This is a genomic window from Bradyrhizobium sp. 149 (assembly GCF_023073915.1).
In the GTDB taxonomy this organism is placed as follows: domain Bacteria; phylum Pseudomonadota; class Alphaproteobacteria; order Rhizobiales; family Xanthobacteraceae; genus Bradyrhizobium.
Genome location: NZ_JADPKK010000013.1, coordinates 517,538 through 742,769, shown reverse-complemented (window position 1 = coordinate 742,769; position 225,232 = coordinate 517,538). Strand labels below are relative to the sequence as shown.

Genomic DNA, 225,232 nt, shown 5'->3' with positions numbered 1-225,232 from the left:
GCCGAGCGCCGAGTTGACGCCGGTCTTCTCACCGAGCGACTGGGCAAGCGCGGGGCCTGCGAGAAGTACGCAAGCGACGGCGATGATGGTACGTTTCATGGTCCGGTCCCTCCGGTTGGGCGCGCAGCCTCTCGCTGCGCGACGTTGCGCCGACTAACACGCCGCCCCGGCTGAGGTTCCTAACGGCTAATCCGTGGGATGCCGCCCGCTGCGCGGATTGATGGGATCGGTCGGCTTGCGCCGAAGCCGTTCGGGCAGAAACGGCTCGGTCGGCGTGGCGGTGGCTTCGGCACGTACGTCTGCATGGCGTTGTGCCCGTTCATGCGGCGTCCGGTTGTCGTTGATCTGCCGCTTCACGTCGAGGCCGTCCACGGGATCGTTGACGCCGTGCTGGATATCGCGGAAATCGCTCATGCTTCACCTCATTCCTTTCCAGGCAGGATCTTTTCCAACACCTGCCGCGCCGCTCCCTTGATCACTGCGCTCTGGTTGGGATCGCCCTTCATCAGCGCAAGAGAGAAGTTCTTGGCCTGCTGCAAGGTGATATGCGGCGGCAGCGGCGGCACTTCGGGGTCGGTCTTCACCTCCAGCACCACCGGCATCTCGCTCGCCAACGCCCGCTCCCAGGCCGAGCCCAGCAGCTGCGGGCTGTCGACGTAGATTCCGGAGAGGCCGATCAACTCGGCAAAGCGCGAATAGGACACGTTTGGGATGCGCTGCGATGCCTCGAATTTTGGATCGCCGTTGATGATGCGCTGTTCCCAGGTCACCTGGTTGAGGTCTTCGTTGTTGAAGACGCAGACGATAAAGCGCGGATCCTTCCAGTCGCGCCAATACTTCGCGGCGGTGATCAGCTCTGCCATGTTGTTCATCTGCATCGCGCCGTCCCCGACGAGTGCAATCACGGGGCGGTCGGGATGAGCGTATTTCGCGGCGAGCGCATAGGGCACCGCGGCACCCATCGAGGCGAGACCGCCGGAGAGCGAGGCCGTCATGCCACGGCGCATCTTCAGGTCACGCGCGAACCAGTTGGCGCAGGAGCCGGAATCGCTGGTGATGATAGTGCGGTCGGGCAGGCGCGGAGACAGCTCCCAGGCGACGAGTTGCGGATTGACCGGTGCTGCGGCTTGATGCGCGCGGTCATCCAGCGTCTTCCACCATTGCGCGACGTCGTCTTCGATGCCCTGGCGCCAGGTGCCGTCGCTCTTGGGTTTCAGTCGCGGTAGCAGGGCGCGCAGCGTCTCGGCGGCATCGCCGACGAGGCCGACCTCCATGGGGAAACGGATCGACATCATGCTGGCGTCGATGTCGATCTGGACGCCGCGCGCCGCGCCTTCCTGCGGCAGGAATTCGGCATAGGGAAATCCCGAGCCGACCATCAGCAGCGTGTCACATTCCATCATCATGTTGTAGCTGGGTTCGGTGCCGAGCAGGCCGATCGGGCCGGTGACCCAGGGCAGGTCGTCAGGGAGCGCCGCCTTGCCGAGCAGCGCCTTGGCGCAGCCGGCGGACAAGCGGTCGGCGACCGCGATCACCTCCTCGGTAGCGTGGAGCGCGCCGGCGCCGACGAGCATCGCGACCTTCTTGCCGGCGTTGAGCACCTCGGCGGCACGGTCGAGGTCGGCGTCACGAGGCTTGATGCTTGGAGAGCTATAGCCGATGCCAGAGTGCAGGGTGCCGTGAGCGCGCGGCGGATCCTCGTATGGCTCCTCTTGGATATCGTTGGGCAGGATGATCACCGTTGGTGTCCGCCTGGCCAGCGCGATCCGGATCGATCGATCAATCAGATGCCGGATCTGCGCCGGCGAGGATGCCTGCATGACGTAGGCGCCAGCCACATCCTTGAACATCGAGACGAGATCGAGTTCCTGCTGATAATGTCCGCCCAGTGCATTGCGTGCCTGCTGACCGACGATCGCGAGCACGGGCTGGTGATCCAGCAGGGCATCGTAGAGCCCGGTGGTCAGATGCGAGGCGCCAGGGCCCGACGTTGCGATGCAGACGCCGAGCTGGCCCGAGAATTTCGCGTAAGCGGTCGCCATGAAGGCGGCCATCTCCTCATGCCGCGCCTGGACAAAGCCGATCTTACCCTCAGCACGCTGAAGGGCGCCGAATACGCCATTGATGCCGTCGCCGGGATAGCCAAAGAGGTGGCGCACTCCCCATTGATGCAGACGTTGAACGATGAAGTCGGAGACGGTTTGGGACATCGAGGACGGCTCTTCGTTTCCAGGACTTGAAGTCGAGAGGCTTGAAATCGAGAGAACCGCCCGTTTCCGACGATGTTCCTCAAGTCTCGCGGAACACGCCGGAACGATCGCTCACGTTTGCGAGTTTTATCCCCACTGGCTGAGTGGAGAATTGAGATGTTGAATCAGGGCGAACTGGACCAAAACGAGCTGGGTCGGCTGATCGGCAGCGACAAGGTCGAGGGAACATCGGTCTATGGCGCCGATCGCAACAAGATCGGTTCGATCGAACGCGTGATGATCGACAAGATCAGCGGCAAGGTGTCCTACGCCGTGCTTGGCTTCGGCGGATTTCTGGGCCTTGGCAACGACCACTATCCGCTGCCGTGGCAATCGCTGAAATATGACACTGAGCTCGGCGGCTATGTCACCGGCATCACCACCAAGGAGCTGGAAGGCGCGCCGAAATACGGCGAACGGAGTGATTGGAACTGGGGTGATGATGCCGCAGTTCGTGGCATCAACTCCTACTACGGCGTCCCCTTCGCTTAGGGATTTCACGGAAAGGGAGCTCGATGAGCAAGGAACGGCCCAACGACGATCCCCGGCAGCAGAACGACTGGGGTTCGCACAAACAGACGGACACGCCCTGGAAGGGCACCCCGGAAAAGGAACAGGGATCGGACGAGGTGAAGCCCGATCTCGAGAAATGGCACGCCACGAAGACACACTGACATAACCTGCCCATGGGATATCGAGGCGAGCGCGGCATGCACTGTGCCGCGCTCGCTTTTTGAGCAGTGCATTCACGAATGGCGATGGTGCTCGCACGAAGCGGAACCATGATCTGGGGCTGTCGTTGGGCTCGCGGCGCGTGAGCCGCTTTGGCGGCTCTGCCGCCAGTCTAATCCCCGAGAAAGGTGTTCACCGTGGATGCTCAAACCCGGGAGCGTGATCCGTCCGCGGAGCAACCGCAGAGGGCGAAGGAAGCTCCAAAGACCTCTCCCGATCACGCCCGTGACACCAAGGAGCAGAACCCGGCGAAGGCGCCGTCGCTGCGAGACCGGATTCGCGAGCATTGGCTGGTGGCAACCATTGGCGCCATCGTCCTGCTCGCGGCCCTGATCGGCGGACTGCTCTACTGGCTCCAGGTGCGCCACTATGAATCCACCGACGATGCCTTCGTCGCCGCGCGCAGCTTTTCCGTGGCCTCGAAGGTCGGCGGCTACGTGACCGACATCCCGGTCACGGACAACCAGCATGTCAACGCCGGGGATCTTCTCGCCAGGATCGACGAGCGCGACTATCGCATCGCCATCGATCAGGCCAATGCGCAGGTCGCGGTGGCCAGGGCGAACATCGGCAATGTCGAGGCGCAGATCGTTTCGCAGCAGGAGCAGATCAAGCAGGCGGAGGCTCAGCTCGAACAGGCCCAGGCCCAGCTCCAGTTCTCACAGGAAGAATTCGCGCGCGCCCAGGATCTCGTCGAGAAGGGCGCCGGCACCGTGCAGCGCCAGCAGCAGACCCGCTCCGATCTTCAGGCGCAGCAGGCCAACACTGAACGCGCGAAGACCGCGGTGACGGCCGCGCAAGTCGGCATCAAGACGCTGCAAGCGCAGCTCGAGGGCACCCGGGCGCAACTCGCGCAGTCGCTGGCGCAGCTCGATCAGGCCAAGCTGAACCTGCAATATACCAGCGTCGTTGCGGCGCAGTCCGGCCGCGTCGTCAAGCTCAGCGGCGCCAAGGGCACTTTTGTCACGGCGGGACAGAGCCTGATGATGTTCGTGCCTGACGAGATCTGGATCGTCGCAAACTACAAGGAGACCCAGCTCAACGACATGCGGCCGGGCCAGCCGGTCGAGATCCGCATCGACGCCTATCCCGGGCGCAAGCTGACCGGCCATGTGGAGTCCGTGCAGCCGGGCTCCGGCACCGCATTCAGCCTGCTGCCGGCGGAGAACGCCACCGGAAATTACGTCAAGGTCGTGCAGCGCGTGCCGGTGAAGATCGTGGTCGACAGCTGGCCGGCGGATTTGCCCGTTGGTCCGGGCATGTCGGTCGTGCCCTGGACCAGGGTGCGATGACCGACACGACGCAAGGCGACGCGTCCGCGGGCGGCTGGTCGCCGGAGCGCTCGGCGGCGGGCGGTCATAATCCTTATCTCATCGCGTTCGTCGTCTCGATCGCGACCTTCATGGAGGTGCTCGACACCACCATCGCCAACGTCGCCTTGCGCCACATCGCCGGTGGGCTTGCCGTCGGCATCGACGAGAGCACCTACGTCATCACCAGCTATCTGGTCGCCAACGCCATCGTGCTGTCGATCTCGGGCTGGCTGTCGACCGTGATCGGCCGCAAGCGCTTCTACATGATCTGCGTTGCGATCTTCACGGTCTCCTCGCTTTTGTGTGGCTTCGCCTGGAATTTGCAAGCGCTGGTGCTGTTCCGCATTCTTCAGGGCCTCGGCGGCGGCGGCATGGCGACGAGCGAGCAGGCGATCCTCGCCGACTCCTTTCCGCCGCACAAGCGCGGTCAGGCCTTTGCGATCTATGGCGTCGCCGTCGTGGTGGCACCCGTGATCGGACCGACGCTCGGCGGCTGGATTACCGACACCTATACCTGGCACTGGGTGTTCCTGATCAACGTCCCCATGGGATTGCTGTCGCTGTTCCTGGTCGGCACGCTGGTCAGGGAGCCGTCGGGTGCGGAGGAGGAGAGGGAGAAGCTGCTGAGCAAGGGTCTGCGGGTCGACTATGTCGGCTTCCTGCTGGTCGCGATTGGGCTCGGCTCGCTCGAATACGTGCTCGACGAAGGCCAGCGCAACGACTGGTTCGGGTCGAATATGATCGTGTTCTTCGCGGTGCTCGCAGCCGTCTCGCTGCTCGCGCTGATCCCGTGGGAACTGACGCGCGAGGATCCCATCGTCGATCTCCGCCTGCTCGGCCGGCGCCAGTTCGCCGCCTGCTTTCTCGTCATGCTCGCCACGGGCGCGGTGCTGATTTCGACGACCCAAATCCTGCCGCAACTCCTCCAGAGCGATTTGAACTACACCGCCATGCTGGCCGGTCTCGCTTTGTCCCCTGGAGGAATCGCGACTTTGGTGCTGATGCCGGTGGTGGGCCGTCTCGTCAGCAGCGTGCAGCCGAAGTATCTCATCATGTTTGGTGCCGCCATCGTCGCCTTCTCGATGTGGCATCTCACCGGCCTGACCGGCGACATCACCTACGGCTATGCCGCGATGTCGCGCATCTTCCTCGCCCTCGGTCTGCCTTTCCTGTTCCTGCCGGTGACGACCGCGTCCTATGACGGCGTGCCGCCTGACAAGACCAACCAGGCTTCAGCGCTGATCAACGTCGCCCGCAACATCGGCGGCTCCATGGGGGTCGCACTGGCGCAGACAATTCTGGCGCAGCGCCAGCAATTCCATCAGAGCCGCCTGATTGAGCACGCCGCGCCGTCAGACCTCGGCTATCAGCAGACCATCGAGACGATGACCCGCTTCTTCCAGGCCCAGGGCTCGAACGCGAGCGATGCGGCCTCGCAGGCGGTCGCCTGGGTCGGTCGCACCTTGCAGCAGCAGGTCGATTTGCTCGCCTATATCGACGTGTTCTGGACGCTCGCGGTCATCGCGGTGCTGATGATCCCGACCGCCGCAGTGCTGCGCCCGATCAAGCTGGGCGCCCCTGCGCGGGGACATTGAGCCAACGACCGTTCGGAGAGAAATGGTGACCGTGGCGCAAAACTCCGGCTAGACTGGTCCGAACATCAAGCAGAAGTCCGGGAGGTAATTTAAGTGAAGACCGCGATCACCGAACTGTTCGGCATCGAGCACCCCATCATCCAGGGCGGCATGCATTTCGTCGGCTTTGCCGAGCTGGCTGCCGCCGTCTCCAATGCCGGCGGGCTCGGCATCATCACCGGTCTCACGCAGAAGACGCCGGAGTTGCTGGCAAAGGAGATCGCACGCTGCCGCGATATGACGACAAGCCGTTCGGCGTGAATCTCACCTTCCTGCCGACCTTCGCCGCGCCGCCTTATCCGGAATACATCGCGGCCATCGTCGAAGGCGGTGTCAAGTCCGTGGAGACTGCGGGCCGCAGCCCGGAAGCCTACATGCCCGCACTGAAGGCCGCCGGCATCAAGGTCATCCACAAATGCACCTCGGTGCGCCACTCCTTGAAAGCCGAGCGCATCGGCTGCGACGCCGTCAGCATCGACGGTTGAGTGCGGCGGCCATCCCGGCGAGGACGACATTCCCAACATGATTCTGCTGCCGCGCGCGGCGGAGGAATTGAAGATTCCGTTCGTCGCTTCCGGCGGCATGGCGGACGGGCGCAGCCTTGTCGCGGCGCTGTCGCTGGGGGCGGCCGGCATGAACATGGGCACGCGCTTCATCGCCACCAAGGAAGCGCCGGTGCATCAGAACGTCAAGAACGCGCTGGTCGCGGCGACCGAGCTCGACACCCGCCTGATCATGCGGGGCTTGCGCAACACCGAGCGCGTGCTGAAGAACGCCAATGTCGACCGCCTGCTCGAGATCGAACGCGAGAAGGGCGACAAGCTGAAGATCGGCGACATCCACGAGCAGGTCGCGGGCGTCTATCCCAGGATCATGCTGGACGGGCAGATGGACGCGGGTGCCTGGAGCTGCGGGATGGTCGCAGGCCTCATCCACGACATCCCCACCTGCAGAGAACTCGTCGACAGAATCATGGCTGAGGCAGAAGCCATTATCCGTAACCGCCTGATGGGGTTCCTTGAGGGGAAGGAAACGGCGAAAAAGGTCGCCTGACACCGCCAAACTTCTTAACCACGGTGGCAGCTGACCGCTGGAATTGCGCGCGACGCCTCCTAAATAGGGGTAAATTACCTCTCAACAATCAATTTCAGGAGGCGTCCGTGGTCCTGAAGAGCGTTTCTTTTTCAGTTGCCGTCGCCCTCGTGCTTGCATGGGGCGGCATCGCGCGCGCTGACGACTACAAGCCAGACGAATATCTAGGCCTCGATCTTTCGAAGGCCGTGTTGTCGCCGAAGCGGCTCGGGCCCGAGACCCAATTCGCGCCGGTCGCGCTGGAGGCGCGCGGCGCCAACGAGGCGCAGGCGCGCGCCGAACCGGTCGACGTGCCGAAGAAGGTCGCCGCCGAACGCGTGCGCGTGTCGGAGCCGAAGGTTGCGCATGCCAGGCCCGCGCAGCCACGCGGCGCGGCCCGCACCAAGCTCGCGCATCGCCACGGCAATCCGCTCGACGCGCAGGCGATGGACACCCGCATCCAGACCTGGCCTTGCCGCAGCGGCGGCATCTGCAACTGGAAGCATTAGGTCAGCTCCGAGCCGTCATCCGCACGTCGTAAGACCGTAGGCCCGGGTCAAGAAACCGTAAGCCGGGAAGTCAAACGACGCAGGCACCTACCGTCGCGATTGGACGAAGGTTTCCTGAATGGTATCGCTCGAAAACACCTTTGGTCCGGTCGCGATGTACCAGAACGGGTGCAGCGAGGCGCAGGGCGAAAACCTCGGGCCCTGTTTCGGACTGCAGTTCTTCGGCAAGGTCGACATCGGAGGCCGAACCGGCGTCATGACCGTGACGCTGAAAGACGTCGACAACCGTCGGTCGACATCGTGCCGCAGGCGCCTCCAGCCGTGGTGGCGCAGCATTCCTGAGGGATGCGCGACCCTCTCCGTCGTCACGGCCGGGCTTGTCCCGGCCATCCACGCCTCGCGGCGCGATACGAAGAACGTGGATGGCCGGGACAAGCCCGGGCATGACGGTGAGGAAGCACCTACCCCGATCTTGATTGGCCACCTTGCACCTCCCGCACTATGCTGTCCGTTCCCGCCACCTCTTTTCCATCACCCCAGAGTCTGCTCAAGCAGCATCGCTGCTGGCCTCCGGCGGGCTGAACGATGTCAGGAGCCTTTTCATGGATGATCTCAAGACACAGGGCATCAGCATGCCCAAGCTCGGCCTCGGGACCTTCCGCATGCAGGGCGATGCTTGCCGCGCGGCGGTCGAGAGCGCGCTGTCCATCGGCTATCGCCATGTCGATACGGCAGAGATGTACGACAACGAAGAACCGATCGGCGCGGCGCTCGCAGCGGCCGGCGTTCCGCGTGGCGAGCTGCATATCACGACCAAGGTCTGGCACGAGAACCTCGCACCCGAAGCGATCCGCCGCGCCTTCGATGCCAGCCTGAAAAAACTCCGACTCGACCATGTCGACCTCTATCTCGTGCACTGGCCGTCCAAGGCCGCGAACTGGGGTGCTGTGTTCGAGATCTTGACGAAGCTGAAGGAGGAGGGGCGCACGCGGGCAATTGGCGTCGCCAACTTCACCACGGCGCTGCTCAAGACCGTGGTCGAGGACATCAAGGCGCCGATCGCCTGCAATCAGATCGAATATCACGCCATGCTCGATCAATCGAAGGTGCTGGCCTATCTCAATGCCAAGTCGATCCCGCTGGTCGCTTATTGCCCGCTGGCGCAGGGGCGCATTGCGTCAGAACCGGTACTGGCCGAGATCGGCGCCAAGCACGATGCGACTGCTGCGCAGGTCGCGCTGAAATGGCTGCTCGACCAGGATGGCGTCGCCGCGATTCCGAAGGCCTCACGCCTCGAGAGCCAACAGGCCAATCTCGACGCGCTGAAGATCACGCTCGACAATGCCGACCGTAACAAGATCGCCGCGCTGCCGAAGGACAGGCGCTGCGTCAATCCCGGCTTCGCGCCGGCGTGGGACTAACCTCGCCGAACGCTTCGGACACGCAAAGAAATGGCCCCGTGAGGGGCCATTTCGATGTTGCGTTGCGCATTAGTCCCAGTGATGACGGTGACCGCGCTTGACCACCACGACCCTGTCGTGATGGCGCCAGCCGCGATGCCAGCCATGGTCGCGATGCATGCCGTATTCGGCGCGGGCGCCGTAATGGCCGTGATGATGACCGCGCTTGATCACCACCGTCTCCGCGCTGGCGAGCGTCGGCAACGCAACCGCGAGCGCGCCGATAGCGGCAACCACATAACCAAGCTTCTTCATGATGTCCTCCTCCAATCCAATGCAATTGAGAACGGCGCATCCGTAGGAACGTTCCGGACAAATCGAGAGAGAATTCTGAACGGATGTTCAGACGAGGGAAGATCATGCTCGAAAGCAGCGCTCAATCGCAGCGCTGCTGCGCAAGCGTGGACGCGCCGGTCGCAACGTATTTGCCGTCCTTGATGGTGTACACGCCGCGTTCGCTGCGATTGTAGATCGCGCGCAAGCTGCCCTGCTTGGAGAGGAGCAGACCGAACTCGCGCGTCTGCTGGAGCAAGGGGAAGTACACCATCACATTGAGGAGGCCCTCAGCGTTGACCGTCGCCGATACCACTTCGTTTTCGTCCTTGGCCTCGCCGAAATTGCGCCGGTACATCACCCTTCCGTCCTTCCGGATCTCGTAAGTCAGCGCCGCGCCCTTGTCGCGGTCAGGCCGGACCGCGCAATCGACCGCCCATGAGCCGAGCAGGCCCCATTGCTCGACCGTCGCCGCAAGCGTCTCGGCGCCGGCCACTGGCGTGAATGCAAGCCACAGCAGCGCCGCCGTGATCCAGCGGCTCAAACGACGCGTCATGTTCTGAAAAACCCCGCCTCAGATAATTCCAAAGTGTAGCATCTCGCGCGCGATCGTCCACGCTAACCGCCATTCGCTCGCGAATTTGACCCGCGTCAATGAGGCCGGCCATATCTGGGGTAGGATGGCGCTCCCGAAGGCGAAATTGGATAGACCGATGCTGGATCAAGTCAGGGATTTCGCGGGCGAGGTGCTGCCGGGGAGCTGTGCCGTGCGCCTTATTCCGAGACCGCGTTGTTGGCCGAGCTGGGCGACCGCTTGAGGTCCTCGCGCATGCGATGCGACCTGTCGCGGCGGGAGCTTGCCCGCCGCTCCGGGATTTCCGAGCGCTACATCGCCCAGATCGAGGCCGGCAAGGGCAACGTCTCGATCGTGCTGCTGCTGCTGCTGGCGTCCGCGATCCACGGCAGCCAGCCCTAGATCGCCCTTAGGCCCGCTTCTCCACATTGGCGCTGCGGGCCGGCACACCGAACTCCTTGCGGCAGATATCGGCCAGCACGGCGACGCCCTCCCGGATCTGCTGATGCGAGGGGCTGGCAAAGCACAGCCGCAGTCGCGATCTCGAATGGTTTTTGTCGGTCGACCATTCCGGCCCCGGATTGATCGAGACGCCGGCGGCGAGCGCAGCCTGATACAGCTTTAGCGTATCGACCTGATCGGGCAACTTCACCCACAGGAAGATGCCGCCCTTCGGCTCCTCGAACTCGGCGGCTGTCCCGAACTGCTCGTTCAGGACCTCCATCAGCGTGTCGAGCTTGGTGCGCAGCGTCTTCGTCAGCGCCGGCACGTGGGTGGCAAAATGCGGCTTGCAGTAGGCGGCGAGCACCATCTGCTCCAGTGCGCCGGAGCCGGCGTCGGTCTTCAGTGCGAGCATCCGCGACATCACATCCCAGGGCGCGACCACGAAGCCGACGCGCAGCGCCGGCGCGATCGATTTCGAGAACGAGCCGATGTGGATCACGCCGCCGTTCGGGCTCATCGCATGGATCGCCGGCGGCCGCTGTCCCGACCAGACCAGATCAGCATAGCAATCATCCTCGAAGATTGGCACGCCGTATTCTGCCGACAGTCGCAACAGCTCCGTGCGGCGGCCCTCCGGCATGATGCTGCCGGTCGGGTTCTGTACCGTCGGAATGGTGTAGATGTATTTCGGCCGGATGCCGCGGCTCTTGAGGTCGGCCAGCGTCGAGGCCAGCACGTCCATGCGCATGCCGTCCTCGTCGAGGGGAATGCCGATCACATTGACTCCGAGCCGTGCCAGGCGGGTCAACGAGCCCTGATAGCTGTCCTGCTCGAAAATCACGGTATCGCCGCGCGTCAGCAGCGTGGCGTTGACGAGGTCGAGCGCCTGCAGCGAGCCGGAGACGATCAGGAGGTCGTCGACCGTGCAGTTGATGCCGGCATCGCGCTTCAGTTTTGCGACGAGAAATTCGCGCAGGGGCAAATAACCCTGCGGGCCGTGCGCAAGCCCGTAAGTGGCAAGCGATCGGCCCTCGCTGCGCAGTACAGTGTTAGCGGCCTCGACCAGGTCGTCGAGCGGCACCTGCTCGGAGTCGTTGTTGCCGCCAACAAAACTGTACTTGGCGAGACCCGTCCAGCGCGCAGAGGGGGCCGGCAGCCCTGCGGGAAACAGGGGCGCAAAATCGAAGCTGGACGTCATGGGAGCGTTCCTCGTTCTATTCTTGTCAGGCTGCCGGCTTTGCGCCGGTCAGTCGTGCTTCTTGCTTACTTCTTGCCGACGGTCCGGGTCGGACGGCCCTGGCTAATGAAAGCGTAATGCGCATTGGCGACGCCGCCAACCATCAAGGCCTCGACAGCAGGTTCGGCGATCTCGCCGGTTGCAGCCCAGTCGACTAGGAAATTGGCTCCGGTCCCGCCGCGCACATCGTCGGTCGGAATGAAGATCGAGACGGTGGCGAGCGGCTTCAATGCGACCGGCGCCTTCAGATAGCTTTCGACCTGCTTGCCTGCGGTGTCGAAATAGGCGATGCGTTTGACCACCAACGGCTGGGTCTCGGAAGCGTTGTGCACGCTCAAGGTCACCGAGAAGTCGACGCGCAACTTGCCCTGGCTCATCGCAACGCTGGAATAGGCGGGCACGTAGAACCCGCCGGAGACGACGAGATCTTCTTTCGGCGGTGCGGTGAGGGATTCGGCAAAGTTTTGTTCGATATTGACCTTGGATTGAGCGGCTGCGGGCACGGCGCAGGCGAGGGGGCATAGCAGCATTACGATGGCGAGCCCCATCCGCATGTGACGAATTGCTCGCTTGCCGCGCCGCACTCGATCACTAGGGTGCGGCAAAACGGACCAATCTGGCATGCACGAGCTCATTCGCGACATCACTCTCTGTATCCTGTTTGCCTGGATGCTGGGCCTGCTTGCCCACTTCTCCAGGCAACCGCTGATCCTGGCCTATCTTATCGCCGGCTTCTGCATAGGTCCATTCGGCGCCGGCTGGGTCAAGTCGCAGGAATCGATCAGCGTCATCTCCGAGCTCGGCCTGATCTTCATGCTGTTCATGATCGGCCTGGAGATCGACCTGAAGAAGATCGTGCGGGCGGGAAAGGTCATCCTGTTCGCGGCGGGCGGGCAGCTCATCGGCGGCTGCCTGCTCGGGGTGCTGTTCTTCGTCGGCATCGGCCTGTCGCTCGACGGCGGACAGTTCGATGCAGTTTATCTCTGCGTCGCCTGCGCGCTGTCGAGCACCGTCATCATCGTCAAGGTGCTCTACGAGAAGCGCGAGCTCGATACGCTGCCCGGCCGCATCACCCTCGGCGTGCTGGTGCTCCAGGACATCTTCGCGATCCTGTTCCTGGCGGTGCAGCCGAGCCTTGCCAATCTGGAAGTCAGCGTCATCCTGCTCTCGATCGGCCGCGTCGCGGTGCTGGTCGCCGCCGCGCTGCTGGTCAGCCGCTACGTGCTGCCGCGCCTGTTTCACCAGATCGCCCGCCGCCCCGAGCTGATCCTGCTCGGCGCGCTCGCCTGGTGCTTCCTTGTCGCCGAGACCGCCGAGCGGCTGTCGCTGTCGCGCGAGATGGGCGCCCTGATCGCCGGTGTCTCGCTCTCGACCTTTCCTTACGCGCTCGACGTCACCGCCAAGGTCACCACGCTTCGCGATTTCTTCATCACGCTGTTCTTCGTCGCGCTCGGCATGACCATCCCAGTGCCCGGCTTCTCCGTGATCGGCCTTGCCTTGCTGATCGCGGCGTTCACGGTGGTGAGCCGCCTCGTCACCACCTTTACGCCGCTTTATTTGATGAAGCAGGGGCTGCGGGCCAGCCTGTTGCCGGCGCTGAATCTCGCGCAGATCTCCGAGTTCTCACTGGTGGTGATCCAGACCGGCGTTGCTGACCACCACATCGCAGCCGAGACGGCGAACGCGGCCTCCTTCGCCTTCGTGGTGCTGGCGGTGGTCTCGACGTTCGTGATGACCCGCAGCGACGAGATCACCCGCTGGGCGATCGGCCCCCTGAAGCGGATCGGCCTGCGCGATCTCGATCACGGCAATGGCCGAGGCGAGGAGGGCCACGAGGGCGGCCATGGCGAGGCCCGCCGCATCGTCATCCTCGGCTTTTTCCGTGCGGCGAGCGCGCTGCTGGCCGAGATCGAACAGCAGGCACCGGTGTTGCTCGAGCAGATCACTGTGGTCGACTTCAACCCCAATGTGTACCAGACGCTGGTCTCGCGCGGCCTGCACGTGATCTATGGCGATATCAGCAGCGCCGACACGCTGCTCCACGCCGGCGTCGGCAAGTCCGAGATGATCATCCTCAGCGTACCGGATGCCCTTCTGAAGGGTGCCAGCAACGAGAAGCTGGTCCGCCACGTTCGCACCCTCAACCCGACCGCCATGATCATTGCCACGGCCGATCTGTTGTCGGATGTCGGCGAACTTTACGCGGCCGGCGCCAGCTATGTCACCGTGACCCGGCTCAGCGACGCCCATGAGTTGTTCACGGTGATCGAGGCGGCCCAGGCCGGCTTGTTGGCCGACAAGCGTGCCGAGCTCGATCAGCGCCTCGGCGAGCGGCGCGAAGTGCTGCCCTGAGCGGGCGAGCCCGTTTCTTCCCGAGCTCGCCCGCGCCTGGATCTCTGGTATCTTCGGTTCAAGCCTGAAACCCTGTGACGGGTCCGCCACCCGGAATATGAGGTTGCGTCCAGGACACTAGCGCCCCGGCCCAAGTCCGGCTAAGCCTCCGGGCTATAACGGATAGAGATTGGGAAATGCCGGATAACGTCCAGGAAGTCTTGCAGGCCTTTGCCCGGGGTGAGCTCGTGGTCGTCACCGACGACGAGGACCGCGAGGGCGAGGGCGATCTGATCGTCGCCGCCTCGTTCTGCACCGCCGAGAAGATGGCGTTCATCATCCGCCACACCTCCGGCATCGTCTGCGCGCCGATCACCACCGAAGATGCGCGCCGCCTGCGGCTCGATCCGATGGTCGCCCACAACGATTCCGCGCACACCACCGCATTCACAGTCTCGATCGACTACAAGCCCGACGGCGGCACCGGCATCTCGGCCGAGGAGCGCGCCTCGTGCTGCCGCGCACTGTCCAATCCCAATGCCGGCGCCAACGACTTCGCCCGTCCCGGCCATATCTTCCCGCTGATCGCCAAGGACGGTGGCGTGCTCCTGCGCTCCGGCCATACCGAGGCCGCGGTCGATCTGTGCAAGCTCTCCGGCCTGCCGCCGGTCGGCGTCATCAGCGAGTTAATGAACGACGACGGCAGCGTGATGAAGGGCGAGCAGGTCGCCCGCTTCGCCGCCCAGCACAAGCTCAAGCACGTCACCATCGCCGACATGATCGCCTACCGCCAGGTGCGCGAGAAGCTGATCGAGCGGGTCTCGACCTTCGTCACCGAGAGCCCGATCGGGCCGCTTCAGGGCTATGCCTACCGCTCGCCGTTCGATTCCATCGCCCACGTCGCCTTCGTCTACAACGGCGTCGGCGACGGCAAGAACGTCCTGACGCGCTTCCACAAGCCGAACATCGTCAAGGACATCTTCACCGGCCACAAGCGCATGGCGGCGGTGCTCGAGCACTTCAAGAAATCCGGCCGTGGCGTGCTGGTCTATCTGCGCGACGGCGCGGCCGGCGTCCCCGTGGCGCCGCTGCCCGACGAGAGCGCGACCGAGGCTGACCGCAACCGCCAGTGGCGCGAAGTCGGCGTCGGCGCGCAGATCCTGCGCGATCTCGGCGTCACCTCGATCCGGCATCTCACCTCCTCGGTGCACGATTACAAGGGCCTTTCGGGCTTCGGCATCGAGATCGTCGCCAACGAGCAGCTCGAAAGCTAGCGCTGTCATCCTCCGGGTGACCCGCGTCCCGGATTCACGCAGACCCATACATCTGCAACGCAATTGCACTTGTTGCCGCGGCGCTTTACTTTGTCGGGCAAATTTTGACGGAACCAGACGAAAGGACGTTTCATGACCGCGCGCCCTCAGGCCAAGGACAAGCCGACTTCGGCTTCTTTCCAGTGGGACGATCCGTTCCTGCTCGACGAGCAGCTCACCGAAGACGAGCGCATGGTGCGCGACACCGCGCGCGCCTACGCCCAGGACAAGCTGCTGCCGCGCGTCGCCAAGGCCTATCTCGAAGAGACGACCGACCGCGAGATCTTCAACGAGATGGGCGAACTCGGCCTGATCGGCATCACGCTGCCGGAGGAATATGGCTGTGCCAATGCAGGTTATGTCGCCTACGGCCTCGTCGCCCGCGAGATCGAGCGGGTCGATTCCGGTTACCGCTCGATGAACTCCGTGCAGTCCTCGCTGGTGATGTATCCGATCTACGCCTATGGCGACGAGAACCAGCGCAAGAAGTACCTGCCGAAGCTCGCCAGCGGCGAATGGGTCGGCTGCTTCGGGCTGACCGAGCCTGACGCCGGCTCCGATCCGGCAGGCATGAAAACCCGCGCCGAGAAGGTTTCGGACGGCTATCGCCTCACCGGCAGCAAGATGTGGATCTCGAACGCGCCGATCGCCGACGTGTTCGTGGTCTGGGCCAAGTCGGCCGCGCACGACAACCAGATCCGCGGCTTTGTGCTGGAGAAGGGCATGAAGGGCCTGTCCGCACCGAAGATCGGCGGCAAGCTCTCGCTTCGCGCCTCCATCACCGGCGAGATCGTGATGGACGGCGTCGTGGTCCCGGAAGACGCGCTGCTGCCCAACGTGTCCGGCCTGAAGGGCCCGTTCGGCTGTCTCAACCGCGCCCGCTACGGAATTTCCTGGGGCGCGCTCGGCGCGGCCGAGGACTGCATGCACCGCGCCCGCCAGTACACGCTCGACCGCAAGCAGTTCGGCAAGCCGCTCGCCGCAACCCAGCTCGTGCAGAAGAAGCTCGCCGACATGGAGACCGAGATCGCGCTGGGCCTTCAGGGCTCGCTTCGCGTCGGCCGCCTGATGGACGAGGGCAAGTTCGCGCCCGAGATGATCTCGATCATGAAGCGCAACAATTGCGGCAAGGCGCTCGACATCGCCCGCGTCGCGCGCGACATGCACGGCGGCAACGGCATCTCGATCGAGTATCACGTGATGCGCCACGTCCATAACCTCGAGACCGTCAACACCTACGAGGGCACTCACGACGTCCACGCCCTGATCCTGGGCCGTGCGATCACGGGCATTCAGGCGTTCTTCTGAGCAAAACCGCCCGAGCGTGGGATGCGACTGAACTCTCCAATTGCGTCATGGCCGGGCTTGTCCCGGCCATCCACGTCTTAGACCACGCGAAGAACGTGGATGCCCGGCACAAGGCCGGGCATGACGAAGTCAGGAAGGTATGAGCAAGCCATGTCCGACAATGACGACGTCCCGTTCAACCGCAACTTTCCGCTCGAAGCCGGCATCGTCGAGGAAGTCCGCCCCGGTGTGCGGCGTGTGCTCTGTAACAACCCGAGCCCGTTCACGTTCACCGGCACGGTCAGCTACATCGTGGGCCGAGGCAACGTCGCGATCATCGATCCCGGTCCGGACGACGAGGCGCATGCGGCTGCATTGCTCGATGCTGTCAGCGGCGAGACGGTGAGCCACATCTTCGTCACCCACACCCACCGCGACCATTCGCCGAATACCGCGCGGATCAAGCGGGCGACCGGCGCGCCTGTTTACGCCGAAGGTCCGCACCGCGCCTCGCGCCCGCGTTTCGAGAGCGAGAAGCACAACCCTGAATCCGGCGTCGATCGCGACTTTGCGCCCGATATCAGGATCGCCCATGGCGACGTCGTCGAAGGCGATGGCTGGCGGCTCGAGGCCGTTGCGACACCCGGCCATACCGCCAATCACCTCGCATTCGCCTGGCCCGAGCGAAAATTCAACTTCGTCGGCGATCACGTGATGGGATGGTCGACCTCGATCGTGGCGCCGCCCGACGGCTCGATGATTGACTACATGGAATCGCTCGATCGTCTCGCCGCGCGCGAGGAGGATCTGTATTTCTCCGGCCACGGCCCCGAAATTCCCGACGGTCCGCGCTTCGTGCGCTTCCTGATCCGCCACCGCAAGGCCCGCGAGGCCTCCATCCTGCACCGCCTCGCCAAGGGCGAGACCGACATCCCGACCATGGTCCGGGCGATCTATATCGGTATCGATCCTAGGCTCACCACCGCGGCGGGTTATTCCGTGCTGGCGCACCTGGAAGACCTGGTCGCCCGCGGCGTTGTGGCGACGGACGGCGATCCCGTGATTGGCGGGACGTATCGAATGGCGAACGCCTAGCGCTCCGTCATTTCTTCACTGTCTTCGCCGGTGCCTTCGGCGGGATCACCGGCGTTTTCTTCACCGGCTTGAGTGCGTCGGCATCGGCAGCGGCATTGAGATCGTCGATGAACTTCTTCACGCGCGCGGCGTTGCTGCCGAGATCGCTCTCGAAATAGCGTGAGGCGGAGCGGATATCGACGCGGGAATCCTCGCCGTCGGGCACGACCCGGATCGCGATGTCCTCCCGGAATCCCATGATGGGCGAGCGCGCTACCGCCTCGATGCGGCCGATGCGGCGCGGCAGCTGCGGCGCGCGCTCATCGATGACCAGCCATTTGCGTTTGTTGACGAGCTGAAGCGCGATCGCATAGGCGCGGTCGACCGAAATCTCCAGCTCGATCGGCTCGATATCGGGATAGAAGTGACGCTGCTGCTCGGCCGAATAGAGGCCGGCATACACAGCGGTATTTGCGCCATCGCCGGTGCGCAGACGGGCCAGCGCGTCGAAGCGCGGCGGATCGATCGGGTCGGTGGTGATGTCGTGGATTGCCGGCAGCTTGCGGTATTGCAGGCCGAGATAGGCGGGATAGGCGAGGATCGCGCCGTCGATCAGGAAGGCCAGCAGGATGCGCGCCATGCCGCGCGAACCGTTCTGCCAGATCGCGGCAAAGCCGGCGAGCCCGAACAGGATCGAGAGCGCGGCAATCCCGAGCCCGCCGAAGAAGGTCGCGAGTGCCGGCTTCATCTCCAGAAAGCCGAACCGGAGGATGATGATCGAGACCACCACCGCCACCACTGCGAACACGGCCAGATTGCGCGCCCAGCTCGCGAGACTGGACACGGGCTCCGACTGATAGGGAGCGGAAAACCTGCGGGCCATCGGGTGAGCTCTGCCGGGGTCTTGGGGGCGGTGCCGGCCGATTTGGCACGACGATGAGGCGTTGAGACCACGGCCCGGGGGCAATTTCAAGGGTTCCCGGGATGTTACGGCCATTCCGGTTTGATGCCGTTGGCATCGCCCCGGAATGACGGTGTTTGGTTCGGCCTCCTACGCCGCCGCGTTCGGGAAGCGGTATTCCCTAAACTGGTCCCGCAATGCGGTCTTCAGGATCTTGCCCGTCGCCGTATGCGGGATGCCATCAACGAAGGCGACGTCGTCGGGCATCCACCATTTGGCGATCTTGCCGTCCATGAACTTCAGGATGTCCTCGCGGCTGGCCTGTTGGCCCTGCTTCAGCTGCACGATCAGCAGCGGACGCTCGTCCCATTTGGGATGGAATACGCCGATCACGGCGGCTTCCGCCACGGCGGGATGGCCGACTGCCAGGTTTTCCAGCTCGATCGAGGAGATCCACTCCCCGCCGGACTTGATCACGTCCTTGGAGCGGTCGGTGATCCGCATGTAGCCGGCCTCGTCGATAGTCGCGACGTCGCCGGTGTCGAAGAAGCCGTCCTCGTCGAGGATGTTGGCGTCGACCCGGTAATAGGCCTTGGCGACGGCCGGGCCGGCGACCTTGAGACGGCCGAAGGTCGTGCCGTCCCACGGCAGTTCCTTGCCGGCATCGTCGGTGATCTTCATCTCGACGGCGAACGGCGCGTAGCCCTGCATCTGGAGCACGTCGAGCCGCGCCTCGCCGGTCGCATTCTGGAACGGCGGCTTCAGCGCCGCGACGCTGCCGATCGGGCTCATCTCGGTCATGCCCCAGGCGTGACGGACGTTGGAGCCCATGTCGAGGAAGGCCTTGATCATCGAACGCGGCATCGCCGAACCGCCGCAGATCACCATCTTCAGGTTCGGCAACTTGAGATTGTTGGCAGCCATGTGCTGGAGCAGCATCAGCCACACCGTAGGCACGCCGGCGGTATGCGTTACCCTCTCGGTCGAGAGCAGCTCATAGACCGAGGCGCCGTCGAGCTTGGCGCCGGGCATGACGAGCTTGGTGCCCTGCGAGGGCGCGGAGAAGGCGATGCCCCAGCTGTTGGCGTGGAAGAGCGGCACCACGGGCAGCATGGTCTCGGAGGCACTGGTGCCGAGCGCGTCGACATTGTTCGCCATCAGCGCATGCAGCACGTTGGAGCGATGCGAATACAGCACGCCCTTGGGATCGCCGGTGGTGCCCGACGTGTAGCACATCGCGGCCGCCGTGTTCTCGTCAAAGTCCTTCCATTTAAATTTGCCGTCGGCCTCCGCAATCCAGTCCTCGTAGGCGACCACGTTCTTCAGCGTCGTCTGCGGCATGTGCGCCTTGTCGGTGAGCACGACGTAGCGTTCCACGCTTGTCAGCTTGTCGGCGATCTTCTCCAGGACCGGAATGAAAGTGATGTCGGTCATCACGATGCGGTCCTGCGCATGGTTGATGATCCAGGCGATCTGCTCGGGGAAAAGGCGGGGATTGACGGTATGGCAGATGGCGCCGATCCCCATGATGCCGTACCAGACCTCAAGATGGCGCCAGGTGTTCCAGGCGATCGTTGCGACGCGGTCGCCGAGCTCGATGCCGTCGCGCTCCAGCATCTGCGAGACCTTGAGCGCGCGCTTGTGGATCTCGGCATAATTGGTGCGGTGGATCGGTCCCTCGACCGAGCGCGTGACGACCTCCTGCTTGCCATGAATCTTGGCGGCGTGTTCGATGATCCGGTGGCAGAGCAGGGGCCAGTCTTGCATCAAACCAAGCATTCCGACGTTCCTCCGAGAAGCCGCTGGGCGGATTGTCGCTCTCAGCGTTGGGCCAAAGAATTGTCATGAGTTTTAGCCTGCCGGCCTTTCGCCGCAAATGGTCTTGTCGCGGCTATATGTCCGTCGGCGCGGCAATGGTCACCGTCGCGCTTGGGCTGTCGCTCGTGCTCGCGGATCGGGCAGAGGCGCGCAAATACGGGTCCCCGCTGAATATCTTCGGTATTGCTGCACCACGGCCGCGCGCGACGGTTCATTCTGTGAAGTTCTCTGGCAAGATCCCGCTCCCGAGGCCTCGCCCCGAGGAGGCCCCCAAAGCATCGGACGAGGCCGCTCCGGAGACCGCCGGCAAGCCTTCCGAGGAAAGGCCCTCTCCCGACAAGCCTTCTGCGGACAAGCCTTCCGCGGACAAACCTGACGCCAACAAGCCCGCCGAGGCCGCGCCGCCGGCCGAGAAGCAGGCCTCGGCATGCCGCCTCGCGCTCACCGAGGAGATCGCTATCGCGCCCTCCATCCCGGATATCCGCGGCCCCGGCGCCTGCGGCGGTGAGGATCTGGTGCGGCTCGAAGCCATCGTGCTGCCGGACAAGCGCAAGGTGGCGGTCAAGCCGGCGGCGATCCTCCGCTGCACCATGGCGTCCGCAATCGCCGATTGGGTGCGCAAGGACGTGATGCCGCTGGCCGCGAGCCTGGGTTCGGCCATCAGCGATCTCGACAATTTCGACAGCTTCGAGTGCCGCGGCCGCAATCGCGTTGTCGGCGCCATGCTGTCCGAGCACGGCAAGGCCAACGCGCTCGATGTTCGCGCCATCAAGCTGGTCAACGGGCAGTCGATCGGCCTGACCGACCGCACCATGTCGCGCGAGGTGCGCGAGCGCGTGCTGCATTCGGTCTGCTCGCGCTTTTCGACCGTGCTCGGCCCCGGCTCGGATTGGTACCACGAGGACCATATCCATCTCGATCTGGCGCAGCGGCGCAACGACTACCGGATCTGCCAGTGGAACGTCTGGGATCCCCTGCCGCAGGTTGCCCCGCTGCTGCCGGCGGAGCGGCCCGAGGAGGCGCCGCCGCGCGAGGTCGCGGCCAAACCCGAAGAAAAGCCCGACGCCAAGCAAGGAACTGATGAAGAGGCGGCGGAGAAGTCTCCTGCGTCTGCGGACAAGTCGGCGGCGGACGGCAACCAAGCCCAGCCGCACAAGCCGGCAACAAAAAAGCGCCGGTGAAACCGGCGCTTTTGGATCTCAGAGACTTTGGAGGCGATCAGTAGCTGCCAGCCTGGCCGGTTTGGCTGCCGCCAAGCGCAAGCCGCGAATTGTAGGGCGAGTCGCCATGCTTCGGCTCCAGCACCACGACCAGGGTGCCGACCTTGACGCGATCATAGAGATCGATCGCGTCCTCGTTGGTCAGGCGGATGCAGCCTGACGAGATCGAGGCGCCGATATATTCCGGCTGGTTGGTGCCGTGGATGCGGAACAAAGTGTCTTTCCCGCCGGAATAGAGGTAAATCGCGCGAGAGCCCATCGGATTGTCCGGGCCGGGAGCGACATAGGTCGGCACGCCCAGACGCGAAATTTCGCCGGGGGTGGGGTGCCAGGCCGGCCACTCGGTCTTGCTGCCGACCTTGGCAATGCCGGACCAGGCCATGGCCTCTTCTCCGACCGTGATGCCGTAACGGATCGCCTTGCCGCCATCCAACACATAATAAAGATAGTGATTGTCGGAATCGACCACGATCGAGCCCGGCGATTCCTTGCGATGGTAATCGACGATGGCGCGGCGGAACGGCTCTGCGACCGGGGTGTTCTCGTACCGAACCTTGGCAAGGAGTTCCTTGTCCTTCGGCTTGAAGGCCTTGGTGTCGGTCGCTTCAAAATGCGTGGCCTGCATGCAGCCCGACAGCATCAGGCCAGCGGCCAAAATACCCAGCGTAACTTTCAGCGACGACATGATTTGGTTCCAATCGACAACAACAAGCTTTCGTGGGGCTTGAGCAAGCCGAAATTCCACGATTCCGTTGGCCCCATTATCGTTGAAATCTGCCACAATTCCAGCATTTCGAAGCTTTTCCCGCGCTGCAAGACCTTACCTGTGGCTTTTCTGCCGCAAGTTTTGCGGCCGAAAGTCTGTTTCTGGGCAAAACGCGCGGATGTGTCGATTCCATGCCACAGTTGGGACACGGCGCCGCCACAAATGCAAGCGCTCCGTTAATGTGCTTGTCATCATCAACTTGTCAGAATCGCGCTAAGGGCTGTCAGTCTGTCGCAGGCCCCTGCTGGAGTTGTGCATGTTTTCTGTGTTCGTTCCCTCCGAGTCCTCCCTCAAGAAGGCCGTCATCGACGATCTCGCGGCGGTGCCGGAGCATGCGGTGTGGATCGACCTGGTCAATCCGACCGCGGCCGAGGACAAGGCGGTGGAGCGGCTCTCGGGCATCGCAATCCCGACCCGGGAGGACATGCAGGAGATCGAGATCTCCAGCCGCCTTTATATCGAGAATGGCGCGCGCTACATGACTGCGACGCTGATGTGCCACTCCGATACCGATATGCCCCGGACCACGGCGGTAACCTTCATTCTCGGCGACCACCGCCTGGTGACGGTGCGCTATGATCAGCCAAAGCCTTTTGCGCTGGTTGAGGCCAAGCTGGCCCGTTCCTGCACGCCGGCGGTCACCGGCGAGATGGTGCTGATGGAACTGCTGGATGCCGTGATCGACCGCTGCGCCGACATTCTGGAGCGCTGCGGCGCCGAGATCGACCAGGTCTCGCATGACATCTTCGAGCCGGAGAGCGAGCGTCACGGTCACGCCAAGCAATATTCGCAGATCCTGATCTCGATCGGCCGCAAGGGCGACCTGACCTCCAAGGTTCGCGAGAGCCTGGTCTCGATCGGCCGCGTCGTCGCCTTCCTTTCGGCGGTGGTGGAGGGCGTGAAATGGTCGAAGGACATGCGCGAGCAGCTCAAGACCATGCAGCGCGACGTCGTCTCGCTGACCGACCACGCCTCCTACCTCTCCAGCAAGATCACCTTCGTGCTCGACGCCATGCTCGGCGTCGTCAATCTCGAGCAGAACAACATCATCAAGCTGTTCTCGGTCATGGCTGTTGTCCTGATGCCGCCAACGCTGATCGCCTCGATCTACGGCATGAACTTCAAGTCGATGCCGGAACTCGATTGGGCGCACGGCTATCCGTACGCGCTGGTGTTGATGCTGATCGCGGCGATCGTTCCTTACTGGATCTTCAAGTGGAAGAAGTGGCTGTAATAGCTACCGAGACCTTACGCCGGAGGCAGAGAGACGGCGTCTGGTGTCGCAGAATAGAGCGGGATTGCGGCCGCAAGGCGATGTGTGCGCGCCGCCCCAATTCCTCCGGTAAAATTTGAGCGGTGGGCTGAACGTTTGCGCGAAACTTGTCTGCGATAAGCAGCATGTTAGCCGCGAGGAACAGCCATGGTTGAAAAACACATAACGTCGCCCCGCAACGTCATCGATCTGGCGAACTACCGTCAGGTCCTGGCGAGCGGCAAGGCGTCGTCGATGTCGGCACGCATGTGCCGGCACTGTGGTGCTCCGCTGCTCGACGGCGAGAACGACGACGACTGCTCGACTGCGATCGGCACGGCCGCTCCGCAGCCACGCGAGAGGTCACGTCGGATTCGACTCGATTGAGCAACGGAAGCTAAGGGCGATCCAGGTCTTGCGGCGGCGTTGTCTGGATCGCCTTGCTTCCCCCGGCGCGGTTTCCAACATCGTCATTGCGAGGAGCTCTTGCGACGAAGCAATCCAGACCGTCTCCACCGAGGCGGTCTGGATTGCTTCGATTGCGCTCGCAATGACGAGGTAGACTACACGTGCTGGCCGCCGTTGATGTGGATCTCGGCGCCGTTGACGTAGGACGAAGTGTCCGTGCACAGCACGTAGATGATCTTGGCGACCTCGTCGGGCGTGCCGAGCCGGTGCATCGGAATCTGCTGGTCGACGATCTTCTCGGTGCCCGGCGACAGGATCGAGGTGTCGATCTCGCCCGGCGCGATCGCGTTGACGCGCACGCCGACGCGGCCGAAGTCGGAGGCCATCTCGCGCGTCAGGGATGCGAGCGCGGCCTTCGAGGTGGCATAGGCCGCGCCTGCGAAGGGATGTACGCGCGAGCCCGCGATCGAGGTGACGTTGACCACCGATCCCCTGGCCGCCTTCAATTCCTCGATCAGCCCCCGCGCCATCATGATCGGGGCGAAGAAGTTGACGTTGAACACATGCGTCCAGGTCGCGAGGTCGGTATCGATCGAGCCCAGCCTGGAGCCGCCGGCGCCCTTCGGCGATATCGCGGCGTTGTTGACGAGCGCATGCAGCATGCCGCCCTCGAGGCGGTCGCGGATGTCGGAGATCGCGCGCGTGGTATCGGCGGGGGTGGCGAGGTCGACCTGGATATGGTCCTCAGGGCCCGCATCCCAGGGACAATCCTCCGGGAACGGATGCCGCGAGCAGGTGATGACGCGCCAGCCTGCCGAGGAAAATCGGATGACGGTCGCGTGGCCGATGCCACGGCTAGCTCCGGTCAGGAGCAGCGTGCGGCGTGGCGCATTGGAAGGCTGCGGCATGAAGCTCTTTCAGGTTGGAGCGTGATCCGGAAAAGAGTGCAGCGGTTTTCCGAAAAAATCATGCTCAAACAAAATACTAGGGATACATCCGCGTCTTGGACCACTTCTGGCCGGCCGCGTCACGGCGAAATTCGATGCGGTCGTGCAGGCGGAATGGACGGTCGTGCCAGAACTCCATGCGCGACGGCGTGATGCGCCAGCCGCTCCAGCCCGGCGGGCGCGGCACCTCGCCGATGACGTACCTGGCGGCGACCTTGGCGATCGCCTGCTCGAATGCGAAGCGGCTCTCGAGCTCTTGCGACTGCTTGCTCGCCCAGGCGCCGATTTGCGCCTGCTTCGGACGGGTGGCGAAATAGGCGTCGGCCTCGGCCTCGGTCACCGGCGTCACGTTGCCGCGGATGCGGACCTGACGGCGCAGCGACTTCCAGTGAAAAAGTAACGCCGCCTTAGGATTTGCGGCGAGTTCGCGGCCCTTCTGGCTGGCGATGTGGCTGTAGAAGACGAAACCCTCGGTATCGAAGCCCTTCATCAGCACCATGCGCACGTCCGGCAGGCCGTCGGGATCGACGGTTGCGAGCGCCATGGCGTTCGGATCGTTCGGCTCGCTCTTGATGGCTTCGTTCAGCCAAGCCTCGAACAGCGCAAAAGGCTCGTCGGCGGCGGTGAAATCACCGGATGTTAAGGGTGTCTGGTGTTTCATCGAGGTCGTGTCGGTCATGTCTGGAGTCCGAGTTGCGTCCTGCGGTCCAAAACGCGTTGTTGTCCGCTACCGCCCTATATAGGGCATGGGGACGCGTTGGCCTATCCGCGATCCGGCCGTCCGGCTTCGTCATGACGATCATCCTGATCGGGCTCGGCACCGGCGGTTGCAGCTTTTCCCGCAACGACAAGAGTGCCTACGCCAAGGCCGACGACAGCGACCTCACCGGCTCGATCGCAATGCTCGCCAAGGAGGCGGCCCCTACCGAGACCGATCTCGCCTTCGCCCGCAACGCCGCCTCCGACGTCCTCAGCAAGGGCGACAAGGATTCCAGCCAGCATTGGGAAAATCCGGAAACCGGGGCGCGCGGTTCGGTGACGCCGATCGCGCAATCCTATGCCGCCGAGGACGGCCGCAGGTGCCGCGACTTCCTGGCGAGCTACGTCAACGGCAGCACCGAAAGCTGGCTCCAGGGCGCCGGCTGCCAAAGCAGCCGTGGCCGTTGGGAGATTCATACGCTAAAGCCGTGGCGGAGCTAGGAATCGCTACACCGAACTAGTTGCAAAAATACCACTCGCCCCCCACATCAGGGTCAGGTGGGGCGGGGAGCCCTTTGAACAATACAATTTCTTGAAGGAGACGTGACGGATGCGCGACCCCTATGAGGTCTTGGGGGTGCCGCGGAGCGCCAGCGCTGCCGCGATCAAGAGCGCCTATCGCAAGCTTGCCAAGAAGCACCATCCTGACAACAACAAGGACGACCCGAGGGCGGCCGAGCGCTTCGCTGAGCTGAACACGGCCAACGAGATCCTCGGCGACGAGGACAAGCGCAAGCAATTCGACCGCGGCGAGATCGACGCCGACGGCAAGCCGCGCTTCCAGGGTTTTCCGGGCGGCGGCGGGCCGCGCGGGCGTGCGGGTCCCGGCGGATTCGAGAGCTATACGTTCCGCGGCGGCGGCGCAGGCCCCGGTCAGGGCGCCGGCGCATTCGAGGACATCCTCAACAGCATGTTCGGCGGCGGGGTGCGCGGGGCGCGGCCCGGCGCCGGCGGTGCCGGGCAGTTCGAGTTCGACACCGGTGGGATCGGGATTGATCTCGACCTGAACGTCGCCATGACCGTCTCACTGGAAGAATCGGTGCAGGGCGGGGAGAAGCGCGTCCGGCTGCCGACAGGCAAGGAGCTCAACGTCAGGATTCCGGTCGGCGTCGTCAGCGGCCAGCAGATCCGGCTGAAGGGGCAGGGCGAGACCGCTCAGGGCCACCCGCCGGGCGATCTCCTGATCACGATTACGGTTGCACCGCATTCGTTTTTCAAGATCGAGGGCGCCGACCTCAGGATCGACCTGCCAATCACGCTCTATGAGGCAGTGCTCGGCGGCAAGGTTCGCGTGCCCACCCTCGGCAATGCGGTGGAACTGTCGATCCCGAAAAACACCTCCAGCGGCCGGACCTTCCGCCTCAAGGGCAAGGGATTGCCAAAAGCAGGCGGAACCGGGGACCTCTTCGTCACCATCAGGATTATGCTACCGGACGGGAACGACGCCGAGCTTGAAGCATTGATGGAGAAGTGGCGGGACCAACACCCCTACAATCCACGTAGCGGGCTCGGTTAGGGCGAGATCGGCAGCTGAAGGGGTTCTCCTAAAGACTGAGAGCATCGTCCGTGGAGATGATGCTCATCATATGCCCGAGGCGTGATAGCCCTTCTTGGCTCACGTGCTCGACGTGTCGGCTGTCCGGCGGGGCAGCTGATAAAAAGGTGCGGCCTCGAGAGGGGGACCAGCGCGGTACCAAAAACCCCAATCGAGGCCGCCCGCGTCGATCGGCGGATCGAACGCTGCTCATTTTCGCGTGATCATCCGGTGCGATAATGAGACGCGCCGATGTCTTCATTCCAAATTTTCAATGTCGGAATCGAGGCACCGCGCTTGCGTGGTTGTCTAGGTGCCGTTTTTCTCTGCCTGGTCGTAAACCGCCTGCGCCACCTTGGTCAGCCGGTCGCGGTCGCCGCCACCGCTGACGACGTAGCCGACGCCGCGCTCGGCCCAGAACAGCGCCCCGTCCTTGTCCGTTCTGGCGTAGCGCATCTGCGTCGCGCCGTTCTCGGTCTTGGCGGTGTAGATCGTGTAGCGCTCGCCCGAGGCGCCCTCATACATCAGGAAGGATGCGGGTCCACTCGGTCCCGGCAGCAGCCGGCCGCCGACGAGCTTCAGCCCGCTCGCCTCCAGGTTCGGCGCGAACACGGTCCAGCCGCAGCGCCGGGTCAGCCAGGCCTGGAGGTGGTCGCGCTCGTTGCCGCCGACCTCGACGGGGTGGCGAACCTCGACGACATAGAGGCGGTGGGCGTCGAGCGCGTCGGTCGTAAAACTCTGGAAGGTCGAGGGTGCGTTGGCAGCGCCATGCGCCAGCCAGCCGGCGGTGCCGCCGGCGACGAAGGCAACCAGCACGGCCGCGGCGGCGCCATAGAGCCAGCGCCGCGGGCGGCGTTCCAGCCGCTCGAGCTCCAGCCGCGCCGGCACCGGCTCCTGGGCAACGGAATCGTAGCGGGCGTGCAGCATCTCGGCCATGGCGCGCCAGGATTGCACGCGCTCGGCATCCTCGGGCTGCGCGGCGAGCCAGGCCTCGACGTCGGCGCGGCGCTCGGCCGGCAGCTCGCCGTCGACATAGGCGTGCAGTTCGTCCTCGGTCACTGGAATCTTGCGGTCGTTCATATCGGTCGTCTCTGGCTCTGCGGCCCAAAATGTTCTGCGTGGTTCAACTGCGCCGCTTCCCACGCCGTGCAGGGGAAACGACAGGCGCGATGCATCAATCCTGCCATCATTTCACCCGCCTGAGCGCCGGCCGCTCGCCCTCCAGCGAGGCTTTAACGTGGGCGCGGGCGCGTGCCAGGCGCGACATCACGGTGCCGATCGGCACACCCTGGATGTCGGCGACCTCGCGGTAGCTCATGCCCTCCAGCATCACCAGCAGCAGCACAGAGCGTTGCTCCTCGACGAGCGTCGCCAGTGCCCTCTCGATATCGCGCCCTTCGGCTTCGGTCCCGCTGGCATCCGGGTTGTTCTCCGTCAGCTGCATGAATTGCGGGCGCCGTGCCAGCGAGCGCCGCCGGTTCTTGTTGAGGTTGGTCAGGATCGTATAGAGCCAGCTTCTGACGTCGCCGCCGAGGAACAGGCGCTCCGACCGCAGCGCCCGCACCAACGTATCCTGCACCAGATCGTCGGCCGCATCCGCTTCGCGCGTGAGCGCGCGGGCGTAGCGGCGCAACGCCGGGATCATGGCTTCCACACTCTGGCGAAACGCACTCATTGCGGTCTTGACGTCCTGATGTTCGGCGAGCGCCACAACGATCATAACACCCGACCGGAACAGCTATTCCGGCGCTTGAAACAGCGTTAACGCCGCGGATTAGGACTGTACCGCAACGGAGGGCTGGTGTACCTCCAAACCTTACCGAGAGCTCGACGGGACGTTAGCAAAATGGCGCAGAATTCAGGTCTGATGCAGGGCAAACGGGGCGTGGTTCTCGGCGTTGCCAACAACCGCTCGATCGCCTGGGGCATTGCCAAGGCATGCCACGCGGCCGGCGCCGAGCTCGCCTTCACCTATCAGGGCGATGCGCTGAAGAAGCGCGTCGAGCCGCTCGCCGCCGAGATCGGCGGGCTCGTGCTCGGCCATTGCGACGTCACCGATGCTGCGAGCATCGACGCGGCCTTCGCGGTGCTGAAGGAAAAGTGGGGCAAGATCGACTTCCTGGTGCATGCGATTGCCTATGGCGAGCAGCTCGATGGCCGCTACGTCGACACGACGCAGGAGAATTTTTCGAAGTCCATGTTGATCTCCTGCTACTCGTTCACGGCCGTGGCGCAACGCGCCGAGAAGCTGATGACCGACGGTGGCTCGCTCATCACGCTCAGCTATTACGGCGCCGAGAAGTGGATGCCGCATTACAACGTCATGGGCGTTGCGAAAGCGGCACTCGAAGCCAGCGTGCGTTATCTCGCCGCCGATCTCGGCGAGAAGAACATCCGCGTCAATGCGATCTCGGCGGGGCCGATCAAGACGCTCGCGGCGTCCGGCATCGGCGATTTCAGATATATCCTGAAGTGGAACGAGGCCAACGCACCGCTGCGGCGCAACGTGTCGACCGAAGACGTCGGCGGCAGCGCGCTGTATTTCCTGTCCGACCTCTCGCGCGGCGTCACCGGCGAGGTGCACCACGTCGATTCCGGCTATCACGTGCTCGGCATGAAGCGCCCGGACGCGCCGGACATTTCGTTCGGTGGGAAGGACTAACCTTTCACCAGCAATGCCCGTGCCCACGATCTATTATCTTCGCCACGGCGAGACCGAGTGGAATGCCCTCGGGAGGCTTCAGGGCACCAGGGACATTCCGCTGAACGCGCGCGGCCGCGGTCAGGCGGTGCAGGCCGGCGGCATTCTCGCCGATCTGTTCAAGCGCGACGGCCGCAACAAGGCTGCGTTTCCCTACGTGTCGAGCCCGCTTGTCCGCGCGCGAGAGACCATGGAACTGGCGCGCGGCAGGCTCGAACTGCCGCCTGCCGACTACGCGCTCGACGACCGCCTGCGCGAGATCGGTTACGGCGTCTGGGAGGGGCTGACGCTGGCCGAGAGCGAGGCCTCCGATCCCGAAATCTATGCCCGGCGCCTCGCCGACAAATGGACGGTGGGCCCCGCGGGCGGGGAGACGTACGCCGACGTACAGGTCCGCGTGCGCGCCTGGTACGACCAGCTGCGGGCCGACACCGTCGCGGTCGCCCATGGCGGGACCTGCCGGGCCCTGATGGTTTCACTCGGCCTGGAGACGCCGGCGAGCGCCGCCGAACTCTACATCGAGCAGGGCGCCGTCTACGTATTCCGCGACGGCCGGCTGGAGAAGTTTAGCTAAGCAGGCCCGGCGTGCTCCGCCGTCGTGCCCGGGCTTGTCCCGGGCATCCGCGTCCTTTGCGCTCGCGGGCCAAGAACGTGGATGGCCGGGACAAGCCCGGCCATGACGACTGTGTACGCATTTGACCCCAATTTCAGGGCGAGTTAAGTCAGCACTGACTTACGAGCTAGAGACGGATGTCCTTCAACACCTTCGGCCACATGTTCCGCGTCACAACCTTCGGCGAGAGCCATGGGGTGGCGATCGGCTGCGTGGTCGACGGCTGCCCGCCCATGATCCCGCTCGTCGAGGCCGACATCCAGGGCGATCTCGACCGCCGCCGACCCGGCCAGTCGCGCTTCACGACCCAGCGCCAGGAGCCGGACCAGGTCAAGATCCTGTCCGGCGTGATGGCGCATCCAGAGACCGGTGCACAGGTGACGACGGGCACGCCGATCGGGCTGCTGATCGAGAACACTGACCAGCGCTCGAAGGACTATTCCGAGATCAAGGACAAGTTTCGTCCGGGTCACGCCGACTTCACCTATGAGGCGAAGTACGGCCTGCGCGACTATCGCGGCGGCGGCCGCTCCTCCGCGCGCGAGACGGCGACGCGGGTTGCCGCCGGCGCGATCGCGCGAAAGGTGCTGCCCGATGTCAAAGTGCGCGGCGCGCTGGTGCAGATGGGCCCGCACAAGATCGACCGCGCGAATTGGGACTGGGACGAGATTGCGAAAAACCCGTTCTTCTGTCCCGACAAGGACAAGGCCGCGTTCTTCGAGACCTATCTCGACGGCATCCGCAAGAGCGGCTCGTCGATCGGCGCTGTGATCGAGGTCATCGCCGAAGGTGTGCCGGCAGGCCTTGGCGCGCCGATCTACGCCAAGCTCGACGCCGAGCTCGCCTCTGCAATGATGAGCATCAATGCGGTGAAGGGCGTCGAGATCGGCGCCGGCTTTGGCGCGGCCGAACTCACGGGCGAAGAGAACGCCGACGAGATGCGTACCGGCAATGACGGCACGCGTTTTCTGTCCAACCACGCCGGCGGCGTGCTGGGCGGCATCTCGACCGGACAGCCGGTGGTGGTGCGCTTCGCGGTCAAGCCGACCTCGTCGATCCTGCAGCCGCGTCTCACCGTCGATCGCAACGGCACCGACACCGAGATCATGACCAAGGGCCGCCACGACCCCTGCGTCGGCATTCGCGCCGTCCCGGTCGGCGAAGCCATGATGGCGTGCGTGTTGGCCGATCATTTCCTGCGCGACCGCGGGCAGGTGGGGCGCTGATGTCGCGGTACTAGCCCGCCGCGCAGCTTGACGATCTCACAACTTCGCCCGCAAATGCGGCCATGAACAGCTTCGAGCTTCAGCGCGTCTCCAACTGGCTGATCGACGGCGCCTGGTCGTCGGTAGAGCCGGTCGTGATGATCGAGGATTTCTGCGAGCGTCTGGTCGCGGCGGGCCTGCCGGTCTGGCGGTTCGGCATCTTCATCCGCACGCTCCACCCCGAAATATTCGGCCGCAACTTCATCTGGCGGCAAGGCGAACAGGTCGAAATCGGCGCGGTCGAATTCGATGTCCTGGACTCGCCGGAGTTCGCCCAGAGCCCGCTTCGGATCGTGTTCGAGCAGGGGCTGGAGGTCAGAGGGCGCGTCGACGATCCCGGCAGCAAGCGGTTTCCCATCATCAACGACATGCGGGCCGAAGGCGTGACCGACTATGTCGCGGTGCCGCTGCGGTTCCTCGACGGCTCGGTCAACGCGACGAGCTGGATGACCCGGCAGCCCGGTGGCTTCAGCGACGACGAGATCGCGGCGATCCGCTCCATCGTGACGCCGCTCGCGCGTATTGCCGAGATCATCAGCCTGCGCCGCACCGCCGAGATGCTGCTCGACACCTATGTCGGCAATCGTGCCGGCGCGCGCATCCTTGGCGGCCAGATCCGGCGCGGCCACAACGACACCATGCAAGCTGCGATCTGGCTCTCCGACCTGCGCGGCTTCACCGCGCTGTCGGACCGGCTGCCGGCCGAGACCGTCGTCGAAATCCTCAATCATTATTTCGACTGCCAGGTCACCGCGATCCGTGGCCATGGCGGCGAGGTGCTGAAATTCATGGGCGACGGCCTGCTCGCGGTGTTCCCGATCGACGAATATGTCGGCGATGCCGCGCATGTCTGCACGCGCGTGCTGGAGGCAGCGCGCGAATCGCGGGCCAGCGTCGAGGCGCTCGCCTTTCCGGTCGGCGAAATCATCGAGCGCTTCCGCTTCGGCGTCGCGCTCCACGTCGGTCACATCCTCTACGGCAATATCGGCGGCGGCAACCGCCTCGACTTCACCTGCATCGGCCCCGCCGTCAATCTTGCCGCCAGGCTCGAGAAGATCACGGGTCGCCTGGGGCGGACCGTGGTGGCCTCGGAAGGCTTTGCCAAGGTCTGCCACCACGATTGGCACGAGCTCGGCGAATTCCCGATCGCGGGGGTCTCCAAGGCGCAGCGCGTCTACGGGCTGGCGGAGGAGACGCCGGCGGTGATGGCCTGAGGTCGTCCGCCGCCGCCAAGCCGGTAAGCAGAATTCAGGCGTTCGACGCCATCACCGACCTCAGCGGTACATCCAGCTGATAGACAAATCCGGACGGTTCATAGGCCAGCCGCACCTGCCCGTTCAGTTGCTGGCCGAGCGACTCGATCATCCGGGTGCCGTAGCTTCGTCGCGCCGGCGGCGCCACCACGGGGCCGCCGCTTTCGCTCCACTTCAGGTGCAGCCTTTGCTCGATCTCGTCTACCGTCCATGCGATCTCGACATGGCCGGAGGAACTGGACAGCGCGCCGAACTTCGTCGTGTTGGTGCAGAGCTCGTTGAACGTCATGGCGAGCGCTATCACGGCACCGGATGTGATCCTGAGGTCCGGGCCATTGAAATGGAATCGTCGGCCCCCCTGACTGTCAAAAGGATCGGTGGCGCCGCTCAGGGTATGAGTGAGGCTCGCATTTGACCAGCTGACCTGTATCAACAGGTCGTGGGCCCGCCCCAGCGCCAGCAACCGGCCATCCATGGCTTTTTGGCCTTGCTCGAGATTGACTGCGGCCCGGAAGCTCTGGGCTGCGATTGCGCTCACCGTCGCAAGCGTATTCTTGATGCGATGATGCAGCTCTCCGAGGATGAGCTTTTGCAACTTGTCGGCAGCCTCGCGTTCGTGGGCTTCGATGCCGGCTTGAGCGAGCAGGACCTTGGCGTCGGTGTCGGCCTGTTCCAGCAACAGCCGCAGATTGTCGTTCTCCGCTACCAGAACCGATTCCTGTGGCGATCGAGCAACCTCAAGGTTGTCCCCGGGATCCGTCGTTGTGGTCGGAAGGATTTTTAGCGCGCCCGCTCCGATCATCGTCTGCAACTGCGAGATCATTTCGTCGACGGCGAGCGGCTTGCGAAAGAAGCGGCTGTCCGCTGGCGTTTCGTTTTCAGCCGGCTTTACCTGACCGGAAACCAGCACGATCTTGATGGCAGGCCAGCGATCGTGCACCGCATGGGCCAGCTTCAAGCCGTCCATGGTCCCGGGCATCTGGATGTCGCTGAACAGAAGCGAGATGTCCGACCGCGACTCGAGGATCGCGATGGCTTCGTCGGCGTTGACGGCCTGCACAGGGCAGAAGCCTGCATCCTCCACGATATCGACCGCGCGCATGCGCAGGATCATCTCGTCTTCGACGACGAGAACATTCGGCAAGGAGGTTGGAGTTGTTGACATCTGTGCACGACACTTTCCTGGATCGTCCGACAAGCTCGGCCGGCGCTTTGCGATTGTTGTCTAGCGGCGCGCCGTAACCAAACGAGCTTCATGAACCCTGACATCGGATTCAGCTCTGCGCAGGCACGATGCTTCGAAGTCCGGCCAGACTTGGCCCAGGCAATTCCTGACCACCGTATGGCTCGCCAGCCGGTCCGCCTTCGCCAAAGCAACGGGTTCGCGCGCTTTCACTTGCGGAGCGAAGCCGGGCAACACCATTACGGACACTCCGAGGAGCGCGAACATCGCGAACGCGATAAGAGATTTCATCATTTGGGGCTGCTTTGGCTGTTGACCGCCCCGCTTCATTTGGGGGACGCTGTTACAACAACCAAAATGAAATATAGTTCATTTTCTGCAACTTATATTTGAAGTGCGATTTGCAGGCGAATGCCGCCTCGGCCCGGATCGTCGCTCGATGAGAAGAGGCCGCGACCAGGTTGGCTTGCCACTACCTCGGTGTTTTGGGGCCAGGCAGGCTTATCCAATCATGAATGTGCGACGCGGTTTCGCTCAATCGCGCCGCTTTGAGCAGCGATTCTCGCTGAACCCCGGGCGGGGCTATCTCTGCGCGCCGGCGGGCCTCGGCTGCCAATTGGGCAAGGCGATTGCTTAGCGGGATGGTCTTCTTGGTGGTGTTTTGCATGGGACGCTCCGCATTGGGCGGGAGCGCAAAGAACTCTCAGTCACCGATGGATGCCGTGGCGAGCCGGTGATGGCTCAGCATGCGCCTGTTGACGGCCGATAGATACATTATTCGGCAGAGCGGATTTGAAGTCGAAAGAGTTGCCAAAACACCAATCCGGCCGAGGCTTGGGCGTTGCGCGCGATCGAGCCCGATCGGCACCACTACTCCTCCGGCTCCGTCGTGAACAGCAGCGGATAGCCCTTGGTGCGGCCGGCGTCGGTGGCGCGGGTGGCCTTGGTCTCTGCGACGTCCTTGGTGAACACGGCGACCACGCAGGCGCCGAGCTTGTGGGCGGTGATCATCACCTTGTAGGCCTGATCCTCGGTCATGCGGAATTCGGCCTTGAGGATCATCGTGACGAATTCGCGCGGCGTGAAGTCGTCGTTGATCAGGATGACCTTGTGCAGCTTCGGGCGCTCGACCTTGGACTTGGTCCTGGTTTTCGGCTTGATGACGGTGTCGTTCATTCCGCCTCCCGGAAACGGCGGGCTCGGGTTCCTGCCGGAGCGTTCAGCGCGCGGCCTTCTCACCATATTGCAGGACCTGCACCTTCTCCAAGGTGATCAGGCCGCTCGACATCATGCCGTCCAGGATGGGCAGGAATGCATTGATGTTGGCCTCGCTGTCGACGACCTCGATCAGCAGCGGCAGGTCTTCCGAGAGCCGCAGAATTTTCGAAGTGTGCAGCCGGCTCGACTTGCCGAAGCCCATCGGGCCGCGCAGCACGGTGGCGCCGGCCAGATGCCGCTCGCGCGCCGTCATCACGATCGCTTCATAGAGTGGCTTGCCGTCGAAATGGTCGCTCTCGCCGATGAAGATCCGGAGCGAAACTGCCTGATTGGGGATTTGCATGGTCAGCTCCTTGTCAAGCGGTTGATGCGGCTGGCCATCATATGGCCTGCCCACACCGACACCAGCCAGCAAATAACGGATGCCGCGATATAGGCGAGCGCCGTATATCTCATGCCACCGTGCAACAGGCGGAAGATCTCCAGGCTGAAGGCCGAGAACGTGGTGTAGCCGCCGCAGAACCCGGTCATGACGAACTGCCGGTGCTCGGGCCGCGCCAGGACGCGGCCGTCGGGGCCCGTCAGCGTCGCGTAGAAGCCGATGATCAGCGAGCCCGTGGCGTTGATGAACAGCGTCGCGACGGGAAAGCCGGGCCCGGTGTCGAGCGCAAGCCCGACAAGGTAGCGCGTCAGCCCGCCGACGGTGCTGCCGGCCGCAACCCAGGCATAGAGCGTCGCGGTGCGCCAGCGATCGGCGGAGGAGGGGGACTTCATCTGCCTCTAGCCTCCCAGAGTGTCGGCGAGGAGGAAGCCGCAACTTACGGCCGCGAGGCACAGCCCGACCGAGAACACGACGTTGCCGAGCGCGTGCATCGGCTCGCCGCTACGTGCCAGCGTCAGCGTTTGCAGGCTGAACGAGGACACGGTGGTGTAGCAGCCGAGAAAGCCGGTCACCGCGAACAGCCACGGATTGGGCGCTGCGAAGGCCGAGCCGGGGTGGGTCGCCAGTGCGCCAAAAATGCCGATCAGGAAGGCGCCGGTGACGTTGATGGTCATGGTGCCCCACGGAAACGTCTCGCCCAGCCGACGCGCGATCGCGCCGGAGATGAAATAGCGCGCACAGCCGCCCAGCACGCTGCCGATCATGATCGCAAGCACCCCGCTCAGCACGACGAATAGCCCCCCGTCATCGTTTCTCCTCCGTTGCCAGCCCGTTGCCGACGGCGAACAGCCCCACGAGCGCGACCAGCGCGAAGCCCAGTCCGGCCAGGAACGTGCCGGCTGGACCATAGGTATCCCACAGCGCGCCCGCGATCACGCTCGCGGCCAGCAAGGCAAGGCCGGTGAACAGGTTGAAATAGCCGAACGCGGTGCCGCGCAAGCTCGGTGGCGCGGCGTCGGCGACGAGGGCCGAGAGCAGGCCCTGCGTCAATCCCATATGCAGTCCCCACAGCACGACGCCCAGGGCGAGGCCGCCAAGGCTTGGCAGCAGCGCCAGCGCGAGATCGGCGCCGGCGAGGAAGACGAGCCCGAGCGCGAGCAGGCCGGTGCGGTTGATCCGGTCCGAGAGCACGCCGGCGGGATAAGCCGACAACGCATAGGCGATGTTCATCAGCACCAGCACGGCCGGCACCCACATCGCATTGAGCCCGATGTTCTGCGCGCGCAGGATCAGGAAGGCCTCGCTGAAGCGCGCCAGCGTAAAGACGACGCCGACTGCGACGACGCGCCAGTATAAGGATCCAAGCTGCCGCATCGCGGCGGTGTTCAGCGGATTCCTTGGCGGCTCCCGGCCTGGATCCGGCTCCGGCTCGCTCACAGCAAATGCAATCAGTGCGAACGACAGGAACCCCGGCAGCACGGCCACCCAGAACACCGCCGTAAAATTGTCCGCGGTCCACCACATCAGGCCGATCGCCAGGAGCGGCCCGAGGAACGCACCGATGGTGTCGAGCGACTGACGCAAGCCGAAGCTCGCGCCGCGCAGGCCGATGGGTGCGATATCGGCGATCAGCGCATCGCGCGGCGCGCCGCGAATGCCCTTGCCGACGCGGTCGATGAAGCGCGCGGCAACCAGCCATCCGACGCTGGGAGCAAGCGGGAACAGCGGTTTTGTCAGCGCGGCCAGCCCGTAGCCGAGCGCGGCGAGCAATTTGCGCCGGCCGAGCCAGTCGGACAACGCGCCGGAGAAGATTTTCGTGATCGAGGCGGTCGCCTCCGCAATGCCCTCGATGAAGCCGACGGTGAGCGTGGAGGCGCCGAGCACGGTGACGAGATAGACCGGCAGCAGCGCGTGGATCATTTCGGAGGAGACGTCCATCAGCATCGAGACAAAACCGAGCACCCAGATTCCCCTGGGCAGCCCCGCACGCGCAGCGTTAGGTGTGGTCGTCGTCACGTCCAGGACTTCTCCTTGGCCTCTCCTTGGCCCCGCTCCTTGGCCTTCGCATCCAGGCAACAAAAAACCCGCCAGCGGCGGGTTTGTCCATGCTCCCGCCGAAGGCAGAGGCTCAAAGATTGCCCCACCTCAAGCAGGAGTCATCAGCCCACTACGGTCACAGGCCGCCGGGCGGTTGTCGGGGGACTCCATCCCCATCTGTGCGGCCAGCCTAGCATGGAAATCACGCCGGACAAGTGGGCGGGGCGCTCTGTCCAGTGGCCCGTCATTCCGGGAGCGCACCGCGCGCGACGGCATGGCGGCGCCAGTCGCGCCGTTCCAGCGGCGCGAGCACGGCAACATGGCGGCAGCTTTGTGTAAAGCGCGCAAATTGCAAACTCGCGATTCCTGACTCGCAAATCCCTAACTGGAATGTGAAGCGCAAGCGATCTTCTCCCTTTGCGGCAAGGGGATTGCATGTCACCATCGCGTCATACGACGGGAGGCTGCTTATGCGCTTGCTGTTCTCGATCGGGGCTGTGCTGGTGACCGGTATGTTTGCCGGAGGGGACGTCGCGGGCATCGCGGCACCAGGACCCAAATTTGAGTCGCCTAAAATTCAACCGCAGCGGCAAGCAGCCGACAGGGACGCGCAGACGGTCGATGTCGAGCTGATCCTCGCGGTCGACGTGTCCTACTCCATGGACATGGACGAACTCGCGATTCAGCGCGAAGGCTATGCGCAGGCGATCCAGTCGAAGGAATTCCTGCAGGCGCTGAAGCTGGGTCCGAACGGCCGCATTGCCGTGACCTATTTCGAGTGGGCCGCCTCGACCGACCAGAAGATCATCATCCCCTGGCGCCTGATCGACGGACCGGAGACCGCCGATGCCGTCGCCGCCGAAATCTTGAAGACGCCGATCCGGCGCGCCTCGCGCACCTCGATCTCCGGCGCGATCACTTTCGCGATGCCGCTGTTTGATGAGGATCCCTATCGAGGCTTGCGCCGCGTGATCGACATTTCCGGCGACGGTCCCAACAACAATGGCACTCCGGTCACGATTGCGCGCGACGCAGCGATCGAGAAGGGCATCGTCATCAACGGCCTGCCGATCATGGTCAAGGAGCCGTCCTATTCGACCATGGATATCGACAATCTCGACTTCTACTATGAGGATTGCGTCATCGGCGGTCCCGGTTCCTTCGTCATCACGATCAAGGATCGCGACAAGTTCAAGGAAGCCATCCGCACCAAGCTCCTGATGGAGGTTGCGGGCCGTATGCCGGAGCGCCCCGTGATGCGCGTTGCGGAGAAGGACAAGGAGCCGCGCGTGAGCTGCATGATCGGCGAGAAGATCTGGTCGGACCGCTGGGGTCGCTGAACGCTGCCACCGCACGAGACCTTTTGCCCTATTTGCCTCCGATGGAATTTTAACCACGCGTTAACTGTTGCGGGGCCCTAATCGGCTGTTCCAATTGTTTCCGGATAATGTTCTGACGCTCCTGTCGGGGCGCGAACGAAGCGGGCCCGCCAGACTGATCCGCCGAGCAATCCAATGGCCATCGTCACATCGAGCACCAGCCAGATTTCGCCCGCTCTCGAGCGGGTGTATCACCAGAGCTCCCTGCTCGGTGAGTGGAAAGGCAATTGGGCGGGCAACAACCAGCCCGTCAGCTTCAAGGTCGTGAACATCCGCGGTGCGCGGGCGCAGGTCGAGTACACCCATAACGGGCGCACGGAGCGCGGTTTTGGCGAGGTCGCCGGTTCGCTTCTCACCTTCGGCACGGTCACGGTCGGCACCAAGGACGGCAAGAGTCTGGTGCTGTTGTCATCCGCAGGCGCGGGCAAGCAGACCGCGACTCTCGAGAAGCAGGCACCGCCGGCCTCCGACAGCCGCCTGATGGGAAGCTGGGGCGGCTATTCCAGTGACAATGGCAAGAGCGCGAGCTTCAGGGTGCTCGCTGTCAACGGCAACGAAGCGCAGGTCAGCGTCACCACCGACGGCGTCACCCGTCAGGGCACCGGCACCGTCTACAAGAACGTCATCATGTTCGGGCAGGCGCAGATCGCGACTGACGACGGGCAGAACGGCAAGATCATCTACCAGGTCGGCAGCAAGTCGTTCATGGTGCCCGTGACGAAATATCCGCCGGCGGATACGTCCTCTTCGGTGGACAAGACGGCGTAACCGTCACGGCTGCTAGCTGCGGGATTGCATCAGCGCCTTCAATTGCCAGTCGATCTCACGCAAGATATCGCAAGCGGGCGTGAGGGCGCCATTGCCGATCAGCCGCCAGATCTCCTCCGCCTGCTCGTGCAGATGCGGAATTGTCAGCGGCAACCGCGCTGCTTCCAATAGCGCGCCCTTTTCGTTGATGAGATAGCGCTCGTTCAGCGCGAACACGATCTGCGCAACGCAGGCCAGCGACCGGTAGACGCATCCGGCGATATGGGTCTGCTCGTTCCGTGCGACCGCAAGCTCCGCATTCTCGATGCCGAAGAGGATTTCCCACTGGAAGCTCCGGATCAGGGCATCCCGCAGCGGTTGCGGGTAGGGCAGCGCGATCGATTTCAACCGGTGGATCAGGTCTTGCGGATCGTGCAGTGGTTGGCAATAGGCGATTTCGCCCATCCAGATCGCCGAGCAGAAGCCGTGTGGATGGCCGGGCTGGTAGTCCATGGTGATGATGCCGGCCCGGCAGGATTCCATTACGGCTTCGACGGCGTCGGCGTTCCGATAGAGCAGGTCGACCTTTTGTCCGCCAACCGACAGCCAGGCACCTCCGATGATCCACGGCCCCCATTCCCCGATCTTCGTCACCGCCGTGACGGCAGGATCGTCGGCGATTTCCTTTGCGGCGGCCAGCAAGCGTTCGGTATCCAGCGGAAGCGCTGCTTTGAAATACAGCCCGATGTCATAATCGGACGCGGCGTGCCCGCTGCCGCGCGCACGCGAGCCGCCGAGTGCGACGGCCGCGACGCCCCGCACCTCGGCGAAAGCGGATGTCAGACGTGTGAGCAGCGGATCGTGCGACATGGACGGTGGTTGCGGAGTTGCTATTTGGCGGCGAGCGGTGGCAGCGGCGGCACGCTGTCGTTCGGTGCGTCCGCCTGCATGGTGATCAGCGTCATCGAGACCAGGTCGTAATAGCCGATCGGGCCGATGATATCCATGATGCCACGCTCGCCGAATTTCTGCTGCGCCATGCGGTAGACTTCGTCGGAGACCTTCTTGTCGCGGTACAGCGCCATCGCGAGATCGTAGAGTGCGGCCTCGTCGTCCTTCATCGCTTTCGTTCGCACGCGCCCGGATATCGCATCGTCGTTCTCTCATTCCGGCGGACTCGCGCCGCCTTGTTTCGGACGACAGCTTACGGTGCGGTGGGAACCGTGCAAGACCTCGGGAACGCAAGACCTCGGGAACGCATGCGGGAGTTGATCGAAACGACGCCCGTGGGTCAGCTCCACTGGCATTAGCGACATCCCTCGCGTATAATTTCCGCACTTCCTTGACGGTCACCTGATGTCCAGCTTCGCAGATTCACGCACCCTCGCAACTCTCTTCGCCGTGCTTTGCCTTGGCGGAGCAACGGCTCATGCGCAAGTGGCGCCCCTGAGGTATTGGATACCGGGCGGTCCTTTCGGTTGGGGTGGCAGTGCCGGCCAGAGCGCCGATGCCTACGGCAATTTTCCAAGCTTCAAGGCCGGCGATGCGGACGGAAGCTACAGTTTTCGTCCCGGCTTCTTTGTCGGAAGCGAACGCGGCAGTCTCGGTTTGAACGGTTTCAGCCAAAGCGCGTCAGTCGGCAACTTCAGCGCGCTCTCTTATGATGCCACGCAGTTCGGCTACAACACCAAGACCGCGGGCGGCATGCCCGTCACGTTCTTTGCCGGTTTCGATACACTGAAATACGGCGGCGGCATTGGCAGCTCGCTTGCGCCGCTCACCTCCAGCGCCTCGCCCGGCTACGGCGCTTTTGCGGGTGTCGAGTTCAAGCCGACCTCCAACCTGAGCCTGTCGTTCGGCGCCGGTTTCATCCAGCAGCAATCGGGGCGCATGGACAGCGACATCAACTCGTCGATACTGCCCGGCGAGTCACCGGCGTTGGGCGGTCTCAGGCGGTAGAGCATGACCCGGGAAAGTGTGCGGCGGCTTCCCGAAAAGGTCATGCTCAAAAAAAACTAGCGCGTGAACTTCGCCACCAGCTCCACATGCGGCGTGTGCCGGAACTGATCGACCGGCACCACGGCATCCATCCTGTAGCCGCCGTCGATCAGCAGCCGCGCGTCGCGGGCAAAGGTCGCGACGTTGCAGGAGACCGCGACCACTACGGGCACCTTGCTCGCGGCGAGCTTCAAGGCCTGCGCCTGCGCGCCCTGGCGCGGCGGATCGAACACGACAGCATCGAAATCGCGCAGCTCCGGCGGCACCAGGGGGCGGCGGAATAGATCGCGCGGCTCCGCTTTGACCGGCTTGAGCCCCGGCGTGCGCGCGGCCTGTGCGAGCGCTGCAATGGCGCCGGCGTCATTGTCATGGGCGGTGACGCGGGCCTTCTCGGCAAGCCTCAACGCAAACGGCCCGACGCCGCAGAAGAGATCGAGAACGTTCTTGGCCTTGCCGATGCGCTCCGCGACGAGCGAGGCAAGCGTCTCTTCGCCCGCGACGGTTGCCTGCAGGAACGAGCCCGGCGGCAGCGTCACCTCGGCGCGGCCCATCTGCAGGGTCGGTGGCAGACGTTGCAGCACCAGTTCGCCGTGCCGTGTCAGCCGGGCGAGGCGGTGCTGCTCGGCGACGCGCGAGAGCGCGGTCACGAGCGGCGTTGGCAGCGGGCCGGAGCCGCGCACGTCGATGTCGAGACCGTTGGCGGTCGCGGTGACCTGGACGTCCAGCGGCTTCGTCACCGACATTTTGGACGTCAGCAGCTCGGCGAGCGCCCAACCGGCATCGAGCGCGCCCTCAAGCCCGGGATCGAGGATCGGGCAGCGATGGATCGGAATGACGTCGTGCGAGCTGGCAGCCGAGAAGCCGACCTTGAGGATGTCATGGGTGCCGAACCGGCCGTGCAGCGTGATGCGCCTGCGCCCCGCACCGTGGGCGTCAACCAGCGACGCCACCTCGCAGTCGATCCCGGCCTGGGCCAGGGTGTCGACCACGATGCCGCGCTTCCAGGCGTGATACGGTTCAGCCGCCCAGTGCTGGATCGCGCAGCCGCCACAGACGCCGAAATGCGGACAGAACGGTGTGATGCGCTCCGGGCTGGCGACATCCACCGCCAGCAGCTTGCGGCGGTCAGGATGGTTGCCGACGACATGATCGACCTCGACGGTCTCGCCGCCGAGCGTGTAGGGCACATAGATGGCATTCCCGGCGTCGAGCGAGACGCCGTCGCCGCGATGGCCGACGTGATCGATCTTCACGCGCTCAACCACGGCGCGCGCCGAGGAAGAATTCGATATTGCCGTCGCCGCCGGTGATCGCCGACGGGAACACCTCGATATCGGTGCAGCCGAGCGAGGCCGCAAAGGCGGCGATGTCGTCGCAGATCTCGCGGTGCACGGCGGCGTCGCGGATGATGCCCTTCTTGTTGTGCTTCCGGTCCGCCTCGAATTGCGGCTTGATCAGCGCCAGCAGGCTCATCGGCGCGGCCGCCAGCGACAGCGCCACGGGCAGCACCGTCTTGAGCGAGATGAAGCTGACGTCGATCACGACGACATCAGGCCGCGCCGGCAGGCGCTTGCCGTCATAGGCGCGGATGTCGGTCTCTTCCATCGACACGATCTTGGAGTGACCGCGCAGCGAGGGATGCAACTGGTTGGTGCCGACATCGACCGCAAAGACGAGGCTCGCGCCGTTCGCCAGCAGCACCTCGGTGAACCCGCCGGTGGAAGCGCCGACGTCGAGGCAGACATGGTCCTCGATCTCGATTGGGTACCGCTCCAGCGCGCCGGCGAGCTTGACGCCGCCGCGGGAGACGTAGGGGTGCGCGGCCTCGGCCTGGATCACGGCGTCCTCGGCGATGGTCTCCGACGGCTTTGCGACCTGCTTGTCGTCGGCGGTGACGAGCCCGGCCTCGATCGCCGCGCGCGCCCGCGCCCGGCTCTCGAACAGCCCGCGCTCGACCAGCAAAACATCCGCGCGCTTGCGGGCAGGGGACATAATCTCTCCGAAGACGCCTGAGGCGCTTATGTAGCGATCAATCGCGCGGCCGCCATCCGGACGCAAGCCTCGAACGCGGCCAGATCGTGCCAGACGTCGACCGGCATCTGCGCCGGCGTCACCAGCGGGCAGCCATGCAGCTCCAGCGCGTGGATCATCATGAGATTGTCGACGAGGCCAAAATCCTCGACCGTCAGCCCCTGCGCGTCGACCAGCCGCCCGTCCTCGGACGTCACGTCCATGAGGCGGCCGACACGGTCGGCATAGGCGGCGCCGTCGTTGGAATAGGCGAGGCAGAATTTGCGGCGGCCGGCCATGTAGCCGAGCTCGTAGACGGTGCCGGGATCGGCGCCGGCGCCGCGGAACGGCGTGAGATTGGCGATGATGGCGTCGGCCGCGTCCATCATCGCCTCGTTGCCGCAAAAGGTCTGCCGCGACGCATCAGGCGCGGCGAGGTCGATTTCGTTGTCGAGGGGATAGAGGCCGGTGAGGCCGTTCGCGGCACAGATCGCGACCTTCTGCCGGCCGATCTCGTCCGCATCCGGCAGGAACACGTCGGGGCCTGCCAGATAGATTTTCATGAGAGCTGCTTCGCAGAAGGTCGAAGCTCGCTGTCAGGCGAGCTTGACCGTCTCGGCCTTGACGTCCTTGCCCAGCGCCTCGAACACCTTGGCGACGATGCCCTTGGCATCGAGACCGGCACGGCCGTACATCGCCGCCGGCGTGTCGTGATCCTGGAACACGTCGGGCAGTACCATGGTGCGGAACCGCACCAGGCCGCTGTCCAGCGCGCCCTGGTCGGTCAGGTACTGCGCGACATGCGAGCCGAAACCGCCGACCGAGCCTTCCTCGATCGTGATCAGGATCTCGTGGTCGCGCGCGAGCTTGAGCACCAGTTCGGTGTCCAGCGGCTTCATGAAGCGCGCATCCGCGATGGTGGTGGAAAGGCCATGGGCTGCGAGCTCGTCGGCGGCCTTCTCGCATTCGGCGAGGCGCGTGCCGAAGGAGAGCAGGGCGATCTTGCTGCCCTGGCGGATCACGCGGCCCTTGCCGATCTCGAGCGGAACGCCGACCTCGGGCATCTCGATGCCGCGGCCCTCGCCGCGCGGATAGCGCAGCGAGCTCGGCCGATCGTTGATCGAAACCTGGGTTGCAACCATGTGCACCAGCTCGGCTTCGTCGGCCGCGGCCATGATCACCATGTTCGGCAGACAGCCGAGATAGGCGTTGTCGAACGAGCCGGCATGGGTGGCGCCGTCGGCGCCGACGAGGCCGGCGCGGTCGATGGCGAAGCGGACCGGCAGGCTCTGGATCGCGACGTCATGCACGATCTGGTCGTAGCCGCGCTGCAGGAAGGTCGAGTAGATCGCACAGAACGGCTTGTAGCCTTCGGTGGCGAGACCGGCGGCGAACGTCACCGCGTGCTGCTCGGCAATGCCGACGTCGAAGGTGCGGTCCGGGAAGGCCTTGTTGAAGATGTCGACGCCGGTGCCGGACGGCATCGCCGCGGTGATGGCAACGATCTTGTCGTCCTTCTCCGCTTCCTTGACGAGGCTCTGGCCGAACACGTTCTGATAGGCCGGCGCGTTCGGCTTGGACTTTGCCTGGGTGCCGGTCGCGACGTCGAACTTGACGACGGCGTGGTACTTGTCGGCGGAGGCTTCCGCCGGGCCGTAGCCCTTGCCCTTCTGCGTCACGACGTGAACCAGGATCGGGCCGGTCTCCATGTCGCGCACGTTCTTCAGCACGGGCAGGAGATGGTCGAGGTTATGGCCGTCGATCGGGCCGACGTAATAGAAGCCGAGCTCCTCGAACAGCGTGCCGCCGTCCATCATGAAGCCGCGGGAATATTCCTCGACGCGGTTGGCGCGGCTGGCGATGATCTTGGGCAGGCGCTTGTTGATCTGCTTGGCGGCATCGCGCAGCGTGCGATAGGTCTTGCCCGAGTAGAGCCGCGACAGATAGGCGCTCATCGCGCCGACCGGCGGTGCGATCGACATGTCGTTGTCGTTGAGGATGACGATCAGGCGCGAGTTCATTGCACCCGCATTGTTCATGGCCTCATAGGCCATGCCCGCCGACATCGCGCCGTCACCGATCACGGCGATAACGTTGTTCTTGCCGCCGGAGAGGTCGCGCGCGACCGCCATGCCGAGGCCGGCGGAGATCGAGGTCGAGGAATGCGCGGCGCCGAACGGATCGTAATCGCTCTCGCTGCGCTTGGTGAAGCCGGACAGGCCGCCGCCGGTGCGCAGCGTACGGATGCGATCGCGCCGGCCGGTGAGGATCTTGTGCGGATAGGCCTGGTGTCCGACGTCCCAGATCAGCCGGTCACGCGGGGTGTCGAAGACGTAATGGATCGCAGTGGTGAGCTCGACCACGCCGAGGCCTGCGCCGAAGTGACCGCCGGTCACCGAGACGGCGTCGATGGTCTCTTGACGCAGCTCGTCGGCAACCTGGCGAACCTGCTCGATCTTGAGCTTGCGCAAATCGTCCGGCGTCCGGATGGTGTCGAGAAGCGGCGTTTTACTGTATGCGTTCACGGCGATTTCCAATTTGTCAGCGCCGGAAGATCGTTCCGGCGCGCGATGGGTTTGCACAATATCGGCGCAGCGCGAGTCCTTAAACCGTCGGAGCCACCTGCATGGGGCAAAGCCCCGTCTTCAAGCTTAGGTGAGCTTAAATGCTCTCCGGTTCAGTCTCTGTGATCCCTGTCACTTAGATCGGCTTCGTCCATCCCAGCCAATTCATCAGCAGTTTGAAGCGCTTGTCGCCGGCAATCGGTGCCCACGCAAGGCTTACAAAAAGCCACACTCCACGCAGCTTTACACCAAAGCTTGGGCCAAAGCCAACCCGCAGGGCCGATTACGGGCATGCATGTGCAACCCCCGGGCCAGAGTGGTTAATCCTCGCGCCAGCGGAAGGGTTCCAAGCTGGCCCGGTTCCTCGGCACGTTTTGGCGAGAGGGAAGCTGTTTTAGACGCGATTGGGGAGGGCGAACGGCCTTGTGAGGGAGTTCCGCGAGCTTTGGACCGCCCGTTAGCTGGCCCAACAGCAGCAGTGGCTCCGACGACGGCGTGCGATCATGAAAAATTGCCGGCGGCCAATGCTTGGGACGGGCGGCCTCGAAGGCGGCCCTTACTGGACGTCGAGCGGCGCGGTGCCGGTGGCCTGCCCGCTGGCATCGGTGGTGATCTTGTCGACGCGCGCCTCGGCCTGGCGCAGCAACTCCTCGCAGCGGCGCTTCAGGGCCTCGCCGCGCTCATAGATCGTCACGGATTCCTCGAGCGGCACCTTGCCGTCCTCGAGCCGCTTCACGATCGTTTCGAGCTCCTCGATGGCGCGTTCGAAGGTCAGCCTGGAGACGTCGATTTGGGTATTTTCGGCCATATAAGTTTCCGATTGCCCGATTCGCTTCACATCAGAGAAAGCAAGGTTTTGCGGGCGTAATGTGGCGGGTGCGTCAGGCGCCCATCAGGGCGCCGACATGCGCCGTAACAGATTCTTTCAGTCCTTGCAGGTCGTAGCCGCCTTCGAGCACAGAAACAACGCGCCCCCCCGCGGTCTTGTCGGCGAGGTCCATCAGCTTGCGCGTCACCCAGGCATAATCCTCCGCGCGCAAATTCAGCGACGCCAGCGGATCGCGATAATGCGCGTCGAAGCCGGCAGAGATGACGAGCAGCTCCGGGCTGAATTTTTCGAGCTGCGGCAGGATCAAATTCTCGAACGCGATGCGGAATTCCGGCCCGCCGTCCTCGGAGGCGAGCGGCGCGTTGACGATGGTGTCGTGGTCGCCGCGCTCGCTCTTGGCACCGGTGCCCGGAAACAGCGGCATCTGGTGCGTCGAGCAGTACATCACGCTCGGGTCCGACCAGAAGATGTCCTGCGTGCCGTTGCCGTGATGCACGTCGAAATCGACGATGGCCGCGCGCTTGATGCCGTATTTGCGCTGCGCGTGGCGTGCGGCGATTGCGACGTTGTCGAAGAAGCAGAAGCCCATCGGCTTGCCGATCTCGGCGTGGTGGCCGGGCGGGCGCACCGCGACGAAGGCGTTGCGATGCTCGCCCGCCATTACCGCTTCGGTCGCCGCGACCGCGCCGCCGACGCCGCGCATCACCGCTTCCCACGTGCCCGGCGACATCGAGGTGTCGCCATCGAGATAGACCTGTCCGCTGGTCGGCGCGATGTGGCGCAGCTCGGTGACGTAGTGCTCGTTGTGGCAGAGCGTGACGAGGTCGAGATCGCCCTCCGGCGCCTCGTCGCGCACCAGGAACTGGAAGCGCTCATGCGACAGCGCTTCCTCCACCGCGCGCAGGCGGTCCGGCCTTTCAGGGTGTCCCGGCGGCGTGACGTGGTCGAGGCAGGCCTTGTGGGAGAGGAGAAGCGTACTCATCAGGTCGGCCTCATGGGGATGCGGGCTCTCGGCGTCGCTTGGCGCATCCGGCGCCAAAACGCAAATGCAAAACCCAATCTATGCGTTCCCCCCGGAATGGCAAAGGGTGGTCCCGGACCGGTCCGTTTGATCCGGATCAGTTCACGCGCTGGATGCGGTTCAGCGGCAGCGGCCCGATTGGTCCGTGCGTCCTGAAGAACGCGAACAGCGCGTCAGCGTCGTAGCCGCCATATTGCGGCGCCGTGCCCTGTTTGGCGACCGTGAAGCCGTCACCGCCGACTGCGAGATAATCGTTGAGGGTGACGCGATAGCCGCTTCCAGCTTCGATCGGCCTGCCGTTGAGCGTCATCTTCTCGGTGATGACGCGCTCGCCGAATGGCTTCGCCGCATCCCAGGCATAACTGAACCCGTTCGAGACCTGGAGAATCCGCGGCCGCTTCGGATCGAGCCATTGCTGCTCCAGCATGTCCTTGAGCTGGCGGCCCGTGAGCGTCATGGTGACGAGCCGGTTGCGGAACGGCTGGCTGGCGAAAACGTCGCCGAAGGTAATCGCGCCGTTCTCCTTTGGAACGATGTCGGTGCGGATGCCGCCGGGGTTGGTGAGTGCGATGACGGCGCTGCCGTCCTTGGCGTCCCTGGTCGCGGCGAACTGCGCGTCCGCGATGATGTCGCCGAGCGCGCTTTCGCCGGCCTCGTTCGGCACGCGCGACAGCGTCTGCGTCACCGATCCAGCCGGGCGATTGGCGATCGGCGCTGAGAGCTTGTCGTAGGCATCGATCAGCGCGGTCTGCTCGGGATCCTTTGGCAGCGAGGCAGTTGCGACGATGACGTTCTCGGCCCTGGCGCTGACGACGTCGCGCGTTGCCGGATCGAGCTTGAGGTCGATCGCGGTGACCAGCGTGCCGTATTTGTCGCCGCTGGTGACGAGCCGCCCATCGACTTGGCAAACATAAGCACGATGAGTATGGCCGCTGACGACGACATCGACGGCACGATCGAATTTTTTCACGATGTCCACGATCGGCCCCGTAATGGCAGGGCATTCATTGTAGTCGCCGGCCGGCTCGCCGCCCTGGTGGATCAGCACCACGATGGCCTCGACCCCACGCGCCTTCAGCTGCGGCACCAGCGCGTTCACCGTCTCGGCTTCGTCGCGGAATTCGAGCCCGGCGATGCCCGCGGGCGAGACGATGCCCGCGGTCTCCTTCAAGGTCAGCCCGATGAAGGCGATGGGGATGCCCTCGAACTCCCTGATCTCGTAAGGCGGCAGCACGCTCTTGCCGGTCGCGGTCTCGATGGTGGACGCCGCGAGATAGTGGAATTTGGCGCCCAGGAACGGATGCGGGCCCTGACAGCCGTCGACGGGATGACAACCCCCGTTCTGCATCCGCAACAGCTCGGTCTTGCCCTCGTCGAATTCGTGATTGCCGACCGAGGTGATCGCGAGCCCCATCATCGAGAGCGACTCGATCGACGGCTCGTCGTGGAACATCGCCGACAGGAACGGGCTCGCGCCGATCAGGTCGCCGGCGGCGACGAAGATCGTGTTCTTGTGTCCCTCGCGCAGCTGCTTCACCAGCGTCGCCATGTATTCGGCACCGCCGGCCGCCACCATCACCTTTCTGGATTTATCCTCGGGATCGCTGATCCGGATGCCGCCCGGCGGCGGGCGCAGATTGCCGTGGAAATCGTTGACCGCGAGAATGCGCAGCTCGACGGGTGCGGCGGTTTGGGCGGACGCGGGCAGGGTGGCGAGCGCGAGCGCGAAGACGGTCAGGCGGAGAACATGTCGCATGGAACCAGACTAGTCGTTCCGCACGAAGATTTCACGAAAGTTCTCGGTGCCCTATTTTTTCTTCCTGTCAGCAAACGCGTTGAACGCGGCAGTGGCTTCTTCGGACTTCAGCCGCTCGCCGAACAGATGGGCTTCCTGGTCGATGCGGCGGGTGAGCTCTTCCGGCGCGGCGCGCAGCAATTTGCGCGAGATCGCGACGGCCTCGGCCGGAAGCTTGCAAATCTCGCGCGCCACTTTGCGGGCCTCGACCTCGGTGTGCCCCGATGACACCACCGCGTTGACAAAGCCCGCGGTATGGGCCTCCGCGGCGGTGAAAGTCCGCCCCATCACCAGCATCGCAAAAGCGCGCTGGTGACCCATCGTGTTCGGCATCAGCAGGCTGGAAGCCCCGACCGGAACCAGCCCGAGACGGATGTAAGGCGCGGAGAAAGTAGCTGCCGTGGATGCGAGCACGTAGTCGCAGTGAAACAACATGACCGTGCCAATCCCGATCGACGCTCCATCCACGGCGGCGATGATCGGCTTGGCGTTCAGGGCGAGTGAATAGAGGAATCTCGCGCCGTCCGTCAGCGTCTGGGGGCGCGACGTGTCGGCGTGCATGAAATCGTCGATGTCGTCGCCGGCGGTGAACACGCCGGAGCCGCCGGTGATGATGATGCAGCGGATGTCGGGATTGTTCTGCGCGGTGTCGATCGCGCGGCTCATCTCCCGGTACATGTCCTGCGTAATGGCGTTCTTCTTGCCCGGGCGGCGCAGGGTGATTACGCGTGTTGCGTGCTCTTCGCTGACGAGGATATTGCCATTCGACATGAGGAGCCCCTGCGGTCGCCGCGACGCCGACGTTGGCGAGTCTTGCCCTCAGCCTACATCATCTCACGGAGGTGCCAATGCCGGGGTCGAAGTTTTTGGCGGGAGCGCCCCAAGCTCGGGGCGATCCGGGTATCCAGAGACGGCCCCTCCTGACAAAGCGGCCCGGGCAATGCGCCGTGTTCCCGAGGCTGGTGTCGGGATCGCCGGGGCGGTGCCATTCACATCCGCCTACGCGGCGCGCACCGTGTTCAAGAAATTCCCGACCTCGAGCTTCAGCCTGTTGCCTTCGAGGGCCAGGGATTGCGCGGCCGCCAGTACCTGCGAGGATGCCGAGCCGGTTTCCGCGGCGCCGCGCTGTACGGCCGTCACATTGGACGAAACCTGATGCGTGCCTTGTGCCGCCTGCTGGACGTTGCGGGAGATCTCCTGGGTCGCCGCACCTTGCTCTTCGACGGCGGCGGCAATCGCCGAGGCGATCTCCGACAGCCGCTCGATCGTCCCGCTGATCTCCTTGATCGCACCGACCGAGGCCTGCGTCGCCGATTGAATACCCGAGATCTGCTGCCCGATCTCGCCCGTCGCCTTCGCGGTCTGTTCGGCGAGCGCCTTTACCTCGGAGGCGACCACGGCGAAACCACGGCCCGCTTCACCGGCGCGTGCCGCCTCGATGGTCGCGTTCAGCGCCAGCAAGTTGGTCTGCCCAGCGATGGTATTGATCAGCTCGACGACGTCGCCGATCCGGCTTGCCGCCTTCGAAAGCTCGCCGACCTCCACGGTGGTCGCACGCGCCTGGCCGACGGCTTCGCTCGCCATGCGCGCGGAATCCTGCACCTGACGGCTGATCTCGTTGATGGACGACGACAGCTCCTCGGTGGCTGACGCGACCGATTGCACGTTGGTGGAGGCTTCCTCGGATGCTGCCGCCACGACGGTCGACAATTGCTGGGAGCGTTCGGCGGTCGCGGTCAGCGTGCTGGCGGAGGCCTCGAGCTCGGTCGACGCCGAGGACACCGTCTCGATGATCTCTCCGACTGCCCCTTCGAACTGGTTGGCGAGCTTGTACATCTCCTGCTTGCGTTGTTCGCCGGCAAGGCGATCCTGCTCGGACTTGGCGAGTGCCTCCTGGCGGGCCTTCTCGGCGAGCATCGTCTTTACGCTCTCCACTGCGCGCGCCGTGTCGCCAATCTCATCGCGGCGGCCCAGCGCCGTCATTTCGACGTCCTCGCCCTTGGCCATGCGATTGAGCAGACCGACCAGGCTCGTCAGCGGCCGCGCGATACCGAAGATACCAAGCAGCAGCGCGCCGGCGATGGCTGAAATGCCGGAGACCGCGGCGAGGATGTACGAACTCCTGATCTCGGCGGCGGCGTCCGCGTGTTGTTCGTCGGCCCTGCTCTTGGCAAACGCCACCATCGTTTCGGCGAGATGGATCTGGGAGGCGACCGCCTCCTGGAGAACGCCATTGCATTCGACGCGCATCCGTTCGGCGGCCTTTACGTTCTCCTCCGCATTGGTGGTGGTGGAGGCGTACGCGATCGCCGGGGTGCAGGCAGCAAATGCTTTTTTGAGGCTCTCGATCTGCGCGCCAACCTCCCCCGCCTTTTCAGGCACGTTCTGCCGGACCTTGTTGAGATTCTCGATCGCCCATTCCGAATTCTCTTTCGTGGCCTTCAACAGCCTGGCGTTGCCGGCGTCAGTGGTTTCGACGAGGAGTTCGAATGCTGCAGCGCGGTAGGTCTCGACCCGGCGCGCGATACGCGCCACCAGAGTGGTGGATGTGTCGACCCTGACGACGATATCCGAATAGGCCGCATCGAGAGCCGCCATTCGGGTCGCGGTGTAGCCGACCAGGGCGATCATGACAGCGCCGAGCACGCCGGTGATCAAGCCGATCTTGGTGGGCATCCGTAGATTATTGAACAATGACATCATTGGCGTTGTCCTGCGGGAAAGGGAAGGTCTTGCAGACGAGCAGGCGGAGCGCAACACGCCGCAAAGCGGCGCTCGTCCAAGCCTGTAGGGCATTTCCAATCACTGCAAAGTACGCGAAGCGGCTCTACACGCGGCTCGCTTCGGCCGAACTAAGGCTAACGCTGGACAGTTAAGAAACCTCAACCATACCCGGCCGTAATGGTACGGGGCCTCCCGCCGCCGCGGAGACGTGCGCAGCGCGAGATGCATCGAGATCAGCGCGCGCAACAAAAGGCTACAATGTTTTTGTTGAATAACCAGGAGTTGTGCGGCACGATCGGCCCTGCTTGGTTTCCATTTGGCCGATTGCTTGATTGATGATTGTCGCAACGGGCACCGACGAATCCTCGCCGCACTATCGCGGCTGGCGGGTCGTGCTGGCCTGTTTCCTGATGGCCTTCTTCATGTTCGGCTTCGGCCTGTACGGCCAGGGCGTCTATCTCGCCGAGCTCCAGCGGGCCCATGGCTGGCCGGGCACGCTGGTCTCGGCGGCCAGCACCTTCTCCTTTCTCCTGACCTCCGTCCTCGTCATCTTCACCGACGATCTCCTCGTCCGTATCGGGCTGCGGTCGTTGATCCTGTGTGGGCTGTCGGCGCTCGGGGCATCGACGGTGCTGCTGGCGGTCATGCAGACGCCCTGGCAGCTTTATCTCGCCTATGCGCTGATGTCGGTCGGCTGGACCGGCATGGGCACGGTGGTGATCGCGACCGTGCTGAACTCGTGGTTCGAACGGCGTCGCGGGCTCGCCCTCAGCCTCGCTTTCAACGGCGCGACCTGCGGCGGCATCGTCCTCGTTCCGCTGCTGCTGACGCTAAGCGGCAGTATCGGCTTCCGTTCCGCGATGCTGGTGGCCACGGTCGCGATGGTGGTGCTGGTGTTGCCGGTGGTGGTCATCTTCACGGGCTGGCGGGCCGAAATGTCGCCGAATTCGGGCGGAGACTTGTCCGCTGGCGGCACCGCCTTGCCTGCGGTTCACTCGCGCAAGACGCTGCTCGCCAGCGCGGCGTTCTGGACCATGGTGCTGCCGATCGCGATCGCGCTGCTGGCGCAGATGGGATTCATCATTCACCAGGTGACGTTTCTCGAACCGCTGATCGGCCGCGCCAGTGCGGGCCTTGCCGTCACCATCATGGCGGCGATGGCGGTGGTCGGACGCCTGTCGCTCGGCCTGTTCGTGGACCGGCTCGACCCGCGGCTCGCCTGCGCGGCTTCGATGACCAGCCAGGCGGCGGCGCTGTTCGTCCTCGTGCAGAGCACAAGCCCGACGGTGCTGCTCGCCTGCTGCGCCGTCTACGGTTTCTCGATCGGCAACATGATCACGTTCCCGCCTTTGATCATCCAGCGCGAGATCGGCGCGAACGCCTTCGCCGCCGCGATGGGACTGGGCACGTCGATCAGCGGCATTGTCAGCGCCTTCGGCCCCGGCATCGTCGGTCTGGTGCGCAGCGTAACCGGCGATTACACGGCGGCGTTTGCGATGTGCGTGGTGCTCGATCTGGTGGCGGCGGGGATCGTGCTGTGGCGGCCGGGAAGACGCGCAAAGCTCGCGGCGTCGTAGCGAGCGCGCTCACCCCAACAGCACCGCGTCCGCCGCCGCGACCGACTCCGCGCTCTCCGTCACGGTGCGCTCGAGCGCGCCGGCCTGCACGGCGATGTTCTCGGCGAAGAAGCGCGCCAGCGAGACGTAGCGCGCCGCGTCCGTGACGCCGTGGGATTTCGCGGCGAGCGCTTCGGATGCCAGCATGCAGCCGCCAAGCGTCGAGCCGAACTGCTGCAGATACGGCGTCGCGCCGGCGAGCGCCTCGTTCGGCGCGGACCCGACGCGCTCCAGCAGCCATTTGCTGGTGCGCGTCAGCGCCTCCAGCGCCTCGCGCAATTTCACGCCCGTGGTGCCGAAGGCGGGATCGTTGGAGGCTTCGACCTGCTTCACAATGGCCGAGAGCTCATCGAGCAGCGGCCACACCGACGCGCCGCCGTTGGCCGCGAGTTTTCGCGTGACGAGGTCGATGGCCTGGATGCCATTGGTGCCCTCGTAGATCGCGGTGATGCGCGCATCGCGATAGTGTTGAGCAGCGCCGGTCTCCTCGATGAAGCCCATTCCGCCATGCACCTGCACGCCGAGATAGGCGACCTCGTTGCCGACATCGGTGGAATAGCCCTTGGCCATCGGCGTCAGCAGCGCCGCGCGCGCGGCAGCATCCGCGCGGACCTTCGGGTCGCTGGCGCGCGTCGAGACGTCGATCGCGACGGCGGTAGCATAGCAGATGGTGCGCGCCGCCGCGGTCTGCGCCCGCATCCGCATCAGCATGCGCTTGACGTCGGGATGCACGAAGATCGCATCTGAGCCGTCACCCTTTTTACCGAGGGCGCGGCCCTGCTTGCGCTCTTGTGCGTACGACAAGGCCTGCTGATAGGCGCGGTCGGCAACACCGACGCCTTCGAGGCCGACGCCCAGGCGGGCCTGGTTCATCATCGTGAACATGCAGCGCATGCCCTGGTTCTCTTCGCCGACCAGGAAGCCGATCGCGCCGCCATGATCGCCCATCGTCATGGTGCAGGTCGGGGAGGCATGCATGCCGAGCTTGTGCTCGACGCCAGAGGCAAAAATGTCGTTGCGTGCGCCGAGCGAGCCGTCTTCGTTGACCATGAATTTCGGCACGAGGAACAGCGAGATCCCCTTGGTGCCGGCGGGCGCGTCGGGAAGGCGCGCCAGCACGAAATGCACGATGTTGTCGGTCATGTCGTGCTCGCCATAGGTGATGAAGATCTTCGTCCCCTTGATGCGATAGGTGCCGTCGGCCATCTTCTCGGCGCGGGTGCGCAGCGCGCCGACGTCGGAGCCGGCCTGCGGTTCGGTCAGCTGCATCGTACCGGTCCATTCGCCGGAGACGAGCTTCTCGAGGTAGATTTTCTTCAGCTCGTCGCTGCCATGCGCGTCCAGCGCCTCCATTGCGGAGGCCGTCAGCAGCGGGCAGAGGCCGAAGGCGACGTTCGAGGCGCTCCAGATCTCGGTGCAGGCCGCGTTGATCGCGAGCGGCAGGCCCTGGCCGCCAAAATCCTCGGGGCCGGAGACTGCGTTCCAGCCGCCCTCGGTCCAGCGCTTGTAGGCATCCGGCCAGCCCGGCGCGGTCGTGACCTTGCCGTCGCTGAGCTTGATGCCGTGCTCGTCGCCGACCTTGTTGAGCGGCGCCAGCACGTCGCTTGCGAACTTGCCGGCTTCCTCCAGCACCGCCGCGACAATGTCGCCGTCGAAATCGCCGTAATGGCCGGCCTCCATGGCAGCCTTCAGGCCGGCGCCGTGGTTGAGGGACAGCAGCATGTCAGAGATCGGCGCGCGGTAGGTCATGGCTCACTCCCATGGACGGGTCTTGGGACAGGTCTTGCCGCCGTATTCCCATGAAACGGGGGAGGTCTCAACTGTCGGGATACCCAGACCGCGCTGGGTCGGAACGGCTGTCGCCAAGCCTGATAATGAAGGCCTATAACTAGGTGTGGCACTCCCAAGCCGGCGGCAGCGGTATTTTGCCCCTCCAGGCGGTTGAAATGCCGCTTCGCTCCCTATAGACCGGCTGCGACCGACGGAATCTGCGGTAGCCAGTTCTTCCGCCCCGCTCCGTTGGTCGCCTGTTGGGGCGTAGCCAAGTGGTAAGGCAGCGGATTTTGATTCCGCCATTCGGAGGTTCGATCCCTCCCGCCCCAGCCAGAGCTTACGCTGATGAGTTCGGCAGGCAGGCAATCCGGCTGCCGCCACTTTTTTGCGCCCATTTGAAATGGGGCTTCGCAAGTTCGCTCAAGCATACCTCGGTCGTAGAATAAGGTGTCGTAGCGAGCAATGCGGACTGGTTTCTGATGTCCAGCCTTGGGCGGCGAAGTCGACCAACGTGGCTCACAAAAAAATTTACCCGGCCCCCTTGAACAAGAAGAGGCTGGGCTCTAGGTCGTTTTCCGCCCGGGGGCCGGTTCCGGACCCGGATTTTGGACATCGCTGAACCTATCAAGGAGGATGTGCATGCATTTCCGCCCGTTGCACGACCGTGTTCTCGTGCGCCGCATCGATGCCGAGACGAAGACCGCCGGCGGCATCATCATTCCCGACACTGCCAAGGAGAAGCCGCAGCAAGGCGAGATCATCGCCGTGGGCCCCGGCGCGAGAAACGAGCAGGGACAGCTCGTGCCGCTCGACGTCAAGGCCGGCGACCGCGTGCTGTTCGGCAAATGGTCGGGCACCGAGGTCAAGATCGACGGCGAGGAGCTCTTGATCATGAAGGAGAGCGATCTTCTGGGCGTGGTCGAACAAGCCGACACGCTCAAGAAGGCCGCATGACGCTGACAGTCATCGAACAGAAAGGAGTTTTGCAACATGGCTGCCAAGGACGTGAAATTTTCGACCGAGGCCCGCGAGCGCATGCTGCGGGGCGTCGACACACTGGCAAACGCGGTGAAGGTCACGCTCGGTCCGAAGGGGCGTAACGTCGTCATCGAAAAATCGTTCGGTGCGCCGCGCATTACCAAGGATGGCGTCACCGTCGCCAAGGAGATCGAACTGGAGGACAAGTTCGAGAACATGGGCGCACAGATGGTGCGCGAAGTCGCTTCCAAGACCAACGACCTCGCCGGCGACGGCACCACGACGGCGACCGTGCTGGCGCAAGCCGTCGTCAAGGAAGGGGCAAAGGCGGTTGCGGCCGGCATGAACCCGATGGACCTGAAGCGCGGCATCGACCTTGCAGTGGAGGCGATCGTGGCCGACCTCAAATCCCACGCCAAGAAGGTCACCTCGAACGACGAGATCGCCCAGGTCGGCACCATCTCGGCCAACGGCGACACCGAGATCGGCCGCTTCCTGGCGGAAGCCATGCAGAAGGTCGGCAACGAAGGCGTGATCACGGTCGAGGAGGCCAAGAGCCTGCACACCGAGCTCGAGGTGGTCGAAGGCATGCAGTTCGACCGCGGCTACGTCTCGCCATACTTCGTGACGAATTCCGAGAAGATGCGGGTCGAACTCGAGGATCCCTACCTCCTGATCCACGAGAAGAAGCTTTCCGGTCTGCAAACCATGCTGCCGCTGCTCGAACAGGTCGTGCAATCCGGCAAGCCGCTGCTGATCATCGCCGAGGATGTCGAAGGCGAAGCGCTCGCGACGCTGGTGGTCAACCGCCTGCGCGGCGGCCTGAAGGTTGCGGCTGTCAAGGCGCCGGGCTTCGGTGACCGCCGCAAGGCGATGCTGGAGGACATTGCGATCCTCACCGGTGGCACGGTGATCTCCGAAGATCTCGGCATCAAGCTGGAGAACGTCACCGTGAACATGCTTGGCCGCGCCAAGAAGGTGGTAATCGACAAGGAGAACACCACGATCGTGGACGGCGCCGGAGCCAAGAAGGACATCGAGGCGCGGAGCCAGCAAATCAGGGCCCAGATCGAGGAAACCAGCTCGGACTACGATCGCGAAAAGCTGCAGGAGCGGCTGGCCAAGCTCGCCGGTGGCGTCGCCGTGATCCGCGTCGGGGGTGCAACCGAAGTCGAGGTCAAGGAGCGCAAGGACCGCGTCGATGACGCGCTGCATGCCACCCGTGCCGCGGTCGAGGAGGGTATCCTGCCGGGCGGCGGAGTGGCATTGCTGCGCTCGGTCAAGGCGCTCGACGGCATCAAGACCGCCAACGCCGACCAGAAGGCCGGCATCGACATCGTGCGCCGTGCGATCCAGGTGCCGGCCCGGCAGATCGTGGAGAATGCCGGCGAAGACGGCTCCGTGGTCGTCGGCAAGCTGCTCGAAGGCCAGAGCTACACCTGGGGCTTCAATGCCGCGACGGGCGAGTACCAGGACATGGTGACGGCCGGCGTGATCGACCCTGCCAAGGTCGTTCGAACGGCCTTGCAGGACGCCGCCTCCGTGTCTTCGCTGCTCATCACGACGGAAGCGCTGGTGGCCGACAAACCGAAGAAGGCGGAAGCAGCAAGCGCTCCCGCGATGGACTTCTGACGCGACCGCGAGCCCGGCCGCGAGCGGCCGGGCTCGTTCTCAAAGAGAGAGGATGTTTGCAAGCCGTTCGAATGACAGGAGGATGAGATGATCAAGGATCAGGTCTTCTCCGCTCGCGCGGAGACCAGAAAGATGTGGCGGCGGCTCGCCGCCTTTGCACTCGGGAGCAGTTTCGCGCTGTTGCCCTTTGCAGCCTATGGCAACGAGGGGGCCCGCCCAGCTCCGAGCGCCGCGAGCACTTTCGAGCACATGCCGCTGCCGCCAGTTCCCGATCACCAGTCGATGCCTTGGCTGGACTGGGAGCCGGCATCCCCGACCATGAAGGTGGATACCCTGCTTTCGCCCGTGCTGGGACCGTCTGGAATCCGGATCGATGCCACGCAACCGGATCGCGACCGGCAACAGCCCGCGATGAGCTGAGCCGGGATCATCCGCTCCGGTCTGCCGCGCCGAGGACTGGGTCATGTGGCCTGGAAACGACAATGTACCCGATGCTCGTCAAAACGAGACGCTGACCTTCCTGATCAAGAGCCAGCGGCGGGTCATTGCGCATTGCGAAAAATTGCTGGCCGCCGACGGCCTCCCGGCCGACGATCGGAAGCGTCTTCTGCGCCTGCGCAATGCCGCCGAAGCCGCGCTCGCAGGCCTGACATTGACTGAGGCCGCTTGACCGCGGCCTCAGTCGACACCTCATCCATGAGCGGCCGATCGGGCCGCCATCGACGCATTTCCAATCTCCCCCCAGGCGAAGCCGCACGTGATAAAGATGCACCCTCTGCGTTTGCTCTCACTGACGTCTTTAATGCTGATGCTCCTCGCATTGCATCCTGCTGGCGCGCAAATTCCCGATCCGAAGATCGGCGGTTCGATCCCGACACTGGCGCCTCTGGTTCGCCAGGTCACGCCGGCAGTCGTCAACATCTCCGTCCACGGCCGCGTCCGCGAGGACAACCCATTGTACAGAGATCCCGTGTTTCGCGAGTTTTTTGAGGTCCCCCGGCAGATCGAGAAGGAGGTCAACGCGACCGGCTCGGGCGTTATTGTCGATGCCCGGAGGGGCTATGTCCTGACCAACAACCATGTTGTGGAGGGCACGTCCTCGGTGCAGGTCACCACAAAGGATGGCCGGCAGCTGTCCGCGAAGGTGATCGGCCGCGATCCGCCAACAGACGTTGCCGTGCTCCAAATTCAGAACCCGGCCGGCCTCACGGCTCTTTCGCTGGGCGACAGCGACGCCCTCGAGGTAGGCGATTTCGTGCTGGCGATTGGCAACCCGTTCGGACTCGGCCAGACGGTCACCTCGGGGCTGGTCAGTGCCCTCGGCCGCACCGGACTCGGCAAACAGGGCTATGAGGACTTCATCCAGACCGACGCCGCAATCAATCCCGGCAATTCCGGCGGCGCGCTGGTCAGCCTGCGCGGCGAACTGATCGGCATCAACTCCGCGATTATCTCTCCTGCGGGTGGCAACGTCGGCATCGGCTTTGCGATTCCGGTCAACATGGCGCGGCGCGTGATGGAACAGATCGTTGCGACCGGACGTGTCGAGCGGGGCCGCATCGGCGTTTCGCTGGGCGATCTGCACCCTTCCGCGGGCAAAGCGCGGACTGAAGGCGCGATGATTGCCGACGTTGCCGCGGATTCGCCGGCGGACCGTGCTGGCTTGCGCAAGGGCGACGTCGTTCTCATGGCCGACGACCGGCCGATCCGCACCGCCGCGCAACTCCGCAACAAGGTCGGCCTCACGCCCGTCGGTCAGGCGGTGAAGCTCGGCGTGCAGCGCAACGGCGTCCCGCTCACAATCTCCGTCCAGGTCGCCTCACCCCAGGAGCAAAGCGATGCCTCCGCCGGCAAGGCCCGCGCTATTCGCTAGTCTCGCGGCATTCCCTATCCCTCATACTGATCCGGCTCCATCGCCCACGCCGCCTGATCGTGGCCAGTCGCATAATTCCTGTTGTTGATCGCCGGATTGCGATTCACCATCGGTCGCATGAACATCGGGTGAGTGGCGCTGCGCACCTCGTGCTCGACCGTGAACAGCGGCTTGCCGCTGTCGAGATCGACGATGTCGCAAAACCGGTACTGGTATCGATTGTCCTCGCGCGAGATCAGATTGCGCGCCGACAGCCTGCGGTAAGGGCCGGAGAAGTCGGTGATGTACATCTGCACATGGTGGCCGTCATAGTCGCCTTGCGGCCGGTCGGTCTCGCGGAACAACAGATGCTGGTCGCGGCCGGTCTTCACGGCGGCGACGGTGCCGTCGCCGTTCCACAAGGCGGATGGCATGCCCATGATCTCGGGATAGAAGGCGCAGATGCGCGCTGCGGATCCCACCGGCACGTCGAATTCGACATAGGGAATGCCGAGCGCGACGCGGCCGAAGCGCGCGGCGTCGGGCTCGTAACAGCGCAGGCGGTTGCCCCACGGACAAACCGCTTCGACATGGTCGTTGTGCTCGGCGAAGGCGAACGCGGTGCCCTCGAGTTTTTTGGCGACCGACGCCAGCCGGGCGAGCAGCGCCTCGCGGCCCGCGATCACCAGCCCGACATGACCGCGCAGCACCTGCGGCCGGCCGCTCGGCAAGTGAAACTGGCTGCGTCCGGCGTTGATCCACATGTTGGTGTCGGACACCATGAGGTAGGGATCGCGCGTGAGCCCGAGGCCGGTGACGTAGAACAACGTGGCGAGGCGCTGGTCCGGGACCTGGATGTTGACGTGCTCGAAATGGATCGCGTTGCCGAGATCTTCTGCGGATCGATCGAATTGTTGCGGCATGGATGGGGCTCTGGCTGGGGGACAGACGGATCATACTAGAGCACAATTTCCGCCGGCCGAAACGGCTAACCCATCACATCTTCTAACCCATGACATCTTGAAGGCAGCGCATGGTGTCCGCCGCGACCTTGCCGTGGCAGGCAGTCCCTGTAATCTGGCAAAAACCTGGGGGACGGAACCGATGCGGGGAGTTTTGGCGGGCGTACGCATTCTCGATTTCGGGCGCTATATCGCGGGGCCCTATTGCGCGACCTTGCTGGCCGAATTCGGCGCCGAGGTCATTCGCGTGGAGAAGCGCGACGGCAGCGAGGATCGCTTCGTGGCGCCGGTGGGCGAAAACGGCGAAGGCGCGCTGTTCCTTCAGGTCAATCGCAACAAGAAGTGCCTCACGCTCGATCCGATGAAGCCGGAGGGGCAGGAGGTGATGCGCCGCCTGGTTGCGACCGCCGACGTCGTCGTTGCCAATTTGCCGCCGCAGACCTTGCTCGCGATGAAGCTCGACTACGACTCGCTCAAGGCGATCAAGCCCGACATCATCCTGACGACCGCGACCGCGTTCGGCGGACCGGGGCCATGGTCGGACCGCGTCGGCTTCGACGGCGTCGGGCAGGTCATGTCGGGATCGGTGTACATGACGGGCGCCGGCGATCCGCCGTATCGGGCGGCGGTCAACTGGGTCGATTTCGGCACCGCGCTGCATTGCGCGTTCGGGACGCTCGCCGCGCTGATCGAGCGCGGCAAATCCGGACGTGGGCAGATCGTCGAGGGCGCATTGCTCGCAACCGCCTTGTCCTTCACCAATGCCACGCTGATCGAGCAGGCCGTGATCAACGTCAATCGCGTGCCATCGGGCAATCTCGGCCAGACCGCGGCGCCCGCCGACATCTACCGCACCAGGGACGGCTGGGTGCTGTGCCAGGTCACGGGGCATCCGCTGTTCAAGCGCTGGGCGAAGCTGATGGGCGAGGAGGAGGTCTGGCTGAACGACCCGCGCTTTGCCGACGACATCAGCCGCGGCAACAACGGCGCCATCGTCAGCGAGCGGATGGCGCGCTGGTGCGCCGAGCGCAGCACGCAGGAGGCCGTCGACACCCTGGGCAAGGCCATGATTCCGACCGGCCCCGTGCTGAGCCCGCAACAGGCGCTGGATCATCCGCACATCCGCGCCGCCAGCTTCATGCAGGACGTCGACTATCCCGGTCTGCCGAAGCCCGCACCGGTGGCGCGCGCCGCCGTCCGCCTGTCGGAAACGCCCGGCGAAATCGCGACGCGTCCACCCACGCTCGGCGAGCATACCGATCTGATTCTGACCGAGCTCGGCTACGACAACGCCGCCATCGCGGCGTTACGACAGGGCGGCATCGTCTAGCGAGACGAGGGCAGGGCGAGCATGTCGCCAACTTGCCCATGCTATTGCCGGGAGCTTGGCCGCGGTGGCCAACGGGTTTTTCTGGAGGAAGGGAAAGCGCCGGCGGATGCCCGGGACGTTACGCACAGAGATCGATGGCAGCGCGACCATCAGGCGGTCGGCCGTCATCGTCGGCGCCCGCATCGAATGCGGGACGCCGCAGCCGCATCGAGGCGCCGCCGCGGGGCGGCGGGTCGTCGTCGTCATCCAGCCTGCGCAGCGCGGCGAGGATGTCCGCGAGCCGGATGGTGTGGTCCATGCCGGGAATCTCGCGCAACGCGGGATGAGATTCGACCGCGTACATGTCGGACGCCCACGACGACAGGATGATCCGCTTCTCCGGTGTCGAGAGGCCGCGGTCGTCGAGGACGGCGCTCGGAGATGCATAATGTGCGGCGGGATGAAACAGCGGGTTGAGGCCGCCGGTGGACGCATTGGCGTTGGTCATGGTCGTCTCCCTCTACACTCCTTCCGAAGGGATGCTTCTTGATGGGCGGACGGCGACCCGGTCGCCATCCGCCCAGCTGATTGCGGCAGTGCCGAACGCGTGCGAGGAGGCTAAGCCGCCTTCTTCTGCTCGATCTGCGGCGACGAAGCGCCCGAGATCTGGATCCGGCGCGGCTTCATCGCGTCCGGAATCTCGCGCACGAGATCGATGATCAACAGGCCGTCCTCAAAGGCAGCCTGCTTGACCTGGACGTAGTCGGCGAGATTGAACACGCGGCGGAACGGGCGTGCCGCGATACCCTGGTAGAGGTACTCGCGCGCGGCGCCGTCGGGCTTCCTGCCCTCGATGGTGAGGGCGCTCTGTTCGGCGGTCACCGTGATGTCGTTGACGCCGAAGCCCGCCACCGCCAGCGTGATGCGGTAGTGGTCTTCGCCGGAGCGCTCGATGTTGTAGGGGGGATAATTGTCCTCGCTCGCCTGGCGCAGCGTGCTGTCGACGAGGTCGGCCAGGTGGTCGAAGCCGATGGTGGAGCGCCACAGGGGCGCGAAGTCAAAAGTGGTCCTCATACCAAGTCCTCCAAAGAGCAAGATGGATACGAAGGAGCGCAGGACAGGGAATCGGAAGGTCCGAAGACCCGGCCGGCGCCCGCGCCGGACCCGACGGGCATCCGGCACGCCGCTCTCGCGGCGAAAAACGAATTAGAACCGCGCAAGGGAGTTGCAAGAGGGGCCTCGAAAATTTTTTTGGCTGATCCGCCGGCGGCCGGGCTGGTCCTTCCAAAGCGCCGGCAAGCCGCGAGGAAGCGCCTTGACAGCGAAAGCAGCCTGATTATTTTTTGGGCCGGAAGATTCCGCTTCCCATACCGCCAAATCGATAAAGGACCGTGGAAGACCGTCAGGGGTGACGACGATGCTCAATCAGGATCTGGCCCGCCTCCGTGTGCACCGAAACAATGTCTCCCGCTACCGGCGCTTGCTGAAGACCAAGCTGTCGGACATCGAACGCCAGTTTGTCGAACGACGCCTCGCCGAGGAGCAGACCGCGCTCGAGGCTCTCGCCGCCGATGTCTTCCCCGTTGCATTCACCCTTCCGAACCAGCCATCGGCCTCCACCGCGAGGGGAGCGGAACGATGAGGGAGGTCCGCGACCTCCTCATTCGCGGCAGCGAGAAGGTGATCGGGCACTATCGGCTGCTGCTGGCCGGCGCCAGAACCGAGAGCGAACGCGAGCTCTACCGCAGCAGAATCCAGCGGGAGCAGCGCCTGCTCGACGAGCTGCAAGGCGGCCAGCCGGACCGATCGGCGGCATGACGGCGCTTCGCCCGGCCTTATCCGTGCGTTACAGCAATTGCTTCAACGCCTGTGCATCGGCCGGCGCCGCGCTCTTCTGGTCGTTGTCGAAATAGACAAAGACGTCGCAGCCCTGCCGCTTCCAGGACTTGATGCGCCGCGCCCATTGCGCCAGCGTGGCTTTGGTATAGTGGCCGTGATAGCGCCCGCTTGGCCCGTGTCCGCGCACATAGACGAAATCCGCCGTGCGCTTCCATGGCGCCGGCGCGTCGTGGTGGTCGGACAAACACAGCGAGATGTTCTCGTCGGCCAGCATCCGCAGGATGCGCGGCTGATACCAGCTCGGATGGCGGAATTCGAAACTGTAACGCCGCTTTCGCGACAACAGCTTGAAGAAGGCGGCGAGCCGGTCCGCGTCGACTTCGAATTGCGGCGGGAGCTGGAACAGGATCGGGCCGGCCTTGCCACGGAGCCGCGAGATGCGATCTTCCAGCAGTTCGAGGCTGTTGACGGAGCGCTCGGACAGCCGCTTCCAGTGCGTGATGAATTTCGATGCCTTCCAGGCGAAGACGAAATCGCGCCCGGTCTGCTCGCGCCAGGCCTCGACGGCCTCCGGAGTCGGGGTACGGTAAAACACCCCGTTCAGCTCGGTGGTGTCGAATTGTCCGGCATAATAGCGAAGCTGCTCCTTCAGCGTCACGCCCTCCGGAAAGAACGGGCCTCGCCAGGAGGCGTAATGCCAGCCGGAAGTTCCGATCAGAAGGCGCGCCATGTCCGTGTCATCGTTCCCCGCCTCCGTTTGCAATCGTCGGACGCGGCCCGCTGGATGCGGGGAGCCGCGTTAGCCAAAAGGGAACGCCCGTGCGGCCGATACGTTGCTCGTGAGCTTGATCAACGCAGGACCGGAACCGATGTACGCGCTGTTCGAAGGCAACAAGCAGATCGGCGACCCATTTCCCTCCGAGAAGGAGGTGTGGGAAGCCGCATTGATCGAGGGGCTGGTGACCGACGTTCCCGTCGCGGACGAGGAGGGCGGCAGGCTCCTGCCTGCCGGCTATCACGTCGCGCAGGTCGAGGAGACGTTCGAGCCGAAGCCGGGCTGGAAGCTGCCGCGCGAGATCTCTTGAGCGTGCCTAGTTCGACGCCAATGCCGTCTTGGCGACTTCGGCCATCCAGCTCGATGCCACCGGCAGGATCGCGTCGTTGAAATCATAGCGCGGGCCGTGCAACTCGGCCCCGTCGCGTAAAGTCCCGTTGCCGATCCAGACGAAGGCGCCGGGGCCCCGCGAGAGAAAGTGGGCAAAATCCTCGCCGGCCATGCTGGGCGCGAGGTCGCGCCGCACCTCGGCGCGCACCTTTTCCGCGGCGAGGCGGGCAAGGGCGGCTTCGACCGGCGTGTTAATGACGACGCCAACGCCAATAACGATCTCGGGCGTCACCTTGACGCCAAAGCTCGTCGCGATCCCGGCGCAGATCGCTTCGATGCGCGCTATGACGATGTCCTTCACCGCGTCGCGATGATACCGCAGTGTGCCGCCAATCACGACGCGCCCGGCGACCTGGTTGCGCGCCGTGCCGCCCTCGATCGTGCAGAGCGAGAGCACGGCGGTGTCGAGCGGATCGACGCTGCGCGACAGGATCGATTGCATCGCCACGATCAGATGGCCGGCCGCCATCACCGGATCGCGCGTCAGATGCGGCATGCCGGCGTGCCCGGCATGGCCATCGATGGTGATGATGACGCGCCCGCCGGAGGCCATCACGACGCCGTCATGGACTGCGATGGTGCCGGCAGCGAGTCCCGGCCAGTTGTGAAAGCCGAACACCCGCTCCATCGGAAAGCGCTCGAACAGCCCGGCCGCGACCATCGCGCGCGAGCCGCCAAAACCTTCCTCCGCCGGCTGGAAGATGAAATCGACGGTGCCGCTCCAGCTGGTGTCGGCGGCGAGCAGCGCGGCGGCGCCGAGCAGCGAAGCGGTATGCCCGTCATGGCCGCAGGCATGCATCACGCCGGGATTTTTCGAGGCGTAGGGCAGACCGGTGTCCTCGGTGATCGGCAGCGCATCCATGTCGGCGCGCAGGCCGACGCGGCCTTGTGCGTGTCCGCGGGTCAAGGTCGCGACGATGCCGTGGCCGCCGATACCTGACTCGAAGGGAATGCCGAGTTCGGTGAGCTTGTCCTGCACGAAGGCGGCGGTGGCTTTCTCCTGGAGAGATAGTTCGGGATGCGCATGCAAATGCTGGCGCCACGCGGTCAGTTTCTGGTGCAACTCGGGGAGCAAGGCGGGAATCTCTTGGATTGTGTGTCGGCGTCGGCACCATAGCCGAATAACCGCAGCTTGCATCAAGCGTCAGCGAATGCCTCGCGTGCAGCAACGCGTTCGGTCCCATCGTCATGGCCGGGCTTGTCCCGGCCATCCACGTCTTGCTTGTTGCACAGAGAACGTGGAAGCCCGGGACAAGCCCGGGCATGACGACCAATTTTCTATGGCGAAAGCTTTGCCAGTCCGTCCCAGTCGAAGCTGATGCCGTGGCCCAGACGGTCCGGCGCGAGCGCAAGCCCGTCCTCCAGCACCAGCGGATGCTCGATGTATTTGTCGAGCCCAAAACCGTGCGCCTCGAGATAAGAGCGGTTCGGGCAAGCCGCGAGCAGGTGCACGGTGATGTCGTGCGCGCCGTGGCTGGTGACGGGCAGGTTGAACGCCTCCGCCAGCCGCGCGATCTTCATGAAGGCGGAGACGCCGCCGCAATTGGTGACGTCGGGTTCGGGATAGGACACCGCGCCCGCGACGATGTAGTTTTTGAACTCCCACAGCGAGCGCAAATTTTCGCCCGCCGCGATCGGCACCCCGCCGGCCTGCATGATGCGAGTGTGGCCCGCGACATCGTCGGGAATGATCGGCTCCTCGAGCCAGGTGAGGTCATAGGGTCGGAAGGCGCGGGCGGCGCGGATCGCTTCCTCGACGGTCCATTTCATGTTTGCATCCGCCATCAGCGGAAAGCCGTCGCCGAGATGCTGTCGCATCGCCGCGACCCGCGCGACATCCGATTTGAGATCAGGCCGGCCCGCCTTCATCTTGATGGCGCGAAAACCCTTGGCGAGATTGCCGTCGGTTTGCTTCAGCAGCGCCTCGACGGAGAGATCAAGGTCGATGCCGCCGGCATAGCAGGGTACCCGCGCGTCGAAGCCGCCGAGCAACTGGTACAGCGGCAGTTTCGCGCGCCGCGCCTTCAAATCCCACAGCGCGATGTCGAGCGCCGAGAGCGCCAGCACTGCCGGTCCGCCGCGCCCGCCATAATGCAGGCCCCACCAGACCTGATGCCAGATCGCCTCGGTATCGTCGGCCTCGCGTCCCTCGACGAGCGGCGGGATCTCGCGCTTGAGGATGTCGGCGACGGCGCCGCCATTGCGCCCGACCGTGTAGGTGTAGCCGACGCCCTCGGCGCCATCGGCATCGCGCACCCGGCAGGTGATCAGCTCGAACGCCGCCATGTCGCCATGCATCGAGTCCGACAGCGTGACAGGAAGGGGGATCCGGTAGAATCCGGTCTCGACGGTCGAAATGCGCGGCATGCGGCCTCCCTGCGTTTTCTTTGCAGGCTAGGCCGACGCGCGCCGCCCGGCAAGCGCGCGCCGTGCAAGGCAGCTCACCGCATCGTCGCAAGCTGCACGGCCAGCGCACAGGCGCGGTCGTATTCGTCGAGATTGATCCATTCGTCGATCGTGTGCGCCTCGTTTTGGCCGGCGCCGAAGGTGACGGTCGGAATGCCGTGGCGGACCATCCAGTTCGCATCCAGGCCGCCATTGGCGGCGCGCACGTTCGGGGTTCCGCCCACGGCAGACACCGCCTCGATCGCGCGTTTCACGACCGGCAAATTCTCCTTCATGCGGAACGGATAATAGTCGGTCTTGGCCTTGAATTTGACCCTGCCGGATTTTCCTTGTGCATTGTTGACCTTCTTGGCCGCCTTCTCGAACGCCGCCTTGTAGGCCTTGGTGATCTCCTTGAAGAATTTTCCGTCGTGGCTGCGGCTTTCGCCGCGCACATGCACGTAGTCGGTGACGACGTTGGTGGCGTCGCCCGCAGGCCGCCCTTCGCCGCCGGTGACGGGGCCGACATTGCTGGTGCCTTGCTGCTTGCGCTTGACCACCTTGCCGAACCAGCCGCCGGCCTTCACATCGGCCAGCGCAAGCGCCATGATCATGGTCGAGGAGATGCCCCGCTCGGGCGCGACGCCGGCATGCGAGGCGCGGCCGAAGATCTCGACAGTCCAGCGATCGGCGCCGACGGCGCCGATGACGACGTTGGAGGCCGAGCCGCCGTCATAGTTGAAGGCCATCAGCGGCGAGCCGAGCTCGTCGAGCTTGACGTGGCGCGCGCCGTAGAGCCCGCTCTCCTCGCGCACGCAGAACAGCAGCGTGATCGGCGGATGATCGAGATTCTGCTTTTCGAGTTCGGCCGCCAGCGTCACCAGCACGCCGCAGCCGCAGCGGTTGTCGCCGCCGAGCGCGGTCTTGGCCCCGTTGACGATCTTGCGACCGGATTTCTTCGGCTTGGCGCCGGCGCACAGCGGCACGGTGTCCATATGGGTCATGAACATGATGCGCGGCTGGTTGTGCAGCGCGCCGCGGCCGGGCAGGTCGACGATGAGGTTGCCGGTCTCGGTCGGCACGGGAATGCGCGTATTGGCGTCGTCGAGCCGGATCGCCTTCGCCGGCACGCCGCTTTCCTTCAGCGCGGCCGTGAGCTCACGCCCGATCGCCGCCTCCTGTCCGGTGACGCCCTCGACGGCGAGAAAGCGCATGAGGCGGTCGGTGGCGGCTTTGGTGTCGACAGGCATGAGTTATTCCTTTGGCGCGCATTCGATGGGGAGAACTCTTTGCGCAGCCCATCCTACGAACGCGGCGAGGTGTAAGTCAAAAAGATCAGCGCGCCGATGCCAAGCATGGCAGCCATGAACAGCAGCACCGCCGGCAGCCCTGCAAAAGCCGCCACTGCGCCGGTCATCGACTGCATCAGGGCCGCGCCGAGGAAGAAGGCGAGGTTGATCGCCGCGAGCGCCTTGCCTGCTACTTGCGCGTCGACCAGCTGACGCGACATGCCGAACAGCAGCGGCTGGGCCGAGGTCGCCAAGCCAATGAGCACGAACAGCACCAGGTCGTATTGCGGCGGCATTACGGGCACACCACACAACATGGAGATGGCATAGTTCGGCGCCCCTAACGCCATCAGCGCCAGCAGCAATGCGCCCGCCAAGTGCGTTCCGGCCACCAACTCGCGGCGGCGGCCGAGCCTGCGGTCGATCATGCCGATGACAAGCGGACCTGCGATCATCGCCAGCGTGAACGCGCCGAGCTGGTTGCCGGCCTCGACCCGGGACAATCCCTTGACCTGCATCAGCCACGGCCCGCCCCACAGGCCGCGCAGCACCAGCGAGGTCGCAAGCGATACCAGCGCCAGCGCGATCAGGCCGCGCAAGGGCCGCGACAATCCGAGCCTGAGCACCTCGACCATCTGCGACAGCGGCGAGGACTCGTCCTTGTGCTCGGCCGGCTGGCTCGGCACCAGCATGAACACGGCAAACGCGACCACGACGCCGCCGAGTGCGGAGATCCAGAACCCGGCGCGCCAGCCATAAGTGTCGACCACGAAGGCGAGCGGGCTCGACGACAACAGCATGCCGATATTGCCGATCGAGAGGATCGTGCCCGACCACAGCCCGAACCGCGCGGCCGACAATTGCTTGGCGGCCAGCGTCATCGGGCACATCAGCATGCCGGAGGTGGCAAGCCCAGCAGCACCTGTCCGACCGCGAAGCTTTCGGGTCCTGTCGCGAACGCCGACGCGATGGCACCGACCACGGTTCCCGCGAGCAGGCTCAGCGACACCGGCCGCACGCCGAACCGGTCCATCGCCGCGCCGACCGGGATCTGCGCGGCTGCAAACGCGAACGGATAGACCGAGGTGAGGCTGGCCAGCGCCTGTGGTTCGATGCCGAAATCCGCCGCCATCAGGTCGAGGCTGACCGCCGGAATGGTGCGCAGCAAGGTCGAGAGCATGTGCCCGCAGGCGAGCGCGAGCAACGCAAGGATCAGCGCGCGGGTGGCTCCCGCGTCGTTGGTGGCGGTCGTCGTCATGGGCGTTGCGTCCCGAGAAGCTTTCGGGTGGGGTTACATGATTGGCGAGTGCATGCCAACATCGGGAACGCCATGGCCGCAATGTCATGGAAGCGTAAGATCCTGGACGCGCAAGCAAGTGGTCTCATGTATCTCGGCATCGATCTCGGTACCTCTGCCATCAAAATCGTTCTGGTCGACGACGCGCAGCGCGTGGTGGCGAGCCGCAGCCGGTCGCTGACGGTCTCTTCGCCGCGTCCCGGCCATTGCGAGCAGGACCCGGCGCAGTGGATCGAGGCGACGTTCGCGACGCTGGACGGGCTGAAGGCAGATCACGCGCGCGAATTGGCCGAGGTCGAAGGCATCGGCCTGTCCGGCCAGATGCACGGAGCAACGCTGCTCGATTCCAATCTCGTGCCATTGCGGCCCTGCATTCTCTGGAATGACGGACGGTCCTTCGCGGAATGCGCCGAGCTGGAGCAGCGCTGGCCCACCTTGCGGACGACGACGGGCAACAAGGCGATGCCGGGATTCACGGCGCCAAAGCTGCTGTGGGTCGCCAGGCACGAACCGGAGATCTTCGCTGCGACAAAACTGGTGCTGCAACCCAAGGCCTATCTGCGCCTGGTGCTGACGGGTGAGGCGATCGAGGATGTCTCGGACGCCTCGGGTTCGCTGTGGCTCGATGTTGTCAGCCGCGATTGGTCGGATGAGGGGTTAGCGGCGACGTTTCTGTCGCGCCGGCAGATGCCGCGTCTGGTCGAGGGCTGCGCGCCTTCGGCACGGCTGCGCAGCGAAATGGCGCAGCGCTGGGGCATGACCCGGCGGCCGATGATCGCCGGCGGGGCCGGCGACAATCCGGCGGGAGCCGTCGGCATCGGCGCCGTCAACCGCGGCGCGGCCTTCATCTCGCTCGGAACCTCCGGCGCATTGCTGGTGCCGACCGAGACGATCGCGGCCAATCCGGAGCGGGTCGTGCACATTTTCTGTCACGCCGTCCCAGATCGATGGATTCAAGCCGGCGCGATCCTCTCGGCGGCCTCGTGCCTGGCGTGGATCGGGCGGCTGTTGGGGACCTCCGAGGCCGAGCTGCTGGCGCCGCTCGGGTTGCGCCCGAAGGCGCCGTCGCCGGTCAGCTTCCTGCCGTATTTGTCCGGCGAACGCACCCCGCACGATGACCCGGAGGTGCGCGGCATGCTCGACGGGCTCAGTCACGCCACGGATCGTGACGCCATCGTGCAAAGCGTGCTGGAAGGCGTCGCCTTCGCGCTTGCGGATTGCCGGGACGCGCTTGCCGACACGGGACTTGTGATCGCAGAGGCGGATGTCATTGGCGGCGGCTCGCGGTCGCGGTTCTGGCTTTCCGTGCTGGCCAATGTCCTCAACATTCCCGTGCATCGCTTTGCCGATGGCGAAACCGGCGCTGCGTTTGGCGCCGCGCGGCTCGGCCGCCTCGCCGTCACCGGGGAGGCGATCGACGCCGTCTGCACCGCGCCGCAGCGGGTCGAGACGTTCGAGCCGGAGCCCGCGCTCGCACAGGCCTATGCCGAGCGGCTTCCGGAATGGCGCCGCCTGTACCGGCCGCGGCGCTGATGGCGATACGCGATGATGTGGCGAAGAAAAGGCATCGCGTCCGAGATCGGTTCGGTCTGAAAAAGAAAAATCTGCGTTCGACCGACTGGTCAGCACGCCGGAGCTATTGCCCTGCGCCGCGGCCTTTTGTTTAATGCGCCACCCGCGCCAGGGACCAACGAGACGCGGGTGAGGTTGCGATGCCGCCGTCGGCGCGTCGGGGAGGTGTGATGAGCGAGCCCATCCTCGAGATGCGCCGGGTCTCCAAATCGTTCTTCAGCATCAAGGCGCTGCGCGACGTCGACCTCACCGTCTACGCGGGCGAAATCCACGCCTTGATGGGCGAGAACGGCGCCGGCAAATCCACCCTGATGAAGATCTTGTCGGGCGCCTACCGGCCGGACCCGGGCAGCGAAATCCGCATCGACGGCCAGCCTGTGCAGATCAGCGGCCCGCTCGGCGGCCGCGCGGCCGGCATCGCGATCATCTATCAGGAACTCTCGCTCGCCCCCAATTTGAGCGTCGCGGAGAATATCTATCTCGGCCGCGAAGTCTCCCGCGGCGGCTTGCTGGCGCGGGAGACGATGCAGGCCGGCGTCGGTCCGATCCTGGCGCGGCTCGGTGCGGATTTCACGCCGCAGACCCTGGTGGCCAATCTCTCGATGGGCCAGCGCCAGCTGGTCGAGATCGCGCGCGCGCTGCACGCCCGCTCCAGGATCCTGATCATGGACGAACCGACCACCGCGCTGTCGGCCGGCGAGAGCGAAAGGCTGTTCGCCCTGATTCGCCAGCTGCGCGCCGAAGGTCTCGCCATCATCTATATCTCGCATCGCATGGACGAGGTCTATGCGCTCGGCGACCGCGTCACGGTGCTGCGCGACGGCACGCTGGTCGGTTCGCTCGACAAGGGCGACATCCGCGCCGACACCATCGTCCGGATGATGGTGGGACGCGACGTCTCGTCCTTCTACAAGAAGGAGCATGATCCCAGAAATGATCTTAAGGCGCCGGCAGCGCCCGTGCTCGCGGCCGTCGACATCGCCGACAACAGGCGCGTCAAGGGATGTTCGCTGACGGTGCATGCGGGCGAGGTCGTCGGCCTCGCCGGCCTCGTCGGCGCCGGCCGTACCGAGCTTGCGCATCTCATCATCGGCGCCGCTCCGATGGTCTCCGGCCATGTCGAGATCGAGGGCCGCGCGGTCTCCATCCGCACGCCCGGCGAGGCGCTGGACGCCGGCATTGCCTACCTCACCGAGGACAGGAAGGCGCTCGGCCTGTTTCTCGACATGTCCTGCCTCGACAACATCAATCTCGCGGTGCTGGGCCGGGATGCGAAATTCGGCGGCATCCTCGACCGCGACAAGGCCCGCGACCGCGCCAGGCGCGCGTTCACCGCGCTCGGAATCCGCGCCGCGAATGTCGGTGTTCCCGCCGGCGGGCTCTCCGGCGGCAACCAGCAGAAGGTGCTGCTGTCGCGGCTGCTGGCGATCGGCCCGAAAATCCTGATCCTCGACGAGCCGACGCGCGGCGTCGACGTCGGCGCCAAGTCCGAGATCTATTCGATCATCGACAATCTCGCGAAGTCGGGCACCGCGGTTCTCGTCATCTCGTCCGACCTGCCCGAGATCATCGGCATCTGCGACCGCGTCGTCGTGATGCGCGCTGGGCGGATTGCCGGGCAGATCCGGCGCGATGCGACAACGCAGCTCAGTCAGGAGGAGATCATGGCACTCGCCACCGGAACGGAGCAGCTCGATGCCTGAGAACGGCGCTTCCGCCAACGCCGCCCCTGTCAAGGCCGCGCCCGCCGCGCCCGGCCTTTCCGCCGCGCAGGAGACGAAGCGGCAGCGTACGCGGATGATCATCCGCGCCGTCGGCATGCTGCCGGTGCTGCTGTTGCTGTGCATCGGCTTTCACGTCCTGTCGGACGGCCGCTTCTTCACCGGCCAGAACATCGGCATCGTGGTGCAGCAGTCCGCGGTCAATACCGTGCTGGCCGCGGGCATGACCTTCGTCATCCTTACCGGCGGCATCGACCTTTCGGTCGGCTCGATTTTGGCGGCGTCGGCGATGGCCGGGCTGATCATCTCCAAATTTCCCGATCTCGGGGTGCTGTGGTTGCCGGCCGCGGTGCTCACCGGCGCCGTCTTCGGCATTCTCAATGGCGGCTTGATCGCGCTGTTGCGCCTGCCGCCCTTCATCGTCACGCTGGGATCGTTGACCGCCGTGCGCGGCGCGGCGCGCCTGCTCGGCGCCGACACCACGGTGTTCAATCCGTCGATACCCTATGCCTTCATCGGCAACGGCGCTTTGACCTTCATTCCCGGCGTACTGTCGATTCCCTGGCTCTGGGTGATCGCATTGCTGGTCATCCTGGTGTCGTGGCTGCTGCTCAAGCGCACCGTGCTCGGGGTCCACATCTACGCGGTCGGCGGCAACGAGAGCGCGGCGCGGCTCGCCGGCATCAAGGTCTGGGCCGTGCTGATCTTCGTCTATGGCGTGTCCGGCCTGCTCGCGGGCCTCGGCGGCGCGATGCAGGCGGCGCGCCTCTACGCCGCCAACGGCCTGCAGCTCGGCCAGTCCTACGAGCTCGACGCCATCACCGCCGTGATCCTGGGCGGCACCTCCTTTGTCGGCGGCATCGGCTCGATCTGGGGAACGCTGGTCGGCGCGCTGATCATTGCCGTGTTGTCGAACGGCCTGATCCTGATCGGCGTCTCCGACGTCTGGCAATACGTGATCAAGGGCCTGGTGATCATCGGCGCGGTCGCGCTGGACCGCTATCGGCTGCAGGGCTCGGCGCGGACCTGAGAGCAAGAAAATGCAGCCGGCACTGCGCCGCGCATGTCCATTCCGTCACGGCAACTGGTCGCCGTGCCGGAGCTTCAAACAGACCAGGGAGGAAACCAATGTTGAAGACGATCTCGTTTGCCGGCGCCGCGATGGCGCTCGTCCTGAGCTCCGCGCCGTCCTTCGCCAAGGAGCTCAAGTCGATCGGCATTTCGCTGGGCTCGCTCGGCAATCCGTTCTTCGTCGCGTTGTCGAAGGGCGCCGAGTTCGAGGCCAAAAAGACCAACCCAAACGTCAAGATCACCACCGTCGGCTTCGAATATGATCTCGGCAAGCAGGTCACCCAGATCGACAATTTCATCGCCGCCGGCGTCGACCTGATCCTGCTCAATCCCGGCGATCCCAAGGCGGTTGGCCCTGCGATCAAGAAGGCGCAGGCCGCCGGCATCGTCGTCGTTGCCGTCGACACCGCGGCCGAAGGCGCCGACGCCACGGTGACCACCAACAACGTCCAGGCCGGTGAGATTTCCTGCCAGTACATCGTCGACAAGCTGGGCGGTAAAGGCGACGTGATCATCGAGAACGGCCCGCAGGTCTCCGCGGTGATCGATCGTGTCGTCGGCTGCAAGAACGTGCTCGGCAAGAACCCCGGCATCAAGGTTTTGTCCAACGACCAGGACGGCAAGGGCTCGCGCGAAGGCGGCCTCACGGTGGCGCAGGGCTATCTGACGCGCTTTGCCAAGATCGACGCCATCTTCGCCATCAACGATCCGCAGGCGATCGGCACCGACCTTGCGGCGCGCCAGCAGCAGCGCACCGGCATCGTCATCACCGCGGTCGACGGCGCGCCCGACATCGAAGCAGCGCTTAAGGACCCGCAGGCGACGCAGATCCAGGCCTCCGCCTCGCAGGACCCGTTCTTCATGGCCCGCCGCGCTGTGCAGGTCGGCGTCAACATCCTCAACGGCCAGAAGCCAACGTCCACGGTCGAGCTGCTGCCGTCGAAACTCGTCACGCGCGACAATGTCGGCGAGTACAAGGGCTGGACGTCGGACCGGTCGCAGTAGCGGGCAGAAAGGCGGCCGGTGCCGTACAAGGCGCCGGCCGTCTTGTGTCGCGCCAAGGGCGACCGAGGTCGCGAGCACCTGCGGCTCGACGTGAAAATCCGCGCCCATCAGACCGAGGCTGACTGCGGAATGGTGCGCATCAGGTAGCGGTGTTCGCAATCCGGTCGTGCAGTATCGCATCGAGTTCAACCGCCGCCGGCACCCTGATCTGGAACAAATCCACAAGCACATCGCGTATCTCGGCAGGCGTCGTCAACGTACGACGTTCCGTGCTCCCGCCGCGGTGGTGAATGGCGAGCTTGTTGTTAAGCAGCGCATAACGTCCGTGGTCGCCGGGGCGAGCTGCCACAAGCGACCTGACGAACGGGGATGCAGGATTTGTGGAGAGGAAGTAGTTGTAGACTTCATAGTCGGCGAGATGTCGCTCGCGCGTGTCAAAGCGATAGATCGGACTCCAGCCGTCGCGCAGCTTCACCTCCAACCTGAAATCCTCGCCGTCCCGCATGAGCCGGAAAGACTCGTGCGGCGTCTCCTGTTCGACCCCAACCATCAGCTGAAGCACGCCGGTCAACGTCATTCCGCCAAAGCCGACGTCAACGAGCAGGTCGGGGCCTTGGCCTTCAACCAGCAGCAACATATGGGTCCGCGCGAGGAACCTGGACTGTTGCCACAGAACCTGCGCAGCCAGCCGCCGTGTCCTGAAGCCGATACTCTGGAGCGCAGCTTCGAGTAGCCGATTTTGCTCGAAGCAATAGCCGCCGCGGCGGCCGAGGACCAGCTTGGCCTGCAGCGAAGCCAGATCGAGCCGTACCTCGCGACCGAGAAGGGGATCGAGATTTTCGAACGGGATCGACTGCGCGTGGCGAAGAACGATCGCGTTCAGAGTCTCACGGCCAGCGTTCAGCGGTTCGCGGTGGCCGATACGAGCGAGATATGCGTCGAGGTCGAAGTGATCAGTCATCTATTTTCTTCCGTGGATTTAATGCGCTTGGCCGTATCTGCGGTTAAACGCGGATATGGCGTGGGCAAGGTGCACCCGGAAGACCCGGCATCCTCAACGGCCAGAAGCCGGCGTCCACAGTCGAGCTGCTGCCGTCGAAACCCATGACGCTGGACCTCGGACCGGTTGCAGTAGCGGGCGGGAGGCGGCCGGCGCCGCAGAAGGCGCCGGCCGTCTCACACGGGGCGAACCTGCCTCCCGTGCGAACCTCGACAGCAGCGACCTAGCTGGAAGGCCGGCCAGCAAAGTTGGCAGATGTCATCGGCTGTCGCGCTACGGCAAGAGATACAACGGGGACTTGCGCACCTCTTCAATGGTGGTCCTCGAGAGGCCCATGTCGGCGAGCAGCCGATCATCAAGTGCGAGAAGTTCCTGGTACTGGCGTCGTCGTTCCAAGGCGCACACAATTCCAGCCAGCCACGCAAACGGAATCTTCCACCGTATAACGTCCGGAAGAGACAGCGAAGGGGGCTGATGGTGCAAGTCGAGTTGGAAGTCGTGCTGCCGCAAGACATGTTTCACCTCCGTATGGAGCGAAACAACACTTGGCTGCGGGAGCTCATCGGGCGGTTGTCAATGTCCCGAGCAATTTATGTAGCATGCCGGGCTGTAGGGCTCAAGGGATACCGCGCCGGGCGTTCCTCATGGCCCGCTGCGCCCTGGCCGGGCTAACCCGCGAGCTCGTCGCGATCATGAGGTCCTAAACTCTGTTCCAAACAAATCCGCAGGTTCTTGTTGAGCGAAGTCTGCTTTTTGACGTGAACCAGGCCATGCACCGCACTAGGTATCATCTGCCTTTGACCCAGAACGGAAGTCCTAGCGGTCGTCGCTAGGAACCCGCAGCGGCCACGCGCGTACACGTAGCCGACGAATACTTCAGTGAACGGGTACGCGGACTCATCGTTCGCGCGCTGGCTGGCTTGATTTCGGTGGCATGACGATGGTGCCACCGTTGGAGTGATGATCGTCGGTGATCGCGCCCCGCCGGACGCCGTCACCTCGCATTCGTCCATCAAATAGAAACGGCCGTGTTCCATTCGTGCTGGTAAGGGCCGGCGCGTCCGATTGTCCAGACGTAGTATCTTGCGCGTTGGCCCCCGTCGCGACCAGTGCCACCACAAGCGCGATTGCTGGTTTCGACATGACGGGATTCTCCTCTTGCGGGCGGGACCACGTGAGAACTCAATCAAGCGCAGGCAGTTTGTCGGAATTGCGGACGAGCCGTACCCAGTGACCCGGAATGTCGCATGTTGGCCCGTTGCCGACCTCCGCTTACACAGCCGCTATGTCTGCCTTCAGGAGATAAGCCGACGTCAGGCCAAGTCGGCGCGGAAGTCTGCCTGTGACCCAAAGCTGACCTGCGCCGATCAGTCAGACGTTCGCTCTTGCCTTCATCAAGACAAATAGGTGAGAGCCAGCGGCGACCATCGAGAAAATAACTATTCCCAATTCAGCGCCGTGCACATGCTGCGGCGCGTATGTCGAAGCCAACAAAATAAGGAGCCGCACGGCCGCCATGAAGATAATCATTCCCCATACGGCTAACCATTTTGGAGCGTACCATGTTGGCTCGCCATTTGGTCCCCACTGCATTGCAACGCGGTCGCGTTCGATCCGAGGACCAAGATAAAGGTTGAATGCGACGATTAACGCAACAGCGAAGCCAAAGACGTAATCTGCGGGTAGCATGCTTTGCGCCTTCCAAGAGCCGGCCAAGCATATCGCGAGGCGAAGAGGCAATCTATGCTTGTCTAACCGGAACCGCTCGCGCAGTTTGTTATGGTTGCTGTCAGCTTGATGCGGTCACACGACGACTGCTTGTGGCCCATCAGCGAAGTAACGCGGCGCCTCCTTGAGGTCTGCTTAGGGGTATCACCACAGACCCGATCTTCACCTGATTGACGGCATCCTTCACCACCTCTCAAAGGACATGTTGGCTCGTTCAATTGCCGCACGTATGGGGCTGACTTACCGCCCGATCTTCTTGATGCAAGTGGGCTCGCCGCTGGGGTGAGGTGTGCAATCCCAGTCCGGTCCAAAGCCCGCATTGGAGTTCCGCTGTGGCAGAAATGGGTAATAAATGACAACCGCCGCAAAGGTGGCGACTGCAATAAATGCTGACAGCAACATCCATACAATGCCTGCACGATCCGGGCTCCAGTGGAGTCGCCGAATGGATCGATGTTTCCTTGGATTGGGATGCTTCACAGCCGGAACATCGATTGCATGCGATCCTGCACTAACGCTTTCGATTATGTCGATCACAACTTAAGCGGTAATCTTTCAAGTCGCACGCCAAGCCCTCGCTCACGATTAACAGATCGTCGCCCGAGACTTACAGGCAGCGCTGATGTCCGGAATTGGCCCTTAGCCGACCTCTAGCCTGGCGCCGGGCATGTCCGCTCTTGACGGCGTAGCCGACCAAATCCATCGCAGACTTAAGGAAATGATCAAGGTGCAAGTCTGTGGGGGCGCCTGCCGCGTGTCCCCGCCACCGTGTTCGGCAACAACAATTGCGATCTTCGCTGGCTGGCCTTCAAGATCTATCCGGCAACTCACGACAGCTCCCTAAGCAGCTTCCGCGCGTCTTCCAGCACGTCCCGGACCTGTCTTCGTTCCGCGGCCGCATCACGCGTGAATTCCCCGTGGGTCCGCGCATTCTGATTCCCCCTTGGCGCGCCTGACCTCCGTGCGCCGCCGTGCATGCGGCAGCGGGTCTTGCCTTGCACCGCAGGTGCGCGACAGGCGGTGCCGCTGCGCGTCGCGGCGCCGCAACGCGGGCTCGTCATCATCGCGCCCGTGTTGCGGATGTGATCGCGGGTCATGCGCCGGCGCCTTGGCTAAATTCGGCCCGTTCGCATTCGCAGGCCTCGCGCGGCGGGACCATTCCTGCAGCTGTCGCGGCGTTCGGCTCGGCGACGATCATGCTCGCGTGCTGGGTCACGTTGCCCACGATCGCCCTGCCGCCGTCTTGCACCGACAGATTCCGGACCGTGATGGCGCGCTCGCCGTTGCTGCGGTGGCGGCTGAGTGCCTCGACCTGGCTTGCGAAGGTGCGGGTCAGCCGGGTCAATGCGCGTGTGATGCTCTCCTGCTGCGGAATGTCGTCGGTGAGGATGAGGCGGCAGGCCGCGCGCATCGCCGCCGCGTGAACCGACACCATCTGCGCCGCCAGCATGGCCTCGATTGAATCCTTCGGCGCGATGCTCTTCATCATCGAGATCATGAAGGCGAGATTGGCTTCATCGGGCTTCCGTCCGGCCAGGCTGGCCTTCACCAGCTGCCTGAGCAGCCCATGCAGCGCGTCGCGGTCGGCGACGCCGAGCGCCTCGGCGAGCAGCCGTTCGCCGGCCTGCGGATCGGTATGCTGGATCACGATCCGCCGCTTGTAGAGTTTGATCCGCGGGCTTGCGGCGGGGCCGCTGCGATCGTTTGCCGCAACCGGCGGCGTGCCGTGGCGTTTGGCAGGTGTCGTCATGTGCTGGGTCCTTTGCTGGCACGGGCTCATCGCGCGCGAAATCGATCGCTTGGCTTGCGCGCCTGTGCGATTTTCGAGATGTCGATGAAGGGCTTACGCGCAATCGCCGCGCGGCGCCCAATGGTCGGGCGGCGTCGAGGCTGGCGATTGTTGCGATGATGGCATTCTGCCGGTGTTTTGCCCGACGAGTCAAACGACATTGCGAAGCGCGCGATTCCCGGTCGTGCAAGTCCTTGTCCGTGTAAGCCCTTGTTCTGACAGAGACCGGCTACTGTGCATGGGGTTGTTTTCGCGCGTTTTGTTTCGAACTTGCTCTGACCTGCCGCGTGACGGAATGCCGGCCTGCAAACGCGATTGCGAAATCCGGCGCGCCCGCTCATCATGATCGGCGAATGCGCCGCGTCATGCCAAAGCGGCCGCGAGCGTCCGGGGAGAGAACGAATGCAACGAACGCTTCGCCTGCTGGCGATCGTCGCCGGATTGTGCGTGACGACCGAGGCCCTCGCACAAAAATATCCGGTGCGGCCGGTCAAGATCATGGTCGGCTTCAGCGCGGGCGGTCCGGTCGATGTCGTCGCGCGGATCATCGCCGATCGGCTGGGCAACAAGCTCGGCCAAGCCTTCGTGGTCGAGAACCGCGCCGGCGCCAACGGCATGATCGCCGCCGAAGGCGTGGCGCATGCGGAAGCCGACGGCTACACGATGCTGGCCTGCAACTCGTCCACCATCACGCTCAACAAGACGCTCTTCAAGGACATCCGCTACGATCCGGAAAAGGACCTCGCACCGCTCACCACCATCGTGTCGGCGCCGCTCGTGCTCGTGGTCAATCCGGAGAATCCCAAGACGGCCGACATCAAGACCGTGGCCGATCTCGTAGCCGCCGCCAAGGCCAAGCCGGGCGAGCTAGCCTACGGCTCCGGCGGCAACGGCAACCTCGCTCATCTCGCCATGGAGCTGCTCAGCCAGAAGGCCGGCGTCAAGATGATCCACGTGCCCTATCGCGGTGGTGCTGCGTCCGAGGTCGGCATCCTCGCGCAGGAGGTCCTGGCGGTGTTCGATCCCTTATCCGCGGTGCCGCTGGTGAAGGCCGGCAAGCTGCGCGCGCTCGCGGTGTCCTCTGCCGAGCGGCTGCCGTCGCTGCCTGACGTGCCGACCGTCGCGGAGGCCGGCTATCCCGGCTTCGACCTCTCGTTCTGGGTCGGATTCTTCATGCCGAAGGCAACGCCAGCGCCGATCCTCGAGGCGCTGCATCGCGAGATCATCGCGGCGGCGACGGATCCGATGTTGAAAGAGCGGCTGGAGACGCAGGGCGTCGTGAGCGTGCTCAGCCCGGTTGAGTATGCCGCCAAGATCGCGAAGGAGACCACGGAGCTCGCCGAAGTGGTGGCGGCGGCGAACATCAAGGCGGAGTAGGGAGCGCTAGAGCCACAGGATCTGCTTGCGATAGCCGAGATCGTTCAGCAGTGGCGCCGCCGGTCCCTGGTGGAACACGGCGCCACGCTCCAGCGCGAAGACGCGGTCGGCGAGCGCGAGCACGAGGTCGAGATTGTGCTCGACGATCACGATCGATACGTGGCGGCGGAGTGCATCGAACACCTTGAACAGCTCGAGCGTCACCGCCGGCGCGAGGCCCTCGAACGGCTCGTCGAGCAGCAACAGGCGCACATTGCCGGACATCGCGCGGGCGACCGCCACCATCTGCTGCTCACCACCGGAGAGATAGTCGGCCGCGATGTTCATGCGCTCCTTCAGGCGCGGGAAAGTGTGGAGGATCTGCTCCTCGTCCCAGACCACGCCGTCGCTGCCGTCGGTCTTGCGCGCCAGACGTCCGAGCGCGAGATTTTCGCGCACTGTCATGCCGGCGAACAGCCCGCGGCCCTGCGGTACGTAGCCGAGGCCGCGGCGCGCGATCTCGGGTGCAGGAAGGCGCGCGATGTCGGCGCCGCCATAGCTGATCGTGCCGGAGGCCGCCGGCACGAGCCCCGCGATGGTTTTCAGCAGCGTCGACTTGCCCGCGCCGTTGCGCCCGAGCAGCGCGACGATCTCGCCCTCGCGCACCTCGAGCGCGGCGTCGTTGAGGATGTGGCTCTTGCCGTAGAACGTGTTGACGCCATCGAGGCGCAGCACGATCTCGCGCTCTCCAGCCGTCTCCTCGGTGCGCCGGTGCTCGACGGCGGGAATGCCCTTGCCGGTATAGATCTCCTGCACTCGCAGATCGGCCCGCACCGCTTGCGGGCGGTCGGACATCAACACCTCGCCCTGGTTCATCACGGTGACCACTTGCGAGAAGCCGAGCACGCGGTCGATGTCGTGCTCGACGATCAGCACGGGAATGTTGGTCGCGATGTTCTTGACCAGGTTGGAGACCCGTTCGCGCTCGGCGGCGGCCAGTCCCGCGAGCGGCTCGTCGAGCAGCAGCACCTGCGGCTTGGAGCCGAGCGCGATGCCGAGATCGACCAGCCGCTGCCCGCCATAGGAGAGCTCGCCGCCCGCGATCGCCTCGATGCCCTCGAGGCCGAGGAATTTTGTCAATGCGGCCGCCTCGGTGTGAATGTCCTGGTAGGCGTCGATGTCGTTCCAGATGTTGAAGCGCATGGCGCGCCGCGCCTGCAGCGACAGCCGCAAATTCTCGTAGATCGTCAGCCCGCGAAACAGATTGGTGATCTGGAACGAGCGCGCCAGCCCCTGATGGCAGATCTGATCGGCCGGCACGCCGGCAATGTCGCGCCCGTTCAGGCGGATCGTGCCGCGGTCCGGCGCGTAGAGGCCGGAGACCAAATTGAACAGCGTCGTCTTGCCGGCGCCGTTCGGGCCGATCAGCGCGTGGATCTCGCCGGCGGCGACTTTGATGCTGGCATTCTCGACCGCGCGGATGCCGCCGAATTTTCGGGAGACGCTGCTGACCTCGAGCACGGTACCTTCTAACGCGTCCGGCCGCAGGACGTCGGGCAGTGGCAGGCCGTCATAGATCTTGCGCCGGCTCATCGCGGCCGTCTCTTCCACGGCGGGGCGGAAGCGCCGCATGATCAGCGCGCCGATGCCGACGAGGCCGCCGGGCGAATACATCACGAAGGCTACGAAGGTGAGACCGAACCAGAACAGCCAGTCCGAGGTCCAGATCGAGAAGAGCTCGCGAAACAAGATGAAGAACAGCGCTCCGAGCGCGGGGCCGAGCAGGCTGCGCATGCCGCCGATGACGACCATCGCCAGCAGCTCGCCGGCGAACGGCACCGAGACGGCCTCGGCCGAGACGAGATAGTTCAGGAACGCGATGAGCGCGCCGGCGAGGCCCGTCACCACGGCCGAGATCACGAACACTGCGAGCTTGTAGCGCTCGACCGGATAACCCTGAAAGCTCGCGCGCAACTGGTTCTCGCGGATCGCGACCAGCACGTGGCCGAATGGCGAGCGTACCAGGCGCATCAGCACGTAGAGCACGACGAGCCCGATCGCCGCGACCACCATGTAGTAGTTGAGCGCGTGGTCGAGGCTGATCGCGCCGATGTCGCCGCGCTTCAAGCCGCCGAGCCCGTCCTCGCCGCCGGTGAGGCTCGTCCAGCGGAAGGCGGTGGTATAGACCAGGGCAGCCAGCGCCAGTGTCAGTAGCGAAAAGTAGACGCCGTGCCGGCGCAGGATCAGCATGCCGACCACGCTCGAGACGATCGCGACGACGATCATCGATCCGATCAACGGCAGCCAGATCTCGCCGGGGAAGAAGCGCAGCTGGATCAGTCCGGCAGCGTAGGCGCCGATGCCGAACCAGGCGCTGTGGCCGAACGAGACGAGGCCGGTATAGCCGATGCAGAGGTTCAGCCCCATCGTCGCGATCGCAAGCCCGACGATCCAGGTGCCGGTGTTCAAGGACAGGCCGAACGCCTTCAGCACGAAGGGCAGCGCGACGACTGCCGCAGCCGCGATCAGCAGCGGTTTCAGCCTGCCGATGGGCGAGGCGCTTCTCATTCGAACTTCTCGATGCGTTCGCCGAGCAGGCCGCGCGGGCGCACCAGCAGCACCAGGAACATCAGGATGTAGATCGAGGCTTCACCGGCCGCAGGTTCGAAGTGGATGGCGATGCCGCGCACCACGCCGACGAGCAGCGCTGCGATGACGACGCCCCAGAAGCTGCCGAGCCCGCCGATCACGACCACGACGAAGGCGATGGTCATGATCTCCGCGCCCATCGCCGGATGTACGGTCGTGATCGGCGCGAAGAAGGCGCCGCCGAGCGCGGCCATGCCGACGCCGAGCATCACGATCGCGGTCATGTAGGGCTGCAGCCGGATGCCGAGGGCCGCGACCATGTCCGGCCGCTGGATGCCGGCCCGCACGACGCGGCCGAACGAGGTCTTGTGCAGCAGAAGCCAGATGCCGAGCAGTATCGCCGCAACGACTGCAAGGATGAGCAGGCGATAGCGCGAGAACAGGAAGTCGCCGACGATGACCGAGCCTCGAAAGCCTTGCGGAATCTCGGTCGAGACGGGTGCGGCGCCCCAGATCATGCGGATCGCCTGCTCGGCGACCATTGCCAGGCCGAAGGTCACGAGCAGGCTCAGGATCGGATCGGCCGTGTAGAAGCGCCGCAGGATGAAGCGCTCGAACAGGATGCCGAGCAGGGCGACCGCGAAAGGCGCGATCACAACGGCGGCGCCGAAGCCGAGGCGTTTCGTCAGCTCGACGCAGACATAGGCGCCGAGCGCATAGAAGGCGCCATGCGCGAGATTGACGATGCCGCCGACCGAGAAGATCAGCGACAGCCCGAGCGCGATCAGCAGGTAATAGCCTCCGAGCACGAGGCCATTCACCACCTGTTCCAGCAAGAACTCGAACTGCATGTTGCGTCCAGGCCGCGCGTCAGGCCTTCATCTCGCAGGGGTTCTGTTCCCTGGTCGGATAGATCGTCTCCAGCGGATCGCCTGCCGCCGGCACGGCCTCGCCCAGCACCAGCATGTCCCACTGATCCTTCATCTGGTCCTTCGGCTTGACTGTGAACGGATAGGCCTCCTGCACGAGCTGATGGTCCCAGGAGCGGAAATAGGCCTTACGTGCCTTGCCGATGTCGAACTGGGCCTGCTTCTCGAAATACGCGATCAGCTCATTACTGTCGGTCGACTTGGCTGTGTTGATCGCCTCCGCCAGCAGCTTCAGCGTGATGTAGTCGATCCAGGCGTGGTTCTCCGGCGTCTTGCCGTACTTCTTGCTGAACGCCGCGACGAAGGCGTGCGACGTCGGATTGTTCAGCGTATGATACCAGACCGTCGGCCATGTGCCGGTGAGATTGCCGGCGCCCGCGGCCCAGGCATCGCCGGTGTTGAGATTGAAGCCGACCAGCGGGTAGGGCAGGCCGAACTCGGCATATTGCTTGACGAGGTTCGTCACCTGGTTGCCGGCAAGGTTGCAGCAGACCACGTCGGGTTTCGCTTGCCGCACCTTGAGCAGATACGGGCTGAAGTCGGTGGCGTCGGTCGGGATCAGCTCGTCGCCGATCAGGTTTGCTTCGTGCGCGCCGAAGAAGGTCTTTGCCGCCTTCAGCAGATCGTGACCAAAGATGTAGTCGGCGGTGAGTGTGAAGAACTTCTTGCCCTTCACCATGCCCTTCTGCGACAGCGCGGTGCCGACCGCGTTGACCATCACGGTGTTCGGGATGTCGCAATGGAAGGAATATTTGTTGCAGTTCTTGCCGCGCAGCGCGTCCGAGCGCGCGCCGGTCGAGAAGAACACCTTCTTGTTGCGCTCGGCGACCTGCATGATGGTGAGCGAGGAGGCCGACGAGATCTCGCCGAGCAGCACCATCGCGCCGTCCTGCTCCAGCATGCGCTGCGCCTTGGTCGACGCGGTGGCGGGGTTGATCGAGTCTTCCGAGAGCAGGTCGATCTGCTTGCCCAGAATGCCGCCGGACTGGTTGATCTCCTCGGCAGCGAGCTTCACGCCGAGCTGCGCGTAGCTGCCGATTACGCCGAGAAAGCCCGTGAGCGGCGTCAGATGCCCGATCCGGATCTTCTCGGCCTGGCCCTTCACGATCGCCGGAAACCCAAGCGCCGACGCGCCAACGAAGGCTGCGCCCGCCCGTAACAACGTCCGTCGCGGGTAGCGGATCATGTCGGTCTCCTCCCGGGTGCATCGCCTGCCTCCCTTCAAAACTGGATATCCGATAATGTGAGAGACCTTGTTCTAATGCTGGAGGATAATCCCGAACGCCATCGCCGGTGTCAACCGGCAAAATCGCCGTCCTGCGTGCAGCTCAGGCTTTTTGCGTGAGCGCCTTGTGCGCCCGGTGTTTGGCGCCGAACTCGGCCGACAAGCGGTCCGCGGCCGCCTGCACGATCTGTGCGCCGGCGTGCAGCGCCTGGTTCGAGAGCCGCCAGATCGGCCCGGAAATGCCGAGCGCACCGACCACTTGCCCGGTGAAATCGGTCACGGGCACGGCGACGCAGCGCACTTCCGGATTGAACTCGCCGTCGTCGAAGGCAACGCCGGTGCGCTGCACCTCGGCAATCTCGCGCATCAGCGCGCCGGCGTTGCTGATGGATTTTGGCGTCGAGGGTTTCAGCTCCACGCGATCGATGAACCGCTTCAGCTGCTCGGGGCGGAGTGACGCCAGGATGATCTTGCCGAGCGCGGTGCAATGGGCGGGCCGCACCACACCGACACGGTCGGTCAGCTGGAACGCACCGGTGCCACTGGTGCGGGCGATGACGATCACCGCATCGCCCATGCGCACGGCAAAATGGCCGCTTTCGCCGGTCTGGCGCGACAGCTCCTCCAGCACCGGCGTCGCGACATTGACCATCTCGATCTCGTCCAGCGCGCTTGCTGCGAGCGCAAACAAAGGGCGGCCGATGCGGTAGCGCTTGCTGTCTTTCTCCTGGCGGAGGTAGCCGAGCGAGACCAGCGTCTTGGCGAGATGAAAGGTCGTCGAATTGTGCAGGCCGACCAGCTTGCTCAGCTCCGCAAGTCCGATTCCCTCGCGATGGCGCGCGACCTGTTCGAGGATCGAGAAGGCGCGGCCGAGCGACTGGACGCCGCCGCTCCGCTGCTTGTCGTCGGTGTCGTCGTCGCCATCGGCTTGCGGCACGGGGATCAGTTTGGCGATCGCGGATTTGCGTGCGCTTGCAGGTTTCTCGCCGGTCGTGGGCTTGGTACGCGATCTCAAGGAAGAGGTCCTCTCTGGTGAATCCGTCGTGACTCCGTTGGTGCGACAGTAGCACGCAACCACGCAACCTTGGGGATCGAGCCCGCGATTCCTCAGATTGGCAGCCTATCACAATATAAATTGACGTACAGCATTATGGGAAATAGGCTTGCCGCGGCCCAGCGACGACCGCCATGTTCTCGGCATCGGTCCATAAGAAGTCGTGGGCCGCAGGGAGACGGGTTGATGTCGAAAAACATGCTCAATGGCGCCCAGGTCATTGTCGATTATCTGATCCAGGAGAAGGTGCCGCAGGTGTTCGGGCTGTGCGGCCACGGCAATATCCAGTTCATCGACGCGCTGTACGAGCGGTCCTCCGAGATCAAGACGATCTCCGTGCATCACGAGAGCGTCGCCGGCTTCATGGCCGATGTCTATTACCGCGTCTCGGGCCGACCGACGGCGACCTTCACCTCGTGCGGGCCGGGCTCGGCGAACTTACCGATCTCGCTTGCCAACGCCTTCCTGGACTCGGTGCCGTTCATGGCGATCACCGGCAACGTGCCGACCAGCCAATTCAACCGCGGCGCGTTCCAGGAGATGTACCGGCACTATCAGGCCGACTTCCCGTCCACCGTGCGCACGATGTGCAAGAAGGTGTTTCAGCCGACGCGCGGCGAGATGGTGCCGCTCGCAGTGCGGCAGGCCTGGAAGACGATGATCACGGGACGGCCGGGGCCGGTGGTGATCGACGTCCCTTTCGACGTCTTCATGGAAGCAGCGGCCGAGGAGGCGCCGAAGGCGAGCGAATGGAGTGCCAATATTTCCAGCCGCTGCGGCGCCGACCCTGATGGCGTCGAGAAGGCGGTCGACATGCTGCTCTCGGCCGAGCGGCCAGTGATGCTGGTCGGGCAGGGCGTGCGCTATGGCGGTGCTGCGGACGAATTGCGCAAGCTCGCCGAGCGGCTTCAGATTCCGGTCGCCGCATCCGCGAGCGGGCTCGGCGCGCTCGACGTCAATCATCCGCTCGCGCTCGGACTCGTCGCGCGTGCCGGCCACTATCAAGCCAATCACGCGACGCGCCAGGCCGACGTCCTGCTGGCGCTGGGCGTTCGTTTTGATGACCGCACCTCGAGCTCCTGGATCCCAGGCTATTCCTTCACGATCCCGCCGACAAAACTGATCCATGTCGACATCGATCCCGAAGAGATCGGCCGCAACTATCCTGTCGCACTCGGACTGATGGCCGACGTCCGCACTTTCCTGCGGCAGATTCACGCGGAACTCGATCGCCGCGACAATCTCTTCAAGAAGTCGGATGTCCGCAAAAAATGGCTGGCGCAGATCGATGGCTATCGCAGGGAATGGGACAAGTTCGTTGCGCCCGGCTTCTCCGACGACACCACGCCAATCAACCCACAGCGTGCGGCGGTCGAGATCGACAGGGCGCTGCCTGAGGACGCGATCCTCGTCTCCGACATCGGCGTGCATCACAATTGGCTGCTCGGCTTCTGCAAGCCGAAGCGGCCGGACTCGCTGATCGGCTCGATGGGGTTTGGCCCGATGGGCTTCGGCGTCGCCGGTGTGATGGGCGCGAAATTCGCGGCGCCCGATCGGCCCTGCGTTTCGGTGTGCGGTGACGGCGCGTTCTTCATGCATGCCAACGTGCTGGGCACGGCGGTCGAGTACAATCTGCCCGTGGTCTGGGTAGTCTGGAACAATTACGCCTATGCCTCGATCCGCGGACTTCAGCGCGGCTATCTCGGCGGCCGCGAACTCGCGACCGACTTCAAGAACCCGGAGACCGGCGAACGCTACAATCCCGACTTTGCGGCGATGGCGCGCTCTTGCGGCGTCGAGGGCGTGCGGGTCGATCGTGCGGGAGATCTTGGCGAGGCGATCCGCAAGGGCATCGCCGCGAACAGGCCGTATCTGATCGACGTCGACATCGCTGCTGACGTCAATCCGGTCGGCGCCGGTGTCTGGGAATTGCCGGGCCTCGGACAGAGCAAGGCCGGCATTGGCACACGATTTCAGCCAGGCTGACGCGCAGCGCGCGGACCACCAAACGAATAAAGAAAGCGGGAGATAGGAATGACGCTCGCAGGCAAGAAGGTCGTCGTGGTCGGCGGCTCGTCAGGCATCGGCCTCGCTACGGCGGAACTGGCCAAGATACAAGGCGGCGAGGTCATCATCGCCTCGCGCAGCGCTGCAAAACTCGATTCCGTCGCCGAGCGGCTCAAGGTCGCGGCTATTCCCACGGATGTCACCAGCGACCAGAGTGTCGCCGAACTGTTCCGCCGCACCGGCCCTATCGATCACGTCGTGCTGACCGCCGCGCAGCTTCGCACCGGCCCATTCAAGACGGTGGCGATGGATGACGTCCGCGCCACCATGGAAGGCAAGTTCTGGGGCGCCTGGCGCGTCGCGCGCGAGGCCGAGATCCGGCCCGGCGGCTCGCTGACGCTGGTCACCGGTTTCCTCAGCGTGAGGCCACGGCCGAATTCGGCGATCATCAGTGCGGCCAATGGCGCGCTGGAATCGCTGTCGCGTGCGCTCGCGCTGGAGCTTGCACCGGTGCGCGTGAATGCGGTCTCGCCAGGCGTGATCGACACGCCGATCCGGGCCGCGATGCCGGAGGCGGCGCGCAAGGAGATGCTGGCCAGGACGGCTGCCACGCTCCCGGTCGGTCGTGTCGGCATGGCCGAGGACATTGCCCAGCAGATCCTGAGCTTCATGGCGAATGGGTTCGCCACCGGCTCGATCGTGTATGTCGACGGCGGCGCGCTGGTGAACTAGGGAGCACGATCATGGCCGAGGACCGCAACGGGGCCTTCATTCGCAACATTGCCGAGGTGCCCTGGCGAGAATTCCCCAATCACTTCGGCGGCGCGCTGTCAAAGCCGCTGGTGATGCCGGAAACGGCGGGCTCGCGCCGCATCGACTATCGCATCTCGATGTACCAGCCGATGGCCTATGTCGCGCGACATCATCACAAAGTGCAGGAGCAGGTCTATCACGTGCTCGACGGCGAGGGCTTGATGGAAATCGCCGGCAAGAACCACGTCGTGCGCAAGCACGACGTGATTTTCCTGCCGCCCGGCGTCGAGCACGCGATCTCGAACTCCGGCCTGACCGATCTCGTGTTTCTTGTGGTGACGTCGCCGGTGACCGACGAGCACGAGCCGGTGTGACCGACACCTTGCAACGACGGCGGTAAGGCGCATCGAAGCGGTTATGCGATGCCGGCCACCTGAGCGAGCCGCTCGAGCAGCGGGCGCTGTCCTGCGTTGATCTTGTCGTACGCTGCTTCGAGCGTGAACCATTCGGCACGATCGACCTCCGGAAAGGTCTGCCGTTTGCCGCTGCGTGGCGGCCATTCCATCTCGAAAGTGTTGCTGCGAATGCTCCGCAGGTCGATGTCGAGCTCGGCTGCGAACGCGGTGACGATCTTGCCCCCGCGCTGCTTGACCTGACCGAGCGCCACCAGCGGCATGGCCAGTTCAAGCCCAAGCTCTTCGGCAAACTCTCGTCGCGCGGCGATGTCTGGGTCTTCTCCGTCCGCATACTCGCCCTTCGGGATCGACCATGCACCGAGGTCCTTGTTGCGCCAGAACGGTCCTCCGGGATGAACGAGGAGAACCTCCATTTCCCGTCGCTTTCGGTAGGCGAGGATCCCGGCACTGTTCGATGGCATCGCAGGTTCCGTGCAGGCGCGGCGTCTTTCGCTCGGGAAAAAGTGGAACAGACGGTTTTAGCGCAGGTTAATAACCAACGCTTTGACCGAACAAGGGAGTGAACCATGATCCGCCTGTTGGCAACGACCGCACTAGGGTTAGTGCTGGCGAACGCCGCCTTTGCGCAATCGCCAAGCACGAACAGCAAGTCCGAGCAGACGCCGCAATCCCAATCGAATTCCGCAGCTCCGTCCACTACCTCGCCGTCTGGGGCGGCACAAACGCAGCAGCCCACGTCGCAACCGCAGCAGTCATCGACGCCGGGAGCGTCGACCCAGAATACCCAGGCGACCACTCCGTCGTCCGGGTCGGCCAGTTCCGGCTCGGGGACCAACGCCACCAACAGCGCGGATACCTCCGCCCGGCCGTCGAGCGGTACGGCAAACTCAAACACGGCTGGCGACCAGCCTGCCTCCCAGCAGAGCGCCAATCCACCGGCTGCGAACTCCAACCAGACGCAGGATCGCTCCAACCCTCCGTCGAACAATACCAATCAGGCCCAGCAGGCGCCCGGTGCATCTGGAACCAACCAGGCCCAGCAATCGCCGAACGCGCCGAGCAGCAATCAGGCGCAGGGCGAGCGGACCGGCGCCAATTCACAGACCGCGGCCCGCGCTGACGTCAACCTCAACAAGCAGCAGGAGACCAAGATCAGCGCGTCCATCTCCCACCTCAACGTGCGGCCGCTGACCAACGTCAACTTCTCGCTGAACGTCGGCACAGTGGTGCCGCGCGATGTCCAGCTGTCGACGCTACCGCCCGACGTCGTCGAGATCGTGCCGCAATATCGCGGCTACAGCTTTGCGCTGGTGAAGGATGAAATCGTCGTGGTCGATCCGGCGACTTACAAGATCGTGACCGTGCTGCCGTACTCGGGACAGTCCACCGCGGCAACGACGACCACGCGCGAGCGCAGCGCCAGCAAGTTTTCGGATCGCGATCGCGAAGTGATCCGCAAGCATGCGAAGACCCGCACCGAAGGACGGAGCGAACGCCAGACCACCGGCAGCACCGCGCGGTCCGAAATCCGTGTCGGCGACCGCGTTCCGGAGAGTGTCGAAGTCGAGGAATTCCCGAGCACCGTCTACCGGGACGCCCCCGACCTGCGGGAGTACCGCTATATCCATCGCGATTCGCGGACCTATGTCGTCGAGCCCAGCGAACGCCGCATCATCGAGGAGATCGACTAGCTCGCGGACAACGGAAGCCGCTCCATCGAGCGGCTTTCGGATTTGCGCATCAGCCCGAAGATCGTTCGCGGGCTGCAAACCGGATTGCACGGGCCTTGCCGTTCTTTCCGGCCGCCCGCGCTTCGATCATGCCGCGCGCCTTGCCGTGAGCCGAAGCGGTGTTGCGGAGCAGGATTGCGAACCGCTTGCGTGCACGATTCGTATTCAACCGAGCGGCCAGCTGCTCGGCCTTCCGAATGATGGTGGCGGCCGAGGGCGTCAGGTTCACCGGAACCCAGGTAACGTCCTTCGCCTTGGACAGACTGCCGATGCCTTCGCATGGTGCTTCGCGCGGCAGGTCAATCCGGATCGCCAAGGCTTCCGAGCGCGCGGTCCAGTCCTCGGCCTTGGTGCCGGTGATGATGCGGACATAGTCGCGCGTCTCGCGCGGCAGCTCGCTTTCTTTGGCAAGCCATTTCTGGATCCGGCCGGGACCTGCGTTGTAGGCGGCTGCCGCAAGACCGAGATTGCCGAAATCGTCGCGCAGCTTGCGCAGGAATTTGGCTGATGCCGGCAGCGCCTTCATCGCATCAAACGGATCGTCCAACCCGACCTCTGCTGCCGTTTCCGGCATGAACTGTGCGACGCCTTGTGCGCCGGCCTGGCTGACCTCGTTCGACTTGAAGCGGCTCTCCTGCCAGATCAAACGCGCAAAGAACGGCACCGGAATGCCGCTGGCTTCGGCAGCTTCACGAAGCGCGTGGCAGAATCGTTCCGTCGGCGAAATTGGCGCCTGCGCGACAGGCTCGACCGCATGCGGCGGCTCGGGTGTCTCTTCATAGGCCGCGCGTGCATTGGCGAGCTCAAGCGCCTGCACGCTGGCGAGGAACAGCTCGACCACCGGAATAAGTGGCGAGGCTTGAGTGTTTTGAAGAACGGCGTGGTCGAAAGCCGATGGTTGGCGGGACGCCGACGGATCGAAGTCGCACATCAGAATCATAAACGCGGCGCAAGCCGCGACGACAAATCGCATTGCTGGAGCAACCTCGAACTGTGGGTGAACGGCCAGCGCTGCGCCGGCGATAAGCAGTTCTTAACCGTGCGATTGCGGCAAAGCTGCGGTCCCGCCGGTTCCGCAGGTGTTACTACGGTGTTCCCGCCGCGAAACTCTCGGTGGGCTTGCGGGCCACCGTCCCGCAAAGCAGCTTGCTGCCGATAAGCTCAACGCCGCGATCGTGAAGCTTCGGATTCTGCTCGTGCACGCGCTGGGCGATTACGCCAAAGCGCGGCAGACCGCCTCACTCTTTCGGAAAGTCCTTACGCATTGCGATCTCGGCGGCGTCGCCGGGCGACAGCACCGTCTGGTCGAACGCTGCTTGCGGTCTCGTCATGATGTCGTAGAGCGAGATGCCTTTGATGGGCTTGCCCATGAGCTCGCGGACGCAGTCGGCGAGCGTGCCGTCGTAGACGAGATAGGGCGGACCTCGGTCCTTCTGCCTCTCGCCTTTGAGCGACGGCCACTTCTTCAGTTCGGCCGGCGCATCATAGGCGATCGGCGGTTTCTCTTTGAACATGCGCTTGGCGCCTGAAGGCGCGGGTAGCCCAGAAGCCTAGGGCCGCCCGGTAAACGCTTGTTAAAGAATTAGTTCAAATCAGCCGGCAACAAAGGCGAGCAAAGTACCGTTGGCCTTGGCCGGCGGCACGCAGATCGCAGGCCCGCTGCGCACCGCGGCCGAACCGAGCGCCTTCTCGGTGGCTGCGAGATCGCCGCTCAGGAGCACCAGGGCCGCACCACCACGTTCGGAAAGACCTGCGAGCGGCACGCCGGGATAGCGTTTGCCGAGCTGCTCCAGCGTCAAGTAAACGAAGTCGGCACGATCGCCGCCAGAGCGCACCGTCACCGCGCCGTCGGCCTCAGCCTTCGGCTCGCGGTCGATCAGCCGTCCCAAATGCGCGGCTTCCTTCGCGGGCTCGGGCGTCGCGATCAATGTCTGCTTGATCCGCCTTGCTGCATTGGCGTGCTTCATCAGCTCGGGAATCCACACGGTCTCGCGGGTCTTGTGCTGGCAGGCGAAAATGCGCACGCCGCCGGGCGCTTCAGCTGTCGGCCACATGAAAGTGCGGAATTTCGCCGCCGACACCGTGCCATCAGGGAGCGTGACCGGCCGCTCGAAATCGGTCGGGCCGATCGGCTCCAAGCCTCGTGCGCGGATTTCCTCCGCGCCGGCGGTTGAATCGACCGCGGTGAAGGCGATGCGCTCGATGCCCTCACCGCGCTGATCGAGGAAGGCGCGCGCGGGCGCATTGTGTTCGGTCGCGACGAGCACACCGAGCAGCTCCATATAATCCGGATCGAACATGATGGTGTAGTTGCCGGTGCCCATATGCGCGCTGTGGGTGCCGCGCGGCGAGATGGTGAATCCGAGCTGCCGGTAATTCTGGGCGGCCTTGTCGAGGTCCTGAACCATGACCACGGCGTGGTCGATACCGATGACGTTCTTGAGGGCCACTGTTCTTTCCCCGAATGCAAACTGACTTGAGGCCGGCTGGCGGCCATTGGTCCTGTCTACGCCGGATAGGCGGTCAAGTCATTTTCAAATCAGCGGGAAAGGCGGAATTTCATTCCGCGAAATGCTCTCAACGCGTCACAGTCGATGGCGTCAGCGAGCCTGCTCGATATAGGCAGCGAGGATCGCGCGCTCATCGCTGGTCATTTCTGTGATGTTGCCCGGCGGCATCGCATTGGACCAGGCGGCGACGCGGCCGATCAGGCGGATGTTGCGATGGATGTGCTCGGGTGCGTCAAGCAGGATGCCCTTCGGCGCGGTGACGATGCCGGCCCAGACCGGCTCGGCCGCGTGACACATGCTGCAGCGGGACATCACGATCTCTTCGACATTGGCGAGGGTCGGCTGCGCCGACAGCGCACTTGTCTTGATTTCGCGCGGGCCCGCGGCGGAGAGAAAGAGGATCGCGATCACGCCAGCCGCTGCGATGCCCCATACCCACCACGGCGATTTGCGCCCGGCGTGGCGCTCGTTGAAGAAGTGCCGGATCACGGGGCCGAGCGCCAGGATGATTGCGACGATGATCCAGTTGAAGCGCGTGGCATAGAGCAGGGGATAGTGGTTGCTGATCATCAGCACGACGACCGGCAGGGTCAGATAGTTGTTGTGGACGGAGCGCTCCTTGCTGGTCTTGCCGAGCTTCGGACCGGGCGCCTGTCTCGCGATCAGGCTGGCTACGATCTTCTTCTGGTTCGGGATGATCAGCGTGAAGACGTTGGCGACCATGATGGTGCCGATGATAGCGCCGATCTGGTTGAAGGCGCCGCGCCCGCTCAGAACATGCGTGAAGGCGTAGGTGAGGGCGACCAGGAACAGATAGCCGCCGATGGCGAAGGGGAGCTCGCGCTGTGCGAGCCCGGTGCGGCAGGCGCCTTCATAGAGCAGCCATGCCAGCGCGAGGCTGCAAAGGCTGAACAGGCCAGCCTGGAACGGCGTGAGGTCGAGGATCGATTTGTCCACCAGGAACAGATCGGCCTCGAGATAATACACCACCACCATCAGCGCGAATCCGGACAGCCAGGTGGTGTAGGCCTCCCATTTGAACCAGGTCAGCTCGTCCGGCATCTGGGCGGGCGCGACCAGATATTTCATGATCCGGTAGAAGCCGCCGCCATGGACCTGCCAGGCTTCGCCCTGCACGCCGTCCGGCAGATCGCTCGTTGGATTGCTCTTGGGCTTGAGGCTGAGATCGAGAGCGATGAAATAGAAGGAACTGCCGATCCAGGCGATTGCCGCCACCACGTGGAGCCAGCGGAGCAGCAGGCTCGCCCATTCCGATATGATGGATCCCCACATGATCACCCCAACAGATGCGACATCAATGCCGCAGCCTCGATGACCGCAACCGGCGGCCTCACCCTTACAATGTGTCGCACCGATCAGCCGCATTTTCCAGTAGGATGGGCTGCGGCTGATGCACATCGTGCGGGCATGAGCTGACGTGGGATTCGGCAGGCATTTGACCTGTCGCAGAACGTTGCGCGTCGATCGACGTTAATGCGCGACACGTGAAGGCCGGGAGGAAACGACGTGAACAACAGGATTTCGTTCGTGGCGATGTCCGCGGGGTGGCTGGTCGCGATCGCGACCTGTGCGCAGGCCGAGGCGGTGCTGCAGGGCAAGGAGGCCTATGGCGATTGGCAGGCCGACAAGCCCGGCGCGGTCAGGTTGATCCGGCCGCAGGATCTGGTCAGGCCCGGGGCCACGCGGTCGGTTGCGAGTTCGTCGCGCCTGGTGCCGCGCCCGCCGGAGGCTGCGCTTCAGGTGCCGGCCGGCTTCAAGATCGAGCTGTTCGCCGAGGGTCTGCGCGCCCCGCGCATTGTCCGCGTCGCGCCGAACGGGGATGTCTTCGTCGCGGAGACGCGCGCGGGCAACATCCGCGTGTTGCGCGCCGGCGAAGGCGGCAAGGCCGCGACCAACGAGGTGTTCGCTGCCGGGCTGCGGCAGCCGTTCGGCATCGCCTTCTTCCCGAATGGCGACAATCCGCAATGGGTCTACGTCGCCAACACCGACAGCGTCGTCCGCTTTCCCTATCAGGCCGGCGATCTCAAGGCGCGCGGCAAGGCGGAGACGGTCGTAGCGAACTTGCCGCATGATGGCGGCCATTCCACCCGCGACATCGTCTTCACGCCGGATAACAAGCGCATGCTGGTGTCCGTCGGCTCGCTCAGCAACGTCGCCGAGGGCATGGGCACGCCGCCGGGCGGAATGGAGGCGTGGGCGAAAGCGCAACCCCTTGGCGCAGCCTGGGCCAGCGAGACCGAGCGCGCCACCGTGCTTGCCTTCAACCCCGATGGCAAGGAGCGGAAGATCTACGCCACCGGTATCCGCAACTGCGTCGGCCTCGCCATCCAGCCGCAGACCGGGCTGCCGTGGTGCTCGACCAACGAACGCGACGGGCTCGGCGACGATCTCGTGCCTGACTACGTCACCAGCGTGAAGGAAGGCGCCTTCTACGGCTGGCCGTGGTTCTATATCGGCGGCAACGAAGACCCGCGCCACGCCGGCGCGCGGCCGGACCTCAAGGACAAGGTGACGGTGCCCGATGTCCTGGTGCAGCCGCACTCGGCCTCGCTCGGCATGACCTTCTATCACGGCACGCAGTTTCCGTCTGAGTATCAGGGCGATTCCTTCGCCGCCGAGCACGGCTCCTGGAACCGGTCGAAGCGCACCGGCTACAAGGTGATCCGAATCCGAATGAAAGACGGCAAGCCGACCGGCGAGTACGAGGATTTCGTCACCGGGTTCGTGGTGAGCGATACCGAGGTGTGGGGACGGCCGGTCGGTGTCGCCGTGGCGAAGGATGGATCGCTGCTGGTGTCGGAGGATGGCAACGGCACGATCTGGCGGGTGACAAGCGTGCGCTGAGCGAGCGCTCGTCTCCTCTCCCGCAAGAGCGGGCGAGGGAGAGCACCTAGCCCCGCCTCACGCTCGCTCCGCCATCCACCGGCAGCGTCACGCCCGTGATGAAATTCGCCTCGTCCGAAGCCAAAAAGAGCGCGGCATTGGCGACGTCCCATCCGGTGCCCATCTTCCTGCGCAGCGGCACCTTGCTGTCGCGCTCGGCTTCGACCTCGGCGCGGGTCTTGTGCCATTCGCGGGCGCGGGTGTCGACCGCCATCGGTGTGTTCATCAGGCCCGGCAGGATGACGTTGGCGCGGATGCCGTATTCGGCGTTCTGGTAGGCGAGCTGTTCGGTGAAGGCGATCATCGCCGACTTCGTCGCCTTGTAGGCGACGTACGGATACGTCGTGATCGCCGCCATCGAGGAGATGTTGATGATCACGCCGCTGTTCTGCGCGCGCATGATCGGGACCACTTCCTTTGCCGCCAGAATGCAGCTCTTTAGATTGATGGCAACGACGCGGTCAAATGCCTCCTCGGTGATTTGCAGCAGCTCGGCGTCGCCGCCGGCCAGGCTGACGCCGACATTGTTGTGCAGCACGTCGATCCGACCCCAGCGCGCCTGCGCGTCCGCGACCATCGCCTTGATGTCGGCGGATTTGGTCACGTCGGCCTTAAACGCCGCGGCGGTGCCTTGCTTCGCGGCGATCATGGCGGCAGTTTCCTGCGCCGATTCCAGATGATGATCGACGCACAGCACCTTGGCGCCCTCACGTGCGAAGGTGAGTGCGGTGGCGCGGCCATTGCCCATGCCTTCGCCGGGACTCTGGCCGGCGCCCACGACGATCGCAACCTTGTCCTTCAAACGCATCTCAGTTCACTCCCGGATCGGGTACTGCTGGAGTACCTCTTTGTAATATGGCTCGTTGTCGATCTTCATGGTGGCGAGCACGCGCACCACGCTGCAATAGAACGCGATGGTCAGGACGAGATCGACCATGTGCTCGTCGGAGAGATGCTGCTTGATCTCGGCAAAGCTCGCATCCGACATCGCGAGCTCGCGCACCATCTCGCGGGCACCTTTCAGGATCGCCCTCGCCTGTGGCTCGAGCATCGAGGGCTTGCCGTCGGTCTCCGCCATCAGGCCGGCGATGTCCTCGTCGGTGACGCCGAATTCCTTGCCGATCTTCACATGGTGGGTGAACTCGTATTCTGACTTCTCCATCCAGCCGACCTGGAGGATCGCAAGCTCCCGCAGGCGCGGGTCGAGCTTGCTCCTGAAGCGGATGTAGCCGCCGATGCCGTTGAAGGCGCGCGCCATCTCCGGCGAGTTGACCAGCAGCTTGTGCAAATTGGTGTTGCGCTTGAGCATGTCGCGATATTCGGGCGCGACCTGGTCGGCCTCGAGATAGGGCAGGCGGGCCATCCCTGTGTATCCTCTTCAGTGTTCTTGCGATTCGCGTTCGGGGGCTTGCAACGTCACACCGCCGTCGACCACCAGAACCTGGCCGGTGATGTAGCGGGCGAAATTGCTGAGCAGGAACTTGACGGCATGGCCGACGTCCCAGCCGGTGCCTTCGGTTTTCAGCAGTGAGGCCTTGGCGCGTTGCGCGCGCGCCTGCTCGCTCATGCCGCTGGCATAGACCATCGGCGTGTACATCGGCCCGGGGCAGATGCAGTTGACGCGGATGTTATCACGGCCGTGATCGACCGCCATCGCACGGGTCAGTCCGATGATGGCGGCCTTCGACGTCGTGTAGCTCGTGAGCCCGCGCGGCCGCAGCGCCGAGATCGAGGAGATATTGACGATCGCGCCGCCCTTGGCGGTCGTGATCATGGCGGGAATCGCATGCTTCGAGAGCAGGAACATGCTCTCGACATTGACCTGCATGACGCGGCGATACTGCTCCGGCGTCTCGTCGACCACGCTGCCGCGGCTGCCAATGCCGACGTTGTTGTCGAGGAAATCGAGCCGGCCCCAGCGATCGAGCGCGGCTTCGACCAGTGTCTTGCAATCGCTCTCGCTCGTGGCGTCGCCGCCGTGGGCCGCGGCGGTGCCGCCGTCGGCCCGGATCATCTCGACCGTGCGTTCGGCGAGCTTGAGATCGCGATCGGCCACCAGCACCCTGGCGCCGGCGCGCGCCAGCAAGATCGCGGCAGCACGGCCATTGCCGATACCATCGCCCGCAGCGCCGCCTCCGCTGACCATCGCCACCTTGCCGACGAAACCGGCATCGTCCTCGGGGCCCCGCATGTCGTTCTTTCCAATTATTTTCGTGCAGATTAGCAATCGTCCCCGCCGGAGAGAAGGGCGCTCTTCCTGCATTCATGTCATTGACATCGCATGGAATTGCATGTCGCGGCCGGCGCATTGAGCAGGGCCGGTCCGTGCGGTTCAGGAACCGTTTTCACGCGACTGCGTTTGCTGCCGGAGCCTTTCCCGCGCTAGGCTCTGTCCCGGGGGCTTCCCAACCGCAGTGGCTTGCCGATGAATCTGCTCGATCCACAAGGGCCTGTGGCTGCGGCCAACAGCACCATCCTGGTCGATTCCGTCTTCATCATGCTCGCGATCGTGGTGCCGACCATCATCGCGATCCTCGGCTTTGCGTTCTGGTTTCGCGCCTCCAATCCGAAGGCGCACTTTCAGCCGGACTTCGTCTATTCCGGGCGCGTCGAGATGGTGGTGTGGGCGATCCCCGCGCTCACCGTGATCCTGCTCGGCGGGGTCGCCTGGATCGGCTCGCACCAGCTCGATCCTGCAGCACCGGTACCCGGCACCGGCAGCCCGGTCCGCATCCAGGCCGTCTCACTCGACTGGAAATGGCTCTTCATCTATCCGGATCAACGCATCGCCACCGTCAACACGCTGACAGTGCCGGCAGGCGCCGAGCTGAATTTCCAGCTGACGTCGTCGAGCGTGATGAACACGTTCTTCATCCCGCAGCTCGGCAGCATGATCTACACCATGAACGGCATGGTGACGAAGCTGAACCTGCGCGCCGACAACGAAGGCAAGCTGCAGGGCCTGTCGGCGCATTTCTCCGGCGACGGCTTTCCGGACATGATGTTCGACGTCAACGTGATCTCGCCGCTCGCCTTTCCCGACTGGGTCGCGACCACGGCGAAGAGCAATGCTGTCCTCAATGAAGAAAGCTACAAGAAGCTGATGCAGCAGGGCATCGAAAAGGGCAGGCCGGCCTACAGGCTCGACGATCCCCGGCTGTTCGACCTGATCGCGACCCAGCATATTCCGCCGGGACCGGGGCCGGAGCTGGCATCCGAGGCAGGCCGGTCGCACAGTGGAGGCCATGATGCTCGGTAAGCTCGATTGGTCGGCCATCCCGTTCGATCAGCCCATCCCCCTGATCGCGGGCGCGGTGGTGCTGGTCGGGATTCTCGCGGTGCTGGCTTGGGTCGTGGTGAAGGGGCACCTGCCCTATCTCTGGCACGAATGGATCACCAGCGTCGATCACAAGCGCATCGGTGTCATGTACATCCTGCTGGCTTCGGTGATGCTGCTGCGCGGCGGCAGCGACGCCATCATGATGCGGATCCAGCAGGCGGTCGCCTACCAATCGCAGGGCTATTTGCCGCCGGAGCACTACAACCAGATATTCTCCGCGCACGGCACCATCATGATCTTCTTCGTGGCGATGCCGTTCGTGATCGGGTTGATGAACCTGATCGTGCCGCTTCAGCTTGGCGTGCGCGATGTCGCTTTCCCGACCCTCAATTCGGTCGGCTTCTGGCTGACCGCGACCGGCGCGCTGCTGGTCAATCTCTCGCTCGTGATCGGCGAATTCGCCCGCACCGGCTGGCTCGCGTTTCCACCGTTGTCGGAATTGTCCTATTCGCCGGGCGTCGGTGTCGACTATTATGCGTGGTCGTTGCAGATCTCCGGCGTCGGCACGCTGGTGGCCGGCATCAATCTCGTGACGACCGTGCTGAAGCTGCGCACCAAAGGCATGAACTATCTGCGCATGCCGATGTTCTGCTGGACCACGCTGGCCTCGAACCTCCTGATCGTCGCGGCCTTCCCGATTCTGACGGCCACCCTGGCGATGTTGCTGCTCGACCGCTATCTCGGCTTCCACTTCTTCACCAATGAGGCCGGCGGCAACGTCATGATGTTCATGAACCTGATCTGGGCCTGGGGACATCCCGAGGTCTACATCCTAGTCCTGCCGGCGTTTGGCATCTTCTCCGAGGTGGTCTCGACCTTCTCCGGCAAAGCGCTGTTCGGCTATCGCTCCATGGTGCTGGCGACCATGGCGATCTGCGTCATCTCATTCATGGTCTGGCTGCATCACTTCTTCACGATGGGCGCGGGCCCCGACGTCAACGCCATCTTCGGCATCGCCAGCATGATCATCGCGATACCGACCGGGGTGAAGATCTACAACTGGCTGTTCACGATGTATGGCGGGCGCATCCGCTTCGCCACGCCGATGCTGTGGTCAATCGGCTTCATGGTCACCTTTATCATCGGCGGATTGACCGGCGTGCTGGTCGCGGTGCCCCCGGCCGATTTCATGCTTCACAACAGCATGTTTCTGGTCGCGCACTTCCACAACGTCATCATCGGCGGCGTGCTGTTCGGCGCCTTCGCCGGCTTCGAGTACTGGTTTCCGAAGGCATTCGGCTTTCGCCTCGACGAGCGCTGGGGCAAGCTGGCGTTCTGGTTCACCTTCTTCGGCTTCTACGTCACCTTCATCCCGCTCTACGTCGCCGGCATGCTCGGCATGACGCGCCGCATGCAGCATTACGACGTCGCGGCGTGGCGGCCATGGATGCTGGTTGCAGCCGTCGGCATGGCCGTGCTGACGATTGGCGTGATCTGCCAGATCATGCAGATCGTGGTCAGCATCCGCAACCGCGAGGCCCTGCGCGACCGCACCGGCGATCCCTGGGACGGGCGTTCGCTGGAATGGGCGACCTCGTCGCCGCCGCCGGTGTTCAACTTCGCCTTCAATCCCGATGTGCGTGGCGAAGATGCTTATTGGGATATGAAGGCCCACGCCAAGCAGCAATCGCACGAGCATGACGCGCCCGAGTATCATGACATCGAGATGCCCAGGAATTCGCCGACCGGCTTCGTCTGCGCGTTCTTCGCCACCATCATGGGCTTCGCGCTGATCTGGCACATCTGGTGGATGGTGGTCTTGGGCGGAATCGGAGCGTTCGCGACCTTCGTCGTGTTCGCCTGGCGCGACCACGACGAATACGTCATTCCGGCCGAGGAGGTCGCGGCAATCGACCGCGTCAATCTCGCGGAGCGGCGCGATCTCGTCAGCATGGCGGGGACAGTCTGATGGCGATGACCGCAACCGCGGACCGTGCGCACGCCGATCCCCATCACATCGGCGTCGTCATCGAGCATCCTGGGCCGGCGCCAAAGCGCATCGTGACTGCCTATGGCTTCTGGGTTTTCCTGCTCTCCGACATCGTGATGTTCTCCTGCTTCTTCGCGGCCTATGCGGTGCTGGCCGACCAGACCGCCGGCGGCCCGAAGGGTTCGGAGATATTCGACCAGCGGAATGTCGCGATCGAGACGGTCTGCCTGCTGCTGTCGAGTTTCACTTGCGGCATGGCCAGTATCGCAGCCGATGTTCGCAACCGGTTCTGGTTCTACCTCGGCATGGCCGTGACCTGCGTGCTGGGGCTCATATTCCTGGCAATCGAGTTTCGCGAATTCGCCGACCTCGTCGCCCGCGGTTACGGCCCATCGCGCAGCGCCTTTCTGACGTCGTTCTTCTCGCTGGTCGGCTGCCACGGCCTGCACGTCTCCGCCGGCGTGCTGTGGCTCCTCACCATGATGGCCCAGGTCTTTGCGAAGGGCTTTCGTGCCGACGTCCTGCGCCGGATGATGTGCTTCGCGCTGTTTTGGCATGCGCTCGACATCGTGTGGGTCGGGGTCTTCTCCGTCGTCTACCTGCTTGGGAGTGGCACATGAGCGATCAGACGCATATGCTGGCCGGCCATGACCTTGCGCCGGGCGATGAGGAGCAGCACAGCGTCGGCGCGCGCATCCTCGGCTACGTGGTCGGCCTTGCGCTTGCGCTGCTGCTGACGGCGACCTCGTTCTTCATCGCGGGTACGGATCTGGTCTGGCAGCCTTCCATTCCGGTCGCGCTGATTGTGCTGGCGATCGCGCAGATGGGCGTGCACCTTGTGTTCTTCCTGCACATCACCACGGGCCCCGATAACACCAACAACGTGCTGGCGCTGGCGTTCGGGTTGCTGGTGGTCTTCCTGGTCGTCGGCGGCACCGTCTGGATCATGTCGCATCTGAATGCGAACATGCCGCCCATGGATCAGATCATGCCAATGCGCCGTTAGCGCATTGTGCAAAAAAGAAGAGCCGCTTGTTGTGACAAGCGGCCCAAGTCTAGGGAGGAAACGCCCGAGCAAAGCAATCGGGCCGGAGCCGGATTGCCGCCAAGGAAACGCTCGCGCAAAGCGCTTGCGTACGCTTACAAATGCAGCAACTCACGATAGAGTTCAATTCCGGATGAATACTGTCTCCGGCTACCGCTCACGGGTGCGTGATGAGCTTCGTTATTTCGACCGGCGGCAATTATATGCCTTGCGGAAGCCTGCGGCCTGGGCGTCGTCCTCCGAGCAGAACCAGCGATCCGGCTTGGTGGTTGCGGGGTAGCTCGGGCAGCCCCGTAAATGGTAGATGCCGATATTGCCGGTGACACGCGCGCGCACCGCGAGCTTGCCCTTGATGCTACAGCTCGGCGGCATGTTCAGATCCTCGGGAAACAACACCGTGCGAATCTCCTTGTCGCGGTCGGCGCGGCAGGCGGCGCCCAGCAGCGCGCCGTCCTTCTTGCCGGCGCGGAATTCTTGCGGTGCAACAAAGCAGCCCTTCCAGATTCCGGTCGAGGCCGATTTGGCATCGGCTGCGGCCGACTCGACGTTCGCCTTGACCGGCTCGCGCGCGATGGCATAGCCGAGCTTGACCAGCTGCTCGTTCAAGCTGGTCTTGTCGCCCTCGGCCGTGCAGATCGCGCGGTGCCGCTTGCCAAAGCTCTTTTCGGGGCCGACATCGTCGCAACGCACCGATCGCTTGCCGATCAGCTTGGCGAGCTGGTCGCGGGCCTCGATGCCGCAGGTCCAGGGATCGGCGTGGTCGTCGATGCAGACCTGGTCCAGCTCGGGCGCGTCAACGCCGTCGAGGCGGTAGGTGACATCGCCGAGCTGGATGGCATTGCCGTCGCGAACCGTCGCGGCGGCGGTCAGCGCGGAGGCGGGGCCGGAGGTGCCCAGAATTCCGGACAGAGCGAGAAACAATACGAGCGCGAAAGCGCGGGCGGCGGCAAATGAATTCTCGAAGGACATAAGGTCTCGCTATCGATGGCTCTTTCGCCTTGTTCCTAGCATCCGGATGTGGCGATACCAATGGTCTGCGTCCTGCGACGTGCGACATTCCGGCCTCGCGGCTTTACTCAGCCGTAGCTCTGATCCTATCGTTCGCCGGCCTCGCGGACCGCGGAGGCCGAATCGCCCGGGAAGCGGCGAGGGGGAGGAAAAGGCTGCGATGAAAGACCCCGTGGACGTCCTGATCATCGGCGCCGGCGCTTCAGGCGCGGCGGTGGCGTGGTCGCTGGCCGAAACCAAAATGCACATTCTCTGCCTGGAGCAGGGCGGCTGGATGAACCCGGCGGAATATCCGAGCACGGGCCGGGACTGGGAGGCCAAGTTCTACGGCGAGTGGTCGTCGAGCCCGAACATCCGCGGCCGGCCCGAGGACTATCCGATCAACGACGACAACTCGCCGATCAAGGTCGTCAACTACAATGCGGTCGGTGGCTCGACGGTGATGTACACCGCGCACTGGCCGCGGCTGCATCCCTCCGACTTCAAGGTGAGGACGCTCGACGGCGTCGCCGACGACTGGCCGATCGACTACGACGCGCTGACCCCGTTCTTCGAAGAGAACGACCGGATGATGGGCACCTCCGGCCTGTCCGGCGACCCGCTCTCACCGCTGACGCATCCGCCGATGCCGCAACAGCCGCTCGGATTGTCGGGCGCGATCATCGGCAAGGCCATGAACAAGCTCGGCTGGCACTGGTGGCCGTCGGATACGACGGTCGCGACCATGGACTACGAGGGCCGCGCGCGCTGCATCAATCTCGGCCATTGCACGCCGGCCTGCGCGCAAGGCGCTAAAGCCTCGACCGACATCACCTATTGGCCGCACGCGGTCCGGGCCGGCGTCGAGCTGCGGACTCACTGCCGGGTGCGCGAGATCACCACCGACGAGAACGGCATGGCCACCGGCGTGGTCTACTACGACAAGGACGGCGTCGAGCAGTTCCAGCCGGCGCATGTCGTCATCATCGCCTGCAACGGCGTCGGCACGCCGCGGCTGCTGCTGAACTCGGCATCGAATCGCTTTCCGAACGGGCTTGCCAATTCGTCCGGCCTCGTCGGCAAGAACCTGATGTTCCATCCTTATGCGCAGATCTACGGCTATGTGAAGGAGCCGACCGACAGCAACCGCGCGCCGCCGACCTGCCTGTGGAGCAAGGAGTGGTATGATACGGACCTCTCGCGCGGCTTCGTGCGCGGCTACGGCGTCCAGTTCGTGCGCGGCGCCGGGCCGGTGTTCGAAGCCGTCGTCAGCGAGCAGAAGGGCATTCTGCCGTGGGGCGCCGATCATCATCGCGTCTTCCGCAAGCTCAATGCCCACCGGCTCGGGTTTTCCGCGATCTGCGAGGACCTGCCAGAGGAGCATAATCGGGTCACGCTCGATCCGATCTTGAAGGACAGCCACGGCATTCCTGCGCCGAAGATCGACTACACGATCAGCGAGAACAGCCGGAAGATGATGGAGCATGCGCTGGCGCGCGGCCGGGAGATTCTCGAAACCGCGGGGGCGACCGACATCTGTGTCAACTCGCCGATCCCGTGGGGCGGCTGGCACCTGCTCGGCACGGCACGCATGGGCACCGACCCCGAACGCTCCGTTGTCAACGAATGGGGCCGCTCGCACGACGTGAAGAACCTCTTCATCGTCGACGGCAGCGTCTTCGTCACCTCGGGCGGCGTCAACCCGACTTCGACCATCCAGGCCATCGCGCTCTACGTTGCCGACCAGATGAAGCAGCGTCTCGCCAATCTCTTCGACTGAGGCCATCATGTCCGCAGACAACCAACTGACACGCGCCCAGCGCGAGGACCTCCGCACCGTCGCCGCGATGATCGTTCCCGCGAGCGACGAATACAAGGTGCCCGGCGCCGACGACCCTGCGATCCAGGCCGACATGCTGGCGACGCTGGGGCGTGACACCAAATTGGTGGCGGCGGCGCTCGACCATCTGGCGCGGTTCGCGGGCCAACCATTCGCCGAGCTCGATGCGGCAAAGCGTGATGCGGTGGCGCAGGAGTTTCGCAGTTCCGGCGGCGCGGCCGCCGCGACGCTCGTCCGCGTGGTGCTGCAATGCTACTACCGCGACGACCGTGTGCTGCGCTCGCTCGGGCTCGAGCTGCGCGCACCTTTTCCCAAGGGCCATGTGCTGCCGGATGGCGACTGGTCGCTGCTGGATCCGGTCAAGGCAAGGGCGGGGACGCTGCGAAGGGCGCCCTAAGCGGGCCACTTGCGCTGGAGGGAGCAGGCCACCATCTGTGTGTGCCTCAAGGACTCTTGCCATGCTGGATTTTACTTCAGACATCGTCGATGACGTGCCGTCATCGCGAACGGCAGCATCTGCCCCGGTCGACGACCGGGCCCTGCTGGACGCCTATTCCAATGCGGTGATCGACGTGACCGACCGCGTCGGTCCCGCCGTCGTGCGTGTCGAGACCGGGCCGAAAGTGCCGAACGGCCGCGAGCGCGGCGGGCTCGGCTCCGGCATCGTGATCTCGCCGGATGGTCTCGTCCTCACCAACAGCCATGTGGTCGGCTCGTCCAAGGAGATCCGGCTGCGCGACGTCGACGGCAATGTTGGCGACGCCCGGGTGCTCGGCGTCGATCCCGACACAGACCTGGCGCTGCTGCGCGCCAATGGCGTGAGGGACTTGCCTTATGCTGCGCTCGGCAATTCCAAGAGCCTGCGGCGCGGCCAGCTCGTGATCGCGATCGGCAATCCGCTCGGCTTCGAATCGACCGTCACCGCGGGCGTGGTCTCGGCGCTCGGGCGCTCGATCCGCTCGGTCAGTGGCCGCACCATCGAGGATGTGATCCAGACCGATGCCGCGCTCAATCCCGGCAATTCCGGCGGGCCGCTGGTGTCGTCGAATGCCGAGGTGATCGGTATCAACACCGCGATTATCAATGGTGCGCAAGGCATCTGCTTCGCGGTCGCCAGCAACACCGCGCAATTCGTGCTGTCGGAGATCATCCGCCACGGCTATGTCCGCCGCGCCTATATCGGCGTGGCCGGCCAGACCGCGCCGATCCCGCGGCGGCACGCCGTGCTGGCCGGCGTCGAGAACAAGATGGGCGCGCTGCTTGCGCAGATCGAGCCGGACGGGCCGGCGGCGAAGGCGGGCCTGTTGTCCGGCGACGTCGTGATCAGCCTCGACGGCATCGAGATCAACGGCGTCGACGATCTGATCCGCGTGCTCGACCGCGATCGGATCGGCCGCCGCCTGGCCATGGACGTGCTGCGACTCGGCCGCCTCCGGGCGATCGACATCGACCCGGTCGAGCGCAAGCCGGCCCGCTAGCGTGTAGGCGCCCAGGCGAGGTATGACGGTGTCATGCCTCGCTTCGGGAACCACACCGCATGATGCCGGCGCATGAGACCTACGATGTCATCGTCGCCGGCGCCGGCGCCGGCGGAATGACGGCGGCGGCCGTCGCCGCCGCCGAAGGCCTGCGCGTGCTGGTGATCGAGAAGACCGCCTTCGTGGGCGGCACCACTGCATGGTCCGGCGGCATGGTCTGGATCCCCGCCAATGCCAAGATGAAAGAGGCGGGGCTCTCCGACAGCGTCACGGACGCCGTGCAGTACCTGTCGAATACGGTGCCGGAGCCCGCCAATGCCGGCTTGCGCGCCGCCTTCCTCGCGCGCGGGCCGGAGGCGGTTGCCTATCTCGAAGCCAACACGCAAGTTCGCCTCCAGCCGGTGAAGGCCTATCCGGACTATTATCCGGAGCGATTGGGCGCGACATCAGGCGGACGCGTGCTGGAGCCGGTGGCGTTCGACGGCACGCGGCTCGGCGCGGCTTTTGCGCGATTACGGCCGCCGCTGCCCGAGTTGACGCTGTTCGGCGGGATGATGCTCAACCGCCTCGACATCCCGCATCTGCGCCAGGTCGGGAAATCGCTGCGCTCGACCCTGCGCGCAGCGCGGCTGGTCTCCGAGTACATGTTGCAGCGGCTGCGCAGCCCGCGCGGCACGACGTTGCATCTAGGCAATGCGCTCGCCGCGCGGCTGTATGCCTCGCTGCTGGCGCGGCAGGTTGAGATCCTCTTCAGCGCGGACGTCGAGGATTTGTCGATGCAGGGCGAGCGCGTCGGCGGTGTGGTCATCCGTCATGGCGCTCGCAATCGCCTGATTGCCGCGCGACGCGGCGTGGTGCTCGCGACCGGCGGCTTTTCGCACGACGCGACCTTGCGCAAACGCTTCTTCCCATCCGCGGCCGGACTCGTCTCGGCGACCGCCACGTCCGTTACGGGCGATGGGCTTCGACTTGCGGCAACGACCGGCGCAGCGCTCAATACGGATGCGACGAGCCCGGCGTATTGGGTGCCGGCCTCGCTGTTCCGTCGCGCCGACGGCAGCCGTGGCGTTTTCCCGCACACTGTGACCGACCGCGCCAAGCCCGGCGTGATCGCGGTCAATGCGGCCGGCCGGCGCTTCGTCAACGAGGCGCTGTCCTACCACGAATTCGTGCTCGCGATGCTGCGCGACGGCAATGGCGAGCCTGATCTGCCGTTCTATCTCGTCTGCGACCGCCCGTTCTTGTGGAGCTACGGCCTCGGCCGCATCAAGCCGTTCACGCGCAGTGTCCGGCGCTATGTGGCGAGTGGAGAGTTGATTGAGGCTCCCGACGTCGGGGAGCTCGCGGCGAAGATCGGCATCAAGCCGACCACACTCTCGGCGACGATTGCGGACTACAACGAAGGCGCCAGGGAGGGCCGCGACCCCGAGTTCGGCCGCGGCAGCACCATCTACCAGCGGCATCTTGGGGACCCATCTCGCAAGCCCAACCCCTGCGTCGCTCCGATTCTTCGTGGTCCTTTTTTCGCGATGCGGATCTATCCGGCCGATCTCGGCACCGCGATTGGCATGAAGGTCGATGCCCAGGCGCGCGTGCTGCGCGAGGACGGCACGCCGGTCGCGGGCCTCTACGCCTGCGGCAACGACATGGCCTCGATCATGAACGGCAATTGTCCGGGGCCAGGGATCACGCTGGGACCGGCGCTGACGTTCGGGTACATCGCGGGGCGACATCTGGCCGAGGGGAGTGTGGCGACGACACTCGGCGCCGCGAAGGCATCCGTCTGATCGGGTCCCCGTCATTGCGAGCGCAGCGAAGCAATCCAGACTGTCTCTGCGGAAGGATTTCTGGATTGCTTCGTCGCAAGCGCTCCTGGCAATGACGCGGAGAGAGCTTGCATTCCCACAGCTACTCCGCCGCCGCCGCAAAGCGGCTGTTCTCCAGTTCTACTTCCAGCCGCGCCTTCTCGGCGGCCGCCAGCTTGATATTGGCTTCCTTGACATGCCCGAAGCCGCGGATCGTCTCCGGCAGCCGTGCGAGCCTCGTCAGCAACGGGATCTGCTCCGCCTTCAGCCCGGAGATCCGCTGATCAATCATGCCGAGATAATCCTCGACCAGCTTCCGCTCGGTCCGGCGCTCCTCGGTGCGGCCGAACGGATCAAACGCGCCGCCGCGCAGGAATTTTAGCTTGGCCAGCACGCGGAAGGCGTGGATCATCCAGCTGCCGAATTCCCTCTTCTGGAGATGTCCGGTGGTCTCGTCGCGCTGTGCGAAGATCGGCGGGGCCAGATGGAACTTCAGCTTGAAGTCGCCGTCGAACTTTTCCGAGACCTTCCTGGCAAAACTGCCGTCGGTATAGAGCCGTGCGACCTCGTACTCGTCCTTGTAGGACATCAGCTTGAACAGGTTTTTCGCGACGGCCTCGGTCAGCTCCGTGGACGCGGGCGAGGCAGCCGCTTCCGCCTTGCGCACCTTGGCGACGGCGGCCAGGTAGCGGTCGGAGTAGGCCTTGTCCTGATAGCCTGTCAAAAACTCCGCGCGCGTCGCGATGATGTCGTCGAGCGACTTCGTCGGCGCGGATGCCCGGCTCCTGAACTGCAGCACACTACGTACCCGCGACATGTCGTGGGCGGCGAGGCGCCCCCAGCTGAAGGCGAGCTTGTTCATCTCGACCGCCGCGCCATTGATCTCTATGGCGCGGAGCAGGGCCTCGAGCGACAGCGGGATCGCGCCCTTCTGGAAGGCGAAGCCGAGCATCAAGGGATTTGTCGCGATCGAATCGCCCATCAGCGCTGAGGCAATGCCGGTGGCATCGATGATGTCGAGGTTCTTCTCGCCGACGGCGTCGCGGAGCACCGTCTGCATCGTGCCCATTTCGAAATCGAGATCTGGATTTTGCACGAAGCTGGCGGTGGGCTGCAGGTCGGCGTTGACATAGGCCCTGGTCACGCCGCGTTCGGCGCGGCTGAGCGCGGAGGGACCAGCCGAGACGATCATGTCGCAGCCGAGGATGACGTCGGCGCCGCCCGTGGTGATGCGGACCGCGGAGATGTCTTCCGGCTTCGCGGCGATGCGTACATGGCTCATCACGGCGCCGTTCTTCTGCGACAGGCCGGTGAAGTCGAGGGCCGAGCAGCCGCGGCCATCGACATGGGCGGCCATGCCGAGGAGCGCGCCGATGGTGATGACACCGGTGCCGCCGATGCCAGTAATGAGGATGTTGTAGGGGGCGTCCAGCTCACGCGCGGGTGGCAGCGGCAGGTCGGCAAATAACTGGCCTGAGTCTACCGCCGAGGTCTTGATCCGCTTGAGCGTGCCGCCATGCACGGTGACAAAACTCGGGCAAAAACCCTCGACGCAGGAAAAGTCCTTGTTGCAGTTCGACTGGTCGATCTGGCGCTTGCGGCCGAACTCGGTCTCCAGCGGCTGCACCGAGACGCAGTTGGACGCCTGCGAGCAGTCGCCGCAGCCTTCGCAGACGAGTTCGTTGATGAAAGCGCGCTTGGCGGGATCCGGATACAGCCCGCGCTTGCGGCGGCGGCGCTTTTCCGCCGCACAGGTCTGGTCGTAGATCACGACGGTGAGACCCTTGATGTCACGCAGCTCGCGCTGAACAGCATCGAGCTCGCGGCGATGATGGATGGTCGCGCCCTGCGGGAAGTAGTTGGCCTCAGGGTATTTGGTGGGATCGTCCGACACGATCGCGAGGCGCTTGACGCCCTCGGCCCAGACCTGATGCGCGATCTGCGCGACGTTGAAGCCGCCCTCGGCCGGCTGGCCGCCGGTCATCGCGACGGCGTCGTTGTAGAGGATCTTGTAAGTGATGCTGATGCCGGCGGCCGATGCCGCGCGAAGGGCGAGAAGTCCGGAATGGGTGTAGGTGCCGTCGCCGAGGTTCTGGAAGATGTGCTTCTCGGTGGTGAAGGGCGCTTGTCCGATCCAGTTCACGCCCTCGGCGCCCATATGCGAGATCAGATCGGTGCGACGCGTCGGCATGCTCAAAGCCATGCCGTGACAGCCGATGCCGGCCATGGCGCGGCTTCCCTCTGGCACACGCGTCGAGGTGTTGTGCGGGCAGCCCGAGCAGAAGAACGGCGTGCGCGCGAGCTTGACCGGCGCGCTGGTGGTCACGGGATTGTCGAAGGCTTCGAGCCGCGCGAGCCGCTGCTCCAGCAGCGGGCTGTGATGGCCGAGCTTGCGCAGCCGCGCCACCAGCGCGGCCGCGACCAGGGTCGGCGTCAGCTCGCCCTCGATCGGCAGCAGCGGCGCCCCGCGCTCGTCGCGTTTTCCCGTCACGGTCGGGCGCCTCGACGCATCGATATTGTAGAGGATGCGCATCAGCTGGTCTTCGATGAAGCCGCGCTTCTCCTCGACCACCAGCACGTCCTGAAGTCCCTCGGCGAAACGCTTGGCCCCGCTTTCCTCCAGCGGCCAGGTCATCGCGACCTTATAGATGCGCAAACCCAGATCCTGCGCGTCCTTGTCCGTAATGCCCAAATCCGCGAGCGCCTGACGCAGATCGAGATAGGCCTTGCCCGTCGCGACAATTCCGAGCCGCGCGGGCTTGGAGTCGAGCACGATGCGGTCGAGCTGGTTGGCGCGGGCAAAGGCCTGTACCGCCGCCATCTTGGGGCCGAACAGGCGCCTCTCCGCGTCCAGCGGCGGATCGGGCCAGCGGATGTTGAGGCCACGGGGCGGCATCTCGAAATCGTCGGGGAGCTTGATCTGGATTCGCTCCGGATCGCTGTAGATCGAGGCCGAACTCTCGACCGTCTCGCTGATCGCCTTGAAGCCGACCCAGCAGCCGGAGAAGCGCGATAGCGCAAAACCGTACAGGCCGAGGTCGAGATAATCCTGCAGCGTCGCCGGATTGATGACGGGGATCAGCGCCGCCGCGAACACCTGCTCGCTCTGATGCGCCAGCGTTGAAGACTGGCAGCCATGGTCGTCGCCGGCCAGCGCCAGCACGCCACCATTGACCGAGGTGCCGGCGGCATTCGCATGCTTGAGCGCGTCGACCGAGCGATCGACGCCGGGGCCTTTGCCGTACCAGATGCCGAACACGCCATCGACCTTGGCGCCGGGAAACAGGCCGACCTGCTGGCTGCCCCAGACGGCGGTCGCCGCGAGGTCCTCGTTCAGGCCGGGGACGAAAGCGATGTCGTGCTGCTGGAGGTGTGACTTCGCGCGCCACAGGGCGTGGTCGTACATGCCGAGCGGGGAACCGCGATAGCCCGAGATGAAGCCGCCGGTGTTGAGGCCCTGAAGCCGGTCGCGTTCGCGCTGCAACATGGGCAACCGGACCAGTGCCTGCGTGCCGGACAGGAAGATCCGCTTCGATTCGAGCCGGTATTTGTCGTCCAGCTCGACCTGCATCAGCGTCATCTCGGAAGTCCTCGTCTCTTGTCCGGCATGGGATTGCGCTGCGGGAGGGAGTGGCGGCTGCGCGACGCGAATTGTGACAGTCAAAGGCATGGACCAGCGAAGTCAATATCGCTGGCCGCATCCGTGGCGCTCCTGCTAGTCATGGCTTGCTTGCGGAGGACACCATGACGGCACAAGCGTTCAATACCGAGATCACGGAGACCGACGGCGCCCTGATCGGGCCATGGCGCCGGCCGCGTCAGATGCTGCAAGCGCAAACTTACGACGCGCACGCCTCGATCCACCACGACGCCACCGCGCAGAAGCTCGGCTTCAAGGGCGGCACCATCGAAGGCCCGACGCATTTCAGCCAGTTCGCTCCGCTCGGTGCGCGTTTGTGGGGACAGGCCTGGTTCGCGAGCGGCTGCCTCTCAGCGCACTACCGCAGCGTCTGTTACGAAGGCGAGGAGGTGCAGGCGATCCTGTCGAAGCCATTGCCCGGCACCAGCCAATGCCAGATCCAGATGGTGAAGCGCGATGGCACCGAGGTGCTGCGCGGCACGGCCTCCGTCGGCGAACCGCACGCCGCAACCGCGCTGGAGGCGCGTCTCGGCCAACTCAAGCCGCTGACCGATCCCGTGATCCTGCACGACGTGAAGGTGGCTCAGACGAGCCAGCGGCAGACGGTGCGGATGGCGTTGGACCAGACCATGGGCGAGCTCTATCCGTTTTCGCTGCAGCAAAAGCTCGCGGTCGTCACCGAGACCTCGCCTTACTATTCAAGCGGCGACAATCCGTGGAGCAAGCCCATCATCCCCATGGAGATGCTGAGCGTGCTGCTACAGTACCGCTCCAAGGACGATCCTCTCCCGGCCAAGGGACCGGCCGTCGGCCTGTTCGCCGATCAGGAGATCAGGCTGGTGAAGGGCCCGCTGTTTGTTGACGAGGCGTACGAAGTCGAGCGCGAGGTGGTCGCGCTCTCCGGCAGCCGCCGCACCGAGAGTGCCTGGGTCAAGACGCGCGTGTTCGACAAGGCGAACATTGTGGTCGCGACCATGCTGCTCAACATGGTGACGCTGAAGGATTCCTACGCGCCGTACGAGGAGGAGTATCGACGGCTGTACGGAGATACTGCCCGCTAAAAGCGAGCTTCGTTGTCGCTCATCCTTTGAGCAAATGCACGTCGCAAAGCCGTCGCACAGCGAATAAGCAGACGCGAGCCATCCTGATAACATTCTGACAGTGCAGCAAATTTTGCCGCGCTGTCCGCCCGCTCGTCATTGTACATAATGGCACGGCGCTTGCAGAACTCCTGGCACAGAGAGTTCTCGCGAGGGGCGGGCGTCATGTTGAACTCAAGCAAGCCGACATGGGGCGTCATCAGCGCCGAACCCGGGCCGATCGAGCTCGACTGGTCGGCCACTGCGCTTCTCATCATCGACATGCAGCGCGATTTCATGGAGCCCGGCGGGTTCGGCGAGACGCTGGGCAACGACGTCAGCCAGCTTGCGCGCGCGGTGAAGCCTATCGGTGCGGTGCTGAAGGCCGCGCGCGACACCGGCATGCTGGTGATCCACACGCGCGAAGGCCATCTGCCCGATCTCTCCGACGCGCCGCCGGCGAAGGTCGAGCGCGGCGCGCCATCCTTGCGCATTGGCGACCCCGGTCCGATGGGCCGCATTCTCATTCGCGGCGAGGCGGGCCACGACATCATCCCGGAGCTCTATCCGCTCGACAGCGAGATCGTGATCGACAAGCCCGGCAAGGGCGCGTTCTACGCCACCGAGCTCACCGACGTGCTGGAGAAGTACGGCATCGAGAACCTGCTGGTGTGCGGCGTCACCACGGAAGTGTGCGTCAACACCACCGTGCGCGAGGCCAATGACCGCGGCTATCGCTGCGTCGTCATCTCGGACGGCTGCGCGTCCTACTTTCCCGAGTTTCACGAGATGGGCCTGAAGATGATCAAGGCCCAGGGCGGCATCTTCGGCTGGGTTGCAAGCTCAGCCGCGGTACTGGAGGCGATGAAGATTTCCACATCAGCGTAGGGGCATCACCATGAGCACAAGCACGACGGGGACGGCCGGCACCTCCGAGTTCAAGCCGGCGCTATGGACACCGGGCGACTGGAACGCGTTTTTCGGCTTCGGCACCAATATCCTCGTCAACATGCTGGTGCTCACGGGCCTGTTGCGGTTCGTGTTGAAGATGCCAGACTCGCTCGTGTTCGGCCGCATCCTTCCCGCACTCGGGCTGATGATGTGCCTGTCGACCTTCTACTATGCATACCTCGCCTATCGTCTGGCGCAGAAGACCGGCCGCAACGACGTCTGCGCGCTGCCCTCCGGCGTCAGCGTGCCGCACATGTTCATCGTGACCTTCGTGATCATGCTGCCGATCACGATCAAGACCGGCGATCCGCTCAAGGGCTGGTCGGCCGGTCTCGTCTGGGTGTTTTTCCAGAGCTTCATCCTGATGATCGGCGGCTTCATCGCGCCGTTCATTCGCAAGATCACGCCGCGCGCGGCGCTACTCGGCACGCTCGCCGGCGTTTCCGTCACCTTCATCTCGATGCGGCCGGCGCTCGAAATGTACATGACGCCGCAGATCGGCCTGGTCTGCTTCGCCATCATCCTGGTGAGCTGGTTCGGCGGCGTGAAGTATCCAAAGAGCATTCCGGCGGGCCTGATCGCGATCGCGGTCGGCATGGTCATCGCATGGGGCTCGAACCTGTTCGGGTTCAATCTGGGTGGATTGAGCATCAAGGGCGTCGGTGATGCCTTTGCCAGTTTCGGCTTCTCGGTGCCGATCCCCGCCGTGGGCTACGTCTTCTCCGGCTTCGAATTCCTCGGGGTCATCCTGGTCACCGCCATTCCGTTCGGCATCTACGACCTTGTCGAGGCCATGGACAATGTCGAGAGCGCGGAAGCGGCCGGCGACGAATATCCGACCACACGCGTTCTGACCGCCGACGGCGTCGTCAGTCTGATCGGCTGCCTGATGGGCAACCCCTTCATCAACGCCGTCTATATCGGCCATCCCGGCTGGAAGGCGATGGGCGGCCGTATCGGCTACTCGGCCGCGACCGGCATCATGGTGGTCGTGCTGGCGTGGTTCGGCATCATCCCGGTGCTGCTCGCGCTGGTGCCGGTGGTCGCGATCTCGCCGATCCTGCTCTACATCGGCATGCTCATCGGCGCACAGGCGTTCCAGACCACGCCGATCAAGCATGCGCCTGCGATCGTGCTGGCGCTGACGCCGCATCTGGCAGCCTGGGCCAAGCTCCAGATCGACACCATGCTGGGCTCGACCATGAACGCGGCTGCGACCGTCGGCGGAATGGCTGCCGACAAGGCCGACGCGGTCAAGGCTGCCGCGATCGCCGCGTTGCCTCAGCAGGGCGTATTCTATCACGGGTTAGACGTGATGGGCGGCGGCTCCATTCTCGGCGGCCTCATCCTGGGTGCGATCGGCGTCTTCATCATCGAGCGCGATTTCGAGAAGGCGTCGGCCTTCGCCCTGGTCGGTGCGGTCCTGACCTACTTCGGCTTCATGCACGGCGAATCCGTGGGCATCGGCGGTGGGTTCGGCGTCACGCCATCCGTCGCTTTCGCCTACGCCGTGATGGCAGCCGGACTGTACGTTCTCAGCCGGCGCACCAGCGAGAACTACATGCCGCATGCGGAGATGACGGCCGCGCCGGCGGAATAGTTACCCGCCCTTGACAGCCCCTGCGGTGAGCCCGGCGACGATCTGTCGCTGGGCGAACACCGTCAGCAGCAGCACCGGGAACGTCACGATCAGCGCGGCGGCCGCCAGCGGGCCCCAGCTCAATTGGTCGAACGAGATCATGTTGTAGACGGCGACGGGCAAAGTGCGCGTCTCCCGTCCGGCCAGAACGATGCCGAACACAAAATTGTTCCAGGAGAAGATCACGGCCAGGATGAAGGCGACGGCGATGCCGGGCTTGGCGATCGGCAGCGCGACATGGCGGAAGACCTGCCAGCGTGTGGCGCCGTCGATGAGGGCTGCTTCTTCCAGCTCCAGCGGTGTTGTCTCGAAATAGCCAATCATAATCCAGATCACGATCGGCACCGTCACCACGAGGTGGATGATGATCTGCGGCACCAGCGTGCCGAGCAGTCCCAGCCACTGGAACATGAGAAACAGCGGGATCAGGTAGGACAGGCCGGGGGTGATGCGGGCGATCAGGATCACGATCGCGGATTTGTGCGCGGACATGCGCGCGATGCCATAGCCGGCGGGCACGCCGACGAGCAGCGCAAGCAACGTCGCGCTGCCTGTCACGATCAGGCTGTTGATGAAATAGGTCAGGAAGCGGTTGGAGGCGAGCACGTCGGCATAGTTCTTCCAGGCGATATGCTCGGGAATGAACACCGGCGGATAGGCGGCATTGTCGATCTCGAATTTGAGCGACAGCGACGCCATCCAGAGGAAGAACAGGATTGCCGGCGACACGATGACCAACACCGAGAACCACAGGCCGATCTTGCCGATGATTTGCCTTGGAGTCATGTTCCGCTCGCGATCTCGGTCCACAGCATGCGCTGGCGCGCATAGAGCATCACCGCCGCAAGCAGGACGATCAGCAGGAAGAACACGACCGCGATCGCCGAGCCGTAGCCGAGGTCGTAATAGGAGAAGGCGACGCTGTAGAGATAGATGTTGATCGTCTCCGACGCCGAGCCCGGGCCGCCCTGTGTGATCGCGAAGATGATGTCGAAGCTTTTCACGGCGTCGATCATGCGGATCATGCCGGCGATGAACAGGAACGGCATGATCAGCGGCAGCGTGATGAAGCGGAACACCTGCCAGATGCTGGCGCCATCGATCTGTGCACTTTCATAGGGCTCGCTCGGGATGGCGGCGAGGCCGCCGAGCACGATCAGCATGACCAGCGGAGTCCATTGCCAGGTCTCGACCAGCACCAGCGAAGGAATGACGGTCGCGGGATGGAATACCCAGAGCTGCGCGGGGATCCCGACCAGTGACAGCAAATAGTTCAGCACGCCGAGCTGCGGGTGGAACATCATGGTCCAGACCAGCGCGATCGCCACCGGCGTCGCCATCATCGGCATGATGAAGACGCCGCGCAGGAAGCCGCGGCCGGGGAATTTCTGGTGAAACACCACGGCCGCAAAGGTGCCCAGCACCAGCGGCAGCAGCACGGACAGTGCGGTGTAGATCAGTGTATGTCCGATGGCCTCAATGAAGCGCGGATCGCTCGTCAGCCGCAGATAATTGGAGAATCCCACGAAGGTGGTCGACGAGCCGACCTTCCACTCGTTCAGGCTCATCCAGATCGTGAAGACCCACGGGAAGATGATGATCGCGAGCACGACGACCAGGGCCGGCACCACGAACGGCCAGTAGGACGGCGGCCGTAACTCTTTCTCCGGCGCGGCATCAGACTGTGCCGCGCCCGGAGCCGATTGTGTCAACGCACTCACGCCTTCTCGCTACGCTCCAGGATCGGCCGGTACTGATCGTTGGCCTTCTTCAGCTCGGCGGCAGGATCGGCGCCGGACAAGGTCGCAGTGACCGCGGCGCCGACGATATCGCGGAATTCGGCGACCGGAATCACGACGGGCAGGCCCAGCTTGCTGATCTTGCCGGAATCGATCACCGATTGCAGCCACTCCTTGGTCTTGACGCCCTTCTGGATCTCGGGATCGCCGAGGATCGAGTTGCGGAACGGCACGCCGCCGCCGGCCTGCAGCAGCCGCGCGCCCTGGGTTTTCGAGACCACCCATTGGCAGAGCAGATAGGCGGCTTCCTTGTTCTTGCTCGCGGCAGCAATGCCGATGCCGTCGCCATAGGTCGAGGAATATTGTCCCTTCGGGCCGGCGGGGACGACGGTGTAGCCGACCTTGCCGACGACGCGCGAGGCGGCCGGATCTTCCAGCGGCGGCGCCCAGCCGACGCCGTCGATCCACATCGCGGACCGCCCTTGCGTGAACGAGGCCATCGACTCCATCCAGTTGAAGCCGGCGACGCCTGGAGGTGCCGATTTGGTCAGGAGCGTCTGATACAGCTTGGTCGCGGCGATGGCTTCCGGACCGTCGGTCAGGATATTGCCCTTGGCATCGAGGAATTCGCCGCCATAATTGAGGAAGAAGTTGCTCCACATCGCCATGTTGGCGTTGCGCAAGCCGCGCCCGACAAAGCCGTAGGTCCCTTCCTTGGGATCCGTGAGCTTCTCGGCGGCCGCAGCCATCTCGTCGAGGGTCTTGGGAACGGCGATGCCCTTCTTCTCGAACAGCTCCTTGTTGTAGTAGAGGATGAAATAATCGACTGACCACGGCAGCGACAGCATCTGGCCCTTGTCGTTCCTGGCGTATTGCAGGCCGGCTGCCGAGAAGTCGCTCTCGACGAGATCAGGGGCGGTCAGCGTCGGGTCCTTCATGAAGGGCGTCATGTCGGCGAGCCAGCCGCCCCTCTCGAACTGCCGCTTCTGTACGTGATAGCTGAGATGGACGACGTCGAAGCTCGGCCGTCCCGAGGTCAGCTCGATCACCACCTTCTGACGCTGCTGCTGCTCCGGGATCTGCTCGGATTCGACCTGGATGCCGGTGAGCTCGGTGAACTCCTTGACATATTTTTGCAGGTTGTCGCCGCGGGGCCCCTTGGCGAGGATCACCTCAAGCTTGGTCCCGGCGTATTTCTTCCAGTTCACCTCGGCGCGCGCCGGCAATCCCGTCAGGCTGAGCGCGCCAGCCGCGGCAGTGCCCGTTAAAAGCGTACGACGCGAGATTTTGTGGTTGACCACTTTAGGTCCCTCCCTGTGACTCAATTTGGGCGGATACTAGCGGCCGTTCCGCGTCTGCCTAGTCCTAATCTGTGGATTCAGGGCCGCACGGCCGGCGTCTCCATCGGCAAGCCATGCGCCCTCGACATCAGATAGAGTTCGAGCGCGACCAGCTCGGGCGCGCCGTAATCATAGGCCTGGGCGCGGACGCCCGTCATGCAACTGCGTAGCCGCCGCTCAAGCGAGCCCAGCGTCTGCCATTCCAGGCGATAAAGCGGATATCCGGTCGGCTGTCCCTGCGTGATCGGCGCGCCGGCAAGTCGCTTATCGAAGTTGTCGTCGTGGCAATTGGTGCAGGCAAGGTTGAGCTGGCCCTCGCGCCGCATGAAAAGGTGGCGGCCCTGTTCGACGAATGGCTTCAGTTGCGGATCGTCGCCAGCCGTGATCGCGATGCCGCGCGATTGGTGCGCGACGAAGGCGGACAGAGCCAGCAGGTCGCGGCTCTCATAGGGTAGCGGCGTTGCCTGCTGATGATTGCTGCGGCAGAGATTGATGCGCTGGTCGAGCGTGACGGGGCGCGCCAGTGCCTTGTCGAAGGCGGGATAGCGCGCCGCGACGCCTTTCATGCTGCCGCGTGCATCACCATGGCAATCCGCACAGGCCTTGTCGGCGCTGCCGGTCCTTTTCGTCCACAACGCCTCGCCGTCGAGCACGAACAGCATGCCGGGATTTGAGGTGTCGTCATCCTGCATCGCGCGCGTGTCAGGCCCCATGAACGAATAGCCGGAGCGGCGTGCGTCCGGCGGAATCTCGCCGGCGAGCAGGGCAGGGATGGTGGCGAGGAGCGCCGCCGCCGCTATCGCGCGCCAAAACTTCATTCGACCGTGATCATTGCCGATGCGCTGGACGAATAACCGTTGTCGCCGATCCACTCGAACTCGAACTTGCCGCTTTCCTTCGCGACCGTGAAGAACGAGAGATATGGATTGGCCGCGATCGCCGGGAAGAGATCGGCGCGAAAAATCTCGGTGCCGTTGTAGCGGCACATAAAACTCGTGATGATGTCGCGCGGCACCAGCGCGCCGTCGGCGGTGTGGCGGAAGCCGGTTTCCATGATGTGCGAGGTCAACGTGCGGATCTCGATGACATCGCCGCGCCGGGCTTTCGCCGGAACGTTGATCAGCGCCGCCATCAGTTCATCTCCTCGGTGCAGGCGGCCAACGTCACGACCACATCGGCGGCGACCTGCCAGAACGTGTCGTCGGAAAGGCGCGCGATCGCCACCACCTTCTGGGTGTCGGCGAGCCGGATCCGGGTGGAGACCTGGGCGCGGCCGGAGGAGGGGCTGAGATAGAAGTTGCCGATGTTCGGCTGCGGGTTCTTCTCGTTGAAGACGTGGATGCTCTTGACGTAGTCGTCGGCCGTCATCGGGCTCGCGACGCTCACCGTCATCGGCACCGTGTTGCCGTTCTCGACCAGCGGCGGAATGTCGAGCTTCACCTTGCCGGTGCGCAGAGGTGCTTCGCCGACCACGTTGCGGATCGCGGCGGTGAGCATCGCCGGTGTCGCCTCGAGCGGCCGCAGCGTGACGATCGGGATCGTCCCGGCGACGGTCAGGCTGCCGGCTAGGTTCAGGAATTGTCGTCGCGTGGTTGGCATGAGCAGTTCTAGTCCCGAAGCGTTGCAAGAAAGGCCACGATGTCCTCGATCTCCGCGGCGGACAAGATCGGCTTGCCGGCGAAATTGCGCCCGACCCGCACGAATCCCTCGTTGCGATAATAGGACGGCATGATGGTCTCAGGGTTGAAGCGTGCGGCATCGACCAGTCGAAGCCGCAACTGGCTCGCCGTCCAGCGGTTCCCCGCACCCGTGAGGTCAGGCGCGAGGTCGCCCTGGAATCGGGTTTCCGGGAAGGGGCCGGAATGGCACAGGATGCAAGTCGTCGTGCGCGCGAGCACCAGCGCGCGGCCGCGCGCGGCATCGCCGGGCGATCCGGTGAGCGATTCCGCAATGCCGTCGCCGGAGATGTTGTAGGGCTGGAGTTCCTCGGCTCCTGCATGGCAGGCGAAGGCGAAACCGGCGGCGATCAGCGCTACGATATGGACCAATGCTCTAGCCAAAAGTGTCCGCCGTGATGGTTTGAAACCAGCGCTCGGCTTCAGTTGCCTCGCGGGCGCGCAATTCGCGCGGCGCATCGACCGGGCTGGTCGCGCCGCCCTCGATTTCGGCGAAGATGTCCCCCTTGGGCTGGTAATTCCCGGCGAGTGAAAAGCCGTAGCCGGGTGCGACAATGTTGTAGCAGACGCCTGTCAATCGCGGCGTATCTGGCGCGCGGCCGGCAAGGAGGTTCACGATTGCGGCAGCGCAGGCCTTGCCCTGTGCGCTTGCCGCGGCGGCCGATTTGGGGATGCCGCCACCGAGACAGGCATCGCCGATGACATGGATGTTCTGGACGAGCTTCGACTCGAAGGTCACGGGATCGATCGGGCACCAGCCGGTGGCATCCGCAGCGCTCGCGATTCCCGCGATGCGTCCGGCACGCTGCGGCGGGACGACGTTGGCGACGTCAGGCGTGTAATTGCCGAACTCGGTGACGATGGTCCTGGTCGCAGGATCGACCGAGGTCACACGGCCGCCTTGCGACAGAGCGATGCGTTCGATCATGTCGCCGTAAAGCTCCTTCCACGCCTTCTCGAACAGCCGCTGCTGGGAGAAACTGTCCTTGCCATCGAGGATCAAGACCTTTGAACGCGGCTTCTTCGTTTTCAGGTAATGCGCGATCAGGCTGGCGCGCTCGTAGGGCGCCGGCGGACAACGCGAGGGATTGGCCGGAATCGCAATCGCGACAGTGCCGCCGTCCGGCATTGCCTCCAACTGCCGGCGCAGCAGCAGCGTCTGCGCGCCGGCCTTCCAGGCATGCGGCATCTTTTCTGATGTCGCGTCATCGTAGCCGGGCAGGGCCTCGAAGTGGAAGTCGATGCCGGGAGAGAGTACGAGACGATCATAGGCAAACGCCGCGCCATCGGCTGCGGTCACGCTACGCTTTTGCGCGTCGATGGTCGTCGCGGCCTGGGGGACGACGGTGATGCCATCGGCTTTGAGCTTTTCGTAGCCGAACTGTTGCGCCTCGATATCGCGCAGGCCGGCGATCACCTCGTTGCTGAACGGGCAGGAGGTGAAGGTCTTGTTCGGCTCGATCAACGTGATCTGTAATGTTGCATCGGCGCGCTTGAGCGCGCGCGCACAGGCCGCACCGCCAAAGCCGCCACCGACCACGACGACGCGGCCCGCCGATTGCGCGCGCAGAATCGAAGGGACGGCGAGCAATGTGGCCGCGGCGGCGATACCGAGGACGGCATCCCGCCGTGTCACCGGCACATTCATGAATTTTGTCCGGAAAATGTGCCGCGGCGGCCGTTATGGCCGCCGCGGCGTTTCTCAGGCGAAGGTGATGTTCTGGTCGCGCAGCGGCACCGAGCGGATGCGTTTGCCCGTCGCCGCGAAGTACGCATTGAGCACCGCCGGCGCCGCGACGCCAATGGTCGGCTCGCCGACACCGCCCCAGAACCCGCCGCTCGGCACCATCACCGACTCCACCTTCGGCATCTCGTTGATGCGCATGGAATTGTAGGTGTCGAAGTTGGTTTGCTCGATCTTGCCATCCTTGACCGTGCAGCCGCCGTAGAACAGCGCGGAGAGGCCATAGACGAAGGAGCCCGCGATCTGCCGTTCCACCTGCGCCGGATTGACGATGTAGCCGGGATCGGTGGAGGCGACGATGCGATGCACCTTGATCTTGTTGCCGTCGGTCACCGAGATTTCGGCGGCGCCGGCGACATAGCTGCCATAGCCCATCACCTGCGCGATGCCGCGATAGACGCCCTGCGGCGCCGGGGTGCTCCAGCCGATCTTCTCCGCCACGGCGTTGAGCACCGCCAGATGCTTGGGGTGATTGCCCATCAGCTTGCGGCGGAATTCGAGCGGATCCTGGCCTGCGGCCTGGGCCAGCTCGTCCATGAAGCATTCCATGTAGATCGCGTTGTGATTGACGTTCACGCCGCGCCAGAAGCCCGGCGGAACGTGCGGGTTGCGCATCGCATGCTCGATCAGGAGGTTCGGCACGGAGTAACCGAACGCGGCCTCGCCGGTCTGGGCGACGCCCTGGAACGCGGCCGGATCCATGCCGTTCTGCAGCGCTTCGGGACGCAGCGAGAACAGGATCGATTGTCCGGACAGCCGGTAGTGCAGCGCGACCAGGTTGTTGTTGGCATCGAACGCGCCGGTCATCTTGCACTGGGTGATCGGGTGATACCTGCCGTGCGCCATGTCCTCTTCGCGCGACCACAACAGCTTGATCGGCGTGCCCGGCATCTGCTTGGCGATCATGACGGCCTGGCGGACATAGTCGGTCTGGCCGCGCCGACCGAAGCCGCCGCCGGGCATCACCTTGTGCACGTCGCACTTCTCCGCCGGCAGGCCCGAGGCTTCCAACGTGGCCGCGAAAGCTGCCTCGCCATTCTGCGTTCCGCACCAGACCTCGCATTTGTCCGCCGTGTAGAGCGCCGTGGCGTTCATCGGCTCCATGGTGGCATGGTTTTGGTAGGGATAGCTGTAGACGGCCTCGATCTTCTTGGCGGCAGCGGCAATCGCCGCCTTGGCGTCGCCGTTCTTGTTGCCGACATAGGCGGGCTGCGCATCGTCAAGGCCCTCACTCAGCCATTTCGCGATCGACTCGCTGGAGACCTTGGCGTTGTCGCCCTCATCCCAGACGATCGGCAGCGCCTCCAGTGCGGTCTTGGCCTGCCACCAGGTGTCGGCAACGACCGCGACCGCGGTATCGCCGACCTTGACGACCTTCTTGACGCCCTTCATGCCCGCGATCTTGGCTTCGTCAAAGCTCTTCACCTTGCCGCCGAACACTGGGCAGTCCTTGATCGCGGCGTTCAGCATGCTCGGCAGCTTGACGTCGATGCCGTAGATCATGGCGCCGGTGGTCTTGTCGGCCGTGTCGAGCCGCTTCACGCCCTTGCCGATCAGCTTCCAGTCCTTGGGGTCCTTCAGCTTGACGTCGGCTGGCGGCGTCAGCTTGGCCGCGGCCTCGGCGACCTTGCCGTAGGTCGTGGTCTTGCCGGACGGCGCATGGGTAATGACGCTGTTGGTGGCCGTGCATTCGGACGCCGGCACTTTCCACGCCTCGGCGGCGGCCTGGATCAGCATCACGCGGGCGGTGGCGCCGCCCTTGCGGACATAGTCTTGCGATGAGCGGATGCCGCGGCTACCACCGGTGGAGAAATCGCCCCAGACGCGCTTGCGGGCGACGCTTTGGCCGGGCGTCGGATATTCGGTCGAGACCTTCGACCAGTCGCATTCGAGTTCCTCGGCGACGAGCTGGGCAAGGCCGGTGAGCGAGCCCTGGCCCATCTCGGAGCGGGCGATGCGGATCACGATGGTGTCGTCGGGGCGGACCACGACCCAGGCGCCGATTTCGGGGGAACCGTCGGCTGCGCGGACCACGGCGGGACCGCCGAAGGGGAGATCGAGGCCGATTGCGAGACCTGCGCCGACAGCGGCGGTGCCTATGACGAAGGCGCGGCGGTTGAGCCGCGGCGAAACATGCTTGTTCATGTTGGGGATCCCTTACGCGCTTGCGATCGTGTGGATCGCTTCGCGCACCTGCTGGAAGGTGCCGCAGCGGCAGATATTGGTGATGGCCTCGTCGATATCGGCGTCGGTCGGTTTCGGCTTCTCGGTGAGGAGTGCCGCCACCGCCATGATCATGCCGCTCTGGCAATAGCCGCATTGCGGCACGTCCTGGGCAATCCAGGCTTCCTGCACCTTGTGCAGCGCGTTGCCGGAAGCGAGCCCTTCGATGGTCGTGATCTTCTTGCCCGCGGCCTCGCTGACTGAAACCCCGCAGGAGCGGGTGGCGACGCCGTCGATGTGAATGGTGCAGGCGCCGCATTGTGCAATGCCGCAGCCATATTTCGTGCCGGTCAGGCCGGCATTCTCGCGGATTGCCCAGAGCAGCGGCGTATCCGGCTCGACGTCGAGTGTGAAGGTTTTTCCGTTGATTGTTAGGTTTGCCATCGCAGTCCCCTGATTGGCCCAATCCACCGATTGGACTCAGGGGCGCAATGTGTCCGGCAAATTGGAAACGTTCAAATCAACAGTCTGAGGGTTGGCTGTCAAAGAGACCCTCCCTGGACGCCCGCGGCACGGCTTGGGGCGACGTCTACCGGCTCCGCGCGCAGACACCTTGGAACCGAGAGCGACAGTTTGTCCCTTTTGCCGGGGTGCAAGGCGACAACTCTCTGCTAGAGTAGGATCAAGCCAAAAGGGGTTCCATGAACGCACCACAGCCTTGCAACGTCCTGATGCTCTATCCGCTGTTCTCGGCAGAGTCCTTCTGGAGCTTTGGCGAATCCTGCAAAGTGTTGGGCGTGAAGCGCCCCGCCGCCCCTTTGGGCCTGATCACCGTTGCCGCGATGTTGCCCGAGAGCTGGACGGTCCGGCTGATCGATTGCAACACGGAGGCCTTCGGCGAGGAGGATCTTTCCTGGGCGGACGTCGTCTTCACCGGCGGAATGATGCCGCAGCAGGCCGACACGCTGCGCCTGATCGAAATCTGCCGTGCCGCGGGCAAGCCGGTGGTCGTGGGCGGTCCCGATCCCACCTCGAGCCCCCACATCTACGAGAGGGCCGACTTCCAGGTGCTCGGCGAGGCCGAAAGCGTCCTGCACGAATTCGTCGCGGCCTGGGACAGCGGCGTACGCTCGGGCGTTTTCATCGCGCCGAAATTCCAGGCCGACGTCACCAAGACGCCAGTGCCGCGCTTCGACCTGCTCAAGTTCGAGGACTATCTCTATCTTGGCGTGCAGTACTCGCGCGGCTGCCCGTTCACCTGCGAGTTCTGCGACATCATCGAGCTCTATGGCCGCATTCCGCGAACCAAGACGAATGAGCAGATGCTGGTCGAGCTCGACAGGCTCTACGCCATGGGCTACCGCGGCCATCTCGACTTCGTCGATGACAATTTCATCGGCAACAAGAAGTCGCTGCGGCTGTTCCTGCCCCAGCTTGCCGAATGGCAGCGCGCGCACGGCTATCCGTTCGAATTGTCGACCGAGGCCTCAGTCAATCTGGCCGACGATCCCGAGCTCCTGGAGCTGATGGGCGCCGCTAATTTCTTTGCCATCTTCGTCGGCATCGAAAGTCCGGATCCGGCGACGCTGGTCGCGATGCGGAAGAAGCAGAACACGCGGCGTAACATCGCCGAGAGCATCCACAAGATCTACGCCGCGGGCATGCTCGTCACCGCAGGTTTCATCGTCGGCTTCGACAATGAGAAGGCCTCGATGGCGGATGCCATGATTGACTTCATCGAAGAGGCGGCGATCCCCGTCAGCATGGTCGGCCTGCTCTATGCCTTGCCGAACACGCAGCTCACGCGACGCCTGGAGCGCGAAGGCCGGTTGCATCCGGGCCACGATTTGGCGCCCACCATCGGCGCCGATCAGTGTACCGCTGGAATCAACTTCGATCCGGTGCGCCCGTTGCGCGACATCCTGACGGACTACAAGCGCGTGCTGGAGCACATCTACAGCCCGGCTGCCTATGCAAGACGCGTCGATCGCCTGATGACGCTGCTCGACCGTTCCAGGCAGCGCCAGGAGCTCGCCCAAGGCGACATTCGCGCGGGGCTCGGGGCGATGGAGACCGTGCACAAGGTGGTCACAGCCCTTCCTGAGGCGCGTGGGCCGCTCTGGCAGACCTTCATGAACTGCGCCAAGCGCGACACGTCATCGGCACGCATCGCCGTGCAGATGATCGCGGCCTATGCGCATCTCGGGCCGTTCTCGCGCAAGGTCATCGATGCCATCGATTCACGGCTCGCCGCGCTCGACGAGGAGACGGTCATTCCGGCCGCGACTCTCGACGTGACGGCGGCCCGACATCTGGCTTGACGATCTACTTCACCGCCAGCCGTAAAAAGCTCATCACGCTGCCGAGTGCGGCAAAGCCGGCGCCAAGTGCCAGCGCTACGGTCGCGCCGTCGTGACCGGCGAGCGAGAAGCAGGCTGCGGCGAGCGCCGCCCCCGTCGTTTGTCCAGTCAGGCGCGCGGTCGCGACGATGCCGGAGGCGCTGCCGCTGCGATGTGGCGGCGCGCTCGACATCACGGCCTTCATGTTCGGCGCCTGGAAAAAGCCGAACCCCATGCCGCAGATCACCATCCGCCAGATGATGTCGGGGATAGCGGGATTCGCGGGAAGCATCGCGAGCAGCGCCATGCCGAGGCCGAGAAGCACGAGCCCGATGCCGCCGAGCAATCCAACGGCATGGCGGTCGGAGAGGCGCCCCGCGATCGGCGCCATGATGCCGACCACCAGCGGCCACGGCGTCATGAAGAAGCCGGTCTCGACCTGCGAGCGGCCGAGCACGTCCTCGAAATAGAATGGGAGCGAGACGAAGGCGAGGCCTTGCACCGCGAAGGAGCACACCGCCGTCGCCGCCGACAAGGCGAACATCGGCCGGCTGAACAGGTCGATCGGCAGCATCGGCGCCGGATGGTCGGCATGGCGGCGCGTGAGAATGAAGCCGAGCGCGAGAGCCGTGACCAGCTCGATGCCCACGACCACCGGCGACAGATTATGCGCGGCGCTGCCGATGCCCGTGATGAACAGGCCGAGGCAGGCCGACGCGAGGGCCGCGCCGAGAAAGTCAAAGCCGTGATCGGCGCGCGGCGTCTTCGGCAGCATCGCAAAGCCGATGCCGATCGCGACGAGGCCGAACGGGATGTTGACGGCGAACAGCCATGGCCACGGGCCGATCGCGAGAATGGCGGAGGCGATCGACGGCCCGAAGGTGAAGGCTGTCGCGACCACCAGCGCGTTGTGGCCGAAGCCGCGGCCGAGCATCCGGCCGGGATAGACGAAGCGCACCAGCGCCGTGTTGACGCTCATGATGCCGCTCGCACCTAACCCTTGCAGCGTTCGTGCGACCAGCAGGCTCTCCAGCGACCACGCCACCGCGCAGAACAGCGAGGCGATGGTGAACAGGATCAGGCCGCCGAGATAGATGCGCTGGTGCCCGACGATCTCGCCGAGCGCTCCCAGCGGCAGCAGCGTCGCGACCAGCGCGATCTGGTAGACGTTGACCACCCAGACCGATTGCTCCGGGCTGACATGCAGATCGGCGGCAATGGCCGGCAGCGCGATGTTGGCGATCGCAGTGTCGAGCGAGGCCATCGCCAACGCGGTGAAGATCGCGACGATGGCCCAGCGCCGCTGTGCGGCCGGAAGGCCGTCGGCGATGGGGTGGGCGGGCTCGCGCGCGGCGGCAGGTAACGTGATTGTCATTGCGTTGGCGCGTTGCTCCGGCGGCGTGGCTGAGGAGCTTGGCATGTACTACGGCCGCGACGGCTTCCACAGGCATATGCTTGCATGCGGTGTATGCGCGAAGGCTGGTGGGAGCAGCAGGCGAGCCGCTTCTCGATCATTTTCCACTCGGTAGCGATGACCAAAAAACAAAAAGCCCGGAAACAACCCCATGCACAGTAGAAAGCCTCTTGATCGATAAGGGATTTCCGAACCTCGCCGCGACGACATTCGCTGCTGCCATGACGTTGACCCGTCGGGCAAAACACTGGCAGGATGCTAAGTTGGCACCCGCCGGCAGGAGACCATGTGTGTGCTCCTCGTGAAGGAGTGATGTCGCTCTTTGCGGTGAAGCAGATATGCGCGGGCAGCTCCGGCATTCCACTTTTTGATCCGAAGGATACCTCTGGCCGAGCCTCGCTGGTCGAACGCCTACGAACCTGGCCTATTCTGAGGTTCTGCGGCGCCAAATTCGTGGGGGGCGGAGTTCACCAAGGGGCGCGATCCTCTGCAGTGGCGAAAAATCCACTTTCCAAAGATCAACTTCAAACAATTCTCCGCGCTGATCGACGTTCAGCGCGACCGAGACTAGCACTCCATCTGCGTCATCAAATTCGGCTTCGCCAATGCACTTGCCGAAACGCCGGTCTGCGCTACCGGCAAAGAGAAGGCTACCCATTCCACCATCGTTCATTTCCTCAACGAGCTCCAAATGGCCCGGCAAAGGTGAATACTGACCTAGAATATAGGAAACCAAATCACGCTCTTTGGAGGTAAGGGGGCGTGGCATCTTCTTTCTCGTCGCGGGTAGTTTGCGTTGGCTATATCACGCCTCAGTTCCTATGTCCGCGTCGGCCTAAAAGCCATTCGCGCCTAAAACTGATACCGCCTCAACCCCCCATCCACCGGGATCACCGTCCCCGTGATGTACCTCGCCACCGGCGAGGCCAGAAACACCGCGAGCGCGGCCAGATCTTCCGGCTCGCCCCAATAGCCGACAGGAATCTCTTCCTCCGCGAAGCGCTCGCGATAATCAGGCGCGTAGTTGCGGCGGATCTGTTCGCTCATGATGCGGCCGGGCGGGATGCAGTTGATGGTGATGCCGTGCTCGCCGATCTCGCGCGACAGGCCCTTGGCCCAGGCGTGCACGGCGGCTTTGGCGGCGAAGGCGGCGTTGAGGCCTTCGGGCTCGGACTTGCCGGTGATGTTGACGATGCGGCCCCATTTGCGTTCGATCATCTGCGGCAGCACCGCGTGCGCGATGCGGCGATAGCTGGTGAAGTTCAGCGCGATCGCCTCGTCCCATTGGCTGTCGGGCGCATTGACGGGGAGGGGGCGGCTGCCGCCGGCATTGTTGATGAGGATGTCGACGTGGCCGAATTCGCTCACGGCGAAGGCCGAAATCTTCTCCGCCGCGTCCCTGGCCATCACGTCCTGCTCGAACGGGACAATCAGACCGGAGCCGACTTCCGTCACCAGCTCGGCGAGCAGATCGGTGCGCCGTGCCACGCCGACGACGCGCACGCCTTCGGCAGCCAGGCCCTTGGCGATGGCGCGGCCGATGCCGACGCTCGCTCCAGTGACGACAGCGGTTTTCGATTTGAGCCCGAGGTCCATGGTGACACGCTCTCTTTATGCTTTTTTGCTTGTTGCCGTTCGTTCTGCTGTTCGTTTCCTGCCCGTCCCGCGGGCCTTGCGAATTGCCTGAGCGGGACGAGCAGTGGTAACCAAGAGCAAGGGTGAAGGAAACACGAAAAAGAAAAGGCGTCGGCGATGGTCTGGGACCCGCAGCAATATCTAAAGTTCTCCGGTCACCGGCTTCGGCCCGCCATCGACCTGTTGATGCGGATTCCGGATTTTGGTCCGCGCGCGGTCGCCGATCTCGGCGCCGGCGCCGGTAACGTCACCAAGCTGATCAAGGAGCGTTGGCCGGACGCGACGGTGACGGGAGTCGAGGGCTCGGCCGAGATGGTTGCCGCCGGCCGCAAGGCGGCGCCGGACGTGGAATGGTCGCACGAGGACCTCGGTCAATGGCGGCCGGCGAAGCAATTTGATTTGGTCTATTCCAATGCCGCACTGCACTGGCTGCCCAATCATGCGGCACTGTTTCCGTCGGTGATGGAGAAGGTGAAGCCCGGTGGCATGCTTGCTGTGCAGATGCCGCGCAACTTCCGGGCCCCGTCGCATGTGCTGATCGGCGAGACCGCGCTGAACGGTCCCTGGCGGTCCAAGGTCGAGCGTCTCGTCACGCCGCCGCCGGTCGAAGGGCCGGCTTACTATCACAGTCTTCTTGCTCCGATGTCGGCCAATATCGACATCTGGGAGACCGAATATCTGCAGGTGCTGGAAGGCGAGAACCCCGTGAAGGAGTGGACCAAGGGGACCTGGCTGACGCGCTATCTCGACATCCTGGAGGGCGACGAGAAGGCCGCGTTCGAAGCCGCCTATGGCGAGCGGGTTGCAAAAGCCTATCCGAAGAATGCCGCGGGACAGACGCTGTTTCCGTTCCGGCGTCTGTTCATGGTCGCCCAGCGCGAGGGCTGATCGCATTGCCGCAATGCGACATAAGCGCTCGCTTCCGGGAACGGCAGCGGGTGCCGGGTTGCGCATTCAGCGGCCGCCACGATAGCTTGGATGCAAATTGGGCTTAGGTCTAGTTGTTCGGGTGGCGGATTGCTGCCACTACTGAAATCGGAAAACAAAAAAGACCCGGTTTTAGAGGTTGTTGGGAGGTTACTTCATGCGCAAGCTGCTTCTTGCGGTCGCCGCCGCAGCACTTCTCATGGCTCCTGCCTTATCTCCCGTCTTTTCTCCCGTCTTGGCCCAGGCCCAGAGCCCGATCGTCATCAAATTCAGCCACGTCGTCGCCAACGACACTCCCAAGGGCAAAGGCGCCCTGAAGTTCAGGGAGCTCGCGGAGAAGTACACCGACGGCAAGGTCAAGATCGAGATCTATCCGAACTCCACCCTCTACAAGGACAAGGAGGAGATCGAAGCGCTTCAGCTCGGCTCGGTGCACATGCTCGCGCCCTCGACCGCGAAGTTCGCACCGCTCGGTATCAAGGAGTTCGAGGCGCTCGATCTGCCCTGGCTGTTCAAGGATGACCAGACCTATTCCAACGCGATGAAGGGCACGGTCGGCAAGTGGCTATTCCAGAAGCTCGAGACCAAGGGCATCACCGGGCTCGCTTATTGGGACAACGGCTTCCACATGCTCTCCGCCAATCGTCCCTTGGCGAAGCCGGCCGATTTCCAGGGCCTCAAGTTCCGCATCTCCGGATCGAAGGTTGCCGACCAATATCTTCGTATCATGGGCTCGATCCCTCAGATCATGGCGTTCTCCGAAGTCTACCAGGCTTTGCAGACCGGCGTGGTCGACGGCTGCGAGAACACCGCGTCCAACTACCTGACGCAGAAGTTCTACGAAGTGCAAAAGGACATCACCGTGTCCTATCACGCGCACCTGCAATATGCTGTCATCGTCAATTCGAAGTTCTGGTCGGGCCTGCCGCCTGATGTCCGCACTCAACTCGAAAAGGCGATGAACGAGGCGACCGACTACACCAACTCGATCGCGCGCCAGGAGAACGAAGATGCGCTGGCCGAGATCAAGAAGACGGGCAAGACCACGCTGCATTATCTGACTGACGCCGACCGCAAGGCATGGCAGGAAGCGATGCAGCCGACCTACAAATGGGCGAAGGGGCGGGTCGGGCAGGAGGTGCTCGATCTCCTCGCCAAGGAGCTCGACGTCAAGATGAACTGACGCCGGCACCGCTATAAGAACAACCATGAACGGTCGGGGGTGATCGCACTCCCGGCCGTTGCTCTTGAATGATGAGCCAAGCTGAGGGGACCAAGTTGCTGCGTGCATTGAATCGTGTGCTCAATCATCTCGAGGAATGGCTGATCGCGACGATGATCGCGGCTGCGACATCGCTCATCTTCGTTGCCGTGCTGCACCGCTATGGCGCCGGGCTGTCGATCGACATCGCCAAATGGGCGGAGGCGCGCAACCTGGCCTTCCTGGCCGTCCCCGCGCGAGCAGCGTTTGTCTGGCTTGCCGCTCTCGACCTGTCCTGGGCGCAGGAACTCTGCATCTACATGTTCATCTGGATGGCGAAGTTCGGTGCGGCCTACGGGGTACGCACCGGCATCCATGTCGGCGTCGACGTCCTGGTCAATGTCCTTCCCGGCGGATCGCGCCGCCGCGTCATCACTTTTGGCCTGATGTGCGGCGCCCTTTTCACTGCCATCGTGTGCTATTTCGGGGCCGCCTTTGTCGGCCAGATGTGGCAGACCGGCCAGCAATCCAACGATCTGGAAGCGCCGATGTGGCTGGTGTATCTCACCATTCCGCTCGGCTCCGGGCTGATGTGCTTCCGCTTCCTGCAAGTCGCCTGGTCGTTCTATCGCACCGGCGAGCTGCCGCATCACGACGTGGCCGGCGTCGAGGGCGTCGAGGTAGACCCGGTTCATCCGGCCCCGGTCACACGCAGCCAGGTCGTCCGCGACGAACGCAGCCCGCTCGGCTGGGTCCTGATGTTGTTGCCGGTCCTGATCGTCGCCGTGTGTTTCGCCCATTCGGCGCACGTGATCACGCTGTCGCAAGGCCTGCGTGTCGCCGTGGTTTTCGGCCTTCTGCTGTCGTTGATGCTCACGGGCATGCCGATCTCGATCGCGCTCGGTCTGACCGTGCTCAGCTTCATGTTCACGCTGACCGACGTGCGAACGGAATCGGTGGCGCTGAAGCTGTTTACAGGCATCGAGAGCTTCGAGATCATGGCGATCCCGTTCTTCATCCTTGCCGGCAACTTCCTGACCCATGGCGGCGTGGCGCGCCGGATGATCACGTTCGCCACTTCGCTGGTCGGCCATTGGTACGGCGGCCTTGCGCTCTCGGGCGTGGTCGCCTGCGCGCTGTTCGCCGCGATTTCCGGCTCGTCGCCGGCCACCGTGGTGGCGATCGGGTCGGTGATCCTGCCCGCGATGGTCGCGCAGGGATTTCCAAAGCGGTTCGGGGCGGGCGTCATCACGACCTCCGGCTCGCTCGGGATTCTCATTCCCCCATCGATTCCGATGGTTCTTTTTGCCGTCTCCACCAACACCTCCGTCGGCAAGCTGTTCATCGCCGGCATCGTGCCGGGGCTCGTGCTCGCCATGCTGCTCGGCGCCACGACGTTCTATCGGGCCTGGCGTAACGACTATCCGAGGATGCCGAAAGCAACCCTGTTCGAGCGCTTCGACGCGTTCCGCAAGTCGATCTGGGGTATCCTGCTGATCGTGATCGTGATCGGCGGCATCTACAGCGGCCTGTTCACACCGACCGAAGCTGCCGCCGTGAGCGCGGTGTACGCCTTCATCGTCGCAGTGTTCATCTACAAGGATCTGAAGCTGCGGGACGTGCCGCGCGTGCTGCTGTCATCGGCAAATCTTTCGGCGATGCTGCTCTACATCATCACCAACGCCGTCTTGTTCTCGTTCCTGATGACTTACGAGAACGTGCCGCAAGCGCTCGCGCAATGGATGATCGACCAGGGCCTCGGCTGGATCGGCTTCCTGCTCGTGGTCAATCTCCTGCTGTTGGTGGCGGGCAACGTGATGGAGCCGTCCTCGATCATCCTGATCATGGCGCCGATCCTGTTTCCTGTTGCGATCAAGCTCGGCATCGATCCGATCCATTTCGGGATCCTGATGACGGTCAACATGGAAGTCGGGCTGTGCCATCCGCCGGTCGGCCTCAATCTCTACGTCGCCTCGGGCATCGCCAAGATGGGTATTACTGAGCTCACGGTCGCGGTGTGGCCATGGCTCCTGACCATGTTGGCGTTCCTTGTGGTCGTGACCTATTGGCCGGGCCTGTCGTTGTGGCTGCCCAGGCTGTTGGGCATGTAGCTGCTGCATCTTTCCGCCTGCGGGCGCGGGCGAACGGATAACTCCGTCCGCCCGCATGGCAATCGACCGCGAGATGCGGTTAGATGCCGCGCAACAGGCGGGGAGGAGAACAAGATGACAGACACGTCCAGCAGCGAGCCGAAATGCGCAACGCCGTCCGTTATCGCGCAGCAAACGGCGATGCTGAACGCGCTGCCGTTCTCCGACACGCGGGATTTCGACGACGCCGCGCGCGGCTTCCTCGGCGCGATCGAGAACGCGGAGGTCACTAATCCGCAAGGGCGGACAGTCTGGAGCCTCGAGCCTTACGGCTTTCTGTCGACTGAAGAAGCGCCAGCCACGGTCAATCCAAGTCTGTGGCGGCAGTCGCGGCTCAACATGCAGCATGGCCTGTTCGAGGTCGTGCCCGGCGTTTACCAGGTGCGCGGGCTCGACATCGCCAACATGACGCTGATCGAAAGCGACAGCGGCGTCATCGTCGTCGATACCCTGACCTCGATCGAGGGCGCGTGCGCCGCGCTCGAGCTCTATTACAGGCATCGCGGCCAGCGGCCGGTCGCGGCCGTGATCTTCACCCATACCCACACCGACCATTGGGGCGGCGCGCGCGGCGTGCTGGAGGAGGACGCGCTCGCGACCGGCCGCGTGCCGATCATCGCGCCCAATTTGTTCATGGAGCATGCGGTCTCCGAGAACATCATCGCGGGACCTGCGATGCTGCGCCGCGCGCAGTACCAGTTCGGTCCGCTCCTCGCCAAGGGCGTGCGCGGACAGGTCGATTGCGGCCTCGGCAAGTCGATGGCGGCAGGTTCAGTGGCGCTGCTGCGGCCGACCGATTTGATCATGGCGACCGGCGACAGGCGCGTGATCGACGGCGTCGAATTCGAATTCCAGATGGCGCCGAACAGCGAAGCGCCGGCGGAGATGCATTTCTTCATTCCGCGCTACAAGCTGTTGAACCTCGCCGAGAACTGCACCCACAATTTCCACAATCTGCTGCCGTTCCGCGGCGCCGACGTGCGCGACGCGCTGGCCTGGTCGAAATATCTGGGCGAGGCCCTGCAGCTCTGGGACCGCAAGGCGGAGGCGATGTGCGGCCAGCATCACTGGCCGGTGTGGGGACGCGACCGCATCGGCACCATGATCCGGCAGCAGCGCGACCTCTATAAATTCGCGCATGACCAGACCATCCGCCTGATGAACCACGGCCTCACCGCGGCCGAGATCGCCGAAACGATCCAGCTGCCCAAGAGCCTCGAGGGCGCCTGGCACGGCCGCGGCTATTACGGCCATATCCGGCACAATGTGAAGGCGATCTACCAGAAGTACCTTGGCTGGTACGACGCCAATCCGGTCAATCTCGATCCGCTGCCGCCGGTGGAGTCGGGCAAGAAATATGTCGAGTACATGGGCGGCGCCGACGTCATCCTCGCGCGGGGGCGTGTCGACTTCGACAAGGGCGAATTCCGCTTCGTGGCGCAGGCGCTCGGCCATCTCGTCTTTGCCGAGCCGGACAATCAGGCTGCGCGTGCGTTGCTGGCGGATACGCTGGAGCAGCTCGGCTACGCCGCTGAAAGCGCGACCTGGCGCAATGCCTATCTGTTCGGCGCACAGGAATTGCGCCGGGGCATGCCGAAGGTGCCGGCACGCCCGCCGATGCCGCGCGAGACGCTGGCAGCGCTGCGCACCTCACAGCTTTGGGACGTGCTTGGCATCCGCCTCAACGGACCGAAGGCGGAAGGAAAGCACATCGTGCTCAATTGGAGTTTTTCCGACACCGGCGAGACGTTTGCGCTCAATCTGGAGAACTGCGCGCTCACTTACACAGAGGGCATGCAGGCGGAAGGCGCCGATGCCAGCTTCACGCTGGCGCGGTCGACGCTCGACGAGGTGATTGCAAAACTGACCATCTTCCCGGAGGCAGTGGCCGCCGGCAAGGTCAAATTCACCGGCAACCCGATGCGCCTCGCGGAGCTGATGGGCCTGATGGACGAATTCCCGCGCATGTTCGAGATCGTCGAGCCGAAGCGGGCGGCGGTGAGGTAAGCTCCACTCTCTCGTCATTGCGAGCGCAGCGAAGCGAATCCAGGCTGTATCCGCGGCGGGATTCTGGATTGCTTCCCTGCGCTCGCAATGACGGTTTGATAGAGTTGCGCTGGCCGGGAGACTCCCGGCCAGCCGCTTGGGGGAGTGCTCGCTACTCCGCGCTGCTCACCAGCTTGATCCGCGGCGCCTGTTCCTCGGAGAGGCTGCGATAGGCCGCCAGATAATCCAGCGCCATGCGCCGCGCGGTGAAGCGCGTCTCGAACTGCTTGCGGATGGCGGAGCGGTCGAGTTGCGGTAAGCGGCTGACGACGCCGGCTGCGCTGAGGACGTCCTCGACGACGAAGCCGGTGAGGCCCTCGTCGATGATCTCCGGCACCGAGCCGCGGTTGAAGGCGATGACCGGCGTTCCGCAGGCCATGGCTTCGATCATCACCAGGCCAAACGGCTCCGGCCAGTCGATCGGCAGCAACAGGCCGAGCGCGCCACTCAAAAATTCCGACTTCTCGTGATCGCTGATCTCGCCGATGAATTCCACCAGCGGATTGTTCTCGATCATCGGCCGGATCAGCTCGTCATAATAATCCTGGTCGGCGCGATCGACCTTGGCCGCGATCTTGAGCGGTATGCCGCAATGGGTCGCGATCTTGATGGCGCGGTCGACGCCCTTTTCCGGCGCGATGCGACCGAGCACGGCGAGATATTCCTGTTTCGCCGGTTTCGGCGTCAGCAGATTTTCCGGCAGGCCGTGGTGGATCGTCCTCACCCAGTTCGCCTGCGGCACCGGCCGCCGCTGCGCGTTCGAGATCGAGATGACGGGGACCTTCGAGAAGGTGTTGAAGACGGGTTGATGCTCCGGCAGGTCGAGCCGGCCGTGCAGCGTGGTCAGGAACGGCGTCGGCTGCCGGTAGAACAGCGACCACGGATAATAATCGAGATGGAAATGGAGGAAATCGAACTCCTCGTCGTCACATTTCTGCCGCACCCGCTCCAGCATCACCATGTGCAGCGCATTGGGATCGCGTACGGAACCGTCGAGGCGGAGCGCCCGCGGCCACAGCGCATCCAGCTTTGCCGAGGTCTGCGAATCGCCGCTGGCGAACAGCGTCACGTCGTGCCCAAGGGCCACCAGCTCTTCCGTCAACCAATGCACCACCCGCTCGGTGCCGCCATACAGCTTGGGTGGAACAGCCTCCGTCAACGGAGCAACCTGCGCGATGCGCATCTCACCATCTCCTCTGTGCGATCATGATTGTAAAAGAGCCCCCGCCTGTTCAGCACCGGCATGCCAGACAAGGGAACGTTCCCGCACTTGCGAAGTTCCTTCCTCCAGACGTTACTTATTCGACACGTTGGGTGCTCGTCGCGATGCTGCCATCACATCTTCGCAGAACGTCCGCATCCGCATGTCGTGATGGCATTGCCCGGGAACCGAGGCGAAGTGGTCGATGTTCAGTCGACCAGCAACAAAATTTGGAATTATCACGACGGGGTCGATAGTCACATGGATCATCTTTCTGGATACGCGCGCAGGCCATTCGCCTTTGTCTTGCGCTATCTCCGACGTCGTCTCGCGTCGCACCTTGTGATCCTGAGTGCTGTCGTTGCAGCCGTTGCCTGCTCCGTGGGCACGCAGTACGGTGTCAAATCCCTGGTCGACAGCCTGACGGCTGGAACCTCGCACGGTGGTAGCGTATGGCTGGCATTCATTTTCCTCATGACGCTCATCGCCGCTGACAACTTCCTTTGGCGGATCGCGAGCTGGACGGCGAGCTTCACCTTCGTTCGTGTCACGGGTGATTTACGCCGTGACATATTTCGTCATCTGACCGGTCATGCGCCGAGCTACTTCTCTGACCGTATGCCCGGCATGCTGACCAGCCGCATCACGGCGACGTCAAACGCAGTGTTCACCGTCGAGAACATGTTCGTCTGGAATGTGTTGCCGCCGTGCATCGCCACAGTTGCGGCAATCGCGCTGATTGGAACCGTCAGCCCCTATATGGCACTCGGCCTGATCGTGATCGCCGGCGGCATGGTGCTTGCGATGTTCCGCCTCGCTGCCGCGGGCAAGCCGCTGCATGACGATTTCGCTGACAAGGCCGCCGTGGTCGACGGCGAGATGATCGACGTCATCAGCAACATGCCGCTGGTGCGCGCCTTCTGCGGCATCGGGCACGAGCATGAGCGGTTCGACGCGACTGTGAACCGGGAGCTCACCGCACGCGGCCGCAGCCTGCGCTATCTGGAGAAGCTGCGGCTGATCCATGCCGGCATCACCGTCGTGCTCACGATCGCCCTGATGGCCTGGGCGATCATGCTTTGGCAGGATGGTCGTGCCACCACCGGCGACGTCGTGCTGGTCTGCACCCTCGGTCTCTCCATTTTGAACGCGACGCGCGATCTCGCGGTGGCGTTGGTCGACGTCACCCAGCACGTTGCGCGGCTGACCGAGGCGATTGCTACGCTGCTGGTGCCGCATCAATTGCGCGACCACCCCGAGGCCGAGCCGCTGGTGAAGAGCGGCGCCGCAATCGCGTTCAACAACGTCACCTTCGGCTATCCCGGCGGCGAAAAGATCTTCGAGCGCTTCAGCCTGCGCCTGCAACCCGGTCAGCGCGTGGGCCTGGTCGGCCAGTCCGGCGGCGGCAAGTCGACGCTGTTCACGCTGCTGCAGCGCTTCTACGATACCGACGAGGGCAGCATCACCATCGACGGCCAGGACATTTCCAAGGTGACGCAGCTGAGTCTGCGCGAGGCCATTTCGGTCGTGCCGCAGGACATCTCGCTGTTCCACCGCTCGATTCGCGAAAACATCCGCTATGGTCGCCCGAACGCGACCGACGACGAGGTGCTGCGTGCGGCGATCGCGGCGCGCTGCGACTTCGTCGAAAGCCTGCCGGAAGGGCTCGACACCATGGTCGGCGACCGCGGCGTCAAGATGTCCGGCGGCCAGCGCCAGCGCATCGCGATCGCGCGCGCCTTCCTGAAGGACGCGCCGATCCTGCTGCTCGACGAGCCGACCGCCGCGCTCGACAGCGAATCCGAGGAGGCGATCCGCGAGGCGCTGTCGCGGCTGATGCGCGGCCGCACCGTCATCGCGATCGCGCACCGCCTCGCTACTCTGCGCAATTTCGATCGCGTGGTCGTGTTGAGGGGTGGTAAGATCATCGAGGATGGGTCACCCGAGCGTCTGATGCAAGGCCACGGGCCCTATCGTGAGCTGGTCACGCAGGAAATGAGCCGGCTCGCCCAAGCCGCCGCGTAAACCAACAGTCGCGTTCGAGTCGGTTGCGTGTCGAAACAAGCGCAGGGGAGCTGCTGATGTCGGCTGAAGCCGTTACCCAATTCGTCTCCGTGACGCGGACCTTGGACCAGGTCGCGGAGCAGCCTTTCTATATCCCAATGACGGGACCGTCGGCGCGGCCGCGGCGTTCGCTCAAGCACGACGACACCTTCATCGTGCTCGATAGCCATGGCGACATCGGCGCCTCGGCCGGCGGGCCCGACGGCCTGTTCCATTACGATACGCGCTACCTTGCGAGGCTCGAGCTCGTGCTCGACGATCTCCAGCCGTTGCTGCTCGGCTCGAACCTGCGCGACGACAATTCGGCCCTCACCGTCGATCTCACCAATCCGGACATCTACCGGCAGGGCAGCCTCGTGCTGCAAAAGGACCTGCTGCACATCGTGCGCACGATCTTCCTGTGGCGCGGCACCGCCTACCAGCGCATCGGCGTGCAGAACCACGGCGACCGCCGCGCCGGCTTCGAGCTGACGCTGCTGTTCGACAATGATTTCGCCGATCTGTTCGAGGTCCGCGGCGAGCGGCGCCCGCGCCGCGGCATCGGCTCGAGCCGGCTGTTAGGACCGACCGACGTGCTGTTCGACTACCGCGGACTTGATGACGCCGAGCGCACCACGGGCCTGCATTTCGATCCGCGTCCGACGAAATTGTCGGTGAATGCCGCGAGCTGGCAGATCGAACTCGACCCTCATGAATCGAAATCGCTGTTCGTGGCCGTGTCCTGCAATCGGCCGATCGCGGAGAAGCCGGCGCGCTTTTTCAGGGGGCTGCTCGCCCATCGCCGCGAGATGCGGCAATCGACTATGGGGGCCGCCAGCATCGAGACCTCCAACAACATCTTCAACGAGGTGCTGTGCCAGGCCATGGCCGACCTCAACATGCTGATGACGGAGACGCCGCAGGGCCGCTATCCCTATGCGGGGATTCCCTGGTACTCGACGACGTTCGGCCGCGATGGGCTCATTACCGCGCTGCAGATGCTGTGGGTCGATCCGCGGATCGCCAAGGGCGTGCTGCGGCGGCTCGCCCATTTCCAGGCCAAGGAGGTCGATCCGCTCGCCGATGCTGCGCCGGGCAAGATCCTGCATGAGATGCGCGGCGGCGAGATGGCGGCGCTGCGCGAGGTGCCGTTCGCGCAATATTACGGCAGCGTCGATTCCACGGCCTTGTTCGTCCTGCTCGCAGGAAGCTATTTCGAACGCACCGGCGACGAGAAGACGTTGACTGAGCTGTGGCCGGCCATCGAAGCGGGGCTGGCCTGGATCGACGGCCCCGGCGACCCCGACAGGGACGGCTTCGTCGAATACCAGCGCGCCACGGAAAAGGGCCTCGCCAATCAGGGCTGGAAGGATTCCTACGACGCGATCTTTCATGCCGATGGCCAGCTTGCGGAAGGCAATCTCGCGCTGGCCGAGGTGCAAGGTTACGTCTTTGCCGCCAAGCGGCTCGCCGCGCGCTGCGCGCTCCGCCTGGGCAAGCCTGATCTCGCCAAAAAGCTCGAGGCCGAGGCCAAGGCGCTGGCCGAGCGGTTCGAGGCCGCGTTCTGGTGCGAGGAGCTCCGCACCTATGCGCTTGCGCTCGACGGCAGGAAGCGGCCCTGCAAGGTGCGGACCTCGAACGCCGGTCAGATCCTGTTCAGCGGCATGATCCGCGAGGACCGCGCGCGCCTGGTCGCCGCCGATTTGATGGGACCGCATTTCTTCTCGGGCTGGGGCATCCGCACCGTCGCGCAAGGCGAGGTGCGTTACAATCCGATGTCTTATCATGACGGGTCGATCTGGCCGCACGACAATGCGCTGATCGCGCTCGGGCTCGCGCGCTACGGGCTCAAACATTCGGTCGCGCATGTCTTCAAGGGACTGTTCGACGCGGCGACCTACATGGACCTGCGCCGGTTGCCCGAATTGTTCTGCGGTTTCCGGCGCGAAAAGCGGCGCGGGCCGACGCTCTATCCGGTCGCCTGCGCGCCGCAGGCCTGGGCCAGCGCAACGGCGTTCACGCTGCTGGAGGCGGCGCTCGGCATCGAGTTCGACGTGGCGCGCGGCGAGATCCGGCTGCGCAATCCGCATCTGCCTGCGTTCCTGCACGAGGTGATTTTGCGCGATCTGCGTCTGGGCGAGTCCAGCGTGGACCTGCGCGTCAGCCGCCATGGCGACGACGTGGCGCTGGAGGTGTTGCGCACGCGGGGCCAGATCCAGGTCTCGATCGTGCTGGCGCGCTAGCGACGCGCCGTCAGGAGGGTGCATGCGTACCGCCGGATGGTTCGCCCTGGGCGTCGTGTTCGTCGGGGGAATGACGCTCGCGGTGTCACGCGCCGCGGAAGAGCAACCCCCTGCCGGAACTGAAGCGAATGCGCCGCCGACGGTGCAGCCGCCGGCGTCATCGGTCCCGGTCACGCCAAAGAATGCCGCGCCACCACCGTCGGTTACGATCATTGGTGCGAGCGATGCGCACGGTGTGCTTGGCCGTGACGTACTCAGCGCCGCGAACGAGGACATGGGCCGCATCGTCGACGTCATCGTCGATCGGAGCGGGCACGTGCGCGCTGCCGTGATCGATTTCGGCGGCTTCCTTGGCGTCGGCAGCCGCAAGATCGTGGTGGACTGGAATGCGATGCGGTTCGGCAAGATCGTCAACAAGAAGGACAGCATCACGCTGGAATTGACCAAGGCGCAGGTCGCGGCCGCGCCGGAATACAAGGAGGACACACCGATGGTGGTGCTCGGCGCGTCTGGCAGCCTGCAGCCGCTGCAAGCTGTTCAGTGAGGCGCGGGGAGGGATGGCCGCCGGTGCTGTTGTCGAGGAAGCCGAACCATGCGGATCGCGACGGCCGCGTTGAGCAGGACAACGTTTCGGCGCTATCGCCTGCAGGCATTCCGGCGCCGTCGCGCCAGAGCCTGCGCGGCCTCGACTGGTTCATCTTCTTCCTCGCCGACGTGCAGACCGGATTCGGCCCCTTCATCGCGGTCTATCTGACGACCCAGAAATGGACCCAGGTCGAGATCGGCCTCGTCCTGTCGATCGGCGGCATCGTTGCCCTGATCGGCCAGATGCCGGGCGGCGCCATCATCGATGCGGCGAAATCCGAGCGGCTGGTCGCAGGCCTCGCCATCGCCACCATCGGCTGCTGCGCGCTCGCCTATGCGGCGATGCCGATCTTCCCCGTGGTGATTGCCGCGGCTACGTTGCATGCGGCGGCAAGCTGCGTGCTCGGGCCGGCGATCGCGGCGATCAGCCTTGGCCTTGTCGGTCCATTCGTGATCGGAGAGCGGCTCGGCCGCAACGCACGGTTCGCCTCGCTCGGCAACGGCGTTGCCGCCGCTGTGATGGGCACCGCTGGTTATCTGCTCTCGAGCCGCTCGGTGTTCCTGGTCACCTTCCTGCTCGTCATCCCGACCCTGATCGCGCTGTCGCGCATCCGCGAGCATGAGGTTGACATCGCGCGCTGTCACGGCGAGATGCCGCGCGAGGCGGAGGATCGTGGCGATACTAATATCTGGCACTTGATCCGGCAGAAGCCGCTCATTGTCTTTGCGCTGAGCGTGCTGTTGCTGCAACTCGCCAATGCTGCGATGATGCCGCTGATGGCAAGCGCGGTGACTGCGCGATCGAGCCAGTGGGCGACGGTGCTCGTCGCCTTTTGCATCGTCGTGCCGCAGGCGATCGTGGCGCTGCTGTCGCCGACAGTCGGGCGCAAGGCGCAAGCATGGGGCCGCAGGCCGCTGCTCCTGATTGGATTTGCGGCGCTGACGATTCGCGGCTTGCTGTTCGCAACCGTGCGCGATCCGTATCTGCTGGTGCTCGTGCAGGTGTTCGACGGCCTGACCGCGGCGGTGTTCGCGGTGATGATCCCGCTGATCGTGGCCGACGTCGCCTTCGGCAGCGGCCATTTCAACCTCGCGCAGGGCATCGTCGGGACGGGAATGGGCATCGGTGCATCGCTGAGCACCGTGCTCGGCGGCTATGTCAGCGACAAGTTTGGCAATGCCACCGCCTTCTTCGGGCTGTCTGGCGTCGCCGCGACGGGACTTCTGCTTATCCTGTTCGTGATGCCGGAGACGCGGCACAAGGGCATGATCGCGGCAAAAGAAATGGCCGGCTGAACGAGTTCAGCCGGCCAGGAGTGGGTAGGGAGAGGAAGATCAGGCGTCGAGATTGTGCAGGCGCGCGCGGTTGCGCAGCACGATCTGGCGCATTCATCGAATTGCCACAGGCCTTGCGGATCGTCGATCCTCGTCCGCAGTCGAAAGGCGCTGCAAGTGGTGTCCGGGAACGATCTTGAATCTGCCCTCGATCAGGTCCGCGCCGACGCAGCGGGATCGGTTGCCGGCGTGTTCGGCCCGTCCTCGGTGACATGGCAGATCGACCGGGAGGCCGTCATCTTTCTCGGCGCCGGTCGTGCGCTGCTGCTGCAGCTGGCCCACCCTTGGGTCGCCGCAGCCATCGCCGAGCATTCCAAAACCTTCGCCGATCCGATCGGGCGATTTCACCGCACCTTCGACATCGTCTTTGCCATGGTGTTCGGCTCGCTTGACCGCGCGCTGTTGTCGTCGCGGCAATTGCACCGGCGCCACAGTATGATCGTTGGCGACATGCCCGAGACCGTCGGTCCGTTCGCCGCAGGCTCGCGCTACTGTGCCAACGACGTCCCGTCGCTGCGCTGGGTTCATGCCACGCTGGTTGAGACCGCGCTGATGGCGCATGATCTGGTTTTGCCGCCGCTCTCGGCGGAGGAACGCGAACGCTACTGGACCGAGAGCCGGGCGTTCGGCGCCTTGTTCGGATTGAGGGCGGATGATCTGCCCGCGGACTGGTCGGGCTTTGCGGCCTACATCGCGGCAATGACGCAGTCGGACACGCTGACCGTTAGTCCGGCCGCGCGCGAGATCGCGAGACAGGTATTTGGCGGCGCCCGTCCGTGGTTGCGGCCACCGCGATGGTATCGCGCACTCACGGCCAGCCTGCTGCCGGAGCCTTTGCGCGCGGGCTTTGGTCTCGAGCTCGACGCGCGCAACATCAGGTCGGGCGACAACGCGCTCCGATGGATACGGCGCGTCTACCCGAAATTGCCGGATCGGTTGCGCTATGTTGGTCCCTACCAGGAAGCGCAGGCGCGGCTGCGCGGCGAGCCGCAGCCGGACTGGATGACCCGATGTCTCAATAGGGCCTGGATCGGCCGGCCGCAGATGGATGTGAGGGGCAAGAAGTGAGGAGCGCGGTGGCCGCCACAAACGCCGTCATTGCGAGGAGCTCTTGCGACGAAGCAATCCAGGCTGCTGCTGGGGAGGGATTCTGGATTGCTTCGCTACGCTCGAAATGACGGAATATGTGGGTGCGTCCTGGCCTCACACCAACGCCAGCTTCCGGTACAGCGCGTTGTAGCTGCCGGCCGGGATGCTCCAGGAGAACGACCGTCCCATCGCGCTGCGACGCATGGTGTCGAGCTGGTCCTGCGCCACGAAGGCGGAGAACGCTCGGCGAACGCCGCCGAGGAAGGATTCGTGCGAGGGTTTTGAGAACAGGAAGCCGGTTTCGCCATCGGTAATGGTCTCGGCGAGGCCGCCGGTCTGGTGGCCGATCGGCAGCGAGCCGAAGCGCTGGGCGTACATCTGGCTGAGCCCGCACGGCTCGAAGCGCGACGGCATCAACGTGAAATCGCTGCCGGCGAAGATGCGGCGCGCTTGGGCATCGTTGAAGCCGATCACGACCCCGATCGCGTCAGGCCGCCGGCGATGCGCGTCGATCAGCGCCTGCTCGAGCGCCGGCTCGCCGGAGCCGGTGACCACGATCTGCCCGCCGGCATCGACGATCTCGTCGGCCGCCGCCAGCACGAGGTCGATGCCTTTCTGATGCACGAGCCGTGCGACGATGCCGAACATCGGGCCGCGCGATACCGCAAGCCCGAACTGCTTGCGCACATAATCCGCATTGGCCTTCTTGCCGATCCAGTCGCCGGCGCCGAACTGCTGGGCGAGTTGGGCGCAGGAGCGCGGGTCCCAGCTCTCGTCGATGCCGTTGAGGATGCCGGTGAGTTCGGCGGCGTCGGAGCGGACTCGAAGCAGGCCTTCGAGACCGCAGCCGAATTCGTCCGTGGTGATTTCCCGCGCATAGGTCCCGCTGACGGTGGTGAGATGCGAGGCGTAGACCAGTCCGGCCTTGAGGAAGGAGAGCTGGTCATAGAACTCGACGCCGTCGATGTGGAAGGAGCTCTCGGGTGCGCCGATCCGCCGCAGCGAGTCCTTCGGGAAGAGACCCTGATAGGCGAGGTTGTGAATGGTCAGGATCGACGGCAGCTTGGCGCCGCGCCAGGCGAGGTAGGCCGGCACGAGCGAAGCCTGCCAGTCATTGGCATGGATCAGGTCTGCTGCCCAATCCTTGTCCAGCGTGCCCATGGCGAGTTCAGCGGCGGCCGAGGCAAAGCGCGCGAAACGGATGTCGTTGTCGGGCCAGTCGCGCCCCGACTCGTCGCCATAGGGGTTGCCGGGCCGGTCATAGAGTTGCGAGCACAACAGCACATAGACCGGCAGGCCGTCCTTGGTCGCGGCCCGGCCGAGCGAGCAGGCCGGCATCTCCGCGAACGCCGGACAGCGGCCAACGACCTGAATATGCGTGAGTTGTTCGATGATGTCGCGATAGCCGGGCAACATGACCCGGATATCGGCGAAAGGACGAAGGGCTCGAGGGAGTGCCGCGGAAACGGCTCCGAGTCCGCCAACGCGGACGAAGTCGTCCATCTCTGTTGTAACGAACAAGACCCTCAAGAACAGCTGCCCCTCCGCCCGAGCCCGGTTGCTGCTATGCAAGAACGGGTCCAATTGCCCTGGAATTTCCAAGCCTGCCCGCGAGACGCGTCCGTTCGGTAAAGACTTTCCTACTCAGCCGCCGCCCTTTAGGGTCGGCGCATCAACAACAGAGAACTTCGATAGTTCCTAAGTGACTCGAGGACGCAAGCAGGCATGCAGCTATCAGATAAGCATGAGGGGACGACGACAAAGGCCTTCGCCGGCCTCAGGGTCCTGGACTTTTCGACGACCATCGCCGGTCCCCATTGTGCGCGGATGCTCGCCGACATGGGCGCCGAGGTCATCAAGATCGAGACGGACGGCGGCGAGACGATGCGGACCCGGCCGCCGCTGCGCAAGGGCTGTAGCACCGTATTCGGCCAGCTCAATGTCGGCAAGAAGAGCGTCGTGCTCGACCTCAAATCCGAGGACGGCAAGGAGGCGGTCCGCCGGCTGACCGCGACTGCCGACATCCTGGTCGAGAATTTTCGCCCCGGCGTGATGCACCGGCTGCGGCTCGACTACGACAGAATACGTACCATCAATCCGAAGCTGATCTACTGCTCGATCTCCGGCTACGGCCAGAGCGGCCCGTCGGCCGAGCTGCCGGCCTACGCACCGGTGATCCATGCGGCCTCCGGCTACGACATGGCGCATCTCGCCTACCAGCCCGGCCGCAGCCGCCCGGATTATTGCGGCATCTATCATGCCGACGTCGTCACCGGCACCTACGGTTTTGGCGCGATTGCGTCGGCGCTCTACCAGCGCACGGTGACTGGCCTCGGCCAGCACATCGACGTCTCCATGCTGGAATCGATGCTGACGCTGACATTGATCGAGTTGCAGAACTCGCAGTTCACCGTGAAGCCGCCGCCGCGCCCGATGTTCGGCCCGACCGAGACGGCCAACGGCTACGTCATGATCACGATTGCCAGCGAGAAGACGTTTCAGGGCCTGATGGGGGTGATCGGCCGCTCCGAATGGATCTCCGATCCGCGCTTCGCCACCTACGCCGCGCGTCGCGACCATTGGGCCGACTTGATGGACGGTGTCGAGGCCTGGTCGCGGCAGCTCTCGACGGAGGCATGCCTCCTCGCGCTAGGTGCGGCCGGCGTGCCGGCCTCGGCCTACCGCACCGTGTCCGAAGCACTGGCCGATCCGCAGCTCGCGCACCGGCAGGCGCTCTCGTCCGTGGAGGACGAAGGCGGCTCGTTTAGGGTTCTCAACCTGCCGTTCCGGATGTCGGGCGCCGACACGGCGCCGGCCACGGCGATGGCCGTGCTCGGCGAACACACGGGCGAACTGCGCGCGGAGATCGGGCTCACCGACGGTGCGCCAATTCCGTCAGGCAAAACAGCCGCGCAAGGTTGACAGACAGGCTCGTGCAGCGAGCAACGCGGCTTTGCGCGTGGTCGGCTTGCCATTATCCGCCGGCTTAAACTAGACAGGGCCGAGTTTGTCTCGTCACGCCGCCCATGCCATGGTGGCGGCGACAATAAAAAATATCCGGGAGGACGCCGATGAAAAGTTTCAAGGTCGCGAATTTCAAGGCACCGCTGCAGGAGTTCGACGAGGCGACGCCGCAGCCGTCCGGCACGCAGGTGCTGATCAGGGTGAAGGCTGCCGGCGTCTGCCACAGCGACCTCCACATCTGGGAAGGCGGTTACGATCTCGGCCACGGTCGCAAGCCGCTGTCGCTAAAGGACCGCGGCATCAACCTGCCGCTGACCATGGGGCACGAGACGGTCGGTGAAATCCTGGCGTTCGGTCCGGACGTCAAGCCAACCGACCAGGGCGATCTCAAGCTTGGCGACGTCGGCCTGGTCTATCCCTGGATCGGTTGCGGCAAATGCGCCACGTGCCTCGGCGGTGACGAGAACATGTGCCTGACGCCGCGCTCACTCGGCGTCTATTGCGACGGTGGTTATTCCGACCACATGCTGGTGCCGCATCCGCGCTATCTGCTCAATCTTAGAGGACTCGATCCCGCGTCGGCGGCACCCTACGCCTGCTCGGGCGTCACGACCTACAGCGCACTGAAGAAGATCGAGCAGCATTTCGACACGCCAATCGTGATGTTCGGTGCCGGTGGGCTTGGCCTGATGGCGCTGTCGCTCTTGAAGGCCATGGGCGGCAAGGGCGCGATCATGGTCGACATCGATGCGAAGAAACGCGAAGCCGCGGAGAAGGCCGGTGCACTCGCGACCATCGATCCCAAGGCGCCGGATGCGCTGGAGCAGCTTGCCAAGAAAGCCGGTGGCCCCATCCGCGCCGTGCTTGATCTCGTCGGCAACGCCGCCACCACGCAGCTCGGCTTCGACTGCCTGACCAAGGGCGGCAAGCTCGTCATCGTCGGACTGTTCGGCGGCGGCGCGACCTGGGCGCTGCCGCTGATTCCGATCAAGGCGGTGACGATCCAGGGCAGCTATGTCGGAAACTTGCGCGAGACGCAGGAGCTGCTTGATCTCGTGCGAACGAAGAACGTGGCGCCGATCCCGGTGACGCGGCAGCCGCTCGCCAAGGCCAACGACGCGCTGGTGCAGTTGCAGCAGGGCGCGGTGGTTGGCCGCACGGTGCTGACGCCGTAACCAACGCTCCATCCTCCTCATTGCGAGGAGCGAAGCGACGAAGCAATCGAGAGTGTCTCCGCAGATGCAGTTCTGGATTGCTTCGCTTCGCTCGCAATGACGACTTAGCTTTTTCCTGAGGCTCCCCCATGTCCGCAAACAATGCCTTCCACATTGCCGTGCTCGCCGGTGACGGCATCGGTCCCGAAGTCATGACGCCGGCCATCGAGGTCCTGCGCAAGATCGAGACGAAATCCGGCTTGAGTTTCCGCTTCACCGAGGCGCCGGCGGGCGCCAACAATTATCTCGCCACCGGCAAGTCGATGCCTGACACCACGATCAAGCTGTGCGAGGAGGCGGACGCGATCCTGCTTGGCGCCTGCGGCCTGCCGTCGGTGCGCTACCCCGACAACACCGAGATCGCGCCGCAGATCGAGCTGCGCTTCATCTTCGATCTCTATGCCGGCGTGCGCCCGGCGCGGCTCATTCCGGGCGTGCCGAGCCCGATCGTCGGCGCCGACCAGCGCGGCATCGATCTCGTCGTGATCAGGGAATCCACCGAAGGCCTGTTCGCGTCGATGGGCAAAGGCGTCGTCACCCATGAGGAGGCGCGCGAGACCATGGTGATCACGCGCAGGACGTCCGAGCGCCTGTTCGAGTTCTCGTTTCGCCTCGCCGAGCGACGCAAGGCGCGCGGCAAGCCCGGCGCGTTGACCTGCGTCGACAAGGCGAACGTGTTCAAGGCCTTTGCCTTCTTCCGCGGCATCTTCGACGAGATCGAGAAGCGTCATCCCGAGGTGAAGACCGACCGGCTCTATGTCGATGCCTGCTCGGCGATGCTGGTCAAGCGTCCCTGGGATTTCGACGTGATGGTGATGGAGAACATGTTCGGCGACATCGTCTCCGACATCACCGCCAGCCTGATCGGCGGCCTCGGCATGGCGCCGTCGGCCGACATCGGCGACAAGTACGCCGTGTTCCAGCCTTGCCACGGCACCGCGCCTGACATCATGGGGCAGGGCAAGGCCAATCCCACCGGCATGATCCTGTCGGCCGCGATGATGCTGGACTGGCTCGCTAACAAGCACGGCGTCGAGGGCGCGGCTGAGGCCGGCGAGCAAATTGAGCGCGCCGTGGACCAGGTCTATGCTGGCGGCATCAAGCCGATGGAGTTCGGCGGCAGCAACGGCACCGCCGACATTACGAAGGCGGTGCTCGCGGCGCTCTGAAAGCAACCGGACGGCGGGGTGGCGTCACCTCGCCCCGCTGGCGGGGAGAGGTCGAATTCGGGCGAGGCGGCTCGCCGCAAGTCGGACTCTTACCGCGATCGCGAAAGTGGTTCTGACCCCGACTCTCTTAGCGAGCCTAACTTGCGCACCGCTTTTAAGGCTTCGCTTCGAGTGCCTTGGGTTGCCCTTCTGGTCGATGATCGCCTCAAACCCCGCGGGCCGCCTTTGCGGTCCATATCCGCTCCCGAACGACGCTGCAGATCTGGAACTTGAATTCGCTGAAAAAGGCTTCGACTCCGCGCCGCTTCGCCTTGGCGTGCTCGGGATCGATCCGCCAACGATGAAGTGCTTCCTCGGTCTCGAACTCGACGATCGTCACTCGCTCTCCATCATCCGCAACAAAACCCTTATGCGAGATGTAGCCGGGTATTGTTCGCGCAAGTTCGCTCATGCGTTTTGCCATCGGCCCATATTCACCCTGCACGCCGGGATTCATCCGTGTGCGAAAGACAGTGACGATCATCAGACAAGCTCCTGTGCGGGACGAACCTTGTTCACCGCCTTTGCGGCGGTAGTCGCCTGATCGGCAGTGCTGTCGTCCGTGCACGACCTTTACCTGACGTGTATCATCACATATAATGAATAATTGTGATTTAGTTGATCTCCATGAGAGATATATGGATCTGTCAGATCTGCGGATATTCGTTGCTGTTGTGCGCGAAGGCGGCGTGACCCGCGCGGCCGAGCGGCTGCATCGCGTTCAGTCCAATGTGACGACCCGTATCAGGCAGTTGGAAGAGGATCTCGGCGTAGCCCTCTTCATTCGAGAGGGTAAGCGTCTTCATCTGGCGCCCCAGGGGCAAGTGCTGTTTGGCTACGCCAACCGCTTGCTCGCGCTTGCGGATGAAACACGCGATGCCCTCCAAGACGCGAAACCCCGCGGTACGTTCTGCCTCGGCGCGATGGAAAGCACGGCCGCTGTCAGGTTGCCGGGACTGCTCAGCGAATACCACCGGCGACATCCGGGGGTCGTTCTGGAGCTTCGCACCGGCAATCCGCAGGTTCTCGCGAGCGCCATTCTCGCCGGCGATCTCGACGCGGCGCTTGTTGCCGAACCCATCGCCGATGAGCCCTTTGAAAAGGTGCTCGCCTTCGAGGAGGAGTTGGTGATTATTGCGGCTGTCGATCATCCGCCGATCGTCAAGAAAGGCAGCAACCTACCACGTACCATCATCGTCTTCGAACACGGATGCCCGCATCGCAAGCGACTTGAAGACTGGTATGCAAGGCGAAACGAAATGCCGGAGCGCCTGATCGAGTTGGCGTCGTATCACGCAATGCTGGGCTGCGTCGTTGCGGGCATGGGCGTCGCCCTGATCCCCAAAAGCGTTCTGACCACTTTTCCGGACAGAAAGCTGTTGAGCATCCACCCGTTGGGACGAACGGAGAATCGGGCCTGGACTGTACTCATTTGGCGAAGGGGAGCGGGCTCCGCGAACGTTCAGGCCTTGAAGGAGATCTTGCAGAGGTCCCGGTTGGCGAGTCAGAGGACGGTGACGACAGCCACGACCCTATGAGGCGCTACTAACTGCGGCTTGCGCTTCTCCATGAAAGCCGAGACAAAAGCCCTAGATACAGGCAATCGCCGGCTTGGGATAATCGGCAAGCAGCGCGCGCTGGGCGGCGCTGCATTGCCATATTCCTCGGAAGCGGCCGCGTTATGACGTGTCTTGTCGAACTGGCGAATGTCGGCGCCGACACGAACGCCTGCCACCGGCCCCTCGCAACTCACCAGCGACGCCAGTGGCGGTGGCCGCCCCAGCCCCACGGACGCCCGCCGTAGAAGCGTCGCGGGCCGCCGTAAAAGCCGTAGGCGCCGTAATAGTTCGGACGCCAGAAGCAGCGGCCCCAGGGGTTGCAGACCCAGCGCACCTGATCGACGTCGGCTGCCGGGCCGCTCGCGATACGGTCGGCCTGCGGGATGCCGTTCGGCATCGCTGCGAGCGCCTGTCCTGACGCGAGCGCGGCGCCGCCCAGGGCAGCCAGACCAAGAACAGCAAATTTGAGTTTCATCGCAATCTCCATCGTTTTGATGGCGAGAGAACTTTCGGCAAATCAACTGGTTGCTATGGTGTTGCAGGGGCGCGGGAATTTAATCTTCCTGAATGCATGTTCACGTGCCTCCCGCCATCGCGAGAACGGAATCACCGTCCCTGGAAGCGCGGCTTGCGCTTCTCCATGAAGGCTTGCCGACCCTCGCGAAAATCCGCACTGTCCATGCAGGCATTGCCGATCGCCCTGATCGCCTCCATGTCGCGGCCGCTTTCGTCCTTCAGCACTTGCGCGATGGTGAGCTTGGCGGCCTTGATCGCGAGCGGCGCGTTCTGCGCGATCGTCTCGGCGATTTCCATGGTCTCGCCCCAGAGCTGATCCTCCGGAACCACGCGCTCGACCAGCCCGATGCGTAACGCTTCCGCCGCATCGATGCGCATGCCGGTGTACATCAGGAGCCGCGCCCAGGACGGACCGACCAGCGACACCAGGTGCCGCAAGCCCTCATAGCCATAGGCGATGCCGAGTTTTGCCGCGGGAATGCCGAACTGGCTGCCGTGGGAGGCAATGCGGATGTCGGCGAGCATTGCGACCTGCATGCCGCCGCCGAGGCAAAAGCCCTCGATGCAGGCAATCGTCGGCTTGGGATAGTCGGCGAGAAGCGCGCGCTGGGCGGCGCTACGTTTTCCGTATTCCTCGGAAGCGGCGGCGTTATGCCGCGTCTTCTCGAACTGGCTGATGTCGGCGCCCGACACGAAGGCCTTGCCGCCGGCGCCGCGCAGGATCACGACGCGCACGGCAGCGTCGTCGCGCAGGCTCGCCAGCGCCTCGCCAAATCCCTCCCACATCTCCAGCGACATCGCGTTGCGCTTGTCGGGATTGTTGAAGGTGATCACGCCGACGCCGCTGGCCGTGTGCTTGAGGATCTTGCCGTCGGCGTAGGGTGTTTCGGTCGTGTTGGACATGTCGGGCATCGCGCGCTCGCTGATCATTGGCGAGGCGCAATGTGCGGCCGGGGCAGGGCCGGGGTCAACCGCAGCAAGGCGAGCAGGTTTGCATCAGCTTGTGCCGCGGTTGCATGGCGCGATCTATCTCGTCATGTGCGCGGTCAGCGGATGGCTGCCGGCATTGCTGAAGAACGCGGCCTCCTCCGCGGTCGCCTCCAGGAGCTGCTCGTCCTGATGATAGACGTCGTTGCGAAATTGAACGGTCTGGTCCTTCGTCATCCAAGCCGTGAGATAGATCCAGGCCACCGGCACTTTCTTTGCCATGGCGACTTCGAGATGCTGGCCGGTGGCGATTTCCGCGTCGATCGCGGCGCGGCTCCATTTCGGCTGGTCCTTCAAGAGCCAGGCGGCGAGATCGCGCACATTGTCGACGCGCGAGCAGCCATGGGAATCGAAGCGGTAGTCGTCGCTGAACAGGTTGCGCTGGTTGGTGTCGTGCATGTAGACCGAATAGGAATTCGGCATGTCGATCTTGACCGCGCCGAGTGCGTTATACGTGCCGTTGTGCTGGCGCACGGTGAAATTCGGCGTGTGCGTGCCCGACCAGTCGACCGAATTCGGATCGATCGGATTGTCGTGGGCGTCGAGCACCTCCATGTGCATGCGCGACAGGTAGGTGGGATCCTTGCGCATATGCGCGGAGATCTCGGTCTTGGCGATCGAGGAGGGCACTGTCCAGGTCGGGTTGAGGACGACGCTGCTGATCTGCGTCGTCAGCGTCGGCGAGGGCTTTTCGGTCTTGCCGACGATCACGCGATAGCGCCGCACCACGACGTCGTTCTCGACCGCTTCGGCGAAGGCGGCGGGGATGTTGACCACGACATAGCGCTGGCCGAAGCCGAAATTCATGTTCTCGAGCCGCTGGAGCGAGGCCTCCAGCTGCCGGATGCGCTTCTGCACGGAGACGTTCATGGCCGTGATCGTGCGCGGCGTCACCGTTCCAGTCGGCGCGAGGCCGGGGCGGGCCTGGAAGCGTTTCACAGCATCGGCAAGATCCTGGTCGAAGGCGCCGCTCGCCTTGTCGGCGGAAAGATCGCCGGGGACGATCAGCCGCTTGCGCAGGAGATCGTCATTGGCGCCCTGGGCGCCGGGCACGAATTTGGCGTCTGCCGGGATCGTCGGCCAGCCGCCGCGCACGGCGAGATCGGAATAGCTGAGCGCCGCATCCTTGATGCGCTGGGCGGAGCCCTCGTCATAGGTCGGCTCGTGCGTCAGCGCGAGCGCCGCGGCCGAGCGGCTCTCTGCCGTCGAAGCGGACGCTGGCGCGGCAGTCTTCGGTGCGGCTGCGTGGGCCGGATTGGCGGTGGCCGGCACCGTACCAGCCCCAGCCGCCGGCCTGGGCCCGGCCTGTCCAATGGTCTCGGTCTGTGCAAGCGCGGAGGCGCTCGCGAGTACGCCGACGGCAATGATCATCGCATGGCGTTTCGACATGTGTCCCATTTTCCCCATCAAAACGAGGCCCGGACGGGCGCTCGCATCGGCAATTCCCGGTCGTCGTGCTGATTCGAGAAATGGGCGGGAAGCTAGCGCCTCCCGGTTGCGGTCCCCTTAAGCACGACGTATCGCGAACTTCGCGCGCAAGGCACGCGGTCTCTGGATTAGGTCGCCACAGGGCCGGAATGGGTTCGCGAAATCTGCGGGAGACGACGGGAAAAATGGACAACAAAAAGAGGCGGTCATGCCGCCCGAGAAGTCCGCGCAAGTGCGCAGGCCCGGATATATGCAGTCCGGGTCTCGTCCAATCCGGCCGCGCCCCCGTGACGCGGCGGATTGAACATCGGCCGGAAAGGCGCGAACGCCGATCGGCTCAGGCTTCGTTCGCTGCGATCGATTCCATCAGCGAGACGAGCTGACGCTGCACTGTCTGGTCCTTGATCTTGCTGTAGGCGCGCAGCAGCCGCAGGCTGAAGGCGCTATCGAGGAAGAGCAGGCTCTCGACTTCGCGGGCCTTGTTGTCGCCGTCATAGAAGAAGGTCACGGGCACATCGAGAGCAGTGGCGATCTGCTGAAGCCGAGCCGCGCCGACGCGATTGACGCCCTTCTCGTATTTCTGGACCTGCTGGAAACTGACGCCGAGCTTCTCGCCCAGCTCGGCCTGCGAGACCTTCATCTCGACGCGCCGTAGACGGATTCGCTTGCCCAGCTCAATGTCCGGCTTGCCGGCACTGCGCTGCTTCATTCTCTTCGCCGCTGTTTTCATCTTTTTTCTCATCGGTCTTCGGTTGAAAACCCCCCGAAGAGCTGGGTCAGGGGTTCGCCCATATACTCGTCCTTGAATTCATGCGGGTGCACGAACTCTTCCTTAAACCACGGGAAACGCGCCGGATTGAAGGCTTCGATCAGCCAGTCAATCATGTGCCGCACTCTCGGAATCCGGCCGCTACCAGGATGGTAAGACAACCAGATATCCAGCGGTCTGTTCAGCTCGACTTCCAGTGGAATCAACTTCCCGCCAAGCGCAATGGCGTAGCTCGGGAAGACGCCAATTCCGGCGCCATTCGCGACCGCCCAGTAGTTGGCGCTTGAGACGTTGGTCTTCATGACCAGAAGGTCACGCTCCGGAACGCCGGGGAAGAAGCTCTCGAAAGTTTGCTTGGCGGCGAGCTGGTCGGCGAACTGCAGCACCAGGCGGTGCTTGATCAACTCCATCGCCGAACGCGGCGCGCCATATTTTGAAATGTATTTCTCGGAGGCCCAGAACATCAGATGCATGCGGCCAAGCCGCACCAGCTTGACATCGAGCGTCGAAGGCCGCGACAGGTGAATGGCGACGTCGGCCTCGTGGCGGGAGACGTCGGCCGAGCGCATCGCGCAATGCAGGTCGACCAGGATCTTCGGATAGGCCTGCTGGAATTCGACCAGCCGGGGGGCGAGCCAGAATGTGCCCAATCCCTCGGTCACGGCGACGCGGACCTCGCCGGACAGGGCGTTTGCCGTCGAATCGCTGGTGCGCAGCACGTCGAACGCAGCCGCCTCCATTTGCTCGACGGCGGAGACCACCAAGGCGCCTTCGTCGGTCAGATGGGTGCCGTGGACATCGCGGGTGAACAGAGTGGTGCCGGTCTGGCGTTCGAAATCATCGATCCGGCGGCGGACGGCGTTGATCGACAGCGACAGGCGCTCGGCCGCCGAGCGGAAACTTCCGCATCGGACCACTTCCAGGAAAATGCGCGCCGCATCCCAGTCCGAGAGCCCGCTGATGTTTGTCTTTGGGCGTTCCTCCAGTGGAACGCCCCTTTCCGCCAAGGAGTGCATACAAGTCCCTTCGGGTCGCTAAACTGGCAGAATCTGGCGCAAACCACAACCACGGCGGGTTAGGGAACGACGAGTTTTGAACGTCATCCTTACTATGCTGCGGGTGGTATCGGGGTGCTGCCAAGGTTGAGAACAAGGGTTGAGAATCGGGCAGACCATCGCCCGGCTGAGGGGTGTGGCGTGAGTTCCGTTGCGAGCCATGAGATGGCTGCAGGATCGTCGGCGCGGTCCGCAATGAATGTCGTTGCGCGGGAGCCGGTGCCGCCTCCCGCGACGGATCAAGTGCAGCACGCCAGGCGTTTTACGATCGGGCATTTCGACGATAGCCGGCGGCGCGACGCGATGCTCGCCGGAACCGCGGTTTCAACGCAGAAACAGGCTGAAATCATGTTCGGCCCCGCAACGGCCCCGTGTTATCCTCGAAGCTCCATGGGGGCCAAAGAGGTCGTCACAACCACGTCTCACAGGCCGAATTAACGGAAAGAACGCCGGTGTCGCATTCAGACGAACAGTTGCAGTCGGTGCTGGAAACGCTTGAACAGTGCCGCAGGGTTCTGAACGAGAGCAACAGCCGTGAGTCGGCCGAGCTGCTGTCCATTGTCATCCTGGACGTGCGGATGAAACTCAAAGGAATTGACGGTGCCGATCTCAAGGCGCTGTGCGACGAAATGCTGCGGAGCGCTGCTAGCGAAGAACCGCAGCCCCCTTCCAAGCAGACGCAGGACCAGCCCCGGCGTCCGCTGCTCCGTGTGGTGAAGTAGCCGCGCCGCCGAATTTCGCTTTTTGGCGAGATTTGTGCGTGTCCCGATGCCGCATCTGTGATCACAGACGGCATCGGGGGGAGCCCTGGTTTTGTGCGCCTCTGTTGCGCATTCGCTAGCATCGGCTACACCAGAGCCGGTTCGGCTCCGCGCCGCGCGCATTCCCCGCGCGCCGCGCCGGCGCCTGAGATGGCTCCGACTGCATCATGCAAAATGTCTCGATCCCGGCGGCGCTGATTGCCGGCCTCGTCAGCTTCCTCTCCCCTTGCGTCCTGCCCCTGGTCCCGCCCTACCTGATCTATCTGACGGGCGCCACGATCGAACACGTCAAAAGCGACGAGCCCGCTTCGGCCTCCAAACGCGCGATCATGATGTCGGCGCTCCTGTTCGTGCTCGGCTTCTCCACGGTGTTCGTGGCGCTCGGCGCCAGCGCCTCGCTGATCGGCGGGCTGGTCCGCGCCTGGTCGGCCGAACTCTCGATCGTCGCCGGCATCGTCATCATCGTCATGGGCCTGCACTTCCTGGGCCTGACGCGCATCGGCCTCTTGATGCGCGAGGGACGCTTGACTGCGCCCAAGCCCGTCGGCCTCTGGGGCGCTTATGTGATGGGGCTCGCCTTTGCCTTTGGCTGGACGCCCTGCATCGGGCCGATCCTCGCCGCGATCCTCTCGGTTGCCGCAGCCGAAGCGACGGTGACGAAGGGAGCCGGCCTGCTCGCGGTCTATTCCGCGGGTCTCGGCATCCCCTTCCTGATCGCCGCCCTGATGATCGAGCAGTTCTCAAAGCTGTTCGCGCGCATGAAGGGGCATCTCGTCAATGTCGAGCGCGCCATGGGCGTCTTGATGGTCATCACCGGCATCGGATTCCTCACCGGCGCGGTCTCAAATGTGAGTATCTGGCTGCTGGAGACGTTCCCGGCGTTGCAGACGATCGGTTAGGCGTTCGCCGCGAAACGCGCAAGCGCCTCGCGGTCGATCTCGATGCCGAGGCCTGGGCCGTCGGGCACCTGTACGATGCCCTTCTCGTGCTCGATCGGCTCCTTCAAAATTGCGTGCCGGATCGGATGTTCGGTGCGGTCGAACTCCAGCATCGGCCCGATCGGCGACAGCGAAGTCGGCGTGTGCGACGGCAGCACGGCGAGGAGCTGAAGTGAGGCGGCGATCGCGATGCCGGTGCCCCAGACATGCGGATTGTAGCGGATGCCGAACGCCTCGCTCATGTCGGCGATCTTCTTGCATTCGGTGAGGCCGCCGGCCGCGCAGGTGTCGGGCTGGGCGATGTCAAGCGCATGCGAGACGAACAGCTCGCGGAAGCCGAAGCGCGTGAATTCGCACTCGCCGCCGGCGACCGGAATCGTGAGCGCGGATTTCACCGCGCGATAGCCCGCGACGTCCTCCGGCGGCACCGGCTCCTCGAACCATCCGATGTCATGGCGCTCGATCAGGCGGCCGAGCCGGATCGCCGCCACCGCGTCATAGGCGTGGTTCGCATCGACCATCAGCGCGATATCGGGGCCGATCGCCTCGCGCACCGCGCGGGTGACCGCGGCATCCTCCGCGATGCCGAAGCCGACCTTCAGCTTTACGGCACGGAATCCTTCCGCGACGTAACCGGCCGCTTCTTCCGGTAGATATTTGAGCGGGTCGCCTGATTTGCGCCGATAGAGACCGGTCGCATAGGCTCCCACCTCCTTGCGCGCGGCGCCGCCGAGAAGCTGATGCACGGGCACGCCAAAATTCTTGCCTTTGATGTCCCACAACGCGATGTCGATGCCGCTCAGCCCCTGGATCATCACGCCCTTCTGGCCGTGATCGCGCAAGCGAGCGTAGACCATCTGCCACAGCACGTCGGTGCGCGACGGATCCTCGCCAATCAGCCACGGCGCCACACTCTCCACCACCGCCGCCGTCATCCGTGCCGGGCCGTAGCATTCACCCCAGCCGACAAGGCCGTCATCGGTCTCGATCTCGACCAGCATCGCGGTGCGCGTGTCGTACCAGGCGCGCGAGTAAGCGAAGGGCTGCGAGAGCTTTGCCTCCAGAATGTGCGTGCGCACATTGGTGATCTTCATCGCCGATGTCTCCGTTCACCGCGCCTCGTCCAGCGTGCAAATCACCGTGCAGACCACACCGCGCGGCAGGAAGTCGACGGTCGCCTCGCCGCCGAGCTGGTCGCGCGCGCTGCGCTCGATCAGGCGCGAGCCGAAGCCGCGCTGCACCGGCGCAGTCACCGGCGGCCCGCCGATTTCGGTCCAGATCAGGCGTAGCCGCAGCTTCGGCGCATCAGCGATGACCTTCCATTCCAGCGTCACCCCGCCGGTCTCGTTGGATAGCGCGCCGTACTTTGCGGCGTTGGTGGCGATCTCGTGCACGATCATCGACAGCACCACGGCGAGCCGTGGTGACAGCGGCACCGCGGGTCCGGCCATGTGGATGCGCTCAGGACTGTTCAGCAGGAACGGCTGGAGCGCGCGGGCGATCACGTCCCGCAGCTCGGAGCCCGCCCATTTCTCCTGGCTCAGCAAATTATGCGCTTCGGCCAGCGCGCTAAGCCGGCCCTCGAATTTCGTCCGCTCATCCCGGCTCGAGCTTCGGAATGTCTGCACCGCGATCGCCTGCATCAAGGCCAGCGTGTTCTTGACACGATGGTTGAGCTCCTCGATCAGAAGATCGTGCAGCATCTCGCCGCGTGCGATCGTGGTTGCCATCCTGACCGCGAAGGTCAGGCCGGTCAGCAGCAGGATGCCGCCGATCAAGCTGGTGATCGCGATGTTGCGCCAGAGTGGCGCGATCAGCGAACTCTCGGCGACACCGGCGGCGACTGTCCATCCGGTCAGCTGCGACCGTGTGTAGGCTGCGGCCAAGGCGACGCCATCGAGCGATACCGCCGGAAGCGATGCCTCGCTGTTGCGGAACATCTCGGCATAGAGCGAGGGCGAAGCGCGCTTGCCGAACGTTTCGCTGGGGTTCGGCGCACGCGCGAATACGATCCCCTTGTTGTCGAGCAGCGACACGGTCCAAAGCTTGTCGGGCTGTTGCTTCTCCACCAGATCCTGGAAAATGCTGATCGGCGGGCTGAAGCAGAGGTCGTAGATCGCCTCGCCGTTGCGGAGCACCGGAACCTCGACGGTGAGCACCTGTCGCCCATCGATCGCGCCGGTGAACAGGTCGGAATATTGCGGCAATCTGGTCGCAAACACCTTCTCGATGATTTCGAGATGACCGCGAGGCGGCAGGCTCGCGGTGTCCTCGGTTGCGGAGGAAAACAACAGCCGGCCGCTGCGATCGGAGATCAGCACGAGGCCGCCCTTGCCGTACTGATCGACGAATCCGAGCGCGATGCGGCGGAAGTTCTGGAAGTCGTCATTGCGCAGCGAATTCGTCAGCGCAAGGACCTGCAGACCTCCCGTCATCCGCTGCACCTCGGAATCCAGCACGAGGCGCATGCTGCGCACGTTCTCCAGCACGCGGCGAGTCGCGTCGTTCCGGTCCTGCTTGTAATTGTAGACGGCAATACCGACCGCGAAGACGATCAGCGGCAACATCGTTCCCGTGACCAGAAGAGCGAGCCGGACCGGCAGGGTGAGCTTTGACAAACGCAGGCGTCCCGGTTCCAGCGCAGCGGCGCCGGATTATGATTTTGGGGAGACCATACGGGCGGGACTTACGCTGCGCCATGATTTTCAGATCCGGCGAGCCGTCCAGGAGCAAGATGTTGCAGGGGCAAGATGTTGCAGCGCAGTGCCTGGTTACGCCTCAGCTCATGCTAACGGCGGTCAGTAACAGACACACGGCGTAGACAGCCGCCAGGCTGAGCCCGGCGATCCGGGCCTCTCGATGCGATTTCATGTGCAGAACTCCGGGTAGGGCGGCCGCCTCTCGGCGGTCGCCCTTCAGCCTTGATCAATCGATTTCCTGCACGACGGTGCGCGAACCGGGGTCGACGAGCATCACGCGATCGCCGGAATAGACGTAGCGATATTTCGTCAGCGACGGACCCCAGTCCGCGGGAACGGGTGCGAGTTCGACGTCGCTCGGCACTGCCGCACCGACAACAATCTTCTCCTTCGTCGTGACCGGGCGGACGCGATGCTCGGTGATGTAGGATTTGATCTTGGTTCGGTACTGCGGCTCGATCTGAACAGCAGCCGCGTGGCCGGTCCCGGTCGTGGTCACCACGGTGGACTGCGCGAAGGCGCCGGTCGAAATCAAGACCGCCGCGGCGGAAACCAGCAATAGCTTTTTCATCTTGTTCTCCTCGTTGGAATAAGCGCTCCAACAACATCCCATCCTCGACGACGTTCCCTCCGGAACCGGAACAAATTGCCACTTCTTCCCGTTTAGAATTCGATCGGGCTGGAATGCCCGGCAATTGGAGGAGGATCGTATGAAGCTGAGAATAGCAACCGCAGCACTGATGGTTGCTGCATTGTCCCTGCCGGCGTTCGCGGCCGACGAGTTCTACGTCGTGCAGGACGTCAAGACCAAGAAGTGCAGCATCGTCGACAAGAAGCCGACGGACACGTCCATGACCGTCGTCAGCCCGTCAGGCACGATCTACAAGTCGCGCACCGAGGCTGAAAGCGGCATGAAGACCGTGAAGGTCTGCACGTCCAACTGAGGAGGATGACACAATGCCAGTTCTGATTCTGTGGGCCGTACCGGCCGTTCTGGTGATCGGTGGCGGCATCTATTTGATTGGCCATCTGCACTAGCCTGCAGTGGAAGACGAGCGGGTCTGTGATTGGCCATCTGCACTAGCCTGCAGTGGAAGACGAGCGGGTCTGTGCGTGACGCGCACAGGTCCGCAAGTCTTCGCCGACGAGCAAGTCTTCCGTCTCCGAGACTGGGGGCCGCCCATGTGACCTGCCGCGCGCCAGCAGGAGCGCGAGTTGCAGTGCAGCAGGTCGTGCAGGAGTACCTGCGACGAAGAATACCTCCGGCGCACGCGAAAAGACTTCCGTCCCACCGACGTTTTCCATACGCTTCCCTCTCGCAGCCGCATGCCGGCTGCGCTCACGGCCCGGCTACAGGGCCGGAGCATCAAAGGGAGGGGAGACGATGAAGCGAAGATCATTTCTCGCTGGGCTCGGTGCGACCACGGCGGCGGCTGCGATTGGAATGCCGTCGATCCTCAGGGCGCAGACACCCGTCACGCTGAACGGCGCGGTCCAGTTCAACGACGACCACGCCTTCAACCGGGCACTGCTCCGGTTCGAAGAGCTGGTGAAGAAGTATTACGGCAAGCCCGTCAACTTCACGCTGCACAGGAACTCTTCGCTCGGTCTCGAAAAACAGTATTTCGAGTACATGTCGCAGGGCAAAGCGGTCGATTACGGCATCGTCTCGCCGGCCCACATGTCGACCTTTGCCAAGGCGGCCCCGTTCATCGACGCGCCCTTCGTGTTCAAGGGCATCGATCACATGAACAAGGTCGTTGAAGCCAATATCCTGGCGCCGATCGCCGACGAGGTTGCGGCCAAGGCCGAGGTCGTTCTGATCGGCTATTCCGGCGGCGGCATCCGCAATATTTTCGCCAACAAGCCGCTCAAGAATCTCGCCGACCTCAAGGGCCTCAAGGTGCGCGTGCAAGGCGCGCCGATCTGGTCGAAGACCTTTGCGGCCGTCGGCATGAGCCCGACGGTGATCGCCTATAACGAAATCTACAACGCGATCCAGAACGGCGTGATATCGGCCGGCGAGAACGAGGCGGCCGGCGTCGAGGCGATGAAGTTCTACGAAGTGGCCCCGCATCTCAACCTGACCCAGCACGCCGTGTCGATCCGGCCGATCTGCTTCTCGGTGAAGACGCTGAAGACCTTGCCCAAGGACTTGCAGGACGCGATCATGAAGGCCGGCAAGGAGGCCGGCGACTATGGCCGACAACTGGAGTCGAGCGAGGAGGTCGTCAAGCTCGACACGCTCGAGAAGGCCGGCAAGCTCAAGCGGGTCCCGTTCGAGGAGCGAGATGCCATGAAGAAGCTCGCCGACCCCGTGATGGCCACCTACGCCAAGGAAATCGGCGCGGAAGGCATTTTCGAGAAGATCAACGTCGTCTGAGAACTGTCGCTGCCCACGCGACAGGACGTCGGGGCAAGCCGGACGGCTTGCCCCATTCCGTGATTGTGATCCCCCGGAGCCGTGATGACTGAAATGTCGATGCCGCCGAACCCGTCGCCATGGCACCGAGCAACGGCGGCCTATGCAAAACTGCTGGAGATCCTGCTCGCCGCCTGTGTCGGCATTCTGGTCGTTCCGGTCACGTTGCAGATCATCTCGCGCTACACGCCTTTGATTCCATCCTACATCTGGACCGAGGAGATGGCGCGGTTCATGTTCATCTGGACGATCATGATCGGCGCCATGGTCGGCATCAGAGAGTCGCAGCATTTTGAAGTCGACGTCTGGCCTGAGCTGTCACGCCGAAGCGAAGCCATGGTGCGGATTCTCGCGCGGCTCGGCGTGCTGGCGCTGGCACTGGTGTTCGTATCCGCCGGCATCGAGTTCACCCGCTTTGCCTGGAACAGAACATCGGAGCTGGCCGATTTGCCGCTTTGGCTGATTCACGTCGCCTGGCCGGTCGCCGGCGTGACCTGGATCGTGTTCGCCGGTGAACAGATTGTCGACGAGATGCGGATTCTGGTTGGGGCAAATCGATGAGCGGCAATATTCTTTCTGCCGGACAGGCCGCGATGGTCCTGTTCGGTACTTTCGTTGGCCTGCTCATCATACGCGTGCCGGTTGCCTTCGCGCTTGGCCTTGCCTGCGTGCCGATTCTGCTGATCGAGCCGCATCTGTCGCTGATGACGCTCGCGCAGGAAACCTTCAACGCCTACAATTCATTCATCCTGCTGGCGGTGCCGTTCTTCCTGCTCACCGCGAACTTGATGAGCATCGGCGGCATCACCGACCGCCTGGTCGCGTTGTCGCGCTCGATGGTCGGGCACTGGCCGGGATCGCTGGCGCAGATCAACGTCGTACTCTCGGTGTTCTTTGCCGGCATCTCCGGCTCCTCCACTGCGGACGCGGCGAGCCAGTCCAAGATATTCATCGATGCCCAGACCAAGGAGGGTTACGACCTCTCGTTCTCCATCGCTATCACCGCGGTTTCGGCCGTGCTCGCCGTCATCATCCCGCCCTCGATTCTGATGATCGTGTGGGGCGGGCTGATCTCGACCTCGATCGCCGCGATGTATCTCGCGGGCATCGTGCCGGGATTGCTGATCGCGGGAGCACAGATGGCGACCGTGCATGTCTACGCGACGCGCCGCGGTTATCCGACATATCCGAAGGCAAGCTGGGTGGAGATGCGCTGCGCCATCTGGCGATCGATACCGGCGCTGATGACGCCATTCATCATCGTTGGCGGCATTCTGCTGGGATGGTTCACCGCCACCGAATCCGCCTGCGTCGCAGTGCTTTATTCTGTAGCGCTGTCGACATTCTTTTACCGTGAAACCGGCGCGCGCGAACTCTACAGGGCACTGCTCGACACCGGGCGTCTGGCCGGGGTCGCGCTGTTCTGCGTGGGCACCGCGAGCGCGTTCGGCTGGCTGTTGGCTTATTACAGGATCCCGCAGGAACTGCTGGCCAACGTCTCGACCTGGGGCATGGGCGCGATCGGGGCCGGCTTCTTCATCGCCTTCTGCTTTCTGGTGGTGGGCTGTTTCCTCGACGCCATTCCGGCGATCATCATCGTCGGTACCGTTCTCGAACCGCTGGCGAAATCGGTCGACCTTCATCCGGTGCAGTTTGCGATCATCTCGATCGTCTCGCTGGCCTTCGGGTTGGTGACGCCCCCTTATGGCCTGTGCTTGATGATCGCGTGCTCGATCGCCGGGGTGCGGCTGCGCTATGCGCTGAAGGACACGGTGATCATGCTGATTCCCATGCTGCTCGTGCTGGCGGCACTCATCGTTTGGCCAAGCGTGTCGCTGTTCCTGCCGCGGTTGATCGTGCCGGAGATGTTGAAATGAGCGGGGCTCGATCCCGCGGCTCTGATGCCGCGGGATCAGTGCATTTTGTCTAGAGATTGCTCTCGGTGATCGCCGCGTAGACCATGCTGCGCAGCTCGCGCCGGAGCGGGTAGGCGCTGGACGGCAGCACCTGCGTCATGAAGATGGTGATCAGCTCTTCGGCCGGATCGATCCAGAACGACGTCGTGGCCGCGCCGCCCCAATTATACTCGCCGGGGCTGCCGGCGACCAGTGTCTCGGCCGGGCGCATGGTCACGGCGAAGCCGAGGCCGAAGCCGATGCCGTTGTAGGCGGCTTCCGCAAACAGCGAGCGCGACACCTCCGGCAGCGCGCGTCCACCCGGAATGTGATTGGCCGTCATCAGCGCCAGCGTCTTCGGCCCGATCAGCCTGACACCGCCGAGCTCGCCGCCGTTGAGCAGCGCACGGCAGAAGGTGAGATAGTCGGCCGCCGTCGAGCACAGCCCGCCGCCGCCCGAGATGAAGGAGGGCGGCGACAGGAACGAGCTCTTGGTTGGATCGTCCTGGAGCGTCAGGCCCTCGCGGCGCTGGCCGGCATGGAAGGTCATGCCGCCGCCCGGATCGGCCGAGTAGCAGGCGGCGAACCGGTGCGCCTTGGAAGCCGGCACGTGGAAGTCGGTGTCGGCCATGCCGAGCGGATCGAGGATGCGTGTCTTGAGGAACTGCTCGAACGGCATGCCCGAGATCTTGCCCACGAGATAACCGAGCACGTCGGTCGAGACCGAGTAGTTCCAGGCCTCGCCCGGTGAGAACTCCAGCGGGATCTTTGCCAGGCTCTCGATCATGGTCTGGAGCGTGCCTGCCTTCTCGACCTCGCCGATCTTTTCAGTGCGGTAGGCGGCATCGACATTGGAGCGCTGCTGGAAGCCGTAAGTCAGCCCGGAGGTGTGGCGCAGGAGGTCGACGATCAGCATCGGCCGCGACGGCGGCCGGGTCAGGAAGGAGGGCGCGGTGCCGGCGACGAACACGCCGAGATCCTTCCATTCCGGGATGTACTTGGCGACGGGCTCGTCGATCGCGACGAGGCCCTGCTCGACCAACATCATGAAGGCGACGCTGGTGAGGGGCTTGGTCATGGAATAGATGCGGTAGATAGTGTCGTCCTTGACCGGCAGCTTGCGCTCGACGTCGGCAAAACCCTGCACCGAGCTGTGGGCGATCTTGCCACGGCGATAGACCAGGAGATGCGTGCCCGGGAAGCGGCCGGCATCGATGTACCGGCTCTTCAGATGCGCATCGACGCGCTCGAGCGCGGCCGTGGACATGCCGACTGATTCGGGCGAGGCGGGGGTGGGGGCGAGCATCAGTTCCTCCGGACAGCTTTTCTTGGAAGGTTGATAGCCGAAATGGCGGCCCCATTCCAAGCGTGTCGTGCTTAACGCCGGCCGGCCGACTGGTGTAGACTCCGCCTTGGAACACCTCCAGGAAGGCCCTGGAAGGAGCCCCTTGGGGCAATGAGAAAACGCAGGCAAACGCACCATGACCCAGTTCAACGAGACCGAGCTCACCGAAGCCGTCGTCAAGAGCTTCGACAATACGCCAAACCCGCGCGCAAAATTCCTGCTCCAGGAATTGGTGAAGTCGCTGCACGATTACGTGAGCAAGACCGGTCTCACCTTCGAAGAATGGGAATACGCCATCGATTTCCTGAGCCGCACCGGCCAGAAATGCACTGACACTCGCCAAGAGTTCATCCTCTTGTCCGACGTGCTTGGCGTCTCCATGCTGGTCGACGCGGTCAATCACCGCGAGCGCGAGGGCGCCACCCAGACTACCGTGCTCGGGCCGTTCTATGTCGGCGAGCACAAGGTGACGGCGCACGGCACCGACATCTCTCCGAACAATCAAGCCGGCGAACGGATGTTCGTGCAGAGCCGCGTCACGGATCTCAACGGCAAGCCGCTCGCGAATGTCCCCGTCGATGTCTGGCATGCCGACGATGACGGTTTCTACGATTCACAGAAGCCGAACTATGACGAGGTCGGCGCCTCGGCGCGGGCGCGCTTCATCACGGATAGCGACGGCCGCTTTTTCTTTCGCACCATTTTGCCGTGCAGCTACCCGATCCCGACCGATGGCCCGGTCGGCGAGATGATCATGCAGACCAAGCGTCATCCGATGCGCCCCGCGCACGTGCACTTCCTGGTCAATGCGAAGGGCTACGAGCCGCTGATCACCCATGTCTTCATGGATGGCGACAAATATCTGGATTCCGACGTGGTGTTCGGTGTGAAGGACGACCTCGTCGCCAAGGTCGAGCCGCGCAACGATCCGGCAATGCCCGATGGCACCAAGGCGAACGGGCAGTGGCACCTGATGAGCTACGAATTCCACCTCAAGCCGGGCGGCGGCATGGCGCCGAAGCCGCTGGGGACGAAGGCGGATGAGCCGGCCTGACGGTCAGGCGCGAGCAGCCTTTCATCTCCCGATAAAGGCCGCCAGCTCGTCAGGCGTCCCCATCGGAAAGGCTTCTTTCATAAAGTCGAGGAAGGCGGATACGCGCGCGCTCAGGAGCCGGCGCGATGGATAGAGCGTCCACAACGCGATCTCCGGTCCGTCGATGTCGCCCCAATGCACCAGCGTGCCGGCAGCCAGGTCGTGACTGACCAGTGACACCGGAAGGCGTGCGGCGCCGACGCCCGCCCGGACTGCATCGCGGACCATGACGAGCGATGACAGGCGAAGGACTGGATCAACGGCGATGCGCGATGTTCCGCTTGGCAACGTCACTTCCCAGCTTGTCAGCTGGTCGCCCGCTCCGCGCATGACAGCCGGCACCTTGATACCGTCCCTCGGTCGTTCCAGGTCCGGGCTCGCCACGACCACCAGCCGATCGCGCAGAAAGATTCGTCCGACAAGGCTGTCATCTGGATCGGGATTGACCCGGATCACCAGATCATACCCCTCCTCGACCATGTCGACGGAGCGATCTTCTGTCGTGACCTCAAGACGGACCTCCGGATATCTGAGCGCGAACCCGGCCGCGAGTTTCCCCATCGCAGTCTGAGAGAACAGCAAAGGCGCGCTGATCCGCATTCCGCCGCGCGGGCTGTCCCCACCCGAAGCGATCGCTGCCGCCGTCTCGTCGAGCTCGGTGAGCAATGCCCCCGTCCGCTCGTAAAGGGCACGTCCTTCCTGGGTGAGTTTCAGGGTGCGGGCGCCGCGCTCGAACAAGCGCAGATCGAGCGCGGCTTCCAGCTCCGCGACCCTGCGGGAGAGGGTGGCTTTCGGGCGCCCGGCGGCCCGTGCGGCGCGTCCGAACCCGCCGTGCCGGGCGACGAGATTGAAATCGGCGAGTGCGAGCAGGTCCATCGTTCCACCAGTGAGACGGTCTGTCTAGATATAGCGTCTATCGGTTTAAATGTGGATCACTAATTTCCCTTGTGTCTTCTGACCCCAACCCGGAGTGATCCCCATGACCATCCTCGTTACCGGCGCGACCGGCACCATCGGCCGCAATGTCGTCGAACAGCTCGTCAAGCGCGGCGCCGATGTCCGCGCTCTCGCCCGCGATCCCGCAAAGGCAAACCTCCCGGCGGGCGTCACCGTCGTGCAGGGCGACCTGCTCGACGTCGACTCGCTGCGCGGCGCGTTCAAGGGCGTCTCGACCCTGTTTCTGCTCAACGCAGTGGTGTCCGATGAATTCACGCAGGCCCTGATCGCGCTCAACGTGGCCCGCGAGGCCGGCGTCGAGCGCGTCGTCTACCTCTCGGTCATCCACAGCGATCGTTACGTGAACGTCCCGCATTTCGCCGGCAAGTTCGGCGTCGAGCGGATGATCGAGCAGATGGGCTTCAACGCCACCATCCTGCGCCCCGCCTACTTCATGAACAACGATCTCACAATCAAGGACGTGGTGACCGGATACGGCATTTATCCGATGCCCATCGGGAGCAGAGGGCTCGCCATGATCGATGCGCGCGACATCGGCGAGATCGCGGCCCTCGAGCTCATCCGTCGTGAGCGCGCCGCAGCGCCGCTTGCGCTGGACCGCATCAATCTCGTCGGTCCCGAATTGCTGACCGGCGCGAAAGTCGCCGCCGTCTGGTCAGAGGTGCTGGGTCGCACGATCGCCTATCCCGGTGACGATATCGCGGGCTTCGAGAAGAATCTCCGGCAGTTCATGCCGAGCTGGATGGCCTACGACATGCGGCTGATGAGCGAGCGTTTCCTCACCGAGGGAATGGTCCCCGAGGCCGGCGACGTCGAGCGGCTGACCGCGCTGCTCGGCCGTCCCCTGCGCTCCTATCGCGACTTCGTCTCCGAGATCGCGGCCTCTGCCTGACGGCACGGGCACGTCCATCACGTGGTGACCCTTGCGTGGCTACACCCTTGATCAGCGCGCGTGCAAAATCGCGAGCAGGACCACGACGGCGCAGGCGAGTGCCGCCGTGGTCAATTTCCAGAACATCAGGGGACTGCGCTCCAGCAGGGGCGTGATCCGCGTGTCGAGATAGGCCGGATTGGGCGAGCGAAGTTCGAAGACGAATTCGGAGAGGTCCTCGTGCCGCTTGTAGGGATCCGGATGAAGCGCACGTCTGAGCGCGCCATCGACCCACGCAGGCACGTTGCGGTCGTCGTCGGCCGGGCGATATCTGAGCCTCCGCACGTCCGCCTTGCGCCGGATCCTGGCGATTTGGCTGCCATAGGGAAGCTTTCCCGTCAGCATTTGGTAGCAGATCACGGCGAGCGAAAACATGTCGGAGCGCGGCGAGCCGCCTTGCCCCAGAAAATATTCCGGCGCCGTGTACTGGACCGTTCCCAGAATTTCGTCGGTTTCCTCCTGCGGCGCGGCCTCCGCGACGCCCGCTACCCTGACCGATCCAAAGTCGATGATCTTCGCGGTGCCGGTCTTGTCGATCAGGATGTTGTCGGGCCTGAGGTCCTGATGCAGCATTTCCATGCGGTGGAAGGCGCGCAGGCCCGCCGCGATCTGCTCGATCAGGCCGCGAACGGTTTCGAGATCGGGGCGTGGATTGTCCGTCATCCATTGCCGCAAGGTCTGTCCTTCGACGAATTCGGTCGCGACGTAGAGATAGCTGCGCGGTTTCGACTGTGACAGCGGCTTGAGCACGTGCGGGCTGTCGATCCGGCGCGCGATCCACTCCTCCATCAGGAAGCGCTTGAGATAGGCGGCATTGTCGCGCAGATCGATCGACGGCAGCTTCAGCGCGACCGGCTCGTCGGTCACTGCGTCGACGGCAAGGTAGATGTGACTGCGGCTGCTGCCGTGGATTTCGCGGACGATCCTGTAGCCGTCGAAGATGGCCCGCGGCTCCGGCAGCGGCGGGAGCGGCAGCTGTGACGTTTGATTGAAGATGCCGGCCGGCTCACGCTGCGGCACCGCGTCGATGCGCAAGATCTGGACTGTGATGTTGTCGTCGCTGCCGCGCCGGTAGGCTTCATCGACGATCGCCTTCGCCGCCCCGTCGAGCTCGGTTGCATGCTCGCCGAGCGCGCTCGTGATGAAGCGCGCGTCGACGAATTCATAGGCGCCGTCGGTCGCCAGCAGGAACGTGTCGCCGGCCTCGATCTCGAAACTCTGGTAGTCGATTTCGAGCTGCGGATTGATGCCGAGCGCGCGGCCGAGATAGGTCTGCTCTGAGGACACGATGATGCGGTGATCATCGGTCAGCTGCTCGAGCGCCTTGCCGGCGACACGATAGACGCGACAGTCGCCGACATGGAAGATGTGCGCGGTGGTCGCCTTGATGACTATGGCGGTGAGGGTGCAGACATAGCCCTTGTCGCGGTCATAGGCATATTGGCTCTTGCGCGTTTGTGCGTGCAGCCAGGAATTGGTGGCGTCCAGCACGCGGCGGGCGGAGGTCTTCACCGTCCAGGATTCCGACGTGCAGTAATAATCCATCAGGAAGCTCTTGACCGCCGACTCGCTGGCGATCTGGCTCACCGTGCTGCTCGAGATGCCGTCGGCGAGGACGGCCGCAATGCCCTTCAGGCTGAGCATCGGCTCGTCCGGAACGAGGACGCCGTGAAAGTCCTGGTTGATGGGTTTGCGACCCTTGTCGGAATGCTGGCCGACCGAAATCTGAAGTCCGCGGGTCATCGTCATCACCGGCAAAGGGGAGCCTCACCCTGATCGGGTGAGGCTCCTCTGTCGAGAGGTGCCTGCTCAGGCCGCGACGCGGGGGGGCGTGCTCTTGCCGGCCTGGCGCTTCGGCTGGGTCATGACGTGCGTGGCATAGAGGGTCATGCCGGTGAAGGCGAGGCCGCCGACGAGATTGCCGAGCACGGTCGGGATCTCGTTCCAGATCAGATAATCCATGATCGAGAACTTCGCGTGCAGCATCAGGCCCGACGGGAACAGGAACATGTTCACGACGGAATGCTCGAACACCATGTAGAAGAACACCAGGATCGGCATCCACATCGCGATCACCTTGCCCGGGACCGAGGTCGAGATCATGGCGCCGACGACGCCGGTCGAAACCATCCAGTTGCAGAGCATTCCCCGCAGGAACAGGGTCGCCATGCCGGCGGCGCCATGCGCGGCATAGCCGAGCGTTCGGCCCTCGCCGATGTTTCCGATGGCGGCGCCAACCTTGTCGGGGTCTTGCGTGAAGCCGAAGGTCGTGACGAAGGCCATCATGAAGGCCACGGTGAAGGCGCCGGCGAAATTGCCGACGAAGACGAGACCCCAATTGCGCAGCACGCCGCCAAGCGTGACGCCGGGACGCTTGTCGATCAGGGCCAGCGGCGAGAGCACGAACACGCCGGTCAGGAGGTCGAAGCCCAGGAGATAGAGCATGACGAAGCCGACCGGGAACAGCAGTGCGCCGACCAGGGGCTGGCCCGTGTTCACGTTGATCGTGACGGCGAACCATGCCGCCAGCGCCAGGATGGCGCCGGCCATGTAGGCACGGATGATGGTATCCCGGGTGGACATGAAAACTTTGGACTCGCCCGCATCCACCATTTTGGTGACGAATTCCGAAGGCGCGAGATACGACATCAATGGTTCCTTTTGCTTCGTAAGAGAGATCACGCCCTCCTGTGAGGGCGATTGAACGTCACTGGCCGTGCGGGCTGGCCTGCCGCGCACGAGGCGATGGAGAGTTGGAAGCCTTGGGAATCGCGCCACGACGACGAGCCGAGAATTGCCGCGAAGCAGTTGAGCTTCCGGGATGCAGCCGCCAGCGCCTGCATCAGTGCGGCTAAGCCGCAGTCTTCGTTGACGCCTACGGAAATGCAAGTTACGTGCCGCTCGGGGTGGTTTTAAAAACGTAGCAAGATCAAATAGATGTCGCCTTCGCTGGTCTGAGTTTTGCGAGGTTCGCGGCCGTTCGGTTAGGCGACTGCACAAGCTTTGTGCGTCGCACAAATAATGAGCAATACGCGAATTTGGCGTGCGCAACGCGCCTGCGACAGACTGGCGCGGTAGCTGTAACCGATTGAATGTATGCCATTTTTATCGATGGCTGGCTTGGCATGAAGCTTGAATAGTTCCAGGCTGACGCCATTGAAGCCGTCCCGCGAGACTTCTCATCCGAATTGCCGACGCCGCCAGACGGGGGTCTCCCGTTGCGCGTTCGCATGCGCTGCTTCAGGCATCGCCGGACGGACGGGCTGCTCGTGTGCACTGACGCAATCATTCTGCAACGACGCAAAGGACGATACCGCCTATGACCAAGCGCACCCGCCGGCCGTCGGACACTGGCCTCAGCCGCCGTCAATTATTGAAGGCCGCCGGCTCGACCGCCGCCCTCCTGGCCGCCGCAAAACTGAATTTCCCCGCCGGCGCCTTCGCGCAGGACGCCGGCCCGGAGGTCAAGGGCGCCAAGCTCGGCTTCATCGCGCTGAGCGATGCCGGCCCCTTGTTCGTCGCCAAGGACAAGGGCCTGTTCGCCAAATACGGCATGCCCGACACCGACGTGCAGAAGCAGGCCTCCTGGGGCACCACGCGGGACAATCTCGTGCTCGGCTCCGAAGGCAACGGCATCGACGGTGCGCATATCCTGACCCCGATGCCGTATCTGATCTCGGCCGGCAAGGTGACGCAGAACAACCAGCCGACGCCGATGTACATCCTGGCGCGGCTCAATCTGGACAGCCAGTGTATCTCCGTCGCGAACGAATATGCCGACCTGAAGCTCGGCGTCGACGCCACGCCTTTCAAGGCGGCGCTGGAGAAGAAGAAGGCCTCGGGCAAGGCCGTGAAGGCCGCGATGACCTTCCCCGGCGGCACCCACGACCTCTGGCTCCGTTACTGGCTCGCCGCCGGCGGGATCGATCCCGACAAGGACATCGAGACCATCGTGGTGCCCCCGCCGCAGATGGTGGCCAACATGAAGGTCGGTACCATGGACGCCTTCTGCGTCGGCGAGCCCTGGAACCTGCAACTGATCCATCAGAACATCGGCTATACCGCGATCAATACCGGGGAGCTCTGGAACAAGCATCCGGAGAAGTCGTTCGGCATGCGCGCCGCGTTCGTCGACAAATATCCGAAGGCCGCCAAGGCGCTGCTGATGGCGGTGATGGAAGCCCAGCAATGGGCCGACAAGGCCGAGAACAAGGCCGAGCTCGCCGCCATCATGGGCAAGCGGCAGTGGATGAACTGCCCCGTCGAGGACGTCCTCGACCGCACCGCCGGTAAGTTCGACTACGGCATTGCCGGCAAGGTCGTCGAGAACTCACCGCACATCATGAAGTACTGGCGCGACCAGGCCTCCTATCCGTTCCAGAGCCACGATCTCTGGTTCCTCACCGAGGACATCCGCTGGGGCAAGTACGAGGCGAACTTCGACACCAAGGCGTTGATCGCCAAGGTCAATCGTGAGGACATGTGGCGCGATGCGGCCAAGACGCTCGGTGTTGCCGCCGCCGACATCCCGGCCTCCACCTCGCGCGGCAAGGAGACCTTCTTCGACGGCAAGGTGTTCGATCCCGAAAATCCGGCGGCCTATCTGAAGTCACTCGCGATCAAGCGCGTCGAAGTCTGATGGAGCAGCGGCCGCCCCAGGGCGGCCGCATCGTCTTTTGAAGCCGGAGAGATATTGCGATGAACATGCCTGCCACCAAGATTGAGGTTGAGACCGCGGCGCCTGCTTCTGTCGCCGCGCCTGTTGTCGCGATGACGCCGAAGCGGCCGCCGCGCACCGAGGCCTACGCACGCATGGCGCGGGAGACCGCCGTGCGCGTGATCCCGCCGCTGGTCGTGGTCGCGCTGCTGGCGCTGATCTGGGAGCTGGTCTGCCGCCGCGCCGGCTCGGCCCTGCCGCCGCCGTCAAAGGTCTTCAAGGACACCAAGGAGTTGATCTTCGATCCCTTCTTCGACCATGGCGGCATCGACAAGGGTCTGTTCTGGCATCTCTCCGCCAGCCTCCAGCGCGTCGCCTTCGGCTATTCGCTCTCGGCGATTGCCGGTATCGCGCTCGGCGTGCTGGTCGGCCAGTCGGTCTGGGCCATGCGCGGGCTCGATCCGCTGTTCCAGGTCTTGCGCACGATCCCGCCGCTCGCCTGGTTGCCGCTGTCGCTCGCCGCGTTCCGCGACGGCCAGCCCTCGGCGATCTTCGTTATCTTCATCACTTCGGTCTGGCCGATCATCATCAACACCGCGGTCGGCGTCCGCAACATCCCGCAGGACTACCGCAACGTCGCGGCCGTGGTGCAGCTCAATCCGCTCGAGTTCTTCTCCAAGATCATGATCCCGGCCGCGGCGCCCTACATCTTCACGGGGCTTCGCATCGGCATCGGCCTGTCCTGGCTCGCCATCGTTGCGGCCGAGATGCTGATCGGCGGTGTCGGGATCGGCTTCTTCATCTGGGACGCCTGGAATTCCTCGCACATCAGCGAGATCATCCTGGCGCTGTTCTATGTCGGCATCATCGGTTTCGTGCTCGACCGCCTGATCGCGGGCGCCGGCAAGATCGTCACCCGCGGCACCGCGCCGAACTAGAGGGGAAGCACATGACCGCTTATCTGAAGCTCGACCACATCGACAAGATTTTTACCCGCGGCAATGCCTCCACGGAGGTGCTGAAGGATATCAGTCTCACCATCGAGAAGGGCGAATACGTCTCGATCATCGGCCATTCCGGTTGCGGCAAGTCGACCCTGCTCAACATCATCGCGGGATTGACCGTCGCCACCACCGGCGGCGTGCTCCTGGAGAACCGCGAGGTGAACTCTCCGGGTCCGGATCGCGCGGTGGTGTTCCAGAACCACAGCCTGTTGCCGTGGCTGACCGTGTACGAGAACGTCAGGCTCGGCGTCGACAAGGTCTTCGCCAAAACCAAGAAGCGGGCGGAACGCGACGCCTGGGTGATGCACAATCTCAACCTCGTGCAGATGGCTCATGCCAAGGACAAGCGGCCATCGGAGATCTCCGGCGGCATGAAGCAGCGCGTCGGCATCGCCCGCGCGCTCGCGATGGAGCCGAAAGTGTTGCTGCTCGACGAGCCTTTCGGCGCGCTCGACGCGCTGACCCGCGCGCATTTGCAGGACTCGGTGATGGCGCTGCATCAGAAGCTCGGCAACACCATTTTGATGATCACCCATGATGTCGACGAGGCGGTGCTGCTGTCCGACCGCATCGTCATGATGACGAACGGGCCAAGCGCGCGCATCGGCGAGGTGCTGGAGGTGCCGCTGGCACGCCCGCGCAAGCGGCTCGAACTCGCGACCAACGCCACTTATCTAAAGTGCCGGCAGCGCGTGCTCGAATTTCTCTATGAGCGCCATCGCTTCGTCGAAGCCGCGTGAACGCGTCGTTAACACATGCGCGGCTCGCACAAATAACAGACATCAAGCTCAATCCTTGTGCGGCGCACAAGGATTGAGCGAATCGCAAAATTTGCGTGCGAATGGAGCCCTGCAAGAATTTCGGGCCGTTCGAATAAGTCTCTGAATTCCCTGTATTTCCCGAATGCGCGCGGTTGGCACGGAAATTGAAATACCAACTGCGACGCCAACGACGACGTCCCTCAACATCATCAATCAGCATCGTGAACTCGCCACCGGGGCTTGGCCTCGGCGCGCGCCTCCGTGGCCGGAGGCTGAGCCTGCAACGACGCAGCGGTGAGCCTGGAAGGGATACTCAATGACGAAGAATCCAAACTGGATTTCAGACTGGCGCCCCGAAGATGAGGCGTTCTGGAATGCGACCGGCAAGACTATCGCGCGGCGCAACCTGATCTGGTCGATCGTGGCCGAGCATATCGGCTTCTCGGTCTGGCTGATCTGGAGCATCGTCGCCACCAAGCTGCCGCAGGCGGGCTTCCACTACACCACCGACCAGCTGTTCCAGCTCGTCGCGGTGCCCGGACTGATCGGCGCGTTGATGCGCTTTCCATACACCTTCGCGGTGACGACCTTCGGTGGTCGCAACTGGACCATCTTCAGTGCGGCGATCCTGTTCATTCCGACGCTCTCGCTCGCCTATTTCGTGAGCCAGCCCGACACGCCGTTCTGGCTGATGCTGCTGATTGCCTCGACCGCCGGCCTCGGCGGCGGCAATTTTGCCTCCAGCATGACCAATATCTCCTTCTTCTTTCCTGACCGGATGAAGGGATGGGCGCTGGGCCTGAATGCCGCCGGCGGCAATATCGGTGTCTCCAGCGTGCAGCTGTTGACCCCGATCCTGATGACGCTCGCCGTCATCAACCTGTTCCAGGCAAGCCCCGTCGACGGCGTCTTCCTGCAAAACGCCGGCCTGATGTGGGTGCTGCCGATCGCGATCGCGGTGTTCGGCGCAGTGTTCTTCATGAACAATTTGACCACGGCCAAGTCGTCGATCAAGAACCAGCTCGCCGTGGTCAAGCGCAAGCACACCTGGATCATGGCGTATCTCTATATCGGCACGTTCGGCTCCTTCATCGGCTACTCGGCTGCATTTCCGCTGCTGATCAAGACCCAGTTCCCGCAAGTCACGATTGCGATCGCGTTCCTCGGGCCGCTGGTCGGCTCGCTGTCGCGGCCACTCGGCGGCTTGCTTGCCGACAAGATCGGCGGCTCGGTCATCACGTTCTGGAATTTCATCGTGATGGCGGGTGCCACGGTCGGCGTGCTCTACTTCGTCGGGCAGAAGGATTTCATCGGCTTTCTGTCGATGTTCCTGGTCCTGTTCGTGACGACGGGCATCGGCAACGGTTCGACCTACCGCATGATCCCCTCGATCTTCCGCGAGCAGAATTTGTTCAGGGTGCGCGGCAAGGGCGATGCGGAGCGCGCGGTCGCCTTGAAGACGGCGAGCATCGAGAGCGGTGCTGCGGTCGGCTTCATCGGCGCGGTCGGCGCCGTCGGCGGCTATCTGATCCCGACCGGGTTCGGCAAGTCGATCGCGCTGACCGGAGGGCCGCAGCTCGCGCTCATGATCTATCTCGGCTTCTACGCCTCCTGCCTCGCGCTAACCTGGTGGTTCTATTTGCGTCGCAGCCCGCAGGGTGAAGGCGCGTCAAGCCTCGCCGGCGCGCGCGTGTGACACTTGGCACGAATGTCGCTTCTCCCCGTACGCGGGGAGAAGTCTCGCTGATGACGTTTGACCCATGAACTTTCTCCGCAATGGCGCGGACAAAGGCAAACCGAAACAGGCAGGAGAACATCATGACGCCGGAACAGATCACGCTCGTCCAGCAGAGCTTTGCCAAGGTCGCGCCGATTTCCGCGCAGGCCGCGGTGCTGTTCTACGATCGCCTGTTCGAGGTGGCGCCGTCCGTGCGCGCTATGTTTCCCGAGGACATGACCGAGCAGCGCAAGAAGCTGATGGGCATGCTCGCCGCCGTCGTCGGTGGCCTGTCGAGCCTGGACTCGATTCTTCCCGCGGCCTCGGCACTTGCCAAACGTCACGTCGCCTATGGCGCCAAGGCCGAACACTACCCCGTGGTCGGCGCGACCTTGCTGTGGACCCTGGAGAAGGGGCTCGGCGAAGCCTGGACGCCGGAGCTCGCTACGGCCTGGACCGACGTCTACGGCGTGTTGTCCGGCTACATGATTTCCGAGGCCTACGGCGCACAGTCGCAGGCCGCTGAATAGGAGATGCATCGTGAGTGAACCGCTGGTCATCGTCGGTAACGGTATGGCGGCCGCGCGTCTGGTCGACGAGCTCGCCAAGACCGCGCTCGGCCGCTACGCGGTCGCCGTGATCGGCGAAGAGCCGCGGCTCGCTTATAACCGCGTTTTGCTCTCCTCCGTGCTTGCGGGGGAGACCGGCTCGCACGAGATCGAGCTGCGGCCTGCCGACTGGTGGCGCCATCGCGGCGTCACGGTGCGCTACGGCTATCGCGTTACCGAGATCGACACCGGCCGACGCGAGCTCAAGATCGAAGGCGAAGAGAGCATGGAATATTCCAAGCTCGTGCTCGCCGTCGGCTCGACGCCGCTGCGGCTCAACGTGCCGGGCGCCGATCTCGCTGGCGTGCACACCTTCCGCGACACCCGCGACGTCGATCTGCTGCTGACGCTCGCGGCCGCCAGGAAGCGCGTCGTCGTGGTCGGCGGCGGTCTGCTCGGACTCGAAGCGGCTTACGGCCTCGCCAAGGCCGGAGCGCCCGTGACGCTGCTGCACCTGATGGACCGGCTGATGGAGCGCCAGCTCGATGCGCCCGCCGCCGACCTGCTCAAGACGCTGGTCGAGCGCAAGGGCATTCGCATCCTGCTCAATGCATCCACGGCCCGCATCCATGGCGAGGGCCATGTCGAAGGGGTCGAGCTTGCCGACGGCAGTCGCATCGAGGCCGATGCCGTGATCTTCGCGGCCGGCATCAGGCCCAACGTTGCGCTCGCAAAGGACGCCGGCATCGCAGTCAACCGCGGCATCGTCGTCAACGACGAGATGCAGACGGCGTCACCCGATATCTACGCGCTCGGCGAATGCGCCGAGCATCGCGGCACCTGCTACGGCCTCGTCGAGCCCGCCTACGAGCAGGCGCGCGTGCTGGCGCGGCATCTCGCCGGCCGGTCTGCGGCCTATCATGGCAGCGTGGTCTCGACCAATCTGAAGGTGTCGGGCGTCAGCGTGTTCTCCGCCGGCGACTTCATCGGCGGGGAGGGCAGCGAGAGTCTCGTGCTCAGCGATCGCAGGCGCGGCACCTACAAGAAGCTCGTCATCGCCGAGGGCCGGCTCACCGGCGCCCTGTTGATCGGCGATACCGTCGATGCGCTCTGGTATCTCGAACTGATCCGCAACCGCGACAAGGTGGCGGCGATCCGCGCCGACATGATGTTCGGCCGCGCGCTCGCGCGTCCTTCCAAAGCGGCTTGATAGAGGCGGCTTGATATGACGGCGATCGATCCCACGCTCCGCGCCACCAAGACGACGTGTCCGTATTGCGGCGTCGGCTGCGGCGTGCTGGCGACGCCCGACGGCAAGGGTGGCGCGGCCATCGCGGGCGATCCCGATCATCCCGCCAATTTCGGCCGGCTGTGCTCCAAGGGCTCGGCGCTCGGCGAGACCGTGGGGCTCGAAAGCCGGCTGCTCTATCCGATGATCCGCTGCAAGGGCGTGCTCGAACGCGTCGCCTGGAGCGATGCGCTCGACCACGTCGCCCACCGCATGCAGCACATCGTCGCGCGCGACGGTGCCGACGCGGTCGCGTTCTATCTCTCGGGCCAGCTGCTGACCGAGGACTATTATGTCGCCAACAAGCTGATGAAGGGCTTTGTCGGCACGGCGAACGTCGACACCAATTCGCGGCTCTGCATGTCGTCCTCGGTCGCCGGTCATCGCCGCGCCTTCGGCGCCGACACCGTGCCCGGCTGCTACGAGGATCTCGACCAGGCCGATCTGCTGGTGTTCGTCGGCTCGAATGCCGCCTGGTGCCATCCGGTGCTGTTCCAGCGCATGGTGAAGAACCGGCAGGAGCGCGGCGCCCGCATGATCGTGATCGATCCGCGCCGCACCGATACGGCGACCGACGTCGACCTGTTCCTCGGCCTCAAGCCCGGCACCGACACGGCGCTGTTCTCCGGCCTGTTCGTTCACCTCGCCGACAATGGTGCCCTGGATCAGGACTACATCGCGCAAAACACCTCGGGCTTTGACGACGCACTGGCGCGCGCACGCAGCATCGCCGGCAGCGTCACCGCGACCGCGCTGGCGACGGGCCTCACCGAACAGGACGTTGCGACGTTCTTCAAGATGTTCCGCGACACCGAACGGGTCGTCACGCTGTATTCGCAAGGCGTCAACCAGTCGGCGCAGGGCACCGACAAGGTCAACGCCATCCTGAACTGCCATCTCGCCACGGGGCGCATCGGCAAGCCCGGCGCTTCGCCGTTCTCGCTCACCGGCCAGCCCAACGCGATGGGCGGCCGCGAGGTCGGCGGCCTCGCCAACCAGCTCGCCGCGCATATGAACTTCACGCCGCCGGACATCGACCGTGTCAGGCGGTTCTGGAAGGCGCCGCGCATCGCCACCCACGAAGGGTTGAAGGCGGTACAGTTGTTCGAAGCCATCAGCCGCGGCGAGGTCAAGGCGCTGTGGGTGATGGGTACCAATCCGGCGGTGTCGCTGCCTGACGCGGACTTCGTGCGCGAGGCGCTGAAGAAGCTCGAGCTGTTCGTGGTCTCCGAGAACGTGCTCTCCAACGACACGGTCGATGCCGGACCGCACGTGCTGCTGCCCGCGCTCGCCTGGGGCGAGAAGTCGGGCACCGTGACCAACTCCGAGCGCCGCATCTCGCGCCAGCGCTCGTTCCTGCCGGCGCCCGGCGAGGCGCGGCCGGACTGGTGGATTCTCAGTGAGACCGCAAGGCGCCTCGGCTTCGGCGACAGCTTCAACTACAAATCGGCCGCCGACATCTTTCGCGAGCACGCCGCGCTCTCGGCGTTCGAGAATGATGGCAGCCGCGATTTCGATATCGGAGCGTTGACCTCGCTGTCCGACGAGGCCTTCGATGCCTTGAAGCCCGTGCAGTGGCCCGCGCGCGAAGGCGAGGCGCCCGGCGAACGGTTCTTTGCGCAGGGCGGGTTCTTCACCAATGACGGCAAGGGCCGTTTCGTCGCGCCGGAGGTGCCGGCGTTGCGCGGCGAGACTGGGCCGTCACGGCCCTTACGGCTCAACACGGGACGCATTCGCGACCAGTGGCACACCATGACGCGCACCGGCCTGAGCCAGCGGCTCGGCGCGCATCTGCCCGAGCCGTTCGTCGAGATTCATCCCGATGACGCCGGCAGATACGGCATCGTCCATGACGGCTATGCCCGCATCACCACCGACTACGGTCATTGCATTCTGAAGGTCGTCGTCAGCGAGCGCCAGCAGCGCGGCACGCTGTTCGCGCCGATCCACTGGAGTGCGATGAATGCCTCCCACGGTCGTGTCGGTGCGCTGGTCGCACCGTTCACGGATCCGTTCTCGGGACAGCCGGAGTCCAAGGCAACGCCGGCTGCGATTTCGCCGCATGAATACGTCTTCCGCGGCTTTGCGCTGTCGCGCAAACAGCTCGATCTGCCGTCGAACCTGATGTGGACCCGCGTTACGGTCGCCGGCGGCTTCGGCTATCTCTTCGCCGACAACGCCGATCTGTCGCGTTGGCCGGCCTGGCTGGATGGCGTCGCCGGCGAGGACGTCGCCGACTATCGCGACTTCGGTGGCGGCGTTTATCGCGCGGCGTCGTTTGCGGGTGACCGCATCGAAACCTGCCTGTTCGTCGGCCCAGCGCATGATGCCGGCGACTGGGAGGTGGTGAAGAGCCTGTTCGTGGCCGACCATGTCACGGACGACCAGCGCCGCATGCTGCTGTCCGGCAAGTCCAGCGAGGGCGCGGCTTCGACCGGTCCCGTCGTCTGCGCCTGCTTCGGCGTCGGCCGCGGCACCATCTGCGACACCATCGCGGCAGGCGCGCGCACGGCCGCCGAGATCGGCGCAAAGCTCAAGGCCGGCACCAATTGCGGCTCCTGCATCCCCGAGCTGAAGCGCCTGATTGCGACGACCGAAATGGCGCCGGCGAAGCAGGCCAAGCTCGCGGGCGCGGCGGGGTAGAGACTCTGGGAACGCAGAGGGTTCGTTTCCTTGCTATGCGCCGGCGAGAAACTCACGGATGGCCGTCGCGACGGAGGCCATCACTTGCGTCCTGTTCGCGATGGCGTCGGCGCCCGATATCAGGATCTTGTCCACCTTTGGATTCGATATGAACTCGGCCTCGATATACGCCGAGGCACATCTCGGGTTCGCGGGCGTGTTGCCCAATGCGGCGTCATTGAGGACGCCCAATGACCCAGGACCCGAATCGCTATCAGGCTTCACCCCGCGGTCCTTGGCCGTCGGATTGACGGCCCGCATACCGGCCATAAGGCCGTCATGAACGGCGTTCGCAAACTTAATGTCGGCTTGGAGATTGAGATTGCCGTTGCTAGCCGCGCGAAAGTACGTCTCCGCGCCGCTGATAGTCGTGTCATCGAGGCCATTGAAATGTAGGCACAGAAACGCCCGTGCATGCTCACTCGCCGCAACCTGCGCGCGATCTGTGATGCCGACATTGACATCGGTTGTGCGCGTCAGCACGACCTTGATTGTCTGACTACTGGCTGTGGCCTGTCTAAGGAGTTCGTCGCGCAGGATCAGCGAAAAATCGAGCGCAAGCTTCTTCTCTTTCACCCCACTCGCGCTCGTTGCATTGTTGGGTGAGCTTCCGCCGACCTTGACCGTACCGCCATGGCCGGGATCGATGACGACCGTTCCAAGGTTCACAGCAGCCACCGCCGCGACCAGGTGCGTGCGTGGCGGAGCAGACAGCAGCCTTTGTGCTTCTTTGACCAGCACCAGGACATCGTCCGGATAGCTCGGCTTCGGCGTATAGATCGGGCCAATGAAACGGATGAAATCCTCGCCGCTATCGATGTGCTCTTCCCACCCGGAATAAGGCGCCCTATTCAGGAAAGCCCAATAGCCGTTAATGAAATTCTCGATCGTTGCGAACTTGCAGTAATATTCGTCGCCGTCGTGGGCCTGATACAGGACGCGGGTCGCGTATGCAGCCATTTCCTTGCGCCATTTCAGCCCGCCGAAATTGTAATGCTCAGTCGCAAGCTTCGATGTTGCACGTCCGCTTTCGAGCATCCATTGGGCCAGCGTGACGGCGCGTAGCTGCGGGTGCCGGATGTTTTCGCCGGCATAGATGTCGGCAAGTCGAAGAAGGAGCTCGTTCATTGGCATTGGCGAAGCCTCAAATTATTCGGTTGTTGCAAATAGCGATGAGACAATACGAGCAGGCTAACGGCCTGCAATCGCTAATGCAACCCCTGTTTGTGTTGGATCCAGACGCACCCAGGAGGACTCCGCCCCTCGGTCTTTGGCAAGGCGCGCTGTCAATCGACGGATTCGGGATTATCCGTTATATTGAAGGCATTCCCGCCGCTCGCACACAATAATCATGATGTACCTGGAAACGCCGCCGCGCCTGATCGAGACCAAGCTCTTCTCGACCATGCCCCATAAGTTCCGCCGCAAGGGCGAGCGGACGGATTGGGCCGATGCCAACCGGCCGGGTGTGCCGACGGACTCCTTCATCGAAGGTCCGTCGTTCGACAGGAAGGCAATCTCTACATCGTCGACATTCCCTTCGGCCGCATCTTCCGCATTACGCCCGACGGCGAATGGTCGCTGGCGATTGAATATGAGGGCTGGCCGAACGGGCTGAAGATCGCGGCCGACGGCCGCATCCTGATTGCCGACTACAGGCATGGCATCATGGAGTTCGACGCCAAAGCAGGGCGCATTGCGCCGGTGCTGACCTCGCGCAACTCGGAGTCCTTCCGCGGCTGCAACGACCTGCATCTCGCTTCCAACGGCGACATCTATTTCACCGACCAGGGGCAGACCGGCCTGCACGACGCCAGCGGCCGTGTCTATCGCCTGGCGCAAAGCGGCCGGCTGGATTGCCTGATCGACACCGGCATCAGTCCTAATGGCCTGGTGCTCGATCCAACCGAGACCGTGCTGTTCGTGGCGATGACGCGCGACAACGCGGTGTGGCGGTTGCCGTTCATGCAGGACGGCAGCGTGTCGAAGGTCGGGCGCTTCTGCTCGCTGTTCGGTACCAGCGGCCCTGACGGCATGACAATGGATGCAAAGGGCCGCCTGTTCGTCGGTCACGCTTCGCTCGGCCACGTCTTCGTGTTCGCGCCGAACGGCGAATTGATTGCGCGGATCAAGTCGTGTGCCGGGCCGAATTGCACCAATGTCGCGATCGGTGGCGCGAAGAAAGATCGGCTCTATATCACGGAGTCCGCAACCGGTAGCGTATTGGTCGCTGACATCGGCGTATTGAACTCTTGAGCTTGATGGCGGTTGCCTGAGCGAAAGAGCGGTATCGGAGCAAATATGAACACAAAACCCTTCGGCAAAACGGGCGCCAGCGTCTGCGTCATCGGGCAGGGCACGTGGTATCTCGATCACGGCGACCGTAAGCGCGCAATCGCGGCGCTTCAGCGCGGGCTCGATCTCGGCATGACCCACATCGACACTGCCGAGATGTATGGCGATGCGGAGTTCGTCATTGCCGATGCGATCGCGGGACGACGCGACGAGGTGTTCCTGGTCTCAAAAGTGCTGCCGAGCAACGCCTCGCGCCGCGGAACCGTCACCGCCTGTGAGCGCTCGCTGAAGCGGCTCAAGACAGATCGGCTCGACTGCTATCTGCTGCATTGGCGCGGCTCGTATCCGCTGGAGGACACCGTCGCTGCGTTCGAGGAACTGGTGAAGGCCGGCAAGATCAAGTCCTGGGGCGTTTCCAATTTCGATGCCGATGATCTCGAGGAGATGCTCGAAATTGCCGGCGAAGGCAACATCGCCTGCAATCAGGTGCTCTATCATCTGAAGGAACGCGCGATCGAACACGCAGTGATCCCGTGGTGCGAACAGCATGGCGTCGCTGTGGTCGCCTATTCGCCGTTCGGCCACGACGATTTTCCTGCGAGCAACAGCAAGGGCGGCGCGGTGCTGGCGGGCATCGCGAAGGCGCGTCGCGCAACGCCGCGCCAGATCGCGCTGAGCTTCCTCACCCGTGCAACTACGGTGTTCGCGATCCCGAAGGCGTCGTCCGCGGAACATGCCAGCGAAAATGCAGCGGCCGGCGATCTCGTGCTGACGAAAGAGGAGATTGCGGTGCTCGATGCGGCGTTTCCGCGCGGTCCGAAGCCGCGCGGCCTGCCCATGCTGTAGTGCACAAACGTCTATTGTTAATGGAGTCTTGACGCGCGCGGACGTGAGCGCATATCGGCATCCTGTTTTCGGAAGTTGTGAAAGCGGCGCAATTATCGTTTTTTACGATCATTCCCGATTCGCATTTTCTAGGTTCCAGCCGTGACCCCGCCGCCCGCCGCAGCCGCAAGGCTCGACAGTATTCCCATGCCTATGCCGGAAAAGAAGCCGCAGGCGCGCCGCGCGCCCGCGCGCGTCGATCATCCCTTCAAGGGCATCGCGCTGGTGCTGCTGTCGACGATCTTTCTCGGTTGCTCCGATGTCACTGCGAAATATCTGTCGTCGAGCCTGCCGTCGATCGAGATCACCTGGATCCGCTTCGTGACGTTTGCGCTGATGTTCACGCCGGTGATGCTGCCGGGCTCGCCGCTCCGCGCCATGCGCACCGACCGGCTCGGCCTGCAGCTGATGCGCGGCGCGGCACTGCTCGGCTCTTCGCTGTTCTTCATCACCGGCCTGAGCTTCCTGCCGATCGCGGAAGCGTCCGCGACCGGCTTCGTCTCGCCGCTGTTCGTCACCGCGCTCTCGATCGTCTTCCTGAGCGAGAAGGTCGGCATGCGCCGCTGGATCGCGACCGCGATCGGCCTGACGGGCGTGATGATCATCCTGCGCCCGGGCTCCAGCGCGTTTCACGCCGCCGCGTTCTTTCCGATCGTCTCCGCGTTCTGCTGGGCCGCGGCGCTGATCCTGACGCGCATGATGAGCGGGCGTGAAGCCGTCCTCACCACGATGGCGTATTCGGCGCTGACGGGCGTTGCTATCCTGTCTCTGATCGTACCGTTCGTCTGGGTCACGCCGACCTGGAGCGCGATCGGACTTGGTATCGTGATCGGTGTCGCCTCGACGGTCGGCCAGTGGATCATCGTACTGGCCTATCGCTATGGCGATGCCTCGGTGCTGGCGCCGTTCTCCTACACGCAGTTGCTGTGGGTCAGCATTTTGGGCTTCTTCCTGTTCGGCGAAGTGCCTGATGTCTGGACCGTCACCGGGGCGGCCTTCATCGTTGCCAGCGGCCTCTACATCGCCCATCGCGAGCGCATCCGTCGTGCCCAGTTGCTGGTGCTGGAAGAGCGTTCCCCGAACCCCTGACCCAAGATCGCGCGTCCCGCTTCGTGCTATCAACGGCTCCAACACCACGGGAGGAGCCGGATGCGCGCTGCGATTTTCAGGAACGGTGAGATTGTCGTCGACCGGATGGCCGAGCCGAGGCCGGGCCCCAGCCAGGTGCTGGTCAAGACGCTCGCCTGCGGCATCTGCGGCTCCGACCTGCACGCGCGCCAGCACGCTCATCGCATGGTGGAGATGGCGCAGAAGACCGGCCGCAAGCCGATGGATCTCGCCCGCGACGTCGTGTTCGGCCATGAGTTCTGCTGCGAGATCGTCGACTACGGCCCGGGCACTGTGCGCAAGCTCAAGCCGGGCACGCGCGTCTGCTCGCTGCCGGCCCTCGTGACGCCGCAGGGCATCGAAGGCATCGGCTATTCCAACGACAATGTCGGCGGCTATGCCGAGGCGATGCTGCTGAGCGAAGCGCTGCTGCTCGAAGTGCCCAACGGTCTCGCGCCGGAGCATGCCGCGCTCACCGAACCACTCGCGGTCGGCGTTCATGCCGTCGCCAAGGCCAACATCCGAGGCGGCGAAGTGCCGCTCGTGATCGGCTGCGGGCCGGTCGGGCTCGCGGTGATCGCCGCGCTCAGGATCAGGGGCCTGCATCCGATCGTCGCCGCCGACTATTCGCCGGCACGGCGCGCGCTTGCGGCAAAACTCGGCGCCGATATCGTCGTGGATCCCAGGGCGTCGCAGCCCTATGCGACCTGGGCCGAGCATGCGCAGATGTCGGACGCGGAGAAAGCGGCGCGGCCGCCGTTGCAGGCAATGCTGCCGGCGCTCAAGCCGGCGATCATCTTCGAGTGCGTCGGCGTGCCGGGTCTGTTGCAGCAGGTGTTCGAGGGCGCGCCGCGCGATGCCAGGATCGTCGTGGTCGGTGTCTGCATGGAGACCGACAGAAGCGAGCCCATGCTCGGCATCATGAAGGAGCTCAACGTCCAATATGTGCTCGGCTACACGCCGGACGAATTCGCAGCCTCACTGCGCCTGATCGCGGAGGGGCAGGTGGATGCCGCGGCGATGGTGACGGCCGAGATCGGCATCGACGGCGTCGCAAAGGCCTTCGCCGATCTCGCCAACCCTGAAGCCCATACCAAGATCATTGTGCAGCCGTGGCGGTGATGCCTTACACCGGCAGCGCGATCGAATATTTCACCTGGCTGAGCGCAAAGCTCGATTCGATCGAGGCGATGCCGTCGAGGCGGGTCAGCTTGGTCTTCAGGAAGGTCTCGTAGGAGGCGAGGTCGGCCGCGACGACGCGCAGGAGATAGTCGCGGTTGCCTGTCATCAGGTAGCACTCCAGCACCTCGTCCCATTTCGAGATCGCGCGCGCGAAGCGGTTGAGATCCTCCTCCTTCTGCCGCGCCAGCTTGATCGAGATGAAGACGCTGACATGCAACCCCAGCGCCTTCTGGTCGACGGTTGCGATGTAGCGAGAAATGACGCCACGTTCCTCCAGCAGCTTGACGCGGCGATGGCAGGGCGAGACCGACAGCCCGACCTTGTCGGCGAGTTCCTGCATGGTCAGCCGGCTGTCGGTCTGGAGCAGTGCAAGGATCTTTCGGTCGATGGCATCGAGCGCTGGCATTGGGATGAAACCTATATTTCAGGACGTTTTATTGGTATGATATCCTAATACTGGCGGGTATGACGCGAAAAATTGAGAAATCCGGCGGGGCCGGCAGGGGTATTATCGGCGTTATTTTCCGGAGCATCGCCATGCCCGTCGATTCCGCACGTCTTGAAACCCTGACCGCACTGGCCCGCAAGGCGCTGTGGCTGTCGTCATGGACCATCCATCACGCCAACCACCTTCGCCCCAATTCGGACGGCTTGAAAGTCGGGGGACATCAGGCCTCGTCGGCCTCTCTCGCGACCATCATGTCGGCGCTCTATTTCCATGTGCTGCGGCCCGAAGATCGCGTCGCGGTGAAGCCGCATGCGAGCCCGGTGTTCCACGCCATCCAGTATCTGTTCGGCCGGCAGAGCCGCGAGAAGCTGGAGAATTTTCGTGGCTTCAAGGGCGCGCAGTCCTATCCCTCGCGCACCAAGGACGTCGACGATGTCGATTTCTCCACCGGCTCCGTCGGCCTCGGTGTCGCGCAGACGCTGTTTGCCTCGCTGGTGCAGGACTACGTCAAGGCGCATGGCTGGATGAAGGATCGCCGCGAGGGGCGGATGATTGCGCTGGTCGGCGACGCCGAGATGGACGAGGGCAATATCTTCGAGGCGCTGGCGGAGGGCTGGAAGCACGGCCTGCGCAACACCTGGTGGGTGGTCGACTACAACAGGCAGTCGCTGGACGCCGTCGTCCGCGAAGGCCTCTGGGAAAAGTTCGAGACCATGTTCCGCAACTTCGGCTGGGACGTGGTGATCGTGAAATACGGCCGCCTGATGCGCGAGGCCTTTGCCGAGCCCGGCGGCGAGGCGTTGAAGCGCTGGATCGACAATTGCCCCAACGCACTCTACGCCGCGCTGTGTTTCCAGGGCGGCGCGGCCTTCCGCAAGCATCTGCACGACGAGATCGGCGATCAGGGACCTATTACAAAACTGATCGACCGCCGCAGCGACGACGAATTGCTGGCGCTGATGTCGAACCTCGGCGGCCACGACATGGCGAGCATGCTGGACGCCTTCGAATCCATCGATCACGATCGCCCGGTCTGCTTCATTGCCTACACCATCAAGGGCGTCGGCCTGCCGTTCCAGGGCCACAAGGACAATCACGCCGGCCTGATGACGGTCGCGCAAATGGAGAAATATCGCGAGAGCCAGAACATTCGGCCCGGACACGAATGGGATAGATACGAGGGCCTTTCGCAAGATCCCGCCGAGCTCGACGCCTTCCTTGCGCGCGTGCCGTTCAACCAGGACGGCCGCCGGCTCACCGCGCCTGTTATCGAGGTGCCGTCGCAGCTCGCCTTCAAGCCGTCGCCGCAGATGTCGACCCAGCAGGGTTTTGGGCTGGTGCTGAACGAGATCGCGCGCAGCGACAGCGAGCTGGCCAAGCGCATCGTCACGACATCGCCTGACGTCACCGTCTCGACCAATCTCGGTCCGTGGGTGAACCGGCGCGGCCTGTTTGCGCGCGGCGAGAAGGCGGACTTATTCCGCAGCGAGAAAATCCCATCCACCTTCAACTGGGACTTCTCGCCCAAGGGCCAGCATCTCGAGCTCGGCATCGCCGAGATGAACCTGTTCATCATGCTCTCGGCACTCGGCCTTTCGCATCAGATCAACGGCGAGCGGCTGCTGCCGGTCGGCACGCTCTACGATCCCTTCATCGAGCGCGGTCTCGATGCGCTGAACTATGCCTGCTACCAGGATGCCCGCTTCATGGTGGCTGCGACTCCGTCGGGCGTCACGCTGGCGCCCGAAGGCGGCGCGCACCAGTCGATCGCGACGCCTTTGATCGGCATGGCGCAGGATGGGCTCGCCTCGTTCGAGCCAGCCTTCGTCGACGAACTCGCCGTGATCATGGCTTTCGGCTTCAACCACATGCAGCGCGATCCGGGCGAGGGCGGCTCGGTCTATTTGCGGCTGTCGACGCGCAGCATCGAGCAGGCGCAGCGGATCATGACACCCGAGCTTGCACAGGGCATCACCGACGGCGCCTATTGGCTGCGCAAGCCGGGTCCCAATGCCGAACTCGTAATCGCCTATTCCGGCGCCGTTGCGCCGGAAGCGATCGAGGCGACCGGCTTCATCGGCGAAAGCCGGCGGGACATCGGCCTGCTCGCGATCACGTCCGCAGATCGTCTGCATGCGGGCTGGACCGCCGCACGGAAACTGCGCCGTGATCGGAGAGGCGTGCAGCATCTCAGCCACATCGAAAAACTGCTCGCGCCGTTGCCGCGCGACTGCGGCATCGTGACCGTGATCGACGGCCATCCGGCGGCGCTCGGCTGGCTCGGCAGCGTCCGCGGCCATCGCGTCGAGGCGCTCGGCGTCGAGCAGTTCGGCCAGACCGGCACGATCGCCGACCTCTACCGCCACCACGGCATCGACGCCAACGCCATCATCGACGCGGCCGAAAGCCTCACCACCGGTGCGCCGGTGCTGCATCGGAAGATGGCGGTGTAGTCGAGGCAACCCGCGTCGTCATTCCGGGGCGCGCGTTAGCGCGAACCCGGAATCTCGAGATTCCGGGCTCGGCTCTTCGACCCGCCCCGGAATGACGGAGGGGCCACCTTGCCACCCCTCCGCCATCGGCTCATATAACCTCCATCCGCCGCAACGCTGGCCCTGCATATGGCGGGTTCAATTGCCGGCGCTTTCGTGCAAGGATGGCTGCCGAAACGCCCCCTCCAAGCCCCAAGAAGAGGTTCACAATGGTCAATCGTATGCAATTCTACATCGACGGCGCCTGGGTCGATCCCGCCGTCAAGAAATCCACCGCCGTGGTCAATCCGGCGACGGAAGAGGCGATGTACGAGGTTGCGCTGGGCTCCAAGGCCGACGTCGACAAGGCTGTCGCCGCCGCCAAGCGCGCGTTCGTGACATTCTCCCAGACCAGCCGTGACGAGCGCGTCGCGCTGCTCACGAAAGTCATCGAGATCTACAAGGGCCGTCTCAAGGAAATCGGCGCTGCCGTCTCCGATGAGATGGGTGCGCCGCTGCCCATGGCTGAAAAGCTGCAGGCCGGCGCCGGCCTCGGCCATCTCATGACCACGCTCGACGTGCTCAAGAACTATCATTTCGAGGAACCGGTCGGCACCGCCATGGTGCTGCGCGAGCCGGTCGGCGTGGTCGGCATGATCACGCCCTGGAACTGGCCGCTCAACCAGATCGCCTGCAAGGTCGCGCCCGCGCTCGCCGCCGGCTGCACCATGATCCTGAAGCCGTCGGAGTTCACCCCGACCTCGGCCTTGATCTTTGCGGAAATCCTTCATGAAGCCGGCGTGCCAAAGGGCGTGTTCAACCTCGTCAACGGCCTCGGCCCGGAGGTCGGCGCCGCCATGAGCGAGCATCCCGACATCGACATGATCTCGTTCACCGGCTCGACCCGCGCCGGCATCGACGTTGCCAAGCGCGCGGCCCCGACCGTGAAGCGCGTCAGCCAGGAGCTCGGCGGCAAGTCGCCGAACGTCATCCTCGAAGGCGCCGACCTGCAGAAGGCGGTGACCGGCGGCGTGATGCACATGTTCAACAACTCCGGCCAGTCCTGCAACGCGCCCTCGCGCATGATCGTGCCGGCCTCGAAGATGAAGGAAGTCGCCGCGATCGCGAAGGCTGTCGCCGACAAGACCAAGGCGGGCGATCCGCGCGCCGAAGGCACCACCATCGGTCCCGTGGTCAACCGCGGCCAGTGGGACAAGATCCAGGGGCTGATCAAGAAGGGCGTCGACGAGGGCGCAACGCTCGTCGCCGGCGGCCCGGGCCTGCCCGAGGGCGTCAACAAGGGCTTCTATGTCCGTCCGACCATCTTCGCCGACGTCACCCCCGACATGACGATCGCTCGCGAGGAAATCTTCGGGCCCGTGCTCACCATCATCGGCGCCAAGGACGAAGCCGAGGCCGTGCATATCGCCAACGACACGCCGTATGGCCTCGCGGGCTACGTCACGGGCGCTTCCGTCGAGGACGCCAAGCGCGTCGGCCGTCAGATCCGCGCCGGCAACGTCAATCTGCAGGGCGTGCCCAACGACCGCTCCGCGCCGTTCGGCGGCTACAAGCAGTCCGGCAACGGCCGCGAGTGGGGCAAGTACGGCCTCGAGGACTTCCTCGAAGTGAAGGCCGTCGCCGGCTTCAACGCGGCGTAAGCCTCATCGCCTGAAACGAACATGACGCCGTAGCGGGCAACCGCTCCGGCGTTTTTGTTTTATTCGTCATTGCGAGCGAAGCGAAGCAATCCAGTGCCGTAGGGTGGGCAAAGGAGCGCAGCGACGTGCCCACCATCGCGTAACGAACAAGAAGTGGTGGGCACGCTTTCGCTTTGCCCACCCTACGAGACCGTCGCCGTTGTAAGATTAGCCCCCCACCGCGCCCTGTGTGTTAACATACAACGCGTAGATCGACTGGCTCGCGGCCATGAACAGGCGGTTGCGCTTGACGCCGCCGAAGCAGAGATTGGCGCAGCGTTCGGGCAGTGCGATGCGGCCGATCATGACGCCGTCGGGCGCGAACACCACGACGCCGTCGAGTTCGGGATCGCCCATGCCCCAGCCGCACCAGAGATTGCCGTCGATGTCGCAGCGCATGCCGTCCGGCGTGCCCGGGCCTGCGTCGATGAAGACGCGCTTGTTCGAGATCGTGGCGCCGTCGGGCGAGACGTCATAGGCGAGAATCTTGCGGTTCGGCACGCCGCGTGATTCCACGACATAAAGAATCTTCTCGTCGGGCGAGAAGCACAGGCCGTTGGGGCCGAGCACGCCCTCGGCGACGATAGTCGCCTTGCCCGTCGCTGGATCAAACCTGTAGACGTTCGGCTCGATCTCGGGCTCGGCCTTGTAGCCTTCGTAATTGCCGAGCAGGCCGAAGGTGGGATCGGTGAACCAGACCGCGCCGTCGGACTTCACGACGACGTCGTTCGGCGAGTTGAGCTTCTTGCCGCCAAAAGAATCCATCAGCACGGTGATGCTGCCGTCATATTCGGTGCGGGTGACGCGCCGGCCGCCATGCTCGCAGGTGACGAGCCGGCCCTGGCGATCCCGGGTGTTGCCATTGGCGAAATTGGAGGGCTTGCGGAACACCGAGACCGCACCGGTTTCCTCTTCCCATTTGACGATGCGCTGGTTCGGGATGTCGCTGCACAAAAGATAGCGTCCGTCGCCGAACCACACCGGGCCCTCGGCCCAGCGCAGGCCGGTGGTCAGCCGTTCCACCGCCGACAGCTTCAGCCAGTATTTTTCGAAGCGGGGATCGAGTGCACTGATCGCCGGATCGGGGTAGTAGCTCGCCGGCCGCCAGCCTTGCGGCGATCCTTGGTTATGGGACGATGCATCGTTCATGTGCAATTCTCGTTGTTACGTTCCCTCTGTCCAAGTCTGCTAGCATCAGATATCTACGACCGCAATTCGGTTGCACATACGAGGAAAGACATGTCGCGCATCTTGATGACGGGAGCTTCGGGCGGGATTGGAACGCGCCTGCGAAAACTGTTGCCGCCGATTTATCCGGACCTGCTGCTCAGCGACATCCGCCCGCCGGCCGATCTCGGTCCCAACGAGCGATTCAAGGCGGCGGACCTGTCCGACCTGGCGCAGGTCGAGGCGATCTGCGAGGGCGTGGACGGCATCATTCACTTCGGCGGTTATTCGGTCGAGGGCCCGTGGGACGACATCCTCCAGGCCAACATCATCGGCGGCTACAATCTGTTCGAGGCGGCGTACAGGAAGGGCGTCAAGCGCGTGGTGTTCGCCTCGTCCAATCACGTCGTCGGCTTCTATCCGCGCCACCACAAGATCGGCACTGACGTCACCGTGCGCCCCGATGGTCGCTATGGCGTCAGCAAGGTGTTCGGCGAAGCGGTCGGCGCGCTCTATGCCGACAAGCACGGGCTGAAGGTCACCTGCATCCGCATCGGCAATTGCGACGAGCGGCCGCTCGACCATCGCCGCATCTCGATGTGGCTGAAGCCGGAGGATCTGGTGCAGCTCTGTCAGATCGGGCTCGAGCATCCCGACATCCATTTCGAGGTGTTCTACGGCGTGTCCCTGAACGAGCGCGCCTGGTGGGACAATCACCGCGCCTATGAGTTCGGCTATCGCCCGACCGGCCGCTCCGAGGACCACGTGGCGCATGCGATGGCCGAGCAGGCCAAGCTGAAGCCCGATCCGATCGGCGATCACTATCAGGGCGGCGCGTTCTGCAGCAACGAGTTCGACGGCGACACAAGCCGGATCATCGACTGGAATAAGCGGTAGGAGCGAATTCGCCAATCTAGGGCGTCGGAATCGACGCCCTAGACAACGCGCTTGCCGGCCTGGGCCGCGATGGGCCTCTGCACCAGATACATCAGGATCAGGGAAATCACCGCAGTCGTCACGACGACGTATCCCAGCCGGTCGAAATGCCGGAGCGTCCCGTCGGCATCCTGCGCGATGAGCGCGGCGGCGAGCACGGAGCCGAGTCCGCCGGAGAGTTGTTGCAGGGACGCGCCGACCGCGCTGAAGGAGCCGCGTTGCGACGGCTCGGGAATTGCGGAAATCAGCGCCTGCGACGGAATCATGCGTGAGAAGATGCCGACGAACATCAGGACGTTGACCAGGATCGCGACCGTCAAGCTCACCTGACCGAGATGAGTGTAGATCAGCACCATGACGATCGACATGGCGCTGCCGAAGACAAAAGTGGGGTACTTGCCGAAGGCATCGCTGGCGCGTCCCACCAGCGGCCCGATGACGATGCTGAACAGGCCGGAGACGAGATAGATCGTCGGCAGGTGAACGATGTCGATGCCGAGATTATGCACCGTGTAGGCGCTGCCGAACGGCATCAGCATGTAGCCGCCGGTCGCCAGCAGGGTCGTCACGGCGAAAGCCATCCAGTAGCGTGGTTGCGTGACCGTTGCGATCAGATGGCGGAACGGGCTTCGATCCTGCTTCAGCGCGAGATGGCCGTTCACCGGCTGCATCAGGAACAGGACGGCCGCCATCCCGATCACCGACAGGCCGACCAGAGCGCCGAACGCGACGTGCCAGTTCCAATGGTTGGAGAGAAAAAGACCCGCCGGGATGCCCAGCACCTGGCTCGCGGCGAAGGCCGTTTGCACAAAGCCGATGACGCGGCCGCGTAACTGCAGCGCAAAGAGATCGGTCACGATGGCGAGCACGACGGAGCCGATCACGCCTCCGAACAGGCCGGTCACGATCCGCCCAAGCAGCAGCACATGATAGTTCGGGGCCATCGCGCAAAGCGCCGTTCCAAGGGTAAAGCCGGCATAGAAAAACAACAGCAGCCGCTTGCGATCGAACCGATCGGCGAAGCCGGCCGCCAGGATGCCGGAAATTCCCGCGCTGAATGCGTAGGCCGAGACCGCCACCCCGAACTGTGCGGCCGAAATATCGAGGGCCGGCATCATGATGGCGCCGAGCGGCGACATGATCATGAAATCGATGATGATCGTGAACTGGACCAGCGCCAGCAGCGCAACGAGGATCGCCTGGTAGCGCGAAAAGCTGCGGGATGGCGCTTGCCGCTCGGGGATCGGCTCCGTCAGGGTTTGTTCGGTCATGGCGTTTCGTTCGGGAGCAGATGGACCTATGGAGTGGCGCCGGAGCCCGGCCCCCTTATTTATTTCCGGCTCTGCGAAATTTCGATGGCTTGACAAACAGATTTGAGGGTTGCGTCGACTCGTTGCGTGGGTCGGGCGGCGACGAGTACTATCGCCACATGCCATGCGGAGAAATCGACTGCGGATCAAAAAGCCGACATCTCGCGAACAGACAGGCACGTTCGATATGAGAAAAATCTATACATCGATTGATCTTCCGAACCACGTCGGTCGGTTGGTCCTCTTTGAGGGAGGGAGGATTCTAAGCCCAACGAAAACTTGGTATGCTTTGAACCTGACGGGCGCGTGAGGTGGAAGGCAAAGCTTCCAACGAGCGACGCAGGCGATTTCTTCGTGGCCGTAGTCCTTGAAGGGGATTTAATCCGGGCCAATAGCTGGAGTTGTCACGCGGTTTGGCTCAATCCGGAGACGGGTGAGGTGGTGCGGGCGCATTTTACAAAGTGAGGGGCGCCTTGTCTCTGATCGAATTTCGCTATGGGTGAAAAACGAAACACCAAAGCTGCCGCACAAGTCTGCTTGACTACTGCAAGCGGACTCCTGTTTCATGACTGCGCGCCCTGGCGCTCAATCTCCTCTTCCGCGATCCGCGCCAGATAGTCCTTCTTGCTGAACTGCATGTGATCGACGCAAAGCTGGGCCAGCGCCCAGCTGTCGCGGCCCCTAAGCAGTTCGATCATGAGCTCGTGCTGGCGCCGTGACTGCGCCAGCCCGTCGCTGTCGGCGAGATTCTTCGCACGCATCGGCAGCGTCAGGTTCATGTAATCCTGCAGCGAGCGCACCAGATACGGGTTTCCGCAGGCCGCGAAAAGCGCGACGTGGAAGGCGTCATTGGACTCGTGAATGCCGCGCAGATCCTGCACCTCCGCCTTGGCGCAATACTGCCGTTGCAGCGCGATCAACTCATCGATCAGGCCTTGCGGCGCGGGCAGGGGGATCATCAGCGCCGCCTGCCGCGTCAGCATCTCCCGGACCTCGTAGATCTGCCGGACCTCCTCGGCCGAATAGAACCGCACGGTGGCGCCGACGTTCTTCTCGCGGCGGACGATGCCGCGGCGCTCCGCATCCACCAGCGCTTGGCGCACGAAGTGACGCGAGGTGCCGTAGCGCGACATCAGGGCGTCTTCGGTGAGGCGCGCGCCCGGCGGCAGGCGGCCGAAGATGATGTCCTCCTCGAGCCGCGCGACGATGTCGTCCGGATCGTCGCGCCGGACCGTCATGGCGTCTGCGGTGTGAATGTCGGACATGCTCTCGGCCTCCCGGCGTCTGGCCGGTCCAATCCTGTGGAGCAGGGAAGGCGCGGATTGTCAATAATCTGGTGACCCGCTGGCGTGCAGATGCGGAAATTGGCAGGTTTAGCGTCTGTCTTATTGACAATCAAGGGGCAGGCTGTACGACAATGACCCGGTAATTGGAGTGGCATGATGACGAGTGGGTTGCGCAAAGGGCTGACGAGCTATGGCGATGCCGGCTTCTCGCTGTTCCTGCGCAAGGCGTTCATCAAGGCCATGGGCTATTCCGACGACGCGCTGGAGCGTCCGATTGTCGGCATCACCAACACCTACAGCGACTACAATCCCTGCCACGGCAACGTCCCGCAGATCATCGAGGCCGCGAAGCGCGGCGTGATGCTGTCGGGCGCGATGCCGTTCGTGTTTCCGACCATCTCGATCGCCGAAAGCTTTGCGCATCCGACCTCGATGTATCTGCGCAATCTGATGGCGATGGATACCGAGGAAATGATCCGCGCGCAGCCGATGGATTCGGTGATTGTGATCGGCGGCTGCGACAAGACTCTTCCTGCGCAGGTGATGGCGGCGATCAGCGCCGACCTGCCGACTGTGGTCATTCCGGTAGGGCCGATGGTGGTCGGCCACCACAAGGGCGAGGTGTTGGGGGCCTGCACCGACTGCCGCCGTCTCTGGGGCAAGTATCGCGCCGGCGAGATCGATGATGCCGAAATCGAGGCGGTGAACGGCCGCCTTGCGCCGTCGGTCGGCACCTGCATGGTGATGGGCACGGCCTCCACTATGGCTTGCATGATCGAAGCCATGGGCCTGTCGCTGCCGATGAGCGCGACGATTCCCGCCCCGCATGCGGAGCGGTTTCGGCTCGCCGAGGCGAGCGGCAGGGTGGCCGCCGAGATGGCCAAGACCAAGGGGCCGAAGCCGAGCGAATTGCTGACGCCGGCATCTTTCAAGAACGCGCAGGTCGTGCTCCAGGCCATTGGCGGCTCGACCAACGGTCTGATCCATCTCACCGCGATGGCACATCGCTCGCCGTACCGGCTCGATCTCGGTGTCTTCGACCAACTTGGCCGCGATGTGCCGGTGCTGGTCGATCTGAAACCTTCTGGCGAGCATTACATGGAGCATTTCCATCACGCCGGCGGCGTGCCGAAACTGCTGGCGCAGCTTGGCGACCTCGTCGATCTCGATGCCAAGACCATCACGGGCGAGAGCCTGCGCGACGTCGTCGCCAATGCGGAAGACGTGCCCGGCCAGGACGCGATCCGCCCGCGTGACAATCCGATCAAGAAGGAAGGCGGGCTCGCCGTCCTGCACGGTAATCTCGCGCCGCGCGGCGCCGTCATCAAGCAATCGGCCGCGAGCCCGAAACTGTTGCAGCACACCGGGCGTGCGGTGGTGTTCGAATCCGTCGAGGACATGACGCTTCGCGTGGATGATCCCGATCTCGAGGTCACCGCCGACGACGTGCTGGTGCTGCGCAACGCGGGTCCGAAGGGCGCGCCGGGCATGCCCGAGGCGGGCTATCTGCCGATTCCGAAGAAGCTTGCGCGTGGCGGCACCAAGGACATGGTGCGCATTTCCGATGCGCGCATGAGCGGCACCGCGTTCGGCACCATCGTGCTGCACATCACGCCGGAATCCGCCGTCGGCGGGCCGCTGGCGCTGGTGAAGAACGGCGACATGATCCAGTTGGACGTTGCGAGGCGCAGCATCGAGCTGCTGGTCGATGCGGCGGAGCTGGAACGGCGGCGCGCGGCGTTGAAGCCCGCGGCTGCGCCGGACGAGGCGCGGCGTGGCTACGCCTGGCTGTTCAACGAAACCATCCTGCAGGCCGACGAGGGCTGCGATTTCGACTTCATGCAGAGGACTGGGAAGCAGACTGATAAGGGGTGACCAACCACCCGAACGAACGCTCAGACCGCTAAAGCGGCGAGCGATAAAACAGGGGGAAACGATGATCGCACGATCCATGCCAAGATTCTTACATCGGCTGGCGGCAACGGCGGCTGTTCTCTTCGTCACAGGCGCGTCGGCACAGGAGGTGAAGCATTATCGCTTTGCCTACGACCAGCCGCGCAATACCGGCTATTCGATTGCCGGGGATCTCTTTGCCGAGAAGCTCAAGGAATTGAGCAAAGGCACCATGATCATCGACCAATATCCGGGCGCGCAGCTCGGGCAGGAGTCGCAGGTGCTCCAGCTCGTGAAAGCGGGCGACGTTGAATTTGCGATCATCTCCTCGGCGAACACCGCGACGATCTCGCCGCAGGCGGGCGTGATGTCGTTGCACTTCCTGTTCCGCGACGAGAACCACGTGGTCAAGGGCCTAGCCGATCCAAAAGTGTTCGAAGCCCTCAAGACCATGATCGACGAGACCACGCAGGGCCTGCACGTCATCGCGACCGGCTCGCAGGGCGTGCGCCACATGTACTCCAAGAGGGAGATTCACAATGTCGGCGAAATCAAGGGCCTGAAGATCCGGGTGCAGGCGACTGCGACCGAGGACACCATGTTCCCGGCCTACGGCGCCCAGACCGTGCACATGCCGTTCGGCAGCGTCTACACCAGCCTGCAAACCGGCGTGGTCGACGTCGCCGAGAACAGCATCAATGTCTACCTCGTCAACAAGCACTACGAGGTCGCCCCGGTCCTGAACATTACCGAGCACGAGGCCAACAACGCGCTGGTGTTCATCTCCGACAAGCTCTGGCAGAGCCTTTCGGCGGAGCAGAAGGGCTGGGTGCAGGCGGCGGGGAACGAGGTCAGCTCCAAGGAGCCGCAGAAGGCGTTCGAGCTGGAGCGGACCGCGGCCGAGAAGTTGAAAAAGATGGGCGTGAAGATCGTCGACAACGTCGACAAGAGGAGTTTTACGGCGATCGCCGACCCCTATCTCGACAAGCTCGCCAAGGAGCTCGGCCCGCATGCCGAGAAGATCAAGGATTTGATCCGCTCGATCAATTAGGCCCCAATCGAAGCCGTCATGCCCGGGCTTGTCCCGGGCATCCACGTTCTTCCTTCGACCGCGAAGTGCGTGGATGGCCGGGACAAGCCCGGCCATGACGGAAAGCTGCAGCCGGGAGCAACAATGTCCATCGCCGACAAACTGCTGGTGCAAAGGCAACGCCACCTCAAATGGCGCGGGCTGGACTGGCTCGAGCTGGCGCTGATGATCCTCTGCGGCGTGCTCTGCTTCGGCTTCTCGCTGTCGGTGACCGCCGACATCGTCACCCGCACCATCGGCCATCCCTGGCTGTGGCTTCAGGAAGTGACCTCGACGCTGTTCATCTATGCGATCTTCGTCGGCACTGCGGCCGCGACCCGGCGCAATGACCATCTCTATCTCACCGCGATCTCCGAGGCGTTGCACGGCGCCTCACGGCTGATCGTGGAAGTGATCATTCGCCTCGTGGTGCTCGGCGTCGCCTTCTGTCTGATCTGGTACGGCTATCAGAACTACCTCCGCGGCTTCGGCAGTTTCCGCCTGCCGTCGGGCACCCCGATCGCTTCGCTCTACGCAATCATTCCGCTGTCGGGCGTGCTGATCGGCCTGTTCACCATCGAGCAGCTCGTCAACGGCCTGCGCAATGGCTTTGACCACCCCGAGCCGCCCGAGGAGGACGACGGGGCGCCTGTCATCACCGACGCACAGATGAGGACGCAGCCGTGAGCGCACCCATTGTTCTGGCGTTGATGACGGTCTGCTTCCTGTCGTTCGGCTATCTCGGCGTGCCCGTGCCGTTCTCGCTGATGGCCGGCGTCTTCATCGGCGCGCTCCTGTCGGACGTCTCGCTCGCCGCGATCATCCAGAAGGTTTTCGACGGCGTGGATTCCGAGGCGCTGCTGGCGATCCCGTTCTTCCTGCTGGTCGGCGAGCTCATGAGCTCGGCCAATGTGGTGGTTCGAATAGCCAACCTCTCGGTGTCCCTCGTTGGCCATATCAGGGGCGGCCTGTCGCAGGTCGTGGTGGTCTTCAGCATGTTCTTCTCGGAAATGTCGGGCTCGACCACCGCCGACGTCGCCGTGATGAGCCGCGCGCTGGGCGGCCCGATGAAGCGCGAGGGTTACGAGCCCGCCTTCATCGCCGCGATCATCGCATCCGCATCGACCATCGCGGCGCTGGTGCCGCCGAGCATCACCGCCGTGGTCTATGGCGCCGTGGGCAACGTCTCGATCGCCGGCCTGTTCATGGCAGGCGTCGTGCCCGGCCTGATGATCGGCTTCGGTCTGATGATCTACTGCTATTTCTTCGGCCCCTCCGGCCTGCGCAAGCCGCGTGCCCCGCTGCGGCAGGTGGTGTTCGCGGCGGGCGATGCGGCGCTGCCACTGATGATCCCTGTGATCCTGCTAGGGGGCATTCTGACCGGCTGGTTCACGCCGACGGAAGCCGGCGTCGTTGCCGTGGTCTGGATTGTCGTGGTCGTGATCCCCGCGCTCAACCGTGCGCATATCAGCAAGATTCCGTATGATTTCTGCCTTGCGGGCCTTATCTTCTCGCTGCCGCTGATCACGATCGGTGCCGCCAATGCGTTCGGCTGGATGCTCGCCTATTTGCGCGGTGCAAGCTACATCGCCGAGGTCATCACTTCGCTCGCCGGCAACGATCCGCATCTCATCATGCTGCTGATGGTGCTGCTCTTCACGGTGGTCGGCGATTTCATCGAGCCGGTGCCGACCATCATCATCTTCATGCCGCTGGTCAACACACTGACGGAAGCCGGCGACATCAATGCCGTGCATATGGGCGTGGTGCTGATCGCAACGCTGGCCTTCGGTCTGATCACGCCGCCCTACGGTCTTGTGCTGCTGATGGCGTCGAAATTCGTGGGCGTCAGTTTCGCCAAAGCGCTACGCGCCGCCTTGCCGATCTACCTGGTGTTCCTGGGGACGATTGCGTTCGCGATCTACTTCCCGAGCGTGGTGCTGTGGCTGCCGCAGAAAGTGCTGCCGGAATCGGTCGGATGCTTCAAGTCGCCGGCGGGCACGGGCTATATCTGTCCCAAGTAAGCCTGCTTGCGTGAATGCTACTTGCTCTTGCTGGTGAATTTCTTGACCGCGGCGCGAAACTCCTCCGTGTTCATGGCCATGATGATCTTGTGCTCCTCGGCATCGAGCTGCTGCTTTACCGGTGTCGTGGCGGCCTGGTAGACCAGCGACTTGGTGCCGGCAATCGCCGCCGGCGGATTCTGTGCCAGCCGCTCGGCGAGAGTTCGCGTTGCCGTCTTCAACTCGGCGGCGGGAACGACCTTCGCAACCAGGTCCCATTCATGGGCCTGCTGCGCGGTAAAATTGTCCTCGGACAGGAAAATCTGCAGCGCGCGACGCGGGCCGACCGTGTTGACGATCCCGACCGTAGATCCGCCATCTGGCGAGACGCCGATCTTGGCATAGGCCGGCGTGAATTTGGCATTCTCCGCGGCGATGCAGAGATCGGTGACGAAAGCGAGGCCCATGCCGGCGCCGGCGGCCGAGCCGTGCACGCTGGACAGCGAGATCTTCGGCATGCGCCGGATGATCTCGATGAAGGCGTGATAGTGCTTCAATAGTTCGCCGACGACGGGCGTGACCGTGTTGGCCTCCGCGGCAGCACCGATCGTCTGCAGATCGCCGCCGGCCGAGAAGGCGCGGCCTTCGCCTTCGAGGATCACAACCCTGACGTCGTCGGCGCCTTCGATGTAGGCCGCAAGCTGTTCGAGCTTTTGCGCGATCGCCAGATTGATCGAGTTGAACGCGGCGGGGCGGTTGAGCGTGATGGTCGCGATCGGGCCGTCGATCCGGAGCAGCGCGGGATCGTCGGGTTGGGAGATGGGAGCTGGCATCTTGAAATCCCCGGCATGAGGTCCTTGCTGCAACTAAATCGCAGAAGCCGAGGGGTGACAATCCCCGGCCGCCAGTGCCCGCCCGCTGCTCTTGCGCAAGCCGGAACTATAGGCTCAAATGGGCCGCCTTTGCCAAGGGACGGACACGAGCGCCGGCTCCTCCTGGGCCAGAAAACCAAAACCAGTGAGAGAGGAGACGACATGGGTCACGCTCGTGTCTTGCGGAAACGGGCTGTCCGATGACGGATGGTCCGGTGATCATTGTCGGTGCCGGCCATGGCGGCTACCAGGTCGCGGCATCCCTGCGTCAGGCGGGATTTTCCGCTCCCATCTGCCTGATCAATGACGAGGCGCATCTGCCCTATCAGCGGCCGCCGCTGTCCAAGGCCTATATCAAGGGCGCGGCGGGGCCGGAGAGCCTGATGTTCCGGCCGGCAAAATTCTACCAGGACCAGGCCATCAATCTGCTCGCGGGCCGCGTCGTGTCGATCGACCGCGCGGGGCGCAAGGTGCTGCTCGCTTCGGGCAAGACGCTGCCCTACGGCCACCTCGTGCTGGCGACGGGCGCGCGCAACCGGCTGCTCGATCTGCCCAACGCCAATCTCCCCGATGTAAAGTATCTGCGCACTCTCGACGAGAGCGAGGCGCTGCGAAAGATCATCCCGTCGAAGACGCGGGTGGTGGTGATCGGCGCCGGCTTCATCGGCCTCGAATTCGCGTCCACCGCGCGCATCAAGGGTCTTGAGGTCGACGTGCTCGAGCTCGCCCCGCGCGTGATGGCGCGCGCTGTGACGGCGGAGGTCTCGGAGTATTTTCAGGCGCGGCATCGCGAGGCCGGCATCCGCATCCACCTCGGCGTGCAGGCAACCGCGATCGAGGCGGACGCCGGCAAGGTCGCCGGCGTCTCCTTGAGCGACGGAAGGCATCTGCCGGCGGATCTCGTCGTGGTCGGCGTCGGCGTGCTGCCGAACATCGAGCTGGCGGCGGAGGCGGGGCTGCCGGTCGCCGCCGGCATCATCGTCGACGAATATCTCTCGACGGCTGATCCCGATATCTCGGCGATCGGCGATTGCGCGCTGTTCGCAAGCCCGCGCTTCGGCGGATCGCAGCGGCTGGAATCGGTGCAGAACGCCACCGATCACGCGCGCTGCCTTGCGGCGCGGCTGACCGGCGACCGGAAGGCCTATGACAGCCATCCCTGGTTCTGGAGCGACCAGGGCGACGACAAGCTCCAAATCGCGGGCCTCACCACCGGTTACGACCGTGTCGTGCTGCGCGGCGATCCCGCCAGGAAGGCGTTCTCGGCGTTCTGCTACAAGGGCGACAGTCTGCTCGGCATCGAATCGATCAACCGCGCCGGCGACCACATGTTCGGTCGCCGCCTGTTCGGCCTGGATCGCTCGATCACGCCGGCGCAGGCCGCCGACGAAAGTTTTGACCTGAAGAGCGCGCTGGCGTGATCAGCCGGCGTTGAGGACGGCGGCGACTTCCCCGGCCGTCGGCATCGACGGCCCGGCGCCCATGCGCTGCACGGAGATAGAGGCGGCGGCATTGGCGAACGCGAGTGCCGCGCGCAGCGCTGCGCCGTCGGCAAGTTGCGCCGCGACCGCTCCCACAAAACAATCCCCGGCGCCTGTGGTGTCGATCGCCTTCACCAAGCGGGCGGGCACCGACAATTCCTCGCGTCCGGCGAGCGCGAGGACGCCGCGCTTGCCGAGGGTCACGCAGATGGTCTGGTCCTCGCGCGCCTGAAGTTTTCGCGCGACGTCGATGATCCGCGCGGTCTGGTCACTGTCGGATAACTCGACACCGGCGAGGAAGCCGAGCTCGGTCTCGTTCAGCACGAGGATGTCGACGAGCGCGAGCAATTCGCCCGACATGTTCTGTGCCGGGGCCGGGTTGAGCAGCGTCGTGGCCGAGGCATCCCGCGCGCGGCGAAAGAACGCGGCAATCGTCGGCAGCGGGATCTCGAACTGGCTGACGGCAACGTCGCCTTTCAAGATGGGTACAACGCTGACATCATCAGCGCCGACCAGTGCATTGGCGCCGGGAATGACGATGATGGTGTTGTCGGCGTCCGCAACCGTGATGATCGCGGTGCCGGTGTGGGCCTCACTCGTCTCCTGGAGGTAGCCGAGATCGATGCCTTGATCGCCAAGGAAAGCCTTCAGCTCACCGCCGAACGGATCCTTGCCCAGCCGGCCGATCAGCGTGGTCCTCGCGCCAAGCCGTGACGCCGCGACCGCCTGGTTGGCGCCCTTGCCGCCCGGAAAATACAGCACCTGCCTGCCGGCGACGGTCTCGCCGACCTTCGGATGGCGATCGGCTGTCGCCACCACATCCATGTTGATGCTGCCGGCGACGAAGACGCGTCCCATAACAGACCTCGGCGAACGCTAGACCCTGACCTCGAACTCGCGCCTGACCTTGGCGATGTCGACAAGCGTCGGCAGGCCGGCTTCGTTGCCAAGACGCTGGATCTTGAAGGTCGAGGCGGCGCGGGCAAAATCAAAATGCTCGCGCCAGCTTTTGCCGGGATGGGCGAGATAGGAATAGACATAGGCGCCGTGGAAGACGTCGCCGGCGCCGTTGGTGTCGATCACGCGCTCGCGCGGAATCGGCATCGCCGGCATGATCTCGACCGCGCCTGTTTCATTATACCAGAGCAGGCCCTTCTCGCCCATGGTGATGCCGCCGATCTTGCAGCCGCGGCTCTTGAGATAGTCGAGCATCTTCTCCGGCGTCAGATCCATTTGCTCGCACAGGCGCTCGGCGACGATCGCCACGTCGATGAATTCCAGTAGCTCATGCGTGTTGGTGCGCAGGCCGCCACCGTCGAGCGACGTCAAGATGCCGGCCTCGCGGCAGACTTTTGCGTAGTGGATCGCGGCATCGGGCTGATGGCCGTCGACATGCAGCGCGCGGCAGCCGCCGAGATTGAGCATCGGGAATGGATGGATGTGGTCGTCGTCGCGGCAGCGGACGATGGCGCGCTTGCCGTCCTTGGGCATGATGAAGGACAGCGAAGACTGGTTGACCTTCCGCCCATGCAGCGAGATCCCGTATTTCGCGCACATGTCCATGAACATGCGGCCGAGCCAGTCATTGGCCGCCGTGGCGATCAGATCGGGCACGATGCCGAGCTTGGCGCAACAGAACGCCGCCGTCACCGCGTTGCCGCCGAAGGAAACCGCGTAGTCCGAGGCCACGTGCTTCTCGTCACCGGTCGGCATGTGGTCGGTGATGAAAACGACGTCGATATAGGTCTGTCCGATAAAGAGAGCCTGCATTGCTTGTCCGTGATGCGCTTTGTGGTCCCGGCCGGCAGGGTTACTGTAACACCGGTTCCGCCGGGGGACCGCTGAAATTATCCGCAAAACTGCCGCACGAAGCGCTTGAGGTCGGCATGGGGCCGGAATACGACCATCGCCGGGCAATGCCAAGCCCGGACAATTGCCGTCTCTCGGTTCACGGTTCCGGCCAATCAACAAGGGGGAAACATGATCACCGGCCTCGATCACGTCGTCGCTCTGGTCAGGGATATCGGTGCGGCCAAGGCGGCCTATCAGACGCTGCTCGGGCGCGCGCCGGCCTGGCAGAACTCGGGCGAGGGCGCCGACCGGGTGCTGTTCACTCTTGCGAACATGACGATCGAATTGATGGCGCCGAACGGCTTCAGCATGACCGCCGAGCGCATGCGCGCGCTGCTCGATGGCCAGGAAGGCGTGCTCGCCAGCCTGTGCTTTCGTGTCGCGGACATGGGCAAGATGCACCGGCGGCTGGACCGGGTGGCGCTCAAGCCAGATCCGGTTGCCGAGGTCGAAAGCAGCGATGCGGAGAGCGGCGCGATCCTGCACTGGAAGCGGACGCGCGCTGCCACGGAACTCACGCGCAGTGTGCGCATGTTCTTCCTCGAACTGGCTGACGAGCGTCCGTTGTCGCCGGCGACCGATATTGCGCCGATCGATGCGCTGGACCACGTCGTGATTACCACCGAGGATTCCGATCGCGCCGCCGCGCTCTATGGCGCGCGGCTCGGGCTCGATCTGGCGCTCGACCGTTCGCACCAGGATTGGGGCCAGCTGATGTTCTTCCGCTGCGGCGATCTCATCGTCGAGGTGGTACGCCGCCCAGGCGCGGGCGGCGATCCCCTGCATGACCGCCTCTGGGGCCTGAGCTGGCGGGTGGCCGACATCGACGCCACCCGCGCCCGCCTGATCGCCGCCGGCGTCGATGTCAGCGAGGTGCGCCATGGCCGCAAGCCGGGCACGCGCATCATGACGGTGCGGACCGGCACCTGCGGCATCCAGACGGTCCTGCTGGAGCGCTCGCCGAAGCCGGTGGATTGAGAGGCGTTCTGTCCTCTCGTCATTGCGAGGAGCTCTTGCGACGAAGCAATCCAGACTGTCTCCGTGGTGGCAGTCTGGATTTGCTTCGCTATGCTCGCAATGACGAAACTATGCGGCGGGCCGCCCGCGTGTTACACGGCATCCTGAGACCACTCAGCGAGCAACCGGTTTGGCGAAGGCAAAGCGAACTCTGAAATGGCAGCGCGACCCCGAGGGGATGCGGCTGCGCATTCTCGAAGCCGCCAAGCAGGAATTCTCGGCCCATGGGCTTGCCGGCGCGCGGGTCGATCGCATTGCCGAAAAGGCCGGCGCCAACAAGCGGATGCTCTACTATCACGTCGGCAACAAGGACGAGCTCTATCTCGCGGTGCTCGAAGGCGCCTATGACAAGATCCGCAGCGAGGAGCGCGGGCTCGATCTCGAACATCTCGACCCGCCCGAGGCGATCAGGCGCCTGATCGAGTTCACCTGGAATTATTTCCTGCGCAATCCCGAATTCCTCTCGCTGCTCCAGACCGAGAATCTCGCGCGCGCAAAGCACCTGAAGCGCTCGACCAAGGTCAAGTCGATGCACTCACCCTTCGTCGAGATGATCCGCACCGTGGTGCGGCGCGGCGTCGACGGCGGCGACTTCCAGGTCGAGGTCGATCCGGTGCAGCTCTACATCTCGATCGCGGGACTCTGTTTCTTCTATCTTTCGAATTCGGCGACGCTCAGCGTGATTTTCGGCCGCGATTTGCTGGCCAAGGATGCGAAGGACGAGCGGCTGGACCATATGGTCGGCCTCGTGCTGGCAGCGCTGACGGGACGCTCGGCCGCGCTGTTAGCTACGACGAAGGTGCCGAACTCGCGCGCCGCGGTGGCGCAGACGGTGTAGCGGCGCAGTCCGGGCCACGAGGCGGTCTCGTGCCCCGGACGCAGCGCAGCGCTCTTGCGGTGCGCTGCAGAGCCGGGGCCCACGCAACTGTGGAGCACGTCGCCTCTGGGTCCCGGCTCTGCGCAGCAACGCTATAGGGCGTTGCAGCGCGTCCGGGACACGAGCGCATTCGACTCCGCTACCTGCCAAAGCCCGGAACCCCTGCGCAAAACGTCACAGCAAAACCACTGGACAGTATTTACCCAACGGGTTAATTTCTCCGCCAACGAACAAGACTGCCGGGAGTGAGACGTGGCTGAGCTAAAGCCGCAGAGTGCGGTGTCCAAGATCCTGAACGCGGCCTGGATCCGGCCGTTTTTGTTCCTGGTGTTCATCATCGTCGCCTGGGATCTCGCGATCCGGCTGTTCAAGATTCCCGCCTATCAAATCCCGTCGCCGGGCGATGTCATTGCGGTGCTGCGCACCGATTGGCCGGAATTGCTGCGCCAGTCCTGGCCGACGACTTATGCGACCGTCTGCGGCTTCGCGCTCTCGGCGCTATTTGGTATCCCCATCGCGATGCTGATCGCGGGCTCCAAGACCGTGGAGAGCTACATCTATCCGCTGCTGGTGTTTTCCCAATCCGTGCCGAAGATCGCAATCGCGCCGCTGTTCGTGGTCTGGTTCGGCTTCGGCATCATTCCGAAGGTGATTTCGGCCTTCCTGCTCGGCTTCTTTCCGGTGGTGGTCTCCGCGGTGCAGGGCTTCAAATCGGTCGATCCAGATATGGTCGATCTCGCCCGAGCCATGCAGGGCAGCCGCTTCCAGGTGTTTTGTGCGGTGAACCTGCCGCATGCGCTACCGGCGATCTTCTCCGGCCTCAAAGTGTCGGTGACGCTCGCCGTGGTCGGCGCGGTCGTGGGCGAGTTCGTCGGCTCGAATTCCGGCATCGGCTATGTGATGCAGCGCTCGATCGGAACCTTCGACCTGCCGACGATGTTCGCAGCGCTCGTGATCCTTGCGCTGCTCGGCGTCATCCTGTTCTGGATTGTGGACCGGATCGAGAAGCTGGTCATTCCCTGGCATGTCAGCCAGCGCGAGGACGTGATTTTCGCCTCTTAACAACAACCAAAGCAACGAACGGCTGCCAACGGCCGACGCAAACAACGACAAGGGAGAGTGACGATGAAGCGGTGGATAGGAGCTGTCTCGGCGGCGCTGATGGTGTTTGCGGCCATGCCGGCGCAGGCGGCGGACAAGGTCGTGCTGATGCTCAACTGGTACGTCTATGGTGAGCACGCGCCGTTCTACTACGGCAAGGCCAAGGGCATTTACGCGGCCGAGGGGATCGACCTCGAGATCCAGGAAGGCCGCGGCTCGGCCGCGACCACGCAGGCGGTCGCCGCCAAGACCGCCGATTTCGGCTATGTCGACGTGCCCACCATGATGCGCGCCGCGATCAAGGGCGCGCCGGTGGTTGCGACTGGCGTGCTGCTCCAGACCAGCCCGATGTCCGCCATGGGTTTCGTCGACAAGAACATCAGGAAGCCCGAGGATATCAAGGGCAAGACGGTCGCCATCACGCCGGCCGATTCCATGACCCAGATCTGGCCGTTGTTCCTGAAGAAGACCGGGTTGAAGGAGAGCGACTTCCAGACCGTCGCTGGCGACGGCCAGACCAAGCTCAACGCCGTCATCAACGGCCAGGCCGATCTCTTGCTCGGCTACGTCATGGACCAGTCGATGAAGATCAAGGACGCCACCGGCAAGGACGTCTATCCGATCAAGTTCGCGGACTACGGCATCAACATGGTCTCATCGGGCATCATCGCCAACGCTGATTATGTGAAGGCCAATGCCGACCTCGTCCGCCGCTTCATGTCGGCGACGACGAAAGCGGTCGAGGCCGCCGAGAAGGAGCCGAAGGCCGCGGCGCAGTCGATCCTCGACGCCAATCCGAAGGGCGGCAAGATCGATACGCTGACCCAGGGCTTTGAGTTGACCATTCCGCTCTACCGGACTGCGGAGACCAAGACCAAGCGGCCGTTCCAGGTCACTGACCAGAACATGACCGACTCGGTCAACCTGATGGTCGAATATGGCGGGCTCGACGCCAAGGCCAAGGATAACCCAAAGGCCTTCTACACCAACGACTATCTGCCGAAGAGCGGCTCGTGAAACCAGCGGCAGTTATGAGTGAAATCGCGCAGCCGGCCGCACATCTGAGACTGGTGAGCGACCGTGCTGCCGGCGATGCGTCGGGCATCAAACTGTCCGGCGTGTCCAAAACTTATCGGACGCGCGACGGTGACGTGCCGTCGCTGCGGCCGCTCGATTTCCACATCAACGATGGCGAGTTCTTTGTCGTGGTCGGCCCTTCCGGCTGCGGCAAGTCCACGCTGCTCAAGCTGATCTCTGGATTGCTGCCGCCGACCGGGGGCGAGATCCTGGTCGAGGGCGAGAAGGTGACGGCGCCGCACGGCAATGTCGGCATCGTGTTCCAGAACGCACTGCTGCTGCCCTGGCGCAACATCCTGGCCAACGTGATGCTGCCGATCGACATGAAGCGGCTGCCGCGGCAGACATATCTCGACCGCGCCAAGGCGCTGTTGAAGATGGTGGGGCTCGAAGGCTTCGAGAAAACGCTGCCGTGGCAACTGTCCGGCGGTATGCAGCAGCGCGCCTCGATCTGCCGTGCGCTCGTGCACGATCCCAGGATCATGCTGATGGACGAGCCGTTCGGCGCGCTCGATGCCCTGACGCGCGAGCGCATGAACGTCGAGCTGATGCGGATCCAGCGCGAGACCAGGAAGACGGTGCTGCTGATTACGCATTCGATCCCCGAGGCCGTGTTCCTCGCCGACCGCGTGCTCGTCATGACCGAGCGGCCAGGCGCGATCGCCGCGATCTACGACGTGCCACTGCCGCGCCCCCGTTCGCTCGACGTGATGGCTGATCCTGTTTTCACCGAGCTCGTGCAGCGCATCCGCAAGCATTTCTTCTCGCAGGGTTCACTGGACTGAAGCCATGGCACCGCGCCTGAAGCTGCGAGATATCGCCTTCTTCGAACATCCCGTGCAGTTCGCGCGGCCGTTCCGCTTTGGCGCGATCACGATCAACGCGACACCGCAGCTGTTCGTACGAGTCGAGATCGAGGTCGAGGGCAGGGGAACGGCGGTTGGCGCCAGCGCCGAGCTGCTGGTGCCAAAATGGTTCGACAAGCGGCCGGAGCTGTCGCCGGCACGGACCGTCGATGATCTGCGCCGCTCGCTGGAGATCGCTCGGGGGCTTTATCTTGCGCGAACTGGATTTCTGACTGCATTCGATCTGCATGCCTCGTGCATCGGTGCCCAGGTCGCAACGTGTGCGAAAAAGAACATCCCGGCCCTTGCGGCGGCTTACGGACCCGCGGAAATCGACAAAGCGATCCTCGATGCGCTGCTACGCGCCGCCGAGACCAGTTTTTTCGATGGCATGGCCGGCAACATCGCCGGCATCGACGCGCGGCTCTCGCCCGACCTGAAGGAAACGGATCTCACGACGTTTCTATCCGGCCGGAAGCCGCTCTCGCGTGTTGCCATCAGGCATACCGTCGGCCTCGACGACACCGTTGAAGGCGAGGGCGGAATTGCCGATGCCCGCGAGAACTCCGGTGCAAGCTACTTCAAGCTGAAGCTGTCGGGTGATCCCGTGGCCGACGCAGTGCGGCTGTCGCGCATTGGCAAGGAGCTCGATACGCTGGAGCGTGACTACAAGGTGACGCTCGATGCCAACGAGCAATATGCCGATCTCGTCGCGTTGCGAGCACTCATCGACCGGCTCGACCATGATCCTGCGCTGCGATCGATTTCTTCTAGGCTGCTCTATGTCGAGCAGCCGATGCCGCGCGATGTCACGAGGCAGTCGCCGCTCAGCTCACTCGCGGCGCGCGGCTTCATCATCGACGAAGCCGACGATTCTTACGACGCGTTTCCTGCGGCACGGGCGCTCGGCTATCACGGCATTTCGTCGAAGTCCTGCAAAGGGCTTTACAAGTCCATCGTCAACGCGACGCGCGCTGCAAAATGGAGCGCGGACGGCGAGCAGTTCTTCGTGACCGGTGAGGACCTCACTTGCCAGGCGGGCCTTGCCGTGCAGCAGGATCTCGCGCTCGGTGCATTTATCGGAATCACGCACGCCGAGCGCAACGGCCATCACTATGTCGACGGATTTGGCGAGACGCCCGCCGCGGAAGCCGAGGTCTTCGCGGCAGCGCATCCCGATCTCTACTCCGATGCGGGGCAGGGCATCAGGCTCTCAATTCTGAACGGCGATCTCCTGACGGGATCGCTCAACCGAGTGGGCTTTGCGACGTCGGTCCATCCCGACTGGTCGGCACTGTGCCAGCTTGAACAGCCAAAATCACCTAGGGAGCAATTGGCATGACCACCCAACGCCTCGGCCTCATCATGAACGGCGTCACCGGCCGGATGGGCCTCAACCAGCATCTGATCCGCTCGATCGTTGCGATCCGCGAGCAGGGCGGCGTCCGCTTGAAAAACGGCGACCGCGTGATGCCCGATCCGATCCTGGTCGGCCGCAGCGTCGAGAAGGTCGAGGGGCTCGCCAAGCGCTACAACATCACGCGCTGGACCACCGATCTGGACGCCGCGCTGGCGGACAAGAACGACACCATGTTCTTCGACGCCGCCACCACACAGGCACGCCCCGGGCTGCTGACCCAGGCCATCAATGCCGGCAAGCACGTCTATTGCGAGAAGCCGATCGCGACGAATTTCGAGGAGGCGCTCGAGGTCGTCAAGCTCGCCAACGCCAAGGGCGTCAAGCACGGCACGGTGCAGGACAAGCTGTTCCTGCCCGGCCTGAAGAAGATCGCCTTCCTGCGCGATTCCGGCTTCTTCGGCCGCATCCTCTCGGTGCGCGGCGAGTTCGGCTATTGGGTGTTCGAGGGCGGCTGGCAGGAGGCGCAACGGCCGTCATGGAACTACCGCGACGAGGACGGCGGCGGCATCATCCTCGACATGGTTTGCCATTGGCGCTACGTGCTCGACAACCTCTTCGGCGAGGTCGAGAGCGTGAGCTGCATCGGCAACACCGACATTCCCGAGCGTTTCGACGAGCAGGGCAAGAAGTACAAGGCGACCGCCGACGACTCCGCCTATGCCACGTTCCAGCTCAAGGGCGGCGCCATCGCCCACATCAACATGTCCTGGGTGACGCGCGTCTATCGCGACGATCTCGTCACCTTCCAGGTCGACGGTACGCTCGGCTCGGCCGTCGCCGGCCTGTCCGACTGCATGATCCAGGCGCGGCAGGCGACACCGCGGCCGGTGTGGAATCCCGACGAGAAGCGGCTGCATGACTTTTACGGCGACTGGCAGAAGCTGCCTGACAACGTCACCTACGACAACGGCTTCAAGGAGCAGTGGGAGATGTTCATCCGCCATGTCTACGAGGACGCGCCCTACAAGTTCACGCTGCTCGAAGGCGTCAAGGGCGTGCAGCTCGCCGAATGCGCGCTGAAGAGCTGGAAGGAGCGGCGCTGGATCGACGTCGCCCCGATCAAGGTCTGAGTCTATTGGATAAGTGTCGATGCTGATTGAGCCGTCATTGCGAGCGAAGCGAAGCAATCCAGACTGCCACTGCGGAAAGAATCTGGATTGCTTCGTCGCTTCGCTCCTCGCAATGACGGGGAGAGGTCTGAAATCATGAACAAACCCGTCCTGCCGACGTCGTCCCTGTCGCTCAAGCTGCCGAAAGCCGATCGCTCGATCGAGACCTACCGGCTTGCGGCGTCGCGAACGTTTCCCGTGAAGCTCGAGGGACCGCTGAATCGCATCGCCTTTTCGGCCGTGCATACGGTGGTCGATCCCTTCGCCGACAATGATCCCTGGCTTTCGGTTGCCGTCGACTGGGACAAGACCATCGCCTTCCGCGAGCACGTCTGGGACCTCGGGCTCGGGGTTGCGGAGGCCATGGACACCGCGCAGCGCGGCATGGGGCTGGATTGGCCGACTTCGCTGGAGCTGATCACGCGCTCGGTCGCCGCCGCCAAGCGGCGCAATGGGCTGGTGTTTTCCGGAGCGGGCACCGACCATCTCGCGGTCGAGGATGCCAAGACTCTCGACGACGTGATCCGCGCCTATGAGGAGCAGATATCGGCGGTCGAGAAGGTCGGCGGCCGCATCATCTTGATGGCGTCGCGGGCACTGGCGAAGCTGGGCCGCAACGCCGACGATTACGCAAAGGTCTACGACCGGGTGCTGTCGCAGGTCCGCGAGCCCGTGATCATCCACTGGCTCGGCGACATGTTCGATCCGGCGCTGACGGGATATTGGGGCACCAACGATCTCGACAAGGCGATGGACACGGCGGTGGCCATCATCAACGGCAACGCGGCCAAGATCGACGGCGTCAAGGTTTCGCTGCTCGACAAGCAGCGCGAGATCGACATGCGCAGGCGTCTCGACAAGCGTATCAAGATGTACACCGGCGACGATTTCAACTACGCGGAGCTGATCGCCGGCGACGGCGAAGGCTTTTCGCACGCGCTGCTCGGCATCTTCGATGCGATCGCGCCGGCGGCTTCCTATGCCCTGTCGCGGTTGGCAGCCGGCGACGAGGCCGGCTTCCACGATGTGCTGGGACCGACGGTGCCGCTGTCGCGCCACATCTTCAAGGCGCCGACGCGCTTCTACAAGACCGGCGTCGTCTTCATGGCTTATCTCAATGGCCACCAGGACCATTTCACCATGGTCGGTGGACAAGAAAGCACGCGCTCGACGCTGCATCTGGCCGAGCTGTTCCGCCTGGCCGATCAGGCCGGTCTGCTCGCCAATCCCGAACTTGCGACGCGCCGGATGAAGACCGTGCTGGCCTCGCACGGAATCGAATCCTGATGCGTGATTTCTCGTCCGACCATCGCTGGCTGTCGCTCAATACGGCGACAATCCGCAAGCAGGGTGATCTCGTCGAGATCATCGACGCCTGTGCCAGGCACGGCATCCGTGCCATCGACCCCTGGCGCGACCAGGTCGCCGCCGTCGGCCTCGATCGTGCCGCGCGTGCGGTGCGCGATGCCGGTCTCGATCTATCGGGCTATTGCCGTGGCGGCATGTTCACATCCGACGCTGCGCGCCGAGACGAGGTGCGCGACGACAACCGGCGCTGCGTCGACGAAGCGAAGGCGCTGGGAGCACCCTGCATCGTTCTCGTCGTCGGCGGCCTGCCGCAATATTCGCGGCCGGGCAGCGAGGCGTCGAAGGACATCGCCGGCGCGCGGACGCAGGTCGAGGAAGCGCTCGCCGATATGCTCGACTACGCCAAACAAGCAAAGCTGCCGCTGGCGATCGAGCCGTTGCATCCGGCCTATGCGGCGGATCGCGCCTGCGTCAACACCACGAAGCAGGCGCTCGACATCTGCGACCGGCTTGATCCTGGTCGCAGCGGCATGCTCGGCGTCGCGCTCGACGTCTATCACATCTGGTGGGATCCGGAGCTGATGGCCCAGATCGCGCGCGCCGGCCGCGATCGCCTGCTCGCCTTCCATGTCTGCGACTGGCTGGTGCCGACCACGGACATCCTCAACGACCGCGGCATGATGGGCGACGGCGTCATCGACATCAAGTCGGTACGCGCAGCGGTCGAAGCAGAGGGCTTTGCCGGCTATTCGGAGATCGAAATCTTCTCCAACGACTGGTGGAGCAGACCGATCGACGAGGTGCTGCAGACCTGCGTCGCGCGGCACAAGACGGTGGTTTAGGCCGCCGCGATGATTGCCATTCTCGGCGGACAAGAGGCTACGTTGGATACGGCGCCGAAGCGGCTAACTCGTGCGGGTCAGCGAGCTGGTTGGAGTACTACCAACGAGAGGTGGACAGCCATCAGCTTCAAGCAGAATGTCATCACCCCGGTGCCGCAGCCGCGCCACAGTCAAGCTAACCACCATCCAGAGACGGCCGCTCACAATTAAAATTTCAGTCCTGAAATGGAATGCACCTGCGGCTTCGGAAGCCGTCGTTCGGCCGCTGCGCAATTGCAACGAGAGAATGCCACGCTGCCCTCACGGGCTTGCAATCTGTTGCAGCGTATTGAAGCGCGCCTTCTGCTCGCTGCTCAGCGTGGCATAGAACTCGTCGAGCGCGGGTTCGACCAGCTTGGCGGCCTTCAGCATGGCCTCGAGCCGGTGCTGCATCGCCTCCAGCCGTCCGACCGGCGTCAGCGGTAGGTCGTTCGGACAGGCCGCCTGTAGGCCCTCGACGCCCTTGGCCGTTGCTTCGCTCAGGCGGTCGAGCGCTTCCTTCTGCTTGCCCGCGGGGTGAAGTACAGCCTCGATCCTTTGGATCGGCAACTGGGTCAGGCCGGACTTCGGATCGCCGCAGCCGTCGACACGGGCTTCCTGGCCACTGGCTTGCTGCTGCGTCGGCGAGCGGTCGCCGATATTGGGGCCGAGCGCGTTGAAGCGGGCCTGCTGCTCGTCATTGAGCGAGTTGTAGAGATTCTCCAGTGCCGGTCGCACGATCTTGACCGCTTCCAGCGTCGCCCTGACGCGGTTCATCATCGCCCGCAAGCGGCCGGGCGGCGTCAACGCATAGGTCTCCGCGCAAGAATCCTTGAACACACCGGCAGCGTTGGCCGCCGCGGTCTTCAATTCGTCGAGCAGCGCGCGTTGCTCCGGCGTCGGACGCACCGCCCGCGCGATATCGGCAAGCGGCCAGGCGGTGACGCCCTTGTCCGGTGTACCGCACAATTGCTGTAGCGTTTGCGGGCTCACGCTGGCGCGCTGGCGCGCACGGTAGCCGCCGGCTTGCGGATAGTCATACGGGTTGGTGCTGGCATAGGCGGCATAGGGGCTGTCACCACCCCAGAACACGGTGTCGACGAAGTCGTCATACGCGTACGCCCAATAGCCGGGCTCGTAAGCATAGGACCAGAATGTATAGTCAAAAATGTCGGAGTAGGCGTATGGCCAGAACACCGGCCCAAGCCACGCCACGAACACCGCGGGATGGCGGTGCCGCCAGGCCTGCCGGGGAGCCCAGCCGCTTTGGCGGGCGACGAGGGCCGCTTGGGTTTGCGGAGTGGCCTGCTCGCGGAAGCGCGCGGCAAACCGCCCGCGCTCGGCGGCCTGCACGGCAGCCGCAGTGGCTGGGGCGCGCCCGGCCGGAGCCTGTAGTCCAAGCCGCTGCTGGCGTGCCAGGTCGCTTTGCTGCGCCCGCTGCTCACGATCAAGCAGGCGGTTCTGCGTCTGGAGCATCCGTTGCTGCGCGCGTTGCGCCCGCGCGCCTTCTACTTTTTGCGACTGTAATTGCTGCAAGCGCTGCTGCAGGCGATCGATGCGGGTCTGGCGATCCGCGGTCTGGTGCGACAGCATCTCGCGCTGCCGCTGCTGCACCATCTGCTGGCGCTGCTGGATCTGCTGCTGATGCTGTTGCGCGCGCTGGTCAATCTGCTCCCGTCGCGACAGCCGTTGGTTCATGGCCGGCTGTGCGCTTGGCCGTGACGGGGCGGCGATATGCGGCATCGGCCGCGGTGCCATGGCCGGACGTTGCGGCGCTGCCGGCGCCCGATGGAATTCAGGCCGCGGCGCCGCTACGTGCGGGGCAGCTCGCGGTGACGGCGCAGCGAAATGCGGGGTCGGACGCGGTGGCGGTGAGGCAATATGCGGCGCCGGATGTGGCGCCATGGCCGGTCGCTGCGGCATAGCCGGGGGATGGAATGCCGGCGCGGCGGGACGCGCCATGGCAGGTGGTGCTGCCGGCCGAGCTGCCGGCGCCGCAGCCGGTCCCGGTGGTCCACCCCTTCCATGGCCCTGGCCGGGGCCTTGGGCGGATGCGCCGACGCTCGCCGCCAGCATCGAGACACTAACCAAAAAAGCCGTCAGGCAAACGCCACGCGGAAGCATGATCGTCGCTCCCAACTCGTAACCGCGCACAACCTTCAACGCGCAGGTGGCGGAATCGTTCGTTGTCGGCCGCGGCCGGCCTTGCGATCTTCCGACGCAGGCAGCCTCAAGAGAAGTCCTGCGTCAGGGTCGTGGCGAACCGCTCCAGCGCCCAGTCGACCTGGTCGCTGGTAATCACCAGCGGCGGGGCGATGCGGATCGTGTGCTCATGGGTATCCTTGGCGAGGATGCCCTTGCCCTGGAGCGCCTCGCAGTAGCGGCGTGCGCGTCCGGCCTCAGGATGCAGCTCGACCGCCAGCATCAGGCCGCGCCCGCGTACCTCGCGGATCGTGTTGGCACGGATGTCTTTCAAGCCTTCCAGAAAGCGCGCGCCCTGGCTGGCGGCGTTCTCGATCATGCCTTCCTCGACCAGCACGCGCATCGCCGCCCGCGCCACCGCGCAGGCAAGTGGATTGCCGCCGAAAGTCGAACCGTGCTGCCCGGGTCTCAACGTACCGAGCACTTCGTTGTTCGAGAGCACGGCCGACACCGGATAGAAGCCGCCGGACAGGGCCTTGCCGAGCAGCGTCACGTCCGCCTCGATGCCCTCGTGCTGTTCGGCGAGCAGCTTGCCGGTGCGGCCAAGCCCGGTCTGGATCTCGTCGAGCACCAGCATCACATTGTTGGCGGTGCAGAGCTCCCGCACCTTCGTGAAATAGCCGGCTGGAGGAATGATGACACCGGCTTCGCCCTGGATCGGCTCGACCAGAAAGGCGACGGTGTTCGGCGTGATCGCTTCTTCCAGCGCCGCGGCATCGCCGAACGCGATGATCTTGAAGCCGGGCGCGAACGGTCCAAAGTGTGTGCGTGTCACAGGGTCGGTTGAAAAGCCGACGATGCCAAGCGTGCGTCCGTGGAAATTGTTGGCGCAGACGATGATCTCGGCCTGGCCGTCCGGCACGCCCTTCATCTCATAGCCCCATTTGCGCACCGACTTGATCGCGCTTTCGACCGCCTCGGCGCCGCTGTTCATCGGCAGCACCCTATGGGAGCCGGTCAGCGCCGCGATCTCTTCGTAGAACGGGGCGAGCTGGTCGTTGTGGAAGGCGCGCGAGGTGAGCGTCAGCCTGTGCGCCTGTTCCACCATCGCCGCGAGGATCTTGGGGTGGCAGTGGCCCTGGTTGATCGCCGAATAGGCGGAGAGGCAATCGAGGTAACGGTTGCTGTCGGTATCCCAGACCCAGACACCTTCGCCACGCGACAGGACGACCCCGATCGGCTCGTAATTGTGGGCGCCAAAGCGTGCTTCTGTTGCGAGGAAATCAATGATCGACGAGCTCATCTGTCGTCACTCCATTGCTGCGCGCCCGCGTCAACGACTGCACCTGCCGCGCTCAGATTGATGTGGCTATCAGCCTGCCCGCTCGGAAGTCGTGATGCGCGAATGATGGCGTAGTGCCGCCTGATTAGCCCGAAGTGTCAAATGGTTCTGCGGACCCAGATGGCAATCTTCCGCCGACCGCCGTCTACTGTGCATGGGGTTGTTTTCGACATTTTTGCTGCCGGGCCTCAGCCGACCGCGCAGGGCACGCTCAAAAAGCCGCGGAACCGCACCCGTCCACCCCTGACCGGCTGTCCGCTCACGGCATAGTTCGGGAAGCGCGCCAAGAAGCGTGAGACCGCGATGGCGCCTTCCAGCCGCGCCAGCGCCATGCCCGCGCATTGATGCGCTCCGGTGGCGAAGGCGAGATGCCGGTTCGGCATGCGCGCGATGTCGAAGCTTTCGGGGTCCGGAAACTGCGCCGGATCGCGGTTGGCAGCGCCGATGCACAGCGTGATCGACGTGCCGGCATCGAGCATGACGCCGCCGAGCTCGACCCGCTCCGTGGTCATGCGGTTGCCGAGCTGGTTCGAGCTTTCGTAGCGCAGCATCTCTTCGACCGCAGTCTTGATCAGCTCGGGGTTGTCGCTCAGCCCCCGCTTCTGATCCGGGTTCCGGTCGAGCGCGACCAGCCCGTTGCCGATCAGGTTGGTGGTGGTCTCGTGGCCGGCATTGAGCAGGAAGATGCAGTTGTGCAGCAGCTCCTTCTCGGTCAGCCGCTCGCCGTTCTCCCCGCCGTTACCTTCTCCCTGGATCAGCCGCGTCAACACGTCACGCTCGGGGTTGCCGGGCGTTTGGCGCCGGCGCGCGACCAGTGTCTGGAGATAGGCGAGGAAGTCCGTCACGGCCTTGTTGCCGCGCGCGGCCACTTCAGGTGACACGACCGGTTCGAGGGCGCCCAGGATCGCCAGCGACCAATCGCGCAGCGGCGCGCGTTCGTCATGGGGCACGTCGAGCAAATTGCCGATCACCTCGATGGGGATCGAGGCGGCGAAGTCCTCGATCAGCTCGCAGCTGCCCTTGGCAGCGATGCGATTGAGCAGGCCGTCGACCAGCTTGATAATATCGGGCTCCATCCCCGCGATCGCGCGCGGCGACAGCGCGCCCATGATCAGGCGCCGCACGCGGGTATGCGCCGGCGGATCGTTGAAGACGAGGCTCGTGGTGTGATGCTCATAGAGCGGGGTGTCGCCATATTTCGGCGCGAACTCGCGCTTCTTGTCCGAGCTGAACGATCTGGTGTTCTTGTAAGTCGTGACGAGATCGTCATAGCGGGTCAGGAATACGGTGCCGTTGCGCAGGCGCTTGAGCGGCTCGTTCTCCCGCAGTGCACGATAGGTCGGGTAGGGATCGTCGTAGAATTCCGCCGTCAGCTTCTCCAGATCGAAATTGGCCGCCAGTTCATTCGCACTTGCGTTCATGCCGCCATACTCGCCGGTTGAGACCGATATGCCGTTTTCGCTCTTTTGAGCGGCGCAGTTCACCGTCTACAGTCGAGCCATGATTTGCAAGCCGACCGGACAGGAAAATGCGGGCCCGCGCTGACGCTGCCGACCCGGCCCCGAATTGGCCGGACGATATTTTCGCGACCTTGCAACGCTTCGACGTCCGGCAAGTGCCCTACGTGCCGGACGCCGGCCATTCGAGGCTGATCCAGCGCGTGCTGGCCTCGTCCACGATGCGCGGCATTCCGCTGACGACCGAGGAGGAGGGCGTGGCGCTTCTCGCCGGCGCCTGGACCGGCGGCCAGCGCGGCGTGCTGTTGATGCAGTCGAGCGGAGTCGGCAATTGCATCAACATGCTGTCGCTGATCCCCGATCCTGCGCTTTCCCTTCCTCACGCTGGTGACCATGCGCGGCGAGTGGGGCGAGTTCAATCCGTGGCAGGTGCCGATGGGATCGACCACGCAGAGCGTGTTCGAGCTCACGGGTGTCAAGGTGCTGCGGGCTTCGACCGCAGCCGAGGTGCCGGCCGTGCTCGAGGCGGCGGCCGCGCAGGCCTACAACGCGCTCACGCCACGGCCGTCCTGCTGTCGCAGCGCCTGATCGGCGCCAAGGTTTTCACCAAATGAGCAAGGCCAATCTCCTCGACCGCCGCCATCTGGAGCGGATTTTGCCAAGTCGGGATGGGACTTACATTCTCAACCGGATCCGCGGCGACCTCGGCTTCGAGCCGATTTAGAACCTTGCGATACCTTTAAGAGATATTCTTGTAGGTTGCACCGCACCATTCGGCTTGACTTTTGCGTGGGTGAGTGCTTACTCACTAGCATGAGCTCATTGCGTATGACGAGCGACCTGAGGCGTCAATTGATCCTCGGCGCCGCAAAGCGTTGCTTTGCCCGACACGGCTATACCGGCACCACGACAAAGAGCGTGGCGGCGGCCGCTGCCATTTCCGAAGCGCTGCTGTTCAAGCATTTCCCGTCCAAGGCCGCGCTCTATGCCGAAATTCTCAGCGACGAATGCGAGGCGGACCCGGCGCTCATGGAGCTGCTCGAACGGGAGCCTTCTACTGCCACCCTGGTCGAAGTGATCCGCGGCATGGTCGGGCATTTCCTGCACATCGCCGACGGGCCCGACCGGGAAGAGGCCCAGCGCCTGCGACTGATGGCCACGAGTCATTTGGACGACGGCGAATTCGCTCGTTTGCTATATGCCAAGATCGAGACGCTGATCGGGGCGGCCTTCGTCGCCTCGCTCGAGCGTGCGGTTGCCGCCGGGGACGCGCGGCCATACAACGGCGAACCGCTCAACCTGTTCTGGTTTGCGCATCACACGGTGATGACGGCTGCGCTGACCAGGCTGCCGGCCACGCCGTGTCTCGCTTACGGCAAGGCGAACGACCTCGAGCGGCAGCTCTGTGAATTTCTCCTGAGGGGTATCGGACTTAACGACGCCGCAATTGCTTCGCATTTGGGCCGCGATCAGGCCGCGTGTGCGGGCAAGACGGCGATTGCAGAAAGTGCATGACATGAACATCGTAACCGAACACAAGATTTCGGGCGAACCGATCGACAACAAGGCTCCCAAGCGTCCGGTTCGGCCGGTGCTCTGGTTCATCATCGTCGGCACGCTGCTCGGCGTGCTCGTCGGTGGCCTCGTCTGGTTCAATTCTTTCCGCGGCCAGATGATCAAGCAGTTCTTCGCCAACAACAAGCCGCCGCCGGTCGCAGTCAGCGCAGCCGAGGCGAAGTCCGAGGTGGTGCCGAACCTGCTCACGGCCGTCGGCGGGCTCTCTGCCGTGCATCAGGTCGACGTCAGCGCCGACGTCAACGGCCGTGTCACCGAGATCAAGTTCGAGCCGGGCGCGCATGTCGAAGCCGGCACGCCGCTGGTGCAGCTGTTCGACGCGGCCGAGCAGGGCGATCTCGCGAGCTTCAAGGCGCAGGCGACCGTCGCGCAGTTGTCGCTCGACCGCGCCAAGCAACTGGCCTCGCGCCAGTTCGGTCCGCAGGCGACGGTCGATCAGGCGCAGGCTGCCTACGACCAGGCTATGGCCGGAATCGCCAAGACGGAGGCGCTGATTTCGCAGAAGCTGGTGCGTGCACCGTTCTCCGGCGACCTCGGCGTCCGCAAGGTCGAGGTCGGCCAGTATCTCACCGCAGGCACGGCCATCGTTTCGCTGACGGATCTGTCGGAGCTGTGGGCCAACTTCACGGTGACGGAAAAGGACTCGGGCAACCTCAAGGTCGGTCAGCCGGTTCGGCTGAGGGTTGACGCTTATCCGGGCCGCACCTTCGACGCCAAGATCACCACGATCGAGCCGCAGATCTCGACCGACACTCGCAACATCCGCGTGCAGGCGACCATCTCCAATCCGGAGAAGATCCTGAAGCCCGGCATGTTCGTGACCACCACGGTGGTGCTGCCGGACAAGCCAGCCGTGGTCACCG

204 protein-coding genes, 1 tRNA gene, 8 pseudogenes and 1 riboswitch (2 of these 214 cut by a window edge) are annotated in these 225,232 nt (G+C 64.1%); of the genes and pseudogenes, 113 read left to right on the top strand and 100 right to left on the bottom strand.

Going from position 1 to position 225,232, the window contains the following annotated elements:
* The 3 genes from IVA88_RS08845 to IVA88_RS08835 form a co-directional block, all read right to left on the bottom strand.
* A protein-coding gene (locus IVA88_RS08845) for a DUF4142 domain-containing protein (protein WP_247496885.1) crosses the window boundary here: on the bottom strand, window positions 1–99 show its 5' end (the start). The gene continues 453 nt to the left of window position 1, outside the view; only the first 99 of its 552 coding nucleotides appear in the window; it begins with the start codon at window positions 97–99; the stop codon falls past the left edge of the window.
* 87 nt (window positions 100–186) lie between these two features.
* Window positions 187–414, bottom strand: coding sequence for a hypothetical protein (locus IVA88_RS08840; protein ID WP_247496884.1), 228 nt, complete (start codon window positions 412–414; stop codon window positions 187–189).
* An 8-nt stretch (window positions 415–422) separates the two neighbouring features.
* Window positions 423–2,210, bottom strand: coding sequence for a thiamine pyrophosphate-requiring protein (locus tag IVA88_RS08835; RefSeq protein WP_247496883.1), 1,788 nt, complete (start codon window positions 2,208–2,210; stop codon window positions 423–425).
* Between the two features lie 156 nt (window positions 2,211–2,366).
* Between IVA88_RS08835 and IVA88_RS08830 the strand changes: the two genes are divergently transcribed.
* The 8 genes and pseudogenes from IVA88_RS08830 (at window position 2,367) to IVA88_RS08795 (ending at window position 8,929) form a co-directional block, all read left to right on the top strand.
* Window positions 2,367–2,741, top strand: a complete 375-nt coding sequence (locus IVA88_RS08830) for a PRC-barrel domain-containing protein (protein ID WP_247496882.1) — start codon at window positions 2,367–2,369, stop codon at window positions 2,739–2,741.
* Between the two features lie 23 nt (window positions 2,742–2,764).
* Window positions 2,765–2,923, top strand: coding sequence for a hypothetical protein (locus IVA88_RS08825; protein WP_247496881.1), 159 nt, complete (start codon window positions 2,765–2,767; stop codon window positions 2,921–2,923).
* 195 nt (window positions 2,924–3,118) lie between these two features.
* Entirely contained in the window at window positions 3,119–4,273 is a 1,155-nt protein-coding gene (locus IVA88_RS08820; RefSeq protein ID WP_247496880.1) for an HlyD family secretion protein, read from the top strand.
* On the top strand, window positions 4,270–5,889 hold the full coding sequence (locus tag IVA88_RS08815; RefSeq protein ID WP_247496879.1) for a DHA2 family efflux MFS transporter permease subunit: 1,620 nt from the start codon (window positions 4,270–4,272) through the stop codon (window positions 5,887–5,889). The genes IVA88_RS08820 and IVA88_RS08815 overlap by 4 nt, the downstream gene beginning before the upstream one ends.
* 93 nt (window positions 5,890–5,982) lie before the next feature.
* Window positions 5,983–6,981: pseudogene (locus IVA88_RS08810) on the top strand (nitronate monooxygenase family protein).
* Window positions 6,982–7,088: 107 nt separating this feature from the next.
* Complete coding sequence (locus tag IVA88_RS08805; protein WP_247496878.1) at window positions 7,089–7,508, top strand: hypothetical protein; 420 nt, start codon at window positions 7,089–7,091, stop codon at window positions 7,506–7,508.
* A 127-nt stretch (window positions 7,509–7,635) separates the two neighbouring features.
* Window positions 7,636–7,850 (top strand): annotated as a pseudogene (locus IVA88_RS08800) (alkaline phosphatase); the annotation flags it as partial.
* Between the two features lie 260 nt (window positions 7,851–8,110).
* The gene (locus IVA88_RS08795; protein ID WP_247496877.1) at window positions 8,111–8,929 is read left to right on the top strand and encodes an aldo/keto reductase; all 819 of its coding nucleotides are present in this window, start codon (window positions 8,111–8,113) and stop codon (window positions 8,927–8,929) included.
* A gap of 69 nt (window positions 8,930–8,998) precedes the next feature.
* On the opposite strand, the gene IVA88_RS08790 is transcribed toward IVA88_RS08795, so the two are convergent.
* Window positions 8,999–9,223 carry a hypothetical protein gene (locus tag IVA88_RS08790; protein WP_247496876.1) on the bottom strand — a complete coding sequence of 75 codons (225 nt, stop codon included), beginning with the start codon at window positions 9,221–9,223 and terminating at the stop codon, window positions 8,999–9,001.
* Between the two features lie 121 nt (window positions 9,224–9,344).
* Entirely contained in the window at window positions 9,345–9,797 is a 453-nt protein-coding gene (locus IVA88_RS08785) for a hypothetical protein (RefSeq protein ID WP_247496875.1), read from the bottom strand.
* A 157-nt stretch (window positions 9,798–9,954) separates the two neighbouring features.
* Here IVA88_RS08785 and IVA88_RS08780 point away from each other — a divergent pair.
* Window positions 9,955–10,217 (top strand): annotated as a pseudogene (locus tag IVA88_RS08780) (helix-turn-helix domain-containing protein).
* A gap of 7 nt (window positions 10,218–10,224) precedes the next feature.
* Here IVA88_RS08780 and IVA88_RS08775 read toward each other — a convergent pair.
* The gene (locus IVA88_RS08775; protein WP_247496873.1) at window positions 10,225–11,457 is read right to left on the bottom strand and encodes a PLP-dependent aminotransferase family protein; all 1,233 of its coding nucleotides are present in this window, start codon (window positions 11,455–11,457) and stop codon (window positions 10,225–10,227) included.
* A gap of 65 nt (window positions 11,458–11,522) precedes the next feature.
* Window positions 11,523–12,050: a DUF3124 domain-containing protein gene (locus IVA88_RS08770; RefSeq protein WP_247496872.1), complete on the bottom strand. Its 528-nt coding sequence runs from the start codon at window positions 12,048–12,050 to the stop codon at window positions 11,523–11,525.
* Window positions 12,051–12,117: 67 nt separating this feature from the next.
* Between IVA88_RS08770 and IVA88_RS08765 the strand changes: the two genes are divergently transcribed.
* The 4 genes from IVA88_RS08765 to IVA88_RS08750 all read left to right on the top strand — a co-directional run bounded on the left by IVA88_RS08765 (window position 12,118) and on the right by IVA88_RS08750 (window position 17,522).
* Window positions 12,118–13,848: a cation:proton antiporter gene (locus IVA88_RS08765; RefSeq protein ID WP_247496871.1), complete on the top strand. Its 1,731-nt coding sequence runs from the start codon at window positions 12,118–12,120 to the stop codon at window positions 13,846–13,848.
* A gap of 176 nt (window positions 13,849–14,024) precedes the next feature.
* On the top strand, window positions 14,025–15,101 hold the full coding sequence (gene ribB, locus IVA88_RS08760) for a 3,4-dihydroxy-2-butanone-4-phosphate synthase (RefSeq protein ID WP_211397202.1): 1,077 nt from the start codon (window positions 14,025–14,027) through the stop codon (window positions 15,099–15,101).
* 132 nt (window positions 15,102–15,233) lie between these two features.
* The gene (locus IVA88_RS08755; RefSeq protein WP_247496870.1) at window positions 15,234–16,448 is read left to right on the top strand and encodes an acyl-CoA dehydrogenase; all 1,215 of its coding nucleotides are present in this window, start codon (window positions 15,234–15,236) and stop codon (window positions 16,446–16,448) included.
* A 150-nt stretch (window positions 16,449–16,598) separates the two neighbouring features.
* Window positions 16,599–17,522 carry an MBL fold metallo-hydrolase gene (locus IVA88_RS08750; RefSeq protein ID WP_247496869.1) on the top strand — a complete coding sequence of 308 codons (924 nt, stop codon included), beginning with the start codon at window positions 16,599–16,601 and terminating at the stop codon, window positions 17,520–17,522.
* Between the two features lie 7 nt (window positions 17,523–17,529).
* Here the strand turns inward: IVA88_RS08750 and IVA88_RS08745 are convergent, their stop codons facing one another.
* Complete coding sequence (locus IVA88_RS08745; RefSeq protein ID WP_247496868.1) at window positions 17,530–18,384, bottom strand: DUF1499 domain-containing protein; 855 nt, start codon at window positions 18,382–18,384, stop codon at window positions 17,530–17,532.
* Between the two features lie 168 nt (window positions 18,385–18,552).
* The gene (locus IVA88_RS08740) at window positions 18,553–20,181 is read right to left on the bottom strand and encodes a fatty-acid--CoA ligase (RefSeq protein ID WP_247496867.1); all 1,629 of its coding nucleotides are present in this window, start codon (window positions 20,179–20,181) and stop codon (window positions 18,553–18,555) included.
* A gap of 65 nt (window positions 20,182–20,246) precedes the next feature.
* On the opposite strand from IVA88_RS08740, the gene IVA88_RS08735 reads away from it, so the two are divergent.
* Window positions 20,247–21,401, top strand: coding sequence for an extensin family protein (locus tag IVA88_RS08735; protein ID WP_247496866.1), 1,155 nt, complete (start codon window positions 20,247–20,249; stop codon window positions 21,399–21,401).
* Window positions 21,402–21,438: 37 nt separating this feature from the next.
* Here the strand turns inward: IVA88_RS08735 and IVA88_RS08730 are convergent, their stop codons facing one another.
* Complete coding sequence (locus IVA88_RS08730) at window positions 21,439–22,125, bottom strand: L,D-transpeptidase (RefSeq protein WP_247496865.1); 687 nt, start codon at window positions 22,123–22,125, stop codon at window positions 21,439–21,441.
* Between the two features lie 337 nt (window positions 22,126–22,462).
* On the opposite strand from IVA88_RS08730, the gene IVA88_RS08725 reads away from it, so the two are divergent.
* Together IVA88_RS08725 and IVA88_RS08720 are read left to right on the top strand one after the other, a co-directional pair.
* On the top strand, window positions 22,463–23,440 hold the full coding sequence (locus IVA88_RS08725; protein ID WP_247496864.1) for a magnesium transporter CorA family protein: 978 nt from the start codon (window positions 22,463–22,465) through the stop codon (window positions 23,438–23,440).
* A 186-nt stretch (window positions 23,441–23,626) separates the two neighbouring features.
* Entirely contained in the window at window positions 23,627–23,845 is a 219-nt protein-coding gene (locus IVA88_RS08720) for a hypothetical protein (protein WP_247496863.1), read from the top strand.
* A gap of 176 nt (window positions 23,846–24,021) precedes the next feature.
* Here the strand turns inward: IVA88_RS08720 and IVA88_RS08715 are convergent, their stop codons facing one another.
* Together IVA88_RS08715 and pdxH are read right to left on the bottom strand one after the other, a co-directional pair.
* Window positions 24,022–24,774, bottom strand: a complete 753-nt coding sequence (locus tag IVA88_RS08715) for an SDR family oxidoreductase (RefSeq protein WP_247496862.1) — start codon at window positions 24,772–24,774, stop codon at window positions 24,022–24,024.
* Window positions 24,775–24,850: 76 nt separating this feature from the next.
* Window positions 24,851–25,492, bottom strand: a complete 642-nt coding sequence (gene pdxH / locus IVA88_RS08710) for a pyridoxamine 5'-phosphate oxidase (RefSeq protein WP_247496861.1) — start codon at window positions 25,490–25,492, stop codon at window positions 24,851–24,853.
* Window positions 25,493–25,605: 113 nt separating this feature from the next.
* Here pdxH and IVA88_RS08705 point away from each other — a divergent pair, with 113 nt between their 5' ends.
* On the top strand, window positions 25,606–26,013 hold the full coding sequence (locus IVA88_RS08705) for an RT0821/Lpp0805 family surface protein (protein ID WP_247496860.1): 408 nt from the start codon (window positions 25,606–25,608) through the stop codon (window positions 26,011–26,013).
* A gap of 109 nt (window positions 26,014–26,122) precedes the next feature.
* Window positions 26,123–27,088: a DnaJ C-terminal domain-containing protein gene (locus IVA88_RS08700; RefSeq protein ID WP_247496859.1), complete on the top strand. Its 966-nt coding sequence runs from the start codon at window positions 26,123–26,125 to the stop codon at window positions 27,086–27,088.
* Window positions 27,089–27,415: 327 nt separating this feature from the next.
* On the opposite strand, the gene IVA88_RS08695 is transcribed toward IVA88_RS08700, so the two are convergent.
* Together IVA88_RS08695 and IVA88_RS08690 are read right to left on the bottom strand one after the other, a co-directional pair.
* Window positions 27,416–28,186 carry an anti-sigma factor gene (locus IVA88_RS08695; RefSeq protein ID WP_247496858.1) on the bottom strand — a complete coding sequence of 257 codons (771 nt, stop codon included), beginning with the start codon at window positions 28,184–28,186 and terminating at the stop codon, window positions 27,416–27,418.
* Window positions 28,187–28,292: 106 nt separating this feature from the next.
* A complete protein-coding gene (locus IVA88_RS08690; RefSeq protein WP_007594679.1) occupies window positions 28,293–28,781 on the bottom strand; it encodes a sigma-70 family RNA polymerase sigma factor in 489 nt (162 codons plus the stop codon).
* A gap of 171 nt (window positions 28,782–28,952) precedes the next feature.
* On the opposite strand from IVA88_RS08690, the gene fabI reads away from it, so the two are divergent.
* The 4 genes from fabI to IVA88_RS08670 all read left to right on the top strand — a co-directional run bounded on the left by fabI (window position 28,953) and on the right by IVA88_RS08670 (window position 32,899).
* Window positions 28,953–29,768 carry an enoyl-ACP reductase FabI gene (gene fabI / locus IVA88_RS08685; RefSeq protein WP_247496857.1) on the top strand — a complete coding sequence of 272 codons (816 nt, stop codon included), beginning with the start codon at window positions 28,953–28,955 and terminating at the stop codon, window positions 29,766–29,768.
* Between the two features lie 13 nt (window positions 29,769–29,781).
* Window positions 29,782–30,381, top strand: coding sequence for a histidine phosphatase family protein (locus IVA88_RS08680; RefSeq protein ID WP_247496856.1), 600 nt, complete (start codon window positions 29,782–29,784; stop codon window positions 30,379–30,381).
* Between the two features lie 176 nt (window positions 30,382–30,557).
* Complete coding sequence (aroC, locus tag IVA88_RS08675; RefSeq protein ID WP_247496855.1) at window positions 30,558–31,646, top strand: chorismate synthase; 1,089 nt, start codon at window positions 30,558–30,560, stop codon at window positions 31,644–31,646.
* Between the two features lie 62 nt (window positions 31,647–31,708).
* Window positions 31,709–32,899 carry an adenylate/guanylate cyclase domain-containing protein gene (locus IVA88_RS08670; RefSeq protein ID WP_247496854.1) on the top strand — a complete coding sequence of 397 codons (1,191 nt, stop codon included), beginning with the start codon at window positions 31,709–31,711 and terminating at the stop codon, window positions 32,897–32,899.
* A 34-nt stretch (window positions 32,900–32,933) separates the two neighbouring features.
* On the opposite strand, the gene IVA88_RS08665 is transcribed toward IVA88_RS08670, so the two are convergent.
* From IVA88_RS08665 to IVA88_RS08635, 7 genes are all read right to left on the bottom strand, one after another.
* A complete protein-coding gene (locus tag IVA88_RS08665; RefSeq protein ID WP_256466774.1) occupies window positions 32,934–34,103 on the bottom strand; it encodes an HWE histidine kinase domain-containing protein in 1,170 nt (389 codons plus the stop codon).
* Between the two features lie 60 nt (window positions 34,104–34,163).
* Window positions 34,164–34,415 carry a hypothetical protein gene (locus IVA88_RS08660; RefSeq protein ID WP_247496852.1) on the bottom strand — a complete coding sequence of 84 codons (252 nt, stop codon included), beginning with the start codon at window positions 34,413–34,415 and terminating at the stop codon, window positions 34,164–34,166.
* A gap of 576 nt (window positions 34,416–34,991) precedes the next feature.
* A complete protein-coding gene (gene clpS, locus IVA88_RS08655; RefSeq protein ID WP_247496851.1) occupies window positions 34,992–35,297 on the bottom strand; it encodes an ATP-dependent Clp protease adapter ClpS in 306 nt (101 codons plus the stop codon).
* 43 nt (window positions 35,298–35,340) lie between these two features.
* A complete protein-coding gene (locus IVA88_RS08650) occupies window positions 35,341–35,682 on the bottom strand; it encodes a DUF190 domain-containing protein (RefSeq protein WP_247496850.1) in 342 nt (113 codons plus the stop codon).
* A gap of 2 nt (window positions 35,683–35,684) precedes the next feature.
* Complete coding sequence (crcB, locus tag IVA88_RS08645) at window positions 35,685–36,113, bottom strand: fluoride efflux transporter CrcB (protein WP_247496849.1); 429 nt, start codon at window positions 36,111–36,113, stop codon at window positions 35,685–35,687.
* 6 nt (window positions 36,114–36,119) lie between these two features.
* Entirely contained in the window at window positions 36,120–36,509 is a 390-nt protein-coding gene (gene crcB, locus IVA88_RS08640) for a fluoride efflux transporter CrcB (RefSeq protein WP_247496848.1), read from the bottom strand.
* 16 nt (window positions 36,510–36,525) lie between these two features.
* A complete protein-coding gene (locus IVA88_RS08635) occupies window positions 36,526–37,737 on the bottom strand; it encodes an MFS transporter (RefSeq protein WP_247496847.1) in 1,212 nt (403 codons plus the stop codon).
* Window positions 37,738–37,864: 127 nt separating this feature from the next.
* Window positions 37,865–37,942: riboswitch (Fluoride riboswitch) on the bottom strand.
* A 286-nt stretch (window positions 37,943–38,228) separates the two neighbouring features.
* On the opposite strand from IVA88_RS08635, the gene IVA88_RS08630 reads away from it, so the two are divergent.
* Window positions 38,229–39,098: a DUF1194 domain-containing protein gene (locus tag IVA88_RS08630; protein WP_247496846.1), complete on the top strand. Its 870-nt coding sequence runs from the start codon at window positions 38,229–38,231 to the stop codon at window positions 39,096–39,098.
* A gap of 174 nt (window positions 39,099–39,272) precedes the next feature.
* Window positions 39,273–39,905, top strand: a complete 633-nt coding sequence (locus tag IVA88_RS08625) for a hypothetical protein (RefSeq protein WP_247496845.1) — start codon at window positions 39,273–39,275, stop codon at window positions 39,903–39,905.
* A 12-nt stretch (window positions 39,906–39,917) separates the two neighbouring features.
* Here the strand turns inward: IVA88_RS08625 and IVA88_RS08620 are convergent, their stop codons facing one another.
* The gene (locus IVA88_RS08620; protein ID WP_247496844.1) at window positions 39,918–40,754 is read right to left on the bottom strand and encodes a nucleotidyltransferase domain-containing protein; all 837 of its coding nucleotides are present in this window, start codon (window positions 40,752–40,754) and stop codon (window positions 39,918–39,920) included.
* 20 nt (window positions 40,755–40,774) lie between these two features.
* Window positions 40,775–41,020, bottom strand: coding sequence for a hypothetical protein (locus IVA88_RS08615; RefSeq protein WP_247496843.1), 246 nt, complete (start codon window positions 41,018–41,020; stop codon window positions 40,775–40,777).
* A gap of 220 nt (window positions 41,021–41,240) precedes the next feature.
* Here IVA88_RS08615 and IVA88_RS08610 point away from each other — a divergent pair, with 220 nt between their 5' ends.
* Complete coding sequence (locus tag IVA88_RS08610) at window positions 41,241–41,843, top strand: hypothetical protein (protein ID WP_247496842.1); 603 nt, start codon at window positions 41,241–41,243, stop codon at window positions 41,841–41,843.
* Window positions 41,844–41,899: 56 nt separating this feature from the next.
* Here the strand turns inward: IVA88_RS08610 and IVA88_RS08605 are convergent, their stop codons facing one another.
* The 9 genes from IVA88_RS08605 to IVA88_RS08565 all read right to left on the bottom strand — a co-directional run bounded on the left by IVA88_RS08605 (window position 41,900) and on the right by IVA88_RS08565 (window position 52,804).
* On the bottom strand, window positions 41,900–43,147 hold the full coding sequence (locus IVA88_RS08605) for a methyltransferase (RefSeq protein WP_247496841.1): 1,248 nt from the start codon (window positions 43,145–43,147) through the stop codon (window positions 41,900–41,902).
* Window positions 43,140–43,874 carry a TlyA family RNA methyltransferase gene (locus tag IVA88_RS08600; protein WP_247496840.1) on the bottom strand — a complete coding sequence of 245 codons (735 nt, stop codon included), beginning with the start codon at window positions 43,872–43,874 and terminating at the stop codon, window positions 43,140–43,142. Before IVA88_RS08600 ends, IVA88_RS08605 begins: the two co-directional genes overlap by 8 nt.
* Before the next feature lie 26 nt (window positions 43,875–43,900).
* The gene (locus IVA88_RS08595) at window positions 43,901–44,455 is read right to left on the bottom strand and encodes a nucleoside 2-deoxyribosyltransferase (RefSeq protein ID WP_247496839.1); all 555 of its coding nucleotides are present in this window, start codon (window positions 44,453–44,455) and stop codon (window positions 43,901–43,903) included.
* 33 nt (window positions 44,456–44,488) lie between these two features.
* Window positions 44,489–46,417 (bottom strand): 1-deoxy-D-xylulose-5-phosphate synthase, encoded by a 1,929-nt coding sequence (gene dxs, locus IVA88_RS08590; RefSeq protein WP_247496838.1) that lies wholly within the window; start codon window positions 46,415–46,417, stop codon window positions 44,489–44,491.
* 595 nt (window positions 46,418–47,012) lie between these two features.
* Complete coding sequence (locus IVA88_RS08585) at window positions 47,013–47,264, bottom strand: exodeoxyribonuclease VII small subunit (protein WP_027516568.1); 252 nt, start codon at window positions 47,262–47,264, stop codon at window positions 47,013–47,015.
* Between the two features lie 73 nt (window positions 47,265–47,337).
* Window positions 47,338–48,267: a histone deacetylase family protein gene (locus tag IVA88_RS08580; RefSeq protein WP_247496837.1), complete on the bottom strand. Its 930-nt coding sequence runs from the start codon at window positions 48,265–48,267 to the stop codon at window positions 47,338–47,340.
* Between the two features lie 136 nt (window positions 48,268–48,403).
* Complete coding sequence (locus IVA88_RS08575; RefSeq protein ID WP_247496836.1) at window positions 48,404–50,062, bottom strand: bifunctional metallophosphatase/5'-nucleotidase; 1,659 nt, start codon at window positions 50,060–50,062, stop codon at window positions 48,404–48,406.
* Window positions 50,063–50,113: 51 nt separating this feature from the next.
* Window positions 50,114–50,872, bottom strand: a complete 759-nt coding sequence (locus IVA88_RS08570) for an enoyl-CoA hydratase-related protein (RefSeq protein ID WP_247496835.1) — start codon at window positions 50,870–50,872, stop codon at window positions 50,114–50,116.
* A gap of 228 nt (window positions 50,873–51,100) precedes the next feature.
* Entirely contained in the window at window positions 51,101–52,804 is a 1,704-nt protein-coding gene (locus IVA88_RS08565; RefSeq protein ID WP_346657569.1) for a methyl-accepting chemotaxis protein, read from the bottom strand.
* A 356-nt stretch (window positions 52,805–53,160) separates the two neighbouring features.
* Between IVA88_RS08565 and IVA88_RS08560 the strand changes: the two genes are divergently transcribed.
* Window positions 53,161–54,402 carry an MFS transporter gene (locus IVA88_RS08560; RefSeq protein ID WP_247496834.1) on the top strand — a complete coding sequence of 414 codons (1,242 nt, stop codon included), beginning with the start codon at window positions 53,161–53,163 and terminating at the stop codon, window positions 54,400–54,402.
* Window positions 54,403–54,411: 9 nt separating this feature from the next.
* Here the strand turns inward: IVA88_RS08560 and IVA88_RS08555 are convergent, their stop codons facing one another.
* Complete coding sequence (locus IVA88_RS08555) at window positions 54,412–56,190, bottom strand: acyl-CoA dehydrogenase (protein WP_247496833.1); 1,779 nt, start codon at window positions 56,188–56,190, stop codon at window positions 54,412–54,414.
* 282 nt (window positions 56,191–56,472) lie between these two features.
* Here IVA88_RS08555 and IVA88_RS08550 point away from each other — a divergent pair.
* The 6 genes from IVA88_RS08550 to IVA88_RS08525 all read left to right on the top strand — a co-directional run bounded on the left by IVA88_RS08550 (window position 56,473) and on the right by IVA88_RS08525 (window position 60,697).
* Window positions 56,473–56,547: transfer RNA gene (locus IVA88_RS08550), tRNA-Gln, on the top strand.
* Between the two features lie 306 nt (window positions 56,548–56,853).
* Entirely contained in the window at window positions 56,854–57,168 is a 315-nt protein-coding gene (gene groES / locus IVA88_RS08545; protein ID WP_247496832.1) for a co-chaperone GroES, read from the top strand.
* Window positions 57,169–57,204: 36 nt separating this feature from the next.
* On the top strand, window positions 57,205–58,824 hold the full coding sequence (groL, locus tag IVA88_RS08540; RefSeq protein WP_247496831.1) for a chaperonin GroEL: 1,620 nt from the start codon (window positions 57,205–57,207) through the stop codon (window positions 58,822–58,824).
* A gap of 87 nt (window positions 58,825–58,911) precedes the next feature.
* The gene (locus IVA88_RS08535) at window positions 58,912–59,244 is read left to right on the top strand and encodes a hypothetical protein (RefSeq protein ID WP_247496830.1); all 333 of its coding nucleotides are present in this window, start codon (window positions 58,912–58,914) and stop codon (window positions 59,242–59,244) included.
* Window positions 59,245–59,287: 43 nt separating this feature from the next.
* A complete protein-coding gene (locus tag IVA88_RS08530) occupies window positions 59,288–59,494 on the top strand; it encodes a hypothetical protein (protein ID WP_247496829.1) in 207 nt (68 codons plus the stop codon).
* Window positions 59,495–59,626: 132 nt separating this feature from the next.
* Window positions 59,627–60,697, top strand: coding sequence for a trypsin-like peptidase domain-containing protein (locus tag IVA88_RS08525; RefSeq protein WP_247496828.1), 1,071 nt, complete (start codon window positions 59,627–59,629; stop codon window positions 60,695–60,697).
* A gap of 14 nt (window positions 60,698–60,711) precedes the next feature.
* On the opposite strand, the gene IVA88_RS08520 is transcribed toward IVA88_RS08525, so the two are convergent.
* Window positions 60,712–61,599 (bottom strand): hypothetical protein, encoded by an 888-nt coding sequence (locus IVA88_RS08520; RefSeq protein WP_247496827.1) that lies wholly within the window; start codon window positions 61,597–61,599, stop codon window positions 60,712–60,714.
* Between the two features lie 181 nt (window positions 61,600–61,780).
* Here IVA88_RS08520 and IVA88_RS08515 point away from each other — a divergent pair, with 181 nt between their 5' ends.
* Entirely contained in the window at window positions 61,781–62,968 is a 1,188-nt protein-coding gene (locus IVA88_RS08515) for a CoA transferase (RefSeq protein WP_247496826.1), read from the top strand.
* Window positions 62,969–63,086: 118 nt separating this feature from the next.
* Here IVA88_RS08515 and IVA88_RS08510 read toward each other — a convergent pair whose 3' ends face one another.
* Window positions 63,087–63,455, bottom strand: coding sequence for a hypothetical protein (locus IVA88_RS08510; protein WP_247496825.1), 369 nt, complete (start codon window positions 63,453–63,455; stop codon window positions 63,087–63,089).
* A 110-nt stretch (window positions 63,456–63,565) separates the two neighbouring features.
* Window positions 63,566–64,021 (bottom strand): Hsp20 family protein, encoded by a 456-nt coding sequence (locus IVA88_RS08505; protein WP_247496824.1) that lies wholly within the window; start codon window positions 64,019–64,021, stop codon window positions 63,566–63,568.
* A gap of 343 nt (window positions 64,022–64,364) precedes the next feature.
* On the opposite strand from IVA88_RS08505, the gene IVA88_RS08500 reads away from it, so the two are divergent.
* Together IVA88_RS08500 and IVA88_RS08495 are read left to right on the top strand one after the other, a co-directional pair.
* Complete coding sequence (locus tag IVA88_RS08500) at window positions 64,365–64,589, top strand: hypothetical protein (protein ID WP_247496941.1); 225 nt, start codon at window positions 64,365–64,367, stop codon at window positions 64,587–64,589.
* On the top strand, window positions 64,586–64,765 hold the full coding sequence (locus IVA88_RS08495; protein WP_247496823.1) for a hypothetical protein: 180 nt from the start codon (window positions 64,586–64,588) through the stop codon (window positions 64,763–64,765). Before IVA88_RS08500 ends, IVA88_RS08495 begins: the two co-directional genes overlap by 4 nt.
* Window positions 64,766–64,793: 28 nt before the next feature.
* On the opposite strand, the gene IVA88_RS08490 is transcribed toward IVA88_RS08495, so the two are convergent.
* Entirely contained in the window at window positions 64,794–65,516 is a 723-nt protein-coding gene (locus IVA88_RS08490) for a DUF72 domain-containing protein (protein WP_247496822.1), read from the bottom strand.
* A 109-nt stretch (window positions 65,517–65,625) separates the two neighbouring features.
* Between IVA88_RS08490 and IVA88_RS08485 the strand changes: the two genes are divergently transcribed.
* Entirely contained in the window at window positions 65,626–65,871 is a 246-nt protein-coding gene (locus IVA88_RS08485) for a hypothetical protein (protein ID WP_247496821.1), read from the top strand.
* A gap of 6 nt (window positions 65,872–65,877) precedes the next feature.
* On the opposite strand, the gene IVA88_RS08480 is transcribed toward IVA88_RS08485, so the two are convergent.
* From IVA88_RS08480 to IVA88_RS08465, 4 genes and pseudogenes are all read right to left on the bottom strand, one after another.
* Window positions 65,878–67,026, bottom strand: a complete 1,149-nt coding sequence (locus IVA88_RS08480; RefSeq protein WP_247496820.1) for an amidohydrolase — start codon at window positions 67,024–67,026, stop codon at window positions 65,878–65,880.
* A gap of 203 nt (window positions 67,027–67,229) precedes the next feature.
* On the bottom strand, window positions 67,230–68,318 hold the full coding sequence (locus IVA88_RS08475; RefSeq protein ID WP_247496819.1) for a mandelate racemase/muconate lactonizing enzyme family protein: 1,089 nt from the start codon (window positions 68,316–68,318) through the stop codon (window positions 67,230–67,232).
* A 74-nt stretch (window positions 68,319–68,392) separates the two neighbouring features.
* Window positions 68,393–69,586: a M20/M25/M40 family metallo-hydrolase gene (locus IVA88_RS08470; protein WP_247496818.1), complete on the bottom strand. Its 1,194-nt coding sequence runs from the start codon at window positions 69,584–69,586 to the stop codon at window positions 68,393–68,395.
* A gap of 53 nt (window positions 69,587–69,639) precedes the next feature.
* Window positions 69,640–70,883, bottom strand: a pseudogene (locus tag IVA88_RS08465) (MFS transporter).
* 126 nt (window positions 70,884–71,009) lie between these two features.
* Here IVA88_RS08465 and xylB point away from each other — a divergent pair.
* The 4 genes from xylB to IVA88_RS08445 all read left to right on the top strand — a co-directional run bounded on the left by xylB (window position 71,010) and on the right by IVA88_RS08445 (window position 76,291).
* Window positions 71,010–72,455, top strand: coding sequence for a xylulokinase (gene xylB / locus IVA88_RS08460; RefSeq protein ID WP_247496940.1), 1,446 nt, complete (start codon window positions 71,010–71,012; stop codon window positions 72,453–72,455).
* A 209-nt stretch (window positions 72,456–72,664) separates the two neighbouring features.
* Window positions 72,665–74,197: a sugar ABC transporter ATP-binding protein gene (locus IVA88_RS08455; RefSeq protein ID WP_247496817.1), complete on the top strand. Its 1,533-nt coding sequence runs from the start codon at window positions 72,665–72,667 to the stop codon at window positions 74,195–74,197.
* Window positions 74,190–75,245 carry a ribose ABC transporter permease gene (locus IVA88_RS08450; RefSeq protein WP_247496816.1) on the top strand — a complete coding sequence of 352 codons (1,056 nt, stop codon included), beginning with the start codon at window positions 74,190–74,192 and terminating at the stop codon, window positions 75,243–75,245. Before IVA88_RS08455 ends, IVA88_RS08450 begins: the two co-directional genes overlap by 8 nt.
* Before the next feature lie 98 nt (window positions 75,246–75,343).
* Entirely contained in the window at window positions 75,344–76,291 is a 948-nt protein-coding gene (locus IVA88_RS08445; protein WP_247496815.1) for an ABC transporter substrate-binding protein, read from the top strand.
* A 139-nt stretch (window positions 76,292–76,430) separates the two neighbouring features.
* Here the strand turns inward: IVA88_RS08445 and IVA88_RS08440 are convergent, their stop codons facing one another.
* From IVA88_RS08440 to IVA88_RS08425, 5 genes are all read right to left on the bottom strand, one after another.
* On the bottom strand, window positions 76,431–77,252 hold the full coding sequence (locus tag IVA88_RS08440; RefSeq protein WP_247496814.1) for an arylamine N-acetyltransferase: 822 nt from the start codon (window positions 77,250–77,252) through the stop codon (window positions 76,431–76,433).
* Window positions 77,253–77,564: 312 nt separating this feature from the next.
* Complete coding sequence (locus IVA88_RS08435; protein WP_247496939.1) at window positions 77,565–77,696, bottom strand: DUF1127 domain-containing protein; 132 nt, start codon at window positions 77,694–77,696, stop codon at window positions 77,565–77,567.
* Window positions 77,697–78,662: 966 nt separating this feature from the next.
* Window positions 78,663–78,980, bottom strand: coding sequence for a DUF1648 domain-containing protein (locus IVA88_RS08430; RefSeq protein WP_247496813.1), 318 nt, complete (start codon window positions 78,978–78,980; stop codon window positions 78,663–78,665).
* A gap of 866 nt (window positions 78,981–79,846) precedes the next feature.
* Complete coding sequence (locus tag IVA88_RS32520; RefSeq protein ID WP_276577886.1) at window positions 79,847–80,080, bottom strand: HGGxSTG domain-containing protein; 234 nt, start codon at window positions 80,078–80,080, stop codon at window positions 79,847–79,849.
* Window positions 80,081–80,112: 32 nt separating this feature from the next.
* Complete coding sequence (locus tag IVA88_RS08425; protein WP_247496812.1) at window positions 80,113–80,769, bottom strand: hypothetical protein; 657 nt, start codon at window positions 80,767–80,769, stop codon at window positions 80,113–80,115.
* A gap of 441 nt (window positions 80,770–81,210) precedes the next feature.
* Here IVA88_RS08425 and IVA88_RS08420 point away from each other — a divergent pair, with 441 nt between their 5' ends.
* A complete protein-coding gene (locus IVA88_RS08420; protein ID WP_247496811.1) occupies window positions 81,211–82,185 on the top strand; it encodes a tripartite tricarboxylate transporter substrate binding protein in 975 nt (324 codons plus the stop codon).
* A gap of 6 nt (window positions 82,186–82,191) precedes the next feature.
* On the opposite strand, the gene IVA88_RS08415 is transcribed toward IVA88_RS08420, so the two are convergent.
* The 4 genes from IVA88_RS08415 to IVA88_RS08400 all read right to left on the bottom strand — a co-directional run bounded on the left by IVA88_RS08415 (window position 82,192) and on the right by IVA88_RS08400 (window position 87,922).
* Complete coding sequence (locus IVA88_RS08415; protein WP_247496810.1) at window positions 82,192–84,732, bottom strand: branched-chain amino acid ABC transporter ATP-binding protein/permease; 2,541 nt, start codon at window positions 84,730–84,732, stop codon at window positions 82,192–82,194.
* Window positions 84,729–85,604 carry a branched-chain amino acid ABC transporter permease gene (locus IVA88_RS08410; protein ID WP_247496809.1) on the bottom strand — a complete coding sequence of 292 codons (876 nt, stop codon included), beginning with the start codon at window positions 85,602–85,604 and terminating at the stop codon, window positions 84,729–84,731. Before IVA88_RS08410 ends, IVA88_RS08415 begins: the two co-directional genes overlap by 4 nt.
* Window positions 85,605–85,623: 19 nt before the next feature.
* Window positions 85,624–86,868 (bottom strand): ABC transporter substrate-binding protein, encoded by a 1,245-nt coding sequence (locus IVA88_RS08405; RefSeq protein ID WP_247496808.1) that lies wholly within the window; start codon window positions 86,866–86,868, stop codon window positions 85,624–85,626.
* A gap of 142 nt (window positions 86,869–87,010) precedes the next feature.
* Complete coding sequence (locus IVA88_RS08400; RefSeq protein WP_247496807.1) at window positions 87,011–87,922, bottom strand: IclR family transcriptional regulator; 912 nt, start codon at window positions 87,920–87,922, stop codon at window positions 87,011–87,013.
* A 225-nt stretch (window positions 87,923–88,147) separates the two neighbouring features.
* Between IVA88_RS08400 and IVA88_RS08395 the strand changes: the two genes are divergently transcribed.
* From IVA88_RS08395 to IVA88_RS08385, 3 genes are read left to right on the top strand one after another with little or no spacing between them, the layout of a single operon-like run.
* Entirely contained in the window at window positions 88,148–89,947 is a 1,800-nt protein-coding gene (locus IVA88_RS08395; protein ID WP_247496806.1) for a thiamine pyrophosphate-binding protein, read from the top strand.
* 48 nt (window positions 89,948–89,995) lie between these two features.
* Window positions 89,996–90,700 carry an SDR family oxidoreductase gene (locus tag IVA88_RS08390; protein WP_247496805.1) on the top strand — a complete coding sequence of 235 codons (705 nt, stop codon included), beginning with the start codon at window positions 89,996–89,998 and terminating at the stop codon, window positions 90,698–90,700.
* A gap of 11 nt (window positions 90,701–90,711) precedes the next feature.
* Complete coding sequence (locus tag IVA88_RS08385) at window positions 90,712–91,095, top strand: cupin domain-containing protein (protein ID WP_247496804.1); 384 nt, start codon at window positions 90,712–90,714, stop codon at window positions 91,093–91,095.
* Between the two features lie 41 nt (window positions 91,096–91,136).
* On the opposite strand, the gene IVA88_RS08380 is transcribed toward IVA88_RS08385, so the two are convergent.
* On the bottom strand, window positions 91,137–91,598 hold the full coding sequence (locus IVA88_RS08380; protein WP_247496803.1) for an NUDIX domain-containing protein: 462 nt from the start codon (window positions 91,596–91,598) through the stop codon (window positions 91,137–91,139).
* A gap of 105 nt (window positions 91,599–91,703) precedes the next feature.
* Between IVA88_RS08380 and IVA88_RS08375 the strand changes: the two genes are divergently transcribed.
* A complete protein-coding gene (locus IVA88_RS08375) occupies window positions 91,704–92,828 on the top strand; it encodes a DUF1236 domain-containing protein (protein ID WP_247496802.1) in 1,125 nt (374 codons plus the stop codon).
* Between the two features lie 49 nt (window positions 92,829–92,877).
* Here IVA88_RS08375 and IVA88_RS08370 read toward each other — a convergent pair whose 3' ends face one another.
* From IVA88_RS08370 to IVA88_RS08355, 4 genes are all read right to left on the bottom strand, one after another.
* Window positions 92,878–93,840, bottom strand: coding sequence for a lytic transglycosylase domain-containing protein (locus tag IVA88_RS08370; protein ID WP_247496801.1), 963 nt, complete (start codon window positions 93,838–93,840; stop codon window positions 92,878–92,880).
* 265 nt (window positions 93,841–94,105) lie between these two features.
* A complete protein-coding gene (locus tag IVA88_RS08365) occupies window positions 94,106–94,381 on the bottom strand; it encodes a hypothetical protein (protein WP_247496800.1) in 276 nt (91 codons plus the stop codon).
* Window positions 94,382–94,459: 78 nt separating this feature from the next.
* Window positions 94,460–95,317 carry a VOC family protein gene (locus IVA88_RS08360; RefSeq protein ID WP_247496799.1) on the bottom strand — a complete coding sequence of 286 codons (858 nt, stop codon included), beginning with the start codon at window positions 95,315–95,317 and terminating at the stop codon, window positions 94,460–94,462.
* A gap of 150 nt (window positions 95,318–95,467) precedes the next feature.
* Window positions 95,468–96,670: a urate hydroxylase PuuD gene (locus IVA88_RS08355; protein WP_247496798.1), complete on the bottom strand. Its 1,203-nt coding sequence runs from the start codon at window positions 96,668–96,670 to the stop codon at window positions 95,468–95,470.
* A 234-nt stretch (window positions 96,671–96,904) separates the two neighbouring features.
* On the opposite strand from IVA88_RS08355, the gene IVA88_RS08350 reads away from it, so the two are divergent.
* The gene (locus IVA88_RS08350; protein WP_247496797.1) at window positions 96,905–98,242 is read left to right on the top strand and encodes a sorbosone dehydrogenase family protein; all 1,338 of its coding nucleotides are present in this window, start codon (window positions 96,905–96,907) and stop codon (window positions 98,240–98,242) included.
* Window positions 98,243–98,288: 46 nt separating this feature from the next.
* Here the strand turns inward: IVA88_RS08350 and IVA88_RS08345 are convergent, their stop codons facing one another.
* Genes IVA88_RS08345 through IVA88_RS08335 form a run of 3 tightly spaced genes read right to left on the bottom strand, consistent with a single transcriptional unit; the run spans window position 98,289 to window position 100,472 of the window.
* The gene (locus IVA88_RS08345; protein ID WP_247496796.1) at window positions 98,289–99,089 is read right to left on the bottom strand and encodes an SDR family oxidoreductase; all 801 of its coding nucleotides are present in this window, start codon (window positions 99,087–99,089) and stop codon (window positions 98,289–98,291) included.
* Window positions 99,090–99,095: 6 nt separating this feature from the next.
* Window positions 99,096–99,644, bottom strand: a complete 549-nt coding sequence (locus IVA88_RS08340) for a carboxymuconolactone decarboxylase family protein (RefSeq protein ID WP_247496795.1) — start codon at window positions 99,642–99,644, stop codon at window positions 99,096–99,098.
* A gap of 15 nt (window positions 99,645–99,659) precedes the next feature.
* Window positions 99,660–100,472 (bottom strand): SDR family oxidoreductase, encoded by an 813-nt coding sequence (locus tag IVA88_RS08335; RefSeq protein WP_247496794.1) that lies wholly within the window; start codon window positions 100,470–100,472, stop codon window positions 99,660–99,662.
* Window positions 100,473–100,706: 234 nt separating this feature from the next.
* Between IVA88_RS08335 and IVA88_RS08330 the strand changes: the two genes are divergently transcribed.
* The 4 genes from IVA88_RS08330 to cyoD are packed head-to-tail and all read left to right on the top strand — an operon-like array spanning window position 100,707 to window position 104,557.
* Window positions 100,707–101,540: a cytochrome ubiquinol oxidase subunit II gene (locus IVA88_RS08330; RefSeq protein WP_247496793.1), complete on the top strand. Its 834-nt coding sequence runs from the start codon at window positions 100,707–100,709 to the stop codon at window positions 101,538–101,540.
* Complete coding sequence (gene cyoB, locus IVA88_RS08325; RefSeq protein WP_247496938.1) at window positions 101,530–103,530, top strand: cytochrome o ubiquinol oxidase subunit I; 2,001 nt, start codon at window positions 101,530–101,532, stop codon at window positions 103,528–103,530. The genes IVA88_RS08330 and cyoB overlap by 11 nt, the downstream gene beginning before the upstream one ends.
* Window positions 103,530–104,171 carry a cytochrome (ubi)quinol oxidase subunit III gene (locus tag IVA88_RS08320; RefSeq protein WP_247496792.1) on the top strand — a complete coding sequence of 214 codons (642 nt, stop codon included), beginning with the start codon at window positions 103,530–103,532 and terminating at the stop codon, window positions 104,169–104,171. Before cyoB ends, IVA88_RS08320 begins: the two co-directional genes overlap by 1 nt.
* Window positions 104,168–104,557, top strand: a complete 390-nt coding sequence (gene cyoD, locus IVA88_RS08315) for a cytochrome o ubiquinol oxidase subunit IV (protein WP_247496791.1) — start codon at window positions 104,168–104,170, stop codon at window positions 104,555–104,557. Before IVA88_RS08320 ends, cyoD begins: the two co-directional genes overlap by 4 nt.
* A gap of 219 nt (window positions 104,558–104,776) precedes the next feature.
* Here cyoD and IVA88_RS08310 read toward each other — a convergent pair whose 3' ends face one another.
* The gene (locus IVA88_RS08310) at window positions 104,777–105,565 is read right to left on the bottom strand and encodes a thermonuclease family protein (protein ID WP_247496790.1); all 789 of its coding nucleotides are present in this window, start codon (window positions 105,563–105,565) and stop codon (window positions 104,777–104,779) included.
* A 199-nt stretch (window positions 105,566–105,764) separates the two neighbouring features.
* Here IVA88_RS08310 and IVA88_RS08305 point away from each other — a divergent pair, with 199 nt between their 5' ends.
* The 4 genes from IVA88_RS08305 to IVA88_RS08290 all read left to right on the top strand — a co-directional run bounded on the left by IVA88_RS08305 (window position 105,765) and on the right by IVA88_RS08290 (window position 110,688).
* Window positions 105,765–107,363: a GMC family oxidoreductase gene (locus IVA88_RS08305; RefSeq protein ID WP_247496789.1), complete on the top strand. Its 1,599-nt coding sequence runs from the start codon at window positions 105,765–105,767 to the stop codon at window positions 107,361–107,363.
* A 7-nt stretch (window positions 107,364–107,370) separates the two neighbouring features.
* Window positions 107,371–107,820 carry a gluconate 2-dehydrogenase subunit 3 family protein gene (locus tag IVA88_RS08300; RefSeq protein ID WP_247496788.1) on the top strand — a complete coding sequence of 150 codons (450 nt, stop codon included), beginning with the start codon at window positions 107,371–107,373 and terminating at the stop codon, window positions 107,818–107,820.
* Window positions 107,821–107,881: 61 nt separating this feature from the next.
* Window positions 107,882–108,901: a trypsin-like peptidase domain-containing protein gene (locus tag IVA88_RS08295; RefSeq protein ID WP_247496787.1), complete on the top strand. Its 1,020-nt coding sequence runs from the start codon at window positions 107,882–107,884 to the stop codon at window positions 108,899–108,901.
* A gap of 59 nt (window positions 108,902–108,960) precedes the next feature.
* A complete protein-coding gene (locus IVA88_RS08290) occupies window positions 108,961–110,688 on the top strand; it encodes an FAD-dependent oxidoreductase (protein WP_247496786.1) in 1,728 nt (575 codons plus the stop codon).
* Window positions 110,689–110,809: 121 nt separating this feature from the next.
* Here the strand turns inward: IVA88_RS08290 and IVA88_RS08285 are convergent, their stop codons facing one another.
* Window positions 110,810–114,286, bottom strand: a complete 3,477-nt coding sequence (locus IVA88_RS08285; protein ID WP_247496785.1) for an indolepyruvate ferredoxin oxidoreductase family protein — start codon at window positions 114,284–114,286, stop codon at window positions 110,810–110,812.
* 164 nt (window positions 114,287–114,450) lie between these two features.
* On the opposite strand from IVA88_RS08285, the gene IVA88_RS08280 reads away from it, so the two are divergent.
* From IVA88_RS08280 to IVA88_RS08270, 3 genes are all read left to right on the top strand, one after another.
* Window positions 114,451–115,407 (top strand): hypothetical protein, encoded by a 957-nt coding sequence (locus IVA88_RS08280; protein WP_247496784.1) that lies wholly within the window; start codon window positions 114,451–114,453, stop codon window positions 115,405–115,407.
* A gap of 204 nt (window positions 115,408–115,611) precedes the next feature.
* Entirely contained in the window at window positions 115,612–116,313 is a 702-nt protein-coding gene (locus IVA88_RS08275) for an isochorismatase family cysteine hydrolase (protein ID WP_247496783.1), read from the top strand.
* 10 nt (window positions 116,314–116,323) lie between these two features.
* The gene (locus IVA88_RS08270; protein WP_247496782.1) at window positions 116,324–117,976 is read left to right on the top strand and encodes a regulator; all 1,653 of its coding nucleotides are present in this window, start codon (window positions 116,324–116,326) and stop codon (window positions 117,974–117,976) included.
* Here IVA88_RS08270 and IVA88_RS08265 read toward each other — a convergent pair whose 3' ends face one another.
* The 10 genes from IVA88_RS08265 to IVA88_RS08220 all read right to left on the bottom strand — a co-directional run bounded on the left by IVA88_RS08265 (window position 117,977) and on the right by IVA88_RS08220 (window position 127,121).
* The gene (locus IVA88_RS08265; protein ID WP_247496781.1) at window positions 117,977–118,801 is read right to left on the bottom strand and encodes a carbohydrate ABC transporter permease; all 825 of its coding nucleotides are present in this window, start codon (window positions 118,799–118,801) and stop codon (window positions 117,977–117,979) included.
* Complete coding sequence (locus IVA88_RS08260) at window positions 118,798–119,736, bottom strand: sugar ABC transporter permease (protein WP_247496780.1); 939 nt, start codon at window positions 119,734–119,736, stop codon at window positions 118,798–118,800. The genes IVA88_RS08265 and IVA88_RS08260 overlap by 4 nt, the downstream gene beginning before the upstream one ends.
* Window positions 119,733–121,055 (bottom strand): extracellular solute-binding protein, encoded by a 1,323-nt coding sequence (locus IVA88_RS08255; protein WP_247496779.1) that lies wholly within the window; start codon window positions 121,053–121,055, stop codon window positions 119,733–119,735. The genes IVA88_RS08260 and IVA88_RS08255 overlap by 4 nt, the downstream gene beginning before the upstream one ends.
* A 77-nt stretch (window positions 121,056–121,132) precedes the next feature.
* Entirely contained in the window at window positions 121,133–121,912 is a 780-nt protein-coding gene (soxA, locus tag IVA88_RS08250; protein ID WP_247496778.1) for a sulfur oxidation c-type cytochrome SoxA, read from the bottom strand.
* Window positions 121,909–122,226, bottom strand: a complete 318-nt coding sequence (gene soxZ, locus IVA88_RS08245; protein WP_247496777.1) for a thiosulfate oxidation carrier complex protein SoxZ — start codon at window positions 122,224–122,226, stop codon at window positions 121,909–121,911. The genes soxA and soxZ overlap by 4 nt, the downstream gene beginning before the upstream one ends.
* Window positions 122,226–122,693 (bottom strand): SoxY-related AACIE arm protein, encoded by a 468-nt coding sequence (locus IVA88_RS08240; RefSeq protein ID WP_247496776.1) that lies wholly within the window; start codon window positions 122,691–122,693, stop codon window positions 122,226–122,228. The genes soxZ and IVA88_RS08240 overlap by 1 nt, the downstream gene beginning before the upstream one ends.
* An 8-nt stretch (window positions 122,694–122,701) precedes the next feature.
* Window positions 122,702–123,154, bottom strand: a complete 453-nt coding sequence (gene soxX, locus IVA88_RS08235) for a sulfur oxidation c-type cytochrome SoxX (protein WP_247496775.1) — start codon at window positions 123,152–123,154, stop codon at window positions 122,702–122,704.
* Window positions 123,147–124,418 carry an NAD(P)/FAD-dependent oxidoreductase gene (locus IVA88_RS08230; protein ID WP_247496774.1) on the bottom strand — a complete coding sequence of 424 codons (1,272 nt, stop codon included), beginning with the start codon at window positions 124,416–124,418 and terminating at the stop codon, window positions 123,147–123,149. The genes soxX and IVA88_RS08230 overlap by 8 nt, the downstream gene beginning before the upstream one ends.
* A 54-nt stretch (window positions 124,419–124,472) precedes the next feature.
* Window positions 124,473–126,659, bottom strand: a complete 2,187-nt coding sequence (locus IVA88_RS08225; RefSeq protein ID WP_247496773.1) for a molybdopterin cofactor-binding domain-containing protein — start codon at window positions 126,657–126,659, stop codon at window positions 124,473–124,475.
* A gap of 12 nt (window positions 126,660–126,671) precedes the next feature.
* Window positions 126,672–127,121, bottom strand: coding sequence for a (2Fe-2S)-binding protein (locus IVA88_RS08220; protein WP_247496772.1), 450 nt, complete (start codon window positions 127,119–127,121; stop codon window positions 126,672–126,674).
* A gap of 257 nt (window positions 127,122–127,378) precedes the next feature.
* On the opposite strand from IVA88_RS08220, the gene IVA88_RS08215 reads away from it, so the two are divergent.
* Window positions 127,379–128,998, top strand: a complete 1,620-nt coding sequence (locus IVA88_RS08215) for a B12-binding domain-containing radical SAM protein (protein WP_247496771.1) — start codon at window positions 127,379–127,381, stop codon at window positions 128,996–128,998.
* A gap of 4 nt (window positions 128,999–129,002) precedes the next feature.
* On the opposite strand, the gene IVA88_RS08210 is transcribed toward IVA88_RS08215, so the two are convergent.
* The 3 genes from IVA88_RS08210 to IVA88_RS08200 form a co-directional block, all read right to left on the bottom strand.
* Window positions 129,003–130,391, bottom strand: a complete 1,389-nt coding sequence (locus IVA88_RS08210; protein WP_247496770.1) for an MFS transporter — start codon at window positions 130,389–130,391, stop codon at window positions 129,003–129,005.
* Window positions 130,392–130,854: 463 nt separating this feature from the next.
* Entirely contained in the window at window positions 130,855–131,199 is a 345-nt protein-coding gene (locus IVA88_RS08205; RefSeq protein ID WP_247496769.1) for a hypothetical protein, read from the bottom strand.
* 83 nt (window positions 131,200–131,282) lie between these two features.
* Entirely contained in the window at window positions 131,283–132,026 is a 744-nt protein-coding gene (locus IVA88_RS08200; protein WP_247496768.1) for an SDR family oxidoreductase, read from the bottom strand.
* 156 nt (window positions 132,027–132,182) lie between these two features.
* Between IVA88_RS08200 and IVA88_RS08195 the strand changes: the two genes are divergently transcribed.
* The 5 genes and pseudogenes from IVA88_RS08195 (at window position 132,183) to IVA88_RS08175 (ending at window position 138,350) form a co-directional block, all read left to right on the top strand.
* On the top strand, window positions 132,183–132,953 hold the full coding sequence (locus IVA88_RS08195; RefSeq protein WP_247496767.1) for a methyltransferase domain-containing protein: 771 nt from the start codon (window positions 132,183–132,185) through the stop codon (window positions 132,951–132,953).
* 196 nt (window positions 132,954–133,149) lie between these two features.
* On the top strand, window positions 133,150–134,175 hold the full coding sequence (locus IVA88_RS08190) for a DctP family TRAP transporter solute-binding subunit (protein WP_247496766.1): 1,026 nt from the start codon (window positions 133,150–133,152) through the stop codon (window positions 134,173–134,175).
* Between the two features lie 68 nt (window positions 134,176–134,243).
* A pseudogene (locus IVA88_RS32565) lies at window positions 134,244–134,804 on the top strand (TRAP transporter small permease); the annotation flags it as partial.
* 219 nt (window positions 134,805–135,023) lie between these two features.
* On the top strand, window positions 135,024–136,304 hold the full coding sequence (locus tag IVA88_RS32560) for a TRAP transporter large permease subunit (protein ID WP_247496937.1): 1,281 nt from the start codon (window positions 135,024–135,026) through the stop codon (window positions 136,302–136,304).
* A 114-nt stretch (window positions 136,305–136,418) separates the two neighbouring features.
* Window positions 136,419–138,350, top strand: a complete 1,932-nt coding sequence (locus tag IVA88_RS08175) for an alkyl sulfatase dimerization domain-containing protein (protein ID WP_247496765.1) — start codon at window positions 136,419–136,421, stop codon at window positions 138,348–138,350.
* 151 nt (window positions 138,351–138,501) lie between these two features.
* Here the strand turns inward: IVA88_RS08175 and IVA88_RS08170 are convergent, their stop codons facing one another.
* The gene (locus IVA88_RS08170; RefSeq protein WP_247496764.1) at window positions 138,502–139,572 is read right to left on the bottom strand and encodes a glycosyltransferase family 4 protein; all 1,071 of its coding nucleotides are present in this window, start codon (window positions 139,570–139,572) and stop codon (window positions 138,502–138,504) included.
* A 279-nt stretch (window positions 139,573–139,851) separates the two neighbouring features.
* Between IVA88_RS08170 and IVA88_RS08165 the strand changes: the two genes are divergently transcribed.
* From IVA88_RS08165 to IVA88_RS08145, 5 genes are all read left to right on the top strand, one after another.
* Window positions 139,852–141,615, top strand: coding sequence for an ABC transporter ATP-binding protein (locus IVA88_RS08165; RefSeq protein ID WP_247496763.1), 1,764 nt, complete (start codon window positions 139,852–139,854; stop codon window positions 141,613–141,615).
* 56 nt (window positions 141,616–141,671) lie between these two features.
* Window positions 141,672–143,876 carry an amylo-alpha-1,6-glucosidase gene (locus tag IVA88_RS08160; RefSeq protein ID WP_247496762.1) on the top strand — a complete coding sequence of 735 codons (2,205 nt, stop codon included), beginning with the start codon at window positions 141,672–141,674 and terminating at the stop codon, window positions 143,874–143,876.
* A 22-nt stretch (window positions 143,877–143,898) separates the two neighbouring features.
* Window positions 143,899–144,420, top strand: coding sequence for a PRC-barrel domain-containing protein (locus IVA88_RS08155; protein ID WP_247496761.1), 522 nt, complete (start codon window positions 143,899–143,901; stop codon window positions 144,418–144,420).
* Between the two features lie 23 nt (window positions 144,421–144,443).
* A complete protein-coding gene (locus IVA88_RS08150) occupies window positions 144,444–145,757 on the top strand; it encodes an MFS transporter (protein WP_247496760.1) in 1,314 nt (437 codons plus the stop codon).
* 156 nt (window positions 145,758–145,913) lie between these two features.
* Entirely contained in the window at window positions 145,914–146,864 is a 951-nt protein-coding gene (locus tag IVA88_RS08145) for an oxygenase MpaB family protein (RefSeq protein WP_247496759.1), read from the top strand.
* A 135-nt stretch (window positions 146,865–146,999) separates the two neighbouring features.
* Here IVA88_RS08145 and glgA read toward each other — a convergent pair whose 3' ends face one another.
* On the bottom strand, window positions 147,000–148,421 hold the full coding sequence (gene glgA / locus IVA88_RS08140; RefSeq protein ID WP_256466778.1) for a glycogen synthase GlgA: 1,422 nt from the start codon (window positions 148,419–148,421) through the stop codon (window positions 147,000–147,002).
* A 189-nt stretch (window positions 148,422–148,610) separates the two neighbouring features.
* On the opposite strand from glgA, the gene IVA88_RS08135 reads away from it, so the two are divergent.
* The 3 genes from IVA88_RS08135 (at window position 148,611) to IVA88_RS08125 (ending at window position 152,232) form a co-directional block, all read left to right on the top strand.
* Window positions 148,611–149,807, top strand: a complete 1,197-nt coding sequence (locus IVA88_RS08135) for a CoA transferase (protein WP_247496757.1) — start codon at window positions 148,611–148,613, stop codon at window positions 149,805–149,807.
* Window positions 149,808–149,956: 149 nt separating this feature from the next.
* A complete protein-coding gene (locus IVA88_RS08130; RefSeq protein ID WP_247496756.1) occupies window positions 149,957–151,024 on the top strand; it encodes an alcohol dehydrogenase in 1,068 nt (355 codons plus the stop codon).
* A gap of 128 nt (window positions 151,025–151,152) precedes the next feature.
* Window positions 151,153–152,232, top strand: coding sequence for an isocitrate/isopropylmalate dehydrogenase family protein (locus tag IVA88_RS08125; RefSeq protein WP_247496755.1), 1,080 nt, complete (start codon window positions 151,153–151,155; stop codon window positions 152,230–152,232).
* A 205-nt stretch (window positions 152,233–152,437) separates the two neighbouring features.
* Here the strand turns inward: IVA88_RS08125 and IVA88_RS08120 are convergent, their stop codons facing one another.
* A complete protein-coding gene (locus tag IVA88_RS08120) occupies window positions 152,438–152,755 on the bottom strand; it encodes an antibiotic biosynthesis monooxygenase (RefSeq protein ID WP_247496754.1) in 318 nt (105 codons plus the stop codon).
* 154 nt (window positions 152,756–152,909) lie between these two features.
* Between IVA88_RS08120 and IVA88_RS08115 the strand changes: the two genes are divergently transcribed.
* Entirely contained in the window at window positions 152,910–153,809 is a 900-nt protein-coding gene (locus IVA88_RS08115) for a LysR family transcriptional regulator (protein WP_247496753.1), read from the top strand.
* A gap of 54 nt (window positions 153,810–153,863) precedes the next feature.
* Here IVA88_RS08115 and IVA88_RS08110 read toward each other — a convergent pair.
* The 6 genes and pseudogenes from IVA88_RS08110 to IVA88_RS08085 form a co-directional block, all read right to left on the bottom strand.
* Window positions 153,864–154,019 (bottom strand): annotated as a pseudogene (locus IVA88_RS08110) (enoyl-CoA hydratase); the annotation flags it as partial.
* Window position 154,020: 1 nt separating this feature from the next.
* Window positions 154,021–154,305 (bottom strand): hypothetical protein, encoded by a 285-nt coding sequence (locus IVA88_RS08105; protein WP_247496752.1) that lies wholly within the window; start codon window positions 154,303–154,305, stop codon window positions 154,021–154,023.
* A 131-nt stretch (window positions 154,306–154,436) separates the two neighbouring features.
* The gene (locus IVA88_RS08100; RefSeq protein WP_247496751.1) at window positions 154,437–155,258 is read right to left on the bottom strand and encodes an enoyl-CoA hydratase; all 822 of its coding nucleotides are present in this window, start codon (window positions 155,256–155,258) and stop codon (window positions 154,437–154,439) included.
* Between the two features lie 114 nt (window positions 155,259–155,372).
* Complete coding sequence (locus IVA88_RS08095; protein ID WP_247496750.1) at window positions 155,373–156,722, bottom strand: L,D-transpeptidase family protein; 1,350 nt, start codon at window positions 156,720–156,722, stop codon at window positions 155,373–155,375.
* A 376-nt stretch (window positions 156,723–157,098) separates the two neighbouring features.
* Window positions 157,099–157,470, bottom strand: coding sequence for a helix-turn-helix transcriptional regulator (locus tag IVA88_RS08090; protein ID WP_026233304.1), 372 nt, complete (start codon window positions 157,468–157,470; stop codon window positions 157,099–157,101).
* Between the two features lie 29 nt (window positions 157,471–157,499).
* On the bottom strand, window positions 157,500–158,546 hold the full coding sequence (locus tag IVA88_RS08085) for a LysR family transcriptional regulator (RefSeq protein ID WP_247496749.1): 1,047 nt from the start codon (window positions 158,544–158,546) through the stop codon (window positions 157,500–157,502).
* Window positions 158,547–159,037: 491 nt separating this feature from the next.
* Between IVA88_RS08085 and IVA88_RS08080 the strand changes: the two genes are divergently transcribed.
* Both IVA88_RS08080 and IVA88_RS08075 read left to right on the top strand, forming a co-directional pair.
* Window positions 159,038–159,307: a hypothetical protein gene (locus IVA88_RS08080; protein WP_247496748.1), complete on the top strand. Its 270-nt coding sequence runs from the start codon at window positions 159,038–159,040 to the stop codon at window positions 159,305–159,307.
* A gap of 206 nt (window positions 159,308–159,513) precedes the next feature.
* Window positions 159,514–160,245: a cytochrome c biogenesis protein CcdA gene (locus IVA88_RS08075; RefSeq protein WP_247496747.1), complete on the top strand. Its 732-nt coding sequence runs from the start codon at window positions 159,514–159,516 to the stop codon at window positions 160,243–160,245.
* Here the strand turns inward: IVA88_RS08075 and IVA88_RS08070 are convergent.
* The 3 genes from IVA88_RS08070 to IVA88_RS08060 form a co-directional block, all read right to left on the bottom strand.
* Window positions 160,242–161,378 carry a mandelate racemase/muconate lactonizing enzyme family protein gene (locus tag IVA88_RS08070; RefSeq protein ID WP_247496746.1) on the bottom strand — a complete coding sequence of 379 codons (1,137 nt, stop codon included), beginning with the start codon at window positions 161,376–161,378 and terminating at the stop codon, window positions 160,242–160,244. The genes IVA88_RS08075 and IVA88_RS08070 overlap by 4 nt on opposite strands.
* 15 nt (window positions 161,379–161,393) lie before the next feature.
* Entirely contained in the window at window positions 161,394–162,851 is a 1,458-nt protein-coding gene (locus tag IVA88_RS08065) for a sensor histidine kinase (protein ID WP_247496936.1), read from the bottom strand.
* A 358-nt stretch (window positions 162,852–163,209) separates the two neighbouring features.
* Window positions 163,210–163,554, bottom strand: a complete 345-nt coding sequence (locus IVA88_RS08060; protein WP_247496745.1) for a DUF1236 domain-containing protein — start codon at window positions 163,552–163,554, stop codon at window positions 163,210–163,212.
* A 139-nt stretch (window positions 163,555–163,693) separates the two neighbouring features.
* Between IVA88_RS08060 and IVA88_RS08055 the strand changes: the two genes are divergently transcribed.
* The 4 genes from IVA88_RS08055 to IVA88_RS08040 all read left to right on the top strand — a co-directional run bounded on the left by IVA88_RS08055 (window position 163,694) and on the right by IVA88_RS08040 (window position 167,282).
* Complete coding sequence (locus IVA88_RS08055; protein WP_247496744.1) at window positions 163,694–163,927, top strand: hypothetical protein; 234 nt, start codon at window positions 163,694–163,696, stop codon at window positions 163,925–163,927.
* A gap of 440 nt (window positions 163,928–164,367) precedes the next feature.
* Entirely contained in the window at window positions 164,368–165,366 is a 999-nt protein-coding gene (locus tag IVA88_RS08050) for a TRAP transporter substrate-binding protein (RefSeq protein ID WP_247496743.1), read from the top strand.
* Window positions 165,367–165,450: 84 nt separating this feature from the next.
* Entirely contained in the window at window positions 165,451–165,966 is a 516-nt protein-coding gene (locus IVA88_RS08045; protein ID WP_247496742.1) for a TRAP transporter small permease, read from the top strand.
* Window positions 165,963–167,282, top strand: coding sequence for a TRAP transporter large permease (locus tag IVA88_RS08040; RefSeq protein ID WP_247496741.1), 1,320 nt, complete (start codon window positions 165,963–165,965; stop codon window positions 167,280–167,282). The genes IVA88_RS08045 and IVA88_RS08040 overlap by 4 nt, the downstream gene beginning before the upstream one ends.
* A gap of 49 nt (window positions 167,283–167,331) precedes the next feature.
* On the opposite strand, the gene IVA88_RS08035 is transcribed toward IVA88_RS08040, so the two are convergent.
* Window positions 167,332–168,606: a serine hydrolase domain-containing protein gene (locus IVA88_RS08035; RefSeq protein WP_247496740.1), complete on the bottom strand. Its 1,275-nt coding sequence runs from the start codon at window positions 168,604–168,606 to the stop codon at window positions 167,332–167,334.
* Window positions 168,607–168,781: 175 nt separating this feature from the next.
* On the opposite strand from IVA88_RS08035, the gene IVA88_RS08030 reads away from it, so the two are divergent.
* On the top strand, window positions 168,782–169,699 hold the full coding sequence (locus tag IVA88_RS08030; protein ID WP_247496739.1) for an intradiol ring-cleavage dioxygenase: 918 nt from the start codon (window positions 168,782–168,784) through the stop codon (window positions 169,697–169,699).
* Between the two features lie 21 nt (window positions 169,700–169,720).
* Here IVA88_RS08030 and IVA88_RS08025 read toward each other — a convergent pair whose 3' ends face one another.
* Window positions 169,721–170,614, bottom strand: coding sequence for a LysR substrate-binding domain-containing protein (locus tag IVA88_RS08025; RefSeq protein ID WP_247496738.1), 894 nt, complete (start codon window positions 170,612–170,614; stop codon window positions 169,721–169,723).
* A gap of 103 nt (window positions 170,615–170,717) precedes the next feature.
* Between IVA88_RS08025 and IVA88_RS08020 the strand changes: the two genes are divergently transcribed.
* Entirely contained in the window at window positions 170,718–171,587 is an 870-nt protein-coding gene (locus IVA88_RS08020) for an NmrA/HSCARG family protein (RefSeq protein WP_247496737.1), read from the top strand.
* Window positions 171,588–171,638: 51 nt separating this feature from the next.
* On the opposite strand, the gene IVA88_RS08015 is transcribed toward IVA88_RS08020, so the two are convergent.
* On the bottom strand, window positions 171,639–173,375 hold the full coding sequence (locus IVA88_RS08015; protein ID WP_247496935.1) for a bifunctional protein-serine/threonine kinase/phosphatase: 1,737 nt from the start codon (window positions 173,373–173,375) through the stop codon (window positions 171,639–171,641).
* A gap of 60 nt (window positions 173,376–173,435) precedes the next feature.
* Complete coding sequence (locus IVA88_RS08010; protein ID WP_247496736.1) at window positions 173,436–174,275, bottom strand: formate/nitrite transporter family protein; 840 nt, start codon at window positions 174,273–174,275, stop codon at window positions 173,436–173,438.
* 670 nt (window positions 174,276–174,945) lie between these two features.
* Between IVA88_RS08010 and IVA88_RS08005 the strand changes: the two genes are divergently transcribed.
* From IVA88_RS08005 to IVA88_RS07975, 7 genes are all read left to right on the top strand, one after another.
* The gene (locus tag IVA88_RS08005; RefSeq protein WP_247496735.1) at window positions 174,946–176,265 is read left to right on the top strand and encodes a CmpA/NrtA family ABC transporter substrate-binding protein; all 1,320 of its coding nucleotides are present in this window, start codon (window positions 174,946–174,948) and stop codon (window positions 176,263–176,265) included.
* A 59-nt stretch (window positions 176,266–176,324) separates the two neighbouring features.
* Window positions 176,325–177,221, top strand: coding sequence for a nitrate ABC transporter permease (gene ntrB / locus IVA88_RS08000; protein WP_247496734.1), 897 nt, complete (start codon window positions 176,325–176,327; stop codon window positions 177,219–177,221).
* An 11-nt stretch (window positions 177,222–177,232) separates the two neighbouring features.
* Window positions 177,233–178,027 carry an ABC transporter ATP-binding protein gene (locus tag IVA88_RS07995; protein ID WP_247496733.1) on the top strand — a complete coding sequence of 265 codons (795 nt, stop codon included), beginning with the start codon at window positions 177,233–177,235 and terminating at the stop codon, window positions 178,025–178,027.
* 337 nt (window positions 178,028–178,364) lie between these two features.
* On the top strand, window positions 178,365–179,744 hold the full coding sequence (locus tag IVA88_RS07990; RefSeq protein WP_247496732.1) for an MFS transporter: 1,380 nt from the start codon (window positions 178,365–178,367) through the stop codon (window positions 179,742–179,744).
* 122 nt (window positions 179,745–179,866) lie between these two features.
* Entirely contained in the window at window positions 179,867–180,295 is a 429-nt protein-coding gene (locus IVA88_RS07985) for a globin family protein (protein WP_247496731.1), read from the top strand.
* Window positions 180,296–180,305: 10 nt separating this feature from the next.
* A complete protein-coding gene (locus IVA88_RS07980) occupies window positions 180,306–181,523 on the top strand; it encodes an FAD-dependent oxidoreductase (protein ID WP_346657566.1) in 1,218 nt (405 codons plus the stop codon).
* A gap of 15 nt (window positions 181,524–181,538) precedes the next feature.
* Window positions 181,539–184,244, top strand: coding sequence for a nitrate reductase (locus IVA88_RS07975; RefSeq protein ID WP_247496730.1), 2,706 nt, complete (start codon window positions 181,539–181,541; stop codon window positions 184,242–184,244).
* 33 nt (window positions 184,245–184,277) lie between these two features.
* On the opposite strand, the gene IVA88_RS07970 is transcribed toward IVA88_RS07975, so the two are convergent.
* Window positions 184,278–185,411, bottom strand: coding sequence for an N-acetylmuramoyl-L-alanine amidase (locus tag IVA88_RS07970; protein WP_247496729.1), 1,134 nt, complete (start codon window positions 185,409–185,411; stop codon window positions 184,278–184,280).
* A 226-nt stretch (window positions 185,412–185,637) separates the two neighbouring features.
* On the opposite strand from IVA88_RS07970, the pseudogene IVA88_RS07965 reads away from it, so the two are divergent.
* The 4 genes and pseudogenes from IVA88_RS07965 (at window position 185,638) to IVA88_RS07950 (ending at window position 189,692) form a co-directional block, all read left to right on the top strand.
* A pseudogene (locus IVA88_RS07965) lies at window positions 185,638–186,539 on the top strand (SMP-30/gluconolactonase/LRE family protein).
* Between the two features lie 45 nt (window positions 186,540–186,584).
* Entirely contained in the window at window positions 186,585–187,424 is an 840-nt protein-coding gene (locus tag IVA88_RS07960; RefSeq protein ID WP_247496728.1) for an aldo/keto reductase, read from the top strand.
* Window positions 187,425–187,610: 186 nt separating this feature from the next.
* Window positions 187,611–188,552 carry a DMT family transporter gene (locus IVA88_RS07955; RefSeq protein ID WP_247496727.1) on the top strand — a complete coding sequence of 314 codons (942 nt, stop codon included), beginning with the start codon at window positions 187,611–187,613 and terminating at the stop codon, window positions 188,550–188,552.
* 60 nt (window positions 188,553–188,612) lie between these two features.
* Window positions 188,613–189,692 (top strand): zinc-binding dehydrogenase, encoded by a 1,080-nt coding sequence (locus IVA88_RS07950; protein WP_247496726.1) that lies wholly within the window; start codon window positions 188,613–188,615, stop codon window positions 189,690–189,692.
* A gap of 4 nt (window positions 189,693–189,696) precedes the next feature.
* Here the strand turns inward: IVA88_RS07950 and IVA88_RS07945 are convergent, their stop codons facing one another.
* A complete protein-coding gene (locus IVA88_RS07945) occupies window positions 189,697–190,158 on the bottom strand; it encodes an Lrp/AsnC family transcriptional regulator (RefSeq protein ID WP_247496725.1) in 462 nt (153 codons plus the stop codon).
* A gap of 131 nt (window positions 190,159–190,289) precedes the next feature.
* On the opposite strand from IVA88_RS07945, the gene IVA88_RS07940 reads away from it, so the two are divergent.
* Both IVA88_RS07940 and IVA88_RS07935 read left to right on the top strand, forming a co-directional pair.
* Complete coding sequence (locus tag IVA88_RS07940; RefSeq protein ID WP_247496724.1) at window positions 190,290–192,653, top strand: transketolase; 2,364 nt, start codon at window positions 190,290–190,292, stop codon at window positions 192,651–192,653.
* A 248-nt stretch (window positions 192,654–192,901) separates the two neighbouring features.
* Window positions 192,902–194,332, top strand: coding sequence for an aldehyde dehydrogenase family protein (locus IVA88_RS07935; RefSeq protein ID WP_247496723.1), 1,431 nt, complete (start codon window positions 192,902–192,904; stop codon window positions 194,330–194,332).
* Between the two features lie 207 nt (window positions 194,333–194,539).
* On the opposite strand, the gene IVA88_RS07930 is transcribed toward IVA88_RS07935, so the two are convergent.
* The gene (locus tag IVA88_RS07930; RefSeq protein ID WP_247496722.1) at window positions 194,540–195,520 is read right to left on the bottom strand and encodes an SMP-30/gluconolactonase/LRE family protein; all 981 of its coding nucleotides are present in this window, start codon (window positions 195,518–195,520) and stop codon (window positions 194,540–194,542) included.
* 90 nt (window positions 195,521–195,610) lie between these two features.
* On the opposite strand from IVA88_RS07930, the gene IVA88_RS07925 reads away from it, so the two are divergent.
* Window positions 195,611–196,435, top strand: coding sequence for an NAD(P)-dependent oxidoreductase (locus IVA88_RS07925; RefSeq protein WP_247496721.1), 825 nt, complete (start codon window positions 195,611–195,613; stop codon window positions 196,433–196,435).
* Between the two features lie 38 nt (window positions 196,436–196,473).
* Here the strand turns inward: IVA88_RS07925 and IVA88_RS07920 are convergent, their stop codons facing one another.
* On the bottom strand, window positions 196,474–197,745 hold the full coding sequence (locus IVA88_RS07920) for an MFS transporter (RefSeq protein ID WP_247496720.1): 1,272 nt from the start codon (window positions 197,743–197,745) through the stop codon (window positions 196,474–196,476).
* A gap of 602 nt (window positions 197,746–198,347) precedes the next feature.
* Window positions 198,348–199,049, bottom strand: coding sequence for a GntR family transcriptional regulator (locus tag IVA88_RS07915; protein WP_247496719.1), 702 nt, complete (start codon window positions 199,047–199,049; stop codon window positions 198,348–198,350).
* A gap of 177 nt (window positions 199,050–199,226) precedes the next feature.
* Between IVA88_RS07915 and IVA88_RS07910 the strand changes: the two genes are divergently transcribed.
* The 4 genes from IVA88_RS07910 (at window position 199,227) to IVA88_RS07895 (ending at window position 204,056) form a co-directional block, all read left to right on the top strand.
* Entirely contained in the window at window positions 199,227–200,945 is a 1,719-nt protein-coding gene (locus IVA88_RS07910; RefSeq protein WP_247496933.1) for an IlvD/Edd family dehydratase, read from the top strand.
* 61 nt (window positions 200,946–201,006) lie between these two features.
* The gene (locus IVA88_RS07905) at window positions 201,007–202,014 is read left to right on the top strand and encodes a TRAP transporter substrate-binding protein (RefSeq protein ID WP_247496718.1); all 1,008 of its coding nucleotides are present in this window, start codon (window positions 201,007–201,009) and stop codon (window positions 202,012–202,014) included.
* Window positions 202,015–202,137: 123 nt separating this feature from the next.
* Window positions 202,138–202,719 carry a TRAP transporter small permease gene (locus IVA88_RS07900; RefSeq protein WP_247496717.1) on the top strand — a complete coding sequence of 194 codons (582 nt, stop codon included), beginning with the start codon at window positions 202,138–202,140 and terminating at the stop codon, window positions 202,717–202,719.
* Window positions 202,716–204,056 carry a TRAP transporter large permease gene (locus IVA88_RS07895; RefSeq protein WP_247496716.1) on the top strand — a complete coding sequence of 447 codons (1,341 nt, stop codon included), beginning with the start codon at window positions 202,716–202,718 and terminating at the stop codon, window positions 204,054–204,056. Before IVA88_RS07900 ends, IVA88_RS07895 begins: the two co-directional genes overlap by 4 nt.
* Window positions 204,057–204,073: 17 nt before the next feature.
* Here IVA88_RS07895 and IVA88_RS07890 read toward each other — a convergent pair whose 3' ends face one another.
* Window positions 204,074–204,868, bottom strand: coding sequence for an enoyl-CoA hydratase-related protein (locus tag IVA88_RS07890; protein ID WP_247496715.1), 795 nt, complete (start codon window positions 204,866–204,868; stop codon window positions 204,074–204,076).
* Window positions 204,869–205,107: 239 nt separating this feature from the next.
* On the opposite strand from IVA88_RS07890, the gene IVA88_RS07885 reads away from it, so the two are divergent.
* Window positions 205,108–206,328 carry an FAD-dependent oxidoreductase gene (locus IVA88_RS07885; RefSeq protein ID WP_247496714.1) on the top strand — a complete coding sequence of 407 codons (1,221 nt, stop codon included), beginning with the start codon at window positions 205,108–205,110 and terminating at the stop codon, window positions 206,326–206,328.
* On the opposite strand, the gene IVA88_RS07880 is transcribed toward IVA88_RS07885, so the two are convergent.
* Together IVA88_RS07880 and IVA88_RS07875 are read right to left on the bottom strand one after the other, a co-directional pair.
* Window positions 206,329–207,246, bottom strand: coding sequence for a ribokinase (locus IVA88_RS07880; RefSeq protein ID WP_247496713.1), 918 nt, complete (start codon window positions 207,244–207,246; stop codon window positions 206,329–206,331).
* A gap of 18 nt (window positions 207,247–207,264) precedes the next feature.
* Window positions 207,265–208,158: a sugar kinase gene (locus tag IVA88_RS07875; RefSeq protein WP_247496712.1), complete on the bottom strand. Its 894-nt coding sequence runs from the start codon at window positions 208,156–208,158 to the stop codon at window positions 207,265–207,267.
* A 210-nt stretch (window positions 208,159–208,368) separates the two neighbouring features.
* Between IVA88_RS07875 and IVA88_RS07870 the strand changes: the two genes are divergently transcribed.
* The 9 genes from IVA88_RS07870 (at window position 208,369) to IVA88_RS07830 (ending at window position 217,835) form a co-directional block, all read left to right on the top strand.
* Window positions 208,369–209,217, top strand: coding sequence for a VOC family protein (locus tag IVA88_RS07870; RefSeq protein WP_247496711.1), 849 nt, complete (start codon window positions 208,369–208,371; stop codon window positions 209,215–209,217).
* Between the two features lie 169 nt (window positions 209,218–209,386).
* On the top strand, window positions 209,387–210,094 hold the full coding sequence (locus tag IVA88_RS07865) for a TetR/AcrR family transcriptional regulator (RefSeq protein WP_247496710.1): 708 nt from the start codon (window positions 209,387–209,389) through the stop codon (window positions 210,092–210,094).
* A 291-nt stretch (window positions 210,095–210,385) separates the two neighbouring features.
* Complete coding sequence (locus IVA88_RS07860) at window positions 210,386–211,195, top strand: ABC transporter permease (RefSeq protein WP_247496709.1); 810 nt, start codon at window positions 210,386–210,388, stop codon at window positions 211,193–211,195.
* A gap of 63 nt (window positions 211,196–211,258) precedes the next feature.
* The gene (locus IVA88_RS07855; protein WP_247496708.1) at window positions 211,259–212,251 is read left to right on the top strand and encodes an ABC transporter substrate-binding protein; all 993 of its coding nucleotides are present in this window, start codon (window positions 211,259–211,261) and stop codon (window positions 212,249–212,251) included.
* 14 nt (window positions 212,252–212,265) lie between these two features.
* Window positions 212,266–213,096: an ABC transporter ATP-binding protein gene (locus IVA88_RS07850; protein WP_247496707.1), complete on the top strand. Its 831-nt coding sequence runs from the start codon at window positions 212,266–212,268 to the stop codon at window positions 213,094–213,096.
* A gap of 4 nt (window positions 213,097–213,100) precedes the next feature.
* Window positions 213,101–214,498, top strand: a complete 1,398-nt coding sequence (locus IVA88_RS07845) for a hypothetical protein (RefSeq protein WP_247496706.1) — start codon at window positions 213,101–213,103, stop codon at window positions 214,496–214,498.
* Window positions 214,495–215,646 carry a Gfo/Idh/MocA family oxidoreductase gene (locus tag IVA88_RS07840; protein WP_247496705.1) on the top strand — a complete coding sequence of 384 codons (1,152 nt, stop codon included), beginning with the start codon at window positions 214,495–214,497 and terminating at the stop codon, window positions 215,644–215,646. The genes IVA88_RS07845 and IVA88_RS07840 overlap by 4 nt, the downstream gene beginning before the upstream one ends.
* Window positions 215,647–215,781: 135 nt before the next feature.
* Window positions 215,782–216,972, top strand: a complete 1,191-nt coding sequence (locus IVA88_RS07835; RefSeq protein WP_247496704.1) for a dihydrodipicolinate synthase family protein — start codon at window positions 215,782–215,784, stop codon at window positions 216,970–216,972.
* The gene (locus IVA88_RS07830) at window positions 216,972–217,835 is read left to right on the top strand and encodes a sugar phosphate isomerase/epimerase family protein (protein WP_247496703.1); all 864 of its coding nucleotides are present in this window, start codon (window positions 216,972–216,974) and stop codon (window positions 217,833–217,835) included. Before IVA88_RS07835 ends, IVA88_RS07830 begins: the two co-directional genes overlap by 1 nt.
* 300 nt (window positions 217,836–218,135) lie before the next feature.
* Here the strand turns inward: IVA88_RS07830 and IVA88_RS07825 are convergent, their stop codons facing one another.
* Window positions 218,136–219,329 carry a Spy/CpxP family protein refolding chaperone gene (locus IVA88_RS07825; protein ID WP_247496702.1) on the bottom strand — a complete coding sequence of 398 codons (1,194 nt, stop codon included), beginning with the start codon at window positions 219,327–219,329 and terminating at the stop codon, window positions 218,136–218,138.
* Window positions 219,330–219,380: 51 nt separating this feature from the next.
* Between IVA88_RS07825 and IVA88_RS07820 the strand changes: the two genes are divergently transcribed.
* Window positions 219,381–219,575, top strand: coding sequence for a hypothetical protein (locus IVA88_RS07820; protein ID WP_247496701.1), 195 nt, complete (start codon window positions 219,381–219,383; stop codon window positions 219,573–219,575).
* The gene (locus IVA88_RS07815) at window positions 219,572–219,778 is read left to right on the top strand and encodes a hypothetical protein (protein WP_247496700.1); all 207 of its coding nucleotides are present in this window, start codon (window positions 219,572–219,574) and stop codon (window positions 219,776–219,778) included. The genes IVA88_RS07820 and IVA88_RS07815 overlap by 4 nt, the downstream gene beginning before the upstream one ends.
* A 305-nt stretch (window positions 219,779–220,083) precedes the next feature.
* On the opposite strand, the gene rocD is transcribed toward IVA88_RS07815, so the two are convergent.
* Together rocD and IVA88_RS07805 are read right to left on the bottom strand one after the other, a co-directional pair.
* Window positions 220,084–221,298: an ornithine--oxo-acid transaminase gene (gene rocD / locus IVA88_RS07810; RefSeq protein ID WP_247496699.1), complete on the bottom strand. Its 1,215-nt coding sequence runs from the start codon at window positions 221,296–221,298 to the stop codon at window positions 220,084–220,086.
* A gap of 227 nt (window positions 221,299–221,525) precedes the next feature.
* A complete protein-coding gene (locus IVA88_RS07805; protein WP_247496698.1) occupies window positions 221,526–222,758 on the bottom strand; it encodes a cytochrome P450 in 1,233 nt (410 codons plus the stop codon).
* Window positions 222,759–222,865: 107 nt separating this feature from the next.
* On the opposite strand from IVA88_RS07805, the pseudogene IVA88_RS07800 reads away from it, so the two are divergent.
* The 3 genes and pseudogenes from IVA88_RS07800 to IVA88_RS07790 all read left to right on the top strand — a co-directional run.
* Window positions 222,866–223,408 (top strand): annotated as a pseudogene (locus IVA88_RS07800) (phosphonopyruvate decarboxylase).
* A gap of 199 nt (window positions 223,409–223,607) precedes the next feature.
* Window positions 223,608–224,309, top strand: a complete 702-nt coding sequence (locus IVA88_RS07795; protein WP_247496932.1) for a TetR/AcrR family transcriptional regulator — start codon at window positions 223,608–223,610, stop codon at window positions 224,307–224,309.
* 1 nt (window position 224,310) lies between these two features.
* Window positions 224,311–225,232, top strand: the 5' portion of a protein-coding gene (locus tag IVA88_RS07790; RefSeq protein ID WP_247496697.1) for an efflux RND transporter periplasmic adaptor subunit. It continues 272 nt past the right edge of the window; only the first 922 of its 1,194 coding nucleotides appear in the window; its start codon is at window positions 224,311–224,313; its stop codon lies beyond the right edge, outside the window.

Excerpts from the sequence above, each read along its gene's own strand:
- IVA88_RS08840 (WP_247496884.1), bottom strand. The coding sequence starts at position 414 with ATGAGCGATTTCCGCGATATCCAGCACGGCGTCAACGATCCCGTGGAC.
- IVA88_RS08835 (WP_247496883.1), bottom strand. The coding sequence starts at position 2,210 with ATGTCCCAAACCGTCTCCGACTTCATCGTTCAACGTCTGCATCAATGG.
- IVA88_RS08830 (WP_247496882.1), top strand. The coding sequence starts at position 2,367 with ATGTTGAATCAGGGCGAACTGGACCAAAACGAGCTGGGTCGGCTGATC.
- IVA88_RS08825 (WP_247496881.1), top strand. The coding sequence starts at position 2,765 with ATGAGCAAGGAACGGCCCAACGACGATCCCCGGCAGCAGAACGACTGG.
- IVA88_RS08815 (WP_247496879.1), top strand. The coding sequence starts at position 4,270 with ATGACCGACACGACGCAAGGCGACGCGTCCGCGGGCGGCTGGTCGCCG.
- IVA88_RS08795 (WP_247496877.1), top strand. The coding sequence starts at position 8,111 with ATGGATGATCTCAAGACACAGGGCATCAGCATGCCCAAGCTCGGCCTC.
- IVA88_RS08790 (WP_247496876.1), bottom strand. The coding sequence starts at position 9,223 with ATGAAGAAGCTTGGTTATGTGGTTGCCGCTATCGGCGCGCTCGCGGTT.
- IVA88_RS08785 (WP_247496875.1), bottom strand. The coding sequence starts at position 9,797 with ATGACGCGTCGTTTGAGCCGCTGGATCACGGCGGCGCTGCTGTGGCTT.
- IVA88_RS08775 (WP_247496873.1), bottom strand. The coding sequence starts at position 11,457 with ATGACGTCCAGCTTCGATTTTGCGCCCCTGTTTCCCGCAGGGCTGCCG.
- IVA88_RS08770 (WP_247496872.1), bottom strand. The coding sequence starts at position 12,050 with ATGCGGATGGGGCTCGCCATCGTAATGCTGCTATGCCCCCTCGCCTGC.
- IVA88_RS08765 (WP_247496871.1), top strand. The coding sequence starts at position 12,118 with ATGCACGAGCTCATTCGCGACATCACTCTCTGTATCCTGTTTGCCTGG.
- ribB (WP_211397202.1), top strand. The coding sequence starts at position 14,025 with ATGCCGGATAACGTCCAGGAAGTCTTGCAGGCCTTTGCCCGGGGTGAG.
- IVA88_RS08755 (WP_247496870.1), top strand. The coding sequence starts at position 15,234 with ATGACCGCGCGCCCTCAGGCCAAGGACAAGCCGACTTCGGCTTCTTTC.
- IVA88_RS08750 (WP_247496869.1), top strand. The coding sequence starts at position 16,599 with ATGTCCGACAATGACGACGTCCCGTTCAACCGCAACTTTCCGCTCGAA.
- IVA88_RS08745 (WP_247496868.1), bottom strand. The coding sequence starts at position 18,384 with ATGGCCCGCAGGTTTTCCGCTCCCTATCAGTCGGAGCCCGTGTCCAGT.
- IVA88_RS08740 (WP_247496867.1), bottom strand. The coding sequence starts at position 20,181 with ATGCTTGGTTTGATGCAAGACTGGCCCCTGCTCTGCCACCGGATCATC.
- IVA88_RS08735 (WP_247496866.1), top strand. The coding sequence starts at position 20,247 with ATGAGTTTTAGCCTGCCGGCCTTTCGCCGCAAATGGTCTTGTCGCGGC.
- IVA88_RS08730 (WP_247496865.1), bottom strand. The coding sequence starts at position 22,125 with ATGTCGTCGCTGAAAGTTACGCTGGGTATTTTGGCCGCTGGCCTGATG.
- IVA88_RS08725 (WP_247496864.1), top strand. The coding sequence starts at position 22,463 with ATGTTTTCTGTGTTCGTTCCCTCCGAGTCCTCCCTCAAGAAGGCCGTC.
- IVA88_RS08720 (WP_247496863.1), top strand. The coding sequence starts at position 23,627 with ATGGTTGAAAAACACATAACGTCGCCCCGCAACGTCATCGATCTGGCG.
- IVA88_RS08715 (WP_247496862.1), bottom strand. The coding sequence starts at position 24,774 with ATGCCGCAGCCTTCCAATGCGCCACGCCGCACGCTGCTCCTGACCGGA.
- pdxH (WP_247496861.1), bottom strand. The coding sequence starts at position 25,492 with ATGACCGACACGACCTCGATGAAACACCAGACACCCTTAACATCCGGT.
- IVA88_RS08705 (WP_247496860.1), top strand. The coding sequence starts at position 25,606 with ATGACGATCATCCTGATCGGGCTCGGCACCGGCGGTTGCAGCTTTTCC.
- IVA88_RS08700 (WP_247496859.1), top strand. The coding sequence starts at position 26,123 with ATGCGCGACCCCTATGAGGTCTTGGGGGTGCCGCGGAGCGCCAGCGCT.
- IVA88_RS08695 (WP_247496858.1), bottom strand. The coding sequence starts at position 28,186 with ATGAACGACCGCAAGATTCCAGTGACCGAGGACGAACTGCACGCCTAT.
- IVA88_RS08690 (WP_007594679.1), bottom strand. The coding sequence starts at position 28,781 with ATGAGTGCGTTTCGCCAGAGTGTGGAAGCCATGATCCCGGCGTTGCGC.
- fabI (WP_247496857.1), top strand. The coding sequence starts at position 28,953 with ATGGCGCAGAATTCAGGTCTGATGCAGGGCAAACGGGGCGTGGTTCTC.
- IVA88_RS08680 (WP_247496856.1), top strand. The coding sequence starts at position 29,782 with ATGCCCGTGCCCACGATCTATTATCTTCGCCACGGCGAGACCGAGTGG.
- aroC (WP_247496855.1), top strand. The coding sequence starts at position 30,558 with ATGTCCTTCAACACCTTCGGCCACATGTTCCGCGTCACAACCTTCGGC.
- IVA88_RS08670 (WP_247496854.1), top strand. The coding sequence starts at position 31,709 with ATGAACAGCTTCGAGCTTCAGCGCGTCTCCAACTGGCTGATCGACGGC.
- IVA88_RS08665 (WP_256466774.1), bottom strand. The coding sequence starts at position 34,103 with ATGTCAACAACTCCAACCTCCTTGCCGAATGTTCTCGTCGTCGAAGAC.
- IVA88_RS08660 (WP_247496852.1), bottom strand. The coding sequence starts at position 34,415 with ATGATGAAATCTCTTATCGCGTTCGCGATGTTCGCGCTCCTCGGAGTG.
- clpS (WP_247496851.1), bottom strand. The coding sequence starts at position 35,297 with ATGAACGACACCGTCATCAAGCCGAAAACCAGGACCAAGTCCAAGGTC.
- IVA88_RS08650 (WP_247496850.1), bottom strand. The coding sequence starts at position 35,682 with ATGCAAATCCCCAATCAGGCAGTTTCGCTCCGGATCTTCATCGGCGAG.
- crcB (WP_247496849.1), bottom strand. The coding sequence starts at position 36,113 with ATGAAGTCCCCCTCCTCCGCCGATCGCTGGCGCACCGCGACGCTCTAT.
- IVA88_RS08630 (WP_247496846.1), top strand. The coding sequence starts at position 38,229 with ATGCGCTTGCTGTTCTCGATCGGGGCTGTGCTGGTGACCGGTATGTTT.
- IVA88_RS08625 (WP_247496845.1), top strand. The coding sequence starts at position 39,273 with ATGGCCATCGTCACATCGAGCACCAGCCAGATTTCGCCCGCTCTCGAG.
- IVA88_RS08620 (WP_247496844.1), bottom strand. The coding sequence starts at position 40,754 with ATGTCGCACGATCCGCTGCTCACACGTCTGACATCCGCTTTCGCCGAG.
- IVA88_RS08610 (WP_247496842.1), top strand. The coding sequence starts at position 41,241 with ATGTCCAGCTTCGCAGATTCACGCACCCTCGCAACTCTCTTCGCCGTG.
- IVA88_RS08600 (WP_247496840.1), bottom strand. The coding sequence starts at position 43,874 with ATGTCCCCTGCCCGCAAGCGCGCGGATGTTTTGCTGGTCGAGCGCGGG.
- IVA88_RS08595 (WP_247496839.1), bottom strand. The coding sequence starts at position 44,455 with ATGAAAATCTATCTGGCAGGCCCCGACGTGTTCCTGCCGGATGCGGAC.
- IVA88_RS08585 (WP_027516568.1), bottom strand. The coding sequence starts at position 47,264 with ATGGCCGAAAATACCCAAATCGACGTCTCCAGGCTGACCTTCGAACGC.
- IVA88_RS08580 (WP_247496837.1), bottom strand. The coding sequence starts at position 48,267 with ATGAGTACGCTTCTCCTCTCCCACAAGGCCTGCCTCGACCACGTCACG.
- IVA88_RS08575 (WP_247496836.1), bottom strand. The coding sequence starts at position 50,062 with ATGCGACATGTTCTCCGCCTGACCGTCTTCGCGCTCGCGCTCGCCACC.
- IVA88_RS08570 (WP_247496835.1), bottom strand. The coding sequence starts at position 50,872 with ATGTCGAATGGCAATATCCTCGTCAGCGAAGAGCACGCAACACGCGTA.
- IVA88_RS08565 (WP_346657569.1), bottom strand. The coding sequence starts at position 52,804 with ATGATGTCATTGTTCAATAATCTACGGATGCCCACCAAGATCGGCTTG.
- IVA88_RS08560 (WP_247496834.1), top strand. The coding sequence starts at position 53,161 with ATGATTGTCGCAACGGGCACCGACGAATCCTCGCCGCACTATCGCGGC.
- IVA88_RS08555 (WP_247496833.1), bottom strand. The coding sequence starts at position 56,190 with ATGACCTACCGCGCGCCGATCTCTGACATGCTGCTGTCCCTCAACCAC.
- groES (WP_247496832.1), top strand. The coding sequence starts at position 56,854 with ATGCATTTCCGCCCGTTGCACGACCGTGTTCTCGTGCGCCGCATCGAT.
- groL (WP_247496831.1), top strand. The coding sequence starts at position 57,205 with ATGGCTGCCAAGGACGTGAAATTTTCGACCGAGGCCCGCGAGCGCATG.
- IVA88_RS08535 (WP_247496830.1), top strand. The coding sequence starts at position 58,912 with ATGATCAAGGATCAGGTCTTCTCCGCTCGCGCGGAGACCAGAAAGATG.
- IVA88_RS08530 (WP_247496829.1), top strand. The coding sequence starts at position 59,288 with ATGTGGCCTGGAAACGACAATGTACCCGATGCTCGTCAAAACGAGACG.
- IVA88_RS08525 (WP_247496828.1), top strand. The coding sequence starts at position 59,627 with ATGCTGATGCTCCTCGCATTGCATCCTGCTGGCGCGCAAATTCCCGAT.
- IVA88_RS08520 (WP_247496827.1), bottom strand. The coding sequence starts at position 61,599 with ATGCCGCAACAATTCGATCGATCCGCAGAAGATCTCGGCAACGCGATC.
- IVA88_RS08515 (WP_247496826.1), top strand. The coding sequence starts at position 61,781 with ATGCGGGGAGTTTTGGCGGGCGTACGCATTCTCGATTTCGGGCGCTAT.
- IVA88_RS08510 (WP_247496825.1), bottom strand. The coding sequence starts at position 63,455 with ATGACCAACGCCAATGCGTCCACCGGCGGCCTCAACCCGCTGTTTCAT.
- IVA88_RS08505 (WP_247496824.1), bottom strand. The coding sequence starts at position 64,021 with ATGAGGACCACTTTTGACTTCGCGCCCCTGTGGCGCTCCACCATCGGC.
- IVA88_RS08500 (WP_247496941.1), top strand. The coding sequence starts at position 64,365 with ATGCTCAATCAGGATCTGGCCCGCCTCCGTGTGCACCGAAACAATGTC.
- IVA88_RS08495 (WP_247496823.1), top strand. The coding sequence starts at position 64,586 with ATGAGGGAGGTCCGCGACCTCCTCATTCGCGGCAGCGAGAAGGTGATC.
- IVA88_RS08490 (WP_247496822.1), bottom strand. The coding sequence starts at position 65,516 with ATGGCGCGCCTTCTGATCGGAACTTCCGGCTGGCATTACGCCTCCTGG.
- IVA88_RS08475 (WP_247496819.1), bottom strand. The coding sequence starts at position 68,318 with ATGCCGCGCATTTCGACCGTCGAGACCGGATTCTACCGGATCCCCCTT.
- IVA88_RS08470 (WP_247496818.1), bottom strand. The coding sequence starts at position 69,586 with ATGCCTGTCGACACCAAAGCCGCCACCGACCGCCTCATGCGCTTTCTC.
- xylB (WP_247496940.1), top strand. The coding sequence starts at position 71,010 with ATGTATCTCGGCATCGATCTCGGTACCTCTGCCATCAAAATCGTTCTG.
- IVA88_RS08455 (WP_247496817.1), top strand. The coding sequence starts at position 72,665 with ATGAGCGAGCCCATCCTCGAGATGCGCCGGGTCTCCAAATCGTTCTTC.
- IVA88_RS08450 (WP_247496816.1), top strand. The coding sequence starts at position 74,190 with ATGCCTGAGAACGGCGCTTCCGCCAACGCCGCCCCTGTCAAGGCCGCG.
- IVA88_RS08445 (WP_247496815.1), top strand. The coding sequence starts at position 75,344 with ATGTTGAAGACGATCTCGTTTGCCGGCGCCGCGATGGCGCTCGTCCTG.
- IVA88_RS08440 (WP_247496814.1), bottom strand. The coding sequence starts at position 77,252 with ATGACTGATCACTTCGACCTCGACGCATATCTCGCTCGTATCGGCCAC.
- IVA88_RS08430 (WP_247496813.1), bottom strand. The coding sequence starts at position 78,980 with ATGCTACCCGCAGATTACGTCTTTGGCTTCGCTGTTGCGTTAATCGTC.
- IVA88_RS32520 (WP_276577886.1), bottom strand. The coding sequence starts at position 80,080 with ATGACGAGCCCGCGTTGCGGCGCCGCGACGCGCAGCGGCACCGCCTGT.
- IVA88_RS08425 (WP_247496812.1), bottom strand. The coding sequence starts at position 80,769 with ATGACGACACCTGCCAAACGCCACGGCACGCCGCCGGTTGCGGCAAAC.
- IVA88_RS08420 (WP_247496811.1), top strand. The coding sequence starts at position 81,211 with ATGCAACGAACGCTTCGCCTGCTGGCGATCGTCGCCGGATTGTGCGTG.
- IVA88_RS08415 (WP_247496810.1), bottom strand. The coding sequence starts at position 84,732 with ATGAGAAGCGCCTCGCCCATCGGCAGGCTGAAACCGCTGCTGATCGCG.
- IVA88_RS08410 (WP_247496809.1), bottom strand. The coding sequence starts at position 85,604 with ATGCAGTTCGAGTTCTTGCTGGAACAGGTGGTGAATGGCCTCGTGCTC.
- IVA88_RS08405 (WP_247496808.1), bottom strand. The coding sequence starts at position 86,868 with ATGATCCGCTACCCGCGACGGACGTTGTTACGGGCGGGCGCAGCCTTC.
- IVA88_RS08395 (WP_247496806.1), top strand. The coding sequence starts at position 88,148 with ATGTCGAAAAACATGCTCAATGGCGCCCAGGTCATTGTCGATTATCTG.
- IVA88_RS08390 (WP_247496805.1), top strand. The coding sequence starts at position 89,996 with ATGACGCTCGCAGGCAAGAAGGTCGTCGTGGTCGGCGGCTCGTCAGGC.
- IVA88_RS08385 (WP_247496804.1), top strand. The coding sequence starts at position 90,712 with ATGGCCGAGGACCGCAACGGGGCCTTCATTCGCAACATTGCCGAGGTG.
- IVA88_RS08380 (WP_247496803.1), bottom strand. The coding sequence starts at position 91,598 with ATGCCATCGAACAGTGCCGGGATCCTCGCCTACCGAAAGCGACGGGAA.
- IVA88_RS08375 (WP_247496802.1), top strand. The coding sequence starts at position 91,704 with ATGATCCGCCTGTTGGCAACGACCGCACTAGGGTTAGTGCTGGCGAAC.
- IVA88_RS08370 (WP_247496801.1), bottom strand. The coding sequence starts at position 93,840 with ATGCGATTTGTCGTCGCGGCTTGCGCCGCGTTTATGATTCTGATGTGC.
- IVA88_RS08365 (WP_247496800.1), bottom strand. The coding sequence starts at position 94,381 with ATGTTCAAAGAGAAACCGCCGATCGCCTATGATGCGCCGGCCGAACTG.
- IVA88_RS08355 (WP_247496798.1), bottom strand. The coding sequence starts at position 96,670 with ATGTGGGGATCCATCATATCGGAATGGGCGAGCCTGCTGCTCCGCTGG.
- IVA88_RS08345 (WP_247496796.1), bottom strand. The coding sequence starts at position 99,089 with ATGCGTTTGAAGGACAAGGTTGCGATCGTCGTGGGCGCCGGCCAGAGT.
- IVA88_RS08340 (WP_247496795.1), bottom strand. The coding sequence starts at position 99,644 with ATGGCCCGCCTGCCCTATCTCGAGGCCGACCAGGTCGCGCCCGAATAT.
- IVA88_RS08335 (WP_247496794.1), bottom strand. The coding sequence starts at position 100,472 with ATGCGGGGCCCCGAGGACGATGCCGGTTTCGTCGGCAAGGTGGCGATG.
- IVA88_RS08330 (WP_247496793.1), top strand. The coding sequence starts at position 100,707 with ATGAATCTGCTCGATCCACAAGGGCCTGTGGCTGCGGCCAACAGCACC.
- cyoB (WP_247496938.1), top strand. The coding sequence starts at position 101,530 with ATGCTCGGTAAGCTCGATTGGTCGGCCATCCCGTTCGATCAGCCCATC.
- IVA88_RS08320 (WP_247496792.1), top strand. The coding sequence starts at position 103,530 with ATGGCGATGACCGCAACCGCGGACCGTGCGCACGCCGATCCCCATCAC.
- cyoD (WP_247496791.1), top strand. The coding sequence starts at position 104,168 with ATGAGCGATCAGACGCATATGCTGGCCGGCCATGACCTTGCGCCGGGC.
- IVA88_RS08310 (WP_247496790.1), bottom strand. The coding sequence starts at position 105,565 with ATGTCCTTCGAGAATTCATTTGCCGCCGCCCGCGCTTTCGCGCTCGTA.
- IVA88_RS08305 (WP_247496789.1), top strand. The coding sequence starts at position 105,765 with ATGAAAGACCCCGTGGACGTCCTGATCATCGGCGCCGGCGCTTCAGGC.
- IVA88_RS08300 (WP_247496788.1), top strand. The coding sequence starts at position 107,371 with ATGTCCGCAGACAACCAACTGACACGCGCCCAGCGCGAGGACCTCCGC.
- IVA88_RS08295 (WP_247496787.1), top strand. The coding sequence starts at position 107,882 with ATGCTGGATTTTACTTCAGACATCGTCGATGACGTGCCGTCATCGCGA.
- IVA88_RS08290 (WP_247496786.1), top strand. The coding sequence starts at position 108,961 with ATGATGCCGGCGCATGAGACCTACGATGTCATCGTCGCCGGCGCCGGC.
- IVA88_RS08285 (WP_247496785.1), bottom strand. The coding sequence starts at position 114,286 with ATGACGCTGATGCAGGTCGAGCTGGACGACAAATACCGGCTCGAATCG.
- IVA88_RS08280 (WP_247496784.1), top strand. The coding sequence starts at position 114,451 with ATGACGGCACAAGCGTTCAATACCGAGATCACGGAGACCGACGGCGCC.
- IVA88_RS08275 (WP_247496783.1), top strand. The coding sequence starts at position 115,612 with ATGTTGAACTCAAGCAAGCCGACATGGGGCGTCATCAGCGCCGAACCC.
- IVA88_RS08270 (WP_247496782.1), top strand. The coding sequence starts at position 116,324 with ATGAGCACAAGCACGACGGGGACGGCCGGCACCTCCGAGTTCAAGCCG.
- IVA88_RS08265 (WP_247496781.1), bottom strand. The coding sequence starts at position 118,801 with ATGACTCCAAGGCAAATCATCGGCAAGATCGGCCTGTGGTTCTCGGTG.
- soxA (WP_247496778.1), bottom strand. The coding sequence starts at position 121,912 with ATGAAGTTTTGGCGCGCGATAGCGGCGGCGGCGCTCCTCGCCACCATC.
- soxZ (WP_247496777.1), bottom strand. The coding sequence starts at position 122,226 with ATGGCGGCGCTGATCAACGTTCCGGCGAAAGCCCGGCGCGGCGATGTC.
- IVA88_RS08240 (WP_247496776.1), bottom strand. The coding sequence starts at position 122,693 with ATGCCAACCACGCGACGACAATTCCTGAACCTAGCCGGCAGCCTGACC.
- IVA88_RS08230 (WP_247496774.1), bottom strand. The coding sequence starts at position 124,418 with ATGAATGTGCCGGTGACACGGCGGGATGCCGTCCTCGGTATCGCCGCC.
- IVA88_RS08225 (WP_247496773.1), bottom strand. The coding sequence starts at position 126,659 with ATGAACAAGCATGTTTCGCCGCGGCTCAACCGCCGCGCCTTCGTCATA.
- IVA88_RS08220 (WP_247496772.1), bottom strand. The coding sequence starts at position 127,121 with ATGGCAAACCTAACAATCAACGGAAAAACCTTCACACTCGACGTCGAG.
- IVA88_RS08215 (WP_247496771.1), top strand. The coding sequence starts at position 127,379 with ATGAACGCACCACAGCCTTGCAACGTCCTGATGCTCTATCCGCTGTTC.
- IVA88_RS08210 (WP_247496770.1), bottom strand. The coding sequence starts at position 130,391 with ATGACAATCACGTTACCTGCCGCCGCGCGCGAGCCCGCCCACCCCATC.
- IVA88_RS08205 (WP_247496769.1), bottom strand. The coding sequence starts at position 131,199 with ATGCCACGCCCCCTTACCTCCAAAGAGCGTGATTTGGTTTCCTATATT.
- IVA88_RS08200 (WP_247496768.1), bottom strand. The coding sequence starts at position 132,026 with ATGGACCTCGGGCTCAAATCGAAAACCGCTGTCGTCACTGGAGCGAGC.
- IVA88_RS08195 (WP_247496767.1), top strand. The coding sequence starts at position 132,183 with ATGGTCTGGGACCCGCAGCAATATCTAAAGTTCTCCGGTCACCGGCTT.
- IVA88_RS08190 (WP_247496766.1), top strand. The coding sequence starts at position 133,150 with ATGCGCAAGCTGCTTCTTGCGGTCGCCGCCGCAGCACTTCTCATGGCT.
- IVA88_RS08175 (WP_247496765.1), top strand. The coding sequence starts at position 136,419 with ATGACAGACACGTCCAGCAGCGAGCCGAAATGCGCAACGCCGTCCGTT.
- IVA88_RS08170 (WP_247496764.1), bottom strand. The coding sequence starts at position 139,572 with ATGCGCATCGCGCAGGTTGCTCCGTTGACGGAGGCTGTTCCACCCAAG.
- IVA88_RS08165 (WP_247496763.1), top strand. The coding sequence starts at position 139,852 with ATGGATCATCTTTCTGGATACGCGCGCAGGCCATTCGCCTTTGTCTTG.
- IVA88_RS08160 (WP_247496762.1), top strand. The coding sequence starts at position 141,672 with ATGTCGGCTGAAGCCGTTACCCAATTCGTCTCCGTGACGCGGACCTTG.
- IVA88_RS08155 (WP_247496761.1), top strand. The coding sequence starts at position 143,899 with ATGCGTACCGCCGGATGGTTCGCCCTGGGCGTCGTGTTCGTCGGGGGA.
- IVA88_RS08135 (WP_247496757.1), top strand. The coding sequence starts at position 148,611 with ATGCAGCTATCAGATAAGCATGAGGGGACGACGACAAAGGCCTTCGCC.
- IVA88_RS08130 (WP_247496756.1), top strand. The coding sequence starts at position 149,957 with ATGAAAAGTTTCAAGGTCGCGAATTTCAAGGCACCGCTGCAGGAGTTC.
- IVA88_RS08125 (WP_247496755.1), top strand. The coding sequence starts at position 151,153 with ATGTCCGCAAACAATGCCTTCCACATTGCCGTGCTCGCCGGTGACGGC.
- IVA88_RS08120 (WP_247496754.1), bottom strand. The coding sequence starts at position 152,755 with ATGATCGTCACTGTCTTTCGCACACGGATGAATCCCGGCGTGCAGGGT.
- IVA88_RS08115 (WP_247496753.1), top strand. The coding sequence starts at position 152,910 with ATGGATCTGTCAGATCTGCGGATATTCGTTGCTGTTGTGCGCGAAGGC.
- IVA88_RS08105 (WP_247496752.1), bottom strand. The coding sequence starts at position 154,305 with ATGAAACTCAAATTTGCTGTTCTTGGTCTGGCTGCCCTGGGCGGCGCC.
- IVA88_RS08100 (WP_247496751.1), bottom strand. The coding sequence starts at position 155,258 with ATGCCCGACATGTCCAACACGACCGAAACACCCTACGCCGACGGCAAG.
- IVA88_RS08095 (WP_247496750.1), bottom strand. The coding sequence starts at position 156,722 with ATGTCGAAACGCCATGCGATGATCATTGCCGTCGGCGTACTCGCGAGC.
- IVA88_RS08090 (WP_026233304.1), bottom strand. The coding sequence starts at position 157,470 with ATGAAGCAGCGCAGTGCCGGCAAGCCGGACATTGAGCTGGGCAAGCGA.
- IVA88_RS08085 (WP_247496749.1), bottom strand. The coding sequence starts at position 158,546 with ATGCACTCCTTGGCGGAAAGGGGCGTTCCACTGGAGGAACGCCCAAAG.
- IVA88_RS08075 (WP_247496747.1), top strand. The coding sequence starts at position 159,514 with ATGCAAAATGTCTCGATCCCGGCGGCGCTGATTGCCGGCCTCGTCAGC.
- IVA88_RS08070 (WP_247496746.1), bottom strand. The coding sequence starts at position 161,378 with ATGAAGATCACCAATGTGCGCACGCACATTCTGGAGGCAAAGCTCTCG.
- IVA88_RS08065 (WP_247496936.1), bottom strand. The coding sequence starts at position 162,851 with ATGTTGCCGCTGATCGTCTTCGCGGTCGGTATTGCCGTCTACAATTAC.
- IVA88_RS08060 (WP_247496745.1), bottom strand. The coding sequence starts at position 163,554 with ATGAAAAAGCTATTGCTGGTTTCCGCCGCGGCGGTCTTGATTTCGACC.
- IVA88_RS08055 (WP_247496744.1), top strand. The coding sequence starts at position 163,694 with ATGAAGCTGAGAATAGCAACCGCAGCACTGATGGTTGCTGCATTGTCC.
- IVA88_RS08050 (WP_247496743.1), top strand. The coding sequence starts at position 164,368 with ATGAAGCGAAGATCATTTCTCGCTGGGCTCGGTGCGACCACGGCGGCG.
- IVA88_RS08045 (WP_247496742.1), top strand. The coding sequence starts at position 165,451 with ATGACTGAAATGTCGATGCCGCCGAACCCGTCGCCATGGCACCGAGCA.
- IVA88_RS08040 (WP_247496741.1), top strand. The coding sequence starts at position 165,963 with ATGAGCGGCAATATTCTTTCTGCCGGACAGGCCGCGATGGTCCTGTTC.
- IVA88_RS08035 (WP_247496740.1), bottom strand. The coding sequence starts at position 168,606 with ATGCTCGCCCCCACCCCCGCCTCGCCCGAATCAGTCGGCATGTCCACG.
- IVA88_RS08030 (WP_247496739.1), top strand. The coding sequence starts at position 168,782 with ATGACCCAGTTCAACGAGACCGAGCTCACCGAAGCCGTCGTCAAGAGC.
- IVA88_RS08025 (WP_247496738.1), bottom strand. The coding sequence starts at position 170,614 with ATGGACCTGCTCGCACTCGCCGATTTCAATCTCGTCGCCCGGCACGGC.
- IVA88_RS08020 (WP_247496737.1), top strand. The coding sequence starts at position 170,718 with ATGACCATCCTCGTTACCGGCGCGACCGGCACCATCGGCCGCAATGTC.
- IVA88_RS08015 (WP_247496935.1), bottom strand. The coding sequence starts at position 173,375 with ATGACGATGACCCGCGGACTTCAGATTTCGGTCGGCCAGCATTCCGAC.
- IVA88_RS08010 (WP_247496736.1), bottom strand. The coding sequence starts at position 174,275 with ATGTCGTATCTCGCGCCTTCGGAATTCGTCACCAAAATGGTGGATGCG.
- IVA88_RS08005 (WP_247496735.1), top strand. The coding sequence starts at position 174,946 with ATGACCAAGCGCACCCGCCGGCCGTCGGACACTGGCCTCAGCCGCCGT.
- ntrB (WP_247496734.1), top strand. The coding sequence starts at position 176,325 with ATGAACATGCCTGCCACCAAGATTGAGGTTGAGACCGCGGCGCCTGCT.
- IVA88_RS07995 (WP_247496733.1), top strand. The coding sequence starts at position 177,233 with ATGACCGCTTATCTGAAGCTCGACCACATCGACAAGATTTTTACCCGC.
- IVA88_RS07990 (WP_247496732.1), top strand. The coding sequence starts at position 178,365 with ATGACGAAGAATCCAAACTGGATTTCAGACTGGCGCCCCGAAGATGAG.
- IVA88_RS07985 (WP_247496731.1), top strand. The coding sequence starts at position 179,867 with ATGACGCCGGAACAGATCACGCTCGTCCAGCAGAGCTTTGCCAAGGTC.
- IVA88_RS07975 (WP_247496730.1), top strand. The coding sequence starts at position 181,539 with ATGACGGCGATCGATCCCACGCTCCGCGCCACCAAGACGACGTGTCCG.
- IVA88_RS07970 (WP_247496729.1), bottom strand. The coding sequence starts at position 185,411 with ATGAACGAGCTCCTTCTTCGACTTGCCGACATCTATGCCGGCGAAAAC.
- IVA88_RS07960 (WP_247496728.1), top strand. The coding sequence starts at position 186,585 with ATGAACACAAAACCCTTCGGCAAAACGGGCGCCAGCGTCTGCGTCATC.
- IVA88_RS07955 (WP_247496727.1), top strand. The coding sequence starts at position 187,611 with ATGCCTATGCCGGAAAAGAAGCCGCAGGCGCGCCGCGCGCCCGCGCGC.
- IVA88_RS07950 (WP_247496726.1), top strand. The coding sequence starts at position 188,613 with ATGCGCGCTGCGATTTTCAGGAACGGTGAGATTGTCGTCGACCGGATG.
- IVA88_RS07945 (WP_247496725.1), bottom strand. The coding sequence starts at position 190,158 with ATGCCAGCGCTCGATGCCATCGACCGAAAGATCCTTGCACTGCTCCAG.
- IVA88_RS07940 (WP_247496724.1), top strand. The coding sequence starts at position 190,290 with ATGCCCGTCGATTCCGCACGTCTTGAAACCCTGACCGCACTGGCCCGC.
- IVA88_RS07935 (WP_247496723.1), top strand. The coding sequence starts at position 192,902 with ATGGTCAATCGTATGCAATTCTACATCGACGGCGCCTGGGTCGATCCC.
- IVA88_RS07930 (WP_247496722.1), bottom strand. The coding sequence starts at position 195,520 with ATGAACGATGCATCGTCCCATAACCAAGGATCGCCGCAAGGCTGGCGG.
- IVA88_RS07925 (WP_247496721.1), top strand. The coding sequence starts at position 195,611 with ATGTCGCGCATCTTGATGACGGGAGCTTCGGGCGGGATTGGAACGCGC.
- IVA88_RS07920 (WP_247496720.1), bottom strand. The coding sequence starts at position 197,745 with ATGACCGAACAAACCCTGACGGAGCCGATCCCCGAGCGGCAAGCGCCA.
- IVA88_RS07915 (WP_247496719.1), bottom strand. The coding sequence starts at position 199,049 with ATGTCCGACATTCACACCGCAGACGCCATGACGGTCCGGCGCGACGAT.
- IVA88_RS07910 (WP_247496933.1), top strand. The coding sequence starts at position 199,227 with ATGACGAGTGGGTTGCGCAAAGGGCTGACGAGCTATGGCGATGCCGGC.
- IVA88_RS07905 (WP_247496718.1), top strand. The coding sequence starts at position 201,007 with ATGATCGCACGATCCATGCCAAGATTCTTACATCGGCTGGCGGCAACG.
- IVA88_RS07900 (WP_247496717.1), top strand. The coding sequence starts at position 202,138 with ATGTCCATCGCCGACAAACTGCTGGTGCAAAGGCAACGCCACCTCAAA.
- IVA88_RS07890 (WP_247496715.1), bottom strand. The coding sequence starts at position 204,868 with ATGCCAGCTCCCATCTCCCAACCCGACGATCCCGCGCTGCTCCGGATC.
- IVA88_RS07885 (WP_247496714.1), top strand. The coding sequence starts at position 205,108 with ATGACGGATGGTCCGGTGATCATTGTCGGTGCCGGCCATGGCGGCTAC.
- IVA88_RS07880 (WP_247496713.1), bottom strand. The coding sequence starts at position 207,246 with ATGGGACGCGTCTTCGTCGCCGGCAGCATCAACATGGATGTGGTGGCG.
- IVA88_RS07875 (WP_247496712.1), bottom strand. The coding sequence starts at position 208,158 with ATGCAGGCTCTCTTTATCGGACAGACCTATATCGACGTCGTTTTCATC.
- IVA88_RS07870 (WP_247496711.1), top strand. The coding sequence starts at position 208,369 with ATGATCACCGGCCTCGATCACGTCGTCGCTCTGGTCAGGGATATCGGT.
- IVA88_RS07855 (WP_247496708.1), top strand. The coding sequence starts at position 211,259 with ATGAAGCGGTGGATAGGAGCTGTCTCGGCGGCGCTGATGGTGTTTGCG.
- IVA88_RS07850 (WP_247496707.1), top strand. The coding sequence starts at position 212,266 with ATGAGTGAAATCGCGCAGCCGGCCGCACATCTGAGACTGGTGAGCGAC.
- IVA88_RS07845 (WP_247496706.1), top strand. The coding sequence starts at position 213,101 with ATGGCACCGCGCCTGAAGCTGCGAGATATCGCCTTCTTCGAACATCCC.
- IVA88_RS07840 (WP_247496705.1), top strand. The coding sequence starts at position 214,495 with ATGACCACCCAACGCCTCGGCCTCATCATGAACGGCGTCACCGGCCGG.
- IVA88_RS07835 (WP_247496704.1), top strand. The coding sequence starts at position 215,782 with ATGAACAAACCCGTCCTGCCGACGTCGTCCCTGTCGCTCAAGCTGCCG.
- IVA88_RS07830 (WP_247496703.1), top strand. The coding sequence starts at position 216,972 with ATGCGTGATTTCTCGTCCGACCATCGCTGGCTGTCGCTCAATACGGCG.
- IVA88_RS07825 (WP_247496702.1), bottom strand. The coding sequence starts at position 219,329 with ATGCTCCAGACGCAGAACCGCCTGCTTGATCGTGAGCAGCGGGCGCAG.
- rocD (WP_247496699.1), bottom strand. The coding sequence starts at position 221,298 with ATGAGCTCGTCGATCATTGATTTCCTCGCAACAGAAGCACGCTTTGGC.
- IVA88_RS07805 (WP_247496698.1), bottom strand. The coding sequence starts at position 222,758 with ATGAACGCAAGTGCGAATGAACTGGCGGCCAATTTCGATCTGGAGAAG.
- IVA88_RS07795 (WP_247496932.1), top strand. The coding sequence starts at position 223,608 with ATGAGCTCATTGCGTATGACGAGCGACCTGAGGCGTCAATTGATCCTC.